This is a genomic window from Reyranella sp., from assembly GCF_965279465.1.
GTDB lineage: Bacteria > Pseudomonadota > Alphaproteobacteria > Reyranellales > Reyranellaceae > Reyranella.
This window is the reverse complement of sequence record NZ_OZ257242.1, coordinates 6,596,435-6,814,111: the sequence shown is the minus strand read 5'-3', so window position 1 is coordinate 6,814,111 and position 217,677 is coordinate 6,596,435. Positions and strand designations below refer to the sequence as shown.

Here is a 217,677-nt window from a genome sequence, read left to right as displayed (position 1 = left end):
CAGGCAGGGCACGTCGCCGAAACCTTCCGTCTCGACATCGGCGCCGGTGAAGACCAGCAGCACGCCGGGCGCCTTCTTTGCGGCGGTCGTGTCGATGCTCCTGATGTCGGCATGGGCGTGCGGGGAGCGCAGCACATAGGCGCGGGCAGCCGGGGTGGAGAGCTTCGTGTCGTCCGTGTAACGCCCGCCGCCCGTCAGCAGACGAGGGTCCTCGAGCCTGCGCACCGAATCGCCAATGCCAAACTTTGCCATGTGATTCCTCCACTTTGGGAGGAACACTATCAAACGGCGAAACCCACGACACATTATTTTCGGATCTTGAAACTGTCTGGAAACGGCCCTTCGCTAAGCAACGCGGCCCTAGAGGAAGGAGAGTATCCCGATGAACAAGCCGGCCCTGAGCGGCGCCTCCGCCGACGCACGCGAGCACTACGAGCGCGCACTCGGCCTGTTCCGCCTCTATAGCGGCGATCCGTTGGCCGCTGCCGACGCCGCGCTGGCCGACAGCCCCGGCTTCGCCATGGCCCATCTGCTGAAGGCGTGGCTGAATTTGCTCGGCACCGAGCCGGCGGGCATCGACGCCGCGCGCGCCGCTCACGCCACTGCCGCGCCGCATTGCCGGACCGCGCAGGAGAAGGGGCACCTCGCGGCGGTCGGGCATCTGGCCGAAGGACGCTGGCACGACGCCAGCCGGGCGATCCTGCGGGTCAGCACCGACCATCCGCACGACCTGCTGGCGCTGCAGGCGGGTCACCAGATCGACTTCTTCACCGGCAATGCCCGGCTCCTGCGTGATCGCATCGCCCGGGCGCTGGCCGACTGGTCGGCGGACATGCCCGGCTATCACGCGCTCCTGGGCATGCATGCCTTTGGCCTGGAGGAAATGGGCGATTATGGTTCCGCCGAGATCGCCGGCCGCCGCGCCGTCGAGCTCGAGCCGCGCGACGGCTGGGGACAGCATGCGGTAGCCCATGTACTCGAGATGCAGGGCCGCACCGGCGACGGGATTGCCTGGATGCGCGACAATGCCGATGCTTGGAGCTGCGACAGCTTCTTCGCCGTCCATAATTGGTGGCATCTCGCTCTCTACCATCTCGACCGAGGGGAGACGGGCGAGGTGCTGCGGCTGTTCGACGGCCCGATCTTCGGGGCCCGGTCCGGCGTCGCAATGGACCTGCTCGATGCGGCGGCGCTGCTATGGCGCTTGCACCTGCGAGGCGAGGCCGTGGGCGATCGTTGGACGGCCGTGGCCGACAACTGGCAACCCTTCGCGTCGGCAGGCAACTATGCTTTCAACGATGCGCATGCAGTCATGGCCTTCGTCGGCGCGAGCCGTCCCGAGCGGATCGCTGAGGTCATGGACGCCCAGGATCGGGCGATGGCGAGCGCGGGCGACAACGCGCGCTTCACCCGGGAGGTCGGCCGGCCGGTCGTGCTCGGGCTGAAGGCGTTCGGCGAGGGCGACTATGCAGGCTGCATAGCCGCCATCCAGCCGGTTATTCCCATCGCCAATCGCTTTGGCGGCAGCCACGCACAGCGCGACCTGCTCGACCTGACTGTCCTGGAAGCGGCCCTCAGGTTGCCCGATCCGGCGCTCGCCCGCGCGATCACCGCCGAGCGTCGTGCGGTGAAGCCCGACAGCCTGCACGCCCGGTCGATGTTCGAGCGGGCGAGGGGATTGCGCGGCAGCTGATAGTCCTCTCCGCGCTTCGCATAGGGAGGAATGCCGCTTCAGGCTGCGCGGCGGCGGGCGGTCTGGGCCTTCTTGATGTTGCGCTTGGCGGCGGCGCGCTGCTTTGGGGTGCGCCGCGTCGTCGCCTTCGCGTTCTTCCTGCCCATCGCCTTCGTGCTCTCGCGCTTGCCGCGCGCGCCGACGCGGCTCTTACCCTCACGCTCCTGCTGCGCGGTCTTGCCGGTGGCTTCCTTGCGCTTGCTTTTGCTCAGATTGCGCTTGTTCTCCGTCTTGCTCTCCTTCTTCGAGGCGCCCGCTTCCTTGAGCGCGATGGCAACGGCCTGTCGCCGGCTCTTGACCTTTCCGGCCTTGCCCTTCGGGCCGCTCTTCAGCTCGCCGTGCGCATATTCGTGCATTACCCGACCCATCGTCTTGCGCTGGGACGGCGAAGTCTTTGCGGCCATGACAGTCTCCTTGTGAAATCCTCTTTCTGCGAACGTCTCCCCGTCGTGTAGGTTGCCGCCATGGAAGATCCCGCCGCCTTCATCGCCGGCCTGCCGAAGGCCGAGTTGCACATCCATATCGAAGGAAGCCTCGAGCCCGAGCTGATGATGACGCTCGCGGCCCGCAACAAGGTCGCGCTGCGCTTCGGCTCGATCGAGGAGCTGCGCGCTGCCTACAGATTCTCGAACCTGCAGGACTTCCTCGATCTCTACTACGAAGGCATGCGCGTGCTGCTGCGCGAGCAGGACTTCTACGACCTCGCGATGGCCTACCTGAAGAAGGCGGCGTCGCAGAACGTGCGCCACGCTGAGATCTTCTTCGACCCGCAGGGCCACACCGACCGTGGCGTGCCGTTCAAGACGGTGATCGACGGCCTGTGGCGGGCGTTGAAGGATGCCGAGCGCGCGTTCGGTATGACGACGGCGCTGATCCTCTGCTTCCTGCGCCACCTCGACGAGGCGAGTGCCGAACGCACGCTCGACGAGGCCTTGCCGTGGCGTGACCGCTTCATCGGCGTCGGGCTCGATTCGTCGGAGAAGGGCCAGCCGCCGTCCAAGTTCGAGCGCGTCTTCGCCCGCGCGCGGGGCCTCGGCCTGAAGGCCGTCGCCCATGCCGGCGAGGAGGGGCCCCCGGAGTATGTCTGGCAGGCGCTCGATCTGTTGAAGGTCGATCGCATCGACCACGGTGTCCGCTCGCTCGAGGACGCGGATCTGACGGCGCGGCTGGTGCGTGACCAGATGCCGCTCACAGTCTGCCCGCTGTCGAACGTCAGGCTCTGCGTGGTGTCAAACATCAGAGAGCATCCGCTGCGCCGGATGCTGCAGGACGGGCTGATGGCGACGATCAACTCCGACGATCCCGCCTATTTCGGCGGCTACATGAACGAGAACCTGTCGGCGGTCGGGTTCAGCCGCGCCGAGATCGTCACGCTGGCCGGCAACGGCTTCCGCGCCGCCTTCTGCGACGAGGCAACCAGGCAGCGTTACATCGCCGAACTCGATGCCTACTGCCTATCTCGCCGCTGACGGCCTCGAGCCGCAGCTTCGCGAGGAACTGCACCGCGCCGGCGTTGCGGTAAGCGGCGAGCATGGCCGCCTGGTCATCGCCGACGGTCCCGCGATCGAGGCCGCGTGGGCGGCGAACATCTGGCACGACTGCGTGGAGTGGCCGGTCGCCTCGATCGGGACGGCGGCCAAGGGGTTGCGCGACATCCAGCGCAATTGGGCGATGTATGCGCCGTTGCATCATCGCCGCGCCGCGCTGATCCAGGAGCGGCTGCCGCACGTCTCGGCCAAGCCGGTCGTGTTTCCGGCCGCGGCACCGACCGCGCCGCTCGGCTCCTGGACCCTGCTCGCGCCGGATCGGCTGCTGGCGGCGGCGCAGTGCAGCGCACCCTTTCCCAATGGCGAGGTCGCGTTCGTCGAAGACAAGGCTGGGCCGCCGAGCCGCGCCTATCTGAAGCTCTGGGAAGCGCTGGTGCGGCTGCGCCGCTGGCCGCAGCCGGGCGAACGCTGCCTCGACCTCGGCGCCTCGCCGGGAGGCTGGACGTGGGTGCTGGCGAAGCTCGGCGCCAGCGTCGTCGCGATCGACAAGGCGCCGCTCGATCCGCGGATCGCCGCGATGCCGGGGGTGGACTGGCGCGGCGAGAGTGCATTCGCCCTGGACCCCGCAAGCGTCGGTCCGGTCGACTGGCTGTTCTCCGACATCGTCTGCTATCCGGCCCGGCTGCTGCGACTGGTCGAGCGCTGGCAAGCGTCGGGCCTGGTGAAGAATTTCGTCTGCACCATCAAGTTCCAGGGTGAGACGGACCATGACACGGCGGCAGCATTCGCGGCGATGCCAGGCGCGCACGTCCTGCACCTGCACCACAACAAGCACGAGCTGACGTTCCTGCTGACTTAGCGCGGCAGGCCTCGGGCGCGCAGGTCGCGGGCGAGGTGGTCGACGAAGGCGCGGACCGTGGGCGTGAGCAGGCGGTTGCCGGGATAGACCGCGTAGATCCCCCCGGCCGGCGGCTCGTGTCCCGTCAGCACGCGGGTCAGCTGCCCCGCCACGAGGGCGTCGGCGACCAGCCACTCCGGCACCGGAGCGAGGCCAAGCCCCGCCAGCGCTGCCGCCCGCAGCGACTCGCCGCTGCTGGTGAGCAACCCGGGGTTCACGGCGATTGTCTCGTTTCCCAGACTCCATGTGTCGCGCCACGGCAGAGGCGTGAAACCGATCAGGCGATGGCCCAGCACGTCGCGTGGCGTTGTCGGCGCGCCATGCTGGGCGAGATAGCCCGGCGACGCGACGATGACGACCTGCGACGTCGCGATCCGGCGCACGACCAGGGTCGGCTCGGGCTTCGCGACGATCCGGATGGCAAGATCGATGCCCTCGTCGACGAGCCTGGCCGCGGCGGTTCCCTCGACGAGCTCGATCTCCACCCTCGGGTGCGCGCTGAGGAAAGCTGGAAGCCCTGGGACGATGTATCGTTGCGCGAAGGCGTCCGGCGTGGCGAGCCGCAGTCGGCCGGCGGGTGTCTTCTGTGCCGCCTGCATCTCGGCGCGTGCGGCGGCCGCGCCATCCAGCAGCCGTCGGCACTGGCGATAAAACGCCGTGCCTGCCTCCGTCAGCCGCACGCGGCGTGTCGTTCGGTCGAGCAGGCGCACGCCCAAGCGCTCTTCGAGGGCGCGCACGGTCTCGCTGATCGACGATTTTGCGGTCTGCAGCGAAGCCGCCGCGGCGGTGAAGCTGCCGCGTTCGACCACCGCGGCAAAGGCTTCCATTCCGGCAAAGGCGTCCATCCGGCGATTGTTCGCCAGCGCGAACGATCTGTCCAGAATGCGCGTCTGCGCAGGGGGCGGGCGGCCTCGTAGAACCGAACCGCTCAACCAAGGAGGAGCCTGTGAACGAGACGTTGGATGTCCTGGGCGCGCCCATGATCGTGAAGAGTGCAGGCGATGTCGCGATGTTCCTCGCCGACCATCCCGTGCCGCCGGGCTATTTCGTGCCGCCGCACCGGCATGATGGCGACGACGAGCTGCTCTTCGTCGTCGATGGCGAGCTGACCTTGATCGGCGAGGCCGGGGAGGCGAAAGCCGGTCCCGGCACCGCTGCCACCTTCGTGCGCGGCAGTCTCCACGGCTTCCGCAACGACACCGACCGTACCGTCCGCCTCGTCGTTGCCGCGACGCCGGGCGTCCAGGCAGCCGAGATGTTCCGCCATTTCGACCGCGCCGGACGTGAAACGGGACGTCCATTGGAGCCCGGGGAGATTGTCGCCATTGCCGGGCAATACGGCGTGTCCTTCGGCTGATCAGCGATGCTAACCTTCTCCCGGCCATAGTCGGGAGAAGGTCATGCTGAAATCGATTGGAGTTGCCGCGTCGATTGTGTTGCTGGCGGGACCGGCGTTGGCGCAGTCCAAGCTCACGGTCGCGGCCTATGGCGGCGTCTGGGATTCGCACTTGAGGGAAAGGGTGTTCCCCGAGTTCGAGAAAAAGCACAACGTCAAGATCGACTATGTCGCCGGCAACTCGACCGACACGCTCGCCAAGCTGCAGGCCCAGAAGGGCAACCAGGTGATCGACGTCGCCATCATGGACGACGGCGTGATGTACCAGGCCATCCAGCTCGGCTTCTGCAACCCCATCCAGGGCCTGGACAAGAGCGAGCTCTATCCGGCCGCGCTGTTCAAGGACGACAAGGCGGTCGCGGTCGGCCAGACCGGCACCGGCTTCATGATCAACACCAAAGTCTTCAAGGAGAGGGGCTGGGCGACCCCGTCGTCGTGGGACGATCTCAAGGATCCCAAGTTCAAGAAGCAGCTCGTCATCCCGCCGATCAACAACACCTATGGCCTCTACACGCTGATGATGTACGCGCGCATGAACGGCGGTGGCGAGAAGAACATCGATCCCGGCTTCAAGGTGATGAAGGAGCAGATCAATCCGAACGTGCTGGTCTACGAGCCGTCGCCCGGCAAGATGACCGAGCTGTTCCAGTCGGGACAGGGCACGATCGCGGTATGGGGCACCGGCCGTGTCCAGGCCTTCGCCAACACCGGCTTCCCGGTCGACTTCATCTATCCCAAGGAAGGCGCGCCGATCCTGCTCGCCTCGGCCTGCCCGGTCGCCAAGCCGTCGGTCAATCCGCTGGCGCACGAGATGATCAAGACTTTGGTCTCTGCGCCGGTCCAGACCGGCATGGCCAAGGAGATGGGCAACGGCCCGGTCAACACCAAGGTCGACGTCACAATGCCGGAGCTCAGGATGGCGCCGGTCGGCGAGCGCGCCAAGCTGGTGATCGCCCCGGACTGGGACGCCATCAATGCCAAGCGCGACGAGTGGACCAAGCGCTGGAACCGCGAGGTGGAGCGCTGAACCGGTGCATCATCCGATCTATCTCTTCCGCCATGGCGAAACCGTCTGGAACGCCGAGAAGCGGGCGCAGGGCCATCTCGACTCGCCGCTGACCGAAACGGGTCGCGCTCAAGCGCGGGCCATGGGGCGCATGCTGGTGCAGGAGCTTGCCCAGTCGGGCTACAGGGCAGGCGACGTCATCGTCCGTGCCAGCCCGCTCGGTCGGGTGCGTGAGACGCTGGCGCTGGCGGCGGAGACGTCAGGCATCGCCCATGACGAGTCGTGTTTCGACTCTCGCCTGCGCGAGTATAGCTGGGGCGACTGGGATGGGCTGAACGGGCCTGAGATCGAAGCGCGCTTCCCGAACCAGATGGCCGTGCGCCTGCTGGACAGGTGGAACTACTGCCCGCCCAACGGCGAGAATTACGGCATGGTGGTCGAGCGGGCGCAGCCCGCGCTCGACGACATCGTGGCGCTCGCTGCCGGAAAGCCGGTGGCCGTGTTCGCTCATGGCGCGATCGGCCGGGTGATGCGCGGCCTGTTCCTGCGCGCGCCGCAAACCGAAATCCTGGCGATGGACCAGCCGCAGGACGCGTTCTTTCGCCTGCACGGCGGCGCGGTCCATCGCATCGCCGGCTGAGGCATGGCCTTTCTCGCGCTGGACAAGCTCACCAAGCATTTCGGCAGCCATGTTGCGGTCGACTGCTTGTCGCTCGAGGTCGAGAAGGGCGAGTTTGTCTCCCTGTTGGGCCCCTCGGGCTGTGGCAAGACGACGACCTTGCAGATGATCGCCGGCTTCGTCGAGCCGAGCGGCGGCGAGATCCGGCTCGCCGGCCGCGACCTGCTGGCGGTGAAACCGGCCAGGCGCGGCCTCGGCATCGTGTTCCAGAGCTACGCGCTGTTTCCGCACATGACGGTGGCGGAGAACGTCTCGTTCGGGCTCGAGATGCAGGGCGTCGCGACGGCCGAGCGCACGAAGAGAGTCGCTGAGACGCTGGCGCTGGTCGGCCTCGCGACCTTCGCGGGCCGATTTCCCCGCCAGCTCTCGGGCGGCCAGCAGCAGCGGGTGGCGCTGGCTCGCGCGCTGGTGATCCGGCCGCAGATCCTGCTGCTCGACGAGCCCTTGTCCAACCTCGACGCCAAGCTGCGCGAGGAGATGCAGATCGAGCTGCGCCAGATCCAGCGCAGCGTCGGCACGACCACCATCCTGGTGACCCACGACCAGGGCGAGGCGATGGCGCTGTCCGATCGCATCGTCGTGATGAACCAAGGCCGCGCCGAGCAGATCGGCCCGCCGCACGAGGCCTACGAGCGGCCGGCGACGCCCTTCGTCGCGGGCTTCCTGGGCAAGACCAACCTTGTGAAGGGAACGACCGTGCGGCCCGAGCGCATCTCCTTCGCGACCTCAGGCCTCGCCGGTACGGTCAAGACGCGCATCTTCCAGGGCAACCACTGGCTCTATCAGGTCGACACCGCCGATGGGCTGGTCACCGTCATCCGCCAGAACACCGGCGAGAGGATGCCGGACGAGGGCGCGGCGGTGCATCTGGCGTGGGCCGCGGCCTGATGCTGACGAGGTCCGTCGACTGCGCCTCGCTCTGCTCGGCTTCGCTCGGGATGACGGGCTTTGTCCGTCACCCTGACCGGAGCGCAGCGGAGCGGAGGGGCCTGATCACGTGGTCGTCATGAGCCGCACGCCCTATCTCCTCAGCCTCCCCGCGCTGCTACTGTTCGCGGGCGTGGTCGTCATTCCGCTTGCGATGACGGTGATTCTCACCTTCCACGACTGGGGCCAATACAAGGGCATCGAGCCGGTCTTCATCCTCAAGAATTGGGCGGAAGTCTTCGGCGATCCGTATTTCGGCGAGATGTTCTGGCGGACCTTCCGCATCGCGCTGATCGTCACCGTTCTCGCCGCCCTGTTCGGCGCGCCGGAGGCCTACATCCTGAACCGCATGAAGAGCCCGTGGCGCGGCCTGTTCCTGCTGGTGATCCTGGGGCCGCTGCTGATCTCGGTCGTCGCGCGCACGCTGGGCTGGGCGCTGCTGTTCGGCGGCAGTTCCGGCCTGGTCAACAAGGCGCTGATGTCGCTCGGCGTGATCTCCGCGCCGCTGCCCTTCATGTTCACCGAGACCGGCATGGTGGTGGCGCTGGTCCACGTGCTGATGCCCTACATGGTGCTCGCGGTGTGGGCGGCGCTGCAGCGCCTCGACCCGCAGATCGAGAACGCGGCGGTCGCGCTGGGCGCGGGACCTTTCACCGTGCTGCGCCGCATCGTGCTGCCGCAGGCGATGCCCGGCATCCTGTCCGGCGCGGTGATCGTGTTCGCGCTGGCGGCGTCGGCCTTCGCCACGCCGGCGATCATCGGCGGCCGGCGGCTCAAGGTCGCCTCGACCCTGGCCTACGACGAGTTCCTGAACACGCTCAACTGGCCGCTCGGCGCCACGGTCGCGGTGCTGCTCCTGCTCGCCCTGGTGCTGATCGTGGTCGGCGCCAACCGCCTCGTCGAGCGGCGCTACGCGCAGGTGTTCGGATGAGCCGCAACGGTCCGGTCGCGCTCGCCTTCCACGCGCTGTTCGTGACCTTCATGCTAGCGCCGATCGTCGTCGTCTGCTGGGTCGCCTTCACGCCGGAAGGGTATCTGTCCTTCCCGACCGACCGCTGGTCGCTGCGCTGGTTCGAGGCGATCGCGCGCTATCCCGAGTTCATCGCCGCCTTCTGGCGCTCCCTGTGGCTCGGCGCGCTTTCCTCCGCTTTCGCCGTTGCGGTCTCGGTGCCGGCGGCGCTCGCCATCGCGCGCTACCGTTTCCGCGGCCGCGAGGCGATGACGGCGCTGTTCATGTCTCCTCTGATGATCCCGCACATCGTGCTCGGCATCGCCTTCCTGCGCTTCTTCACCCAGATCGGGCTCGGCGGCACCTTCACCGGCCTCGTGCTGTCGCACATCGTGATCGTGCTGCCCTTCGCGCTCCGCCTCACTCTCGCCTCGGCGATCGGCCTCGACCGCGCGCTCGAGCATGCCGCCGTCTCGCTCGGCGCGTCGGAATGGACGGTGCTGAAACGCGTGACCCTGCCGCTGGTCGTGCCGGGGCTGGCGAGCGGCTGGGCGCTGGCTTTCATCAATTCATTTGACGAGGTGACGATGACGGTGTTCATCGCGGCACCCGGAACCGAAACCCTGCCGGTGCGCATGTTCCTCTATATCCAGGACAATATCGATCCGCTGGTCACTTCCGTGTCGGCCTGCGTGATCGCCGTCACCGTCGTCGCGCTGATCGCGCTCGATCGCGCCTACGGTCTCGAACGCCTTCTCGTCGGACGGACCGGCCATGGCCGCTAACGACTACGACGTGGCCGTCGTCGGTGGCGGGCTGGTCGGCGCCGCGACCTCGTGGGGCCTGGCGCGCGAGGGCCTGCGGGTCGCCCTGCTCGACGAAGGCGATCGCGCGGTGCGTGCCTCGCGCGGCAATTTCGCGCTGGTCTGGGTGCAGAGCAAAGGCCTCGGCCTCGCCGCCTATGCCGGGTGGACGATCCGTTCGTCCAATGCCTGGGGCGGCTTCTCCGATCTCCTGAAGCAGGAGACCGGCCTCGACGTCTCCTTCCAGCGGCCGGGCGGCTTCCATCTCTGCTTGTCGGAGAAGGAATTCGAAGCGCGGGCGACCAACCTCAAACGCCTGCACAACCAGCCGGGCATCGTCGACTACCGGACCGAGATGCTCGATCACGGCCAGGTCGCGAAGATGCTGCCCGACATCGGCCCCGAGGTCGTCGGCGCAAGCTATTGCCCGCTCGACGGCCACGTGAATTCGCTGCGCCTGTTCCGCACCCTGCACAGCGCGATCAATGCGCGCGGCGTCACCTATCTGCCGAACCATCGGGTCGAGAACATCACGAAGGAAGGCGGCGAGTTCCGCCTCGCCACGGCGCACGGCGAGATCCGCGCCGGCAAGGTCGCGCTCGCCGCCGGCAACGCCAACATGCAGCTCGCCCCGATGGTCGGGCTCGATGCACCGATGCGGCCCGAGCGCGGCCAGATCGTCGTCACCGAGCGGCTGCGGCCGTTCCTGAACTATCCGGTCGTCACCCTGCGCCAGACCGACGAGGGCACGGTGATGATCGGCGATTCCAAGGAGGAAAGCACCGATCCGACGGGGCTCACCCTTGGCGTGAGCGCCACCGAGGCCGAGCGCGCGGTGCGCCAGTTCCCGCTGCTCGCCAACGTCAACGTGGTGCGCACCTGGAGCGCGATCCGCGTGATGACCCGGGACGGCTTTCCGATCTACGACGAGTCGGAGAGCCATCCCGGCGCGTTCGTGTTGTGCTGCCATTCTGGCGTGACGCTGTGCGCCAATCACGCGCTCACCGTGGCGCCGATGATCGCCCGCGGCGCGCTCGACACGTCGCTGGTCGCTCCCTTCAGCGCGCGGAGGTTCCATGTTCAAGAGGCTGGGTGACACCGGCACGGCCGTCTCGCTGACGGTTGACGGCAAGCCGATCCGCGCCCGCACCGGCGACACCGTCGCGATCGCGATGCTGGCCGCCGGCCTCGATCATTGCCGGACCACGCCGGTCACCGGCGCGGCGCGCGCCCCGTACTGCCTGATGGGCGTGTGCTTCGATTGCCTGGTGACGATCGACGGCGTCGGCAGCCGGCAGGGCTGTCTCGTGCCGGTGCGCGAGGGAATGACGGTGGAGACGCAACTCGGCAAGCGCGAGGCGGGGCGATGACTTCCGTCAAGTGGCTGGGAGCGCGGTTCTCCAGAGCCGCTCATGGGATGTCGCAAGCCGGAGGAAGAGCGGCTCTGGAGAGCCGCGCTCCCAGCGAAGGGGAGGGCGCAGCCGATGAACGCCGCTGACCTTTCTCCCACTTATGACCTGGTCGTCATCGGCGGCGGGCCGGCCGGGCTTGCGGCGGCGGCGCTGGCGGCACGCGCGGGCGTGCAGACGGTGCTGTTCGACGAGAATCCAGGCCTCGGAGGCCAGATCTATCGCGGCATCGCGGCGAACCCGATGAGCAACCGCGCCATCCTGGGCGACGATTACTGGGCGGGCGCTGCGCTCGTTGCCGAGGTCAAAGCGAGCGGCGCCACGATCGCCAATGGCGCCACCGTCTGGAGCCTCGATCCGACGCTGCTAGTCGGCGTATCGATCGCAGGCCAGGCGCGCCTCCTTAAGGCCAAACGCGTGATTATCGCGACGGGGTCGCTCGAGCGGCCATTCCCCGTTGCGGGCTGGACGCTGCCCGGCGTCATGACGGCGGGGGCGGCCCAGACTGCCTTGAAGGCGCAGGGGCTGGTGCCGAGTGGTCGGACCGTGATGGCGGGGGCGGGTCCGCTGCTCTGGCTGCTCGCGGCACAGCTGCTGCGCGCCGGGGGCCGGATCGAGGCGATCCTCGACACGATGCCGAGGGTGAACTGGCTGCGCGCTGCGATGCACCTGCCCGACTTCGCCCTCTCGCCGTACTGGTCGAAGGGCCTGACGCTGCTGCGCGAGGTGAAGGCCAAGGTGCCGGTCATCCGCGTCAACAGCGTCGCGGCGGAGGGCAAGGACAAGCTGGCCGAAGTCGTGTTCGGCACCGGCGCCGGAGAGCGGCGGATGAAGGCCGACCTGCTGCTGCTGCATCAGGGTGTCGTGCCCAACGTCAACCTCGCCCTCGCGGCCGGCGTCTCGCATCGCTGGAACGGCCGCCAGCTCTGCTTCGAGCCGATCGTGGACGCCGACTTCGCGACCTCCGTTCCCGGAATCGCCGTTGCAGGCGACGGGGCCGGCATCGCCGGCGGCACCGCGGCAGCAGAGCGTGGCCGCATCGCCGCCATCGCGGCGGTGCGGGAGCTGACGCCCGGCGCGGCGCTGCCGCAGGTCCAGACGATACGGCAGAAGCTGTCGCGGGAGGAGGCGGGTCGCGCCTTCCTCGACATGCTCTACCAGCCCGCACCGGAATTCCGACGCCCCGTCGGCGATACGATCGTCTGCCGCTGCGAGGAGGTGACCGCGAAGCAGGTGCGCGACACGGCCGATCTGGGCTGCGAGGGGCCCAACCAGATGAAAGCCTTCCTGCGCTGCGGCATGGGTCCCTGCCAGGGACGGCTGTGCGGGCTCACGGTCACCGAGCTGATTGCCGAGCAGCGTCGGTCGACGCCAGAGGAGGTCGGCTACTACCGCCTGCGCCCGCCGGTGAAGCCGATCACCCTGGCCGAGTTGGCCTCGCTGCCGATCAGCGACAGCGAGCGCAAGGCGGTCGAAAGGTGAGTCTTCTACTGGGACCGCGTCACTCCGTGGCGCCTCTTTCATACTCTTCCGGACCGCGAGCATCTTGCTCGCTCATGAGCTTGAGCGAGCAAGATGCTCGCGGTCCGGAAGAGCATGAGCGCGCCCAGCCATGACCCGCACCGCCGACGTCGTCGTGATCGGCGGCGGCATCCATGGCTGCTCGACTGCGCTCCATCTGGCCCTGCGCGGGCTGAAGCCGATCCTGGTCGAGAAGGACTATGCCGGCCGCCATGCCTCGGGCGTGAATGCCGGCGGCGTGCGCCAGCTCGCGCGCGACCTTGCCGAGATCCCGCTGTCGATCTCCTCGATGGCGCTATGGGAGCAGATCGAAGAGCTGGTCGGCGACGATTGCGGCTTCGAGAGCCATGGCACGGTGCTCGTCGCGGAGAACGACGCGGAGCTCGACAGCTTCCGCGCCCGGGTCGACGACCTGCGCCTGAAAGGCTTCACGCACGAGGAGCTGATCGACCGCGCCGAGCTGCGGCGCCTCGTGCCCGCGGTCTCGGACGAGTGTCCCGGCGGCGTGGTTTCACGCCGCGACGGCGCGGCCGATCCGTTCCGCACGACGCAGGCCTTCCGCAAGCGCGCGATCGAGAAGGGCGCCGAGGTGGTCGAGGGTGTCACGGTGACCGGCCTGGAACGGGTCGGCGGCGTCTGGCGGGTCGAGACCAGCGACGGCCCGATCGAGGCGCCGAAGGTGGTGAATGCGGCGGGCGCCTGGGCCGATCGGATCGCGGCCATGCTGGGCGAGCCGGTGCCGCTCACCGTCGTGGCGCCGATGCTGATGGTGACCAGCCGGCTGCCGGCCTTCATCCAGCCGGTCGTGATCCTGCGGGGCCGCAAGCTCTCCTTCAAGCAGCTCGGCAACGGCACCGTGGTGATCGGCGGCGGCCATCTGGCGACGCCCCATCGCGACCGCAACGAGACGGTGCTCGACTGGGACAAGCTGGCGATCAGCGCGCGCACGGTGTGGGAGCTGTTCCCGCTGATGCGCCAGGCGACGATCGTGCGCGCCTGGGCGGGCATCGAGGCCTACATGCCCGACAGCATTCCGGTGGTCGGCCCGAGCGGCACGTCGGAAGGCGTCTTCCACCAGTTCGGCTTCTCGACCCACGGCTTCCAGCTCGGGCCGGGCACAGGTGCGGTGATCGCCGAGCTGGTGGCCACCGGTGCGACCAACGTGCCGATCGCCGACCTCGCCATCGGGCGGTTCAGGGCGTGAAACGCAGTGGGCACTGACGGCGTTTTACCGCATTTAGCGCTAATCGCACGGGCTGTCCTTCTGCAAAGGATGCATCGCCGGCGGCTCCCCTGGCCAAGCCCGCCAGCAGTCGATTGCCGCCAATCAGAAGAGTCATATGGAGGAATCACTTTATTATGATTCTCTATCAAGACTCTCTGGGCGATGACCCTCCTTCACTCCTGAGTCGGCAAAGGAAGCCCAAAGCGTATAGCGCTAAATGCGGAAAGTCGTTCAGCGCTAGCGCTGGCGCCGCCAGTCGTAGCCGAGGCGCGGGAAATGGACGGCGACCTCGCCGAGGTCGGGATCGTGGCGTAGCAGGGCGATCTCGTCGGGGTCGATGAAGCTAACCTCGCCCTCGGTCCAGTCGCGCGCATTGTCCGACGGACGCACGCGGGCGCGCTCGCCCGGCCTGGGATCTCCTTCCTGTGGATCGGAGGGGCGCGCCGGGGCAGGCGCTGCGTGACGGGCGACGGCGAGCGCCTCGTCCTGGCTGATCTCGGTGCGCGTGCCGTGGCCGATCGTGGCCATGCGGTCACGCCAGGCGAGGAGCTTTGGATAGGGATCGAACTCGGCGCGGCAGTCGATGTGGCGGCCGCGGTAGAACCAGACGACGTGGTAGCAGGCAAAGTCAGCGATGCAGGGTTTATCGCCCAGCAGGTAGGACCGGCCGTCGTCGAGCATCTCCGCCAGCCACTTGATCTGGGGCCGCACCAGATGCCGGTTCCGGATCGCCGCCGCGCGCACCGCCTCGATCGAGGGAGCGGGCAGGCCGTGCAGCTTCGCGCGGTCCTCATGCAGGCCTTCGGGCATATGGTCGGCATTGATGCCCGACACGAACAGGGCCGAGGGCCGCATGAACTGCTGCTCGGCCCACCAGGCGATCGCCTCGCCATGGCCGCGCGTACCGTCGGGGAAGAAGGAGGGCGAGGGGACACGCCGCTCGAGCTCGTGCGCGATCAACCGCGTGTCGCACCACAGATCGGCGCCCTCCTGCAGGATCGGGATGCGGCGATAGCCGCCGGTCAGCGGGGTGAGCTTGGGCTTGGGCAGGATCGGCGGCTGCTCGACGCTCCGCCACGCCAGCCCCTTGAAGCCCAGCATCAGCCGCGCCTTCTCGGCGAAGTTCGAGAAGTCGTAGTGGTGGAGGATGAGATTCATCGTACCGCTATTTCAATGAGGTGGTGTCATCCCGAACGAAGTGAGGGATCTATGGCCAACCGCCGGCATAGGTTCCTCACTTCGTTCGGGATGACACGACTCTCGTTTCGGGTGCTCTCAGGTTGGGCTATGCCGCCTTCAGCACGCCCTCGTCGTCCTCGATCGGCAGCGGATTCCAGTTTCGCGACACCACCCAGTCGGGGCGCGGGTTGTCGCCGAGCTGCGGCTTGTTGGCGACGGTGTTGCACGACACGTAGATGTGCCAGCGGTCGTCGGCCGAGAGATTGTGGCCCGAGGCGTGCAGCACGTTGCAATGGAACAGCACGCAGGTGCCGGCACGGCCGGTGACGGCGACCGGCTCGGGCGAGCTCTTCAGGATCTCGATCATGCGCTGCCTGGGCATTGCCCAGAACTTGTACGAGGTCGACTCGTCGTAAACCGGCTCGATGCGGCCGAGCTTGTGGCTGCCCGGGATGAGATAAAGAGCGCCACCCATCTCGGTCGTGTCGGTCATCATGACGTTGAAGGTCGCCATGTCGGGCCGCCGGCAGCCGTCGCGCATCCATGAGCCGTAGTCCTGGTGCCACTGCCACACGGTGCCCTCGATCGCGGGCTTGGTGTTGATCTTGGTGTGATAGACGTAGACGCCGTCGTCCTTCAGCACCTGCTGAACCGGGCGCAGCAGACGCGGCGTGCGGACCATGGCGCGGAACGGCTGCGAGCGGGTCGGGCCGTCGGTCTCGTGCACGCGGAAGATGGTGCGCACGCCGCCGGTGTGCTCGCGCACGACCTCCTCGCTCTCGACCTGGCTCAGCCGCGCGACCTCTCGGCGCAATACCGCCACCTCGTTGCGTGCGAAGAGGTCCGGGAATACGAGAAAACCGTCGCGGTCGAACCGCTCCAATTGCTCTGCCGTCAGCTCCATGGCGTTGCTCCCGATGTTCGTTGCGGCAACGCTAACATCGGCGCTCGTGCCGGGCTACGCCGCCGTTCGGGCAAACCGCGCGTTGCGATAGGCGGCGACCGTGACCGGCGGATACTTCTGCGGCGCATCGGCGGTGCGGCAGGTCGGCAGGCATTCGATCAGAGCGTCGTAGGCCGGAGCGACGAAGTAGGCGATCGACAGCCGCCGCGCGCCGCCGCCCGAGCGCGGATTGGCGACGCGATGGAGCGTCGAGCGGAAGCGATCGTTGGTCCAGCGCATCAGCAGGTCGCCGATATTGACGATGAAGCCTTCCTCGCACGGCGGCGCCTCGTGCCAGCGTCCTGCGAGATCGCGCACCTCGAGCCCGCCATCGGCTGCTTCGTTCTTGAGGATCGTCAGCATGCCGAGGTCGGTGTGTGCGCCCGCGCGCAGCTGGCCTGGAACTGGGGGCGTCGCCTGCGCCGGGTAATTCAGGGCGCGCAGCATGCTGCAGTGGCGGGCGAGTGCGCGGTCGAACCAGGCCTCGGGCAGACCGAGCGCCATCGCGAAGATGTCGCCGATCGTCTGTTGCAGGTCCTCCATCGCGGCCCAGTAGGTACGCCACGCCGCCTCGAACCCGGCCGGCTCGGCCGGCCACAGGTTTGGCGCGTAGTTGGGATAGGCGTTCGGCAGCGTGTGATACCAGGGATCGTTCGGCGGAACGTCGGGCGGACCGATCGCGAAGACCTCCTTATAGTCGGGCGGCGAGTCGTTGCCGGCGAGCCGCGCCAACGTCTCGGTGCCTTCGGCATGATACGCACGGTTCTGCTCGGGGCGCGGTCGCGCCACCTTCAACTTGTCGGCCGCCGGCAGGTCGAAGAACGCGCGCGAGGTGGCGCGCATTGCCTCGATTGCCGCCGGCGACACGCGATGGCCGGTCACGGCGAAAAAGCCGATGGTTTCGCAGGCAGCGCGAACCGCGTCGGCAACGGCCGCCTTGCCGGAAGCGCTGCCAGCGTACCAGGGCGCGAGATCGATGATGGGAAAAGCCGGGTCGGACATGACTGCTCCGGATCGGGGCGTAGCAACTGCCGTGCCGCGGGTCGAGGGCGTTGTGCGGTGGCATGGATGTTGCTGCCGATACCGCGAAGGAGACAAGCAATGATTCTCGCCCTGACACGCCGCGCCCTGACGGCATCGCTCCTCGCGCTCGGCGCAACAGCTGCACTGTCTGCTGCAGCCGCGGCGCAGACCCAGTGGATCATGGCGAGCGGCTATCCCGAGAACAACTTCCTCACCCAAAACCTGCGCAAATGGGTCGAGGACGTCGAGAAGGGCAGCGGCGGCAAGCTCAAGATCACGCTGCATACCAACGACAGCCTGATCAAGCTCGACAGCATCAAGGCGGCGGTGCAGCGCGGCCAGGTGCAGGCGGGCGAGATCCGGCTCGGCGTCTACGGCAACGAGGATCCGATGTATATCCTCGACGGCGTGCCGTTCGTTGCCTCGACCTACGACGAAGCCTGGAAGCTGATGGAGGCGCAGAACCCTTATTTCAAGACGATTCTAGACAAGGCCGGCATGGTCATCACCGGTTACCAGGTCTGGCCAAGCCAGGGCTTCTACACCAAGGGCGCGGTCAAGAGCGTCGACGACTTCAAGGGAAAGAAGATCCGCATCTACTCAACGGCGACACAGCGCATGGCGTCGCTGCTCGGCTTCAATGCCACGATCCTGCCGTTCGCCGAGATCCCGCAGGCCTTTTCGACCGGCCTGATTGAGGCGCTGTTCACCAGCGCCCAGACAGGTGCCGACATCCAGGCCTGGGACAACACGAAGTATTTCACCAACGTCGGCGCGATCCTTTCCAAGAACGCTCTCATTTTCAACAAGCGTGCCTTTGCCTCACTACCCGCTGAGGTCCAGAAGGTGGTGACCGACGCGTCCGACGCCTACACGAAACGGGCCTGGGAGCTGAGCAAGGCGGCGCACGCGGCGCAGACTGCCATACTGACCAAGAACGGCATGACCGTGAGCGAAGCGCCGGCCAGCGTCGTCGAGGCGATGAAGAAGGTCGGCACGCAGATGGCGGGCGAGTGGAAGACGACGGCCAGCCCCGAGGCGATTGCCGTGCTCGACAAATACATGGCGGGCGCCAAGACCAACTGACGGCCAGGCGGGCGGCACGGCCTGCCGCCCCGAACCCCGGCACGGAGACGACATGCGGCAGTTTCTCGACAGGCTCTATGCCGCAAGCGGCGCGCTGAGCGCCTTCTTTCTGATGATGATCGGCGTTTCGATCCTGTGCCAGATCGTCGGCCGCCGCCTGAACATCGCGTTCGATGCGACGGAGATTTCCGGCTTCTGCATGGCGGCCTCGACCTTTCTCGGGCTCGCCTACACGCTGCGCGCCGGTGCCCATATCCGCGTCAACCTGCTGATCAGCCGCTTCGGGCCTGCCGGCCGGCGCCTGATCGAGATCTGGTGCTGCGCCCTGGGCGGCCTGTCGCTGGCGTACTTCTCGTTCAACGCGTGGTTGATGACCTATGAGTCGCTGGTCTTCAAGGACACCAGCCCGGGCTTGATGGCCGTGCCGTTCTGGATACCCCAGATTGGCATGGCGCTGGGCGCGACCATCCTCGCGGTGGCGCTGTTCGACGAGCTCTATCAGGTCCTGTTTGCCGGCAAGATCCCCGAATTCCTCGATGCCGAGGCGCAGGCGATCGGCGAGGAGCTGGCCATCGCCGACGCCGGGACGACGGGCAGAGCATGAGCGGAGAACTGCTTCTGGCGGTCGCCGTTCTCGGCACGCTGTTCTTTCTGCTGGCCAGCGGACTGTGGATCGGCATCACGCTGCTGGTCGTGGGCTTCGTCGCGCTGTTCTTCTTCACGCCTGCGCCGGCCGGCTCGCTGCTCGCCAGCACGGTGTGGGATTCGAGCTGGAGCTGGGCGCTCACCGCGCTGCCGCTGTTCATCTGGATGGGCGAGATCCTGTTCCGCTCTCGATTGTCGGAAGACATGTTTCGCGGCCTGGCGCCGTGGCTCGGCTGGCTGCCCGGCCGGCTGCTGCACGTGAACATCCTGGGCTGCGGCGTGATGGCGGCAGTGTCGGGGTCGTCCTCGGTGACCTGCGCCACGATCGGCCGCATGAGCATGCCCGAGCTGCGCAAGCGCGGCTATCACGAGGGCATGGCGATCGGGACGCTGGCGGGGTCGGGGACGCTGGGCCTTCTGATTCCGCCGTCGATCATGATGATCGTCTACGGCATCACCGCGCAGGTCTCGATCGGCCGCCTGTTCATCGCGGGCTTCCTGCCCGGCTTCATGATGATCGGCCTGTTCATGGCCTATGTGATGGTCTGGGCACTCCTCAACCCGACGAAAGTCCCCGCCGACGATCTCAGGATGAGCTTCGGACAGAAGCTCTGGAATGCGCGCCGGCTCATCCCTGTGATCCTGCTGATCCTGGTTGTCCTGGGCTCGATCTACGGCGGCGTCGCGACGCCCACCGAGGCGGCGGTGATGGGCGTTGTGGGCGCGTTGATCCTGGCCGGCGCGACTCGCACCCTGTCGCTCGAGACCTTTCGCGAGAGCCTGCTCGGCGCGGTGCGGACGAGCTGCCTGATCGGCCTCATCCTTGTCGGTGCTGCCTTCGTCACCACGGCGATGGCGTTCACCGGGCTGCCGGCAGCGATGGCCAACTGGGTCAACGGGCTGGGGCTCAGCCCGGCCGGGCTGATCCTCATCCTGACCCTGCTCTACATCGTGCTGGGTTGCTTCCTCGACGGCGTGTCGATGATCGTGCTGACGGCGCCGGTGGTGCTGCCGATGGTGGCCGCCCAGCACATCGATCCGTTGTGGTTCGGCATCTACATCGTCCTGGTGGTCGAGATGGCGCAGATCACCCCGCCGGTCGGCTTCAACCTCTATGTGCTGCAGAACCTGACAGGACGCGACATCTGGACCGTGACCAAAGCCTCGATGCCGTTCTTCGGGCTGCTCTGCCTCGGGATCGTCCTGATCACGATCTGGCCGGATATCGTGCTCGTGCTGCCGCGGCAGATGGTCGGCCGATAACCCTGACACTCAGGGAGTCTGACCTCGGCGCGGGTCAGGGATCCATCACGAAATAGACCTTCTTCTCGCGCCGCATGCCGAGCCGGTCGTAGAAGCGTTGCGAGCCCTTGTTCTCCTCGCCAGTGGTCCAGATCACCCGCGTGTCGCCGCGCTCCTTCGCCAGCGTCCGGATGCCCTCGATGAGCAGCTCGCCGACACCGGCCGAGCGGGCGGTGGCGGCGACGTAGAGCTCCTTCAGGAACAGGCCGTGCGTCAGCCGGGGACCCGGAAAGTAGGGGTTCAGGATGGCGAATCCGACCAGCTTCCCGCCGTCGTCCGCCACCAGGCAGAGCGTGCCGCCCCTGGTCAGGAACTCGGCTCCCTCGGCCCCGGCGCCGGGGCGCACCTCGGCCCCATAGTGCTGTTCATGGTCTTCCAGGAGGAGGGCGAGGTGCGCTTCGTCGCCGGGCCGTGCGTGCCTGATTTGCATGGCGGTTCGTCTAACACCGCTGGCCCACCGGAGAAAAGAGCGGCAAAATTCGGCCAACGGGAGAGAAAAATGCAAGGCGTCGTGAACATCGATGATCTGCGCAAGCTGGCCAAGAAGCGGCTGCCCAAGATCGCCTACGACTTCATCGAGGGCGGCACCGACGACGAGGTCGGGCTGGCCACCAACGAGCAGGCATTCCGCCAGGCTCGCATCGTGCCGCGCTACCTGGTCGACGTGACCGTGCGCGACCAGTCGACGACGCTGTTCGGGCGGACCTATTCGAGCCCGATCGGCATCGCGCCGACCGGCCTCGCCGGCCTGTTCCGCCGCGGCGCCGACCTGATGCTGGCCGAGGCAGCGCGCGACGCCAACGTGCCCTTCATCATGTCGGGCTCGAGCACAGGCTCGATCGAGGATCTCGGCAAGCTGGCGCCCGACCACGGCTGGTACCAGCTCTACTCGGCCAAGGACCAGTCGATCTCCGAGGATATGATCAAGCGCGCCGGCGATGCCGGGCTCAAGACCCTGGTTTTCACTGTCGACGTGCCGGAAGGCTCGAACCGCGAGCGCAACACGCGCAACGGCTGGGGCCGGCCGCTCAAGCTCAGCCTGGCGACCAAGCTCGAGGCGCTGGAGCATCCGGCCTGGATGCTGGAGTGGATGCGCCACGGCACGCCGTTCTTCGACAACTGGGCGAAGTACGCGCCCGCTAAGGACGCAAACTCGGTGGCGGATTTCGTCGCCCAGCAGAATCGCGCGCCGATGACCTGGAAGCACGTCGAGCGCTATCGCAGCCTGTTCAAGGGCAACTTCGTGCTCAAGGGCATCATGCATCCCGACGATGCCATCCGCGCCCATTCTCTCGGTGTCGACGGCATCATGGTGAGCAACCACGGCGCCCGTCAGCTCGACAACGCGCCGTCGCCGCTGCATGTCCTGCCGGCGATCCGCGACGCGGTCGGCGACAAGATGACGGTGATGTTCGACGGCGGCATCCGCCGCGGCCTCGATGCGGTTATCGCCTTGTGCATGGGCGCCAAGTTTGTCTTCCAGGGCCGGCCGACGTTGTACGGCGTGACGGCAGGCGGCGTGGAGGGTGCGAAGACGGCGCTCGGCATCTTCCGGCGCGAGGTCGATCTCAGCATGGCCCAGATGGGTGCTCCCACGATCGCCGACCTCGGTCCGCAGTTCCTGATGTGGAAAGACGAGGAGGATCTGCGCCGCAATCGGCGCTGATCGGGCCATGTCGGGAGAGCCGCCCAGCGACCCGGATCGGCAGTCTCCTGAAAAGCCGTCTCCTGAAAAGATCGTGCGGGAGGAAGCGGCGCGGCTCGATATGAGCCGCACGATGAGCTACAGCGACTACCTGCAGCTCGATGCGCTTCTCACCGCGCAGAAGCCGCTCTCGCCGGCCCACGACGAGATGTTGTTCATTGTGCAGCACCAGACCAGCGAGCTGTGGATGAAGCTCATGCTGCACGAGCTGACCGCCGCCAGGCGGTGCATCGCGGCCGACGAGCTGAACCGCGCGTTCAAGATGCTGGCGCGGGTGTCGCGCATCCTCGAGCAGCTGGTCCATGCCTGGGACGTGCTGTCGACCATGACGCCGCCGGAATACACCGCCATCCGCCCCTTTCTCGGCGCATCGAGCGGCTTCCAGAGCTACCAGTATCGCTGCATCGAGTATTCGCTGGGCAACAAGAACCCGATCATGCTCCGCCCGCACGAGCATCGCCCCGACCTGCTGGCACAGGTGCGCGCGGCGTTCGAGGCGCCGTCGCTTTACGACGAGGCCCTGCGCGTCCTGGCGCGGCGTGGGCTGCCGGTGCCGGCCAGCCATGTCGAGCGCGACTGGAAGCAGCCCTATGTCGACAGCGACGAGGTCGAGCAGGCCTGGCTGCAGGTCTATCGCGAGCCCGAGGTACACTGGGACCTGTACCAATTGGGCGAGGAGCTGATGGACCTCGAGGACTCGTTCCGCGTCTGGCGCTTCCGCCATGCCACAACAGTCGAGCGGCTGATCGGCCTCAAGCGCGGGACCGGCGGCACCGGCGGCGTGGGCTACCTGCGCAAGATGCTCGATGTGGTGCTGTTTCCCGAGCTCTGGCGGCTGCGCACGGACTTGTAGCCGTGGACCTCGACTGGCGACACCTCTCAGCCGAGGAGCGCGAGCGCGAGTATTCGCCGAGCTCGTGCATCGGCGGCAATTACCAGCCCTACATTCGCGCCTATGCGGAGCTGAGCGCGGCCGCCCGCCGGGCGCACCCTCCGGTGACCATCCGTTACGGCTCAGCGGAGAGGCAGACGCTCGACCTGTTCCTTCCCGACGGTGTGGCGCGGCCGCCGGTGCTGGTTTTCTTCCACGGCGGCTATTGGCAGGAACTCTCGAAGCAGGAGTCGGCCTTTGCGGCACCCGGGTGCCTCGCTCACGGTATAGCCTATGCCGCCGTCGACTACACGCTGGCGCCCGCCGCTACGCTCTCAGGCATCGTCGAAGAATGCCGCGCCGCCGTCGCGAGCCTCGGCCGCTTCGATCGGCTCGTGGTCGCCGGCAGCTCGGCGGGCGCTCACCTCGCAGCGATGGTGGCGCTCGCTGCGGACCAACGGGTTAGAGGTGCGGTGCTGGTCTCCGGCATCTACGACCTCGAGCCGCTGACCGGCACCTCGATCAACGACGCGCTCGGCCTCGATCCCGCATCGGCCGCGCGCAACAGCCCGCTGCGCCAGTCGCTCGAGGGATTCCCGCCCAGCTTGGTCTGCTGGGGTGAGAACGAGACCGATCAGTTCAAGCGGCAAAGCGGCGCCTTCACCCAAGCGCTGCGTGAAGGAGGGGCAAACTGCACGGCGTTCGAGTGTGCAGGCCGTAACCACTTCGACGTCATCCTGGATCTCGCCGATTCCGGCACGGAACTCGGTCGGCGGGCGCTCACTCTAGTCCAGTCGACGGCGCCTTTTTCTTCGTGAAGCCATTGCGCTGCCGTTCGATCTCGGCATCGCACGGCCAGCCGTAGGGCGCCTTCTCGCGGGAGTCGTTGAACAGGATGGCCGCCACCGGATGAGGATGTTGGCCGCGCCGAGAACCCGCAGTGCGCGTTCCAGCTGCCCTTGCCGGCTGGACGTGGAGGGGTCGCCAGCGGCGCGCGATGCGGCAGGATTGGCGACGCTGGAGGCCTTCACATCGGGCAGCCGGAGGAGGCGCCGCGTCTAGAGGTCGACGATCGGGGTAAAGCCGCCGTAGACCATTCGCTGGCCGTCGAACAGCGGCGGATGGGCCTTGTCCGGCTGCATGCGAGGGTCGGCCATTATCTTGCCCCAAGCCACGTCGCGCACCTCCTTCGACGGCCATTCGACCCAGCCGAAAATCACGGTCTCGTCGTCCTTGGCCTTCACCGCGCGCTTGAAGTCGGTGACCTTGCCGTCCGGCACATCGTCGCCCCAGCCGTCGAGCACGCGGGTGGCGCCGTGCTCGGTAAACAGCGCGGCCATCGTCGCCGCCCAGGCCCGGAACGCCTCCTTGTTGGCGGCCGGCACCGGCATCAGCGTGCCGTCGACATAGCCTGGCGTGCCCCGCGGACCTTGGTCGACCATCACCTCGAAGCCGGCATAGATCATGCGCTTGCCGTCGAACGGCATGGCGGCGCCCATGTCCTTCATGCGCGGGTCGCTCATCATCTTCTGGCCCGCCGCGTCGCGCGCTGCCTTTGAGGCATACTCCATCCAGGAGAAGACCACGACTTCATCCGGCGTGGCTTGAACCGATCCCTTGAAATCGGTGACCTTGCCGTCGGGAACGTCGGCGCCCCAAGTCTCGACCATGCGCGTCGTGCCGAACTCCTTGAAGAGCGGAAACGCATCCACGGCGTGCTTGCGATAGGCCTCCTTGTTGGCGGCGGGCACGGCGAGAACAAAACCGTCGATATAAGCCATGGCATTCCTCCACTTGGCCGAATAAGTTGATATCAACATAATGGGTCGCGATGTCAAAAGACAAATCGGTGTCCTTCGCCACGACGCGGCACGTCCACGACCACTGCCTGTGCTTCGCCACGCAGCGTGCGGCGCGGGCGCTGGCGCGGCGCTTCGACGAGGCGCTGCGCCCGGTCGGCCTGACCAGTGGTCAGTTCTCGCTCTTGATGTCGCTCAACCAGCCCAAGCCGCCGTCGGTCGGCTCGATCGCACGCTTGCTGGGGATGGACCGCACCACACTCACCGCCAATCTCAAGCCGCTCGAACGGCAGGGGCTGCTAAAGACGGCCATCGATCCGGACGACCGGCGAGGGAGGTTGCTGGTGTTGAACGCTGCCGGCCGCCGGCGCTTGGGCGTGGCGCTGCCGATCTGGCACAGCACGCACGCGGAGATCGACCGGCTCGTACGGTCCGACGCCGGGAGCCTACGTGCGGGCCTGCGGGCATTGTCGTAGCGGAAGCGGTTCTGGCGTTGTGCTTCCGAAGTTCACCTCGTGTCATCCCGCGCGCGGCGAGGGATGACACGAAGGCTAGGCTGGCGCACGGCGTGCAGCTCCCTGATCGGAACGCTAGTCCTCGTCCATGTCGGGATATTGCTCCGGCGCGTCGCCCGATGTGCCGACCAGCCGGGGATAGCGCGTGCCGGGCATCTTCTCGCCGAGCTTGATCAGCTCGACCGTAAAGCGCCACTCGTCGCCGTAGTCGAACAGGAACAGCATCTTCTTGCCGGCCTTCGAGAACGCCTTCGAGACGGCGGTTTCCTGGACGCTGTCGGCGTCGCTGTCGCCGCCCTCGATGTCGGCAAACAGCTCAAATTTCTCCGGCGAGTCGTGATAGCGGCCCGTCAGCGTGCTGTAGAATCCGTAAGCGTGGTCGAAATCGAACTCGAAGGCGCCGGTGATTGCCTCGGCCAAGGCCGCGAGCGAGGCCATGCTGTCGATTTCAACGTCACGATAGAGCTTGGGCTTCAATGATGCCCGCAGGAGATGCGTCGTACCGTCGGCCGGCGCGCGCCTTTCGGGCGCGCCGGCCATCGAAGCACGTCGGATCGCCATCTTTACTGCACGACCTCGAACAGGCCGGCCGCGCCCATGCCGCCGCCGATGCACATCGTGACGACGACGTTCTTGGCCTTACGGCGGCGGCCCTCGATCAGCGCGTGGCCGGTGCAGCGCGCGCCGGTCATGCCGAACGGATGGCCGATCGAGATCGAGCCGCCGTTGACGTTGAGCTTGTCGTTGGGGATGCCGAGCTTGTCGCGGCAGTAGAGCACCTGCACCGCGAAGGCCTCGTTCAGCTCCCACAGGTCGATGTCGTCCATCTTGAGCCCGAACCGCTTGAGCAGCTTGGGGATCGCGTAGACCGGGCCGATGCCCATTTCGTCCGGCTCGCAGCCGGCGACGACGAGGCCCTTGTAGATGCCGAGCGGCTTGAGGCCACGCTTGGCGGCTTCGGCATCGCTCATCACGACGCAGGCCGACGCGCCATCGCTCAGCTGGCTCGCATTGCCCGCGGTGATCCACTTGTCGGGACCGGCGACCGGCTGCAGCTTGGACAGGCCGGCGAGGTTGGTGTCGGGACGATTGCCCTCGTCCTTGGCGAGCTTGACGGTCTTCTTCGACACCTCGTTGGTGTTCTTGTCGGTGACCAGCATCGTGGTTTCCATCGGCACGATCTCGTCGTCGAACTTGCCGGCCTGCTGGCCCGCCGCGGTGCGCATCTGGCTCTGCAGCGAATATTCGTCCTGCGCCTCGCGGCTGATGCCGTAGCGCGCCGCGACGGTGTCGGCCGTGGTGATCATGGCGTGATAGATGCCCGGCACGTGCTCCTGCACCCACGGGTTCACGAGGCGGTTCTTGTTGCCGCCCGGCGGGCCCTGGACCAGCGAGACGGACTCGAGGCCGCCGGCCACCATCACCGGCACCTTGTCGACCAGCACACGCTGGGCGGCCATCGAGATGGTCTGCAGGCCCGACGAGCAGAAGCGGTTCACGGTCACGCCGGAGACGGAGACCGGGGCGCCGGCGCGCATCGCCGACACGCGGGCGACGTTGGAGCCGGTGGTGCCTTCGGGCGCGGCGCAGCCCAGGATCACGTCCTCGATCTCGCCCAGCTCGATCTTGGCGCGTTCGGCGGCGTGTTTGATCACGTGCGCGCCCATGTCGGCGGCATGCGTGTCGTTGAAGATTCCACGAAACGCCTTGCCGATCGGCGTGCGGGCGGTTGAAACGATGACGGCGTCAGCCATTGGACTTTCCTCCTGTTGCAACGATATCCGTGTCATCCCGAGCGCAGCGAGGGATCTATGCTCATGGCCTCATAGATCCCTCGCTCCGCTCGGGATGACACCGGGTGTAACCTCAGACGCTAGAGAACTTCTTGCCTTCCTGCACCAGCTTCTTGAGCAGCGGGGCAGGTTCCCAGAACGGATCGCCCGAGGCGTCGCGGTAGCGCAGCAGGGCGTCGTGGATGGTCTTGAGCCCGACCACATTGTCCGCCCACCACATCGGGCCGCCGCGATAGACCGGCCAGCCATAGCCGTTGACCCAGATCACATCGATGTCGAGCGAGCGCTGCGCCATGCCCTCTTCGAGGATCTTGGCGCCTTCGTTGACCATCGGATAAAGCGCGCGCTCGAGGATCTCCTGGTCGGAGATGGCGCGACGGGTGATGCCGAGCTTCTTCGAGGTCTCCTCGATGATCTTCTCGACCTCGGGATCGGGGATCGGGGTGCGGTCGGGCAGGTTGTACTTGTAGTAGCCTGCGCCGGTCTTCTGGCCGAAGCGGCCGAGCTCGCAGATCGCGTCGGCGACATAGCCGGTGTAACGCACGTTGCGCTTTTCCTTCTCCTTCTTGCCCTGGCGGATGCGCCAGCCCACGTCGTTGCCCGCGAGGTCGCTCATGGCGAACGGGCCCATCGGGAAGCCGTAGTCGAAGACCACCTTGTCGATCTGCTGCGGGAGCGCGCCTTCTTCCATCATGTAGGCCGACTGGATGCCGCGCTGGCGCAGCATGCGGTTGCCCACGAAGCCTTCGCAGACACCGACCAGGACCGGGATCTTGCCGATCTTCTTGCTCAGCGACATGACCGTGGCGATCACATCCTTCTCGGTCGCCTTGCCGCGCACGTTCTCCAGCAGCTTCATGACATTGGCCGGCGAGAAGAAATGCATGCCGATCACGTCGCCGGGACGTTGCGTGTACGTGGCGATCTGGTTGACGTCGAGGCCGGAGGTGTTGGTGGCCAGGATCGCGCCCGGCTTGGCGACGGCGTCGAGCTGCTTGAAGACGGCTTCCTTCACCTCCATCGTCTCGAACACCGCCTCGATAATCACGTCGGCGTCCTTGAGGCCGTCATAAGATAGAGTCGGCGTGATCAGCGCCATCCGCTTGTCGACATCCTCGGCCTTCATGCCGCCGCGCTTGGCGGTGTTCTCGTAGTTGGTGCGGATGGTCTTGAGGCCGCGATCGAGCGCTTCCTGCTTCACTTCGAGCAAAGTCACCGGGATGCCGGCGTTGGCGAAGTTCATCGCGATGCCGCCGCCCATCGTGCCGGCACCGATGATGCCGGCGGTTTTGATCGGCCGCTGCGGCGTGTCGGCCGGAACGTCCTTGACCTTGGCGGCTTCGCGCTCGGCGAAGAAGTAGTAGCGCTGCGCCGCCGACTCAGAGGAGGTCAGCAGCTCGACGAACAGCTCGCGCTCGCGCTTCATGCCCTCGTCGAACGGCAGCTCGACCGCGGCCTGCACGCACTTGATGATGTTCCACGGTGCCTTGAAGCCGCGCGCGCGGCGGGCGATCGACTTCTCGGTCTCGGCGAACAGGCCGGGTGACTCAAGGGTCGCCGTCATGTCGCGCACCTTCCGGCGCGGCGCTTTCTGCGCCACCAGCATCTGGGCATGCGCGACGGCGCCGGCCAGCAAGTCGTCGCCTTCGACCAGTGCATCGATGATGCCCTTGCTCTTGGCCTCGGGCGCGGGGATGTGGCGGCCGGACAGGATGGCATCGAGCGCGTACTTCGCTCCGGCAAGGCGCGGCAGACGCTGCGTGCCGCCGGCGCCGGGCAGCAGGCCGAGATGCACTTCCGGCAGGCCGACGCGAGTCGAGGGCAGGGCGACGCGGTAGTGCGCGCCCAGCGCTGTCTCCAGGCCGCCGCCGAGCGGCGTGCCGTGCAGGGCCGCGACGATGATCTTCGGGCAATTCTCCATCGTGGCGATGACGTCGTTCAGGTTCGCGCCCGCGGGCGGCTTGCCGAACTCGCGGATGTCGGCGCCGGCGATGAAGGTGCGGCCGCCGCCGATCAGGACGATGGCATCGATGCTGGAATCCGCGCCGAACGCCTCGACACCTTCCTTGATGCCGTCGCGTACGGCCGCCGCAAGGGCGTTCACCGGCGGATTATTGACGGTGAGGATGCCGATCCGCCCCTGGGTGGAGCGAAGCACTGCGTCGGACATGGCGTTCTTCCCTTGATGGTGACGGCGTTTGCGCCGCTGGTCTTAGCAATCTCCGAGGCGCCCGGACAGCGGATGATAGTTTCGCCAAGCGGAGACGCGTGTATATGCACAATCTAGCCTGTCGAGGCTGCAGCGGCTATGCAGCGCCGCCAAAAAAGAAATCGGAAGGACATGAGAATGATCAGGACGACGCGCCGGACCGTGCTGGGAGCAGGCCTCGCCCTTGCCGCGCCGTCGATCGTGCGCGCCCAGGGCACGTGGCCGAACAAGCCGATCACCATCGTCGTGAATTTCCCCGCCGGCGGCCTGACCGATGGCATCGCCCGCGCCTTCGGCCAGAGCGTCCAGCAGGCGACCGGTCAGCAGGTCATCATCGACAACAAGCCGGGCGCCTCGGGCAATATCGGCGCCTCGCTGGTCGCGCGTGCGCCGGCCGACGGCTACACCTTCTTGCACTCGGTCTCGAGCACGCTCATCCAGAACCGGGTGATGTTCAAGCAGCTCGGCTTCGATCCGGACAAGGACCTCACCATCGTGTCGGGCACCTCGTCGGGCGTCCTGCCGGTGGTGGTCCACAAGTCGCTGCCGGCCGAGGTCAAGGACCTCAAGTCGTTCATCGCCTACGCCAAGGGCCAGAAGATCAATTGGGGCTCGTGGGCGCTCGGCTCCTCGTCGCACGTCTTCGCGCAAAGCCTCAACGAGAAGTTCGGCCTCTCGATCGAGGTCGTGACCTACAAGGGCGAGGCCCCGATGTGGCAGGACATGGGCGCCGGCTCGCTGCAGGCCGCGATGGGCAGCCCGCAGGCGATGAACGCGCTGCTGGTCAAGCAGGAGGTGCGGCCGATCGTGGCGCCGTCCCGGGTGCGCTACGTCAAGCTGCCCGACGTGCCGACCTCGAACGAGCAGGGCTTCGACGACCCCGCCTTTACGGTGCGCGGCTGGCTGGCGCTCGCAGCCCCGGCGGCGACGCCGAAGGAGATCGTCAAGCGCATGTCCGACCTCTGGGTCGCGGCGGCGGATTCCGAACCCGGCAAGAAGATGATGGAGAGTTTCGGCCTCACCGAGAAGCCGCTGAACCACGAAGAGGTGATGGCGGACTATGAGTACCTGAAGAAGACCCTGATCCCGCTGATCGTGGCGCTGGGAATCAAGCCGGAATAGCCCCACCGTCGCCCCGAGCGAAGTCGAGGGACGACGGGGCTACGCAGCGACCCGCTTTACACCGTCCATCATCCAGCGCGCGATGCCGGCCATGCGCGCGTCTTCCTGCTGCTGGCCCATCACCTGGACGCCGACCGGCATGCCGCCGACGCTCATCAGCGGCATGGTCACGACCGGCGCGAACAGCATCGAGCTCGGGGCGTTGAACACGAAGTCGCCGGTCGGACGCGGCGCCAGAGGCTGGCCCGGCACGTCGCCCGACCAGATCGGCGCGGGGCCGGGGCAGCTGAGCGTGATCGCAGCATCGGCGAACGAGGCGACCGTGGCATGTGCGAGCTGCGCTGCCTGTCTCGCGAGCAGGTTCGTGCGGTACTGATCGGGTGTCATCGCTTCGGCCTTGAACAGGGCAGCCTTGGCACGCTCGCTGAGGCCGTTCGGCGAGGCGTCGAGCATGCCGCGCTGGTACCAGCGATTCTCCCAGCTCGTGATGCCGTTGCAGACCGCGCGGGCGTTCGCGATCGCCTTCTCCAGCGATTCGACGAACGGATGATCACCGCGACGGATCAGCGTGACGCCGGCTGCCGCGAGCTGTTCCAGCACCTTGGCGAAACCTGCCTTGGTTGCGGCGTCCACTTCCGGCCAGCCTTCGGTCTGCAGAACGATCAGACGATTGGGCCTGACTGCCGCCGGCATCGTGTCCGGGCCCATCAGCCCGAGCGAACCGCGATCGCCGCCGCAGCGTTTGGCGATCTCGATCGCCACCTGCCACATGTCCTCGAGGCAGTTGGCGTGCGGTCCATGGGTGCTCATGCTGGTCGCCAGCCGCTCGCCGCGATTGATGCCACCCTGCGTCGGCTTCAGCGCGAAGTTGCCGCAATAGGCGGCCGGCCGGATGATCGAGCCGCCGACCTGCGTGCCGATCGCCGCCGGCACCATGTTGGCGCCCACCGCCGCTGCCGAGCCCGAGGACGAGCCGCCGGGCGTGCGTGCCGGATCGAACGGATTGGTGGTCGCGCCGGGATGCGAGCCGCCCAGCTCCGCCGTGACCGTCTTGGCGAGGATCACCGCGCCGGCCTGGCGCAGCGCCCAGACGGCGGCGTTGTCGCGCTTGGGAAAGTTGCCCTTCATCGCGACGCAGCCCATCTCGGTAGGCATGTCCCTGGTCTCGAGCAGGTCCTTGATGGCGACCGGCATGCCGTCGATCGGCGACAGGGGCGTGCCGGCCTTCCAGCGCGCAGTGCTGGCGTCAGCCGTGGCGCGGGCGCCCGCTTCGTTCATCGCGGTGAAGGCCTTCACCACCGGCTCGCGTGCCGCGATCGTCTCCAGGCAGCGCTCGAGATAGGCACGCGGCGAGTCGTTGCCGTCGGCAAAGCGCCGTGCGGCGTCGTGGAAGGTGAGGGGTTTATAGTCGGCGTATGGGGTCATGGATGGTAGCCTAACATGAGACAGCCAAGCTTCGGCCAACAGGGAGACTGCTTCGATGGCATTTGCCGGCATGAACGTTCTGGCCATCCTGATCGCGGCCGTGGCGGCATTCGCCTGGGGTGCGGCCTACTACATGACCTTGTCGAAGCAGTGGTTGGCGGCAGTAGGCAGGACCGAGCCGAACAAATCGCCGACGCCGTTCGTCATTTCCTTCGTGGCGCTCGTCATCATGGCGTGGGTGCTGGCCGGCACGGTCGGCCATCTCGGACCGGGGCAGGTCACGCTGAAGAACGGCATCATCTCCGCGCTGTTCATCTGGGTGGGCTTCGTCGCCACCACCGTGTTCGTCAACAACGCCTATCCCGGCCGGAAGTACATGCTGTCCGTGATCGACAGCATCCATTGGTTGGGCGTGCTCGTTATCGAGGGCGCCGTCATCGGCGCGATGGGTGTTTGACGCATGAAGCGACCTCGCATCGAAGGCTACGCCGTCATCTCGACCGAAGGGATGATCGCCACCGCCGACGGCAAGTTCCCCGAAGAGATCAAGATCCCGGCCGACCACGAATTCTACCAGGGCTCCGTCGCGGCGGCGTCGGCGGTCGCCAACGGCCGACATTCGGCGGAAGGCGGCATCGGCGAGAAGCATCGCAAGCGGATCATCCTGACGCGCCGCGTCGATATCCTCACGCCCGATCCCGACAATCCGAACGCGATCCTGTGGAATCCCGGCTCGACGCCGTTCGACGAGGTATGGGCGCGTCTCGGCATCGACGGCGGCACGCTTGCGGTGGTCGGCGGCACCGACACGTTCGGTCTGTTCCTGTCGATCGGCTACGACGCCTTCTATCTCACCAGGACCGAGGCGAGCGTGCCCAAGGGTAGGCCGGTGTTTCCCGGCGTCGGCACGACGACCACGGCCGACGAGGTGATGCGCAAGCACGGCCTCGTCCACAAGGGCACGCGCATGCTCGATGCTTCGGTCAATTGCCGGGTCGAGGAGTGGGGGCCGAAAGGCTGACAATGAGCCCCTCGAGCCCATGAGTTCATCCAAACGCATCGTGATCTGCGGCGCAGGCGCGATCGGCGCCTCGATCGCCTATTTCCTGAGCCGGCGCGGCTCACGGCCCGTCGTGATCGAGCGCCATGCCGTGGCCGGTTCGGCTTCGGGCAAGTCGGGCGGCTTCCTGGCGCGCGACTGGTGTCGCGGCAGCGCGCTCGATGGGCTGGCGCGGCGCAGCTTCGATCTCCACGCAGAGCTGTCCGAGGACCTCGGCAATCCATGGTGCTATCGGCGCCTGGAGACTTATGCGGGGCAGGCCGCCGAGAACGGTGCCGTGCGCCAGCCCGCGGCGCGGGCCTGGCTGTCCGGACGGGTCGAGATCACCGGGCGGCTCGGTTCGCCTGCGACCACGGCCGTGGTCGAGCCGCGCGCCTTCACCACCGGGCTGATGGCTGCCGCGCAGGCAGAGGGCACAACGGTTCGGTTCGCCACGGTCGCAGCGTTGATGCGCCGGCCGGACGGTGCCGTGCAGGGCGTCGTGCTCGATAGTGGTGAGACGATCGAGGCCGATGCCGTGGTGATCGCCATGGGTCCGTGGTCGATCCTCGCGACGCAGTGGCTGCCGCTGCCCGCGGTCTACGGCTACAAGGGCCACAGCCTCGTGTTCGGCACGGGCGAGGCGACCGGCTCGGAGGCCCTGTTCCTCGAATACGAGGAGGCGAGCGGCGACGTCCTGAGCCCCGAACTGTTCCCTCGCGCCGACGGCACGACCTGGGTGTGCGCGATTTCCTCGACTGCCGCGCTGCCGGTCGATCCCGCCGGCGTGCTGGGCGACGAGGGCGCGCATGCCCGGCTCGAGACAATGTGCCGGAGCATCTCGCCCGCTCTCGCCGCGACGCCGATCATCGCTCGCCAGGCCTGCTTCCGTCCGGTCATGGAGGACGGCCTGCCGATGATCGCGCCCGTGACGGGCGCCCCCGGCGCCTACGTCGCCACCGGCCACAATGTCTGGGGCATCCTGAACGCGCCCGCGACCGGCGAGGCGATGGCCGAATTGATTCTCGACGGCGCTGCCCGCCACGTCGATCTCTCGCCCTTCACACCCGCCCGTCTGCCCACTTTCGATCCGGCAAGATTGCGTCGATAAGAGTCAGAACTCCACCACGAGCCCATCGTGCGCGGCTTCGAACGCGATCTCGGGTTGGCGGGCAAGCAACTCGGCGCTCATGTGGGTGACGATGGTGCGTTTGGGAGCGATCTCGGCGAGATGCTTCGTCAGGGTCATGTAGTCGATGTGGAATTTCATGACCTTGTCGAAGAAATAGGCCTCGCAGATGAACAGGTCGGCATCGCGGCCGGCGGGAATCAGCTCCGAGACCCATTCCGTGTCGCCTGAATAAGTCAGCACCTTGCCTTCGGTCTCGATGCGCAGCGCGTAGGACGGTGCCCCGCTGTAATGCTTCATCAGGTAGGGCGTGACGTGAAGGCCGTCGATCCCGGTTCGCTCATGTAGCGCGAGCTCGCGGATCGTCAGCGCATACTTGCGCTCGACCTTGGTCGAGCCGGAGAACATCGCTTCCATGACGGTCATCAGCCGCGCCTCGAAGCCCGGTGGGCCGGCGAGGGTGAGCGGACCGGTGCGGCGGCTGACGAGCTGCGCGTCGAGCAGGAAGAAGGGCAGGCCGCCGAAATGATCGCCGTGCAGGTGGCTCACCAGGACGGCCGAGATGCCGTTGGGATCGACGTCCCATTTGCGGATCGCAACCATGGAGGAGGCGCCGCAATCGATCAGCACGTTGCCGCCGTGCGCGCGCGTGAGATGAAAGCAGGTGTTGAACCGGCCGCCGCTGCCGAACGCGTCGCCGGAGCCGAGGAATTGGAGACGCACTACCTTGTCCCAAGAATAAATGTCGTCCTGAGCGCAGCGAAGGACCTCACCGAGCGATCAGCGATTCCCTTGCCGGCGTGAGATCCTTCGCTTCGCTCAGGATGACAGACCTGCTCAGGATGACACATTCGAGGTTGCCCTAAGGCGCCTGCTCCAGGCTCGACACTTCGTTGGTGAGTGTGGTGCGGCGCATGTCGCGCACCTCTGTGTGATCGTAGCGGCGCGCGCGGTGCATGGTGCAACGGTTGTCCCACATCACCAGGTCGTGCGGCTTCCAGACGTGGGCATAGACGAACTTGCGCTGGGTGGCATGCTCGGTGAGGTCGCGCAGGAAGGCGCGCGCCTCGGGCACCGGCCAGCCTTCGATGCCGCCGGCATGGCTCGCGAGATAGAGCGACAGCCGGCCGCTCGACGGATGGCGCCGCACGAGGCGCTGGCGTACCGGCGCCCACTTGACGCGTTCCTCGTCGGTGAAGTCGGTGAAGCCCAGGATGCCACGCGAGAAGATCTGGCTGTGGCTGCAGATCAGGTCGTGCGCCTCGCGCTTGGTTTCCTCGTCGAGGGCGTCGTAGGCGGCGCGCATGTCGGCGAACTCGGTGTTGCCGCCGGCCGGCGGGATCGTGCGCGCCGAGAGCAGCGAATACTTGGCCGGCACCGGCTTGAACGAGCTGTCGGAATGCCAGAGCTGGTTGCCCAGGCCAAACAGGCGGCGCCGATCGTCGCGCGCCAGCACGTTGTTGTTCTTGTCGAGATTGGAGATGTCGTTCAGGTCCATGCCCATGCGGCGGTCCTGGGGGGCGGCGATGTCGCCGGTCGCCTGTTCGAGCGGGCCAAGCGAGCGGCTGAAGACGAGCTGCTGCTCGTCGTCGATCGGCTGGTCGTGGAAGACCAGCACGGCGAACTCGTCCATGCCGGCATGGACGGCTTTCACTTCTTCGGGCGTGAGCGGCTTGCGCAGGTCGAGGCCCGAGACGACGCCCGCGAAGAACGGGCGGTTGACCGGATCGATAGGCTTGATGTTCATGTGGATATTCTACAGCGCCGGCTTCTCCTTGGGGAGGGCCGACCATTCGCGAAACAGCCTGCCGCCGTGCTGGTCGAAATGCTCATCCAGCACCTTGGAGGACTGGATACGCTCGACCCGGAAGTTCCGGTAATCGCCCCGCAACTCGCACCAGGCGCCGACCAGGGTGGCATCGACGTAATAGGCCATGGCGATCGGCCAGATGACCCGGTTGGTGCGCCGGCCCTGCTCGTCGGCATAGGAGATGTAGAGCTTGGCGGAGTCGCGGATCGCGGCGCGTACCTCGGCGAGGTCGGCCCCTTCAGCCTCGGCGGCCATGCCGGGCGAGACATACATGGGGGCGTCGGCGATGTGCTGGCGCAGGCGCTCGGGGACCACGACCGCGACCTTGGCGAGCACTGAGTCGGCCGCCTCCTGCAGCTTCGGATCCCTCAGGCGCCGGACCAGCCGGGCACCGACGGCGATCGCCTCGACCTCGTCGATGGTGAACATCAGCGGCGGCAGGTCGAAGCCCTTGCGCAGGACGTAGCCCACGCCGGCGGCGCCCTCGATCGGCACCCGGCGCGCCTGCAGGGTGGCGATGTCGCGATAGACCGTGCGCGGCGTGACTTCGAGCCCTTCCGCTAGCGCGGCCGCGGTGGTCGGCCGGGAGGCCGTCCGCAGGCGCTGGATGATGTCGAAAAGGCGGTCCGAGCGGCGCATGTGACTACTGACATAACGCTGTCAGGAGGAGGTTTCTAGGGTGGGTTTTCACCGGCTGGGAGCGCGGGTCTCCAGACCCGCTCATGAGTCCGAGCGGGTCTGGAGACCCGCGCTCCCAGCGAAGATCATCTTGAGGAGCCTTCCATGATCGAGATTTATCGCCCGAGCGTTCCCGCTCTGCACAAGTTCGCCGAGCGCAATTCGGTCCCCGCGTCCGCCGTCGTGCGAGCTGGCGACTGGGTCTATGTCTCCGGCATGCCGCCGGTGAACCCGGAGACGGGTGGCTATGACATCCTGCCGATCGACCAGCAGGCGCGGCGGTCGCTGGAGCACCTCAAGAACTGCCTCGAAGCGGCGGGATCTGGCCTGGAGCGCGTCGTGAAGTGCACCGTCTATTGCTCGAACCCGGCGTACTTCCCGATGGTGAACGCCGTCTACGCGGAGTATTTCGGCGCCCACGAGCCGGCCCGCACCTTCTTCTGCCCCGGAGGCTGGTTCGGCCCGTTTGACATCGAGATCGACTGCGTGGCGCTGGTGCGATGAGCCCCGGCCTGCTCGGCACCCTGCTGCTCATCGCCTCGGCGACGGCCTATTCGACGGCGGGCTTCTTCACGCGGCTGATCCCTGTCGATGCCTGGACCCTGCTGTTCTGGCGTGGCGTGTTCGGCGGCAGCTTCCTCGCCGTCGTCGTGCTCGTGCAGCAGCGCGGGCGGGTGCTGCGAGCGATCCGCGCCACGGGCGTCGAAGGCGCGATGGTCGCCGTCCTGTCGGCCGTGGCGACCGTGTGCTTCCTCAACGCCATGCGGATCGGCACCGTGGCCGACGTCATGGTGATCGATGCCGCGATTCCGTTCTTCGCCGCGGCAATGGCCTGGGCGATCCTGGGGGAGCGCGAGAGCGTCTGGACGCTCGGCACCACCGTCGTGGCCTTCGCCGGCATGGCGATCATGGCAGGGCCGGCGACCGTGCAGGGCCAGTTCCTCGGCAACCTGCTGGCCCTCGCCATGGCTGTTTCGATGGCGTTGGTCATCGTGCTGATCCGGCGCAAGCGCGGCGTCAGCATGGTGCCGGCGGTGTGCGCCTCGGCCTTTCTGTGTTCGTTGATCGTCTGGCCGTTCGCCTCACCGCTGGGGGTATCGGCCGACGAGCTCGGCTTGCTCGCCCTTTTCGGCGTCAGCCAGTTCGGCATGGGCCTGCTGCTGCTCGCCTTCGGCACGCCGCTGGTCTCCGCGGCGCGCGGCGCCCTGCTCGGCGTGCTGCAGACGCCGCTCGGCACGCTCTGGGTCTGGCTCGCCTTCGCCGAGCAGCCGGCGATGCTCACGCTGATCGGCGGGGCGATCGTGCTGGCGGCGGTCGTGGCCGACTTGACGGCAGCTCATACGACATCGAGTGCCCCAGCATAGGAAGCGGCTTCAGACGGCGTTGCAACATTTCCAGTGTCATCCCGAGCGAAGCGAGGGATCTATGGTGAGCGCATAGATCCCTCGCTTCGCTCGGGATGACACGGGTTTTGATCGTGCGACGCGGCGCTACGCCGTCGGCAGCTTGTAGCCCTCGTAGTGCTTGCGCAGCGCCGTCTTCAGGATCTTGCCAGTGGCACCGTGGGGGATGGCGTCGATGAATTGCACGTCATCGGGCATCCACCACTTGGCGATCTTGCCCTCGAGGAACTTCAGCAGGTCGGCCTTGGTGACGTCGGCCTCGGGCCGCTTCACGACAATGAGCAGCGGCCGCTCGTCCCACTTCGGATGCGCGACACCGATCACGGCGGCTTCGGCGACGCCGGGGCAGCCCATCGCCGCGTTCTCGAGATCGATCGAGCTGATCCACTCGCCGCCCGACTTGATCACGTCCTTGGAGCGGTCGGTGATCACTACTGAGCCGTCGCTCTCGATCTTGCAGACGTCGCCGGTCATGAACCAGTCGTCGTCGAGGAACTGGCTCCGGCCGTCGCCCTTCATGTAGCCCTTCACGATCCACGGACCGCGCACCACCATGTTGCCCGACACGCTGCCGTCGTGCGGCAGGTCGTTGCCGGCATCGTCGATGATCTTCATCTCGCAGCCGAACACCGGCCGGCCCTGCTTGGCGGTGATCGCGAAGCGCTCCTCCTCGGGCAACTCGCGCTCGCCCTTGTTGAAGCGGGTCAGCGTGCCGAGCGGGCTCATCTCGGTCATGCCCCAGCCCTGCGCCACCTCGATCCCGTGCTCCTTCCAGAAGCGCGAGATCATGGCGTAGGGCACGGCCGACCCGCCGATCAGGCTGCGCTTGACCGACGACATCCGGAGCTTGTTCTGGGCGCAGTAGTCGAGCAGGGCGAGCCACACCGTGGGCACGCCGGCGGAGAGGGTCACCTGCTCCTTGTCGAGCAGCTCGTAGATGCTGGCGCCGTCGAGCTTCGGTCCGGGGAACACCAGCTTGGCGCCGCAGATCGGCCCGGCATAGACCAGGCCCCAGGCATTGGCGTGGAACATCGGCACAACCGGCAGAATGGAGTCATCCGGCGTCATGCCGAGCACCGGTCCGGAGCACATCATCATCGAATGGATGACCGTCGAGCGGTGCGAGTAGAGCACGCCCTTCGGATTGCCCGTCGTGCCCGAGGTGTAGCAGAGCGAGGAGGCGGTCTTCTCGTCGAAGGTCGGCCACTTGAGCGTGCCCGGCTTGCCGGCGATCAGTTCCTCGTAGCAGAGCAGGTTGGGAATCTTGCTCGAGGCCGGCATGTGGGCGCGGTCGGTCATGAGCACGACGTGCTTGACGGTCTTGAGGTGCTCCCAGACGCCCTCGACGATCGGCAGCAAATTGAGATCGACGAAGATGATCTGGTCCTCGGCGTGGTTGGCGATGTAGGCCACGTGCTCGGGTGCCAGCCGCGGGTTGAGCGTATGGAGCACCGCGCCGATGCCGGAGATGCCGAAATAGAGCTCGAAATGGCGGTAGGTGTTCCAGGCGATGGTGCCGACCCGGTCGCCGAGCTTGATGCCCAGGCCCTGAAGCGCCTCGGCGAGCTGCTTGGCGCGCTTGGCGGCGTCCTTGTAGCCATAACGATGGATCGGACCCTCGACCGTACGGGTGACGATCTCGACCTCGGGATAGTAGGCGGCGGCGAAATCGATCATCTGCGAAATCAGCAGCGGACGGTCTTGCATCAGGCCGAGCATGGCGTTTTCCCCTGGTTACGCGTGCCGCTCGATGTGAAGGCTTCTGAGGGTTGCGAGCGGCTTCAGGTCTGGTTCTAGACCGAGTCCCTGTCCGCCGGGAAGGGAAACGCAGCCGTCGGTAACGGTCATGAGATTTTGCAGCAGACCGTCGCGCAGCGGGTTGGGATTGGCGTCGACCTCGAGCAGGCCGGGACCGCGGACGGCAGCCAGCAGGTGCAGCGAATGCATCAGCCCGATCGCACCGCCGAGATAGTGCGGGCAGAAGGTGCGGCCCGCGGCGAGCGACGCCTTCGCCACCGGCAGGCAGCCAGAATGGCCACCCCATTTCGCCACGTCGGGCTGTACAAATCCGACCAGACCGGAGTCGATTATTGCCTGGAACGCGCCGGCACCGCGCACATTTTCGCCGGCCGCAAGGCGCGTCGGCGCCACGGCGGCGACCTGGGTCCATTCTGACGCCGGCCGGTCGGCCATCAGCGGCTCCTCGATCCAGCCGAGACCGAACTCGGCCAGCTTCGGTGCCATTCGGCAGGCCGTTGCCAGGTCCCAACCCTGGTTGGCGTCGACCATGAGCCGCTCGCCGCTCTCGAGGGTCGACGCCACCGGACGCAGAGATCCCAGATCGGTTTCCTCGCCGAAGCCCACCTTGAGCTTGAAGGAGCGATGACCCTCGGCCCGGGCGCGCTCGACAGTGTCGAGAGCGGCGCGGCCGGGATTGATGCCCGACGCATAGACCGGCACCGGCGAGTCATCGGCGCCGCCCAGCGCGCGCCACAGCGGCAGGCCGCGCTTGCGCGCGCGGAGGTCGTGGATCGCGAGATCGAGGCCGGCGGCAGCGGCGGAGAAGGCACCAGGATCGCCGCTCTGGAGGCGCAGCACGTGGAGGGCGCGGTCGAGCTCGGCCCAAAGCGCGACCGGATCGTCGATCGACTTGCCGAGCGCGCGCGGCGCCACGATGTCGGCGAGCAGGAGTGCGCGATGCTCGGCGGCGGCGTTGGGGAAGTTGCACCAGATCTCGCCCCAGCCGCGCGCGCCGTCGGAATCCTCGACGCGCACGAACACCGCAGCGCGCTCGGTCATGATGCCGAAGGACGTGCGGACCGGAATCTCGATGGGGGTGCGGAAGACGTGCACCTCGACGCGGTCGAGGGTCGAACCGGTCATTGGCTGTTGGGCTCGGTAAAAGTCAGCCGGTTGCCGAACGGATCGCTGACGCTGACGGTGTGGGCGCCCCATGGCTGCTCTTCGAGGCCGGGCCGCCCGTAGCGATACTTCTTCTCGCTGAGCTCACGGTGAAGCTCTTCGATGCCCGTCATGTTGATAGTGATATGCGCGCCCGGCGAACCACCTCCGTGATGCTCGCTGAGATGTAGCACCAGGCCGGTGCGCGAGATCTGGGCATAGACCGGCGCGTTGTCGTCGAAGCGATGTTCCCAGTCCCAGGTGAAGCCCAGGAAGTCGACGTAGAACTCCTGCGCCTTCTCGACCGAGAAGATGCGCAGGATCGGGACGACGCTCTGGAGCTCGATGCTCAATCAGCGGCCTGCTGCGCGTCATTCAGCACGTCGTAGTTCCGCTTCTGGTACCAGGTCATGTAGTCGGTGTAGTAGGTCGTCGGGTACTTCGGCGGCTTGTCCGGTCCGACGGTGGTCGGCACGGCAGCGACCGGCCAGTCGATGTTGCTGTCGCAGAAGAACGGAATGGCGTAGCGCTCGCCACCGCTGCGGTTGATCGCGCGATGCGGCGTGGCGAGGAAGACGTCGTTGGTCCAGCGCTGCAGCATCTGGCCGCCGTTCACGACATAGGCATCCTCGATCGCCGGCGCGTCGATCCAGTTGCCGCTCTGGGTGCGGATCGACAGACCCGGCACGTCGTTCGGCGCCAGCAGGGTGAGGAAGCTGGTATCGGTGTGCGGGGCGAGGCCGAACTCGTCGACCACCGGGCCTTCCTGGTGGGGATAGTGCGTCATGCGCAACGAATATTGCGGGTCCTGGAAGGCGGCATCGAAATACTGCGCCGGAAGGTCGAGGGCGCGAGCGTAGACCCGCACCATCATCTGCACCAGCCGCTCCATGGTCTGGTTGTAGTCGACAATTACCTCACGGAAGCCGGGAAGGTCCGGCCAGCGGTTCGGTCCGCGGAAGCGCCGGCCACTCAGCATGTCGGGATGGTCGGGCGGCAGCTCGCGCTTCACGAAGAAGGCTTCGTTGAGGTTGGGCTTGGTGCCGGCCTGGACTGTCGAGGTCCGCAGCGTGTTGCCGCGCATCGGCAAGTAGCCGGTGTTGTTCGGGTCGAGCTTCAGCGCCAGCTTCTTCTCGACCGGCTGGGCGTGGAAGCGGCGGATCTGCTCGAAGGCGTCGCGGATCTTCTGGCGCGGTACGCCGTGATTCACGATGAAATAGAAGCCGATCTCGGTGAGCGCGAAATGTAGTTCCTTCGCGGTGCGATCCAGCGCGCCGGGCTCGCCGGCGAGATAGGGTCCGAGATCGATGACGGGAATCGTTTCCGTGGAGGCCATGACGCTACTCCTTGTTGCCTCTTTGAGTCGTACCTGAGACGTTATGCAACGATAGGGCCAGCAGGGAAGACGGTCCAGTGTGCTGGGAGTATGAGCAGCAAAGACAGCTCACGCCGTCGGCAGCTTATAGTCCTTGAAGTCTTCGCGCAGGCGGGTCTTCAGGATCTTGCCGGTTGCGGTGTGCGGGATCGCCTCGACGAACTGCACGTCGTCGGGAAGCCACCATTTGGCGACCTTCGAGCCCAGGAATTCGATCAGCTCCTTCTTGTCGAGCTCGACGTCCGGCTTCTTGTGCACGATCAGGAGCGGCCGCTCGTCCCATTTCGGGTGCGCGACGCCGATCACGGCCGCTTCGGCGACCGCCGGATGTGCCATCGCGGCATTCTCGAGGTCGATCGAGCTGATCCATTCGCCGCCCGACTTGATGACATCCTTGGAGCGGTCGGTGATCTGCATGTAGCCGTCGGCGTCGAGAGTGGCGACGTCGCCGGTCGGGAACCAGCCGCCGTCGCGCAGCACATCGCCGCCTTCGCCCTTGAAGTAGCCCGAGGTGATCCAGGGGCCGCGCACCAGCAGGTCGCCGAACGCCTTGCCGTCGCGCGGCAGGTCGTTGCCGGCGTCGTCGACGATCTTCATCTCGACTCCGTAGGGCGGGCGGCCCTGCTTGAGGCGGATGTCGAGCTGCTCCTCGTGCGGCAGGGCGAGATGCTTGGCTTTGGGATGGTTAACCGTACCGAGGGGACTCATCTCGCTCATCCCCCAGGCGTGCAGCACCTCGACGCCGTAATCGCGGTCGAATGTCTCGATCATCGCCGGCGGTGCGGCCGATCCGCCGATCACGGCATATTTCACGGTCGAGAGCTTGAGCTTGTTGGCCTGCATGTGGTTCAGCAGCGCCAGCCACACGGTCGGCACACCGGCGGTGAAGGTGACCCTCTCGGTCTCGAACAGCTCGTGGAGGCTTGCCCCGTCGAGCGCGACGCCGGGGAACACCAGCTTGGCGCCGACCATGGGCGCCGCGTATGGCAGGCCCCAGGCGTTGACGTGGAACATCGGCACGACCGGCAGGATCACCGAGTGTGCCGAGAGGCCGAGCGTGTCGGGGAGGGCGGCGCCGTAGGAATGCAGCACGGTCGAGCGGTGCGAGTAGAGCACGCCCTTCGGATTGCCCGTCGTGCCCGAGGTGTAGCAGAGGGAGGAGGCCGTCTTCTCATCGAACACAGGCCACTCGTAGCTCCCGGGCTTGTCGGCGATCAGCTCCTCGTAGACCAGCAGGTTCGGGATCTCGATGTTCGGCGGCAGATGGGCTCGGTCGGTCATGGCCACGACGTAGCGCACCGTCTTGAACAGCGGCAGCAGCTTCGCGACCGCCGGCAGGAGGTTGAGGTCGACGAAGAGGAGCTGGTCCTCGGCGTGATTGACGATGTAGGCGATCTGCTCGGGAAAGAGGCGGGGATTGATCGTGTGGCAGACCGCGCCCATCCCAGAGACGCCGTAGTAGAGCTCGAAGTGGCGGTAGCCATTCCATGCCAGCGTGCCGATCCGGTCGCCGGGCTCGATGCCCAGCGCCAGCAGCGCCTCGGCCACCTGCTTCGACCGCCTGTGCGCGTCACGGTAGGTATAACGGTGGATCGGCCCCTCGACCGTGCGAGAGACGATTTCCGTATCGCCGTGATTCTGGGCAGCATGGTCGATGAGCTGCTGGATCAGCAAGGGGCGATCCTGCATCAGGCCGAGCATCGTGAGTTTCTCCGAAGGGATGAATCTTGGCCGGAACCTAGCAGAAAGCGGCCCACTGGCGAGGAGCGTCATTCTGGCCTACCGTTGGTCCGCGAGGCGGAGGCCTGGTTGTCGATGATGCGTAAATATGCGCCGTTGCTGGCTTGCTTGGGCGCCGTCTGTGCGACGCCCGGCGTGGCGTGGGGACAGGTCGTGAAGAGCGCCGGCGGGAGCGAGGGCATGGCAGGCACGTTCCTGAGCTCGCTCACCGAACGGGCGGAGCAGATTTTCGCCAGCCTGCCCACGCTGGGTGGCTACCTCGCGCGCCTGCCGCAGCAATTCGGCCTGGGCATGACAGCGGTCCTGCTCGGCATCGTCGTGGCCGGCCTTGCCGCGGAGTGGCTGGCGCGCATGCTCTTGCAACGGTCACGGAACGGCATCTTCGCGCGCCATGCCGGCGAGTCTCCGATGCGCGCCTTCTTTCATGCCGCACTGCTCGATGCCCTCGCGCTCCTGGCGCTGTGGCTCGCCGCACGCATCATGGTGGGCCTGGCCGGCGATCCGCGTGCCGTCCCCGGACAGATCGCCCACCAGATCCTCCTTGGCTTGCTGTACTGGCGCGGCTTCAATTTCGTGTTCCGGATCTGGCTCCGGCCGCAGGCGCCGGAGGGCCGCATGGCCCCGGTCGACGACACGGCCGCGGCGCGCCTGCTGGTCGGCCTGAACGTCGTCGTCGTCGTGCCGATGCTCGGGCGTCAGGCCCTCATGTTTATGGAGGCGACAGGGGCTGCGCCGGCAGTGATTGCAGCGGCGAGCCTGCTGGTCGTTCCGGTGTTGGCTGCAGCCCTTCTCTATGCCGTCTGGCATTGGCGCCGCGAGATGGCGGCGTGGCTCAGCGCCATGGTCCGGCCGAATGCCGCCCTGCGCCCCCTCAAGCTCGCCATGGCCCAGGATTGGTGGATCGGCGGCCTGGCATTCTATCTGGTGTCGGGGCTGGCGGCGATTCTGGCCGCCGTGACCGAGCGGACGGGCGCGGCGCGTGGCATCACGGCCGTCGAGTCGTTGCTGCTTCTGCTGCTCCTGCTGGAGACGCTGATCCATCGGCTAAGCCACCACCTTCCGGTCGAGGTGCCGACGGTCGGCGACGTGGTTGCCGCGTGCCTCCGGCTGGCCTTGCGCCTGGTCGTCATCGTGGTCGCCACCGATGCCATCCTGGTCGTCGCGCTCGGCATGATGGATCCGACCGAATGGGAGCCGCATGCGCGCGCAGTCCGGCTTGCAGCGATCTCGGCGTTCGCCTGCTATCTGCTCTGGCGGATCCTGAAATACCGCATGGACCGCTACATGGCCGACAATCCCCTGCCGTCGGCGGGCATGCCGGGTGATGGCGATGACGATGCGCCAGCAGCGGCATCGCGGCTGCGCACGGTCATGCCGGTCATAAAGGTCACCGCGGGCATCGCCATCCTGATCCTGAGCAGCCTGCTGGTGCTCTCGCAACTCGGCGTCAACACGACACCACTGATCGCCGGCTTCTCGGTACTGGGTCTCGCGGTGTCGTTCGGCAGCCAATCGCTGGTACGCGACATCGTCTCGGGCATCTTCTTTCTGGCCGAGGACTCCTTCCGCGTCGGCGAGTACATCGACGGCGCCAGGGCCAAGGGCACGGTTGAGGGCTTCTCGGTGCGTTCGATCCGTTTGCGCCATCAGAACGGCCAGCTCAACATCGTGCCGTTCGGCCAGCTCACCCACATCACCAACTTCAGCCGCGACTGGACGACGGTGAAGTTCAACCTCGCCTTCGCGGCCAACATCGACGTCGAGGTGCTGCGCAAGACGGTGAAGAAGATCGGCCTCGACATGATGAACGAACCGCAGTTCCAGAAGGAGCTTCTGCAGCCGCTCAAGATGCAGGGCCTGGTCGATATCAAGGACGGCTCGCTGGTTGTGCGCTTCAAGTTCACCGCCAAGCCGAAGAATCCGAGCATGATCCAGCGCATGGCGATCCGGCGCATGTACGAGCAGCTTCCGAAGCTCGGCATCGACTTCGCCAAGCCGCCGTATGCGGCGGCGTTCGGCAACTTCGACTCCGCGGCGCGGGTCGCCGCTCAGTAAATCCAGCAACAGGAGCAGATCATGGAAAAGCGCAAGCTCGGCAAATCCGGCCTCGAATTCGCCCCCATCGCCTTCGGCGGCAACGTCTTCGGCTGGACGGCCGACGAGGTGACCTCGCACAAGCTGCTCGACGCCTTCGTCGATGCCGGCTTCTCCTTCGTCGACACCGCCGACGTCTATTCCCGCTGGGTGCCGGGCCACACGGGCGGCGAATCCGAGACGATCATCGGCAGCTGGCTGAAGAAGGACCCGTCGAAGCGCGACAAGGTCCTGATCGCCACCAAGTGCGGGATGGTGCCGGCCGAGGGCGGGTTGACGCGCGCGCACATCAAGAAGTCGGTCGACGAATCGCTGCAGCGCATGAACACCGACCGCATCGATCTCTTCCAGTCGCACAAGGACGACAAGGCGACGCCGCTCGAGGAGACGCTGGAGACCTACGGCGAGCTGGTGAAGGCAGGCAAGCTGCGCTCGATCGGCGCTTCCAACTACGACGCGCCGCGGCTCGCCGAGGCGGCGAAGATCTCCAGGGACAAGGGCCTGCCGCGCTACGAGAGCCTGCAGCCGCATTATAACCTGATGGAGCGCGGCCTGTTCGAAGGCGCGCTGGAGGACGAGTGCCTGAAGGAGGGGATCGGCGTCATCCCGTACTACTCGCTGGCCAGCGGCTTCCTCAGCGGCAAGTACCGCTCGGAGGCCGATGTCGGCAACGTGCAGCGCGGCGCCGGCGTGAAGAAGTACATCAACCCCAAGGGCATGGCCGTGCTGAAGGCTCTCGACGATGCCGGAAAGAAACACAATGCCAACCCGACGCAGGTGGCGCTCGCCTGGCTGATGCAGCGGAAGTCGATCACCGCACCGATCGTCAGCGCCACCAGCCTGCAACAGCTCAAGGACCTGATCGCCTCGCCGAACATCAAGCTCGATGCGGCGGACGTGGCGGCCCTCGACAAGGCCAGCGCGCCCTAGTTCATAGGAGCGCGCCACTCCAGTGGCGCATTATCAGCGCCGCTGGAGTGGCGCGCTCTCTTGAAAGAGATCTGCCCGATGCTTGTCTTCCGCCAGCTCTTCGACCCGACATCGTCGACATACACCTATCTCCTGGGCGACAGCGTCTCGAAGGAGGCGGTGCTGATCGACCCGGTGTTCGAGCAGGTACGGCGCGACGCGGCCCTGATCGGCGAGCTCGGGCTCAGCCTGCTGTGGTCGCTCGAAACGCACGTACATGCCGACCACGTCACGGGCGCCTGGTTGCTGAAGCAGCGGCTGGGTAGCCAGATTGCGCTCGCAGAGGCAAGCGGCGCCGCCGGCGCCGATCGCCTGCTCAAGGACGGCGACCGTGTGGGCTTCGGCCACCGCTCGCTCGAGGTGCGCGCCACCCCCGGCCACACGAACGGTTGCGTAACCTACGTGCTCGACGACGAAAGCATGGCCTTCACCGGCGACTGCGTGCTGATCCGCGGCTCGGGACGCACCGACTTCCAGCAGGGCGATGCGCGGGCGCTCTACCGCTCGGTCCGCTCGCGCATCTTCTCGCTGCCCGAGACCTGCCTGCTCTATCCGGCGCACGACTATCGCGGCCTGACCGCGACCAGCGTCGCGGAGGAGAAAAAATTCAATCCTCGGCTCGGTGGCGAGATCGGCGAGAACGACTTCGCCGGCTACATGAAGAATCTCGACCTGCCTCACCCGAAGAAGATCGACGAGGCAGTGCCGGCCAACCTGCGCTGCGGCCAGCCGGGCAACGAAGCCGCGATGGCGCAGGACCCCGATTGGGCGCCGCTGCGGTTCACCTTCTCGGGCGTCTGGGAAGTCGAGCCGCACTGGCTGGAGGAGAACCTCGCAGCGGTGCGTGTGGTCGACGTGCGCGAGCCCAACGAGTTCTCCGGTCCGCTCGGCCATATCCGCGGCGCGACCCTTTTGCCCCTTGGAGAGCTCGCGGCCCGGGCGAAGGAGCTTCCGAAAGACAAGCCGATCGTGGCGGTCTGCCGGGCCGGCAGCCGCTCGGCGCACGCCACGGCGATTCTCCAGAAGGCGGGGTTCAGCGAGGTCGCCAACTTGCCGGGCGGCATGCTGCGCTGGCGCGGCGAGGGCCGCGGCGTCGAGGGCGGCTCGGCGTAGGAACCATGTTCCTCTCTGCGCGCAGCGCGGGGAGGTGGCGGCGTCATACGTCGCGGATTACCGAGCCACCTCTCCGGCTTCGCCAGGGAGGATCCTTCCCTTTGCGAATGCGTCCACCGGGACAGCAAAGCCTTGTGTTCCGGCCCGGGACTGGGCGATGTTGATGCCCGCGATGGCCCATCTCGAGCCGAGCCGGACCAGGAGCGGCGCCCCGCTCACGCCCCGCACGGCGCGGCAATCGTGAGTCAGCACGGCATGTCCGCCCGGATCGCGGCCAAGCCCGGTGAGGCGGCAGGCCGTATCTGCCGTGAGGACGTTAGGGTTGTCCTGCCCGTAACCGCCCACCATCACGGCGGTTCCGGGCGTGGGCACGACGTGAGCGAGTCCGAGAATTTGCTGGTCCGGAATCGATGCGGCAAGGGAGACCAGCGCCCAGTCGTTCCCGAGGGTGTCGTCCGGCGCCTGGGGATCGTAGCCGGGTGCTGCGACGAACGATGCGGCAATCGTCGCCGACGTGAAGCGCGATCCCTCGAGCCCCAGCAGGACGTGCACCGACGACGGCAGGAAGTAGCTTCGCGATCGAATGTTGAAGAGGCAATGGGCGGCGGTGACGACCGTGCGCGGGCCGATCAGGGCAGCGGTGCAGGTTTCGCGCAGGCCGCCCGCCACGGCCTGTACCTTGCCGATGGAGCGCCACGGCGCTGCACCGACGTCGACCCGGTCGCGCGGCTCGCCCTGCGCCCCGACGGCGAGACCCAGCAAGGAGGCCCCGGCCGCCGCAGTGGCGATCAGCGTCGCAAGGCGAAAGATCGGCATTTACGGCATTCTAGCCGCGACGCGGGTCGATTGCTCCTGCTTGCCACAGCGGGATAGGCTTGCGCGAAAAACGAGGAGGATCGCATGCCGCTTCTCTACAGAAAGCAGGGCCACACAGGCATCCTGACGCTCAGCCGTCCGGAGGCGCGAAATTGCTGGGGGCCGGATTATGCCGAGGGCCTGATCCGTCGCCTGGACGAAGCGGCTGACGATGACGAGGTGCGCGCCGTCGTCCTGACGGGTGACGAGGCCGGCGGCGCCTTCTCGGCCGGCGCCAATCTCGCCGATCCCAATACCCACAACACCCGCTCGGCCGAGGCCTTCATCAAGCGCGTGGGACGGGCGCGCAATTTCCCCTCGAACGTGATGAGCGACTTTCCCAAGCCGGTGATCGCGGCCGTCAATGGCTACGCGATCGGCATCGGCTGCATCATCACCTTCTGCTGCGACCTGATCGTGGCGTCGGAACGGGCCGAGTGGCGCTTGCCGCAGGTCGCCCTGGGCATCCTGCCGAACTATGGTGGCGCGACGCGGCTCGCCCGGATCGTCGGCAAAGGGTTGGCGATGCGCGTCGCCATGGGCTTTCCGCTCAAGGCCGACGAGGCGTATCGGATCGGGCTGGCCCAGTGGCTGGTGCCGCACGAATCGGTGATGGACCAGGCGCTCGCGGTCGCCGACCACATCGCCGGACTGCCGCCGCTCGCCGTGCGCATGGTCAAGGAGTCCATGAATCGCGGGCAGGATATCCCCAACATCGCCGATGCCTCGCTGGTCGATGCCTATCGCTTCATGGTGCTCGAGATGAGCGAGGACAAATCCGAGGCGCACGAAGCCTGGAGAGAGCGTCGCAAGCCGAAGTTCCGCGGGCGATAGTCGATCTCTGCCGAGGGTCAGGCCGTCCCGGGACGGCTGCGATGGAGCAGCATCGCGAGCAGCGACACCGCTGCCGCGGTCATGATCATGTAGGCCGGGCTGAGATCGTCGGCGGTGCGATTGACCAGCCACGTCGCCGCGAGCGGAGACAGCCCACCCGCGACACCGTAGGTGATGTTGTAGCCCAGCGCCGTCGCCGAGCACCGCACGTCGGGCGGGACGGCCTCGACCATGGCGCCGCCGAGCGCACCGGAGAAGAGGCCGATGATCGCGACGAACCCCATCTGGCCGAGCACGACCATCGTGAGGCTGGGATGATGCATCAGCCAAAGAAGCGGATAGGCGCCGATCAGGCCCAGCATGAGAGCGGCAATCATCAGGCGGTGACGTCCGACGTTGTCGGACAGCCAGCCGGTGCCGAGAATGACGGGCATCATCATCGCCATGCACACCGTGTTGATGCTGAGCGCATGAGCCGGTGCGATCTTGTCGGCGAACTGAAGCCAGCTCACGACATAGACGAACATCAGATAAAAGCTCACCGCGCCGAACACCGAGATGCCCGCCAGCCACAGAAGGAGTGAGCGGTGGGTGCGTACGATGTCGGCGAAGGGCGAGCGTGCGGGCCTGGCGGCGGTCTCGGGTTCGCTGAATCCGCGGCGCAGCAGGTAACCGAGCCCGCCGACCACGAGGCCGAGCACGAACGGGATGCGCCAGCCCCAGTGATCCAGCGCGTCCGGCGACAGGATTGAAGCGATCAGGCTGCCCGTCGCCGACCCCAGCAGGATGCCTGCATTTGCGCCGCAGAAGGCGATCGCGGCGCACAGGCCGCGCCGGCCGGGCGGCGCATGCTCGTACAGGAAGACGATCGACGTCGTGCACTCGCCGCCGACCGACAGCCCCTGCAGCATGCGCAAGCCGGTGAGGATGACCGGCGCGGCGAGGCCCAGCGTGTCGTAGCCGGGCAGGATGCCGACCAGGAAGGTCGGCACCGCCATCGCCGTGATCGAGAAGGTGAGTGCCGCGGGCCGGCCGAACTGGTCGCCGATATAGCCCACGAGGGCGCCGCCGAGCGGCCGCATCAGGTAGCCGACCGCGAAGATGCCGAAGGCCGCGAGGAGCTGCGAGACGTGGTCCTCGCTCGAAAAGAAGGTCCGCCCGATCTGGGCGGCGAAATAACCGTAGATCGCGAAGTCGTACCATTCGAGCATGTTGCCGATCGCGCCGGCCGCGATGCTGCGCCAGTTAGTACGGGCCTGAGAATTCATGTGCCCGCCATCCGGACCTTCCGCAGCTCTTTCTTGAAATTGTCCCTGGTGAGCAGCAGCGAGACGAAGGTGATCGCCGCTGCGCCGGCGATCAGGTAGGCGGGGCTGCGCTCGTCGCTCGTGCGATAGACCAGCCAGGTCGCAACCAGCGGCGTCGTGCCGCCCAGGATGGACCAGGCGATGTTGTTGCCGATCGCGAGCGCGGTGCAGCGGATCGCCAGGGGCGTGGCCTCGACCATCAGCGCCTGCAGCACGCCGAACTGGATGCCGATCGCCAGCACGAAACCCGCCTGGCCGAGGTAGATCATCGCCGTCGAGTTGTTTTGCATCAGCATGAAGAACGGCACCGAGCCGACCACGCCGATCGCGGCACCGGCCAGCAGCAGGTTCTTCCGGCCGACATGGTCGGCCAGCCAGCCGAAGAACAGGGACACCGGCGTGATCGCCAGCATGCTCATCGAGTTGATCTTGAAGGCATGCTGGGGTGCGATGCCGTCGACCGTCTGCAGCCAGTCGGCGATGTAGATGAAAGCGGCCTGGAAGCCGATGGCGGTGAAGCAGGCGAGGCCGGCGATCCGGAACAGCAGTCCGAGATGGTCCTTCAGCAGCACGACGATCGGCGTGCCGGCGCTGTCGGCCGTATGCTCCGGCATGTCGCGCAGAGCGCGCCGGATGAGGAAGCCCGCGACACCCACGACCAGGCCGAGCAGGAAGGGGATACGCCAGCCCCAGTCGGCCAAGTCCTCCGGCGACATCGAGCCGGCAAGGGCCAAGGCGGTGAGGGAGCCGGCCTGGATGCCGAGCCCGTTGCCGACGCCGCCGATCGCGCCCGACAGGGCGCGCCGTCCCTTGGGGGCCTGCTCGATCATGAAGACGCCGGCGATCGAGGCTTCGCCACCAACCGCCAGGCCCTGCAGCATGCGCAGGAGCGTGAGCAGGATAGGGGCCGCGACTCCGATGGTCTGGTATCCGGGCAGGAGTCCCATGCCCACGGTGGAAACGGCCATGCCGACGATCGAGATGGTGAGGGCGGTCGTGCGGCCGTGCCGGTCGCCGATATAGCCGACGATGATCGAGCCGATTGGCCGCGTCAGGAAGCCCATGGCGAAGACGCCGAACGCGGCCAGCGCTTGCGATACCCGGTCGTTGCTATTGAAAAACGTGGCGCCGATCTGGATGGCGAAGAAGCCATAGATCGAGAAGTCGTACCACTCGAGCATATTGCCGATCATTCCGGCGGCGAGAATCCGCCGACGGCTGTAAGTCTGCGTCGCGATGATGTCCCCCTGACCCTGTGGGCATCATAAAGGCCGGCGAACTCTTGTCGATATTTCCTTCCTGAAACTGTCCGGAGCCATGAGCAGGGACGCGACAGTCGCTGCTGCGGCGGCGACCACGAGATAAGCCGGGCTGAGCGTGTCGCCGGTGCGCCAGATCAGCCAGGTCGCGGCGAGCGGTGTGAGTCCGCCCAGGATGCTCCAGGCGATGTTGTTGCCGATCCCCAGCGCGGTGCAGCGGATCGCCTCGGGCGTCGACTCGACCATCAGCGCGCCCTGCACGCCGAACTGGACGCTGAGCGTCAGCACGAAGCAGGCCTGACCGAGATAGATCGCGCTCGTCGTATTGTGCTGCATCAGCATGAAGAGCGGACCGAGCCGAGCACGCCGAGGGCCGCGCTCGCCAGCAGCAGGTTGCGCCGGCCGACATGGTCTGCCAGCCAGCCGAAGAAAACCGACACCGGCGTGACCAGGAGCATGCTGACGGAGGTCACCTTGAAGGTTTCCGCGGGCGATGCGCCGCCCAACCGCTGCAGCCAGTCGGCGATGTAGATGAAGGCGGCTTGGAGGCCGATCGCGGCGAAGGCCGAGATGCCGGCGATGCGCAGCACCAGCGGCAGATGGTGGGCGAAGACCTCGGCGAGCGGCGCGTTCTCGATCATGAAAACATTCGCAATGGCGGACTCCCCGCCGACGGCCAGTCCCCTGGATCAGGCGCAGGACGGTGAGCAGGATCGGCGCGGCGACGCCGATGGCGTCGTAGTCCGGCACCAGGCCCATGCTGAGGGTGGCGACGATCGTTCCGGCGATCGAGATCGTGAGCGCCGTCGGGCGGCTCATCCGGTCGCCGATGGTGCCGATGGCGATGGCGATGGCGATGGCGCCCAGTGGCCGGGCCAGGAAGCCGGCGGCAAAAACGCTGAAGGCCGAAAGCGCCTGCGAGAGCGGGTCGCCGGTCGGGAAGAAGGCGGCGCCGATCTGGACAGCGAGGTAGCCGTAGATCGAGAAGTCGTACGATTCGAGGACGTTGCCGATCGTCCCCGCAGCAACGATCCTGGCTCGGCCGGCCGGCGCCATGCACTATTTCTTCTCGATGCCCCAGAACACCGGGATCGGGCTGGTCACCACGCCCGAAAGGCCGCGCGTCGCGGTCGGCAGCGTGTACTGGCCGAGATGGATGTGCGTGCCGTAGGCGACGGCGCGCGCCTGGAGGTCGGCGGCAAATTTCTTGCGGCTTTCCGCGTCGGGTGCGCGGGCGAAGGCGTCGCGCAGCTTCTCGACCTCGGCATCGCACGGCCAGCCGAAGTTCGCCTTCTCGCATGAGGCGGCGACCATGCTGTTGGTCAACGGGTTCATCATGTCGACCGACAGCCATGCAGTCATGAATCCGTTCCAGCCGCCCTCGTTGGCCGGGGTCTTGCGCAGGCGGCGCGAGACGATCGCCTGGAAGTCGAGCGGCACCATCTCGACCCTGAAGCCGCCCTTTTCGAGCAGGTCCTTGGCGATCGGCCCGGCATTGGTGAGGACGGCAATGTCCGTCGTGTGCAGCATGACGACCGGCGTACCGTCGTAGCCCGCCTCCTTCAGCAGCTCCTTCGACTTGGCGAAGTTGCCGCGCACCAGCCCGTCCATGCCGGCCGCATTCTCCAGCGGCGTGCCACACACGAACATGGCGTCGCAGGTCCGGTAGTAGCGCGCGTCGCCGATCACGCCCTCGAGGAAGGCCTTCTGGTCGAAGGCATACATCGCGGCGCGGCGGATCTTCTCGTTGTTGAACGGGGGCACCACCGTGTTCCACCGGAAGGCGTACTGCGCGCCGATGAGGTTGTAGACCGTCAAGGTCACGCTCTTGTCGGCCAGCAGCAGAGACTTCAGGTCGTGCGGCGGCGCCTCGATGTAGTCGATCTCGCCGGCCAGCAGCGCGTTCACCGCGGTCTGGTGATCGGGGATGGCGAGCCATTCGACGCGATCGACCTTGGCGACCTTTCCGCCCGCGAGGCCCGAGGCCGGCTCCTTGCGCGGCACATAGTCGGGATTGCGGACATAGACCGTCTTGTCGCCGGGCTTCCACTCGTCGGCCTTGAAGATGAACGGGCCGGAGCCGACGAACTCGCCGATCTGCTTGCCCGGATCGGTTTCGGCAATGCGCTTGGGCATCATCAGCGGCGTCGAACTGCCGGGCTTGGCCAGCGAATCGATGACCAGGCCGTAGGGCTCCTTGAGCACGATCCTGAAGGTCCGGTCGTTCACCGCCTCGACGCCCGCGACGAAGCTCATCAGCTTCAGCCCGGTCGAATCGCGCGCGCCCCAACGTTTCAGCGAGGCAATGCAGTCCTCCGACGTGACCGGCTTGCCGTCGTGCCACTTGAGGCCGTCGCGCAGGGCGAAGCTGTAGGTCAGCCGGTCGTCGCTTACGGTCCAGTAGTCGACCATCTGCGGCTGCGGCGTGAGGTTCTCGTCCATCGCGAACAGCGTGTCCCACACCATGTAACCGTGGTTGCGCACGATATTGGCCGTGGTCCAGATCGGATCGAGGACCTTCAGGTCCGAATGCATGACCGCCTTGATCGTCTTCGGCTGCGCCAGCGCAGGCGCGGCAAGGCAGGCGGCCGCGACAGCCAGTATCGACAACGCTCGTTTCACGATGACTCCTTGCGACGCTCGTATTCCTCTCCCCGCGAGGGGGACTATCGTATTCACACATCGTAGTTGCGCGGGAGGCAGAACGTCGATTCCCTGAAGCCGTTTTGGCGATGGGAGAAGTCGATGTCTGTTGTGGAGTACGGACTGGGGCGGTTTGGCGACCGCCGCCTGGAAAAAGGGGGGCCTGCCTGCACGCGGCTCTGGTTGGCGATCCTGGGTCTTGCATCCGTCGGCTTGGCGGCACGCGGGCCCGTGAGATTCAGTTCACCCGCTTTCTGCGCAACCGGTCGGTGACGGCCGGGGCGATGTCGCGGCACGCCGGTGCGCTGACGGCGCAGCGCGTCGCAGGGCGCGATGTTGTCGCGATCCAGGATACCAGCGAACTGGTGCTGGGCGGCCGTCGGGCCCGGCAGGCGGGCTATGGCGCGGTCGGCAAGGGCGGTGTGCTGAGCGGTTTGCTGCTTCATCCGGTGCTGGCAGTGGAAGCGGGGAGCGGCGGACTGCTCGGCCTGGTGTCGATGCAGGTGTGGAACCGCGGCCGGGCCGAGTTGGCGCCGCGGCGCCGACGGACGACGGCGGCCAAGGAGTCGCGTCGCTGGATCGAGGGAGCGCAGCAGGCCGGCGAGGTTCTGGCCGAGGCGCGCTGCATCACGGTGGTATCGGACCGCGAGAGCGACTTTTACGAGCTGTTCGCGCGCCGGCCGGCGAACGTGCATCTGATCGTGCGCGCCTGCCAGAACCGGCGGATCGAACGGCTGACCGAAGAGCCGGCGGACGGCTTGCTGTTCGGGATGATTGACGGCCAACCCGAGCAGGGCCGCTTCGCCACGACCATCCCGGCCGCCCCCGGACGAGCAAAGCGTCACGCTGAACTGGCCCTGCGCTTTGCGCCGGTGGCTCTGCGCCGGCCATTGCATGGCGCCGATCCGGCATTGCCTGCGACAGTCGGCCTGACGCTGGTCGATGTCCGCGAGATCTCGACACCGCCCGACGGCAAGCCGATACATTGGCGACTGCTGACGACCCATCCGGTCGCAGAGTGCGGCCAGGTACGGCGCGTCATTGACCTGTATCGCCAGCGCTGGACCATCGAGGAGTTCTTCCGCACCCTCAAGACCGCTGGCTTCGACATCGAAGACGCCGACATCGGCGAGCCGCAGGCCATGATCAACTTCGTCGCCGCCGCCACGATTGCCTCCGTAACAATCAAGCAACTCGTGCAGGCCCGCGACGGCAACACCGATCGACAGCTTGGCGATGCCTTCGATCCCGACGACCGGCCCATCCTCGAGGCCGTCTCGGCAAGGCTCGAAGGCAAGACTGCGCGCCAACGCAATCCCCATCCCACAGGCAGCTTGGCCTTCGCTGCTTGGGTCATCGCCCGCCTCGGCGGCTGGACCGGCTACTACGGTAAGCCCGGGCCAAAGCTCATGCGCATCGGTCTCGCAAAGTTCAACGACATCAAATACGGCACCACCCTCGGGCTTCGAAATGTGTGAATCCAACAGGCGAGGGGGAGAGGAGGAAGACGTCAGCTCTTCCAAGCCTCGGTGGCGCGGGCGCCGGGCGTGACTTCAGCGGCGGAAGGCGTCGCCACCTTGGCCATGTGCTGGTAGCGCTGGGCGGCGAACCAAAGCGCGTAATCGCCGAACTTGATCGGCGGATATTTCGGCGGGTTCGCGACCGACTGGCACGACGGCAGGCACTCGATGATCGTGTCGTGGTCGGGATCGCAGAAGAAAGGGATGGCGTAGCGCAGGGTGCCGGAGACGTTGCGCACGCGGTGCGGCGTCGACAGGAAGCGCTCGTTGGTCCAGCGGTGCAGGATGTCGCCGCCATTGACCACGAACGCGTCCTCGACATAGGGCGCATCCATCCATTCGCCGTTCGGCAGCAGGATCGACAGGCCCTGCACCTTGTTCGGCGGCAGCAAGGTCATGAATCCGGAATCGGTGTGCGGCACGAGGCTCGCCACAGTGTCGTCGCCGCCGTCGATCTGCGGATAGCGCGACTGGCGCAGGATCATGTGGGGTGGATCGAAGCAGGTGTCGAAATAGCTCTCCGGCAGGTCGAGCGCCAGCGCGTAGAGCTTCACCAGCTTGCGGCACAATGCTTCCATCGTGCTCATGTATTCGAGCGTCTGCTCGCGGAAGCCCGGAAGGTTGGCCGGCCACTGGTTCGCGGTGTGGAAGCGGCGGTTGGCGATCACGTCGGGATCGTTCGGATCGCGCTCGCGGCGCAGGAAGTAGGCCTCGTTCTGGCTCGGCTTCTTGCCCTGCGCGGCGGCGTTGGGCGGCGCCTTGTCGGGGATCGGCATGTAGCCGATGGTGTGCTCGTTGACCTTGAGCGCGAGCTTCTCCTCCATCGGCATGGCATGGAATCGGGCCGCCTGCTCGTACTGCGCCTCGATCAGCGCGCGCGGCACACCGTGGCCGGCGAGATAGTAGAAGCCGACGTTCTCGAAAGCGTAGCACAGCTCGGCAGCCGCCTTCTCCGCGGCTCCCGGCTTTCCGGCCAGGAAGTCCGAGATATCGATCAACGGAATTTCGCCGCCGATCATGACCGGCGGCGCGAAGGAAGTCATCGTGCCGCGGGGTATCGTCTGATCCATCGTACAGGCCTCCGGGGTCAGCAATCACTATAGAGGGGCGGCCCGCCGCGCTGCAATAAATGCGCCGCCGCGAGCTTGCGCGGAACGTCTTCTCATTGGACCGCGCGCATCCTGCGCGCTCATGATACTGAGCGCGCAGGATGCGCGCGGTCCAATCAGCCGTCGACGGAAAACGCGGAGCAGCCATGATCATCGACCGCATCGAACCCATCGCCCTGCGCATCCCCGCGCCGCATCGGGCGGCGAATATTCCGGCTCCCCTGGCGGGCGGCGATCTTTGCCTCACCCTCGCGCGGGTCACGACGCGCGACGGACTGCAGGGCTACGGCGAGTGCCTGTCGCTGCGACCGGCGATGCAGCAGGCGCTGTTCGCGACCATCCGCGACGCGATCGCACCGCATTATCTCGGCAAGCCGGTCGACCAGAAGGAGGCGCTGAACCTCGCCGCGCGCAAGCGCTTCGCGAGCTTTGGACGGTCGGGCACTGTACTGAATGCGCTGGCCGCCGTCGACATCGCGCTGTGGGACATCGCCGGCAAGGCATCGGGGCAATCGGTCTCCACCATGCTGGGCGGTGCCAGGCGCAGCCGCGTGCCGGTGATGGCGAGCCTCGACAAGTACGATCATGCCGGCCGTACGCGGCAGAGGGTCGAGCAGGCGCTGGCGTGCGGCGTCGCGGCGGTGAAGGTCCACGAGGCGAGCCTCGAGGTCGTCGAGGAATCGCGCCGCGCCATCCCAGCGGCGGTGCCTTTCGTTGCCGACTGCAACAACGCCCATACGCTGGCCGATGTGCGCCGCGACGAGAAGCGCTGGGCTGCGGCGAACCTGCTGTTCTTCGAGGACCCGTACTGGCCGCCTGAGGATCTGCTCGCGGCGCCGGCGATGCCGGGCATCACGATCGGGATGGGAGCGGACTTCGGCTCGGCCGAGCAGATGGCCGTCTACACCAGGGCACCATCGATCGGCGTGCTTCAGCCGGACGTCTGCATGCTTGGCGGCCTCAGCGAGGCCAAGCGCGCGCTCGCCATGCTCGCCGTGGCGAAGAAGACGCCTGCCCCCCATACGCCGTTCGTTGGCCCGGCCGCGCTCGCCTCGCTGCACATGCTGGCCGTCACCGAGGAGGAGGGCTGGTTCGCCACCGTCGAGGCCGAGGATTCGATGGATCCCTATGGCTTCGGCCTGACGCGCTGGCAGGCGTCGCTTCCGGTGCCGACCGGCCCCGGCCTGGGATTCGATCCTGCTCCCGATTTCGTGAAGCGCTACCAGGCCTGAAAAATTTGCGCTCTGTGTGGTGGTTCACAGAGCGCCTCGCTCCTCGATCCTAGGGTCGCCTCGGAACCAGAGAGGTTCTGCAGGAGGCTCATATGGATACCATGATGACGGAACGGTCGACGACGTCGGACGAGATGCTCAAGCATTTCGCCGGCAGGGTCGGCACGTACGATCGCGACAATCGCTTCTTCCAGGAGGACTTCGACGATCTCAAGCGCGCCGGCTATCTGACGATCAACGTGCCGAAGGAGCTGGGCGGACAGGGCTTCACGCTGGCCGAGGTCTGCCGCGAGCAGCGGCGGCTCGCCTATCACGCGCCGGCCACGGCGCTCGGCATCAACATGCACCTCTACTGGGTGGGCATTGCCGCCGACCTGTGGCGCGCCGGGGACCGCTCGATGGAATGGGTCCTGAAGGAGGCGATGGCGGGCGAGGTCTTCGCCGCCGGCCACGCCGAGCGCGGCAACGACATCCCGGTGCTGCTGTCGACCTCGACCGCAACGAAGGTGGAGGGCGGCTTCACCTTCACCGGCCGCAAGATGTTCGGCAGCCTGGCGCCGGTCTGGACGCGCTACGGTCTGCACGGCCTGTGGGCCGACGCACCCGGCGGGCCGCAGGTCGTGCATGGCTTCCTGCCGCGCAACGCCAAGGGCTACCGCATCGTCGAGACCTGGGACACGCTGGGCATGCGCGCGACGCGCAGCGACGACGTGTTGCTCGAAGGCGCGTTCGTGCCCGACAACTACATGGTGCGGTTCCTGCCGGCCGGCGGCGCCGACGCCTTCATCGTCGCGGTGTTCGCCTGGGCCCTGATGGGCTTTGCCAACATCTATTACGGCATGGCCCAGCGTGCGCGCGACCTGGCGATCGCATCGGTCAAGTCGAAGTCGTCGATGGGGCTGACCCGCAGCATGGCCTACCACCCGGGCATCCAGCACGGCATGGCCGACCTGATCATGGCGCTCGATCCGATCGGGCCGCACCTCGAACAGGTCGCCCTCGAATGGTCGACCGGCGTCGACCATGGCGCGGCGTGGCCGGCCCGCATCATCTCCGCCAAGGTCCATGCCGTGGAGGCGTGCTTCAAGATCGTCGACATGGCGATGGAACTGTCGGGCGGTACCGGCATGTTCAAGGCGAGCGAGCTGGAGCGGCTGTTCCGCGACGCCCGTTGTGGCCGCTTCCATCCCGCCAATGCCATCCTGGCGCACGAGATCGTCGGCAAGACCGCGCTCGGCATCGGGCTCGGCGAACAGCCGCGCTGGGGATGATCTCGGCGATCGTACACGCTAGGATGGCGATGCCGATTGGAGACGGACCACACCATGGCCGACGAACTCCGGCGCTGGCTGGTTGAACTGGGCCTCGGTATTCATGCCGAGGCCTTTGCGGCCAACGGTGTCGACTGGGATGTGCTCGACGCGCTCAGCGAGAAGGACCTCGAGACCCTGGGGCTCTCGCTGGGCGACCGGAAGCGCTTGCTGAAGGCGGTCGCCGCGCTCGGTGACGGTCACCCTTCGGCACGGTGGGCGAGCGACGATGCCGAACGGCGGCAGATAACGGTCATGTTCGTTGATCTGGTCGATTCCACGCCGCTTTCCGAGCAGCTCGATCCGGAGGAACTTCGTGAGCTGCTGAAGTCATTCCACGGCCTTGCCGTGGCTGCGGTGGCGGCGCGAGGCGGGCACGTCGCGCGCTACATGGGCGACGGCATCCTCGTCTACTTCGGCTATCCGCAGGCGCACGAGGACGATGCGGCCCGCGCGGTGCACGCCGGCCTTGGCATCCTCGAGAACCTGCGCGCCGCCAACCCACACCATCAGGAAGAGCATGGCGTGCGTCTGAGGGTGCGTATCGGTATCCATACAGGCCTCGTGGTGGTGGGCGAGGTCGGCGCCGGGGCGGCGCGGGACCGGAGCGCCGTTACCGGCGAGACGCCCAACATTGCGAGCCGGCTGCAGGCTGAAGCCGAGCCCGACACCGTCGTGATCGGCGAAGCGACGAAGCGCCTGGTCGAGGACCGGTTCACCCTGCAGGATCTCGGGCCGCGCCGGCTCAAGGGCGTCAGCAACGCCGTGCGACTGTTCCGTGTGCTGGGTGGCGACGAGTCCGTCGATCGCTTCCGGCACCGCACGCGGCGCGGCATGACCCCGCTGGTTGGACGGCAGGCAGAGCTCGACATGCTCCGGCGGCGCTGGGCGCAGGTGCGCGACGGCGAAATGCGTTCCATCCTTCTGGGGGGCGACGCCGGCATCGGCAAGTCGCGCGTCATGAGTGCGTTGCGCGATAGCCTGGCCGGCGAGCCGCATCGCCTGCTGCCACTGTTCTGCTCGCCTTACCATCGTACCAGCGCCTTCTGGCCGATGGTCGACTGGTTCCGCCGCACCCTCCGTCTCGATGCCCGCAGCCGGCCGCTTGCGAGCGGGGAGGCGCTCGTTCGTCTGATCGGTCCGCTCGGCCTCGACCTGGCCGAAGCGATGCCGGTGCTGTCGGCGTTCCTCGACTTGCCGCGCGACGAACGCTTCGCTCTGGCCGACACCACGGCTCCGAATTTTCGGGCGCGGCTGATCGACGTGCTGGTCAAGCTGATCGGTGGCATGGCAGCCCAGCGACCGCTCCTGCTGGTGCTCGAGGATGCGCATTGGATCGATCCCTCGATGCTGGAGCTCTTGCGCCAGGTCCAGGAACGGCTGGCGGCCACGCCTCTGATGCTGCTGATGACCGCGCGGCCGGAATTCAAGCCGGATTGGAGCTATTCGCAATTCGTGCAGATCAATCTCGACCGGCTGTCGAGGCGCGACCGGCTGACGATGGTCGAGCGACTCGTCGGTGGCCGCACGCTGCCCGCGGACGTCCTGCAGGCGATCGTCGCCAAGACCGACGGAATACCGCTCTTCGTCGAGGAACTGACCAAGGCCGTGCTGGACGGCGAGTCGGCAAGCTCGCCGCATGCCATGTCGATTCCCGACACGCTGCACGGCTCGCTGATGGCGCGCCTCGACCGGCTTGACGCCGAAGCCCGCGAAGTGGCTCAGCTTGGCGCGACCATCGGGCGGGAGTTCTCCATCAGCGTGCTCGCGCGTCTCGCCGGCCGTTCCGAGGAAGCGCTCGCCGCGCCGTTGGCGCGGCTCGCGGAGGCGGAGATCGTGGTGCCGTCCGCCGTTGCCTCCTTCACCGGCCCTTCGTACGTGTTCCGCCACGTGCTCATCCAGGAGGTCGCCTATCAGTCGCTTCTGGTGGCGCGTCGGCGCCTGTATCACGCCGCGATTGCCGAGGCGCTGGCGACGCATTTCCCCGAGCTGGCGATGATGCAGCCGGAAACGATCGCCCAGCACTGGACATCTGCAGCCCGCGCCGGCGAGGCGATCGACTGGTGGCGTCGCGCCGGCGATCGTGCGATCGGCCGCAGCGCCTTCCTCGAGGCGAGTGCCCATTTCCAGCGGGGCTTCGAGCTGGCCGAGAAGCAGGCCGGCGGAGCCGCCGACCGTTATCGCAGCGCCCTGCCGTTGCTCCTGGCGCGCGGTGATGCGGAGTTCATGGCATCGACTCTGCCGGGGCGTTCGACCTATCTGGAGTGCGCCAGGATCGCGCAACGCGAGGGGCTGCCAGACATGATGGTTTCGGCGGCACTCAAATTTGCCGCTGCCGAGGTCTATCTGTCGGCACCCAGCGCGGCATCCGTCGAGTTGCTCGAACAGACCCTGACGATGATCGGCGAGGAAGAGACGCTCGATCGCTGCCGCGTCCTGAGCCAGCTCGGCAAGGCGCTGCTATCGACGGGCGCCACCGCGCGCGGCCGAGAGGTGCTGCGCCTGGCTCGGCCAATCGCCGAGCGCCTCGACGATCGCCGCAGCCGGTTCGAATTGCTGGTCAGCGATCTCATGCCGAACGCCGGGCCGCCGCCGTCCGGCGACGGTGTTGAGGAGCGCCGCCGGTCGCTGGCGTCGATCTGGGACATTGCCAGGGGATTCGACTCGATCCTTCAGGTCGAGGCCTTGACGCGGTCCGCGGCAGGTTTTCTGGAGATCGGCGACGTGGACGGTTTCGAACGCACGACGCAACTGCAGAAGGAAATCGCCGACACGAGCCGCACCGACTTCGACAAGTGGATCACCGTCAGCAGCAAAGTTATGCGCGGCCTGATCCAGGGCAACTTCCGGGAGGCTGAGCGTCTGGCGCTGGAGGCGCTCAACGTGCTGGGAAGCCATGACGTCGATTTCCCGCTGGGCGTCTACGGCATGCAGATGTTCACGGTGCGCCGCGAGCAGGGGCGCCTCGCCGAGGTGGCGCCGCTGGTGAAGCGTTTCGTCCGCGAAAACCCCGAAGAAGCGGTGTGGCGTCCCGGCCTGATGTTGATTGCCAGCGATCTGGGGTTCGAGGTCCAGGCCCGTCGGACCTTCGAACTGCTCGCCGAGAGCGCCTTCGCCCTGCCGATCGACAGCAAGCGGGCGGTGACGCTGTCCTATCTTGCCGAGGTTTGTGCCAGGCTGGACGATGCCTCGCGCGCCGAGCAGCTCTATGCCCACCTGCTCCCCTATCGCGACCTTGCGATCGTCGTGCCGACCTACACGCTGTGCTGCGGCTCGGCGGCGCGCTACCTTGGCATGCTGGCAACCACCATGGCCGATTGGCCGTCGGCAGAGCGCCACTTCGAGGCGGCGCTTGCGATGGAGGAGCGGATGCGGGCCTGGCCCTGGCTTGCCCATACCCGTGCCGAGTATGCTGCCATGCTGGCGGCCCGCGGTGACGGTAGCGACGACGTCCGCGCGGCCGAGTTGCGGGAGATGGCGCTGGCCGCGGCCGATCGCCTGGAAATGGGGCGCCTGCGAAAGCTACTGCGGACCGCTGCCTGATCTGTGGAAGAGGGGAAACCATGCCGCGTTACATCATCGAGCGGAACTTTGCCGAGCAGTTGGAAGCCTCGAAAGAGGCCAACGACAAGATCCGTCTCATCAACGATGAGGAAGGTGTGAAGTGGCTGTTCTCGTTCCTCAGCGCCGACCGGATGAAGACGTACTGCCTGTATGAGGCCCCGAACGACGAGGCGATTCGGATCGCCGCCCGGCGCGCCGGCCTGCCTGCCGACGTGATCGTGGAGGTCGGCGGTGAGGTGAGACCGGACATGTTCGACTGATTCGGGGTCGGGTTGCCCGCCCTGCCGTGTGCTATAGGCTCGCGCGGTGCGACTACCGGACCGCGCATGACGCCGCACGACCTCTTCCGACAGCATCCCCTCCTTGCCGTTCTCAGGGAAGAGGAGACGCGTGAACTCCTGAAGCAGTCACACGTCCAGCGCCTCGCCGCGGGCGACGTCGTGTTCCGCAAGGACGACCCCGGCGACGGTCTGTACGGTGTTCTCGAGGGGCGGATCGTCGTCACGGTGGAATCAGCCGAGGGCAAGGAGCTGATCCTGAACATGTTCGGCCCCGGGGAGTTCTTCGGCGAGATCGCGCTGCTCGATGGCAAGGGCCGCACCGCGACGGCCGTGGCGCGCGACGCCTCCCGCCTGGTGTTCCTGAGCCGCGCTGCCTTCCTGCCATTCCTCAGCCAGCATCACGAGACCGCCGTGCGGATCATCGCCTTCCTGTGCGAGCGGCTGCGGCGCACCACCGCCCTCGTCGAAGACTCGGCCTTCCTGAGCGTCGCAACGCGGCTGGCCAAGCAACTCGCGGCGTTGGCCGCTGCCGGACCGGACGACGCCACGGTGCGGCTGTCGCAGGAGGAGCTTGCCCGTACCCTCGGCGTGACGCGCGAGATCGTGAGCCGGCAGCTCGCGATCTGGCGCGAGGCCGGCGTCGTGGAAATCGGCCGGGGATGGATCAAGGTGCGCGACGGCGAGGCGCTCGACCGCATCGTGGCCGGGGGCTGACCCCGCGTCAGAATTCGCGTGCCAATTCCGCCGGCCTCGTGCCACACAGGATTCCTTGGACACTGGAGGAAACCGCATGGCATCGCCGCTTTTCGACCTCACCGGCAAGGTCGCCGTCGTCACCGGCTCGAGCAAGGGCATCGGCAAGTCGATCGCCATGCATCTCGCGCTGGCGGGGGCCAAGGTCGTGGTGTCGTCGCGCAAGACACCGGTGTGCGAGGAGGCTGCCGCGGAAATCAGGCAGGCGGGCGGCGAGGCGGTCGTCATCCCGTGCAACATCTCGCAGAAGGCGCAGTGCGAGACCCTGATCGCCGAGACCAGGAAGCAGCTCGGTCCGGTCGACGTGCTGGTCTGCAACGCGGCCTCCAATCCGTACTACGGGCCGAACGAAAAGCTGCCCGACGACGTGTTCATGAAGGTGATGCAGAACAACATCCTGTCGAACATGTGGCTGATCAATCTCTGCCTGCCCGACATGCGCGCCAAGAAGGACGGATCGATCATGATCGTTTCCTCGATCGGCGGCGTGCGCGCGAGCACGGTGATCGGCGCCTACTGCATCTCCAAGGCGGCCGACATGCAGCTGGCGCGGAACCTGGCGGCTGAGTACGGGCCGGATAATATCCGCGTGAACACGATCGCGCCGGGACTCGTCACGACCGACTTCGCCCGCGCCCTCTACGAGGATCCGCAGCGGCGCGCTGCGCGCGAGGCGGCCACGCCGCTTCGCCGCCTCGGTGCGCCCGACGACATCGCCGGGCTTGCCGTCCTGCTCGCCGGCAAGGGCGGCGCCTTCATCACCGGCCAGACCCTGATCGCCGACGGCGGCACGACGATCGGTGGCTAATCGCTCCAGCGAAAAGTCAGCTGGTGCATGCCATGCAACAGCGCATGCAATTGGCGGCTCATTGTGAGCCATCGGTGCGGTTCTATGTGTGCTCGACGTGCCCAGACACGGCACGCGTTCTTGTTGAGGAGCACACTTATGAAGCCGATCGTTTCTTCCCTCGCCCTCGCTACCATGCTCGGCATGGCGCACGCGGCCGTGGCGCAGCAGGCCGCCGGCGGTGATGCGGGCGGGGTCGATTATTGCCGCACGCTCGCCCGGGCGTATCTCAGCCAGAATTCAGTGAATGCGTCGCCGAGCGCTGCGGACGCGATGCTGGCGGACAACTGCGCAAGCAATACGCAGGCCACGACCGCGCAGCTGAAGCAGAAGCTGGTGGACCATGGCATCGACATGCCGAAGCCGCCGACGATGGCCAGCGGTGACCGCACAGGGCGTTCGGTGCAGTAACCACACCTGCGCAGGCGATGGTTCCGGCTCGTCCCTTCGGGGGAGCCGGGGCTTCGATCACACTTTCGCCAGGACGCCGGGGAGGACCATGCCGGGGTCGGTCGAGCAGCGTGCCGTGGTGCGTCGCGCGCGAAGCATGTCGATCAGCGCGCGCAGGGGCAAAGGCACCTGCCGGCGCCCGCAATAGATCAGGTAGTAGCCGTCGAAAGAGGGTGACCACTCCGGGAGCACCGCCATGAGCTGGCCCGAGCGCAGGAAAGGCCCCGCGACGGCATCGTCGATGAATGCAAGGCCCAGCCCGTCGATCGCGGCGCGCAGCGCAAGTTCGCTGCTGTTGACGGTCACGGCGCCGCGCACGGCGATCTTCCGGCGCGTTCCCTCGCGCATGAACGGCCAGGGGAGGAGCGCACCGTCCAGACGATACTGAACGCAGTCATGCGCCGTGAGATCGTCCGGCGTGACCGGTTCGCCCCGACGGGCAAGATAGGACGGTGCAGCGACAACGACGACCTTCCAGGGGGCCGACACCTTCACCGCGACCATATCGGCGGCGGCGAAATCCCGGATCGCGATCGCCGCATCGAACCCTTCGGCCGCCACGTTCACCGGCCCGTCGCTCAGCTCGAGGTCGAGTTCGACGCGAGGGTAGGTGGCGAGGAAGCTGCGCCACACTGGCGCGACGACGGCCGCCGCCGCGCCTGAGCTGACGTGGAGCCGCAGCCGTCCGGATGGACTACCCCGTTCGCGATCGAGATCGGACAGGGCCTGCTCGATGCCGGCGAAGGCCGGTTGCAGCGATTCGAAAAGCTGTCGGCCGGTATCGGTCAGCGCGACGCCGCGCGTGGAGCGATGCAGCAGGCGAACATCGAGCCGCTTCTCGAGATGCTGCATGGCGTGGCTGAGCGCAGACCGGGTGATTCCGAGCCGGGCCGCGCCGGCACGAAAGCTCAGCGAGTCGGCGATGGCGACGAAGGCGGCAAGGTCAGGCAGCTCGGACCGTTTCATGGGTGTCCCAGATGGTGAGACCGATCGATGGCACCGGCCGGTCTCCGCGAGGATGCGCCAGACACGCGCAGGCATGCCCTGCCGAGGCAGCGTCGCGAAGTCGTGATGATCGTGGGCGTCCCGCAGCGCATAAATAGCGGGTCGAACCCGCTTTCGCAGCGACGCTGTACCTTTGCGGCGCATCGATGGCCGTCGCTGGTTCAAAATCGTGTGAGCCCGACACTGGCGAGACGTACCGGCCTTGGCTACACGGACTCTGGCCTATGCAGGCTTCTTCCTGAACGTTACCACCAGCACATCACGGTAGGCAGGCTGCGCCGGGTTCTCGGGCTCGACCGGGGTCACGCCGTGGTAGCAGCGGGCGTCGTCGACCAGCGCCGAGTCGAGCGGGTCGGTCAGGGTGAAGCTGCCGAGCGCGCGCTTGTCGAGGTCGTGCACGGTCGTGGTGCCGCTGGCGATGTTGCGGCGGTCGACCAGCAGCACCAGCACGTAGTCGACGCCGTCGCGATGCATGCCCTCGGGCGTCGGCTTGCCGTTCTCGCCCAAGCGCGCCTCGATGCGGAATTGGTGGGCCTCGATGTGCCAGTGTGCCGTCTCGGGGGCGAGGCGGCCGAACAGCGTGCGACAATATTCCAGGATCGTGCGCATCGTGGCGCCGTCGCCGATCTCGGGCTTGATCGGTTCGAACCAGCGCTCGATGCCACCGTTCAGATGATTGTAGTCGAGCGTCTGATAATGCGCCTGGTGCCGGCCGCGCTCGATTGCGCCCTGCCTGCCGGCGGCCCAGACGCCGAAGCGCCGTCGGCGGTAGCGGCCGCCGTCGGCCATGTAGGTATCGGTAAGCAGATCGTTCCAGCTGTCGGCGAAGGCCGGCCAGTCGGCGAGCGTGCCGAAACGGCCTAGCGCCGTGCGCATGTCAGAGGCTTCGACAAAGGCATAGCCCGCCCGCGCAATCGCGTTGCGAATGCCCGTCGCGTTTTGCAGTCCGGTTCCGATCTCGCTCATATGAAGACCATAGCATCCGGTGCCCTTGTCCGGCAGACAGCGAGCATGAAGGATTCTAAGGTTGGCGCGGGCTTTGCATTTTTGGCCACGCATGCCGTTCGCGCCTCGGGAGAGAAAAAGTCAATGTTGCGCCGCAATCTCATAGCCGCTGCTGCTGCGTCTTTTGCCGCACCGTCCATCGTGTCGCGCGCCGCACTCGGACAGAACCTGCGCAAGGTGAAGATGGGGTCCGCTTTCACGACGACCACCAATGCCGCCTTCCTGATGCCCGCGCTGCTCAAGCCGGAGGGCATCGACCTCGAGCTGGTCATGTTTCCCTCTCTGGTGCAGCGCATGCAGGCGGTCGCCTCGGGCGACGTCGATATCGGCAACGGCGGCCTGTCGGCGACCATGCAGCTGGCGACCAAAGGCTTTCCGATGCAGGTGCTGGCCAACGGTTGCGACGGCGGCTGGATGGTGCTGGCCCAGCCATCGATCAACAGCTTCAAGGATCTGGTGGGCAAGAAGGTCGCCGTTCAGAACGGCTCGATCGGGCTGGTATCGCTGAACTGGAAGCTCAAGCAGGAGGGCGTGTTCGGTAAGGTCGAGATGGCCTTCATGGACAACCAGGACCAGCCGATCCCGCTGATGCGCGGCGATGTGGCGGCGATCTGCTGCTTCGAGCCCTACGCCGCGCTCGCCGAGCAGAGCGGCTGGGGCAAGCGGCTGTGGGTGCCGTACGATTCGCCGATGGGCAAGACCAACCTGGGCTTTGTCGCCTCGGAGAAATTCACCAAGGCCGAACCCGACCTCACCAAAAAAATGGTGCAGGCGCATGTGAAGGCCACCAGGGAAATGGCGTCGAACCCTGCGATTGCCATCGAAACCACGATCAAGCAGTTCAAGATGACCAAGGAAGTGGCCGAGCTCTCGACGAAGAACCTGTTTTTCAGTGCCGAGTCGGGCGCCCCCTTCGTCAACGGCCTCAAGGCGCTGGCCAAGCTGATGGTCGACGACAAGATGCTGGAGAAGGAGCCCGACTGGGGAAGCTTCCTCAACCTCGGCTACGCCTGATGCAATTCCGTCGCGCGCTGGGGCTGTTGCCCCTCGCGCTGCTGTTGCTGGCTTGGTACGTCGCGGTCGAGCTCAAGGTCTATCCGACGATCCTGCTGCCGCCACCCGCAAAAGTGGCGATGGTGTTCGTCGAGGATTGGGAAACGGTGCTGAGCAACGCGGGCGCCAGCGTCGCGCGGGTGATCGCCGGCATCACCCTGTCGTTCCTTCTCGCGGTGCCGCTCGGGCTGATGATCGGGCGGTATCAGCTGCTCGACACGATGACTGACTGGTCGATCCAGATCTTCCGCTCGATCCCGCCGATCTCGCTGATTCCCCTGGCGCTCTTGTTCCTCGGCATCGGCGACAAGCCGGCCGTCGCGCTGATCTTCCTCGCCGGCACCTGGCCGCTGCTGATCAACACCATCTTCGGCGTCCGTGGCATCGAGCGCACCCTGATCAAGGTGGCGCGGGCGGCGCGGGCCAGCGAGTTCCTGGTGATCAAGGACATCATCCTTCCGGCTGCGCTGCCGGCGATCTTCACCGGCCTAAGGCTCGCCGTCGGCGGCGGCTGGCTGACCGTGGTGACGGCGGAGATGATCGCGGTGAAGTCGGGGCTGGGCTACATGATCCTCAATGCCCAGCTCACCTTCCGCTCCGACCTGATCATCGCCGGCATCATCGTGATCGGCGCCATCGGCCTGCTGGCGGACCAGCTGGTGCGGCGGGTGCGCGCCCACGTTTGCCGCTGGCAGGAGGGCCTCACGGCCTCGCCCGAATGAACCGCTTCATCGAATGCGTCGGCGTCGGCAAGATCTATCCCGGCAAGGACGAGCCGGTCGAGGCGCTGCGCGGCATCGATTTCACCTGCGACGCGGGCGACTTCGTCTGCCTGCTGGGCCGCTCCGGCTGCGGCAAGTCGACCTTGCTGCAGATGATGGCCGGGCTCGAGACGCCGACGTTCGGGCAGATCGCCGTCGCCGGCAAGGCGCTGCACGGCCCGTCGCCGGACGCCGCGATCGTGTTCCAGGACCATGGCCTGTTTCCCTGGATGACGGTGCAGAAGAACGTCGAGTTCAACATGAAGGCGCTCGGCACGCCGGCGGCCGAGCGCAAGCGCATCGCCGCGCACTTCATTGCGATGACCAGCCTGACCGGTTTCGAGGGGCGCTATCCGCACGAGCTGTCGGGCGGCATGCGCCAGCGGGTCGGCATCGCCCGCGCGCTGACGACGGATCCGAAGGCGCTGCTGATGGACGAGCCGTTCGGCGCGCTCGACGCCCAGACGCGCGGCAACCTGCAGGACGAGTTGCTGCAGATCTGGGAAAAGCGGCGCACGACGGTGCTGTTCGTCACCCACTCTATCGACGAGGCGCTGCTGCTGGCCGACCGCATCCTGGTTTTCTCACCGCGGCCGGGCCGCATCGCGGCCGACATCAAGGTGGACCTGCCGCGGCCGCGCACGCCACAATCCGACGCCTTCTCGGCGCTGGCCCGCGAGCTGCGCGGCCTGGTCGGCGCCGAGCGCGATTTCGACTGAAAAACCTGCTGGGGGAAATGATGCCTTACGCGATCACCGACGACGGCGTGAAGCTCTACTATGAGGAGGTCGGCACGGGCTCGCCGATCGTGTTCGTGCACGAGTTCGCCGCTGACCACCGCTCGTGGGAAACCCAGATGCGCCATTTCGGCCAGCGCCATCGCTGCATCACCTACAGCGCGCGCGGCTATCCACCCTCCGACATTCCCGAGACGCCCGCGGGCTATTCGCAGGATCGGGCGACCGACGACATCCTGGCGGTGATGAAGCATCTCGGGATCGACAAGGCGCATGTCGTCGGCCTCTCGATGGGCGGTTTTGCCAGCCTGCATTTCGGCCTGCGCCACCCGGCCCATGCACTGTCCCTGGTGGTGGCTGGCGTGGGCTACGGCGCGGAGAAGGACCAGCAGGCGAAGTTCAGGAGTGAGGTCGAGGTCGTTGCCAAGTCGCTGCTCAGCGAGGGCATGCCGGCTTTCGCCGAGAAGTACGCCTACGGCCCGACGCGCGTGCAGTTCGAGAACAAGGACCCGCGTGGCTTCGCCCAGTTCAAGAAGGAGCTCGGCGAGCACTCGGCGCTCGGTTCGGCCAACACCCAGATCGGCTGCCAGGGGCAGCGGCCGTCGCTCTACGACCTGGTCGAAGGCATGCGCAAGATGACCACGCCGACCCTGATCCTGACGGGTGACGAGGATTGGCCCTGCCTCGCGCCGTCCGTGATGATGAAGCGCGAAATCCCGACCTCGGCCCTGTCGGTGATGCCGAACTGCGGCCACACCATCAACCTCGAGGACCCCGATCAGTTCAACCGGATAGTCAACGAGTTCATCGTGCAGGTCGAAACCGGCCGCTGGCCCAAGCGCGATCCCCGCGCCATGGCCAACTCGATCACGGGCATGAAGAGCTGACTGGAATGCGGTCGCGCCGCCGTGGCGGCGCGTTCTTGCTTTTCTGGAACCGCGCGGGCTCTCGCGCCTCGGAAGGCGCTGCCGCCCGCCAGCGCGTATGAACGCGCCTAGGCCGTCAGCCCGCCGTCGCAGACGAATTCCGAGCCGGTCGAGAAGGTCGACTCGTCGGACAGCAGGAAGAGGATCATGTCGGCGACCTCTTCCGCGCGGCCGAGCCGGCCGAGCGGATGCAAGGCCTCGAGCCACTGGCGGCCGGTCATGTTGTCGATCGTGCCGGACAGGCGAGGGGCGATCATCGGCGTGTCGATGTAGCCGGGATGCACGGAGTTGCAGCGGATCCCGTATTTCATCTGCGCGCAGTGCATGGCGACGTTCTTGGTCAGCGATCGCACCGCGCCCTTGCTGGCGCAGTAGGCCATGGCATACGAGGCGCCGCGCAGGCCGAGCACCGAGGAGATGTTGACGATCGAGCCGCCGCCCGACCTGGCCATCGCGGGGATGGCGCTCTTGCAGCCCAGGAACGTGCCCATCGAGTTGACGTCGTTGACCCGGCGATACTCCTCGAGGCTGCAGTCCTCGATCGAGTTGCGCACGCCGATGCCGGCGGCGTTGAGCAGGCCGTGCAGGCCTCCGTAGCTGTCGACCGTCGCCGCGACGGCCTTCTGCCAGGCCGCTTCGTCGGTGACGTCGAGTGCCGCGAAAGCGGCCGATGCGCCGAGTTCCTCTGCGAGCGCGCGGCCCTTGGCCTCGTCCCGGTCGGCCAGCACCGCCTTGCCGCCTTCCCGGACGACCCGGCGCGCGGTCTCCGCGCCGATGCCCGAGGCACCGCCGCTGATCAGGACGACCTTGTTCTCAAGACGCAAAGCCTGACCTCCTCATCAAGCCCGCGGTCACGCCGCCATCGGATGTGAACTCAGCGCCGGTGACGAAGCGCGAGCGGTCCGAGGCAAGCCACAGGATCATCTCGCCGATCTCTTCGGGCTCGCCCATCCGACCGATCGGATGATGCGAGCCGATCATTTCCTTGCCTTTCTCGTGCCCCATCGCCTGCCATAGCGGATTGAAGATCGGCGTGTCGATGCCGCCGGGATGCACCGAGTTGCAGCGGATGCCGTACTTCTTCTCGGCGCAATGGAGCGCCACGCTCTTGCTCAGCAGCCGCACCGCGCCCTTGCTCGCGCTGTAGGCCGCCGGCCCCGCCGAGCCGATCAGGGCTGCAATGGATGAGACGTTGACGATCGACCCTTTGGACTCGGGCTTGCCCGCTCCCGTCACCTTCATGCCCTCGATGGCGTACTTGCAGCCGAGGAACACGCCCTCGGAGTTGATCGCCTCGACCTGGCGCCATTGCTCGACGGTCGTCGACTCGACGGTGCCCCAGCCGCCGGAGACGCCGGCATTGTTGACCAGGATGTCGAGCCGACCCTCGCGGCCCAGCACGTCGGCCAGCAGTGCCTTCCAGGCCTCCTCCGACGTGACGTCGTGATGCACGAAGCGGCCGGTGCCGCCGGTGCGCGGCTGGATGTCGGTTGCGATCACGGTCGCGCCGGCCTGTGCGAGCAGCTCGACCGATGCCGCGCCGATGCCCGACGACCCTCCGGTGACGATCGCCACCTGTCCTGAAAGTTCACTCATGGAGCGCCAGCATAGCGGCTCGATGCGTCGCGCCCAAAGAAAAACCCGGGCGGTCGCCCGCCCGGGTCTCTCCGTTCGTTTCGCAGCGGCTAGAAGCCGAGCGGCTTGGTCACGGGGACCCAGCGGCCCCCCTTTACCTCGGCCAGGAACGAGGAGCTCGCGCCCTGGCGGATGTTCGGGCCGAAGGTGACCGGCGGGCCGTTGAAGATGTCGTGATGGTCCTTGATCGCCTCGAGGCCCTTCACGAAGGAGTCGGTCGTGAGGTCCTTGCCGGCGTTCTTGAGGCCCTGCACCGTGATGTCGGCGGCCACGTAGCCGTAGACCGCGCCGATGTTGGGATCGACATTGAAGCGCTTCTTGTAGTCGGCGACGAACTTCTTGACCGACGCCACGTCGCTGTCCGCATAGGGCATCTCGGTGAGGCCCATGGTGTAGAAGCCGTCCATGCCGGGCGCGGCGCCGACGACGGCGTCATAGGCAGCGGCCGAGCCCAGGAACGTCACGTCGTTCCAGCCTGCCTTCCGAGCCGTGGTGTAGGGCACGATCGTATCGCGCACAATGGTGCCCATCGCGATCAGGTCGCAGCCCGCCTCGCGCAGCTTGGTGATCGGCGCCGTGAAGTCCTGGTCGGTCGGCTTGTGCGCCGCCATGGCCACGACCTTGATGCCGAGCTTCTGGGTCTGCAGTTCGGCGCCCGCGACGATCTCCTTGCCGAAGTCGGTGTCCTGGTACATCACGCAGACCGCCTTCTTGCCCTTCGTCTTGACGAAGTACTCGATGCCCGAGCGGATCTGGTCGGTATAGGACGCCGCGCCGTAGAACTTGAGCTTCTCGAAGGGCTCATACATCGAGCGCGCGGCCGACAGTGGGAAGAGGTTGGGCACGCCCGCCGCGAACTGGTCCTTGAAGCAGGCGTTGTTCATCGGCGTGCCGAGCGGCCCGACGAAGGCGAACACCTTGTCGCGGTTGATCAGCTTGTTGCAGGCCTGGACCGCCTTGGGCACCTGGTAGCCCTGGTCCTCGACGATGACCTTGAGCTTGCGGCCATTGATGCCGCCCGCTTCGTTGGCCTCCTCGAACCGCATCTTGACGCCGTTCGACGAGGACACGCCGTAGGTCGCCGCGACCCCGGAGAGATCGGTGGGCATGCCGAACGTCACTTCAGTCGCGGTCACGCCGCGTTGCTGCGCCCAAGCCCCCGAGGCCGCCGCAAGGGCCGCCACGGCAAACACCACACCCATTGTCGTCTTGGTCATTGCTTTTCCTCCTCTAGCTTGCCTCGGCATACATGCCGTCGATCATTGTCTTGTATTTTTCGCTGACGAACTTGCGCTTGAGCTTCATGGTCGGCGTGACCTCGTCATCCTCGGCGCTGAGTTGCTGCTCGATAAGCCGGAACTTCTTGATCGTCTCGACCCTTGCGAAGCCCGCATTCACCCGCTCGATCTCCGCCCAGATCAGGTCGGAGACCTCGCGCGCGCGGCACAGCGAGGTGAAGTCGGTGAACGGCACGTTGGCGTCCTGGGCGTACTTGGCCACGTTGTCGTAGTCGAGCATGATCAGGCAGGACAGGAACTTGCGCTTGTCGCCAATCACCACCGCGTCCGAAATATAGGGCGAGAACTTGAGCTGGTTCTCGATCTCCGACGGCGTGATGTTCTTGCCGCCCGCGGTGATGATGATGTCCTTCATGCGGTCGGTGATACGGAGGTAGCCCTCGTTGTCGACCATGCCGACGTCGCCGGTGTGCAGCCAGCCGTCGCGCAGGGTCTCGGCTGTCTTCTCCGGCTGGTTGAGGTAGCCCATGAAGATGTGCGGACCTCTGAGCAGGATCTCGCCCTCGGGCGAAATCTTCGACTCGGTGTGGGGCGCCGTGACGCCGACGGTCCCGAGCTTGATGCGATCGGGCATGCCGGTCGCCACGCCGCAATTCTCGGTCTGGCCGTAGACCTCGCGCATGTCGACTCCCAGCGCGCGATACCACTTGATCAGCTCAGGGGCGATCGGCGCGGCGCCGGTGCCGGCGAAGCGGATGCGGTGCATGCCGATGGCGCGCTTGATGTTGTCCAGCACGAGGAAGTCGGCGATCCGATGCGCGAGCTTCAGGAGGGCGGACGGCTGGCGGCCGTCGAGCTCGGCTTCTGCCACCTTCAGGCCGATTCCGAGCGCCCACTTGTACGCCGTGCGTCCGATCCAGGTCGCCTCCTTCATGCGGATGGCGATGCCGGAATAGAAGCGCTCCCAAATGCGTGGGACGGCGAAGAAGGTGGTCGGCGCCACTTCGCGGACGTTCTCCGGCACCGTCTCGACGCTCTCTGCGAAGTTGGCGATCGCGCCGGAGCGCAGGGGCAGGAAGGTGGTGAAGGTGCGCTCGGCGATGTGGCAGAGCGGTAGGAAGGCGAGCTGCTCGTCGTCGGTGCCGAACGGGATGAAGGCGTCGGCATTGCGCAGCTGGAAGATGATGTTGCGGTGCGAGATCATCGCGCCCTTGGCCGGTCCGGTCGTGCCCGAGGTGTAGACCAGCAGCGCGAGCTCCTCGGCGCTCGAGGTCGCGATGAGCTTTTCCCACTCGCCCGGGTTAGCGGCGTCGTGCGCGCGGCCGAGCGCCATCAGCGCGTCGAGCGGCATAACCATCGGATCGTTGAAGTCGGCCAGCCCCTCCATGTCGAACACGAAGACCTTGGCGATGGTCGGGCAGCGCTCGCGCACGCCGATGAACTTGTCGAGCTGCTCCTCGTTCTCCACGAACAGGAATCGCGACCGGCTGTCGTTGACGATGTAGTCGACCTGCTTGGCCGAATCGGTCGGATAGATGCCGTTGGAGACGCCGCCAGCGCCCATCGTGCCCATGTCCGCGTAGAGCCACTCCGGCACCGTCTCGGCCAGGATCGACACGACGTCGCCGCGCTGGAGCCCAAGCTTGACCAGCCCCATGCCTACGGCGCGGGCCCGCTCGCCGTACTCGCGCCAGCTGGTGGCCTGCCAGATGCCGAGCGTCTTCTCGCGGAACGCCGTGCGGCCGTCGCGCGTCTTGACCTGGTGCCAGAACAGCTTGGGGATCGTGTCGCAGCCGTCGACCTCGATCCGCCCGTCATAGCCATCCATCGTGCGCCCTCCCTGGTTCTCTCGTCACCGCCAAGTCTTGCGCTTCTTCCAGCGCCGCTTGCCGCGCGCGCTCTCTTCCTTGATGCCGAGGTAGAATTCCTTGATGTCTTCCTTCTCCATCAGCCGCTTGCAGGTGTCGGCCATGACGATGCGGCCGACTTCCAGCACGTAGCCGTAATCGGCGGTCTGCAGCGCCATGTTGGCGTTCTGCTCGACCAGCAGGATGGTGACGCCGCGCTCGCGGTTGATGCGTACGACGATCTCGAAGATGTCCTTGACCAGCTTGGGCGAGAGCCCGAGCGACGGCTCGTCGAGCAGCATCACCTGCGGCCGTGCCATCAGCGCGCGGCTGATCGCCAGCATCTGCTGCTCGCCGCCCGACAGCGAGCCGGCGCGCTGCTCGGCACGCTCCTTCAGCACCGGGAAGTAGCCGAACACGGTTTCGAGGTCCTGCGCCACGCCGTCGCCATCGCGCCGCGTGTAGGCACCCATGTTGAGGTTCTCGCGGACCGACAGGAACGGGAAGACCTCGCGGCCCTCCGGCACGTGGCTGATGCCAAGCCGCATCACCTTGTCGGGGTCCATGCGCTGGATCTCGCGGCCGCCGAAGAGGACGCTGCCCTTCTGCGGATCCATGACGCCGCACACGGTTTTGAGCACCGTGGTCTTGCCGGCGCCGTTGGCGCCCAGGATGGTGACGATGCTGCCCTTGGCCACCTCGAACGACACGCCACGGATCGCCATGATCGGGCCGTAGTAGGTCTCGATGTTGCTGACCTTGAGGATCGGCTCAGCCATGGGCGAGGCCCATGTCGATCTTCATGTTCCTCCCTGCGCGCAGCGCGGGGAGGTGGCGCCGTCTTACGGCGACGGAGGGGTCATGAGCCGCACCGATGTTGTGGCCCATGACCCCTCCGCCCCTGCGGGGCACCTCCCCGGCTTCGCCAGGGAGGAACAGAGAAGTGGCAATCTTCATCCTCAGCCCCCCAGATACGCGCGGACGACTTCGGGATGCGCCTGCACCTCGGCGGGCGTCCCGGTCGCGATCGGGCGGCCGTAGTTCAGGGCCATCACGCGGTCGGAGACGGCCGAGACCAGGCTCATGTCGTGCTCGACCATCAGCACGGTGACGCCGAGCAGGTTCTTGATGTCCTGGATCCAGAACGCCATGTCCTCGGTCTCCTCGACGTTGAGGCCGGAGGAGGGCTCGTCGAGCAGCAGCAGCTTGGGATCGGTGCAGAGCGCGCGGGCGAGCTCGGTCACCTTGCGCACGCCGTAGGGCAGATTGACGATCAGGCTGTCGCGATACTGCTGCAGGTCGAGGAACTCGATCGCCTTCTCGACCGCCTCGCGATGCTCGATCTCCATGCGCCGCACCGAGGGCAGGAACAGCAGCTCGGAGAAGAAGTTCGATCTCTTGTGGGCATGCCGCGCCAGCAGCAGGTTCTGCAGCAGGGTGGCGTGCTCGAACAGCTCGATGTTCTGGAAGGTGCGGGCGATGCCCAGCGCCGCGATCCGATGCGGCGGCACGCCGGTGATGTCGGCGCCCTCGAAGGTGAGCTTGCCGCCGCTCGGCTCGTAGATCCGGCTCATGAGGTTGAAGATCGTGGTCTTGCCGGCGCCGTTCGGGCCGATGATGGTGAAGACCTCGCCCTTCGCCACCTCGAAGGTCACCCCGTCGACGGCCTTGATGCCACCGAAGTTGATCGACAGGTTGTCGGCCGCGAACAGGCTCATCTTAGCCGCTCCGAGCGCATGTAGCTCTTCTGACGCTTGAAGGTGGAGGCCTTGTACATCGGGAAGGTCGAGAAGAAGAGCTTGATCTTGAGCCAGCGGCCGTACATGCCGAGCGGCTCGAGCAGGATCACCAGCACCAGGATCAGGCCGAAGATGCCGGCCTCGACGCCGGGCTTGGCCAGGAAGCCGCCGATTGCCGCACCGATCGTGCCGATCAGGGTCAGCCCGGTGCCGGTGGCGAAGGCGGCCATGCTGTCGGGGATCGAATCGCGCAGGATGGCGATCAGCGGCGGCAGGAGCGCCACGAAGATCGCGCCGAACACCGCGCCGTGCAGCGAGCCCAGCCCGCCCACGATCACCAGCAGCAGGAACTGGATCGACAGAAGGATGGTGAAGATGTCGGGCGCGAGGAACGCGATCTTGTGGGCGAACAGGGCGCCAGCCAGGCCCATCACGCCGGCCGAGTAGGCGAAGGCGATCGATTTGTAGATCGCGAGGTGGACGCCCATCGATTGCGCCGCGATCTCGCTGTCGCGCATGGCGATCCAGGCGCGCCCGGTCGGCGAGCGCAGGAGGTTGCGGGTGCCCCACAGCACGACCACCAGGAAGAACAGGCAGAGGTAATAGAACGATCGGTCGGTGGCGAACTCCACGCCAAAGATCACCGGCTTGTCGACCTTCATGCCGGCGAAGCCGTGCGTCACCGATTCCCAGCGGCTGAACACCTCCTGGATGATCACCGCAAAGGCGAGCGTCGCGATGGTGAGGTAGATGCCCGTCATGCGCAGCGCCGGCAGTCCCACGATCAGGCCGGAGGCCGTCGTCAGCGCCACGGCGAGGACCATCGCCATGACCCAGGGCATGCCGTGCTGGATGAAGTAGGCGTGGGCATAGGCGCCGATGCCGAGGAAGGCCGCGTGACCGAGCGACACCAGCCCGGTGTAGCCGACCAGCACCATCATGGAGACGCCGCAGATGCCATAGATGAAGACCCAGGCGGTCTCGCCGACATAGTACTCGTCCATCAGCAGCGGCAGCATGAGGACGATGACGGCGAGCAGCCCGTACCAGAAGATGTCGACCTTGTCGCGGAAGATGCGGATGTCCTGATTGTAGGACGTCTTGAACTGGAAACGCATAGCCCGCCTACACCTTCTTGCGCGTCAAGGCGCCGAACAGGCCCTGCGGGCGGACGATCAGCATGATCAGAAGCACGATGTAGGGCGCGGTGTCCTTGAAGCCGTCCGGCAACGTGGCGCCGGCATAGAGCTCGATCAGCCCGATCACGATGCCGCCCATCAGGGCGCCGGGGATCGAGCCGAAGCCGCCCAGCACCGCCGCGGCGAAGGCCTTCAGCGCCACGGCAAGGCCCATGTTGATGTCGATCAGCGTGACCGGCGCCAGGAGGATGCCGGCGGCGGCCGCGACGCCGGCCGAGATCGCCCAGATCAGCGAGAAGATCATCTTCACCGGTATGCCCATGTAATAGGCGGCGAGCTGGTTCTGCGAGGTCGCCTGCATGGCGATGCCGATGCGGGTGTGATTGAAGAAGGCGTAGAGCACGCCGCACAGCACCAGGGTGCCGAACACGATCGAGAGATATTGGTGGCTGAGGGTGACGCCGCCCACGGTCCAGACCCCGCCGAACGGCGTCGGCAAGGTATAGATCTCCGAACCCCAGGTGACGCTGGCGAAAGTGCGGAACATGGCGCCGAGGCCGATCGTCAGCATGACCACCGCGAACTGCGGCTGGCCGATCACCTGGCGCAGCACGACCCGGTCGAGCAGGGCGCCGAAGGCCCCCACCGCCACGACCGCGATCAGGAAGCCGACCCAGTAGTCGAGCCCCCACCAGACGACGGCCATGTAGCAGACGAAGGCGCCCAGCATGAGCAGGTCGCCCTGGGCGAAGTTGACCAGCTCGGTCGCCTTGTAGATCAGGACGAAGCCGAGGGCGACAAGGCCGTAGATGCAGCCCACCGCCAGCCCGTTGAGGGTCAATTGTAGAAAAGTAACCAGTTTCCGTCCCCTGCAAACGGGCGGTCTATCGCCACCTCGTCCCTATAACTATGAACGGCTGTTCAGCCCTGTCAACGCGCGATACGCTGACAGCACGGCTGCAACCGAACCTTCACGCCCGCGTCTGCCTGAGGCCGTCCCGGCGAGCCCATTCTACACCGAGGAGCACGAGGCCTTCCGCGCCACTGTGCGCCGCTTCGTCGACCGCGAGATCATGCCCAACGTCGACACGTGGGACGAGGCGGAGGAGTTCCCGCGCGAGCTCTACAGGAAGGCCTCGGCCGCCGGAATCATGCAACTGGGCTTCCCCGAGGAGTACGGCGGCGTCCCGACCGATCCGTTCTTCGGCATCATCAAGTCAGAGGAGCTGGCGCGGCACGGCAGCGGCGGCATCAACGCCAGCCTGAACAGCCACACCATCGGCTCGCCGCCGATCGCCGCGCTCGGGCCGGAATGGATGAAGCGCAGGATCCTGCCCGAGGTGCTGTCCGGCGAGAAGATCAGCGCGCTGGCAATCACCGAGCCGAGCGGCGGTTCGGACGTCGCCAATCTCAAGACCACGGCCCGGCGCGAGGGCGACCACTATGTCGTCAACGGCTCCAAGATGTTCATCACCTCGGGCGTGCGGGCCGACTATTTCACCGTCGCGGTGCGCACCGGCGGGCCGGGGGCGAGCGGCGTGTCGCTGCTGCTGATCGAGCGCGAGCGCGAGGGCTTCGCGCGCACCAAGCTCAAGAAGATGGGCTGGTGGGCGTCGGACACCGCGCAGCTCTTCTTCGACAACGTGCGGGTCCCGGTCGAGAACCTGATCGGGGTCGAGAACAAGGGCTTCATCGGCGTGATGCTGAACTTCAACCAGGAGCGGCTCGGCATGTCGGCCGCCGCCTACGGCTACGCCAAAGTCTGCCTCGACGAGGCGATCGCCTATGCCCGCGAACGCCACACCTTCGGCAAGCCGCTGATCGCCAACCAGGTGGTGCGCCACCGGCTGGTCGACATGGCGATGCGCATCAACGCCGTGAAGTCGACGCTCGAGCTGCTGGCGTACCGGGTCGGGCAGGGCGAGAAGCCGGTCGCCGAGATCTGCATGCTGAAGAACCTCGCGACCTCGACTCTGGAGTTCTGCGCCAACGAGGCGATGCAGGTGTTCGGCGGCGCGGGCTACCTGCGCGGCGCCAAGGTCGAACGCATCTATCGCGAGACCAAGGTGATGTCGATCGGCGGCGGCTCCGTCGAGATCATGAAGGATCTCGCGGCGAGGCAGATGGGGCTGTAGCTGGCGGCACATCTGGCGGGCTAAACTGGCCCATGTCCCAGACTCCGATGCTCACCACTCCCGAAGAGCGCGTTGCGATGTTCCAGCAGCTCTTCTCCGACACCATCCCGCACAACAAGGCGCTGGGCATCAAGGTGCTCGCCATCGCGCGCGGGCTGGCGTCGATGCAGATCGACTGGCGCAAGGAGTTCGTCGGCAACCCGGAGACCGGCGTGCTGGCGGGCGGGCCGCTGACGGCGATGCTCGACAGCTGCTGCGGCATGGCGGTCGCGACCATGCTCCGCGAGCCGAAGCCCTTCGCCACGCTCGACCTGCGCATCGACTACGCCAAGCCCGCGGTCCCGGGCAAGCCGGTGATCGCCGAGGCCGAATGCTACCGCATCACGCGCTCGGTCGCCTTCACGCGCGCCTTTGCGCACCAGGGCGATCCCAAGGACCCTGTCGCCGCCGCGGCCGGCACCTTCATGCTCGGCACCAAGGGCGAGGTGACGCGCGCCCAGGCGATGGGCAAGGAGCTCGCCAAGTGAGCGCCGGCAGCAGCCTGATCAAGCGCCTGGCCGAGGCGCGCAAGCATGGCGACGTGAGCCGCCTCGCCGATGCGATCCCCTACGCCAAATGGATGAAGATCGCGCCCGAGAACACGACCGGCGAGCTGCTGACCCGCATGCGCTACCACGACACGCTGATCGGCAACACCTACCTGCCGGCGATCCACGGCGGCACGCTGGGCGCCATGCTCGAGATGGCGGCGATCTTCCATCTGTTGTGGGAGACCGACACGCCGACGGTGCCGAAGATCGTCAACATCACCGTCGACTACCTGCGCTCCGCCGGCCCGCGCGACGTGATCGCCGCGGCCAAGGTGACGAAGCAGGGCCGGCGCATGGTCAACGTCTTCGCCGAGGCCTGGCAGGACGACCGCTCCAAGCCGGTGGCCTCCGCCTCGGCGCACTTTCTCATAGAGTCCGACGACGCACCGCCGTCGCTCTGAGCGTTGTCTCGCTCTCCGTTTGGGGCGGGCGTGAGGTCCTTCGCTGCGCTCAGGACGACAGAATAGAGAATACGTCGTCCTGAGCGCAGCGAAGGACCTCACACCGGCCCCGAAGGACGCCCTGTGATCCTTCAGGATGGCAGGTGGGACAGGTCGATCCCATACCGCTCGGCATTGCGCTTCATGTAGGTCTCGCGCGGCTCGACCGGTGCGCCGGTCGACGCGGCGTCGATCATGTCGAGGAAGGTGTGCCAGCCCATCGCGTTCAGCGTAACGAACGGCTCGAGGACGGGCAGGTGGGTGAGGGTGAGCGCGGTGGCGCCGTCCTTCGGCGCCAGCTCGAGCGTGAGATAGGACTCGGGAAAAGACGAATCCTGCTCGCCCGGTGCGAAGACGTTCCAGGTATAGGCGAGCTTGCGCGAGGGCTGGCGCTGGGTGACGGTTCCGCGGATGTGACCGCCCATCAGCGCGACCTTGCCGCCGACCTTGGGCTCGATGACACCTTCACCGTACCAGCCCGGCAGCAGGCGGACATTGGTCAGCACGGACCATACCTTGTCCGGCGTCGCTGCGACCGACCGTTCGAAGCGCACCATAGGCGCATGGGTGAATTGCGCGTCGTGGCTCATGGACTTTCCCGTCTCTTGCAGTAAACAACGCCGGCCATGGATTTCGATTCTCTCCGCAGCGACCGTGACGACATCGTGCGCGATGCCGCGCCGCTCGACGCCTATCGCGCGCCGGGCGACCTGATCGATTCAAATCACCCGAGAATCCTGTCCTATGCAAGGCAGGTCGCGGGCGACGGCACCAATCGCGAGAAGGCGCTGCGTCTTTACTACGCCGTGCGCGACGGGCTGCGCTACGACCCCTACAACACGCCGATGCAGCGCGAGGCCTATCGCGCCAGCACGACGCTCGAGGCGGGGCACGGTTATTGCGTCAACAAGGCGGGCGTGATGGCCGCGGTATGCCGCGCCGTCGGCATCCCGGCGCGGGTCGGATACGCCGACGTGCGCAACCACATGACGACCAAACGGCTCAGCGACCTGATGGGCGGCAGCGACATCTTCTTCTATCACGGCTACACCGACGTCTGGCTCGACGGGCGCTGGGTCAAGGCGACGCCGGCCTTCAACAGGGAGCTGACCGACAAGTTCGGGCTGAAGCCGCTCGACTGGGACGCCGTGGGCGATTCGATCTATCACCCGTTCGATTTGAGCGGCCGGCGACACATGGAATATCTCGGCTATCGCGGCGTGTTCGCCGACATCCCGTTCGACGAGATCCGCGACGCGTTCCGCCACTATTATCCGCGCATGACGCGCGAGCAGGAGCAGATGCCGCTGGGTGGTTCGATGGGGGGCGACTTCGGCGCAGAAGGCGCGGCGGAAGCGGCCCGGAAGTGAGGGCCGCGCCGCGGTCCGCCGCCTACGTCGCGATGCTGCTCGGCCTGTCGAGCTTCGGGCCGCTGACGATGAGCATCTACACGCCGATCATGCCGCTGATCGGCACCGACCTCTCGGCCGGCGCCGATGCGGTGAAGTTCACGCTCACTACCTACATGCTGGGCTTCGCGGTTGGGCAGCTGTTCTACGGCCCGTTGAGCGACCGCTTCGGGCGCCGCCCGGTCGTGCTGTTCGGTGTCGCCTTCTTCACCCTGACCTCGATCGGCTGTGCCTTCGCGCCCTCGATCGCCGGGCTGATCGGCCTGCGCGTCCTGCAGGGGCTGGGGGCGGCGTCCGGCGCCGTGCTCGGCCGCGCGCTGACGCGCGATGCCTACGACTACAAGGAAATGCCGATGGTCATGAGCTGGATCGCTCTGGCCATGAACGTGTCGCCGGCCCTCGCGCCGTCGCTCGGCGGCTTTCTCGGCGAGTATTATGGCTGGCGCGCGACCTTCTGGTTCGTCGCGGGCTTCGGCCTGATTCTGCTCGCCTGCCTCGCGCTTTTCCTCGGCGAAACCAACCGCTATCGCAGCGACAGGATCGATCTCGGCAGCCTGACGCGGGGCTCCGGCGAGATGCTGCGCGACCGGCGCTTCCTCGGCAATGTGCTGACCCTGGGATTCGCCTTCGCCATCAATTTCGGCATGCTGGCGGGCACGCCCTTCATCCTGCAGGACAAGCTCGGCTTCTCGCCGCGCGAGTTCGGCCTCATCGTCCTGGTCTCGGTGGCAGGCTTTACGGCCGGAAACTTCGCAAGCAACCGGCTGGTCGGCCGCATTCCGCCGGTGACCATCCTGCGGCTGGCCGGCTGGTTCCATGTCGCGGCCCTCACGACCATGGGCGCGCTGTCGCTCGCCGGCGTCGCGACCTGGTGGGCGATCGTTCTGCCCCACACGGTGCTGAGCTTCGGCTCGGGCGTGATCGGTCCCAATGCCAGCGCCGGCGCGGTCGGCCTGTACCCGAAACTTGCCGGCACGGCGTCATCCTGGGTCGGGCTGGCGCAGATGGGCATGGGGGCGATCGGGACGGTGGTCGTCGCCGTGCTGACGACCACGGATACCCCTTACATCGCGATGCCGCTGGTGATCGGCCTGCTGCCGTTCGCGATCGCGACGGTGCTCGCCGCGCGGCTGCTCAAGGTGTCACCGCTCGCGCGATGATCTCGGTCGGTGAGATGACGCCGCGCTCCAGCAGGGCGATCATGTTGGCGACTTTCTGGGGCGCCGTCGGGCCCATCAGGATCGGCAGGCCCGGTGGGGGCGGCCCGCCTTTGGCGGCGGTTTCGGCCATGCGCTGGCGCATCTGTCGAAAGAACTCCATCGCGAAATCGCGGCGGCTGCGTTCCTTCTCGATCGTGAAGCCCTCGCTGCCCAACAGGTCCCTGTAAGTCGTCGCCGCCGCGATGGCATTCGTCGCCGGTTCAGACGACCAGGGCACGGGATAAGCGAAAGCCCCGTCGCTCTCGCGCATGACGTCGTAGATGGCGAACACACCACCCGGCCTCAGGACGCGGCGCACCTCGGCGAATACCGCCTTCTTGTCGGCGATGTTCATGCCGACATGCAGCATGTAGGCGCCATCGAACGTCGCGTCCGCGAACGGCAGCGCCGTTGCGCTGGCCTGACGGAAGGATGCCTTGTCGCCCAGCCCGACACGCCGCGATAGGGCCTCGGCGACACGTACATATTCGTCCGTGAGGTCGATCCCTTCGATCCGCCAGCCGAATTCGCTGGCGAAGAACCGGGCGGGCCCGCCGATGCCGCAGCCGACATCGAGCACACGAGCCCCGCTTGGCAGGGCGATTTGCGTGGCAAGATCCATCGTCGCCTGCCGGCCGCCGATGTGGAACTCGTCGATCGCCGCCAGGTCGCCGTGGGCAAGGTTGTCCGGGTTCTTGCCCGCAGCCTCAAGCGCCCTGAGAATCGCAGTCTCAAGAGTGCCATGCGTGTAATGGTCGGCGACGCTTTGCTCGGTGTTCACGGTCGAATTCCTCTATTCGATCTGTGTCGACGCGAGTGTGGCCGACCCGCTGGACTGCGGCAATGCCGATGTCCATTCTCCGCCGGCAGCAAAAGCAAGAGGTAGCGAAAATGGCGAACATGCTGAAGGACAAGGTCGTGCTGGTGACCGGCGCGGGCGGCGGCATCGGCCGCGAGATGGCGCTGCTGGCGGCCCGGGAAGGCGCCAACGTCGTGGTCAACGACCTGGGCGGCGCGGTCGACGGCGAGGGCGGCGGCTCGACGACCCCGGCGCAGAAGGTGTGCGACGAGATTGCGGCGGCCGGCGGCAAGGCCGTGCCCAACGGCGACAGCGTGGCCGATCCGGCCGGCGCCGAGCGCATGGTCAAGGCCGCGGTCGAGAATTTCGGCAAGATCGACGGCGTCATCAACAATGCCGGCATCCTGCGCGACCGCATCTTCCATCGCATGAGCCACATGGACTGGAAGATGGTCATCGACGTCCATCTCAATGGCGCGTTCAACGTCAGCCGCGCCGCTGCCAACTACTTCAAGGAGCAGAAGTCGGGCGCCTTCGTGCATTTCACCTCGACCTCCGGTCTCGTCGGCAACTTCGGCCAGGCGAACTACTCGGCGGCGAAGATGGGCATCGTCGGCCTGTCGCGCTCGATCGCGCTCGACATGGCCGCCTTCAACGTCCGCTCCAACTGCATCTCGCCCTTCGCCTGGACGCGCATGATCGGCACCATCCCGGCCGACACCGAGGCGCAGAAGGCGCGCCTCGAGCGCTCCAAGAAGATGACACCGGCGAAGGTCGCACCAATGGCGGTGTTCCTGCTGTCCGACGCGGCGGAGGGCGTAACCTCGCAGATCTTCGGCGTGCGCATGAACGAAATCATGCTGTTCAACGCCAATCGCCCGGTGCGCTCGGTGCACAATTCCGAGGGCTGGACGCTGGAGGCGATCGCCGAGCAGGCGATCCCGTCGATGAAGAACTACTTCACCGACCTCAAGCGCTCGCCCGAGTACTTCACCTGGGATCCGATCTGATATCTCGTCCTTGAGTCCCCCCTCCTTAACCCTCCCCCTGCAGGGGAGGGGATAAGAGCCTCCCTCCCCCGCAGGGGGAGGGCCGGGGAGGGGGAAGGCAACACGAAGGAAAGCGTACCCATGACCGAGCCGCGCCAGAACGAACCGAAGATCGATGCCGACGAGGTGCTGAACGGCATCGTCGAATGGGTGTCGATCGAGAGTCCGAGCCACGACGCCAGGTCGGTCAACAAGGTCGTCGATCATGTCGAGGGCCAGTTCCGCGATCTCGGGCTGAAGCTCGACCGCACGGCGGGCGTCGACGGGTTCGGCGACATCCTGGAATGCAGAACGCCGGCCGAGTGGAGCACCGGCGAAGGCAAGGGCATCCTCGTGCTGGCCCATCTCGACACCGTCCATCCGATCGGCATGATCGAGAAGGACCTCAAGGTGCGGCGCGAGGGCGACAGCATCTTCGGGCCCGGCATCTATGACATGAAGGCCGGTGGCTACATCGCCTACTACGCGCTGCGCCATCTTGTGCGGCAGGGCAAGAAGACCAAACTGCCGGTCACCTTCCTGTTCATTCCCGAGGAGGAGGTCGGCAGCCCGACCTCGCGTGCCCGCATCGAGGACGCCGCCCGAGGCCACAAATACGCGCTGGTGATGGAGCCCGGCCGTGACGGCGACCGGGTGGTCACCTCGCGCAAGGGCGTCGGTCGCTTCACGCTCAAGGTCAAGGGTGCGGCGAGCCACGCCGGCGTGCGCCACCAGGACGGCCGCAGCGCGATCCACGAGATGGCCCGCCAGATCATGCGCATCGAAGCGAAGACCGACTATGCGCGCGGCATCACCTGCAATGTCGGGCTGGTGAGCGGCGGCACGGGCGTCAATGTCGTTCCCGCCGAGTGCACCGCCGAGGTCGATCTGCGCGTGCCGAGCCAGCAGCTCGCCGAGGAGATGATGCACTGGTTCCTAAACCTCGAGCCGATCGGCAAGGACGTCGAGCTGACGGTCGAGGGCGGCATGAACCGTCCGCCCTACCAGAAGGACGCCGGCATCTCGTCCCTCTTCGAGAAGGCGCAGGCGATCTATCGCGAGATCGGCAAGGAGCTGCTCGACGTGCCGCTGACCGGCGGCGGCAGCGACGGCAACTTCACCGCCGCGCTCGGCATCCCCACGCTCGACGGCCTCGGCGCCGACGGCAAGGGCGCCCACGCCGCCTATGAGCAGATCTACTACTCGTCGCTGGTGCCGCGGACTTATCTTTGCACGCGATTGCTGGAGACACTCGACTGATGATCACCGTCTATCATGCGAAGAACACGCGCTCGATGCGCGTGCTCTGGGTGCTCGAAGAGCTCGGCGTGAAGGCCGAGATCAAGAGCCTGCCGTTCCCGCCGAGCAAGCTCCAGCCCGACTACCTCGCGATCAATCCGACCGGCACGGTACCGGCGCTGGTTGACGGTTCGGTGCAGCTCACCGAGTCGATGGCAATCTGCGAGTATCTCGCCGCCAAGCACGGCCCGTCGTTGCTCGTTGGGCCGGACGATCCGGCGCGCAGCGAGTTCGTGCAATGGCTGTGGTACGGCGAGTCGACGCTGATGACGCCCCTGTCGCGCATGGCGACCGTGACGCGGCTCGGCCGCAAGGGCGCCGACATCGACGCCGTCCTTGACGACGCGCGCGGCAATGCCGTCGTCCGCCTTGCTGCCCTCGAGCAGCGGCTCGAGGGCCGCGATTTCCTGGTGGCGGGACGGCTGACCCTGGCCGACATCTCGGCCGGCTATCCGTTGCACCTCGTCGGGCTGTTCGGCATGGACCACCTGCTTGGCCCGCGCTCCACGGCCTATCGCGAGCGCCTTCGCTCGCGTCCTGCCTATCAGCGCGCCATCTCGGTCGATTGAGGGCTGCCGCGGGCGCATCATGGCAAAGGAGCGGATCAGTCTTCCAGATGAGCGACTGAACCATTTCGAGGGCAAGCTCGATCAGGTCGTGGAATTGCTGCGTGAGTTGAATGTTCAACAAGGTGAGGCGCTTGCTGCCGTGGTCGGCATGAGTAGAGATCGGGCCAACGACTCGGATTTTCCAGCTTGAATACGGCCCTTCCTGTCGTCCTGAGCGCAGCGAAGGACCTCACGCCAGCTGCGCGGCCCATGTCTGAGCGCTCGGTAAGATCCTTCGCTACGCTCAGGATGACAAGGATGAGAGCCTGTGGCGATCGTCTTGCATGCTCATCCTATGCCCCGCGAGGCGCGCCGACGAGACGCGCGGCATCCTGCATGTCGTGCGCGAGCGCCAGGGCCGTCGCGCGGTCGAGTTGGCTCGAGATGCCGACGGACGCGATGGTCTGGGCGATCGTCCCCATGCCGTCGAGCACCGGGACGGCGACGATGGTGACGCCGGCGATATAGTTGCCGCGGTCGATGCTGAAGCCCTGACGGCGGGTCGCCTCGACCTCCTTGCGCCAGGTCGCGAAGGACGGCGAGTTGTTCCAGCGCAGCGCGCGGAAGCGCCGCTCGATCTCTTCCGGCGGATGGCGGCTGAAGGCCGCGACGCAGCGTCCGGTTGCCGAGATCATCGTTGGGAATCGGCTGCCGATGTCGACATGCAGCCGCACCGGCGCCTGGGTCTGCGACAGCGCCACGACGACCATGTGACGGAGGTTCGGCACGTCGACGCCGATGGCGGTGACCGGATAGCGCCGAGACAGGTCGTCGATATGCGGCTGCACAGCGCTCGGGAAGTCGGCCAGTTCGAGAGCGTTGCGCGCCAGGGCCAGCGTGCCCAGGCCCAGGCGGTACCGCTTGCCGATATCGACCGCGACCAGCTCCTCGGCCACCAGCGCGCGCAGGATATGCAGCGCCGTGCTGGGCACCAGCCCCAGCTCCTGCGCGATCGCCTTCATGCCAACGGGTGCCTTGGCTCGGCCGAGCAGGCGCAGGATGGCGACGGCGCGGGTCACGGCAGGAACGGCACGATGGGTCATGATTGTCCATATACAATTAACGATTTTTCTGTACAACTCCGTCGCGCTGTCCGACCTTCGGGGCGATGAGCAAGCTGACGGCCTATACGAGCTATGCCGATGCGCAGGCGCACTTTGCGTCCGCCAGGCTCTGGGAGCTGTTCGACGGCGACCGCGAGCGGCTGAACATCGCGCACGAATGCATCGACCGGCATGTCGAGGGCGAGAAGACTGCCGTCATCGTGGTCAAGGCGGCCGGCGGCGAGGAGGTCCTGAGCTATCGGCAGATCAGCGAGGACTCCGCCCGCGTCGCGCACTGGCTGCTGTCAAAGGGCGTCGAACCGGGAGACCGGATCGCGATCAAGCTCGAGCCGTCGCGCGCCTTCTATGCCGCGGTGTTCGGCGCGATGAAGGCCGGCGCGATTGCCGTGCCATTGTTCACGCTGTTCGGGCCCGATGGCGTCAAGTTGCGGGTCGAGGATTGCAAGCCGAAGCTGCTGATCGAGACGGCCGAGTTCTTGATCGGGCTCGACGCCTTCCCGGCGAGCTTCACGCCGGACACGCGGGCCGACCAGCTCGCGATCTTCCAGTACACGTCGGGCACCACGCGCGAGTTGCCGGAGGCGGTGAAGCACACCCACCGCGCCCTCGTCACGCTCATGGTGGCGGCGTTGTACGGCACCGGATTGCGGCCGGGTGACCGCTTCATCTGCCCGTCGTCGCCGGCCTGGGGCCACGGCCTGTGGCACGGCACGCTGGCGCCGCTCGCGCTTGGCCTCACGATCGGCGCCTATGCTGGCAAGTTCGACGCGGCGCGTCTGCTGCAGGCGCTGGAGGACCACCGCTTCACCAACATCTCCGCCGCCGCCACGCACTACCGCATGATGCGCGTTTCGGGCGCGGCGCCGCAGCATCGCTATTCCATCGAGAAGCTGTCCTTCACCGGCGAACCGATCGACAGCGAGACGGCCGCTTTCGCCGAGGCGACCTTCGGCCATCCGGTCTGCAGCATGTACGGCACGACCGAGATCGGCGTAATTCTGGTGAGCTATCCCGGCGCCGAGGATTTCGTCGTGAAGCCCGGCTCGCTCGGCAAGCCGATCCCGGGCGGCAAGGTCGAGGTGCAGGATCCCGAGGGCAAGCCGTGCCCGCCGGGCGTGATGGGCGAGATGAAGGTGTGGCGGCGCAACGGCTGGATCGCGACCAAGGATCTCGGCCGCACCGACGAGGACGGCTACTTCTTCCATGGCGGCCGCGCCGACGACGTCATCATCTCCGCCGGCTGGACGATGAGTGCCATCGAGATCGAGGACGCCGTGCTGAAGCACCCCGACGTGCGCGAGGTCGGCGCGATCGGCGTGCCCGACGCGCTGCGCGGCCAGGTGGTGAAGGCCTTCGTCGTGGCGAATCGCAAGGGCGACGAGGCTTTCGCGAAAGAGATCCAGGATCTGGTGCGGCAGCGCCTCAGCCAGCACGAATATCCGCGCCTCGTCGAGTTCGTGGCCGAGTTGCCCAAGACGCCGGCCGGCAAGGTGAACCGCAAGATGCTACGGACAAAGGAAAAGGCACATGTCGACTGACACGATCGAGCGCAGCTTTCCCAAGATCACCGAGGAGGGGCTCGACGCGCTGCGCGAGCGCATTGGCGTCAAGATCGGCCAGACCGCCGAGCCGTGGTGCCACGAGGCAACGCGCGACAACATCCGCCATTACGCCCATGGCATCGGCGACGACAACCCGTTGTGGTGCGTGCCGGAGTACGCCAGGAAGACCAAGTTCGGCGACGTGATCGCGCTGCCGAGCTTCCTGTTCGCCACCAGCCGCATCATCTCGGGCTATGTCGGCGGCTTGCCGGGCATCCATGCGATGTGGTCGGGCTCGGACTGGAACTGGCACAAGACCGTCAACCGCAACGACGAGATCACGACCGAGGCCTGGCTCAAGGACCTGATCATCCACGACACCAAGTTCGCCGGCCGCGCGGTGCAGCAGATCTATCACGTCGATTTCTTCAACCAGCAGGGCGACCTCGTTGCGGGCGCCGACAGCTGGTGCTTTCGCACCGAGCGCGACCACGCGCGCGAGAAGGGCACCAAGTACAAGGAGCTGCGCCAGAAGCCGGTGCGCCGCTACACCGACGAGGAGCTGGCCGACGCCGGCAAGCTCTACGCCGAGGAGAAGATCCGCGGGAGCGAGAAGCGCTACTGGGAGGACGTGAAGGAAGGCGAGGCGCTGCCGACCATGGTCAAGGGCCCGATGACCGTGACCGGCTTCATCGCCTACGCCCAGGGCTGGGGCGGGCTCTACATCCGCGCCAACAAGCTCGCCTGGAAGCTGCAGGACGCGCATCCCGGGCTCGGCATCAAGAACCGCTTCGGCATCCCCGACTGCCCCGAGCGCGTCCATTGGGAAGAGGAGTTCGCCCACGAGGTCGGCGCCCCGGGTGCGTACGATTACGGCCCCGAGCGGGCGTCGTGGCTCACGCATCACATGACCAACTGGATGGGCGACGACGGCACCCTGCGCAACGCGACCTGCAAGATCCGCCGCCACAATCCGGCCGGGGACATCCTGTTCATCAAGGGCAAGGTGACGCGCAAGTATGTCGAGAACGGCCGGCACCTGGTCGCCATCGAGCAGGAGGCGCGCCAGCAGGACGACGAGCTGTCGATCCTCGGCACCGGCATCGTCGAGCTGCCCAGCCGCGGCTGATATGGCCGGCGCGCTCTCCGGCCTCAAGGTCGTCGACCTGTCGCGCGTGCTGGCCGGCCCGCTCTGCACGCAGATGCTGGCCGACCATGGCGCCGCGGTGATCAAGGTCGAGCCGCCCTCGGGTGACGAGACGCGCCATCTCGGCCCGCCGTTCGATGCGAACGGCGTGGCCGCCTACTTCGGAGCCGTCAATCGCGGCAAGCGGGCGATCACGCTCGACCTGACGCAGCCAGACGCCCGCGCGACGCTGGAAGCGCTGCTGGAAGAGGCGGACATCCTGGTCGAGAATTTCCTGCCCGGCACGCTCGAGCGATGGGACCTCGGCTACGAGACGCTTCATGAGCGTCATCCGAGCCTGATCTATTGCTCGATCTCGGGCTTCGGCGCCGACGGCCCCCTTGGCGCCCTGCCGGGCTACGACGCCGTGCTCCAGGCGATGTGCGGCGTGATGAGCATCAACGGTACGCCCGAGTCGGGCGCCACCCGGGTCGGCATTCCGATCGTCGACTACGTGACGGGATACAACGCACTCAGTGGCATCCTGCTGGCGCTGCAGGCGCGGCATCTCAGCGGGCGGGGACAACGGGTCGAAGTCACCCTGTTCGATACCGCGCTCAGCATGCTGGTGCCGCACGCCGCCAACTGGCTGTCCTCGGGCCGCACCCCCGGAAGGCTGGGAAGCGCGCACCCCAACATCGCGCCATACGACAAGTTTCAGGCGGGCGACGGCGAGCTGTTCCTCGGCGTCGTGAACGACGGTCAGTTCCGTCGTTTCTGCGCACAGGTCGGACATGCCGAATGGGCGACCGATCCACGCTTCGCAACCAATCCGGCGCGCGTCCAGCACCGCGCCGAGCTGCGGGCCGAGATCGAGCGCACGCTGGCCTCGTTCAAGGTCGAGGAGATCTGCGGTGCGCTGATGAAGAACGGCGTGCCGGCCGGCGCGGTGAACACGGTGCCGCAGGCTTTCGCCCAGCCGCACGTCGCACACCGCGAGATGCTGATCGAGCAGGACGGCCACCGGGCGCCCGGTATCCCGGTGAAGCTCAGCGAAACACCGGGCAGTCCCGGGTTTCCGCCCCCCGAGATCAATCAACATGCAGAAGAAATTCTCGCCGAGGTGGAACGGCGGAAAACAAGGGAGAGAAACGATGAAGCGTAGGATCCTGTTGTTCCTCGCCGCGGCCTTGGCCGCTCTGCCCGCTGCGGCGCAAACCTATCCGAACAAGCCGATTCGACTGATCGTGCCGTACCAGGCCGGGCAGGGGACCGACGTCGCGGCCCGGCTGATCGCCGAGCCCCTCGGAAAGGCGCTGGGCCAGCAGATCTTCGTGGACAACAAGCCCGGTGCCGGCGGCAATATCGGCACCGAGGCCGCTGCCAAATCGCCGACTGACGGTTACACCTTGCTGATGGGCACGGTGGCAACCCAGACGATGAACGAGTTCCTGTACGCCTCGACGGGCTACGACTCGGAGAAGGACTTCGCGCCCATCATCCTGGTCGGCATGCTGCCGATGGTTATCTCGGCCAATCCCGAGTTCCCTGCCAGGACCATCCCCGAGCTGATCGCTGCCGCCAAGGCACAGCCCGACAAGATCAACATCGCGCTGCCCAGCACGACGGCGCGCATCGTCTACGAGCTGTTCAAGCAGCGCGCCGGCGCGCCGCTGTTCGGCGTGCCCTACAAGGCCTCGGCGACGGCGATGACCGAGACGATGGGCGGACAGGTGCCGCTGATCATCGACACCGCGACCGCCACGCGCGGCCATGTCCAGTCCGGCAAGCTGAAGGCGCTGGCGATCACCACGCTGAAATCGAGCGAGCTGCTGCCCGGCGTCAAGTCGGTCGCCGAGCAGGGCATCGAAGGCTTCGAGGTCACGGCCTGGAACGCGATGTATGCGCCGCGCGGCACGCCGAAGGACCTCGTCGACCGCCTGAATGCCGAGCTGGTGAAGATCCTCGCCCAGCCCGAGATCCGCCAGCGGCTGCTGCAGCTCGGCTTCGAGCCGACCAGCAGCACGCCCGAGCAGCTCGCGACTTTCGAGAAGCAGGAGCGCGCCAAGTGGGGCCCGCTGATCAAGGCCGCCGGGCTGAAGGCCGATTGACGGTCATATCTTCCGGACCGCGAGCGTCCCGCTCGCTCAGAGGCATGAGCGAGCGGGACGCTCGCGGTCCGGAAGAAATTGAGATCAGGCCACGTCGTAGCGGTCGAGGTTCATGACCTTGGTCCACGCGGCGACGAAGTCCGTCACGAACTTGCCGCCGGCGTCGGCGCAGGCGTAGACCTCCGCCAGCGCACGAAGCTGCGAGTGTGAGCCGAAGATCAGGTCGGCACGGGTGGCCGTCCATTTGACCGCGTTGGTCTTGCGGTCGTGGCCCTCGAACACGGTTTCGGAGCCGGCGGAGGGCTGCCACTGCGTGCCCATGTCGAGCAGGTTGACGAAGAAGTCGTTCGTCAGCGTCTCGGGCCGCTTGGTCAGGACGCCCTGTGCGGACTGCCCGACATTGGTGCCCAGCACACGCAGGCCGCCGACGAGGACGGTCATCTCCGGTGCCGTAAGGGTCAGCAGTTGCGCGCGGTCGACAAGCGCCTCCTCAGGGGACATGCGCTGCTGGCCGCGATAGTAGTTGCGGAATCCGTCAGCCGTGGGCTCGAGCGGCTCGAAGGAGTGCGCGTCGGTCTGCTCCTGCGAGGCGTCCATGCGGCCCGGCGTAAACGGGACCGTCACGTCCTGCCCGCCGGCCTTGGCGGCCTTCTCGATCGCAGCACCACCGGCGAGGACGATCAGGTCGGCCAGCGAGACCTTCTTGCCGTCCGTCGCCGAGGCGTTGAAGTCCTTCCGGATCGCCTCCAATGCTTGCAGCACTTTCGCGAGCTGGGCCGGCTGGTTGACCTCCCAGTCCTTCTGAGGCGCCAGGCGGATACGCGCGCCGTTCGCGCCGCCGCGCTTGTCGGAGCCGCGGAACGTCGAGGCCGACGCCCAGGCGGTCGAAACGAGCTCGGAGACCGACAAGCCCGATGCCAGGATCTTCTCCTTCAGCGCCGCGATTTCCGGTTCGCGGATCAGCGGATGATCGACGGCGGGAATCGGGTCCTGCCAGATCAGCCTTTCCTTCGGCACGAGCGGGCCGAGATAGCGGTGGATCGGGCCCATGTCGCGATGGGTGAGCTTGAACCAGGCGCGAGCGAATGCGTCGGCGAACTGCTCCGGATGCTCGTGGAAACGCCGCGAGATCTTCTCGTAGGCGGGATCCATCCGCAGGGAGAGATCTGTCGTGAGCATGGTCGGCACGTGCTTCTTGGCAGGATCGAACGCGTCCGGAATGTCGGCGGGTGCGTTCTTCGCCTTCCATTGCTGGGCGCCGGCCGGGCTCTTGGTGAGCTCCCAATCGAACTTGAAGAGGTTGTCGAAGAAGTGATTGCTCCACTTCGTCGGGGTTTGCGTCCAGATGACTTCCGGGCCGCCGGTGATTGCATCCTTGCCGACGCCGGTGCCGAACTTGCTCTTCCAGCCGAGGCCCTGGTCCTCGATCGCCCCGCCTTCCGGCTCCGGGCCGATGAGCGACGGATCGCCCGCGCCGTGGGTCTTGCCGAAGGTGTGTCCGCCGGCGATCAGCGCGACGGTCTCCTCGTCGTTCATCGCCATGCGGGCAAAGGTCTCGCGGATGTCCTTGGCGGCCGCGACCGGATCGGGCTTGCCGTTTGGGCCTTCCGGATTGACGTAGATCAGGCCCATTTGCACCGCGCCGAGCGGTTGCTCGAGCTGGCGCTCGCCGCTGTAGCGCGAATCGCCGAGCCACGTACCTTCGGGGCCCCAGTAGAGCTCCTCGGGCTCCCACACATCGGCGCGGCCACCGGCGAAGCCGAAGGTCTTGAAGCCCATCGATTCGAGGGCGACGTTGCCGGTGAGGATCATCAGGTCGGCCCAGGAAATCTTGCGGCCGTATTTCTGCTTGATCGGCCACAGCAGGCGCCGCGCCTTGTCGAGATTCGCGTTGTCCGGCCAGCTGTTGAGCGGCGCGAAGCGCTGCTGGCCGGAGCCGGCGCCCCCTCGCCCGTCGGTCACGCGGTACGTGCCTGCGCTGTGCCACGCCATGCGGATGAAGAGGCCGCCGTAGTGGCCGAAATCCGCCGGCCACCAGTCCTGCGAGTCCGTCATCAGCGCGTGCAGATCCTTGATCACCGCGTCGAGGTCGAGGCTCTGGAATTCCTTCGCGTAGTCGAAGTCCCCGTCCATCGGATCAGACAGGGGGGAGTGCTGCTTGAGAACGTCGACGTTCAGCTGGTTCGGCCACCAGTCGGCGTTCTTGCGTGCTTGGGGCTTTCCGCCGCCTCCCGTAAACGGACACTTGCCGGCGTCTGACATGGGCTTCTCCAGTCTCAGTTTAGAGTAATTCTAAATTAATGAGGCACGTGGACGCGAAATTCAAGCTCTACAACGCCGAATCCTTCGAGCGTGACGGAGGGTAGGCCGGGTCGGGAAGACCATCACTGCGGAGAGGGGATTGCAATCGTGGAACAGTGACAGCGGCGGACGGCGGCTCGGCAGCAGGATTCGCCCTCGATCCGGCACATACTCTGCTATTTGAAGCGACACTGTATGATCGCCTGTGGTCGAAAGCCGATCGTCGGCGGCCGAAGCGGACGGTGGGATTGGGGCCGAGCGATATGGTGTCGATTTTCATCCGTGTCTGTTCTTTTGCCACCATTCTTCTTTGCCTGCTCGGGGTTTGGCCGCCGTTGTCTGCAAGGGCCGCAGTCGGATGTGACGCAAACGATCCGGCAAGCTCGCTGCGGACTGCTACCGGAGATTGCCTCTCCTTCCGTGCGTCATCGAATGCGCGACCTGGCCTTCCGCTGATCGTATTCATGCACGGCGATGGCGGGGCCTTCGTCAACGACAGCACTTGGGCAGCGCTCGGCGAGGGGGCCGACGCTCTCGCCGCCGCGACTGCGGCGACCTTCGTCGTCCTCGTGCGACCGGGCTATAGCGGTCCCGGAGGACGCTCCAGCGGTTCGGCCAAACCAAACGACGACGATTACACGGCCGAGAACGCGCGCCTCGTTGCCGATGCGATCACCGCCTTGAAATTGCGCCTGAAGCCGACGCGGACGATTGTCGGCGGCACCTCGGGAGGTGCCGCCATGGCCGCGCTGGTGATCGCGCGCTACCCGGGAGTCGCCGATGCCGCCTGGCTGGTCGCCTGCCCTTGCCAGATACAGCCCTGGCGCGCCTGGCGGCAGCAATCGGCCAACCGGAACCGGCCATGGTCTGCATCTCTGTCACCCGACGAATCTCTTGCCGGAGTGCCCCGTGGCGTTCGCATCGCCGCGGTAGTCGGCGACAAGGATCAGAATACCCTGCCGCGCTTCTCCGAGGCCTACGTCGCAGCCGCCAAAGCGCGGGGAATCGACGCCAGCCTGACGATCGTTCCAGGAGCGACTCATGGATCTGCGTGGCGGAGCCGCGAAGCAGCAACGGTGCTCTCTTCGCTACTGAGGTAGCGTGGCACCCCCAACTTGAGCCGGCGAAGCCGAAGGTCTTGAAGCCCATCTCGAGGCCGACGTTGCCGGTAGAAATCCTCAAGTCGGACGAGGAGATACTGCGGCCGTGCTTCTGCTTGATTGGCCACAGCAGGTTTCCAGATGTCCACGCCAACTCGGTCTACGGAAGCTCGCTCAGCGCATGTGCTCCCAGAGCTCTCGCTCATGCTCGTGACGACTGTGCTCGAACCCCTGGAAATCGCCTCGTGACACGACGCCGATGATCTTGCCTGCCTTGAGAAGCGGTACGTGTCGGAAGCCCTTGTCCCACATCAACCGGAGCGCATCGATCGCGGTCTCGCTCGGGGAGAGGGTCGCCGGATTTGCAGTCATGACATCCAGTAGCCTGGTCGCAGTGGCGTCAGCCCCCACCGCCAACACCCGACAGACGGCGTCGCGTCCTGTAAATATTCCCACCAGAGTTCCGTCGGCTTCCGCGACAAGGACCGACCCGGCGCGACGGTCGCGCATCGCCTGGCACGCCTCTTTCACGGTGGCAGTTGGCGGCAAGGTCAACGGCTTCTGGTCGAAGACGATATCACGGAGCTGTCTCATGACGGGAACTCACGGCGAGCGGGCAGAAAACCCAACTTACGTTACGGGCCACGACCTCCGTTTGATCTGCGTCAACTTCCGACGATTACGCCTCCGGTGGTGTGAGCGCCACCCTTACTTCAAAGTGCAGGTGAACGTCGTTCCATCCGCCGTTTGGCCGGTCGCCAGATTGCCGGCCTCGTTCTTCTTGACGGCGTAGCTGCCGCCTTGCGGATAGGGTGACAGGCGTATCGTGGCGCGATCGCCTCCCTTGTAGTCGTAGCTGGCGATCAGCTTCGCGTCGCAGACCCATTTCTGGCTGCCCTGCGCGGCGGATTCGGCAAGAGCTCCGCCCGCGACAAGGGGCACGAGCGCAATCGGAATCCTGCGTGCTGACCGCAACCAAGACATGCTCGAGACCTCGTGTCAGGGGTACTTGATGCCAGCCTTGGCCGTGCCCAGGCTCTTGCCGACCGAGTCGCGTGCCACGACCGACCATTCATATCGATGGCTGCTGGGTGGGCACGGGCCGACGAACGTAAAGGCACCCGCAGCGACGCCGCCGTCGCCATTGTAAGCGGCCTTGCCGCCGCCATGGGAAAACATGGGCGCATCGAGATCCGTCATCTTGAACTCGAGCTGAGTAGTACCAGCCGGCGCGTTCGCAATTGTGAACCGCGGCGACGGGCTGTTGATCGGCCGGCCGTTGCAGGCCGTGATGCCATCCCAAGTCGGCATTACCGCAAAAGCGCCCTGAGCCTGCGCTCCGAAACCTGCGGCGGCTGCAAGCGCAACCGCATCAAACATTCCTTTGAAGTATGCCATGCCCTTCTCGCACCATCAAAGAAGCGACATCATCGGTGTATAAGGGCGAGTGCTCCAGCAGACAAGGTCAGTACGCGGCGGTGAACCTCTTGCGGATGTGCTTGCCCTTCTCGAGCTCGTCTAGGATGGCCACGGCGAAGTCCTCGCGGCTGATCAGGCTCTGGCCTTCCTTGTCCTCGATCAGCTTGTCGAGGCCGAGGCGGAACTTGCCGGTGCGCCTGCCAGGTTGGATCGAGGCGGCAGGGGAGATTGCGGTCCAGTCGAGGTCCGTCACCTTCTTGATTTCCTCGTAGGCGAGGGACGCGGGCTTGGAGGTTGGCGGCTGGACGCCCTTGTCCGCCATGTGCTCCAGGTGAGTGCGGCCGTCCTTGCGCAGCAGGCTGCCGGCGCCGATCACGAACAGGCAGCGCTTCACGCCGGCCTTACGGATGACGTCGATGATGCGGGTGACGTCGTTCTCGTTCCACTTCACGGAGACGACCACCGCGTCATGGCCCTTGACCACCTGCGTGAGCCCGGGGCCGTCGCTGGTGCTGCCGGCCCGGATGGTCATGCCCGGACGGGGATCGAGCTTGCGCGGATCGCGCGTGACGGCGGACACCGTGTGGCCGCGGCGCAGGGCCTCGTCGAGGATGCGGCTGCCGATCGCGCCGGTGGCGCCGATCAGGACGATGTTCATGGTTGTGTTCCTTTCATGAGATCGCGGATCGCGGCGACCGTTTCGTTCGGCACTTCCTGCGGGACATTGTGGCCGACCCTCGGGATGAGGCGGCGCTCATACGGGCCGGTGAATTTTGGCGCGCTGTGGTCGGTACGCGAGACAGGGCCGACGCCGTCGTCTTCGCCATGAAGATTGATCGTCGGTACGGCGATGGCCGGCTGAGCCTGCAGCCTGGCTTCGATCGCGACAAATGCCGGATCGCCGGGGACATAGCCGTAGCGGTGACGGTACGACTGGATCACGACGGCCACGAAATCAGGATTGTCGAACGAGCTGGCGCTCGCCTCGAAGGTCGCCTCGTCGAACGCCCAGTTCGGCGACCACAGCTTCCACAGCAGCCGGCAGACGTCGCGGCGGTTCTCGGTGAGGCCAGCCACACCGCGCGCGGTGTTGAAGTAGTATTGGTACCAGAGACGATGCTCCTGGGCGGCCGACGCCGGCTTCACCGACCCGGCAATGTCCTGGATGTTGTAGCCGGTGCAGCTCACCAGCGCCCGCGCGCGCTCGGGCCAGAGCGCCGAGACCACGCAGGCAGCGCGGCCGCCCCAGTCGTAGCCCATCAGGATCGCGCGGCCGATCCCGAGCGCGTCCATGAACTGGAGCAGGTCGTTGCCGAGCGCCGCCTGCTCGCCCGAACGCGGCGTGGCGGCGGAGAGGAAGCGAGTCGGGCCATAGCCGCGGAGGTACGGCACGAGAACGCGGTAGCCGTCGGTGGCCAGCGGCGGCGCGACCTCGTCGAAGCAGCGCGGATCGTACGGGAAGCCGTGCAGCAGGATGACCGGCGCGCCGTCGGCGGGCCCGTGTTCCTCGTAGGCGATGTCGAGCGTCGGAGTGCGGATCGAAGGCATGGAGCAAACCTAGACCAGATTCTCGCGCCATCCGCGACTCATTATGGTCACCGGAGCGCAAATGGCTTTCAATCCGGCGCTTATCTCATGAGGCGCCACTTCCGCTCGCGTTGACAGGGGCGCCGGCCAGCCGCACGCTGGCAAAAACAGGAGGAAACCATGGCTCGGTTCGATCGTGTGATCCGCGGCGGCATGATCGTCGACGGCAGCCGCCTGCCGCGCTTTCGCGGCGATATCGGAATCAAGGACGGGCTGATCGCGGAGATCGGCAAGATCGGCGCCGGCGAGGCCGACGAGACGATCGATGCCGACGGGCTGATCGTGGCGCCGGGCTTCGTCGACCTGCACACTCATTACGACGCGCAGCTGTTCTGGGACCCGTACTGCACGCTGTCGGCCTGGCACGGCATCACCTCGGTTGTGATCGGCAACTGCGGCTTCGGCTTCGCCCCGGTGCGGCCGGCCGAGCGCGAGCGGGCTATGCTCACCATGACTCGGGTCGAGGCGATCCCCATGGCCTCCATGCAGCAAGGCATGCCGTGGAGCTGGGTGACGTTCCCGGAGTTCCTGGACGCGGTCGATCGCGCCCCCAAGGCGGTGAACATCCTGCCCTATGTGCCGGTGTCGCCGATGCTGATCTGGGTGATGGGCTTCGAGGCGGCCAAGGCCGGCAAGCTGCCGACGCCCGAGCAGCATGCCGAGCTGCGCCGGCTGCTGAACGAGGCGATGGATGCCGGCGCCTGCGGCTGGTCGGCCCAGCGCATGCTGCCGACCGGCCCGGCCGCGGTGCAGCGCGACCATGACGGCTCGCCGATGCCGACCGACGTAATGCACGACGACACCTGCCGCGAGTTCGCGAAGGTGCTGGCCGAGCGCAACGATGGTTTCATGCAGATGCTGCTGGTATCGGGCGACAATGCCCGCGACCGCGCCTTCTACGAGGAAATGGCGACGCTGAGCGGTCGGCCGATTATCATGAACGTGGTCCAGGCATTCGACGACCGACCGCACATCCATCGCAAGTTGCTGGAATGGCTGCGGAGCTGCCGCGAACGCGGCATCCGCGTGGTCGGGCAGGGGCTCACGACCGACGCCGGCTTCACCTTCACCTTCGAGGACTGGAACCTGTTCGACGACCAGCAGGTCTGGTGCGAGGCGACCACCGGCACGCACGCCGAGCGGCTGGCCAAGCTGGCCGATCCGGCGCGCCGGGCCGCGCTGCGGGAGAAGCTGCCCGCCACCGCGACCGGTCCGCTGCCGCAGGTCGCGATCGTCGGGCCGAAGCTCGACAAGAACAGGAAGTGGCTCGACTATACGCTGGCCCATGCCGGCGAGAAGATGGGCAAGCATCCGGTCGACGTGATGCTCGACATGGCGGTCGAGGAGAATCTCGAGACCGAGTTCTTCGCCGCCCCGCCCAACGGCCGGATCGACTATCTGAAGGAACTGGTCGACGATCCCTACGTGCTGTTCGGTGTGTCCGACGGCGGCGCCCATACCAAGTTCCTGACGGCCGGCCGCTATCCGACCGAGACGCTGTGCAAGGTGGTGCGCGAGCACCGGATGATCTCGCTCGAGGAGGCGCATTGGCGGCTGTCAGCGCTACCGGCCGAGGTGGCAGGTTTCCGCGGCCGGGGCGTGCTGAAGAAAGGCGCGCCCGCCGATATCGTCGTCTACGATTTCGACGGATTGCGCGTGCTGCCGGATGAGATCGCACACGACCTGCCGGGTGGCGAATGGCGCCGTATACAACGCGCCGAGGGCTACCGATACATCCTGGTGAACGGCGAGGTCACCATGCGCAACGGCCAGCCGACCAACAGGCATTCGGGCCGCCTCCTTCGCCACGGCGCTTAGGGCCGCAGGCCAATCGGCTCGAACGGCTGTTCATCGCGCTTGGGTGAACTACCACCTCGATCATCGTCTTTTCATGTTCGTGCCATGCTGGCGGCTGCCGTCCGCGCGCAATGCCTTGCTCGGGGCAGGATTGTGCGGGCGGATGGGAGAACCAGCCCGGCCATGGCGCGGTGCGGAAGCGCGACGTCACGCCAAAGTGACGAGGCCGGGATGGCGCGTCGCCCAGCACATCTGACGGTTGTCGCTCATCGCCAAAAGAAAAGGCGGTCCGTGAAGACCGCCTTTCAGCCTGCCAGGTCGCGCCCTACTGGGCGGCGCAGGGATGGATATTCATATCCGGGCCGAGATCATACGGCGGCGGGACCTGGGCCAGAGAGGTGGTCTTGGGGTCCAGCGCCCATTCCAGGGCGCGCAGGCCGCGGCTGCAGAATTCCTTGTCGACCGGCGCCTTCTGGGCCGTGCGGTTCGCGAACTCGGTGACCACGACATCGACGTTGAGGCGCTTGCGGCGGGCGAGTTCCTGCAGGGAGCGCGCGTTGGTCGCAAGATCGCCCTGGTACTTCTGGAGGAAGCTTGCATATTGGGGTTCGTAGGCACGGCCGCCGCTGGCGTTCTGGCACTGCAGCGCCACCACGCTCATCTCCTGCTGGAGCATGCGGGCTCGAACCGTGCCCAAATCGGCCTCATTGTAGCAGATTGAGCGAGTCTGAGCCGCGGGCGGCGAAGGCGTAGCGGCCGCTTGATAGTCCGCCGCCGGGGCTTTCTTGGCGGGTGCCGCCGTCTTGGCGCCACCGAACGTGCATCCGCCCAGCGCCAGGCCGCCTGCCACCAGAACTGCCGCCTGCATCAGCTTCATGATCATCCGCTCACTCCAAATCCATTAGCCAGAAGAAGGGCCGACAGCGGGTACAACAGATGGGGGGCTGTTTCAAACCTAAAGTAGAGTCGGTCGGTGCAGGGCCTTGGCCAGCGCCCTGTCGAAAATCTCGAGGCCGAGGTCGATCTCGGCAGGCTCGATGGTGAGCGGCGGGGCTATGCGGAAGATGCCGTATCGGCCTCGCACCACGGACGTCATCATGCCGAGTTTCAGGCATTCCCGTGCCACTCTCTGGGCAAGCTCCGGATCGGGCACCTGCTGCGTCGGTCCTTCACGAGGCCGAGGCCAAGCAGCAGGCCGCGGCCGCGTACGTCGCCGATGCATTCGTCGCGTTGCTGCAGCGCAACCAGACCGTCCTTCAGGCGCCGGCCGCGCTCGGCGGCGCGTTCGGTGAAGCGGCCCGCGCAGGATGACCTCGATCGCCTTCAGCCCGACGGCCGCAGGCGACGGGTCGGAAGCATGGGTGGTGTGGAAGAGGAAACCGCGCTCGGCTGCTACATCCTCGATCTCGGGCGCGGGCAGGACCAGCGCGCCGGGCTGCGGCGGGCCGCAGCCCTTGCGGCTCGAGGAGTAGGTGTTGGAGGCCGCACCGCCGGTGACGCCGTGCCACGAGCGACTCGTCGCGACGACCTCGTGCCGGCCGGTCACCAGCTTGGTCATGCGCAGCGTCGCCTCGTTTGATTCGCCGCCGGTCGAGACCAGCAGGATGCGGTCGCTTGCCGGGCGAGACCTTGGCGATCAGTGCCTCAGAATCTCCTCCGGGCTTTCGAGGTGGCCGCCGGGGAGGGTAGTCATGATACGTCATTGCCGAGAGCGGCCTTGACCAGCGGCAGGCGGTCGTTGCCGAAGAACATCGAGTCGCCGACGAAGATCGTCGGGCTGCCGAAGCCGCCGCGCGCGATCAGTTCGTCAGTGTTGGCCCGCAGGCGTGCCTTGCACGTGTCAGTCTCGATGCCGGCGAAAAATCTTTGGCGCTCGATGCCGGCCTTGGCGGCGATGTCGGCCAGCGCGTCCTCCTTCGAGATGTCTCGGTCGTCGCCCCAGTAGGACTCGAAGGCGGCGGTGGCGTAGGGCACCAGCTTGCCCTCGTCCAGGGCGACGAAGGCGCCGCGCATGCATTTGACGCTGTTCACGGGAAAGACCTTGGGCGGGAAGACGATCCTGAGATCGTAGAGGCGCGCCCAGTCGGCGAGGTCCTTCAGCATATAGGATTGCTTGCGCGGATTGGGCTTGGCCCGGCTGTCGTAGACGGTCTGGTTGACCGCGTTGAAAACGCCGCCGACCAGGATCGGCTTCCATGCAATCTCCGCGCCCAGCTCGGCGGCGAGCGGTTGTACCGCATGAAAGGCGAGATACGTCCACGGGCTGGAGCAATCGAAGTAGAAGTCGAGCCGCCGCGCCATTTCGTCCTCCCGCCATTGGTCAGCCTTGTCGTTGCCACAACCGCCCCGTATCTTGCAAATCCATGACGGTACCGGCTGGAAAGCCCAAGAAAGTTGCCTCTCGTGAGATAGCGCCCCGGAAAGTGGCGATTGTCGTGCATCAGGAGCATTCGCGGCCCGGTCGGGTCGGTGCGCTCCTCGAGGAGCGCGGTTACGAGCTCCACCGTCTTTGCCCCAATCTCGGCTGCAACTTGCCCGCGGACATGTCGGACTATTCCGGCGTGGTGATCTTCGGTGGCCCGATGTCGGCCAACGATTGCGGGACGCTGTCCGGCATCAAGTGCGAGCTCGACTGGATCCCCAAGGTGGTCGAGGCGGGCGTGCCGTACCTCGGCCTCTGCCTCGGCGCCCAGCTCCTGACCCGCGCCGCCGGCGGCCGGGTCGGCCCTCATGCTGAAGGCAAGGTCGAGATCGGCTATGTCGACGTCGAGCCGACCGAAGCCGGCCGCGCTTGGTTTCCCGCGCCGATGAAGGTCTACCAGTGGCACCGCGAGGGCATGACCTTGCCCGACTGCTGCGAATTGCTGGCGACCAACGACACCTACCCCACGCAAGGGTTCCGCTGCGGCGCCAACGCCTTCGGCTTCCAGTTTCATCCCGAGGTGACGCTCGAGATGAAGAAGATCTGGACGATCTCGGCCGCCGAGCGCCTGAAGATGCCGGGCGCGCAGCAGCGCGGCGTGCATCTCTCCATGCATCCGCTCTACGACCCTCCAATTGATCGCTGGATCAACCGCTTTCTCGACCGCTGGCTGGCGACCGACAAGCGTCAAGTGTTGAGGGAGCCCGTGAAGCTTTCGTCCGATCCGCCTGTGGAACAGCTTCTCGCCGCCGAGTAGCGGCACGTCGGGCATCGTAGTACCGCCGCGCTGCTTGGGCTACGTTCGCCCGAATCACCGGGAGACGAATGAATGGGCGCACTGATTTTCGTTGCGGCGCTGGTCATCGTGGCGCTGGTCGTGGTGTTCGCTGGCGTGAAGACCGTCCACCAGGGAACCAACTGGACGATCGAGCGATTCGGCCGTTACACGCGCACCCTGCCGCCGGGCCTCCATTTCATCGTGCCCTTCGTCGACACGGTGGGGCGCAAGATGAACATGCAGGAGAACGTCCTCGACATCCCGTCGCAGAAGGTCATCACCAAGGACAACGCGACGGCCGAGGTTGATGCCGTCGCGTTCTACCAGGTGGTCGACGCGGCGCGCGCGGCCTACGAGGTGGAGAACCTCCATCGCGCCATCACCAACCTGGCGCTCACCAACATCCGCAGCGTGATGGGCAACATGGCGCTCGACGAGGCGCTGTCGAGACGAAACGACATCAACAACACCCTGCTTGCGGTGATCGACCAGGCGACCAACCCGTGGGGCGTCAAGGTGCTGCGCATCGAGGTCAGGGACATCGCACCGCCCGACGACATCGTCGTCGCGATGGGCCGCCAGATGAAGGCCGAGCGCGAGAAGCGCGCCACCATCCTGGAGGCCGAAGGCGTGCGCGAATCCTCGATCCAGCGCGCAGAGGGCGAGAAGCAGTCGGCGATCCTGACGGCCGAGGGACGGCGCGAAGCGGCCTTTCGCGACGCCGAGGCCCGCGAACGCCTGGCCGAGGCCGAGGCCAAGGCGACGTCCGTCGTTGCCGAGGCGATTGCCGGAAACGGCGTGCAGGCAACCAACTACTTCCTCGGCACAAAATATGTCGAGGCGCTCTCCAAGATGGGCTCGAGTCCCAACTCGAAGGTCTTCTTCCTGCCGGTCGAGGCGGCAGGCGTCATGGCGTCTATCGCAGGCATCGGTGAACTCGCCAAGGAAGCGCAGGCACGCGGCCTCACGACCGAAGCCAGCCGGCCGCGCGCTTCCGTTCCCGGCTCGGGCTGACGCATGGGAATGTTCAAGATCGTCTTCTGGTACTGGTGGGCACTCGCAGCACTGCTCCTGGTCTGCGAGATGATGCTGCCCGGCGTGGTTTTTCTGTTTCTTGCCATCGGTGCGGCCGCCGCCGGCACCGTGTTGCTGATGGCAGCGGACGTCTCGCTCGAACTCCAGCTCGGTGTTTTCGCGATCGTCTCGGTCGCCTCGTCAGTCGGCCTTCGGCGTTACCTTCGCGGCTTGCTGCCGGCTGCGTCCACGCTCAACGCTCGTGGTGAATCCCTTGTCGGGCAGACCTTCGTGCTCGATCAACCGATCCTCGGTGGCCGCGGCCGTATCAAGCTCGGGGACGGAAGCTGGAGTGTCACCGGGCCCGACATGGTCGCGGGTGCAAAGGTACGCGTCGCGGCCGTCAGCGGCACCGAGCTCCGGGTGGAGCCGGCACCTTAGCGGGCGGTCAGCGAGCCGGGACGTAAACCGTCGATGGCGGCGGGTCGGTGACCACCACGGCATTCGCAGGGACCGGGGTCGGTTTCTCGACGACGGTGCGCTCGCTGCGCACGGTGCAGGCGGACGCGGCGGCGAGGATGACGACGGCAAGAATGACTTTCTTCACGGAGTGTTCTCCTTCAGGCTGGGCTGGAAGGTTCAACGGCGCGGACCCGTGCGGGTTGCGCTGGACGAGGGAGGGAGAATGAACACCCGCTATGGTTGGGTGGTGGTGGGTGCGGGGGCGCTAATCTCGTGCGTTGCGATGGGATCGGCCTTTTCTCTCGCGATATTCCTGCAACCGATCTCCGTCGACACGGGATGGTCACGGGGCGGCGTGTCGAGCGCCGCCACCCTGCTCTTCATCGTCATGGGCTTCTCGGCTTTCGGTTGGGGTTGGCTGAGCGACCGGTGGGGGGTGCGCCCGGTGATCGTCGCGGGCACGGTGTTGCTGGGGATCGGCCTGGTGGCGACCAGCCGCGCGCCCGATTTGCTTCAGTTCCAGCTTCTGTTCGGCATCCTGATCGGCACCGCGGGCGGCGCCTTCTATGCGCCGCTGATGACCGTGGCCGCGGCCTGGTTCGAGCGCCATCGCAGCCTCGCGGTGGCGCTGATCTCGGCCGGCACGGGGATGGCGCCGCTCCTCGTCGCGCCGATCGTGCGCTCGCTGATCACGAGCTATGACTGGCGCACGGCGATGCTGATGCTGGGTATCGGCTCGACCGTCGTGGTGGTGCCTGCCGCGCTGTTGATCCGCAAGCCGCCGCCGGCCCTCCCGCCGCAGGGCATGCCTGCCCATCGCGGCGGCGCGACGTCCTCGCAACCGCCAATGACGGCAGCGCAGGCCTTCCGCACCTCCGCCTTCGTGGCGATCGCACTGACCCATTTCTGCTGCTGCGCGGCGCACTCCGGCCCGATCTTCCATATGGTTACCTACGCCATTGGCTGCGGCATCGCCCCGATGGCGGCGGTCAGCGTATTCGGCGTGGCCGGCCTGTCGGGCCTGGGTGGCCGCATCGTGTTCGGTCTGTCCTCCGACCGGTTCGGGGCGAAGCCGGTGCTGGTGATCGGTCTGCTGATCCAGGCCATTGCCGCCGGCACGTACATATTCGTCAGCCAGCTCGGCGAGTTCTATGCCCTCGCCGTCGTCTTCGCGCTGGCCTACGGCGGCGTGATGCCGCTCTACGCTACCCTGGTGCGGGAGTACTTCGGGTTGCGCATCATGGGCACGGTGTTCGGTGCGGTGTCTGCCGTTGCCAATTTCGGCATGGCGCTGGGCCCGGTGGCCGGCGGTTGGGCATTCGACACCTTCGGCGGCTACGGCTGGCTCTACATCGGCTCGTTCGGCATTGGACTCGGTGCAGTGGCCGTCGCGCTGACATTCAAGCCTGCGCCGCGGCACGCACCGCTCGCGGTCCAGCCCGCCTGAACTGCTCTTCCCCGTCGCGCTGCGCGCAGGGAGGAATATGACCAGCTTCTTGACGAGGAGCGTCATCGGGTCAATAGTTAACCAGTATGTTAACTATAGCCTTGCAGGAGGATGGGACATGAAGCTCCACTACGGCTGGGTCGTGGTTGCCGCCGGTGCCCTGATGGGCTGCGTCGCCATCGGCTGCCTGTTCTCGCTGGCGGTCTTCCTGCAGCCGATGACGGAAGCGACCGGCTGGTCGCGCACCGGCATCTCGACGGCGATGACGATCGACTTCCTGGCGATGGGCGTGGCGGCCTTCGGCTGGGGCGCGCTGACCGACCGCTTCGGCCCGCGCATCGTCGTGCTTTCGGGCGCGGTGTTGCTCGGGCTCGGCCTCGTGCTGGCCAGCCGCACGACCAGCCTGCTGCAGTTCCAGCTCGTCTACGGCTTGATCGTGGGCGTCGCCGCCGGCGCGATCTTCGCGCCGACCATCGCTACGGTAACCGGCTGGTTCGACACGCATCGCAGCCTCGCGGTGTCGCTGGTCTCGGCCGGCATGGGCGTGGCGCCGATGACCATCTCGCCCTTCGCGAGCTGGCTGATCTCGTCCTACGACTGGCGGACGGCGCAGCTCGTGATCGGCATCGCCGCCTGGGTGATATTGATCCCGACGGCATTCCTTGTGCGCCGCGCACCGGTTGCCGGCGGTCCGGGCATGGCCGCCGCGGCGTCGGGCGATAACGGCATGACCGTCGGCATGGCGCTGCGCTCGCCGCAGTTCATCATCCTGTCGGCGACCTTCTTCGCCTGCTGCGCGATGCATTCGGGCCCGATCTTCCACACGGTGAGCTACGCCATCGCTTGCGGGCTGGCCCCGCTGGCCGCCGTCACGATCTACAGCGTCGAAGGTCTGGCGGGGTTGGGCGGCCGCTTGATCTTCGGCCTCGCCGGCGACCGCTTCGGGGCCAAGCCGACCCTGGTCGTCGGCCTGCTGATCCAGGCGTTTGCGGCTGGCGCGTACTTCTACACGAGCCACCTCGGCGAGTTCTATGCCGTGGCCGTGGTGTTCGGCGCAGCCTATGGCGGCGTGATGCCGCTCTACGCCGTGATTGCGCGAGAATACTTCCCGATGCGCATCATGGGCACGGTGTTCGGCGCGGCCGCCATGATATCGAGCCTCGGCATGGCACTCGGGCCAGCGCTGGGCGGCTGGATCTTCGACCACTTCGGCACGTACGGCTGGCTCTATGTCGGCTCGTTCGCTGTCGGGCTCGGCGCCACGGCAATCGCGCTTTTCTTCCCCCCTTTCCCGTCACGCCAGCGCGCGACAACAGCGCAGCCCGCGTGATCGGCTAGCCGCCGATCACCTTCTTCTCGATCATGCAGTGGATGCCCTTGTTGCCGTCCACTGTCTGGGTGACGTGGAGATCGGCCTGCAGGCTGCACAGCATGTAGGCGTCTGACGCGGAAAGGCCGGTCTTGGCGCTGATCAGGCGGATCATGTCGCGCAGCGCTTCCTTGGCGGCGTCGTCGAGATCGGGATCGAAGCCATGCGTGATCCAGTGGGTCGCCGTCTCGGCGCGCGGGTTGACGAGCTTCATGTCCTTGCGCACCGTGAACTTGAAGGTGCCGCTGAGATTGGTCTCGAGCGCGGTCAGGTTGACCTCGCCGTCGCCCTGCACGCCGTGGCCGTCGCCGGTCGAGAACAGGCCGCCGTCGGCGAACACCGGGAAATACACCGTGGTGCCGACCTGGAAGTGCTTGTTGTCGATGTTGCCGCCGAAGGCGCGCGGCTCGATCGAGCTGCAGGCGCCCCATTCGGCCGGCGGCGCCACCCCCATGATGCCGAAGAACGGTCTAAGCTGGATCTCTAGGCCCCACGGCATGGTGCAGACGCCGCGATTGGAGTCGATCGGGATGTGCGTCAGCTTGTAGAAGGGGAAGTCCTCCGGCAGCGTGCCCATCAGCGGCCGCTGCACGTTCCAGCCCCAGTTGGTGCGGAACTTGATGTCGAGCACCTCCACCGCCAGAACGTCGCCGCGCTCGGCGCCCTCTACATGCACCGGCCCGGTCAGGATGTGACGGCCGAGATGCGGCGTGAGCTTTTCCAGGATCTCGCGGTGCTCGGGCAGCACGTTCATCGGCGGCTCGGGCAGGATTTCCTTGGCGCCCGACACGCAATGGATGGTCGCGATATCCCCGGACTTGATGCGGAGCTGCGGCGGCAGCTTGCTGTCGAAATAGCCCCAGTGGCAGGTCTCGGGCGAGGAATGAAGTTCGTACGTGGCCATGCGGAATCCCCCGGTTGCCCAGAGGTTGAAGCACGAACGGTGCCTCGGATGCTATAGGGACCCATGAACTATCGGCACGCATTTCACACTGGAAACTTCACTGAAGTCCTGAAGCATATGGCTCTGTGTGAGCTCCTTCGTTTGCTGGCGGCCAAGGACAAGAAGCTGTTCGTGCTCGACACTCATGCCGGCGCTGGCGGGTACGACCTTCTGGCTGTCGAAGCAGGCCGTACGCGGGAGGCGAAAGCAGGCATCCTGCGGCTTTTGGCGGCGGGGCGGGCCGGCATGCCCGCTGCCGTCGTGCGCTATCTCGCGGCGGTCGCGGCCTACGACCGCAAGTTCGGGCCGGCGGGCGGTGCACTGCGCCGCTATCCCGGCTCGCCCCGGCTGATTCGGGCGGCTCTGCGGCCGGGCGATCGCTTCATCGCGTGCGAGCTTCATCCTGCCGACGCGCTGACCCTGAAGCGCGAATTCGCGGGCGACCAGGCGGTCGAGGTGCGGCAGGCCGATGGCTATCATGCGCTCAAGGCGCTGCTGCCGCCGGCCGAGCGGCGCGGCCTCGTGCTGATCGATCCGCCCTTCGAGGCGGCGGACGAATTCGAGAAGCTGGCCCGCGCCGTGAAGCAGGCGCTGCGGCGGTTCGCGATCGGCTGCTACGCGATCTGGTATCCGATCAAGGATGAGGAAGCCGTCGCAGGCTTCATCGCGGGACTGGCCGGCCTGAAGGCGCTGACCCTGGAGCTGCGGCTGCCGCCGTCGGCCGAGGGCAAGCTGTCGGCCTGCGGGCTGGCGGTGATCAATCCGCCCTGGAAATTCGACGAGGCGATGGCGGAGGCGCTGCCGTGGGTCGGGGCGGCACTGGGCGCAACGCCTGCCATTGCGACGGTTCCGGCATGAAGATCGTCAGGACGAACGACACGAAGCACAGCGCCGCGCCGCCCAGAATGGCGCCCGTATAGGAACCGAAGAAATCGTAGGCGTACCCCGCTACGGGCGAGCCAAGGAGGGCGCCGAAGCCAACGCCGCTGTACAGCGCGCCGATCACCGAGCCGAGCGCGCGGCCGCCGAAATAGTCGGCGGCGAGCGACGGGGCGATGGCCACGAAGCCGCCATAGAAGGCGCCGAACAGCAGCGCGAAGGCGATCAGCGCGGGTCCGCTGGTCGAGATCGACCAGACCACCAGCATGACGCCCGCGCCGGCATACATCATCGCGAACGACATCCGCCGGCCGAGCCAGCTCGTCAGGCTGGCGAACAGGAAGCGTCCGACCGTGCTGCCGGCTCCCAGCAGCACGATCAGCATCACGCCGAACCCTTCGCCGAGCCCGACGTCGCGCGCATAGGGCACGAGATGCACGAACGGGGCGAACAAGCCGAACGACAGCAGCAGGGCACCCACATAGATGGTCCAGAAGGGTCGGGACCGCATCGCCTCGCCGAGTGTGAAGCCCGGCGCGATAACGTCGACGCCGCCGGGCGCCGGCGGATCGCCGTCGGGACCTAGACCGTAGCGCTGCGGCGGCGGACGGATCAGGAGGCCCGCGACGACGGCGCCGACCGCCGTGATGCCGGCCAGGACGAGGTAGGTCTTGCGCCAGCCGATCGCGGCGATCAGCTCGTGCGCCAGCGGCGCGCCGATCAGGGTGCCGACGCCGATGCCGGCCACGGCGAGGCCACTGGCCGCACCCCGCCGCCGGACGAACCAGCGCTGCACGGCCGCGACGCTCGGCACGTAGGAGAATCCGACGCCCAGCCCAACCCCCAGGCTGTAGCCGAGATAGACCTGCCACAGCGCGCCGGCCTCGGCTGCGAGCACCAGCCCGAGGGAGATCGCCAGCAGGCCGCCGGTCACGACCGGACGTGGCCCGAGCCGGTCGGCGATCAGGCCGGCCGGCAGGCCGAGCAGGAAATAGAGGAAGGCCGAGATCGAAAAGACCAGCGAGGTCTCGCCCCGTTGGGCGCCGAATTCGGCCTCGAGTGCCCCGAAGAAGGCGGCGAAGGAATAGGCCACCGTGTAGCCCGTGAGCATGCAGATGAACGCGCCGCCGACCACCCACCAGCCGGCGAACACCCGGGAAGGGGAGCTCACTGATCGTCTTTCGGCTTCCAGCCCCACAGGTTGTGCGCTGCGCGCGCGATTTCCGGATCGAGTTCCTGCGGGGCGATCTTCGTGCCGCGGCTCAGTTCCTCGACCATGATCCCCAGGCCGGCGAGCCGCGCATGCTGCTTGTCGTCGCTCGCAATGACGTGCCACGGCGCATGATCGGTGTCGGTCTTTTCGAGCATGTCGTCATAGGCTTCGAGATATTGCTTGCGCTTGCCTATGTTGCGAAAGTCCTCGGGCCCGACCTTGAAGCGCTTGTGCGGGTCTTCCAGCCGCTTGATCATGCGCTGGCGCTGCTCCTCCTCGCTGACATGGACCAGCAGCTTGACGATATGCACGCCGTCGTCGGCCAGGGTCCGCTCGAACTCGTTGATTTCGCGGTAGGCGCGCTGCCATTCGTCCTTGCCGCAGAAACCTTCGATCCGTTCGACCAGCACCCGACCGTACCAGGTGCGGTCGAAGACTGCCCAGTTGCCGCGTTCGGGCAGGCGGGTCCAGAAGCGCCAGAGATAGTGCCGGTTCTTCTCGTAGTCGGTGGGCGCGCCAATCCGCCAGACGTGGATAGAGCGCGGCTCGAGCCCGAAGATCATGCGCTGGATCAGCCCCCCCTTGCCGGCGGCATCCCAGCCGTCGATGGCGACCATGGCTCGCCCGCCCGAGCGCATATGGTGAACCTGCAGGTCGAGCAGCTCCTGCTGCAGCTTCTTCAGCTTGCGCTCGTAAGTGTCGTCGTCGAGTGGACCGTCGATCATCTCGATCTTGTCCAACTTCGGCCATTTTCCCATCGGTTCCTCCCGAAATCGATCGTGCCACAGGCGATTGACAGCAGCGAGGGGCCCGACGACTAATCGCCGCGATGGCCGAGGCTGATCCCACACTCCGCTATGTCCAGCGCGGCAGCGCGTCCGTACTCGAGGTCGGCGGCACCTGGACCGTGTTCAGCATGAAGGGACTGCGGCCGAAGATCGGCAAGGCCCGCCGTGCCACACAGGGAGACAGCCGCGCGGCCGCCACTCTGGTCGATGCCAGGAACGTCGAACGGCTCGACACGGCGGGCGCGCTGGAGATCCTGCAGCTTGCCGGCGGCGGTCCCGACACGACGGTCGAGGCCGCGGGCGAGCACCATGCCGAGCTATTCAAGGTCGTGCAGGGCAACATGTGCGTGCCGCCCAAGCCCAGGCATGTCGACTGGTTCACACGTTGGCTGGAGGAACTCGGTCGCGACATGGTCGGTCTCGGCCAGCAGACGCGCGCGCTCTGCGCCTTCATCGGCGAGATCATCATCGTTTTCCTCCAGGCCTGCGTGCAGCCGCGGCGCTTCCGCGTGAACGCGGTCGTGCAGCAGATGCTCGAGGTCTGGGTCAAGGCGCTGATCATCGTCGGCGTGCTGACCTTCCTGATTGGCGTGGTGATCGCCTATCAGGGCGTTCAGCAACTGCGCCAGTTCGGCGCCGAGACCTTCACGGTGGAGGCCGTCGGCATCGGTATGTTCCGCGAGCTGGGCGTGCTGCTGACCGCGATCATCGTCGCCGGCCGCTCGGGCAGCGCCTTCACCGCTCAGATCGGCACCATGCAGGTCAACCAGGAGGTCGATGCCATGCGCACGATCGGGCTGAACCCGATCGAATGGCTGGTGCTGCCGCGCATCATCGCGCTGGTCCTGTCGATGCCGCTGCTCGCCTTCTGGGGCGACATGACCGGCCTGCTGGGTGGCGCGGTCGCCTGCATCTTCTACCTCGACTTCACGCTCGTGCAGTTCTTCGATCGGCTGCGCGACACGGTCGGAATCTGGCACTTCTATACCGGCATGATCAAGGCGCCGGTGTTCGGCTTCATTATCGCCGCGATCGGCTGCTTCGAGGGGCTGCAGGTCCGCGGCAGTGCCGAAAGCGTCGGCCAGCTCACTACCCGTTCGGTGGTCGAGTCGATCTTCTGCGTGATCGTTCTCGACGCGGTGTTCTCCATCATCTTCCTGCTGGCCAACGTATGACGGCGGAAGGCAGTCGGACGGTGGAAGGGGGCCAGCTCGTCGACCATCGTGACGGGCGGGAGGTCGTGCTGAAGTTGCGCGATGTGCGCACGCAGTTCGGCGACCACGTCATCCACGACCATCTCGACTTCGACGTCTTCCGCGGCGAGGTGGTCGGGCTGGTCGGTGGTTCCGGCACCGGCAAGTCGGTCCTGCTGAGGACGATCATCGGCCTCAATCCGCTGCGCCACGGACAGATCGACATCCTGGGCGTGAACACGCGCGCCGTGTCAGGCAGGGCCGAGCAGGCCCTGCAGGCGCGGACCGGCGTTCAGTTCCAGGACGGAGCATTGTTCTCGTCGCTCACCGTAGCCGACAACATCATCGTGCCGATCCGCGAGCATGCCGGGCTGGACGAGCCGCTGATGCAATCGATTGCGGCCCTCAAGATCGCGATGGCCGGCCTGCCGCCCGACACCGGGGACAAGAAGCCCTCGGAGCTGAGCGGCGGCATGCGCAAGCGCGCGAGTCTCGCGCGGGCGCTGGCACTCGACCCGGAGCTGTTGTTCCTCGACGAGCCGACCGCCGGGCTGGATCCGATCGGCGCGGCTCATTACGACGAGCTGATCGGCCAATTGCGGCAAAGTTTGGGCCTAACGGTCCTCATGGTGACGCACGATCTAGATAGTCTCCATGCCGTGTGCGATCGAATCGCCGTGCTCCTCGACAAGCGCGTCGTGGTGGGTACCATGGACGAGATGCTCGCATACGATCACCCGTGGGTCCGGGAATATTTCCATGGCCCCCGCGGCCGGGCCGCGATCCGGCAGGAGTAACGGCGTCGCATGGAAAAAAGAGCACCCTACGTCCTGATTGGTGCGGCGGTGATGTTGTTCGTCGCCGCGACCGTCGGTTTCGTGATCTGGAAGCTGCGTGCGGGCGACCAGAGATCCTACGCCTATTACGTCATCCTGTTCTCGGGCGACGTGCAGGGGCTGACGCCCGATTCGCCGGTCTACTATCGCGGCCTGCGCGTCGGCCGCGTGGCCGACATCTCGCTGACCTCGCGGACCGACGTCCAGCGCAGCACCGGCCGCGAACGGCTCACCGAGAAGATCCAGGTGACCGTCGCAGTCGATTCGCACATCGACATCCGCGAGCGCTCCTATGCGGTGTTCGAGAAGCCGTTCATCGCCGGCGCCGCCTTCGTGCAGATCGTCGGCCGGGTCGACGTCGACCAGACCAAGCCCAAGAAGAAGCTGGGCGAGAAGCCCTATCCGGAGATCCGCGAAGGAGCGTCGTTCCTGCAGGTCACCTCGACCTCGGCCCAGGAGCTGCTGACGAAGGCGGGGACCACCGTCGACCGGTTGAACGAGCTGCTCAACCCCGACAATATCCAGGCGGTCAGCGATTCGATCCGCAGCATCAACACGACGCTCGCGGGCCTCGCCAAGCAGGACAGCGCCATCCAGAGCGCGCTGGCCCAGCTGCCCGGCGCGGTCAGCGAGTTCAACAAGACCTTCGCCAAGCTCGATACGCTGGCCACCACGCTCAGCCTCGTCGCCATGGAGATCGGGCCGCAGGACGCCGCGACCAAGAAGGCCCTGGCCGGCAAGGAGCCTGGCGAGCTGCGCAAGGCGCTGGCCGAGGCGCGCGCCGCGCTCGGCAGCATCGACGGCGCCGCTGGCCAGCTCAACAAGCTGATCAGCGACAGCAAGGGTCCGCTGAAGCAGTTCTCCGACACCGGCCTGGTCGAGCTGTCGCTCGCCATACGCGAGCTGCGCCAGCTGACCTCGAACATCAACGTCATCGCTACCAAGCTCGAGCGCGATCCGGCCAACTTCGTGTTCACCGGCAAGCAGGGATATACCCCCAAATGAAGCTGCCCTGGGCTGTGTCAGGGGCCACGCTGGTGGCGGCCTTGCTGCTCGGTGGTTGCCAGCTGATCAACGCGGCCGAAGAGCCCACGGATCTCTACACGATCACGCCCAAGAGCACATTCGACGCCGACCTCCCGCCGGTGTTCTGGCAGCTCGCGGTCGAGGTTCCGGCGGCCGCGGCCAACCTCAATACCGGCCACATCGCGATCGCCCAGTCGCCGACCTCGTCGGACTATTACTCCAAGACCGCCTGGACCGATCGCGCGCCGTTGATGGTGCAGACGCGGATCGTCGATTCCTTCGAGAACAGCCGCAAGATCGTCGCCGTGGCGCGCGAATCGATCGGTCTGCGGGCCAATTACGTGCTGCAGCCGGACCTGCGAAATTTCGAGGCGATGTACTTCTATGGCGGCACGCCGATCGTCCATGTCCGCATCGTCGCCAAGCTGGTGCGCATGCCCGACAGGCAGATCATCGGCGTTGCCACCTTCGAACGCTGCGTGCGTGCCCGTGCCGACAAGGTGCCCAAGGTCGTCGACGCATTCGACCAGGCGCTGGGCAGCGTCATGAAGCGGCTGGTCGCCTGGACGCTGCGGGCCGCCCCGCCCAAGCCGCCGGGCGAGTACGACGGCTACAACATCGACAAGTTCCGCAATCCCGCCAACGCCATCATCGACAGCGAGGACTGTCCCAAGGGAAACGATGCGTCGATGGTGCCGCTGACTGACGAATAGGGTCGCGGTCCGCAAGACAACGACGTGCTCGCCGAGATCAGGCTCTTCCTTTCACCAGCGACCAGCCGAGATCGGCGAGCACGCGGGCGCGGTCACCGTATCCCTTGGCCGTCTCCGACGAGGCATTGCCGTCGAGGCCGCGCTTGTAGACGCCCTGCACAATGGCGGCGAGGCGGAACAGCGAGAAGGCGACGTAGAAGTCCCAGTCGGGAATGTCCTGCCGCCCGGTGCGGCGCGCGTAGGCGGCGACGTATTCCGCTTCGGTCGGAATGCCGAACGCCTCGAGATCCATGCCGGCATAGCCCTCCGACGCGCCGAAGCCTTCGCCGAAGTGCCAGATCATGCAGTTGTACCCGAGATCGGCCAGCGGATGGCCGAGCGTCGAGAGCTCCCAGTCGAGCACGGCGATGATCCTCGGCTCGGTCGGATGGACGATCGTGTTGCCGAGCCGATAGTCGCCGTGGTTGATCCGCGTCTCGTCGCCGGGCGGAATGTTCGCCGGCAACCACGTCTTCAGCAGTTCCATCGACTCGAGATGCGCGGTCCGCGAGAGGTCGTACTGGCTCGACCAGCGCGCGATCTGGCGCTGGATGTACTGCCCCTCGCGGCCGAAATCGCCGAGTCCCGCTGCGCGGTAGTCGACCTTGTGAATGCGCGCCAGCACGTCGTTCATCGAATCGAAGATCCTGCCGCGATCGGCCGGCGAGATGCCCGGCATCTTGGGATCGGCCAGAATACGGCCGGGCAGGAATTCCATGATGTAGAAGGCCGTGCCGATCACGGAATCGTCTCCGCACAGGGCGTATGGCTTCGGCACGGGCACGTCGGAATGATCCGACAACGCCTTGATGACGCGATACTCGCGATCCACCTGATGGGCCGAGGGGAGCAGCTTGCCGGGCGGCTTCTTGCGCAACACGTACATGCGCCCGCCGCCGTCGGTGAGGTGGAAGGTCGGGTTGCTTTGTCCGCCCTCGAACTGGAGCACGGAAAGCGGACCCCGAAAGCCGTCGACGTGGGCCTTCATGTAGTCGACGAGACGCGCCTCGTCGAAGGCATGCGCTTCTCGTACGGGCGTTAGATTTGCGGGCAGTTCGGACATCGACATGGCGGCGCTGTGACCTTTCGGGGACGTGAGGGTTTCTAGCGTTTCGATCGACTTATTTCGAGGGATGTTTGGGGATGGGTCGGCGTAGCGATTCTCAAGACGGGGGACTTCCGTCGAAACACGCCCAGAGGATTCGCATGTCCAAACTTCGCCTTATCCCTTACGCCGTGCTGACGGCAGGCGGCCTGATTGCCGCGAGCGAGGCTGCCAACGCGCAGTCGATGTACGACATCAACCAGCGTCAGGACTATCAGCAGAACCGTATCGAGCGCGGCATCAACGACGGGCAGATCACCCGCAGCGAGGCCGGCCGGCTCGAGTACGGGGAGCGCGCTATCGACCGCGCCCAGCGTCGCGCGGAAGCCGACGGCCATATGTCCTCGCAGGAGCGTGCCCGCATCGATCGCATGACCGATCGCCAGGGTCGGGAGATCTACCAGCAGAGCCACGATCGCCAGCAGGCGTGGGATCGCGGCCAGGACTGGAGCCGCACCGATGGCCGGCCGCACAACGGCTGGAACGATCGCGACGGCTGGGGACGTCAGGCCGGCTGGGACAATCGCGGCGGCGGGGGCAATCGAGGCGGCTGGGACAATAGAGGCGGTTGGGATAACCGCGGCGGCTGGGGGCATCGCGACGCGGATCGCCGCGACTGGGGCCGTGACCACAATGACGGCGGCTGGAACCACGGCCGAGATCACAACGGCTGGAACCGCGACGGCAACGGGGGCTGGGGCAACGGCGGCTGGAACCGCGGTGGCGAAAATACCGCTTCGAACGGCGGCTGGAATCGCAACGGCAACAGCGGCGGAGGCAACGGCGGTGTTGGCACCGGCGCGACCGGGACGACCGGCGGCACACACAGCTGGGGCGGCGGCGGTTGGAATCGCGGCGGCTCGACGGGCACCGGCATGACGACCGCGCCGACGACCGGCGGCGCCGCAATGGCCAGCAATACCGGCATGCGCAGTTGGGGTGGCCAAACCCGCCAGGTTAGTGCTCCTGTGATGGCTGCGCCGACCCGCAACTACGCTACGGCCAATACCGGCGCCCGCAGTGCCGGCGGCGGTCGCGGCTTCGGCGGTGGTCACCGCTAACGATCCCTTTCTGCACAAGTAAGCTTCGCGTACCCGGCGGCTTCGCACGAGGCCGCCGGCTTCTTTGTTGCAGGGTCAGTTCACCTGGCGGTCGCGGTCACCCCAGTAGGCCTTGCGCAGCTCGCGCTTCAGGATCTTGCCGGTCGGATTGCGAGGCAGCACATCGATGAAGTCGACCGACTTCGGCAGCTTGTAGCCCGCGATCCGCTCGCGCGCCCAGCCGATCAACTCGCCCGGCGCGAGCTCGGCATCGGCCTTCTTCACCACTACCGCCTTGACCGCTTCGCCCCAGCGTTCGTCCGGCACGCCGATCACGGCCACGTCAGCGACGGCCGGATGGCCGAACAGCACGCTCTCGACCTCGGCAGGATAGATGTTCTCGCCGCCGGACACGATCATGTCCTTCACGCGATCATAGATGTAGAGATAGCCGGCCTCGTCGAGATAGCCCGCGTCTCCGGTGAAGAACCAGTCGCCTTGGACCGCACGCGCTGTTGCCTCCGGCATCTTCCAGTAGCCACCCATCACCTGCGGCGAGCGCACCGCGATCTCTCCGACCTTGCCCGGCGCCATGTCCCTGCCGTCATTCCCGACAATGCGCAACTCGACGCCCTCCTGCGCGTAGCCGCACGACAGCAGCTTCCGCGCATCGTTCGGGTCATGATCCTGCGGCGGCAACAGGGTGATTGCGCCCGTCGTCTCGGTGAGGCCGTAGACCTGCTGGAAGCCGCACGGGAAGATCGCCATCGCCTGCTTGAGCAGCGCGGCGGGTATCGGCGCCGCGCCATAGACGATCAGGCGCAGGCTCGAGAGATCGGTCTCGCTCATCTGCGGCGCCTGTATGAGGAACAGGATCATCGCCGGCACCAGCAGCATCACCTGCAGGCGCTCGCGCTGCACCGTCTCGAGGATCTGCGCCGGGATGAACTCGCGCATGACGTGGTTGGTCGCCCCCGAGTAAAGGCCCGCTACGGCCCAGCCGGCGCCGCCGATATGGAACATCGGCAGGCAGACCAGGTTGGGTACGCCGGGCGCCAGCAGCCATTCCCTGGTCCAGAGCGGCATCATCGACGTGAAGTTGCGGTTGACGATCTCCGCGCCCTTGGGCAGGCCGGTCGTGCCGCTGGTATAGAACTGAACCGCCGTGTCGCCGGGCTCGATCGGCAGGTGAGGGTCGGTCGGCGGCCGGCGGTCGCGCCAGTCCGAGAACGGCTCCCATTCGGGATGACCGCGGTCGAGCGCGACGACCTTGCGAACGGTCTTGAGCTCGCCGCTGATCTTTTCGATCACCGGGAAGAATTCCGCTCCGACGAACAGCATCTCCGCTTCGGCATCGTTCACGATCTGCAAGATCTCGGGCGGCGCGAGACGCCAGTTGACCGAGACCATCACGGCGTTGGCCTTGGCCGCGCCGAACAGTAGTTCGAAGAACAGGTCGCTCGATTTGTCGAGATGGGCGATCCGCCTCTGCGGCCGCACACCCTCGGCGATCAGGGCATTGGCGGCCTGGCTGGAGGCGCCGTCCAGCGCGCCGTAGGAGCTCGTGCGTCCGTTGTAGACGATGGCCGCCGTATCGGGCTGCCGGGCGCCATGGATGCGCACGATATCGGCAAGGCAGGCAATCTCGACGGTCATCCCGAATTTCCCCCAGATTATTTCTGCGTGTAGTGTCCGGCGCGGGATACGGGATAATCAAGGGGTGACATGGGCAAGCGGATCTTGGTGACCGGCGGCGCCGGATTTCTCGGCTCGCATCTCTGCGAGCGTCTGCTGGCGGCCGGAAACGACGTGCTGTGCGTCGACAATTACTTCACCGGCAACAAGGACAATATCGTCGCCTGCCTCGGCAATCCGCATTTCGAGCTGATGCGGCACGATGTGACGTTCCCGCTCTATGTCGAGGTCGACGAGATCTACAATCTCGCCTGCCCGGCCTCGCCGATCCATTACCAGTATGACCCGGTGCAGACGACCAAGACCTCGGTCCACGGCGCGATCAACATGCTCGGGCTGGCCAAGCGGGTGCGCGCCAAGATCTTCCAGGCGTCGACCAGCGAGGTCTACGGCGACCCGACGGTGCATCCGCAAGTCGAGTCCTACCGCGGCAACGTCAATCCGCTCGGGCCGCGCGCCTGCTACGACGAGGGCAAGCGCTGCGCCGAGACGCTATTTTTCGATTATCACCGGCAGCACAAGCTCCGCATCAAGGTGGCGCGGATCTTCAATACTTATGGCCCGCGCATGCATCCCAACGACGGTCGCGTCGTGTCGAACTTCATCGTCCAGGCGCTGAAGGGCGAGGACATCACGATCTACGGCGACGGCATGCAGACCCGCGCCTTCTGCTACGTCGACGACCTGCTGGACGGCTGGTTGCGCCTGATGAATCACACGCCTGACGATTTCACCGGCCCGGTCAATCTCGGCAACCCGGTCGAGACGCCGGTCCGGCATCTCGCCGAGAAGATCCTGCAGCTGGTGAATGGCAAGTCGAAGCTGGTCTTCCAGCCGCTGCCGGTCGACGATCCGATGCAGCGCTGCCCGGACATCTCGCTCGCGCGCGAGAAGCTGCAATGGGAGCCAAAGGTCGATCTCGATACCGGCCTCGGCCGCACGATCGAGTTCTTCGACGCCCTGCTCAGGCGCCGCAAGGAAATCGGCGGCGGCGGTCGCTAGTCTTCGTCTTCCGAAGCGCAAGCAACCAGCTCGCTCATGAAGCTTGAGCGAGCTGGATGCTGTCCGCAAAATTGAAGATCATTGAGCGGCGAGGGCCTGCTTGGGGAGGGCGTTGACGACGGAGACCTTGCCGGAGGTCATCTCGTCGTAGATCCATTTGTAGGTCTTCTCCATGCCATCCTCTAGACGGACGGAGGGGGCCCAGTTCATCAGCTTCTTGATCAGCGTGTTGTCGCTGTTGCGGCCGCGCACGCCCTTGGGGGCATCGAGCTTGTAGCTGCGCTTGAGCTTCACCCCGGCGATCTTCTCGACGATGTCGACCAGGCGGTTGATGCTGACCAGCTCGTCGGAGCCGATGTTCAGAGGCTCGATGATGTCGCTCTGGGCGAGCTTGATCGTGCCCTCGGTGCAGTCGTCGATGTACATGAACGAACGGGTCTGCTCGCCGTCGCCCCAGATCTCGATCTCGTGCTTGCCGGAGAGCTTGGCGGCGATGACCTTGCGGCAGATCGCGGCCGGCGCTTTCTCGCGCCCCCCGTCATAGGTGCCTTCCGGGCCGTAGACGTTGTGGTAGCGGGCAACCCTGGTCGCGATTCCATAATCCTCGCGATAGTGGCGTGCCATGCGCTCGCTGAACAGCTTTTCCCAGCCGTAGCCGTCTTCCGGCAGGGCAGGATAGGCGTCCTCTTCCTTGAGCGCGGTGACGTTGGCGTCGGTCTGCTTGTCGCCGTTGTAGACGCAGGCCGAGGATGAATAGAAGAACCGCTCGGTGCCTGCTTCCTTGGCCGCAACCAGCATGTGGGTGCTGATCAGCACCGACAGCATGCACTCGGCCTTGTGGGTCTCGATGAAACCCATTCCGCCCATGTCGGCGGCGAGGTTGTAGATCGCTTTCGCGCCCTTGGCGGCGGCGCGGCAGGGCTCGAGCAGGGCGAGGTCGCCCACCTGGTTCTCGACGCCGGGGTGCTTCTGGTACCATTCGCCGAGCGGCTTGTAGTCGACCGCGCGTATTTTCGTGTGGCCGCGCTGTTGCAGCACCTTCACGAGGTGGCCGCCGATGAAGCCACCCGCCCCGGTAACGACGACAAGATCATCCTTGGACATGATATTTGCCTTTGACTTCTCAAGATCTCGCGCCGCTCGTTTGCGCGTCCCTCTTCGAAGCGTCAAGTCGGACGGACGATTTTGTCACGGATAATATTGCGTTTTTGATGAAGGCAACTGGTTTCGGCCAAAAAATTCTCCTATAGCAACCACATAGCCGCCTCTGTTGAACGCTGCGCCGTGCTGGCCGACATCACCCCCGTCATCCTCACCTACAACGAGTCCGCCAACATCGGCCGCTCGCTGGAACGGTTGACATGGGCGCGTGAGGTGGTGATCGTCGACAGCGGCTCGACCGACGACACGCTGGCCATCGCCACCGGCTTCGCCAATACGCGGGTGGTTCACCGCCCGTTCGACAGTCATTCCCGGCAGTGGACATTCGCTACCTCCGAAACCGGAGTGACCAGCGGCTGGATCCTGCGCCTCGACGCCGACTACATGATGGAGCCGGCGTTGCGCGACGAGATCGCGGCCCTGGTCCCCGACCAAGGGACTTCAGCCTACCGGGTCGCCTTCACCTATTGCATGGAGGGCAGGCCTCTGCGCGCCTCGCTCTATCCTGCGCTGCCCGTGTTGTTTCGCCGTGGGTGCGAGACGTTCATCCAGGACGGCCACACGGAGAAGCTGCGGATCGACGGCGCGGTCGTACCGCTGAACAACCGGTTGCTGCATGACGACCGCAAGAGCATCGAACGCTGGTTGCAAAGCCAGTCGCGCTATCAGGCCGCCGAGGCTGAGAAACTGGCGACGCGGCCGTGGTCGGAACTGAGCTGGCCCGACCGGCTGCGCTGCACGCGCGCGTTAGGGCCGGTCGCCGTCGCGATCCATTGTCTTTTCGTGAAGGGGCTGCTGTTCGACGGTACTGCGGGTCTTTTCTACACGGCGCAGCGAGTGACGGCCGAAATGATCCTTTCCATGCACCTGCTGCGAAGAGACCTCGGCAAATGACCTACGTCCTCGGCCTCAACGCCTATCACGCCGACGCAGCGGCCTGTCTCGTCAAGGACGGCGACCTCGTCGCCGCCGTCGAGGAGGAGCGCTTCCGGCGCGTCAAGCATTGGGGTGGCTTCCCCAGCGAGTCGATCCGCTACTGCCTGAAGGAAGCCGGCATCTCGCTGTCCGACGTCGACCACGTCGCGGTCAACTGCGACAACGCCGCCAACCGCTGGCGCAAGCTCGTCTATGTCCTGACCTCCGGCGTGAGCCCTGGCTATATCATCAAGCGCCTGCGCCATCGCGGCAACCGCGCCGACGTCGCCGGCAACCTCCAGCGCGGGCTGCCCGACGAGAAATTCACCGGAACCGTGCACGCCGTCGAGCATCACCTCTGCCATCTCGCCTCGGCCTTCCTGGTGTCGCCCTACGACAAGGCGGTGGCCGTGTCGGTCGACGGTTTCGGCGATTTCTCCTCGGCGGCGTGGGGGCTGGGCGAGGGCCGCAATATCCCCGTCGACGGCCGCGTCTACTTCCCGCATTCACTCGGCGTGTTCTACGAGGCGATGACGCAGTTCATCGGCTTCCCGCATTACGGCGACGAGTACAAGGTGATGGGGCTCGCGCCCTTCGGCGAGCCGACCTACGTCGACAGGATGAAGGAGATCGTACGACTCAAGGACGACGGCAGCTTCGCGCTCGACCTGCGCTATTTCCGCCATGCCTCGGGCGAGGGCGCCGATTACTCGGTGAAGGAGGGCATCCCTTCCGGCGGCCGGCTGTGGAGCGACGCGCTGATCGAGCTGTTGGGCCCGGCACGCGATCCGTCTGCGCCGCTCGAGGACAAGCACCGCGACATCGCGCGTTCGGCGCAGGTCACCTACGAGAACGCCTTCTTTCACCTGCTGGGCGCGCTGCACCGGCGTTATCGGACGGATGCGCTCGTGCTCGCGGGCGGCTGCGCCTACAACTCGGTGGCCAACGGCAAGATCCTCGAGCGTTCGCCGTTCAAGCACGTCTATGTCCAGTCGGCCGGCGGCGATGCCGGCGGCTCGATCGGCGCGGCTTTCGCGACCTGGCACAAGGTCGAGGGCGACAAGGCCAAGCGCCACTTCGTGATGGACCACGCCTATTGGGGGCCATGGGCGACGCCCGAGGAGATCGCTGTGGCGATTTCCAGGCGGCGCGCCGACTTCGAGGCAGCGGGCTGCAAGATCATGCGAATCGCCGACGAGGCGACGCTGTGCAAGCGCACGGCGGCAGCGATCGCCGAGGGCCGGGTGATCGGCTGGTTCCAGGGCCGGCTCGAATGGGGCCCACGCGCACTCGGCAACCGCTCGATCCTGGGCGATCCGCGTCGCGCCGACATGAAGGACATCCTCAATCTCAAGATCAAGCGGCGCGAATCGTTCCGGCCGTTCGCGCCCTCGATCCTGCGCGAGGCGGTGAAGGACTGGTTCGAGACCGACGAGGACGTGCCCTTCATGATGCAGGTCTTCAAGATCAAGGCGGACAAGCGCAAGCAGATCCCGGCCGTCACCCATGTCGACGGCTCGGGGCGCCTGCAGACCGTGACGTGGGCCGGCAACCCGCGCTACGCGCGGCTGATCCAGATATTCGGCGAGATCACCGGCGTTCCGATCGTGCTCAACACCAGCTTCAACGAGAACGAGCCGGTGGTGTGCAAGCCGGAGGAGGCGATCGACTGCTTCCTGCGCACCAGGATGGACGTGCTCGTGCTGGGTGACACCTTCATCGAGCGGTGATTGCGTTCAGCGTCATTGGCATAACGCGGCGGGTATCGACGGCCTGAGGTCGCATCGCAGCCGCGGGCGTATGCCGGCGCTGAGCGCGGTACAGGCGCCGGTCCTGCTTCAGATCGATGCTATCGAGAAGACGGGGGCGGAGTAGCCGGCGCGTCCTGCCTCTCTGACGTCAGGTGAGCATGTGACGGTGCCGACCTCAGTTCATCGACCCTGCGCAGGGCTCTCTGGGCAACAGCCAGCCAGACCTTTCGCCCGTCCCCATCAAGGTCAGCCCACTTCCCGGGCGTGCCCTTCGTTTCCTTTACGAAGCCCCAATAGAGGCTGCGCGCAAGCGGCGCGATCATCTCCTTATCGTCCATAACAGTCCTCTTTAGTCTAGCCTTTACGCGGACCATGCTACGATTGCGGCGGTCGCGACGCCGATCTGCAGTAGCACGACCGGCGTCTGCCCAGCCATGAACCCTTTATGGCGTGGCTCGGGGTCAGATGCAGGAAACGCGCCGAGCGCTGGTGCATGGCTACGCAGGTGCGGCCGCCGGGGCCGCCGCCCACTCCCGCAGCGTGTTCCGCTCGGCAACGCTGATGCTGGTCGCGCACCCGCGCTCGGGATGGATGACGTTCGGCTCGACGTCGCCGCCATCCTCCTCGGCAGGCAACCCAGGAAAGAGAAAAGCCGCTGCCTGCGGGCTTTTTCGAGAGAAGGACTGGTGCTGGGTGAGGGATTTGAACCCCCGACCTTCGGTTTACAAAACCTCGGCTGACCTCGCCGGTTTTGCTGTATTTGTTGGACTATTTCGTTGCCTCCTGTTTCCGTGCACCGCCAGTGCACCGCGCGGAAATCGAACGGACAGGGCGGAATGGATAGCCCAACATCGCCACCGCCCGCCGCAACCTGCCCCAGGCGACGCAATTTTGCCTCAGAAACCGCCGCGGCGACGGCGCGTTCGCTTACAGTGCAGCCGGAGAGGTCGCCATGGTAATGCCAGACCGCGAATATCGCACCGGTTGGCTGTGGGCTGCCGTCATCGTCTGGGACGTGCTGTTGATCGGCGCGTTCGGGCTGATGGTGGGCCCGCTCTAAGGGTTGGTCAAAGCCCCAGCCAACCGAGTGAGGCTGAGGCTCGGCGCGTAGTATCTCAAAGAGATTACTTGAGCGTCCGCTGGTCTTTCCGCCGCCGGCGCCTTTGGTAGCCATCGGCGATCTGCAGCGACACGATGCCTAACATGCAGAGGCCGGAGCAAACCAAGGCGACGAGGACAGCCCCTTCCAAGAGGGGTTCCATGGCCGGTTGGAGAAGGAAGCTTCCCATCTTAATCCCCACAGTTTTAATGGGAATACCGGCGGATGTTGCTGGTTTCGCTGTGCACTTCCAAGAGCCGCGAACGGGTTATCCACAAGGTGGTCGCAAGCGATGGTCATCCAGCCCGCTAAGCGTCCGCCTTCACAAAGAAAAGGCCCCGTTGAGCGGGGCCAGTGCATCGCCGGGGAGAGTCGCAGCCCGCCCGGCCGGTGTCACGTCGCCGTCAACAGGCGCGGTCGAGCACGTCGGTGCCCAGCGCGGCCGCGACCTTGGTAAGTTCCTCCTGCGCCATCAATTCCAGGTCCTCGCAGATTGCTCCAGCACTGAAGCCGTCGTCGGCCTTGGCGGCGACGCACTGCAGCGCCACGAGGATCGCCCTCACTCGGCCGATGCGGCGCTCGACGGTGAGCGTGTGGGAGGCGCTCATTGTGTGCCCCCGCCGCTCCGCTGTATGGCCTCGACCTCGCGCCGCAGCCTAGGACTCACCCTAAGGAAGGCGTCCATCCGTTCTGTCAGCGCGATTACAGCGTCGGCGCAACTGGCCGCCAGAACGTCCAGCACAATGTCACCGTACAAGACGGCGTGGTCGCGCCGCCACTGCCTGATTGCGTGCGCGGCTTCTCTCGCCTCATTCCGGAGGGTGGCCGCTTGATGCCACACGCCGGCTTGGATGCGTGGCGTATGACGATTTTCGGCCTCAATGACGGGATGCGGCACGTCAGTGCTCCATTGCACGACCCCGCTCACTGGCGCGGCTTTCGCCTTCCGGGCGGAATTGGACTTACGCTGCATGGTCGCCTCCCTCGTTGTCGACGGCCAGCGAGAGCGGAGACGAGACGGTGGGCCGCGGCTCCTCCAGGACAACGATGCCCCGGCGGATTGCCTTGGCAGCCTTTGCGACCACGGAGCCGAGCGCCGCAAAGTCCGCCTTGAGGTGCCGCTCCATGGTGACAATCACCCCGGCGTCGACTTCGCAGTCATGGTCGATCAGCTTGGAAAGAATGTTGAGCGTGCCCTCGAGGTCGCCGTAGGCGTCGTCGAGCTGATCGCTGAGGCTTTCGTGGCGCTTCATTGTGCGCCCTCCCGCTCGCCGCCGCGGCGGCGAGTTGCAGGGGCCGACGCGGCGGCATCCCGCACAACGCATGCAGCCCAAAGCACGCGATACTCGGCGGCCTGCATCATCTCCAGCCGTGCCTTCAGCCTCTCCATGCCTTCCTTGAGGAGGTCGGACATGGTCTTTGCCACGGACTCGCCGTCGTCGTTGGTTTTGGCGGCGCTCGCGATGAGTTCGTCCGGAGTGCGGGCCAAGATCAGAGCGGCGACTCGGGTTGCCACTGCCGAAATATCATCGGCCGCGAGATTCGAAGCGATGACCTGTGCGGCGCAGTCCTGTGTCCAGACAGGCACGAGCGGCGGCTTCGGTGCGCGACGTGCTGTAGCGCGGCTCATTGGTCCCTCCATGCAGCGACCGCCGCCAGCAGCGCCCGGCCGACCTTCTCGGCGTCGTCGGGCGCCAGCCACAGCGAGGAGTGCAGTTGGGCGGCGCGAGTTTGCCCATGCGCCATGTGCAGGCCGATCAGCCCGCGGCGGTGGTCAATCTCGGGTATCCAGGTGAAGTCGCCGATGCAGCCGCCGCGCGGCGGGCATGGTGGTGGTGTATGAAGGCAGGTAGCCATGATCCGGTGTCCTCCAAGGGTGTCCGGGTTGCGGTTAGAGCCTTGGGGTCGGTTGCCGCCTTCCCCTTGGCTCGCTTTTAGGGTAGAACCTAAAGCATGGCGGGGTCAATACAGGCACAACCTAAAAAGCGCGGGCGCCCTGCGACGGGGAAGGACCCGCTTCTCACTGTGCGCGCGCCAGCACAGCTAATCGAAGCAATTGATGCATGGGCGACCAAAGAAGGCTTTGGCCGCAGCGAGGCGGTACGCCGGCTGATCGAGCTGGGGCTGGCGAAGGGGAGGGCGGCGAAGTGAGCGCCATCCCACTTCAAGGGCAAGGGTCAGCTTGAATCTCGTTTGTCGCCGGCCACTCGCATTTCACCGTATTTGGTCAATTGCCAAGCACCCTCCCGCGCCTCGATCAGGTTCAAAGCGGCGAGATGCTCAAGGTAGCGCAGGGCGATGAAGTCCTGATCTGCGGCCCCCGCAGCGATCCGGCGCAGGGCGGTCTCTTCGTTGGGGCTCAATTGAGCACGTAGTCCGCGATCCATGGCGGCGCTCCTCCACTGCTGTGAGCGGGAGCGCGGGACACTTGAGGTATGCCGCTGTCTCTCAGCCGCCGACGCTCACTATAGGAGCCGGCGTGAGGTTGTGCGAGATGCCCCGTGTAGTGGCACGCCAGCCGTTGATATCGCCGCCCCCGCCACTACATGCCACTACGCATGTTCGTCCGGTTCCGCGCCACCGCCTCCCGCCTGCAACTCAGCCTCATCGAAACCCGCCGCGCCGACGGCAAGGTGAAGCACGAGCATGTCGCCAGCCTCGGCTCGATCGTCCTCGATCCCGACGTGGCGGCGCGCATCGCCTTCTGGGCCGGCCTGCACCAGCGCCTCGCCAAACTGTCCAACCGGATCGACGCCGCCACCTTCGGCAGCATTCTCGGCTCAGTGCATGCCCGCGTGCCGATGGTGACGCCGGACGAGCAGCGCGCCCTGCAGCTCGAGAACGCCAAGGCCGAAGCCGAGCAGTGGGCGGCGGTTCGCGACTTCACGGCCTCCGACGCGGCCGACAAGAGGGAATTCGCCAACCAGGCCGACATCACGGCGCAGAAGGCCGCGGATGCCGCCGCGGCCCTCGGGGCAGATGAGGCTGCCAAGAAGGCGCAAGCTCGCGTCGAGGCGATCGAACGGGGCGAGACTGTCGAAGGCGGGCTGACCAAGCGCCAGCCCCTTCGCGATCTGCTCAAGGCCATGGGCTGGACGGCGGCGGACCAGCGTCACGCCGACCTTCTCGCGAAGATCCCGGAGGAGCATTTCGACGACTTCGTCGCGGAAAGCGTCCGGCTGAATAGGAAGGGCGAGCGGAGCCGATCGACAAAGGCGGCGCAGACGATCTTGCGCAAGCACGGCGCTCGCTGAGGAACTGTCCCGCTGGCGAAAATTGGGACAGTCGGGACAGCCGCCGCTCGCCGCCAGGATCGACGCCAGGGCTGGAAATTTGCCCGCTGAGCGCCTCCAGCCGGAATGGCCCCGGAGTGCCGCTCATCTGGCGCTCGCCTACGCCTCGCCGGTCTGCTGGCCGCCCTCGCGCCTTCGCGGCCGCTTTCTCCAGCCGCTAGTTCGGGCGCCCGCCCATGATCGGCGGAAGGATGCTGGCGGGATTAGTCAGCAGCCTGCCGGCCAGCTCGGCTGCCCGTTTCCTGCTCATGTAGTAATGCAGCCAGCCGTAGCGCTCGTCATTGAGATGCAGGGCGACTTGATCTGGAGAGCGATGGGTGACAGCGATCTCGCCCCCTTCTTGCCGCACGTGCCTTCCGCCCTTCGGCAACGGGACTTTGTTTTCTTGGTGTCTCGGCTTCATGCGAGCGCGCAGGGTGCCAAGCTTGACGATCAGCGAGTCAATCCCGGCAGCATCGAATTGATAATCCACCTCGGGATTCTCCTTGATGCGGAATCGCACCTTTCGAGAGTCGTCAGTCAATTCGAGCCGGAACGTCGCCATGGTCGTGTGTCCTCTCTTAAACCGTCGTTCCAACGATGCTACCCGTGAACCCGGTCAGATCAACGTTCGCGACGCCGACGATCGCCTTGCCGGCAGCACCGCCGGCGCCGCCTGCCCCGCCTTCGCCGTTCCAGATGCCGCCGGTCGCCGAAGTGCCCGAAGAGCCCGCAGCGCCCGCCGTGGCGTAGCTGCCGGCAGAGGCGCCGCCGTTGCCGCCGTTGCCCGAGACGACGGGTCCTTCCGATGTGCCGGTCTCGCCGGTTCCGCCGTTGCCGGCGCCGCCATCACCGCCCTGCACGAGATGGCCCGTGGTGAGCGATTCCACGACGACCTCGTAGTAGGAGCCACCACCGCCACCACCGCCGCCGCCGCCGCCCTTGCCGCCGCGGATCGTGCCGGCGCCGGTGATCGTGAGCGGGCCGGTTGAACTGTCGAGCGCGGTGCCGCCGGGGCCGCCCGCAGTGCCGGGCAGGCCGTCGCCGGGGTCCTCGAATGCCGGAGCCGGGGTGCCGCCGATGCCGGCCGCGCCAGCCGCGCCGGTGATGCCGGAGAGGTTGCCTTCCATCTCGAGAAAGATCGGCGCGCCGACCGGCCAGGAGCCGCGCACGATCGCGACGTCGACGTCGCTGGCCTTGGTGAAGGTCACCTTCTGCGCCGCCAGGCCGGTGTAGTCGTTCTCGTTCGCCTTCGCCCGCAGGTTGACCGTCGGGCCGTCATCATTGGTGATGGAGATCACGAGATCCGGCGTATCGATGCCGATGGGCACATCCGGCAGGTCGGGCAGCGGGTCGTAGACTCGCGGGTCGTCGTAGAAGGCCACGATCCCAAAAGTCGATTGATCCCGCGGTGTCACCTGCTTGACCTTGAGCGGTTTCGCGTAGGCCTCGCCCGGGCCGAACTGCACCCAGGTCCGCTCCTTGTCGCCGCCGATCAGGATTTCGGGCAGGTCGCCGGGGTCCGGTACCGTGAGCTTGAGCTTGTTCGTTTGCCCGCTGACCTTGGTCGCGACGAACGGTCCGGCTTTGCGGCCGAGACTGTCGCGTACGGCGGCATAGTGCGTGCCGCTGCCGAACGACGGATTGTCGGCGCAGGTGAATATCGGCGCGTTCGGGTCGGTGTCGTCGTAGTCGATGACCTCCAGCGTCTGCCCGTAGTTCGGCACGTCGTGGCTGAAGCTGATGCCGTCGCCGAAGGTGACCGCTTGCCCCTCAGCCGGCACAGACACGGCAATCGGCGCGCGACGGTAGCGGTCGGAGCGCCACAGGTTCCACAGCACCGCCCATGCCTGCTCGCGGTTGCCGACACCGTAAAGCGTCACCTGGCTCGGCCGTTCTTGCGCCGAATCGTCGAATGCGACCGTCAGCTCGAGCGGTTGCCATATTCTTTGGTCGATATAGCTGCCCGTCAGGCAATCTGGCGCCGTGCCGTCCGGCATCGCGTAGGTCGCGCCGAAGCTGCCGGCGATGATGTTACGTGGCGACACCATCGCGACCGGCGCCGCGGACGGAAGGTCGCGCACGAGGTGGGCCTTGTTGCCCTGCGTCACATGCACCGCCACGACCGACCCGGCCACGCGGGCCAGTTGTTCCTGTGAGGCCAGCTGGCCATCGAACACGAAGTCGAAGCTCCAGCCCTTCTCCTCGAAGTCCTCCTTGTGGTCGTACAGCTCGGCCAGTGCGATCTGGTCGTCGCGCAACCGGCCGCCGTTGCTGGTGCGCGCGATGTAGGCATAGGCATCGCACGGGCTGCGCGTGGCGCTGCGCACCGTCGTCATTGCGCCGGCCTCGGGGTCCCAGGTCTCGAGCTTGCGCGTCGCGACCAGATTGAAGCGGCGGGACTGCGCCGAGTTGAGCGCGGCCCCGGCTTTCATCCGGAGCGCGATGGCTGTCATTCCGTCGAACGTGCGGCGGCCGATGACGCGGCCACGGAGACCGATCCAGTTCAGCTGATGGCCGGCCTGCAGGCTGGTGTCTTTCGCGTCGGTCCGCTTGAGGCGGACCTGCCAGCGACCGGCTGTCGGCAGCGTCACCGGGCCGATGGTGACCCGCTGGTAGTCCTGAGACGTGCGCAGGAACGTGATCGGGTCGAAGGTCTCCCACACATCGGGGTCGCCGACCGCGATGCCGAGGTCGTCGATTTCCTGCGCCTCGTATTCGAAGGTGACCTCGCGACCGTCGAGGCCCGTCGACACCGGGTTGTAGGCCCAGAGACCGCGCGGGCAGCCGACGTCGATCTCGATGGTGCCGATGGTCGTGCCGGCCGGGTTGGCGGCGTAGGGACCAGCCCACGGGCTGCCCTCATCGGAGTCCAGCAGCTCGATGTCGGCGAGGTCGGCCGATGTGATCCAGCGTTCGTCGGCGATGTCGGTGTCGGACAGTTCGCCGGGCTCGATGACGTAGTATTCGATGTCTTCGTAAGAGCTGAGCGGGGTATCACCGAGCTTTAGCGAGTCTGTGTCGATTTCAAATTCGCCGATGCCGAGGCCGACGATGTGGTGCAGATACTGATCCGTGGAGGAAGAAACCGCCGCGTCGTAATCTTCATATCTGACGTAAGGCGATGCGACAAAATCGGGAAAGAGCCGGTTCCGCCCAAGAGGCTCGGGGATCACCTGATTCAAGCGGGCGAAGTTTCCTTGCGCCGTCAGATTGTAGACGGGCGAGCTGGCGGGCGTTGCGTTCGCGTAGCCGGTCCCGCCGGCTGAGGGCGCCGACGGCTGCGCAAAGAGGGCCAGCAGGCCGTAGCTCACGGCGCCGACGATGGCGGAAGCCAGCAGGCTGCTGACCGCGCCGGCCGCGAGAGTGCTGCCGAACAACGCACCGCCCGCCCCTATCAGCCCCGCCGTACCGGCCGCGCCGAACAGCGCGCCACCGATGCCCGCCGTGAGCACTGTAACCGCCGCGATGGCCGCGATGGCCAGCACGATCCGCAGGACGCCGCCGCCGCCCTCCGGCGGCTTCGGCAGGAAAGCAACGACATCATCCGGACCAACGACCGTGCGCTTCCACTGCGCGCGGGTCAGCCAGCGATCGTTGAAGCGACACACCGTTGACCGGCTGAACTCACGCACCTGCCGGCGGCCATATGCGCCGCCCGGCCGGCAGACCCGCGTGTATGGCCGCAACCCCTTGTGCCGCTGCACCAGCCGCCGCACCGTCACCGGGCGGTCGAGCCGCCAGATGCTACGCTTCGACGTATCGAACGCATCGCGTTGGTGGACCAGAACACCCATCAGACCTCCGGAGTGAAGTAGCCGCGCACGCGCCATGTCTGCATGGCGAGATGTCGGGCGTCGTGAAGGACAGAACCGCCTTCGCAGCAATGCAGCGTCGCCTTCAGGTCGGCGACCCAGATGCCGACGTGCGTTGGGTCACGAAGCCGGCCCATGAAGACCGCATCGCCGTCACGCGGCTTCGCGACGGGATGCCAATCATATTCGGCGGACCACCGCGGGAAAGCCTGTGCGATCTCACGCCACGACGGTGGCGTTGCCAGCAGGGGAATTTCTCTTCCGAAACGCTCGCTTTGAACTCTCCTGAAAAACGACCAGCAGTCGTAGCGCTCTGGCCCCTGCGCGCCGCGTTCGTAGGGAGCGCCGATGTAGGCTGTGACCCAGTGCATCAGCGACCAGCCAGGCCGGGAAACTCTGCCAGAGTGTATTTGCGGCGCGGGAATCCGACTCGCAGGTCCACCCCGGTCCGCGCCTTTACGACGACGCTGAGCATGTCGACTGTGATTTCGCTCGCCTCGAACGACGGCGGCGGGTCCATCTGCGGCCCGTCGGCGATGGCGGTGTCGAGATAGGGCCGATAGATCAGCGTCAACGGCTTTCCAGACGACACAGCGAGGTCGAGGTAATGCAGCAGTGCCCGGTTCACGCCATCGATGGTGATCTCGATCTCGGGCGTCGTGCCGGGCTCGATTGCGGGCAGGGCGAACGTGAAGGCGATGGCGCGCCAGGTTACCCACTGGCCGCCCTTGATCGGCGCGCCGGCTTCGAGTGGCGCCTGTAAATCGTCGCTGCCCTGCACCAGCCAAATCGAATCCGGCTCGCCGCTGTCGTCGGTGAAGTCATCGTGCCGCACCTCGATCGTGCTCCAGACGATTTCCTCCGCTGGCGCCAGCGCATTGGCCTCGGCGAGGACATCGGACAGCGACGGGTCAGGCATGGTGCACGCTCCTCAAAACAGGGACCAGTTGGGTGGCGTCGGGCGCCGGCTGCGGGTCGGTCGCCGTCATCAAGCCGCCCGGAGGTCGTGCCGTTCGTGGAAATCCCGCCAGGAGCGGAGCCAAGCCGTCGGCGCCCGCTTCCGTGGCTCCCGAACGAACACCGTCGGCGTCGCAGAAACGGAGGCGATGCGGTCGACCAGGCCCGCCGCCAGAGCCTCGCGGGCCGTGAAGTGTCGCTCCTCGCTCATCCATTGCCGAACGTCGGCGGGCTGCGCATCGGGCAGATATTCGCAGATGGCTCGGAAGTGCTCGGCGGCTGTCCGCGCCCGCTCGTCTGCGGATGTTCTGTAGCGGGGCGACGGCGCGGGAAAGTGCACCATCATGGAACCGCCTTCGCAGATCCTGCGCTGATCGCCGGCGAGCGCGACCAGTGCCGCCGCACTGCAGGCCTCACCCAAAATCGTGGTGACGACGGCGTGGGCGCTTTCTTCGATCTCGAGGGCGATGGCGATGGCCGAGCCATACCGGCCGCCGGGCGAGTTGATTCGCAGGTCTACCACGCCCTTTGCCGAGCGGATGGCCGCGGCGACGCGGGCGCCTTGGGCTTCGGTAAGTGGGCCGGTCAACTCGACGACTTTGGTCATCGAATCTCCTTGGCGTCTTTTCCGCGCTTCACCATCAGTCGCCAGTCTTCAGCGCCCATGCCGGGCTTTGCCTTGGTGTTGCGCAACGCGATCCACGCCGAACCGTCCCAGCTGACTACGGTTCCGCGCTCGTGCCCGTCGACCTCGGGTTGCCACACTCCGGCATAAACATCGCCGAAGTTCGGCTTCGTAGCCTTCACTGCAGCGAGCTCGGTCTCGAGTGCGGCGATGCGATCGGCGAGCGGGCCAATGAGCTTCGCCTTGACGGTCGAGAAGTTCGTGGTGAAACCATCTTCGAGGATTTTGAGCAGCGTTCTGAATTTGACCGGCCGATCGCCAAGCCGGTCCATGACGGCCTTGGCCCGCTGCTCCGTCATCTCCTCCGCCGGGGGCTTGCTCATGCGCGGCCTCGACTGTCGTTCGGCTGCCCCATCGCGGCGCCCGACCAGCCCAGGAGCACCGCAAGCGGGTCGGCGTCGTCGAGACGGGCCATCACGGACTCCAAGAGAAGCTCCGCCGCGGAGCTGTCCAAGGCCTTCATTTCGGCCCGGAAGAAATCGCGGCGATAGTCGCCCGGCAGCTCGCTGCTGCACGTCAGTTCGACCGCCAGCGCAATCTGCAGGTGCGCGCATGCGGCCCTGGCCTGCGCCTTCGTCATCGTCGGGCCCTTACTCACTGGATCACCCCAAGGATCTTGCGCTTCGCGACCTCGGCGGGAACGGCGGGGACGCGGCGGTCCGGTGCATGGCGCTCCGCCTTTGCGTTCCACCTGTTCAACGTCGCACACGACCGCGACGCCTCACGTAGCAGGTCGCCGAGCTTGGCTGCGATCTGGTCAATCTCCACATGGGTCGCGGCGAGTTTCTCGCCCTCCCGCTGCGCTGCCTCGTGTTCGGCCTGCAGCTCGACAGCCTTCTCGCGCCGCTCGGCTGCCGCGGCCAGGTTGCCAAGCTCTTCGATCAACGTTGCGCCGCGCTCGACCTGCAGCTTGGCATCGGCGAGCGCGCGACCGTTCTCATGCAGCTGCTCATCGGTGCCAACCAGGAGGAGACGGCGCCGCGCTTGCTCGATCTCGCTCACTTTGGCGCCGAGCGCCGCCATGTCGATCTTGCCGAGGTCAGCGCGAATCTCGGCGCTGGAGCGCTCGGCGGTTGTCGGCTTCGCGAGGGCGGTCAGAAGCTTGGTCAATGCATTGCTCATGTGGACGATGATGTCCGTTTCCAAAATCGCCCGTGTCACGCGTGACCGGATCCAGCTTCGACCTCAATAAAACGCCGATGGCATCGGCAATTTCCGACCTCTCGACCTCGCGGTTTCCGGGCAGCAATCCGAGACTTATCAACAGCTCTTGCTGCGCCACGTCGATGACCAGCTCGACCCGTGCGCAACCCTCCATCGCCAACGCGCGGGACCGGGCTTTGCGCTCCCGTGCCTGCCGTCGCTGGTCGACGGTGCGCTTCATCGGTGCGCCTCGAGGCGAGCGGCGACCTCAGCGAGGGTCATCGGGACGACACCGGGGGGCGGAGGGTTGCGGTTGACCGGCGAAAGGGGCGCGTGCCGCGCGGGTAGGCAGATTTTCGGCGGTGCAAATTGAAGTTTCGGGAATTGCAAATGCGCCGCTGCGTGGTGGGAAGTTCGCAAAACGCTGGCCCGCTTGGACTTTCGGGCCGTGCACGCCGATTTCCTGAGATCCCGAATCTCCCGAAATATTCGCCAGTTTTGAAGGATCGGGAACGCCATTGGATGTCGATGGTGTAAGCATCGGATGGTTGTCGGATGCCTCCAGGCGAGAATCGCGTTTTTTGCTCATTTATGGGCAAAATCCGTGTTTTCGGTTCCCCGAAAATTCCGCACACGCGAAAAAAACCTGCAGATGAGACCCCGGGCGGTGGATTCCCCCAAAGCCCGCCGAATCCCGGTCGTAACCCCCCCCTTGATTTATTCGCGGGAGGATCTCTGAGGCCCCATGCACGGTCCGCGCTCTCCCACTACAGCTCTTCGGGCCTCCCCCCGCGTATGCGAGGGCGGTTGCCGAAGGCGCCTTCCTCGCGCGCCGCCTTCGCGCTGTTGCATTGCCGGGCCATCGGCTGCCAGTTCGCCCGATCCCAGAACAGTCGGGGGTCGCCCTTATGGGCGACACGATGGTCAACCATGTCCGCGCGCCGGCCGCAGCCGCAGGCGCAGAACTCATTGCCGGGCTGCGCCAGGAACTCCTTGCTCTCGCGTTCCCATCGCGCGTCATAGCCGCGCTTGCGAGCGGATGGCCGCTGGCGATCGTAGAGCGCTTTGCGGCGCCGCTCAGCCTCGGCGCGCGGCAGCTGGCCCGGCGGGCGATGACGGGGTGGCATGGTTGGCATGGACGCTCCTTCGGTGGTTGGGACGTTCGGCGGCTGGTCATGGTCGTGCAGGCCGACGCGGTCATCGCCGGGCCTCGCTCGACGCCTCGGGATGGCGCAGTCGGTCGAGCACTCGGCGGCCGATCTGCTGCGCCATGCGGGTGAGGTCACGCGCTGACGATCGCGGATGCTGGGCCGCCAGTTCGTCGAGCACGGCCTGCATTGCCTCGGCGAATGCCTCGATGCGCCGGTCCAGCGGTTCGGCGAGGACCTTGGCAGCAGCAGCCTCGACCATCGCGTCGGCGCCGGGCGGGATCATCGCTGCACCGTCCCGAGCATCGACACACCGGCCGAAAGCTCAAGCCCGCCAACGTTATCGGGCGACGAGGTGGCCGAGATGACCGAGCGGTGGGCGACGGCGGCCGGCTCCCCATGACGCATATGACGCCAGTTCCCCTTATCGGCGTCACGCGCGCGCGCGTAACGGTGATATACGGAAGTCCCGTCATATGCGTCATGGGCCCCGATCATCGGTCGCTCCAATGGGTGTTGAGCTGGCCGGAACGGTCGAGCGCGAGACCTTGGAAGCCGCGCCCACCCATCTTACGGACCGGTTGAAATCCTCGCGTTTCGAGGTTCTGGGCGAAGCGCTTGGCCGAGCCGACGAACTCGCCGGTCCCGTCGGCCCAAGTCTTCCAGGAGGAGAACAGCTCGGCCGACGTGGTCCATGCGTTGGTGTCGCGGACGCACCGTTCGTCGACCCAAACCGCCAGGGCGTCTTCGGATTCGAGGTAAGCGGACGTCGCATCCCGTACGGCCGCCGGAGCGGCGAGGCCATGCTGTTGCCAAGCCAGGCAACCTTCGACCATCCAGCGGAGGATGCCGGGCCATTCTGCCTTGAGCTTGTCGCGCAGGTTGGGGTCGCGCTCCTCGGCTGGGATCGTGACGCTGAACGGTATGAGGTTGAACCGCCGACGGATGGCCTCGTCGACCGACCGCAACGCCGGCTTGTGATTGCCGGCGATCACCAGCTTGAACTGCGGCGTGAACTCGAAGAAGTCCTGCCGCATGAAGCGGGCGGCGATCTTGTCGCCACCGGTCAGGGCCTTGATGCGGCTCTCAGCCCAGCGCCGGCCTTCCTCGGTCTCGACGGCGGTGACCAGCCGAGCACCTCGCAGGCGGGCCAGCTCGGTCGGATGGCGCTCGCCGGTGCTGTGGGTGAAGGTCTCGATGGGCGCCGTCTGGTGATAGTCGCCCATGATGCCGGCAACGGTGTCTATCGCGACCGACTTACCGTTGGCCCCGTGGCCGAAGAGGAAGAACAGGGCGTGTGCCGTGGTGTCGCCGGTGAGGGCGTAGCCGAGCACCCGCTGCAGGAAGGATTGCAGGTCGGCGTCGCCTCCCGTGACTCTGGCAAGGAAGGCGAGCCAGGCCGGACATTCACCTTCGGGTGAGGCCTCGGTCGATTTCGTGCAATGATCGTTTGGGTTGTGAGGACGGACTATGCCCGTTCGGAGATTTATGGTGCCTCGAGGCGTGTTGAGCAGCCAGGGATCTGCGTCCCACTGATCGGAGGTCGCGGCCAGCCTACGGTCGGCCTTGGCGAGTCGCTCGATGGCGGCCACCGTCTTGGCACTCGCGATGACTGCGGCGAGCTTGTCCTTCTTGTGCGGGACCGCCACCGCCGCCTCTCGGCAGACCTCGCGCGCGAAGTCGAAGGCCTGCAGGGTGTCGTCCAGGCACCAATGCGTGCCGCTCCAGTGTAGCCATTTGCCCCACGTCGCGACAAAGCGGAGGTCGTCGGCGTGAAGCTCGGCGAAGCGCAGCGCCAGCGCTTCGTCGGTGAAGTCGGGCGGCCGGTCCTCGGGACGGAACGGGACCGTCGATGCCGCCAAGTCAACCAGCTTGGGCGTTCTGTTCATTCAGCGGCCTCATTCCAGTCCGACTTCCCGCCGCGCGGGGCAGATGGTTGGGCAATGAACACTTCCCGGCTAGCCCCGTGCCAGCGCGCCGCCAGCTTTCGCGCCGCGGTCTGCCCGGTGCCGCTACGATCCGTGTCGGCGTAGACGACCAGGCGTTCGATGCCGGCCACGACAGGCAGTTCAGCGAGGTTGCCGGCATCGATTGCGCACCACATGGGCCGGAACGGACCAAGGGCCTTGGCGACGGCCAGGCTGGTCTCGATGCCTTCGCCGATTCCGAGCTCGGTGGTGACGTCGGCATCGTCAGTCAGCCGGATGACGCCACCGGCCTTGCGATGGCCGGCGAGAAGACGCTTCGGTTTTTCGATCGGCGCCTTGCCGCTGCCGTCAATCGCCAACGCGGTGAAGTGCAACGACATCGGCGTGCCGGTGACGAAGTCGGTCACCAGGCCGACCATCGTCGGCCAAGGGTAGCGAGGCGACGGAGCCAGGTATCGAAGGTCGCCGCCGACGGGGATCTCACATCCGCGGTTCCTCAAGTAGCGCTCCGCGACCGTACCAGGAAGCGGCGCGGCATCGCGCCAGATCAGCCGCCACGAGTCGGATGGTGGAGATGCCGTCGGGCCAGGCGGTGGGGACCTGCGCTGTGCAGGCGTCGGCGGCGTGTCCTTCGGCAGCCCGAGCCACGCCTGTATCTCCTCCAACGCCTCGGGGAGCCTTAGCCGGCGGCAACTCATCCACAGGCTGATGAGGTCGCCGCGTTCGTCGGTCGCGAAGTCCTTCCACGTGCCGACCCACTCGCCGGTTAGGCTCACCTTGAGGCTCTGACCTTCGTCGCCCGCTGTCGAGCCGGCGCGCCACTCGCGGCGATCGAGCTTCCCGGCGGGCAACAGATGTTCGACGACGGCCCGCGCGTGGTTGTTCAGCGCGCGCTTCAGCTCGGGGATGTCGCCGGCGGCGTTCATTCCACCGGCCCTTCGCCGCGTGCCGCGTCGACCAGCTTGGCGAGGGCGGTCTGAAATTCGACCAGCTTCTCGACGCGGATCGAGATCCCGCTTTTCCCTGGCCGCAATTCGTCGCCGCCGTCGACCCGATAGAACACGCGAACGTTGCCAAGGTGGTGACCGCGATATTCGGTCAACTGGAAGCGGTAAACTTCACGGGAGTTTTTCTGTATGTCGCAGATCCAGCGATCGATACCCTCCATCACCGGACCTCCATGTTGAAGCCGGCGGCAGCGGCGACCGCGGCGGCCACACCGGGCAGGAGATTGAAGCGGCGGACGAGAAGACGGACGGCGAGCGGCAATGCTGTTTCGTCGTGGATCTTGGTGCTGATCGTCTTGCGGCGCGCGCAGCTGGCGCTTAAAAGGTCGTTCATCGTTCTGATTTTCCTTCGAGGGGAATGACGGACACGAATTCGAGGGCCGCGGTTTTGGTCGAACCGCGGCCTTCATCGTTTCTGGGTTGTGTTGGTCATGGCCTGGCCTACGCGGCCGACCGATCGTCCGAAGTGCTGGTCAGCTCGCGAGTGCGCGCGGCAGCCCAGGCCAGGGCCTTCGCCGGCACATAGCGGACCGCGCGCTTAAATTTCATATACGGAGGGCCACTGCCCGCGACGCGGTATTTGTTCAGACTTGACGCGGCGAGCGGATAGCCTGCGCTGGTCAGGATCTCCGCCATTTGCTTGGTGTCGACAGGGCGGTCGACATCCACGGTGGGGGCAGGATTGGGCACTTGTTCCTCATCACTGTTAGGGCCGACATTCGCGGCGTGTGATGAGGTTGGATTGCTAAATAATTCGCGCGAAGTCCCGAACTGACAAGCGCAGAAACGGCCCGATTCTATTGCCTTTTAGGCGGCCCAGAAATGGCGCACGCCTAAATGCAGCATTCGCAGAATTCCGCCCGTGCCTATTTAGACGGAGGTCGGCCGAGAGTTGCTTTCAGTTCTTTCGGCAGATTTTGGATCATTTGAGCGCGATCTCGCTGACTGATGCCGGGAAATTCGTGACCTATCGCGACGATCATGGTCCTTTGATCGCGAGGCTGACCCGTTTGCTTGCGCCGCATCATATTGGTCCGGAGCCACTGGTCGGCCATGATGGACGGGGAAAATCTTTCGGCGCGTGCCTGGGGCTTCGCAAGCACGAGAAGGCGCGCGTAGTCCACCTGAACATTGGTAAGGACGGCGAGCGGCGCGGCGTGCGCTTTGCCAGGCTGGCGGCGCTGGATGACGCCTTCGATCCAGAGCGGAACGTGGAACGGATACTCGTCACCGGCGGACGTATTGCCGGCCCGATCAACGATGCGATGCCACCATACCAGCGGCACGGGGTCGTGCAGCTCGGGCCCGAGAACCGCATGATGTTCGATGCCGCGCGTGGGCAGGTCGTCGGCGGAGAAGGCCCGGATCAGGATCGATCGCGCATGCTGGTCGGCCCACGCGACCAAACCGCCGAAGGGCGTCGTTGTTTCGGTGCCGTGTATCGCGCGGACGGCATCTTCGCCTTCTTCTGCGGTCAAACGGCGAGAACGGGGCAGGAGGTGAGACAGGACGTGCTCGCGAGCGCCCTGCAGGGTGATCCACTTTTGGGAGATCAGGGCCTCGGCCTTTCGGTCGAGATCGAGGTAGTCGTCGACCGCCATTCGCTTGGCTTTCATCACGCCACCTCGCTCTTGCGCAGGTTCACGACATTCGCCGGCGGCGGCTCGACGATCGACCGCACCACCGCGGCCAGCCGCTCGAGCGCGTCGCGCTTCTCGGCGATGAATGGATGCTGATCGTAGACGCGGCGGACGCCCGGGATGGCGTGCCCCAAGACACGCTCGGCGATGTCGGGATCGACCTTCGCCCTCGACAGCAGCGACCGCGCCGTCCTCCGGAGATCGTGCACGCGCCAAGGCGGCATCGGCGGAAGGTCGTCTTCGGCGCGTAGCTTGGCGATCTCGGCGTCGAGGCGCTTCTTCGCCTTGGAGAATCCAGAGAATGGCGACGCACCGTGATCCGTCGAAAAGACGAAGCCGCCGGCCTCGCCCGGCCCCTCGCCGATGAGCGCCGCGACGTCGGGAGTGATCGGAATCGCAAAATCGATCTTGGTCTTTGTCCGCGTCGCCGGCACGATCGCCACGTCGCCGACGATCTCGGGCCATTGCAGTCGCGCGACCTCGTTGAGCCGTGCGGCGCTCAACAGCAGCGCTCGCACGAGCCGGACATAGGCCGGCGGGCCGCACTGGTCGAGCGCCTGCCACAGCGTGCGGATCTCGGCGTCGTCGAGGACGCGGTCGCGGCTCAACTCCTTGAGCGTGGTTTGCGCCATGCCCTTCACGATCGGCGAAACGAAGTCGTCGTCGTGGATCTGGTGCCAATTGAACGCGGAGCGCAGGACCCCGAGCACCTTGTCGGCGACACGGCGCGATTGTCCGTCGCTGGCACGCGTCGAGGGCAGGGCCGCGATGCCCTTGAGCAGGTCGGCTATCTCCGAACGCTTCACGGCGTTGACGCGGCGACCGCCGAGCTTCGGACGGACGTGGCGGCGGAGGAGCGACTCCATCTCGGCGACGGAGCGCAGGCGCTTGCTCCTGGCGTGCACCAGGAAGCCGTCGAGAACGTCGTTGACGGTGCGCGCCGTCATCGCCTCGACGCGGCGGGCCTGGCGCTCGGGCAGGGGGTTGCCATCTCCCGCGACGCTGCCGGCATGCTTGAGCGCGGCCTTCCGGGCGGCGTCCGGCGGGATGCCGACGCCGAGCTTGATCCATCGCCGCTTGCCATCCTTGGCGTATCGGAAGCCGTAGGAGAGCCGGCCGGAGGGGAGCCGACGGACGACGAAGCCCAGCACGTCGGTGTCGGTGATGTATTCGCCCGGCTTGAGGGCATCGACGGCGCGTTTCGTGATGGCTTTCTTCATGATGCACCCGCGACCGAAGGCCTTGCTGTGCACCCGTCATGCACCCGTCGGGATGCCAATTCAATCTATTTCGCGGAACGCTGGGGAAAACCGGGGAAAGAGAAAAGCCGCTGCCTGCGGGCTTTTTCGAGAGAAGGACTGGTGCTGGGTGAGGGATTTGAACCCCCGACCTTCGGTTTACAAAACCGCTGCACTACCGCTGTGCTAACCCAGCCCACGCCCGTGCTTGTACCGCACTTTCAAGCAGTCTTCGAGCGCCGCGCCCACTCGTAGGCGGCGACTGCGGCCGCGTTGGAAACATTCAGGGCGGCCAAGGCCGCCTGCGTCGGAATCGTCACCAGCCGGTCGCATTTCTCCGCCGTCAGCCGGCGCAGACCCTCGCCCTCGGCGCCGAGCACAATGCAGACCCGGCCCTTGAGGTCGAGCGTGCCGATCGGCGCGTTGCCGCTTTCGGCGAGGCCGTAGGTCCAGAAGCCGGCTTCCTTGAGCTGATCGAGCGTGCGGGCGAGGTTGACTGCGCGCATGAGCGGCACGATCTCGAGCGCCCCCGAGGCGGCCTTGGCCAGCACGCCGGTATCGGCTGGCGCGTGGCGCTCGGTGACGATCACGGCCGCCGCGCCGAACGCCGCCGCCGAGCGCAGGATCGCGCCGACATTGTGCGGGTCGGTCACCTGGTCAAGCGCCAGGACCAGCGCATCGTCGCCGCAGCGCGCCACGACGTCCTCCAGGGTAGGCTCCTCGAGCGGTGAGGTGAGGATCGCCAACCCCTGGTGCACCGCGCCGGCGGGAAGGCGATGCGCCAGCTCGTCGCGCCCGAGAATTTGTGGCGACCTGCCGGTGAATTCGGCGGCGTGGCGTTCGGCGACCTCCCGTGTCGCCAGCAGGCGCTCGACCCGCCTCTCGGGATTGGCGAGGGCGGCCAGCACCGGGTGGCGTCCATAAAGCCATACGGATTGGTGGCCGCCGCGGGACGGTTTGGAGGGACGTTGGGGGCGAACGGTCATCGGCGGAGCTTGTAACGGGATTTGGCGCTTGACGTAACTCATTGGATTTGCGAGCAACGCGCCGCCCGCTTCAACGGGTTGAACAGGCTAAAACCCGCGTTGCATACCGCAGGTTCGGAGGGGTGGCCGAGCGGTCAATGGCAGCAGACTGTAAATCTGCCGACTTCGCGTCTACGAAGGTTCGAATCCTTCCCCCTCCACCAGCGGTTTGCAACGCGAGGTTTGGCACTGTTCAGGAATTGCGGGTGTAGCTCAATGGTAGAGCAGAAGCCTTCCAAGCTTACGACGAGGGTTCGATTCCCTTCACCCGCTCCAGATTTTGAGGCATCACGAGGGTCGTGACACCATGACGAAGGCGAAGTTTGAGCGGAACAAGCCGCACTGCAACATCGGGACGATCGGGCATGTCGATCACGGCAAGACGTCGCTGACGGCGGCGATCACGAAGATCCTGGCGAAGACGGGCGGGGCGACGTTCACGGCGTACGACCAGATCGACAAGGCGCCGGAAGAGCGCGAGCGCGGCATCACGATCTCGACGGCGCACGTCGAGTACGAGACGACGAACCGGCATTACGCGCACGTCGACTGCCCGGGCCATGCGGACTACGTGAAGAACATGATCACGGGTGCGGCGCAGATGGACGGAGCGATCCTGGTGGTGTCGGCGGCGGACGGTCCGATGCCGCAGACTCGCGAGCACATCCTGCTGGCGCGGCAGGTCGGCGTTCCGGCGCTTGTGGTGTACATGAACAAGGTCGACATGGTCGACGATCCGGAGTTGCTGGATCTGGTCGAGCTCGAGGTGCGCGAGCTGTTGAAGAGCTACCAGTTCCCGGGCGACGACATTCCGGTGGTTCGGGGCTCGGCGCTGATGGCGCTGGAGGACAAGGCGCCGGAGCAGGGCGAGCAGTCGATCCTGAAGCTGATGGAAGAGGTCGACAAGTACATCCCGCAGCCGACGCGCGACAAGGACAAGCCGTTCCTGATGCCGATCGAGGACGTGTTCTCGATCTCGGGCCGCGGCACGGTGGTGACGGGTCGCGTGGAGCGCGGGATCGTGAAGGTCGGCGAGGAAGTGGAGATCGTCGGGCTGAAGGCGACGGCGAAGACGACGGTTACGGGCGTGGAGATGTTCCGCAAGCTGCTGGACTCGGGGGAGGCGGGGGACAACATCGGGGCGCTGCTGCGCGGCATCGGGCGCGAGGATGTCGAGCGCGGCCAGGTTCTGGCCAAGCCGGGGTCGATCACGCCGCACACCAACTTCGAGGCCGAAGCCTACATCCTGACCAAGGAAGAGGGCGGGCGGCACACGCCGTTCTTCACCAACTACCGTCCGCAGTTCTACTTCCGCACGACCGACGTGACGGGCGTGGTGACCCTGCCGGAAGGCACCGAGATGGTGATGCCGGGCGACAACGCCCGCCTGGTGGTCGAGCTGATCCAGCCGATCGCCATGGACGAGGGCCTGCGCTTCGCCATCCGCGAGGGCGGCAGGACCGTCGGCGCCGGCGTCGTTACCAAAGTCGTGAAATAACCAAAAAATAGGTTATAAGCACGAGACTGCAGGAGTGTAGCTCAGTTGGTAGAGCGTCGGTCTCCAAAACCGAAAGTCGGGGGTTCGAGTCCCTCCACTCCTGCCAAATCTTTCTGAAAGAGAGCATGACGAAGAACCCAGTCGAGTTCGTGCGCGAGGTTCGTGCCGAGGTGGCCAAGGTCACCTGGCCGACCCGGCGCGAGACCATGATCACCACCAGCATGGTTTTTATCTTCGTCGTGATTGCGGCGTTGTTTTTTCTTGTCGCCGACAAGATCATAGGCTTCGTCATCAAGACGTTGCTCGGGATTGCCTGAAATGCCTCATCGCTGGTACGTCGTTCACGCCTATTCGGGTTTCGAGAACAAGGTCGCCGCATCGATCCGCGAGCAGGCGGAGAAGAAGGGTCTGGCCGAGGAGATTTCCCAGGTCATGGTGCCGACCGAAGAGGTGGTCGAGGTCCGTCGGGGCTCGAAGGTTCAGACTGAGCGCAAGTTCTTTCCGGGTTACGTCCTGGTGAAGATGGATCTCAATGACGAGACCTGGCATCTGATCAAGAACACCGCGAAGGTCACCGGCTTCCTGGGCGGCGGCGGTCGCGGCAAGCCCGTCGCCATCTCCGAAGCGGAGGCCGGCCGGATCCTGAAGCAGGTGCAGGAGGGCGTCGAACGGCCCAAACCCGCCGTCAGCTTCGAAATCGGCGAGCAGGTCAAGGTGGCCGATGGGCCGTTTGCCTCGTTTAACGGCACGGTTGAGGATGTGGACGAAGAACGGGCACGTTTGAAGGTGGCCGTTTCGATCTTCGGCCGGTCGACCCCGGTCGAACTCGACTACGCGCAGGTGGAAAAGCTCTAAATCGGCCCCATATTACGCCGTCGAACAATCAAAAAATCGGGGGGTTGTGAAGCGCGGGGGAGTTTGCTACACCCCGCGCCCTTGGAGGGCTGGCCGATGGGCCGGCCTTTTCTCGTGAGGCTGTTCGGGTTTAAAGATCCTTTCGGATCAAGGACTTGAGCGGAACAGAGGTGTGGGAGGCCGGCCCTGGCCGAACCACGCCGCCCAACAGAAAGGGAAATCAGTGGCCAAGAAGATCCAAGCCTACGTCAAGCTGCAAGTGCCGGCCGGCAAGGCCAATCCGTCGCCGCCGATCGGGCCCGCGCTTGGTCAGCAGGGCGTCAACATCATGGAATTCTGCAAGCAGTTCAATGCTCGCACCCAGAAGATGGAAGTCGGCATGCCGATCCCCACGGTAATCACCGTGTTCCAGGACCGCAGCTTCACCTTCGTCACCAAGACGCCGCCGAACACCTACTTCCTGAAGAAGGCAGCGGGCATCGAGGCTGGCGCGAAGACGGTCGGCACGCAGATCGTCGGCAAGGTGACCAGGGCGCAGATCGAGGAGATCGCCAAAGAGAAGATGCCCGATCTCAACTGCGATACCATTGAGTCGGCAATGGCTCAGATCATTGGCTCGGCCCGCTCGATGGGCCTCCAGGTGGTGGAGTAAGCCATGGCCCAGGGAAAGCGTTTCAAGGCAGCCGCAGGCGCTGTCGACCGCGAGAAGACCTATCCGCTCGATGAGGCGGTGAAGCTGGTCAAGGCGAACGCCAAGGCGAAGTTCGACGAGACCATCGAGGTCGCCATGAACCTCGGCATCGACCCACGCCACGCCGACCAGGCGGTGCGCGGCATGGTCGAGCTGCCGAGCGGCACCGGCAAGACGGTGCGGGTAGCGGTGTTCGCCCGTGGCGCCAAGGCCGATGAGGCCAAGGCCGCCGGCGCCGATCTGGTCGGCGCGGAGGATCTCGCCGAGAAGATCAACGGCGGCGAGATGAATTTCGACCGCTGCGTGGCCACGCCCGACATGATGGGCGTCGTCGGCCGTCTCGGTAAGGTGCTGGGTCCGCGCGGCCTGATGCCGAACCCCAAGCTCGGCACGGTCACCCAGGACGTCACCGCTGCGGTGAAGGCGGCCAAGGCCGGCTCGATCGAGTTCCGCGCCGAGAAGGCTGGCATCGTTCATGCTGGCGTCGGCAAGGCCTCGTTCAGCGAAGAAGCGATCACCGCCAACGTCAGGGCGCTGGTGTCCGCGATCAATCGCGCCAAGCCGAGCGGCGCCAAGGGCACCTTTATCAAGAAGGTGTCGATCAGTTCGACCATGGGACCGGGCGTGAAGCTCGACCCCGCCACCGCGCTCAACAGCTAGGCGCGGCGGCACGTCATCGAGTTTCGTCGCTCATTCCGGTGAGCGGCGGGAAACCTGTCCGAGACCGCAGGTGCTTCGCTCTTTCAGGAGCAAGCCTAATGGGGAAACCCGCCAGCGCAGACGGGGGCAAGGGAATTTCCGCTCGCATGTGAATGCGGGCGTCGGTGCCCGAACTTCCGGGGCAGGCGAGCAAGGCCATCGGTCTTCGTTCGCGTGAACCGCCAACGAAGGCTGTGGTCTCAACGCAGCCGGTCCGGTCTGGATCCTCCAGAACGGGCCTTAATTGGAGAAAGCCGTGAATCGTTCGGAAAAGGCCGAAGCGATCGCCGAGCTGAACCAGATCTTCAAGGACGCGAACCTGATGGTGGTCACCCGCCAGTCAGGTCTCACTGTCCAGGAAGTGACGGACCTGCGCCGCAAGGTCAGGGCAGCCGGCGCCAGCTACAAGGTCGCCAAGAACAGACTCATGCTGCGTGCCCTCGACGGCACGGCCTTCAAGGCGCTCGGACCCATGTTCACGGGTCCGACTGCCATCGCTTACTCCAAGGATCCGGTCGCTGCGGCGAAGGTCATCTCGACCTTTGCCAAGGACAACGAGAAGCTCAGCATCGTGGGCGGTGCGTTGGGCGAGAACACTCTGGACGTCGCAGGCGTCCAGGCTCTCGCCACGCTGCCTTCCCTCGACGCTCTGCGCGGCAAGATCATCGGTCTCATCCAGGCCCCGGCGACGAAAATCGCGGGCGTTCTGGCGGCACCGGCCGGTCAGGTCGCTCGCGTGTTCAGCGCCTATGGAGCCAAGGAAGACAGCGAGAAGGCGGCGTAAGTCGCAGTTCGTATCGACATCACGTTTCAGAAGTTCGGGAATACCAGGAGATAGAAATGGCCAATCTGGAAAAGCTGGTCGAGGAGCTCTCGACCCTGACGGTGCTCGAAGCCGCTCAGCTCAGCAAGTTGCTTGAAGAGAAGTGGGGCGTCAGCGCTGCCGCTCCGGTCGCGGCCGCCGCCGCTCCGGGCGCTGCTGCCGCTCCGGTCGAGGTGAAGGACGAATTCACCGTCATGCTGACGGCCGTCGGCGACAAGAAGATCAACGTCATCAAGGCGGTGCGCGAGATCACCGGCCTCGGCCTCAAGGAGGCCAAGGACCTGGTCGAGGCGGCGCCGAAGGCGGTCAAGGAGTCCGTGCCGAAGGCCGACGCCGAGAAGCTCAAGGCGAAGCTCGAGGCCGAGGGCGCCAAGGTCGAGCTCAAGTAGGACAGTTACCGGTCGGGCCGGCCTCTTCGGAGGCTGGCCCCATCGGGCCTCTTTTCCAAGCGGACGCGGGTTCACGTGAATCTGGGGTCCGTTTCGATAAGTGGCCCACTGCAATGGATGGGACGAGCGGCTTTGGCGGGCCGTGAGTTCCGAGACAGCAGCGGGGTAGTTCGCCGCCCTTGAACCTAATCGAGGACGCACGATGGCCACGGCCTTCAATACGCGCAAACGGATCCGTCGTTTCTTCGGCCACATCGAGACTGTGGCGCCGATGCCCAACCTCATCGAGGTGCAGAAGAGCTCGTACGAGAGCTTCCTGCAGCGCGTCACGCCTGCCGCCAAGCGCACCCAGTCGGGTCTGCAGGAGGTCTTCCGCTCGGTGTTCCCGATCAAGGACTTCGCCGAGCGCGCCAGCCTCGAGTTCGTGAAGTACGAGTTCGAGGATCCCAAGTACGACGTCGAGGAGTGCCAGCAGCGCGGCATCACCTTCGCCGCGCCGCTCAAGGTCACGCTCCAGCTCGTGGTCTGGGACATCGACGAGGAAGCCGGCTCGCGCTCGATTCGCGACATCAAGGAGCAGGATGTCTACATGGGCGACATGCCGCTCATGACCGACAACGGCACCTTCATCGTGAACGGCACCGAGCGCGTGATCGTCAGCCAGATGCACCGTTCGCCGGGCGTCTTCTTCGATCACGACAAGGGCAAGACCCACAGCTCGGGCAAGTACCTGTTCGCGGCGCGCATCATCCCCTACCGCGGCTCGTGGCTCGATTTCGAGTTCGACGCCAAGGATCTGATCCATGTCCGCATCGACCGCCGCCGCAAGATTCCGGTAACGACGCTGCTGCTCGCGCTCGACAACGACGCGACTGCCAAGAAGCGTGCCGCCGCCATCGCCAAGGGCCAGGTGCTCGATCCGGCCGAGGCGCAGGGCCTGTCGCCCGAGGAGATCTTGGCCGCCTTCTACGGCCAGGTCGTCTACAAGCGCGACAAGGAAGGCTGGAACACCTCCTTCGAGGCCGACTCGATGAAGGGCGTGAAGCTCACCCACGACCTGATCAATGCCAAGACCGGCAAGACCGTAGCCGAAGCCGGTGCCAAGATGACGCCGCGCCTGCTCAATCGCCTCAAGGAGGCGGGCCTCAAGGAGATGCGCGTCTCCAGCGAGGAGCTGCTCGGCCGCTATGCCGCGCTCGACATCATCAACGAGAAGAACGGCGAGATCTACGTCGAGGCCGGCCAGGAGATCACCCAGGCGGTGCTCGACCTGTTCGAGGAGAACGGCGTCGACCTCCTGCCGACGCTCGCGATCGACCACACCAACGTCGGCCCCTACATCCGCAACACCCTGGCCGCCGACAAGAACTCGAACCGTGAAGAAGCGCTGCTCGACATCTACCGCGTGATGCGTCCCGGCGAGCCGCCGACCTTGGAGCAGGCCGAGACCCTGTTCGGCGGGCTTCTGTTCGACCTCGACCGCTACGACCTCTCGCCGGTCGGTCGCGTCAAGATGAACATGCGCCTCGACTTCTCGGGCATTCCCGACACCCAGCGCACGCTGCGCCGCGAGGACATCCTCGCTGTGGTCAAGGTCCTGCACGGGCTCAAGGACGGCCGCGGCGAGATCGACGACATCGATCACCTCGGCAACCGCCGCGTCCGCTCGGTCGGCGAGCTGATGGAGAACCAGTATCGCGTTGGTCTGCTGCGCATGGAGCGAGCCATCCGCGAACGCATGAGCTCGATCGACATCGACACCGTGATGCCGCACGACCTGATCAACGCCAAGCCGGCGGCGGCGGCGGTGCGCGAGTTCTTCGGCTCGAGCCAGCTCTCGCAGTTCATGGACCAGACCAACCCGCTGTCGGAAGTGACCCACAAGCGTCGCCTCTCGGCGCTGGGACCGGGCGGCCTGACACGCGAGCGCGCCGGCTTCGAGGTGCGCGACGTGCATCCGACGCATTACGGCCGCATCTGCCCGATCGAGACGCCGGAAGGCCCGAACATCGGCCTGATCAACTCGCTCGCCACCTACGCGCGCGTGAACCAGTACGGCTTCATCGAAAGCCCGTACCGCAAGGTCACGGCCGGCCGGGTCAGCGACGAGGTGATCTATCTCTCGGCGATGGAGGAGGGCCGCTACACGGTCGCCCAGGCCAACGCCGAGATCGACGCCAAGGGCAAGTTCACCTCCGAGCTGGTGCAGTGCCGCAAGGGCGGCGAGTACATCCTCGCCCGGCCCGAGACGATCGACTTCGTCGACGTCTCGCCAAAGCAGATCGTTTCCGTCGCCGCGGCGCTCATCCCGTTCCTCGAGAACGACGACGCCAATCGCGCGCTGATGGGTTCGAACATGCAGCGTCAGGCGGTCCCGCTGATCCAGGCCGATGCGCCGCTGGTCGGTACCGGCATGGAAGAGGTGGTGGCCCGGGACTCCGGCGTGGCGATTTCGGCGCGCCGTTCCGGCATCGTCGACCAGGTCGACGCCATGCGCATCGTGGTCCGCGCGACCGATGATGTCGGCCCGAACCGGCCGGCGGTCGACATCTACAATCTCCTGAAGTTCCAGCGCTCCAACCAGAGCACCTGCATCACCCAGAAGCCGCTCGTGAGGGTCGGCGACACGGTGAAGAAGGGTGACATCGTGGCCGACGGTCCGTCGACGCAGAACGGTGAGCTCGCGCTCGGCCGCAACGTGCTCGTCGCGTTCATGCCGTGGAACGGCTACAACTTCGAGGACTCGATCCTGCTCTCCGAGCGCATCGTGCGCGACGACGTCTTCACCTCGATCCACATCGAGGAGTTCGAGGTCATGGCCCGCGACACCAAGCTCGGCCAGGAGGAGATCAGTCGCGATATCCCGAACGTCGGCGAGGAAGCGCTCAAGAACCTCGACGAGGCCGGTATCGTCTATATCGGCGCCGAGGTGAAGGCGGGCGACATCCTGGTCGGCAAGGTGACGCCGAAGGGCGAGAGCCCGATGACGCCGGAAGAGAAGCTGCTGCGAGCCATCTTCGGCGAGAAGGCGGCCGACGTGCGCGACACCTCGCTGAAGGTGCCGCCGGGCGTCGAGGGCACGGTCGTCGAGGTCCGCGTGTTCAACCGCCGCGGCGTCGACAAGGACGAGCGTGCGCTGGCGATCGAGCGTGACGAGATCGAGCGGCTCGCCAAGGACCGCGACGACGAGAAGGCGATCCTCGAGCGAAGCTTCTACGGCCAGCTCCAGGAAATGCTGATGAACCAGGTCGTGGCCGGCGGCCTCAAGGGCCTCAAGCCCGGTACGCGCATCATCGACAAGGTGCTGGGCGAGTTCACGCCGGGCCAGTGGCGCCAGATCGCGGTCAAGGCCGACAAGAAGCAGGGCGAGATCGAGGCGGCGAACAAGCAGTTCGACGAGTCGATGAAACGCCTGCAGGACCGGTTCGACAGCAAGGTCGACAAGCTTCAGCGCGGCGACGAACTGCCGCCGGGCGTGATGAAGATGGTCAAGGTCTTCGTCGCGACCAAGCGCAAGCTGCAGCCTGGCGACAAGATGGCCGGCCGTCACGGCAACAAGGGCGTGATCTCGCGCATCATGCCGCTCGAGGACATGCCGTACCTGGAGGAGGGCGGGCCGGTCGACATCGTGCTCAATCCTCTCGGCGTGCCGTCGCGCATGAACGTCGGCCAGATCCTCGAAACCCATCTCGGCTGGGCTGCGGCGGGTCTTGGCAAGAAGGTCGGCGACATGCTGGTCGGCGCCCGCGAGGCGTCGGTGGCGCAGATCAAGAAGCAGCTGCGCGAGATCTACGGCGAGAAGTCGTTCAGGAACGACATCGCCGATCTCGACGATGACCAGACGATCGAGCTCGCCCGCAACCTCAGCAGGGGCGTGCCCTTCGCATCGCCGGTGTTCGACGGTGCCCACGAAGCCGACATTGTCGAGATGCTGGAGATGGCCGGTCTCGACAAGTCGGGTCAGGTAACCCTGGTCGACGGCCGCACCGGCGAGCCGTTCGATCGCAAGGTGACCGTCGGCTACATCTATATGCTGAAGCTGCATCACCTGGTCGACGACAAGATCCACGCGCGCTCGATCGGCCCGTACTCGCTCGTTACCCAGCAGCCGCTGGGTGGCAAGGCGCAGTTCGGCGGACAGCGTTTCGGCGAAATGGAGGTCTGGGCGCTCGAGGCGTACGGCGCCGCCTACACCTTGCAGGAGATCCTGACGGTGAAGTCGGACGACGTGGCCGGCCGCACCAAGGTCTACGAGGCGATCGTGCGTGGCGACGATACGTTCGAGGCAGGCATCCCCGAGTCCTTCAACGTGCTGGTCAAGGAGCTGCGCTCCCTCGGCCTCAACGTCGAGCTCAATCAGGCGGCCGAGTAACCGGCTGCCACGGCGGTCGAGCGATCGGCCGCCTCCTTCAGTCTTTCGAGTTCAGTCCAACGAACCCTCATCAGGGTAGAAGTAAGGACCCATAATGACCGATCTGATCAACGTACTAGGCCAGCCCCAGGGCACTCCGACCTTCGACGAGATCCGCATCTCGATCGCCAGCCCCGAGCGCATCCGCGCCTGGAGCCACGGCGAAATCAAGAAGCCGGAGACCATCAACTACCGCACCTTCAAGCCGGAGCGGGACGGGCTGTTCTGTGCCCGCATCTTCGGACCGATCAAGGACTACGAGTGCCTGTGCGGCAAGTACAAGCGCATGAAGTTCCGCGGCATCACCTGCGAGAAGTGCGGCGTCGAGGTGACCCTCACCAAAGTGCGCCGCGAGCGCATGGGCCACATCGAGCTCGCCTCGCCGGTCGCCCACATCTGGTTCCTGAAGTCGCTGCCGAGCCGTATCGGCCTCTTGCTCGACATGACGCTGCGCGACCTCGAGAAGATCCTCTACTTCGAGAATTACGTCGTCACGGAGCCGGGCCTGACGCCGCTCAAGTACCGTGAGCTGCTGAACGAGGACCAGTATCTCAATGCGCTCGACGAGTACGGCGACGACGCGTTCCGGGCCGACATCGGCGCCGAGGCGATCCGCGCCATGCTGCAGGTCATCGACCTCAACGAGGAGCGCCCGCGGCTGCGAGAGGAGCTGCGCGAGACGACCTCGGAGGCCAAGCGCAAGAAGCTGGTCAAGCGGCTCAAGCTGGTCGAGAGCTTCATCGAGTCCGGTGCCCGTCCGGAATGGATGATCCTCGAGCTGGTGCCGGTGATCCCGCCCGAGCTGCGCCCGCTGGTGCCGCTCGACGGCGGCCGCTTCGCGACCTCGGATCTCAACGACCTCTATCGCCGCGTCATCAACCGCAACAACCGGCTGAAGCGCCTGATGGAGTTGCGCGCGCCGGACATCATCGTGCGCAACGAGAAGCGCATGCTGCAGGAGTCGGTCGATGCCCTGTTCGACAACGGCCGTCGCGGCCGCGTCATCACCGGCGCCAACAAGCGTCCGCTGAAGTCGCTCAGCGACATGCTGAAGGGCAAGCAGGGCCGCTTCCGCCAGAACCTGCTCGGCAAGCGCGTCGACTATTCGGGCCGTTCGGTCATCGTCGTCGGCCCGGAGCTCAAGCTGCACCAGTGCGGCCTGCCCAAGAAGATGGCGCTCGAGCTGTTCAAGCCGTTCATCTACTCGCGGCTGCAGAACTACGGCATGGCCAACACCATCAAGGCTGCCAAGCGAATGGTCGAGAAGGAGCGGCCGGAGGTTTGGGATATCCTCGAGGAGGTGATCCGCGAGCATCCGGTGCTGCTGAACCGCGCGCCGACGCTGCATCGCCTGGGCATCCAGGCCTTCGAGCCGGTGCTGATCGAGGGCAAGGCGATCCAGCTCCATCCGCTGGTCTGCACGGCCTTCAACGCCGACTTCGACGGCGACCAGATGGCGGTCCACGTGCCGCTGTCGCTGGAAGCCCAGCTCGAGGCGCGCGTGCTGATGATGTCGACCAACAACATCCTGTCGCCGGCGTCGGGCAAGCCGATCATCGTGCCGTCGCAGGATATCGTGCTCGGCATCTACTACATCACGCTCGAGCGCGACGGCGAGCCGGGCGAGGGGTCGCTGTACTCCGAGATCGGCGAGATCGAGCATGCGCTGCATAACCGCTCGCTCTCGATGCACGCCAAGATCAAGGTGCGCCTGGAGATCTATGAAGACCGGGCCAACGCTGGCGGCGTCAATGGCGAGAAGAGCCAGGAGACGATTCTGCCGGTGACCCGGGTCGTCGAGACCACGCCGGGCCGCATCCTGCTGGCGCAGATTCTGCCCAAGCACCAGAACCTGCCGTTCTCGCTGATCAACCGTCTTCTCACGAAGAAGGACCTGCAGAACGTCATCGATACGGTCTACCGCCACTGCGGCCAGAAGGAGACGGTGATCTTCGCCGATCGCCTGATGGGCCTGGGCTTCTATCACGCCTGCCGCGCCGGCATCTCCTTCGGCAAGGACGACCTCGTCATCCCCGCAGCCAAGGTCAAGCTGGTCGCCACGACGACGAAGGAAGTGAAGGAGTACGAGCAGCAGTACCAGGACGGCCTGATCACCTCGGGCGAGAAGTACAACAAGGTGGTCGACGCCTGGTCGCGTTGCTCGGATCGTGTCGCCGAGGAGATGATGAAGGGCATTTCCACCCCGCTGCCGGGCAAGCCGGTCAATGCGGTGTGGATGATGGCCCACTCCGGCGCGCGCGGCTCCGCCACGCAGATGAAGCAGCTCGCCGGCATGCGCGGCCTGATGACCAAGCCCTCGGGCGAGATCATCGAGACGCCAATCCTGTCGAACTTCAAGGAAGGCCTGTCGGTGCTCGAGTACTTCAACTCGACCCACGGCGCCCGCAAGGGACTGGCCGATACCGCCCTGAAGACGGCGAACTCGGGCTACCTGACCCGCCGCCTGGTCGACGTGGCCCAGGATTGCATCATCATCGAGGAGGATTGCGGCACCGAACGCGGCCTCACGATGCGCGCGGTCGTGGACGGCGGCGACGTGATCGAGCCGCTCTCCGAGCGTGTCCTCGGCCGCTCGGCGTTGGACGACATCGTCGATCCGTTGAGCGGTGAGGTCATCGTCAAGGCCGGCGACCTGATCGACGAGGTCGGGGTCGAGCTGATCGACAAGGCCGGCATCGAGGAGCTGCGCATCCGGTCGGTGCTGACCTGCGACACCAAGATCGGCGTCTGCGGCAAGTGCTACGGACGCGACCTGGCGCGCGGCACGAAGGTCAACATCGGCGAGGCGGTCGGCGTCATCGCCGCCCAGTCGATCGGCGAGCCGGGCACCCAGCTGACCATGCGTACCTTCCACATCGGCGGCGCCGCCCAGCGTGGTGCGGAACAGTCGAACATCGAGGCGAGCCATGATGGCACGCTGCAGGTGCGCAACCGCAACATCGTGATGAACAGCCAGGGCGTTCCGGTCGTGATGGGCCGCAATACCGAGCTGGTGCTGATCGATGGCGCCCAGCGCGAGCGTGCCAAGCATCGCGTGCCGTACGGCGCGCGCCTGCTGGTCGATAACGAGAGCCAGGTCACGAAGGGCCAGAAGCTCGCGGAATGGGACCCCTACACCCTGCCGATCATCACCGAGAAGGCGGGCAAGGCGGTCTATGTCGACCTCGTCGAGGGCGTGTCGATGCGCGAGGTGATCGACGACTCGACGGGCATCTCCAACCGGGTCGTCGTCGACTGGAAGGGCCAGCCGCGGGGTGGCGACCTGCGTCCGCGCATCGTCATCCACGACGCGGACGGCGCCCCGATCATGCTGGCCAACGGCCAGGAGGCTCGCTACCTGTTATCGCTCGACTCGGTTCTCTCGGTCGAGAACGGCCAGGAGGTCCATGCCGGTGACATTCTCGCCCGTATCCCGCGCGAGGGCGGCAAGAACCGCGACATCACGGGCGGCCTGCCGCGCGTGGCCGAGCTGTTCGAGGCGCGCAAGCCCAAGGACTTCGCGATCATCTGCGACATCGGCGGCCGGATCGAGTTCGGCAAGGACTACAAGAACAAGCGCCGCATCCTGATCGTGCCGGAGGGCGAGGATGCGGAGCCTGTCGAATACCTGATCCCGAAGGGCAAGCGCATCGCCGTCCAGGAAGGCGACTACGTGGAGCGCGGCGATCTGCTGATCGACGGCAACCCGGTGCCGCACGACATCCTGCGCGTGCTGGGCATCGAGAAGCTGGCCGAGTACCTCGTCAACGAGATCCAGGAGGTCTATCGACTCCAGGGCGTGAAGATCAACGACAAGCACATCGAGACGATCGCGCGTCAGATGCTGCAGAAGGTCGAGATCACCGAGGCCGGCGAGTCGACCTTCCTGGTCGGCGAGCAGGTCGACAAGGGCGAGTTCGAGATCGAGAATGCCAAGCTCATCGCGGAAAAGCTGAAACCTGCGAAGGCAGACCCGGTGCTGCTCGGCATCACCAAGGCGTCCTTGCAGACCAAGTCGTTCATCTCGGCGGCCTCCTTCCAGGAGACCACTCGCGTGCTGACCGAAGCGGCCGTCTCAGGCAAGGTCGACAACCTGCAGGGCCTCAAGGAGAACGTCATCGTCGGCCGCCTGATCCCGGCGGGCACCGGCGGCGTCGTGAACCGGCTGAAGGCGATCGCCGGGCAGCGCGACCGCGCCATACTGGCCGCCGGTAACGAGGCCGAGGAGCAGCAGCAGCAGCCGGTCCCGACCCTCGAGGAAGAGCGCGCCGCCGACTGACGGGCGGAAGCCAGACCAACGGAAGCCGTCGTCGTAAGACGACGGCTTTTCTTTTTTGCTAAGGGCGCGCCGCTCAGTGACGCCAAGCGAAGATTCAAGCCGCTTGGCGGCCGACCCAGTCCTCGCGCATCAGCTGCCAAACCATCTGCGAGGTCTCGCCGCCGACGTACCGGCCGATCATGATGTCGACGAGCTGGGCGCCCTGCTTCTCCTTGATCCGGCGCGAGGCGAGGTTCTCCTGCGCATTGCTGAGCCAGAGACAGGGCCAGCCGAGCTGCCGGAAGGCGTAGTCGGTCACCCGGTCGGCGGCCTCGGTCATCAACCCCTGGCCCTGGAACGCCGGATCGAGCCAGAAGCCGCGCTGGTCGCGGCTCGCGCCGTCGTCGGGCCACAGGTCGATAATGCCAATCAGGTCGGCTGGCCCTTTCTTGGGCACGATCGCCCAGTGTGACTTCGCACCCCGAGCCATCTCTTCGAGGCAGGTGGCAACGTAGGTGGCGGCCCCGTCGGCGGGATAGGGCCAGGGAATCTTGGCGTTGAGCCAGCGCACGACCTCCCATTGCGGGAAGCGGCGCTGGATGACCGGCGCGTCCTTGCTGCGAACAGGACGCAGCACGAGACGCGGCGTATGAAGCACCGGGGTGGGAGGCATGCTGGGCGGGGACATCTCAAGTCTCGCTTCCGTTTGCCGGAGGGCGGGACCTGCTGCGTGACCCCGTCCATCTCGGCGGGGTCGGGGTCAGGATCGGCTCTGGATCAGAAGATCGCGCGCACGACTAACTCCGCCCCAAAGGTACCTTTGGCGACCGAATTAATGCGGGTGACGCGACGCAGCATGTCACTCACATACCGCGCGCCGCCTGCGATGTAAATATTTGTGTCGAAAAGAGTGAGGCCCCCAACATGTGGTTGATAGATTCTTTCGCAACATCACCAGTACGACTCAGGAACGAGTCAATTCGCACCTGCGAGAAATAGCCAAGGAAATCAAAGGCGAAAAGCACTGCACTGTGCTTGACGTGCAGGGAACGCAGCAATATAAGCGCGCCACTTCGGCGAAAGGCTGGTGGTAGGCGAAAAGCCTAAACGCAGCCGGACGTCGAGGACCGCTACAAGCAAGGCCTTCAGGCCGCACAGCAAATTCCAGCGCGGGCTGCGCTCTTGCCGCTATGCCCGCGCATCTGCTTTGCGCCGTAGCCATGCCTGGGTGGACCCGAGACGGCGACAAGGAAACCGAAATCAATGCCGACCATCAACCAGCTGATTGCCAAGGGCCGCCGCCCGCTCAAGGCGCACAACAAGGTGCCGGCGCTGCAGGCCTGCCCGCAGAAGCGCGGCGTTTGCACCCGCGTCTACACGACGACCCCGAAGAAGCCGAACTCGGCGCTCCGCAAGGTCGCCAAGGTGCGCCTGACCAATGCCTACGAGGTCGTGAGCTACATCCCGGGCGAGGGCCACAATCTGCAGGAGCATTCGGTGGTCATGATCCGCGGCGGTCGCGTCAAGGATCTGCCCGGCGTCCGCTATCACATCATTCGCGGCACCCTCGACACCCAGGGCGTCAAGGACCGCAAGCAACGCCGTTCGAAGTACGGCGCGAAGCGTCCGAAGTAAGGCGGAGGAACTCACATGTCTCGCCGTCGCGCTGCTGAAAAACGTGAAGTCCTGCCGGACGCCAAGTTCGGGGACGTCGTTCTGTCCAAGTTCATGAACACGCTCATGGAGCGTGGCAAGAAGTCGGTCGCCGAGCGGGTCGTCTATGGCGCGCTCGACGAGATCGAAGGCAAGCTCAAGCAGGATCCGATCCCGGCTTTCCACGAGGCGCTGGAGAACGTGAAGCCGGCCGTCGAGGTTCGCTCGCGCCGTGTCGGCGGCGCCACCTACCAGGTGCCGGTCGAAGTCCGTCCGGAGCGCCGCCAGGCGCTCGCCATCCGCTGGATCATCCAGGCCGCCCGCGATCGCTCGGGCCACAGCATGCGGGAGAAGCTCTCTGCCGAGCTGCTCGACGCGTTCAATCGCCGCGGCAACGCGGTGAAGAAGCGCGAGGACACCCACAAGATGGCCGACGCCAACAAGGCGTTCGCGCATTACCGCTGGTAATCGACCCGGCCCTCTCGACCTGGAAAGCCCCGACCATGGCTCGCACTACTCCTATCGCGCACTATCGCAACATCGGCATCATGGCCCACATCGATGCCGGCAAGACCACGACGACCGAGCGCATCCTCTACTACACCGGCAAGTCGCATAAGATCGGCGAAGTGCACGACGGTGCTGCGACCATGGACTGGATGGAGCAGGAGCAGGAGCGCGGCATCACCATCACGTCCGCCGCGACCACGTGCTTCTGGAAGGTCGAGACCGGCCCGTACAAGGACGTCAGCTATCGCGTGAATATCATCGACACGCCCGGCCACGTCGACTTCACGATCGAGGTCGAGCGGTCGCTGCGCGTGCTCGACGGCGCGGTTTGCGTGTTCGACTCGGTGGCCGGCGTGGAGCCGCAGTCCGAGACGGTGTGGCGCCAGGCCGACAAGTACGGCGTGCCGCGCATCTGCTTCGTCAATAAGATGGACCGCACCGGCGCGAACTTCTATCGCACCGTCGACATGATCGTCGATCGGCTCGGCGCCAAGCCGCTGGTCACCCAGCTCCCGATCGGCTCCGAGGGCGGCTACAAGGGTCTCGTCGACCTGGTCGCCAACAAGGCGATCATCTGGCTGGAAGAGACGCTCGGCGCGAAGTTCGAGGTCGTCGAGATCCCGGCCGACATGGCCGAGAAGGCTGCGGAATATCGCGCCAAGCTGATCGACATGGCCGTCGAGCAGGACGACGATGCCATGCAGAAGTTCCTCGATGGCGAGGAGCCGGACTACGAGACGCTGATCCAGTGCATCCGCAAGGGCACGATCAACTATGCGTTCGTACCGATCCTGTGCGGCTCGGCCTTCAAGAACAAGGGCGTTCAGCCCATGCTCGACGCGGTCGTGAACTATCTGCCGGCCCCGACCGACGTCGAAGACGTCAAGGGCGTGAAGATGGGTACCGACGAGCCGATCACGCTGCCGTCGAGCGACGATGCGCCGATGTCGGCGCTGGCATTCAAGATCATGACCGACCCGTTCGTGGGCTCGCTCACCTTCGCGCGCGTCTATTCGGGCGTGATGCAGTCGGCGACCGGCGTGCTGAACAGCACGAAGGACCGCAAGGAGCGTATCGGCCGGATGCTGTTGATGCATGCGAACGATCGTGAGGACGTGAAGGAAGCCCGCGCGGGCGACATTATCGCTCTTGCGGGCCTCAAGAGCGTCACCACCGGCGACACGCTGTGCGCGCCCGAGAATCCGGTCATCCTCGAAAAGATGGACTTCCCCGATCCCGTCATCGAGCTCGCCATCGAACCGAAGTCGAAGGCCGACCAGGAGAAGCTCGGCCAGGCGCTGGGCCGTCTCGTCCAGGAGGATCCGACCTTCCGCGTCTCGACCGACCAGGAGACGGGCCAGACCGTGATCAAGGGCATGGGCGAGCTTCATCTCGAGATCAAGGTCGACATCCTGCGCCGTACCTACAAGGTCGACGCCAATGTCGGCGCGCCGCAGGTCGCCTATCGCGAGACGCTCGGCCGCAAGTCCGAGATCGACTACACCCACAAGAAGCAGTCCGGTGGTTCCGGCCAGTTCGCCCGCATCAAGCTGGTGTTTGAGCCGGGCGAGCCGGGCTCGGGTTACAGCTTCGAGAGCAAGGTCGTCGGCGGTTCGGTGCCGAAGGAGTTCATCCCCGGCGTCGAGAAGGGCCTCGAGGCTTCGCGCGATACCGGTGTGCTCGCCGGCTTCCCGGTGATCGACTTCAAGGTGACCTTGATCGACGGCGCCTACCATGACGTCGACTCCAGCGTTCTGGCGTTCGAAATCGCTGCCCGCGCGGCTTTTCGCGAAGGCCTCGCCAAGGCGCAGTGCAAGCTGCTCGAACCGATTATGAAGGTCGAGGTGGTGACGCCGGAAGATTACATGGGCGACTGCATCGGCGATTTGAACAGCCGTCGTGGTCAGATCCTCGGCATGGATGCCCGCGGCAACGCTCAGGTCATCGAGGCGATGGTTCCGCTGGCCAACATGTTCGGCTACGTGAACACGCTGCGGTCGATGACCCAGGGACGTGCGGCCTACACCATGACCTTCGATCACTACGCGCCTGTCCCGCAGGCCGTGGCGGACGAGGTCGTTGCGAAGCTGGCCGGCTGATAACCGATAGAATCAGGCAAGGAAGACAACCATGACGAAGGCGAAGTTTGAGCGGAACAAGCCGCACTGCAACATCGGGACGATCGGGCATGTCGATCACGGCAAGACGTCGCTGACGGCGGCGATCACGAAGATCCTGGCGAAGACGGGCGGGGCGACGTTCACGGCGTACGACCAGATCGACAAGGCGCCGGAAGAGCGCGAGCGCGGCATCACGATCTCGACGGCGCACGTCGAGTACGAGACGACGAACCGGCATTACGCGCACGTCGACTGCCCGGGCCATGCGGACTACGTGAAGAACATGATCACGGGTGCGGCGCAGATGGACGGAGCGATCCTGGTGGTGTCGGCGGCGGACGGTCCGATGCCGCAGACTCGCGAGCACATCCTGCTGGCGCGGCAGGTCGGCGTTCCGGCGCTTGTGGTGTACATGAACAAGGTCGACATGGTCGACGATCCGGAGTTGCTGGATCTGGTCGAGCTCGAGGTGCGCGAGCTGTTGAAGAGCTACCAGTTCCCGGGCGACGACATTCCGGTGGTTCGGGGCTCGGCGCTGATGGCGCTGGAGGACAAGGCGCCGGAGCAGGGCGAGCAGTCGATCCTGAAGCTGATGGAAGAGGTCGACAAGTACATCCCGCAGCCGACGCGCGACAAGGACAAGCCGTTCCTGATGCCGATCGAGGACGTGTTCTCGATCTCGGGCCGCGGCACGGTGGTGACGGGTCGCGTGGAGCGCGGGATCGTGAAGGTCGGCGAGGAAGTGGAGATCGTCGGGCTGAAGGCGACGGCGAAGACGACGGTTACGGGCGTGGAGATGTTCCGCAAGCTGCTGGACTCGGGGGAGGCGGGGGACAACATCGGGGCGCTGCTGCGCGGCATCGGGCGCGAGGATGTCGAGCGCGGCCAGGTTCTGGCCAAGCCGGGGTCGATCACGCCGCACACCAACTTCGAGGCCGAAGCCTACATCCTGACCAAGGAAGAGGGCGGGCGGCACACGCCGTTCTTCACCAACTACCGTCCGCAGTTCTACTTCCGCACGACCGACGTGACGGGCGTGGTGACCCTGCCGGAAGGCACCGAGATGGTGATGCCGGGCGACAACGCCCGCCTGGTGGTCGAGCTGATCCAGCCGATCGCCATGGACGAGGGCCTGCGCTTCGCCATCCGCGAGGGCGGCAGGACCGTCGGCGCCGGCGTCGTTACCAAAGTCGTGAAGTAAGAACCGGCGGACAGGCGAGTACAGACAATGGCCATGGACAATACCAATATCCGCATTCGGTTGAAGGCTTTCGATCATCGCGTGCTCGACCAGTCGACCAGCGAGATCGTGAGCACGGCCAAGCGGACGGGCGCGCAGGTGCGCGGGCCCATTCCGCTGCCGACGGGTATCGAGAAGTTCACGGTCAACCGTTCGCCGCACATCGACAAGAAGTCGCGCGAGCAGTTCGAGATCCGCACTCACAAGCGCGTGCTCGATATCGTCGATCCGACGCCCCAGACGGTGGACGCGCTGATGAAGCTCGACCTCGCCTCCGGCGTCGACGTCGAGATCAAGCTCGGCGCGTAAGAGAGACAGGGAAGAGGAACAGACCATGCGTTGCGGTCTCGTCGCCCAGAAGGTCGGCATGACCCGCGTCTTCAACGACGCGGGAGAACATGTGCCGGTGACCGTTCTGAAGATTGAAACACTGCAGGTTGTTGCCGTCCGCTCGGAAGAGAAGGACAAGTACACCGCCGTGCAGCTCGGCTACGGCAAGGCCAAGGTGAAGAACGTGACCCAGCCGATGCGCGGTCACTTCGCCAAGGCCAAGGTCGAGCCGAAGAAGAAGCTGGTCGAGTTCCGGGTCGCCAAGGATGCCGTGCTCGAGGTCGGCGCCGAGTTGGTGCCGAGCCACTTCGTGCCGGGCCAGTTCGTCGATGTCGTCGGCACCACGATCGGCCGCGGCTTCACCGGCTCGATGGTGCGCTGGAACTTCCACGGCCTCGAGGCGAGCCACGGCGTCTCGGTCTCGCACCGCTCGCACGGCTCGACCGGCAACCGCCAGGATCCGGGTCGTACCTTCCCGGGCAAGAAGATGGCCGGTCACTATGGCAGCGAGCGCGTGACCACGCAGAATCTCAAGGTCGTCGCCACCGACGACGAGAAGGGCCTGCTGCTTGTGTCCGGCGCCGTTCCCGGCGCGGCCAATGGCTACATCATCGTCAAGGACGCGTCCAAGAAGGCCCGTCACAAGGATGCGCCGTACCCGGCCGGCCTGCGAAAGACCGCTGCGGAAGCTGCCGCTCCCGAGGCGCCTGCTGAATCGAGTGGGGCGGCCGACGCCGCGCCGCAGGCTTGAGGATCCGAGAATGAAGATCGCGGTCAAGACCATCGAGGGCGACAGCGCCGGCGAGATCGATCTCGCCGATGCGGTGTTCGGCGCTCCCGTCCGCAAGGACATCCTGCAGCGCTGCGTGGTGTGGCAGCTGTCGCGCCGCCAGCAGGGCACGCACAAGACCAAGGGCCGCTCCGAGGTGACGGCCACGGCCAAGAAGATGTATGCGCAGAAGGGCACCGGCCAAGCCCGCCACGGCAACAAGGCGGCCCCGCAGTTCCGCGGCGGCGGCAAGGCGTTCGGTCCGGTCGTGCGCAGCCACGCCTCGGACCTGCCGAAGAAGGTCCGCAAGCTGGCGTTGCGCTGTGCGCTCTCGTCCAAGGCGGCCGAAGGCAAGCTGATCGTCGTCGACCAGGCTGCGCTCGCCGAGCCCAAGACGGCCAAGCTCAAGGGCCATTTCGGCAAGCTCGGCGTGTCGTCGGTTCTGATTATCGCCGGTGCCGAGGTCGACACCAACTTCGCTCGTGCCGCGGCCAACATTGCTCACGTCGATGTGCTGCCGCAGCAGGGCGCGAACGTCTACGACATCCTGCGCCGCGACACGCTGGTGCTGACCAAGGACGCCGTGAAGCATCTCGAGGAGCGCCTCCAATGAGCGCGAGACCACCGATCAAGCTCACCGTGAGCCGTGCACGCATGTATGAAGTCATCCGCGCACCGTTGATCACGGAAAAGACGACCAACGGTTCGGAACACAGCCAGGTGACCTTCAAGGTCGCGGCTGACGCCACCAAGCCCGAGATCAAGCAGGCGGTCGAAGGCCTGTTCAAAGTCAAGGTGAAGGCGGTGAACACGGTCAACGTGCAGGGCAAGAAGAAGCTCTTCAAGGGCCGGCCGGGTGTGCGTGGCGACTGGAAGAAGGCGATCGTCTCGCTGGTCGAGGGTCACAAGATCGACGTGACCACGGGCCTGTAGGACGGGGGAATAAAGATGGCTCTCAAGACATTCAAGCCGACCACGCCGTCGCTGCGGCAGCTGGTCATCGTCGACCGCACGGGCCTCTGGAAGGGCAAGCCGGTCAAGGCGCTGACCAAAGGCAAGAGCGAGGCGGGCGGCCGCAACAACCACGGCCACATCACCGCGAACCATCGCGGCGGCGGCCACAAGCGGCGTCTGCGCCTGGTCGACTTCAAGCGCCGGAAGTTCGGCGTGACCGCCACGGTCGAGCGCCTGGAGTACGATCCCAACCGGTCGGCCTTCATCGCGCTGATCAAGTACACCGACGGCGAGCTCTCCTACATCCTGGCGCCGCAGCGCCTGAAGGCGGGCGACGAGGTAATGTCGGGCGAGAAGGTCGATATCAAGCCTGGCAACGCCATGCCCCTGGCCAATATGCCGGTCGGCACAATCGTACATAACGTCGAGATGAAGAAGGGCCGCGGCGGCCAGATTGCACGCTCCGCCGGGACCTACGTCCAGCTCGTCGGCAAGGACGCGGGCTACGCCCAGCTGAAGCTCAATTCGGGTGAAGTGCGCGTGGTGCCGGCCGAGTGCCTGGCCACCGTCGGCGCGGTCAGCAATCCGGACAACCAGAACACGGTGGTCGGCAAGGCCGGCCGCAGCCGCTGGCTCGGCCGGCGGCCGGTGGTCCGCGGCGTCGTCATGAACCCGGTCGACCATCCGCACGGCGGTGGCGAAGGCAAGACCTCGGGTGGCCGTCATCCGGTCACCCCGTGGGGCAAGCCGACCAAGGGCAAGAAGACCCGCAAGAACAAGGCCACGGACAAGTTCATCGTCCGTCGCCGTCACGCGACGCGGTAGGAGATAGGCAGTGGCACGTTCCGTCTGGAAGGGCCCCTTCGTGGAGGGCAGCCTGATCAAGAAGGCCGAGAAGGCGCGCGGCAGCGTGCGCAGCGATGTGATCAAGACCTGGTCGCGCCGCTCGACGATCCTGCCGCAGTTCGTCGGTCTGACGTTCGGCGTCTACAACGGCAAGAAGTTCATCCCGGTGAACGTCTCCGAGGAGATGGTCGGACACAAGCTCGGCGAGTTCTCACCGACCCGCACCTTCACGTCCCATAGCGGCGACAAGAAGGTCTCAAAGGATTAATGCGATGAGCAAGCCATCCGCACCCCGCCGCGAGGCGGACAACGAGGCCAAGGCCGTGCTGCGTACCGTTCGCGTCAGCCCGCGCAAGCTCGACCTCGTGGCCGCCACGATCCGCGGCAAGAAGGCGGCGTCGGCCGTCAACGAGCTCACTTTCTCCAAGAAGCGCATCGCGCAGGACGTGAAGAAGGTGCTGAACTCGGCGATCGCCAACGCCGAGAACAACCACAACCTCGATGTCGATCGCCTGATCGTGGCCGAGGCGTCGGTCGGCAAGAGCCTCGTCATGAAGCGTTTCCAGACCCGTGGCCGCGGCCGCGCGGCCGGCATCATCAAGCCGTTCAGCCATCTCACCATCGTGGTGCGCGAGCGCCCCGAGGCGGAGGAAAAGTAACATGGGTCAGAAGGTCAATCCGATCGGCCTGCGTCTCGGCATCAACCGGACCTGGGACTCGCGCTGGTACGCCGAGGGCGACGAATATTCGAAGATGCTCCACGAGGACATCCACATCCGCAAGGTGTTGCGTGACCGGCTCGCGCAGGCGGGCGTGGCCAAGATCGTCATCGAGCGCCCGGCCAAGCGCGCCCGCGTCACGATCCACACCGCCCGTCCGGGCGTGGTGATCGGCAAGAAGGGCGCCGACATCGAGAAGCTGCGCGGCGACCTCGCCAAGATGACCAAGGGCGAAGTTGCGCTGAACATCGTCGAGATCCGCAAGCCCGAGATCGACGCCACGCTGATCGCCGAGAACATCGCCCAGCAGCTCGAGCGCCGCGTCGCGTTCCGTCGCGCCATGAAGCGTGCCGTGCAGTCGGCCATGCGCCTCGGCGCCGGCGGCATCCGTATCAACTGCTCGGGCCGCCTGGGCGGCGCCGAGATCGCGCGCATGGAGTGGTATCGCGAAGGCCGGGTGCCGCTGCACACGCTGCGCGCCGACATCGATTACGGTACCGCCACCGCTTTCACCACCTTTGGCACCTGCGGCGTCAAGGTGTGGGTGTTCAAGGGCGAGATCATGGCGCACGACCCGATGGCGCATGACAAGCGCGCCGAGGAAGCCGCACCACAGCGGACGCCGGCCCGGGTCGAGCGCACCGAGCAGAGGGACGCGTAAGAAGTCATGCTGCAACCCAAGCGAACCAAATACCGCAAGGCCTTCAAGGGCCGCATCAGCGGTGCCGCCAAGGGCGGGTTCAACCTCGACTTCGGGTCCTTCGGCCTGAAGGCGATGGAGCCGGACCGCCTGACCGCGCGCCAGATCGAGGCCGCCCGCCGCGCCATCACGCGTCACATGAAGCGTGCCGGCCGCGTGTGGATCCGGATTTTCCCGGACGTGCCGGTCTCGAAGAAGCCTGCCGAAGTCCGCATGGGCTCCGGCAAGGGCGCGCCCGAGTTCTGGGCAGCTCGCGTGAAGCCGGGCCGCATCCTGTTCGAGCTGGAAGGCGTGCCCCCCCAGGTCGCCAAGGAAGCGCTGGCGCTGGCCGCTGCCAAGCTGCCGATCAAGACCCGTTTCGTCACCCGCGTCGGCGCATAGGGTCAGGGAGAAATCCATGAAGGCCACAGATCTTCGCCCCAAGACGCAGGACCAGCTCAAGGAAGAGCTCGGCAACCTGCGCAAGGAAGCATTCAACCTGCGTTTCCAGAAGGCCGGCGGTCAGCTCGGCAAGACCGGACGCGTGCGCCAGGTGCGCCGCGACATCGCCCGCATCAAGACGGTGCTGGGCGAGAAGGCCGCGGGTTAAGGAGTCGTCAATGCCGAAACGAATTCTCGAAGGCGTCGTCGTGAGCGACAAGATGGACAAGACCATCGTCGTGAAGGTCGAGCGCCGCGTCCAGCATCCGATCTACAAGAAGTTCATTCGCCGCTCGAAGAAGTATCACGCGCACGACGAGACCAACGCCTTCAAGGGCAAGGTCGGCGAGGCCGTGAAGATCCGCGAATGCCGCCCGATGTCGAGGACCAAGAGCTGGGAAGTTCTGGTCGACGGCGCGAGCGCCTAGAGACGGGTTGGGAGCACTCACATGATCCAGATGAGAACCAATCTCGACGTCGCCGACAATTCCGGCGCCAAGACGGTCCAGTGCATCAAGGTGCTGGGCGGCTCGCGCCGCAAGTATGCGAGCATCGGCGACATCATCGTCGTGTCCATCAAGGTCGCCCTGCCGCGTCGCGGCGTGAAGAAAGGCGAAGTGCACCGCGCCGTGGTCGTGCGCACCTCCTTCCCGCTGCGCCGCGGCGACGGCAGCGCCATCCGCTTCGACCGCAACGCAGCGGTGCTGATCAACAAGCAGAACGAGCCGATCGGCACCCGCATCTCGGGTCCCGTGACCCGCGAGCTGCGCGCCAAGAAGTTCATGAAGATCATCTCGCTCGCGCCGGAGGTCCTCTAGCCATGAAGATCAAGAAGGGCGACCGCGTGAAGGTGATCGCCGGCCGCAGCAAGGGCAAGGTCGGTGACGTGCTCCGCGTCCTGCCGACCGAGAGCCGGGTCGTGGTGTCGGGCGTGAACATGATCAAGCGCCATACCAAGCCTGGCCGCACCGAACAGGGCGGCATCATCGAGCGCGAGGCCGCGATCCACGTCTCCAACGTGGCCTTGCTCGATCCGAAGTCCGACAAGCCGACCAAGGTCGGTTTCAGGTTCCTGGAAGACGGTCGGAAAGTGCGCTTCGCGCGCGCCTCCGGCGAAACATTCGACCGCTAGGAGTAACGGGCCATGCCCGCGCGACTGCAAGAGCACTACACCAAGACCATCCGTGAGGCCCTGACCAAGGAGTTCTCCTACCAGAACCCCTTCGAGGTGCCGAAGCTGGACAAGATCGTGATCAACATGGGCGTCGGCGAGGCGGTCAACGACCGCAAGGCCGTCGACGGCGCGGTTGCCGACCTGACGGCGATCACCGGCCAGAAGCCGGTCGTCACCAAGTCGCGCATCTCGATCGCGACCTTCAAGCTGCGTGAGGGCATGTCGATCGGCGCCAAGGTTACGCTGCGGCGCGACCGCATGTACGAGTTCGTCGACCGGCTGGTGAACATCGCGCTGCCGCGCGTCCGCGATTTCCGCGGGCTGAACGGCAATTCGTTCGACGGCCGCGGCAACTTCGCCATGGGTCTCAAGGAGCAGATCGTGTTCCCGGAGATCGAGTACGACAAGGTCGACATGGTCCGCGGCATGGACATCATCATCTGCACGACGGCGAAGACGGACGCGGAAGCCAAGGCGCTTCTCCGTGCTTTCGACTTCCCCTTCGTGAACTGAGGCCGGAGAACAAGAATGGCCAAGAAGAGTTCAGTCGAGAAGAATAACCGGCGCGCCAAGATGGCGAAGCAGTATGCCGGCAAGCGCGCCAAGCTGAAGGCGATGGCGGTGGACGACAAGCTAACGCCGGAGGATCGCTTCGGCGCCCGGCTCAAGCTCGCCGAGCTGCCGCGCAACTCCTCGCCGACGCGCATTCGCAATCGGTGCGAGATTACGGGCCGCCCGCGGGCCGTGTATCGCAAGTTCAAGCTCTCGCGCCTTGCGCTGCGTGAGCTGGCGTCGTCGGGTGCCCTGCCCGGCGTCGTGAAGTCGAGCTGGTAACGGGAGCCCGCAGACCATGGCGATGACAGATCCCGTCGGCGATTTGCTGACACGTATCCGCAACGGCCAGTCGGCACGCCTCGACAGCGTGACCGTGCCGGCCTCGCGCATGCGTTCGAACGTTCTCGATGTGCTCCAGCGCGAAGGCTACATCCGCGGCTGGTTCGAGGAAGAGCTGCGCAAGGGCGTGAAGGAACTTCGCGTCGAGCTGAAGTACGACAACGGCAAGCCGGTCATCAAGGAGATCAAGCGCGTCTCCACCCCGGGCCGCCGCGTCTACTCCAAGATCCGCGAGCTGCCGCGCCACTTCAACGGTCTCGGCATCTCCATCCTGTCCACACCGCGCGGCATCATGTCGGACGCCGAAGCGCGTGCCGCCAATGTTGGCGGCGAAGTCCTCTGCAAGGTGTTCTGACCATGTCGCGAGTCGGCAAGAACCCGGTCGTCGTCCCCGCGGGCGTCACCGTCGACCTCCAGGGCCAGGCGCTCAAGGTCAAGGGCAAGCGCGGCGAGCTCGCGTTCGTCGTCCATGACGACGTCGAGATCTCGCGCGACGGTGCCAACCTCAACTTCAAGCCGCGTGGCGAGAGCCGCCGCGCGCGCATGCAGTGGGGCACCGCGCGCAACCTCGTGAGCAATATGGTCCGTGGCGTCTCGGATGGCTTCACCATCAACCTCGAGATCAACGGCGTCGGCTACCGCGCCGCGGCGGACGCCAAGAACCTGAAGCTGCAGCTCGGCTTCAGCCACGACGTCGAAGTCCCGATTCCCGCCGGCATCCAGATCCGGGCGGTCAAGCCGACCGAAATCGAGATCACCGGGGCCGATCGTCAACGAGTGGGACAGCTCGCCGCGGAGATCCGCAGCCTGCGTCCGCCCGAGCCGTACAAGGGCAAGGGCATCAAGTACTCGACGGAGACGATCCGGCGCAAGGAAGGCAAGAAGAAGTAAGGCGATCAACCATGGCCGATACCAAAGCACTTTTCGCCCGCCGCCAGCGCCGCGCACGCTACGCGCTGCGCAAGGCCGCCGGCGAACGCCCTCGCCTCAGCGTGTTCCGCTCGGGCAAGCACATCTACGCCCAGGTCATCGACGACCGTAAGGGCATGACCCTGGCGGCCGCCTCGTCGCTCGACGAAGGTCTCAGGGCCAAGCTGAAGACCGGCGCCGACAAGGACGCCGCGTCCGAGGTCGGCAAGCTGATCGCCGAGCGCGCGCTCGCCGCCGGCGTCAAGGCCGTCGTGTTCGACCGCGGCGGTTACCAGTATCACGGCCGCGTCGCTGCGCTGGCCGCCGCCGCCCGAGAGGGCGGCCTGTCGTTCTGAGGAGTTAGCACATGGCCCGTTCACCCTCCGGTTCCGGCCGCCCCCCGCGCGAACGCGATCGGGGCCGCGATCGCGGCGGCCACGACGAGGAAAACGAACTGACCGACAAGCTGGTCACCATCAATCGCGTCGCGAAGGTGGTGAAGGGCGGTCGGCGCTTCGCCTTTGCGGCGATCGTGGTGGTCGGTGACCAGCGCGGCCGCGTCGGCCACGGCGCCGGCAAGGCGCGCGAGGTGCCCGAGGCGATCCGCAAGGCCACGGAAGCTGCCAAGCGCGGGCTGGTCCGCGTGCCGCTGCGCGACGGCCGCACCCTGCATCACGACGTCAAGGGCCGCTTCGGCGCCGGCAAGGTGACGCTCCGCGCCGCCCCGGCCGGTACCGGCATCATCGCCGGCGGTCCGATGCGCGCGGTGTTCGAGACGCTCGGCATCAAGGACATCGTCGCCAAGTCGGTCGGCACGTCGAACCCGCACAACATGATCAAGGCGACCTTCGTCGCCCTCGAGAAGCTGAATTCCCCGCGCATGGTTGCGACCCGCCGCGGCAAGAAGGTCGGTGACCTGCTCGGCCGTCGCGATGGCGACCAGACCGTCGTCGAGGCGACCGCCTGAGGAGAATGACCATGTCTGACAAGAAGACCGTGAAGGTCACCCAGACCGGCAGCCCGATCGGGCGCACGGACGACCAGCTCGCCACGCTGAAGGGCCTGGGGCTGAACAAGCGCCACCGCAGCAAGGTTCTCGAGGACACGCCGTCGGTGCGCGGCATGATCAACAAGGTGCGCCATCTGGTGCGCGTCGATGAGGAATCGGCACGATGAAACTGAACGAAATCGCCGACAATGCCGGCGCCCGCAAGGGCCGCATGCGTGTGGGCCGGGGCATCGGCTCGGGCAAGGGCAAGACGGCCGGCCGCGGTGTCAAGGGCCAGAAGTCCCGCACCGGCGTGGCCATCAAAGGCTTCGAAGGCGGCCAGATGCCGCTGTACCGTCGCATTCCCAAGCGTGGCTTCCGTCCGCCGCATCAGAAGAGCTGGCAGGTCGTGAATCTCGGCTCTCTGCAGAAGGCGATCGACGAGAAGAAGATCGACGCCGGCAAGCTGATTGATGCAGCGGCCATGCAGGAGGCCGGCCTGTTCAAGCATGCGCTGGACGGCGTTCGCCTTCTTGGAAAAGGCGAGCTGACTGCCAAGATTGAAGTGAAGGTCGCGGGCGCGTCGGCGTCGGCGATCGCCGCGGTCGAGAAGGCCGGCGGCAAGGTCGAGCTGCCTCCCAAGCCAGCTGCCGAGGCCGCCTAACCGTTCACGCGTGAGGGTCGTCCATGGCATCAGCCGCCGAGCAACTCGCCTCCAACCTGAATTGGGGTTCGATCGGTAAGGCGACCGAGCTGAAGAAGCGCCTGTGGTTCACCATTGGCGCACTCCTTGTCTTCCGCATCGGCGCCTATATTCCCGTTCCCGGCGTCGACCCGAGCGCGCTGGCCGAGATATTCCAGCAGAATGCCGGCGGAATCGCCGGAATGCTCGACGTCTTCTCGGGCGGCTCGATCGGCCGCATGTCGATTCTCGCCTTGTCGATCATGCCGTACATCTCGGCCTCCATCATCATGCAGATCCTGACGACGGTCGTGCCGTCGCTCGAGGCGCTGAAGAAGGAGGGCGAGGCCGGCCGCAAGAAGATCAATCAATACACCCGCTACGGCACGGTGATCCTCGCAACGTTCCAGGCCTACGGCATCGCCGTTGGCCTCGAGAGCCAGACCGCCTCGATGGGGCCGGTCGTGCACGATCCCGGCCTGTTTTTCCGCTTCGTGACCATCGTCACCCTGGTCGGCGGCACACTGCTGCTGATGTGGATCGGCGAGCAGATCACGGCGCGCGGCGTCGGTAATGGGACGTCGCTGATCATCTTCGCCGGAATCGTGGCGGCACTGCCCAGCGCGCTGATCCAGACCCTCGAGCTCGGCCGCACCGGAGCGCTGTCGGCGCTGTTCATCATCGCCCTGGCCCTGGGCATCGTGGCAGTCGTGGCAGTGGTCGTCTTCGTCGAGACGGCACAGCGACGAATCGTGGTGCAATATCCCAAGCGCCAGGTGGGGAACCGGATGTATGGCGGCGAGGCCTCGCACCTGCCGCTGAAGATCAACACTTCCGGTGTGATTCCGCCGATCTTCGCGTCATCGCTTTTGCTCTTTCCGGCTACCATCGCCTCGTTCCAGGGCAGCGGCGGCGAGCCCGGCGTGGCCCAGTGGATCGCGACCTATCTCGCTCACGGCACGCCGCTGTACCTGCTGTCCTACATCGGCCTGATCGTCTTCTTTTGCTTCTTCTACACGACGGTGGTGTTCAACCCGGTCGACACCGCGGACAATCTCAAGAAGAATGGCGGCTTCGTGCCCGGCATCCGGCCCGGCAAGAACACGGCCGAATATCTCGAATACATCCTGAACCGGCTCACGGTCATCGGTGCGCTCTATCTCTCGGCGGTCTGCATCCTGCCCGAGTTGCTGATCGCCCGCGGCGGCGTGCCGTTCTACTTCGGCGGCACTAGCCTGCTGATCGTGGTGTCGGTCACGCTCGATACCGTGACCCAGATCCAGGCGCATTTGCTGGCGCATCAGTATGAAGGTCTCATCAAGAAGGCCCGCCTCAGGGGCAGGGGACGCTAGGAACGATGAACATTATTCTTCTGGGTCCACCGGGCGCCGGAAAGGGCACCCAGGCCCAGCGGTTGCAAAACGACCTCGGCATGGTCCAGCTCTCCACGGGCGACATGCTGCGGGCAGAGATGAAATCGGGGAGCGTCCTCGGCGAGCAAGCCAAGGGCATCGTGGCGTCGGGCAAGCTGGTTCCGGATGCGTTGATGGTCGGCCTGATCGAGGATCGAATCGCCCGGCCGGACTGCGCCAAGGGCTTCATCCTGGACGGCTTTCCGCGCACCGAGGCCCAGGCCCAGGCACTGGACACCATGCTGGACAAGACCGGCAAGAAGCTCGACCAGGTGATCGAGATGGAGGTCGACGAGGCCGCGCTGACCGAGCGTGTCGTCGGCCGATTCACCTGCGCCAAGTGCGGCACGGGCTATCACGACAAATTCAAGCGGCCGAAGGTCGAAGGGGTTTGCGATGTCTGCGGATCGACGGAATTCACCCGCCGCCCGGATGACAATGCGGAGACCATGAAGACCCGGATGGCTGCCTATCGCGCCCAGACCGAGCCCCTGCTGCCCTACTATCGGGCAAAGGGGGTCCTGAAGAAGGTCGATGGCATGGCCGCGATGGACGAAGTGTACCGTCAGATCCGCGCTGTCCTGGTGGGGGCTTGACATTCAGAAGGTCCGTTGACTCGGGGGCCGCGATCCCTATAATCGCGCGCTTTTCCGGGGCCAGCGGAACGTCGTACGGGCGCGCGTCAGCGCGCCGTAAGTCATTGAAGGAGTTCGAACTTTGGCTCGTATAGCCGGCATCAACATTCCGACCGCCAAGCGGGTGGTCGTCGGGCTGCAGTACATCCACGGGATTGGCCAGGCGAAAGCCGTCGAGATCCTGGGGAAAGTGGGGATCGACCAGTCGCGTCGCGTGAACACGCTGACCGACGATGAGGTCATCCGGATCCGCGAGACGATCGATCGGGACTACACGGTCGAAGGCGACCTGCGTCGCGAAACCGCGATGAACATCAAGCGCCTGATGGATCTCGCCTGCTATCGCGGCTTGCGGCATCGCCGCGGCCTGCCGGTCCACGGCCAGCGCACCCATACCAATGCGCGCACCCGCAAGGGGCCGGCGAAGCCGATTGCCGGCAAGAAAAAAGTGACGAAGTAAGAGGGGATCAGGGTCATGGCCAAAGCAGCAGCCGCCGCCACCGGCGCCGCGCGTCCCCGTCGCAAGGAACGCAAGAACATCATCGCGGGCGTGGCGCACGTGAATGCCTCGTTCAACAACACGATCGTGACGATCACGGACGCCCAGGGCAACGCCATCGCCTGGTCGTCGTCGGGTCAGCAGGGCTTCAAGGGCTCGCGCAAGTCGACGCCGTTCGCTGCCCAGATGGCGGCCGAAGGCGCGGGGCGCAAGGCCATGGAGCACGGCATGCGCACCATCGAGATTTTGGTGCGCGGTCCCGGTTCGGGTCGCGAGTCGGCGCTGCGTGCGCTGCAGGCCGTCGGCCTCGCCGTCACCTCGATCCGCGACGTGACGCCGATCCCGCACAACGGCTGCCGCCCGCCGAAGCGCCGTCGCGTCTGAGTTCCGAGCCTCGGCGCATTTCTTGCGCCGGCTCTTTTTAGAATGTGTCGCGCATCCTTTCGGATGCGCTTGAACCAACCGGTCTAGAGAGGTAGCCCCCGTGCTCCAAAAGAACTGGCAAGATCTTATCAAGCCGGAGAAGCTCGTCACCGAGGCTGGCGTCGATGCCAGCCGGACGGCGACGATCGTCGCCGAGCCGCTCGAGCGGGGCTTCGGCCTGACGCTCGGCAATGCGCTGCGTCGTGTGTTGTTGTCGTCTCTGCAGGGTGCCGCCGTCACGTCGATCAAGATCGACAACGTGCTGCATGAGTTCTCCTCGATTCCGGGCGTCCGTGAGGATGTCGTCGACATCGTCCTGAACATCAAGGCGATGGCCGTGAAGATGCAAGGCGATCGTCCGCAGCGTCTCTACCTGCGCGCCGTCGGCCCGGGCGAAGTGACAGCGGGCATGATCGAGCTGCCGGGCGACGTCCAGATCATGGACGCCAAGCACCTGATCTGCACGCTCGACGACGGAGCCTCGATCTCGATGGAGCTGATGGTCGCCACGGGCAAAGGCTACATCCCGGCCTCGGCGAACCGTCCGGAAGACGCGCCGATCGGCCTCATCCCGGTCGACTCGGTGTTCAGCCCCGTCAAACGGGTCAGCTACAAGATCGAGAACAGCCGCGTCGGCCAGGTCACCGACTACGACAGGCTGTCGATGACTGTCGAGACCAACGGCACGACGGCCCCGGCCGACGCCGTGGCGCTCGCCGCGCGCATCCTGCAGGATCAGCTGCAGCTCTTCATCAACTTCGAGGAGCCGCGCGAGGTCCGCAAGGAAGAGCAGCAGGACGACTTCCCGTTCAACCGCAACCTGCTGCGCAAGGTCGACGAGCTCGAGCTCTCGGTCCGCTCGGCCAACTGCCTGAAGAACGACAACATCATCTACATCGGCGATCTGGTTCAGAAGACCGAGGCGGAGATGCTGCGTACGCCGAACTTCGGCCGCAAGTCGCTGAACGAGATCAAGGAAGTGCTGGCCGGCATGGGCCTGCATCTCGGCATGGAGATCCCCGGCTGGCCGCCGGACAATATCGAGGAAATGGCCAAGCGGCTGGAAGAGCCGTACTAGGCCGGCAGAAGGACAACAGTCATGCGTCATAACAATCGCGGCCGGAAATTCCACCGCACCGCCGAGCATCGCAAGGCGATGTTCATGAATCTCGCCGGCGCCCTGATCAAGCACGAGCAGATCACGACCACGCTCCACAAGGCGAAGGACCTGCGTCCGATCGTCGAGAAGCTGGTCACGCTCGGCAAGAAGGGCGGTCTGCACGCCCGCCGCCAGGCGATCGGCTTCCTGCGCGACCCCTACGTCGCGGACAAGCTGTTCACCACGCTCGGACCGCGCTACTCCAAGCGCAATGGCGGCTACCTGCGCGTCCTGAAGTCGGGCTACCGCTTCGGCGACATGGCCGAGATGGCCGTGATCGAGTTCGTCGAGCGTGACACCGCTGCCAAGGGCCAGGACAGCGGTCCCTCGGCCGACCAGGCCGAGCAGCAGGAGGCGGCATAAGCCTGTCTCTTCCGGCACGAAATGCGAAACGCCCGGTGGCAACACCGGGCGTTTTTCTTTGTCTTCCGGACCTCGAGATTCCAGCTCGCTCATGAGCTTGAGCGAGCTGGAAGCTCGCGGTCCAATGAGGAAGAGAACGCGCGCCGCTATCCGCGCTTCGGCCGGCGGACGGCTCGCACCTTGCCGCTGTTTCCGCCGCCGCAGAAGAACCGGTCGCCGCCGCCGGACTCGAGCCCCGATAGGCCCACGTCGGGCGGCATCGCGAGGGCCTCCAGGACCTCTCCGGTTCGGGGGTCGACCCCCGCCTCAATTCGCTTTCGTCGCTTTCCCAGGTGCCATGCCAGAGGTCTCCCTCGACCCATGTGACGCCGGTGACGAAGCGGTTGGACTCGATGGTGCGAAGGATCGCGCCCGTCTCGGGATCGATCTGGTGGATCTTCCGGTCGCGATACTGCCCGACCCAGAGCGTGCCTTCGGCCCAGGTGAGCCCCGAGTCGCCGCCGTTGCCGGGCGCCGGGATCGTCGCGAGCACCCTGCCGGTCATCGGATCGATCTTCTGGATGCGTCTCTCGGCGATCTGGAACAGATGCCGGCCGTCGAAGGCCGTTCCCGCATCCGCGGCGACATTGATCGAACGCAGTATCCTGCCGCTGGCCGGATCGAAGGCGTTCAATCTTTCTCCGGACGCGAACCAGACGTGATGGCCGTCATAGGTGACGCCATGCACGGCTTCGATGCCGGGAAAGGGTCCGTATTCGTGGACGATGGTGGCTGGTGTGGTGTTCATGCGCCGATCCTAGCCAGGCGGCAGGGGAGCAGGGAGTAACAAGGTCGTCGTGATTCCCGGCGCGGGCGGGGTCATCCAGCGACACGCCCGCCCGTGCCCGACCGACTGCGCCTTGCCTGCTGCCGCGAGCGAGTCGAGTGCCCGCTGCACCGTGCGCTGGCTGGCGCCGAGCGCAAGCGCCAGAGCCGAGCTCGACCACGACTCGCCGTCGGAGAGGAGGGCGAGCACCGCAGCGTGCTCCTCCTCGACTGGCCGCGCGAGCACGACGACGTCGCGTCCGCGGCGCGGCACCAGCGCAAACCCCCGCCTCGTGGCGCTCACGTCGGCCAGCGTGCGCAGGAGCTTGCGCAGACGTCCGACTTCGACCCGCAACCGCGCACGATGCGATTCGTCGGCGTGCCTTGCCCGGAACGCCCGTGCCACGAGCGCGTCTCGCGGCACGTCTTGCGGCCACGCTTCGCCCAGCGCGCGAGCGAGCGCGAACAGTACGGGGCGTCTTGCGAGCGGAACCACGATGCCGCCCTTGCGTACGACGTGACGGCATGCATCGACGACCAGCGCGTCTGACGCCAGCAATGCCTCGACCTCATGGAGCAGGAGTGGTCGCTCCTCGCCGCGAGCCACGAGGCGCGCCGCGGGCACATCCAGGAAGAGGGATGCGTTCGCGACCTCAGCCGTCAGCGCCGGGATGCCGGCAAGATGCGCGGCCTGTCCGGCCCGGGCGAGGGCGTCGCGCGCGGCCTTCGTGCGCAGGCGCCGCATTGCGATTCCCGCGATTGCCAGCTCGTGGGCCGCCCTCGAGGCGGGTGGGAAAGGGGCGGGGTCGAGCCCGGCGAGCGAGCGCTCGGCATCGTCGAGACGCCCGATCAGCAGGAGGCGACGGACCTCGAGATGTCGTGCGTGCGCGGCGTTTGCCCGGTCGCCGTGCTCCTCGAGCGTCGTCCGCGCGGCGTCGAGCGCCTTCGCAGGCCAACCCAGGTCGCGCGAGACCAGCGCGATCTCTGCCTCGGCGACGATGCACCGGGCACGAGCAACAGGCTCTTTCGGACCGAAGGCGCGCGCCGCTCGCTTCAGGAGCGCCTTGGCGCGAACGAGATCGCCGAGCTGCGCCATCGCGATGCCACGAAGCGCAAGCGCCGGAGGATCGTCGCGCAATGCGACGCGGTCCAGCGCGCCGAGCGGGTCGCCCGCCGCGAGCGCCCGCGCCGCGGCCGTGATCAGCGAGTCCATGGGAATCCCGCCACACTTGTCACTCTCGCCATGCGATGTCCGGTCCTAATCTACCTCGGGACCAACGACCAGTATCGGCAGGCATAGTCCGGTGAACACTCACTCTCCAGATCCCAATGCGGCTGCCGGTGGCGTGGCCGACTGGCTGTCGCTTGCGGCGATGCCGACCTTCGCCTTCATGGCGCTGCTGACAGTTCTTGGCGGCGGTCCGGATGGGCTCTGCTCGGTCGGGAACGAGAGGGCGCCACTGACCGGAATGGCGGCGATGTACGTGTTGATGAGCGCCTTTCATTCGGTGCCCTGGCTGAAACTGGTCTTCAGACGGCGAAGTGCCACCCGTTGATGCATGCTGTGCAGCCACAGGAGAGACCGATGCAAGACGTCAACGTCGTTCGACGCGAGACGCACGTCGCTGCGCCGCCCGCCGCGGTGTTCGCCCTCCTGACCGATCCGGAGAAGATCCTGCGCTGGATGGGAACGGAAGCTGAGATCGAACCTCACCCCGGCGGGCTCTATCTCGTCAATATCACCGGCGCCCGCTTCGCGCGCGGTTACTTCCGCGAGGTCGTGCCGGTGCACCGCCTGGCCTACAGCTTCGGTTGGGACGGCAGCGAGGTGGTGCCGCCAGGGTCCAGCCTGCTCGAGATCGACCTGATCGAGGAGCCGGCGGGAACGCTGCTGCGGCTCACTCACAGCGGTTTGCCCAACGCCGAGCAGCGCGCCAGCCATGCGGAAGGCTGGGCTCACTACCTCGACCGGCTGGCCAAGGTTGCCGCCGGGAGCGATCCGGGACCGGATCCCATGGCCGGCCGGACCCACGAGGATTGAGCGGGCCCGATTCTCCGGCGCGACTGCCGCGGCGCGGATGACAGGAACGATCTCGTAGCGGCATGATCGCGCGGTGGATCTGCCCGTGCCTCTCGCCTGGCTGGTCGACGAGGCCGGCGCCTCGCCCGGCCCGGACCGTTTCCTGATCGAGCTCGGCGGGCGGCTGCTGGCCGACGGCCTGCCGATGGCCGGCGGCGCCCTCACACTTGCGGTGCCCCATCCGATCGTCGCGCGCCGCACGTGGCTGTGGCGGGCGGAGACGGGGGAGGTCATCGAAGCGCTGGGCTTCATAGGGAGTCCACTTGGCGAAGCAGGGCGCGACTGGCTGGCCCGCCTCGGCCCGGTGCAGGAGAACAAGATCGGTCCGGCGCCGGACAGCCCGGTACTGGCCTGGGCCGGCACCCGCCCGTTCGATCCCGGCGAGGCCAGCCGGCTGCGCCAAGCGGCCCGCTTCGCCGTCGCGCCCCTGGCTGCCTCGGCTGCGCGATTGGCGCTGGCGGCGTTGTTGGAAGCCTATCTCGGTCGCCGAAGTGCAGCCCGGGTTCAGGCCGGTGCGCTGCGCCGCGGCAGCGGGGAGATGATCCGCGCCGCGCTGCTCTACGCCGACCTCCGTGGCTTCACCGCCCTTTCCGAGGCGACGGCGCCCGCGGCGATGATCGCCGCCCTGGACGCCTGGTTCGAGCGCGTCGCCGGGGCGGTCCAGGCGTTTGGGGGCGAGGTGCTGAAGTTCATCGGCGACGGCGTGCTGGCGATCTTCCCTGTCGCCGGCACGCCGGAGGAGGCCTGCGAGGCGGCCTTGCGCGCGGTCGCCGCCGTCCGCGCCGGCATGGCCCACCTCGATGCGCAACGCCAAGCACAGGGGCTGCCGCCGCTGCCGTTCGGCGCGGCGCTGCATCTCGGCGACATACTGTGGGGCAATATCGGCGCGGCCGACCGGCTGGATTTCACCGCCATCGGCCCCGCCGTCAACCTGGTCAGCCGGCTGGAGGGACTATGCCGGCCGCTCGGCCGATCGGTGCTGATCTCAGGCGCGATCGCCGCTGGGACTGCCACTCCGCTGGTGCCTTTGGGTGACCACGTGCTACGCGGCATTGCGAGGCCCTGTGCCGTCTTCACGCTGCCAGATGCGTGAGGCCAGCAGGCGCCGTTCTAATCCCGCCACACTTGTCACTCTCGCCTTTCGATCGCCGACCCCATTCTCGGTCGTGACCGACAACCCGAGGAGAAGGACGATGACGAAACACACGATCGGAACACGTGAAGAGTGGCTGGCGGCGCGGATCGAGCTCAACGAGGCGGAGAAGGAGCTGACTCGCCGCAGCGACGCGCTGGCGCGGCGGCGCCAGGAGTTGCCCTGGGTGCGGATCGACAAGACGTATCGCTTCGAGACCGATGTCGGCAGCGCCTCGCTCGCGGAGCTTTTCCGCGGGCGCTCGCAGCTCCTCGTGTATCACTTCATGTTCGGGCCCGACTATACGGCCGGATGCATGTCATGCTCGTCGATTGCCGACGGCTTCGACGGCATCGCCGTCCACCTGGAGAACCACGACGTCGCACTATGGGCGGTGTCGCGGGCACCGCTTCCCAAGCTGCAGGCCTACAAGCAGCGGATGGGCTGGACGTTTCCCTGGGCGTCCTCTGCCGGCAGCGACTTCAACTTCGATTTCAACGTCGCATTCACCGCGGCGCAACAGCGCGAGGGCATCGTCGAGTACAACTACCGCCGCGCCGGCCATGCGATGGACATCACGCCGGCCCCGGAAGCTGTCGTCCAGTTCGCAGCGGCATCCGGCACCGACGCGCCCACCTATTCGCTCGACCGGCCGGGCCTGAGTGCGTTCGTGCGCGAGGACGGCGCCGTCTACCACACCTATTCGACCTTCGCGCGCGGGCTGGACGGCCTGTGGGGCATGTACCAGTGGCTCGACCGCGCGCCCAAGGGCCGCAACGAGACCGGACCGTGGTTCCGCCGTCACGACGAATACGGCAAGCCCTGAGCGAGGTCGTCACCATCTTCATGGCCTGTAACACGGCGCAATGACCCGTAACGCACGGCAATGATTTGTCATTTCACCGCGGCAGCCGTCTCGCCGACGCTGCTGCGGTGGGATCGGCAATCGTTCTGTTCTCCGTCTTCGCGGCGACCGTGGGAAACGCGACCGTCTTCGCGACCCTGGGTTTGTTCGGCCGCGGCATCGGATTGTCCGAGATCGAGGTCGGGGCGATCTTCGCGTCGTCGGCGCTGCTGTTCTTCCTGACGTCATCGCATTGGGGACGGTTGTCGGACAGGATCGGCCGGATGCCAGTGATGGTCGCAGGGCTCTCCGGGACGGCGGTGTCCCTGTTCCTGTTCGCTGGCCTGTATTGGGCGAGCTGGTCCGGGGCCTTGATCGGACTTCTGGTGGCGCGGGTGATCTACGGCCTGCTTGCGGGTGGCATACAGCCGGCGGCGATCGCCATCATGGCCGACACCACGACCGCCGAAGAGCGGACGGCCGCAGTCGCGCTGGTCGGCGCGGCCGTGGGCGTCGGCAGCATCGCGGGCCCGATCCTGGCCGCCGCGCTGATCGGCTTCGGGCTCGCGGTGCCCGTGGCCGCCGCCGGCGCCGTCATCGCACTGGCCGCTGTTGCGACGGTCTTCGGCCTGCGTGACGGCCGCCAGCGGCCGGCAGCAGCCTCTGCCACCGTGCCATCCGCCGATGGCCTCAGGCCCTATCTGGTGCTGGCCTTTGCGATGGTCCTGGGCTTCGGCGCGCTGCAGCCAACGACCGCCTTCTATGTCCAGGACCGCTTCCACCTCGACACCGCGGTGGCCATTCGAAACACAAGCCTCGCCTCGGCCTCATTCGCCGCCGGTTCGTTCATCGTGCAGGCGTTCCTCGTTCGAGCCTTGGCCCTTCGATCCCGCGCCTTGCTGAGGTTCGGTCTCGCGATCTGCCTGCTTGGCATCGGTGGCGGCGTGCTTGCGCCAGCCTCAGGTTGGTTGATCGCGGCCTTCGCCGTGCTCGGCACCGGTTACGGGCTGGCACAATCGGGCCTGACCGCCGCGGCATCGGTGATCGGCGGCGCGCACCGGCAGGGCCACGTCGCGGGTCGCCTGCAGGCCGCCATGTCCGCCGCCTGGATCGTGGGCGCGCTGGGCGGTGCTGCGCTTTACGCTTTCTCGATCAAAGGGCCGCTGTTGCTGGCGGCGGCCGGCATGGCGTTCGCCTTGGCCCAGATCCGCCGATGAATCTGGTCCTGGCCCTCCGCGAGGAAGACGACCTTCACGGCGCCTTCCGCCAGGATGGTGGCGGATGTGCGAAACGATTCGCCCCATACCGGATCGTCGAATTCGGGACGCGGCGTGGCTACGGTCTTCACGCCGGTCTGGACGATCGCCCGGGCGCAGTCGGTGCAGGGAAAATACGTCGACACCAGCATGGCGCCGTCGGTGGCGAGCCCGCGCCGTGCGGCCTCGAAGATCGCGGTTCGCTCGGCATGTTCGAGCCAGATGAAACGATTGTCGCCGACGACGCGCTCCGGGAGGTCTCTGACGCCGGGCGGGAAGGTGTTGCAGCCGGCGATCTCCGTGCTCCGATCGGCCGTCACCAGCACCGCCCCGACCTTGCGGATCTCGTTCGGGCTCCCGGTGGCGGCGGCGACTGCCTGCTCGAGCAGCCGGTCGACGATCTCCTGCATGTCAGGCCTCCCAGGCGATCGGATAGCGCGTGAAGCCGCGGAACCGGGCGCGGCCACCGCGCTCATAGGCGCCGTCGCGCGCGATTCCGTCGAGTCGCGCCACCAGCCGGCCGATCGCGATCGTGCCTTCGAGCCGCGCCAGCACCGAGCCGAGGCATATGTGGACGCCCGCGCCGAAAGCGAAATGGCGGTTGGGCTCGCGCGCGGCGTCGAAGCGGTCGGGTGTGGGGAACTGTGCCGGATCGCGGTTGGCCGCGCCGATGCCGATATGGATGTAGGTGCCGGCGGGCAGTGTCTCGCCGCCGATCTCCATCGCCTCGGCCAGCCGGCGGTTGCCGAGCTGATTCGAGCTCTCGAAACGCAGGCCCTCCTCGACGCAACTCCTGATCAGGCTCGGGTCGGCCTTGAGCCGCGCGAGCTGGTCGGGAAAGCGCAGCAGCGCATCGACCGTGTTGCCGATCAGGTTGGTCGTCGTCTCGTGGCCGGCGTTCAGCAGGAAGATGCAGTTCTGGACCAGCTCGTCGTGGCCGAGCCGCTCGCCGTCCACCGTGCCGTGGATCAGCGTTCCCAGAATGTCGTGATCGTCGGCGGGCCGTCTGGCGCGCTCCGTGACCAGCGTGTCGAGATAGGCGGAGAATTCCGAAACCGCCGCATTGCCCGCCGCCTGCCGCTCCGGGCCGGCGACCGGCTCCAGCGCACCCAGTATGGCGAGCGAATAGCGGCGGAATGGCGCACGGTCGCCCGGCGGCACGCCCAGCATGTCGCAGATCACCTCGACGGGCAGGCGGAAGGCGAAGTCCTCGACCAGGTCCATGCGGCGGGTGCCGGCGTGGCGCTCGATCAGGCCGTCGACGATGGCTTCGATGCGCGGCCGCATCGCGGCGAGCGCTCGCGGCGTGAAGGCGGCGGCCAGCAGCTTGCGGACCCGCGTGTGCAGTGGGGGGTCGTTGAACACCAGGCTGGTCGTGTGATGGCGATAGAGCGGCGTGCCGATCCCGAACTTCGGGCCGAACTCGGCCTTCTTGTCCGAGCGCATTCGCGCATCGTGATAGCAAACTGCGACATCGGCATAGCGCGACAGGAACACGCTGCCGTCGGGCAGGCGCTTCACGGGCGCGAAGCGGCGCAGCGCGTGATAGTGCGGGAAGGGATTCTCCAGGAAAGCGGGCTCGAGCGCCGCCAGATCGAAGCGTTCGGCGAAGGTGCGCGCCTCATCCTCCGGCAGCTCGATCAGGCCATCGCTCATCGGAGCGCTCCACTCATGGGAGACAGGCGCTCATGCTCTTCCGGACCGCGAGCGTCCCGCTCGCTCATGCCCATGAGCGAGCGGGACGCTCGCGGTCCGGAAGACGATGATCCTCGTCAAAACTGATCTTCCGTCAGAGCGAACACCGTGCGGCCAGCTGCCTTGAGCGGCCCGAGTTGGGCCAGTGCCGGCGGCAGGATGACCTCGGCGTAGAAGCGTGCCGTGATCAGCTTGGCCTCGAGGAAGGCGGGGTCGCCGTCGCGCGTGGCGAGCTTGCTCTGGGCCGCCAGCGCACTGCGGGCCAGCAGCCAGCCGCCCAGCGCCGTGCCCGCCAGCCGCAGGAACGGCACCGAGCCCGCCAGCGCGTTCGCCAGCTCGCCCTTCACCGATTGCGCGACCCATCGGGTGGCGTCTTCCAGCGCATCGGCCGCCGCAGCCACGCCCGCCCGGATCGCGGCAAGGTCATCGCCCGGCGCGGCTTTCATCTCCTCCGCCGTGGCGCGCATTTCCGTCACCAGCCCGAGCATCGTCTCGCCGCCGTCCTTGGCGACCTTGCGGCCGACGAGGTCGCGCGCCTGGATGCCGTTGGTGCCCTCGTAGATCGGCAGGATACGCGCGTCGCGCAGGTGCTGGGCGGCGCCGGTCTCCTCGATGAAACCCATGCCGCCATGGATCTGCACGCCGGTCGAGGCGATCTCGTTGCCGAGGTCGGTGAACCACGCCTTCACGATCGGGATCAGCAGATCGACCCGATCCTGTGTCTTGCGCGCCGCTGCCTTGTCGGGATGGCGCAGCGCGCCGTCGATGCCGGCAGCGGTGTAGTAGCCCAGCGCGCGCATTGCCTCGATCTGGGAACGCATGCTCATCAGCATGCGGCGGACGTCGGCATGGTGGACGATCGACACCGGCTGCGGCTGCGGGCTGCCGTCGTCCTTGGACTGCACGCGGCTCCTGGCGAACTCGGCGGCCTGCTGGTAGGCGCGCTCGGCGATTGCCAGCCCCTGGATACCGACCGACAGGCGGGCGTTGTTCATCATCGTGAACATGTAGGACAGGCCGCGGCCTTCCTCGCCCACCAGATAGCCGACGGCGCCGCCGTCGTCGCCGAAGCTCATGACGCAGGTCGGGCTGGCATGGATGCCGAGCTTGTGCTCGAGCGAGACGCAGCGCAGGTCGTTGCGCCTGCCCGGCTTGCCGTCGGCGCCGGCCAGGAATTTCGGCACGATGAACAGCGAGATGCCGCGCACACCGGCCGGTGCGTCGGGCGTGCGCGCCAGCACCAGGTGCACGATGTTCTCGGTGAGATCGTGCTCGCCGTAGGTGATGAAGATCTTCTGGCCGGTGACGAGGTAGTGGTCGCCGCTCTTCACCGCGCGGCTCTTGAGCTGGCCGAGATCGGAGCCTGCCTGCGGCTCGGTCAGGTTCATCGTCCCGGTCCATTCGCCCGAGATCATCTTGGGCAGGTAGGTCGCCTTCTGCTCGGCCGAGCCGTGGTGGTGGATCGCGTCGATCGCGCCCTGGTTCAGCAGCAGCACCAGGCCGAAGCCCATGTTGGCCGACTGCCACATCTCCTGAACGGTGGCGGCGATGAGCCACGGCATGCCCTGGCCGCCGAATTCCGGGTCGAAGGGCAGGGCGTTCCAGCCGCCGTCGACGAATTCCTTGTAGATGCCGGTGAAACCCGGCGCCGTGCGCACCACCCCGTTCTCCAGCCTGGCGCCGACCTTGTCGCCGTCGCGGTTGAGCGGGGCGAGGCCGTTGCCGGCGAGCTTGGCGGCTTCCTCGAGCACGGCGTCGACGAGATCGTCGGTCGCATGCTCGTAGCCCGGCAACGCGGCGACGGTTCCGAGCCCGGCCACTTCGCGCAGGGCGAAACGCATGTCGGCGAGCGGGGCAGTGTAAGTCATGTCAATCCTCCGGGGCCGCACTATGCCGCGCGTGGTCGCCTTCGGCCACCCGGTCGGCTAGTCTCTGCGCCATGACCGATACAGTTCTGCTCACGATCGACGGCCCTCGCGCCACCATCACCCTCAACGATCCCGCCAAGCACAATCGCCTGGATACGGCAGGATTGGGCAAGCTGCGCGAGGCGATCGAGAAAGCCGATGCCGATCCCGACGTGCGCGTCACGGTCCTCACGGGCACGGGCGAGAAGACCTTCTGCTCGGGCTACGACCTGGGCTCGATCCCGGCGGGCAAGGAGGCGCGCCCCTCGTCGGAAACTCACAAGGACAGTTTCGAGACGGTGATGGACCGGCTCGAAGCGATGCGCATGCCGACACTGTGTGCGCTGAACGGCGGCGTCTACGGCGGCGCGACCGACATGGCGCTGGCGTGCGATTTCCGTCTTGGCGTGAAGGGCATGCGCTTTTTCATGCCCGCGGCGCGCTTTGGCCTGCACTACTATCCGGGCGGCCTGCGCCGCTACACCCAGAAGGTCAGCCCGAGCTTCGCCAAGCGAGCGTTCCTCCTGTCCGAGGATTTCACCGACGAAGCGCTGTTGCGAGTCGGCTATCTCGACTGGCTCGTCGACCGTTCGGAGTTCGCCGCGAAGGTCGACGAAACCGCCGCCAAGCTCGCCGGCCTGGCGCCGCTCTCCATGGCCAACATGAAGCGCGCTATCGAGCAGTTCGCCCAGGCCGAGCCCGACATTCCCCGGATCCGCGACGGCATCCGCGAATGCCAGACCTCGGAGGACCTGCGCGAGGGCCTGACCGCCCTGCGCGAGAAGCGTGTCCCGGCCTTCAAGGGGCGTTGAGGCCGAAAAGGTAGAAGCCGATCTCCTCTCTTCCTGCCTCCCCCGCTTGCGGGGGAGGTGGCGCCGTCATACGGCGACGGAGGGGGCGTGACGCACCATCTCCGCCGCCGTCCCCCTCCGTCGGCGATTACGCCGCCACCTCCCCTGATGACGGGGGAGGGAAGTTCTTGGCGCCAGCCATTCCGAACAAGGGCGCGGGAGCGCGATCGGGCCGCTAGACTGTCGCCATGCAGCGTCGCCTCGCCGCCATCGTCCACGCCGACCTCGCGGGCTTCGCCCGGCTGATGGAGGGTGCTGAATCCCGCACTTTCCGCAATCTGAAGACGGCCCAGATCGACGTCTGGCGGCCGGCCATCGAAGCGGGCGGTGGCCGTCTCGTAGGCACCGCCGGCGATGCGCTGCTCGCCGAGTTCAACTCGGCCGTGGCGGCGGTGAGCTCTGCAATCGATATCCAGGAACGGATGGCCCTGTTCAACGAGTCCCTGGACGACGCGCAGCGCATGCTCTTTCGCATCGGCGTGCATCTCGGCGAAGTGATCGTCGACGAAGAAGACCAGAACATCTTCGGTGACGGCGTCAACCTTGCCGCCCGCATCCAGGGCATCGCCGAGCCGGGCGGCATCGCGGTATCGCGCGCCGTACGCGACATGACCGAGCTTCGGCTCGACTATGCCTTCATCGATGGCGGCGAGCATCGGCTGAAGAACGTGAGCCGGCCGATCCATGTTTTCCATGTGCGGCAGGCTGCACGCGCTGCTGCTACGACGGCGCAATCGACACCGCAGGTGAAGCTGCGCGTCGAAGGCGCCGACTCATCAGGTGTGCCATATGCGTTCGACGTTTCCCTGGACAGGCTCGCCTCATCGTCCAGCGGCATGGTGATCGGCCGTGCCGCGGGTCACTGTGAACTGATCGTGTCCCATGCCACGGTCTCGCGGCGCCATGCGCGCCTGATGCTGGCCGGCGAGGCGTTGCAGATCGAGGATCTCGGATCGACCAACGGCACGTCGGTCAACGGTAAGCCCGTACCCGCCGGAATGTGCCTACCGCTGCAGGTCGGCGGGCGCCTGCGCCTGGGCGACGTGGAATTGTCGATCCGGCAGATCTAGGAAATGCAGCTCCGACGACCGACATAGACCTGGCGAGCGGCGGGCTCGCGGCATCGATACCGGGCTGCTAGACTCACTCGTCGTGCGGGTCGGAAAAGAGGAAAACATGACGGTCAACGTAAAGGCACGCGCCCTGCGCGAGCAGCTGGCTAAGGGCGAATTCATCCTGGCGCCGGGCATCTATGACGGCATCTCGGCGCGGGTCGCCGACAAGATGGGCTTTCCCGCACTCTACATGACCGGTTACGGCGCCACGGCGTCGATGCTCGGCCTGCCCGACGCCGGCCTGGCCACCTATTCGGACATGGTCGGACGGGCCGAGATGATCTGCGCGGTGATCGACACGCCGCTGATGGCCGACGCCGACACGGGCTACGGCGGGTTGCTGAACGTGCAGCGCACCGTGCGGGGCTATGAGGCGGCGGGTGTCGCGGCGATCCAGATCGAGGACCAGGAGATGCCGAAGAAGTGCGGCCATACGCCGGGTCGCCGGGTCGTGCCGGCCGAGGACATGGTGCTGAAGCTCAAGGTCGCCTGTGAGGCGCGCCGCGACGAAGCGACCCTCATCATCGCCCGGACCGATGCGCGCACCGCGCTCGGGTTGGACGAGGCGCTGCGCCGCGCCAAGCTGTACGAGCAGGCCGGCGCCGACATCATCTTCGTCGAATCGCCGGAGAGCGAGGCGGAGCTCGAGCAGATCGGCCGCGAGATCGAGAAGCCCCTGCTCGCCAACATGGTCGAGTTCGGCAAGACGCCGCGCGCCGAGGTTGCCAAGCTGAAGAAGTGGGGCTTCGATGTCGCGATCTATCCGGGGCTCGGTTTCAGCGTTGCCGCCGAGGCGATGCGCCAGGCCTGGGAGTTCCTCAAGGACAAGGGCACGAGCAGCGGCGTTGCCGTGCCGCAATACCGTGACATGCATTCTCTGATGGGATTCTCGGAGGTCTGGGACTTCGAGAAGAAGTGGGCGCAGTGAACGGCCGGCCGAACTTCTTCGAACTGATTGCCCGCCTGCCACCCCGAGTGTGGCTGCAGGCGGCGCTCGGGCTGATCGGCTTTGCCGTGCTGGCCGTGCTGGGCTTTGCCGTGATCGCCGGCTTCGTGGCCGTCGTGCTGGTGATCCTCCTGCTGTACAGGCTGCGGGCTTGGGTCGGCCGCCTGTTCGGCGGCCCTTCTGCGTCAGGACCGCCGGCGCATACCGATCAGCGCGCCGACGATCACAAGGTGACGGATGTGACTTACGAAATCGTCGACCGTCGGGACGACAAGCGTCCGTAAGCCGCTTCAATCCGCGTGCTGCCTGGCAAAGGCGGCGACCTCGGCGTGCGTGGCGAACCACACGTTTCCTTTCGACTTCGCGTGCCGGATCAGCTCCTCGACGATCCAGATGCGTGAGCGATACCCGATGAGGCGGAAAGAGACGACTCGAGGGGAGCTAAACGCGGATCACCTTGCCGGGGTTCATGATGTTGTGCGGGTCGAGCGCGCGCTTGAGGGAGCGCATGACGTCGAGCTCGATCCGGCTGCGATAGTGGGTGAGCTCGTCGACCTTGATGCGGCCGATGCCGTGCTCGGCCGAGATCGAGCCGCCGTAGCTCGTCACGAGATCGTAGATCGCGCCGCTGATCGCCTCGCCGTGGTGCATGAACTGCGGCTTGCTCCAGCCCGGCGGCGACTGGCAGTTGAAATGGAGGTTGCCGTCGCCGACATGGCCGAACGGGACGGGCCGGCAGCCGGGCAGCACCTTGTTCATGACGGCGAGGCCTTCCGTCACGAAGTCCGGCAGCTTGCTGACCGATACCGAGATGTCGTGCTTGATCGATGGGCCTTCGCGCTTCTGCGACTCGGAGTGGTTTTCGCGCAAGCCCCAGAAGGCGCGTGCCTGCGCCTCGTTCTGGGCGACCACGGCGTCGAGCACGAGGCCCTTTTCCATCGCCTCGCCGAGATAGGCTTCCATCTTCTCGCGCAGGCCGCTTTGGTTCGCACCCACGCGCGGCGGCCGGCTCGACGACCATTCGAGCAGCACGTACCAGTCGTGCTTGTCCGCGAGCGGATCGAGGGCGCCCGGGATGTTCTTCAACACCAGCTCGATGCCCTGACGGCCCATCAGCTCGCACGAGGTGACGTTGTCTTCCGACGCGGCGTAGGCGCCGCTCAGCAGCTCGACGGCGGCCGCGGGGGAGGCGACGGCATTCCACGAGGTTGCCACGTCCTTGGGCTTGGGCCAGAGCTTCAGGATCGCCTTGGTGATGATGCCCAGCGTGCCCTCGGCACCGAGATAGAGGTCGCGCAGGTCGTAGCCGGTATTGTCCTTCTTGAGCGCCCGCATCCCGTTCCAGATGTCGCCGTTCGGCAGCACGACCTCGAGCCCCATGACAAGGTTACGCGCGTTGCCGTAATGCAGCACCTGCACGCCGCCGGCGTTGGTCGAGAGATTGCCGCCGATCGTGCAGCTTCCCTCGGCGCCGAGGCTGAGCGGAAACAACCGGTCGTGGTCCGACGCCGTTTCCTGGATCGTCTTCAGGATCACGCCGGCCTCGACGGTCATCGAGTAGCCGACCTTGTCGACCTCGAGGATGCGGTTCATGCGCGTCAGCGACAGGACGATCTCGAGTCCTTCCTCCTGCGGCGTGGCACCCCCCGACATGCCGGTGTTGCCGCCCTGCGGGCAGATCGCGACCTTCTCGGCCGCGCACAGCTTCACCACCTCGGAGACTTCCTCGGTCGTTGCCGGCCGCACGATCGCCAGCGCCGCGCCGAGATAGTTTTCGCGCCAGTCGGTCAGGTAGGGGTGCATCCCCTGCTTGTCGAGGACGAGCCCCTTGTCGCCGACGATGGCGCGCAGCTTTTCGACGAACGACATCAGTCACTCACTCCCTGTCATCTCAAGCGCTCCATGTCATCCCGAGCGCAGCGAGGGATCTTTGCTCATGGCTTTAAAGATCCCTCGCTGCGCTCGGGATGACACTGTTGCCGTTATCGGATGACACCGTTGCCGTCATGCGAGCCGCAGCACCTTGCCGGGATTCATGATGTTCTTGGGATCGAGCGCCCGCTTGATGGTGCGCATCGTGTCGAGCTCGATCCTGCTGCGGTAGTGCGCCAGCTCGTCGAGCTTCTCGATGCCGATGCCATGCTCGGCCGAGATCGAGCCCGCCATCGAGGTGATCAGGTCGTTGACCGCGCGCGTCACCGCCGGCGCGTATTGCTGAAGCGTCGCGCGATCCATGCCCTTCGGCGCGCCGAAGCCGAAATGCACGTTGCCGTCGCCGATGTGGCCCAGCGGATGCGGTCGCAGCCCGGGCAGGATGGCCAGCGCAGCCTTGATCCCCTTGTCGATGAACTCGGGGATCTTGGAGACCGACACCGAGATGTCGTAGCTGAGGCCCGGACCTTCGGCGCGGCCGGCTTCGGCCACGCCCTCGCGGATCTTCCACATGTTACGCGCCTGGCTCTCGCTCTGGCTGATCACCGCGTCGAGCACCCGGCCTGCTTCCATTTGCTCGCCGAGGAACTGCTCCATCTTCTCCGACATGCCCTCGGCGCCCTCGGCCTTGGGCCGCGACGACGACCACTGCATTAGCAGGTACCAGGGCGTGTCGGCCTTGAGCGGATCCTGAACGCCCGGGATATGGCGCAGCACCATCTCGGTCGCCTCGCGGCTCATCATCTCGCAGGATTCGACATTGTCCTCCGACGCCGAATGCGCCTCGGACAGGATCTCGATCGCCGCCTGCGGGTCGCGCACGGCGAGCCAGGCGGTGGCGACGTCCTTGGATGCCGGCCACAGCTTCAGCACTGCCTTCGTGATGATGCCGAGCGTGCCTTCGGCACCCATGAACAGGTGCTTGAGGTCGTAGCCGGTGTTGTCCTTCTTGAGCGAGCGCAGCCCGTTCCAGATGTCGCCGTTGGACAGCACGACCTCGAGGCCCATCACCAGGTTGCGCGCGTTGCCGTAGCGCAGCACCTGTACGCCGCCGGCGTTGGTCGAGAGGTTGCCGCCGATCTGGCATGAACCCTGTGCGCCGAGGCTGAGCGGGAAGAAGCGGTCATGCGCTGCCGCCGTCTCCTGCAGCGTCTGCAGGATGCAGCCGGATTCGACGGTCATCGAATAGCCGACCGGATCGACGCTCAGCACTTTGTTCATGCGACCGACCGAGAGGACGATGCCCTGGTGCGTCGGCCACGGCGTGGCGCCACCCATCAGGCCGGTGTTGCCAGCCTGCGGCACGATGGCGATGCCGTGCTCGTAGCAGAGCTTCACGACCCTGGAGGTTTCCTCGACGCTGGCCGGCCGCACGACGACCGATGCCGTACCCACCCGCGAGCGGCGCCAGTCGGTGACGAAAGGCTCCTTGCCCTGGTCGTCCGCGATCAGGCCCCTGTCGCCGACGATGGCGCGCAGGCTCTCCAGGATGGCGGGCGTCACCGGTGTCGTGGGAATGGTCGGCTGGATGATGTTATCGGGCATGTTTCCTCGCGTTTCCGGGAGTCTAGCCTTGTCGGCGTGACCCGTCATCCGTCGCTGCCCGGCGCAGCCGGTCGTTGATCGCAAGGCCCAGTCCTGTCTGCGGAATGGGCATGACGGCGATGCGGGCGATCTCCGGACGATCGAGCGCGCGGAGCTGGGCGAAGAGATTGGCGGCGGCCTCCGTGAGATCCCCGGAGGGGCTGAGATTGAGGGTCAGACGCGCGCCGGGCAGGGGACGCGGCCCGAACGCCAGCAGCCCCTCATCGGCTGCGATCTGGGCCGCCTCCAACCGTACCGGCCGGGACGGTGCATAGTGGCTGGCGAGCTGGCCGGGCGACTTGCGCGCGGCGTCGCCGGTCGGCAGCACGTGGCTGAGGGCGATCGGCCCGATCACCGCTTCGATCGCCTCGCGCGTTGCGCCGCCGGGACGCAGCAGCGTCGGCGTCTCACCCGTGAGATCGAGCACGGTGGATTCGACGCCTACGGTGCAAGGCCCGCCGTCGAGGATCAGCGATACGCGCGAGCCGAGCGATTCAGCGACATGCGCGGCGAGGGTCGGGCTAACGGCGCCGCTGCGGTTTGCCGACGGCGCTGCGATCGGGACACCGGCGGCACGCATCAGCTCCAGCGCCATCGGATGGTCCGGCGCGCGGATCGCCACGGAGTCGAGCCCGGCCGTCGTGAGCAGGGCGATGGTCGAGCCCCTCGAGCGCGGCATCACGAGCGTCAGTGGGCCTGGCCAGAATTTCGCGGCGAGCCGGTCGGCCGTCTCGTTCCACGCGACGAAGCGCTGTGCCTCTGCGGCGCCCGGCACGTGCGAGATCAGCGGATTGAAATGGGGGCGGCCCTTGGCCTCGAAGATCTTCGCGACGGCGCGCTCGTTGGTGGCGTCGGCTCCGAGCCCATAGACCGTCTCGGTCGGGAAGGCGACCAACTCGCCCGCCCGGATGAGCCGCGCGGCCTCGGCGAGGCTCATCGTGCCGCCTTGCTCCGGGCGATGAAATGCGGATTGCCGAAGCGCGGCTTGCCGTAGACGAGGGGCCGCTCGTCGGTGGTGACGACCTCGCCGCCGGCAGCCTCGAGCACGCCCTGGCCCGCCGCCGTGTCCCATTCGTTGGTCGGGCCGAAGCGCGGATAGATGTCGGCCTTGCCCTCGGCGATCAGGCAGAACTTCAGCGACGAGCCCGCCTGGACACGCTCGGCGACGGTAAGGCCGTTGTTGCGGAACCAGATATCGAGGTCGCTGTAGATCGCGGTCGAGCGGCTGGCGCAGGCGGTCAGCCCCGCCGCCGGCGGCGTGCGCACGGCGATCGCGGCGAAGGCGCCGCCGTTCTCGCTCTTGTCGGCGCCCAAGCCGTCGGCGCCGCGCCACAGCGTGTCGGGCACGGGCGCCAGCACGAGGCCGAGCGTCGGGCGGCCATCCTGGATGAGGGCTATGTTCACCGTGAACTCGCCATTCCTCTTGATGAATTCCTTGGTGCCGTCGAGCGGATCGACCAGCCAGAACGGGCGGCCCTTGAGCTCGGGCACGTGGCCTGCCGACATCTCCTCCTCGGCAACCACCGCGAGGTCCGGCGTCAGCTTGCGCAGTCCTGCGACGATGATCGCCTCGGCGGCGTGATCGGCGTCGGTGACCGGACTCTTGTCGGCCTTGGTGCGCTCGCCGAGATCGCCGGCATAGATGCGCATGATCTCGCGCGCGGCATCGCGGGCGAGGCCGGTGCAGGCGTCGCGCAGGGAGGAGAGGTCGGGAAGGGGCATGGACATTGGAGCGGCGACCTTATAGCCCAATCGACCATGGCAAACAGGCTTCTCGGCGTCATATCGGCCTTGCCCGAGGAATTCGCCCATCTCTCCGACCAGTCTGGCGCCGCGCACCGGATCGGCGGCCTGTCGTTCTGGCGCGGGCAGATTGCCGGCCGGGACGCCGTATTCGTCGAATCGGGGGCGGGCAAGGTCAATGCAGGCGTGGCCACGTCGCTGCTGCTCGACCGTTTCGATTGTCAGGCTCTGATGATGTGCGGGGTGGCGGGAGGGCTCGATCCGGCGCTCGGTGTTGGCGACGTGGTGATCGGCATCAGTCATGCCCAGCATGACTATGGCGTGCACAAGGAAGACGGATTCCTGACGATCCAGCCCGGCAGCCGGCCCTCGCTGGGTGACGATCCGACCCCCGGCTATCCCGAATCGGCGCCGCTTCTCGCTCGCCTGCGCGAGGCGGTGCAGGGGCTCGCGCTCGAGCCGTTGCCCGAGGCCGTGGGCGTCGGCCGGCGCCAGCCTGCGACCCATTTCGGCACGATCCTGACCGGCGACAGCTTCGTGAATTCCGACGCGCTGCGGGCACGCCTGCATCTCCAGTTCTCGGCGCAGGCCGTCGAAATGGAAGGCGGGGCGGTCGCCCAGGTGGCGCGGCGCTGGGGCGACATCCCGTTCGTCAACGTCCGCTGCCTGAGCGACCTCGCGAGCGCGCGAAGCCACCTCGACTTCCGCGCCTTCCTGCCGGTTGCCTCGCGCTATGCTTCGCAGGTCGCGCACCGGCTGGCGCCCGTGATCTGAGGCGACGCCTGCTGATGGTTTTCGCTGGGAGCGCGGCTCTCCAGAGCCGCTCTTGGGATGCGACAAGTTGAAGAAAGAGCGGCTCTGGAGAGCCGCGCTCCCAGCAAAGAAGTCGGCTCGCTATCTGCCGAGCACGCGGCCGGCGACGGCGCTCAGCTTCTTCACCATCTCGGGCGAGCGCGCCGTGGGTGAGGTTATCAGCGCATGCTCTAGCGCGCGGTCGCAGCCGGACGGGCAGGGCGCCGGGCGACTCTGCTTCAGGCGCGGGGCCATCATCGCGACCAGGGTCTTCGCGCGCTCGGCGTTGTCGAGCAGCACGCGCACGATGTCGGCGACCTGCACATGGTCATGGTCGGGATGCCAGCAGTCGAAATCCGTCACCATGGCGACGGTCACGTAGCAAATCTCGGCCTCGCGGGCGAGCTTGGCCTCCGGCATGTTGGTCATGCCGATCACGTCGCAGCCCCAGCTTCGGTAGAGATTAGATTCGGCGAGGCTGGAGAATTGCGGACCCTCCATCGCGATGTAGGTGCCGCCGAACCTGATCGGGAAGCCGGCTTCCTTCGCGCACTCGTGGATGGCGTGCGCCAGCCGATTGCAGGTCGGCTGCGCCATCGAGACATGCGCCACGAGTCCTTCGCCGAAGAAGCTCTTCTCCCGGGCGAAGGTGCGGTCGATGAACTGGTCGACGATCATGAAATGGCCCGGCGGCAGGTCCTCGCGCAGCGAGCCGCAGGCCGACAGCGACAGGATATCGGTGACGCCGACCCGTTTCAGCGCGTCGATATTTGCACGATAGTTGATCGAGGTCGGGGAATGGACATGGCCGCGGCCGTGGCGCGGCACGAAGACCAAGGCCTGTCCGTCGAGCTCGCCGAACAGGAATTCGTCGGAGGTCTTGCCAAAGGACGATTCGACGCGCCGCCATTCGGCGTTTTTCAGGCCGGCGATCTCATAGACACCGCTACCCCCCAGAATTCCCAATACCGTCATTCGCCTCTCCTGCTCGCGCTTGGTGTATCATCCCGGCCGGGAAGAGGGGGAGATATCCATGGCCAGGCTTGACGGCAAGATCACCATCGTCACCGGTGCGACCAGCGGCATCGGACGGCGCACCGTCGAGATCTTCGTGGCGGAGGGCGCCAAGGTGCTGGCGACCGGCCGGCGCGCCGAGCTCGGCCAGTCGCTCGAAGCGAGCCTGGGCAAGGATAACTGCCTCTTCTTCAAGGCCGATGCGACCGACGAAGCCGACGTGAAGGCGATGTTCGAGGCCTGCCTGTCGCGGTGGGGCCGGCTCGACTGCCTGTTCAACAATGCCGGCGGACCGGCCCCGGTCGGCGGCATCGAGACGATCCCGGTCGAGGGTTTCGACGCGGCGATGGCGACGCTGGTGCGGTCCGTGATGCTCGGCATGAAGCACGCCGCGCCGATCATGATGAAGCAGGGTTCGGGCAGCATCATCAACAACGGCAGCATCGCCGGCCGCCGCGCCGGCTATTCGACCTCGATGATCTACGGCGCAGCGAAGGCCGCCGTGAACCACCTGACCGTGTGCGCGGCGATGCAGCTCGGCGAGAAGAACGTGCGCTGCAACTCGATCTCTCCGGGCGGCATCGCCACCGGCATCTTCGCCAAGGCGCTCGGCGTGGAGGCCGGTAAGGCCGACAGCTATGCCGAGGCGGCGGCCAGGAACATGGCCTCGCTGCAGCCCATCCCGCGTGCCGGCCGGACCGACGACATCGCCAGGGCCGCGGTCTTCCTCGCGTCGGACGAGTCGACCTTCATCAACGGCCACGACCTGGTGGTTGATGGCGGCGTGGTTGGCGGCCGGCTGTGGACTCCGCACCAGCAGGGCGTGCAGGCGATGCGCCAGGCTTTCGGCGTCAGTGAAGGCTAGGACTGCTCAACACTTTCCTCCCTGTACGAAGCATGGGGAGGGGGCGCCGTCTTACGGTGTCGGAGGGGTCATGAACAACGAGACCGGGGATCATGACCCCTCCGTCGCGGAGTGCCGCGGCACCTCCTCATATGAATGGGGCGGAAAGATATTCATCGCGCTTTGCGTGATGTTGTCTGGCTGCGTTCAAAGCGATCCCGCGCACCTACCGGTCACGCTACAGCCGCCCTACAGCGCGCTGCCGGATGCACCGGCCGGCACGACGATCGAGCCCGGCACGTCTGTGAAGCTCAACGCGCGGCAGCAGGAAACCGTGATCGCCGGCGTGAGGAAGTGGATGAAGGATCCGCCGTCAGCGTCGTTCGGCGCCATGGCGGCTGCCAGGACCCGCCGCGGAAGCATCGTTGTGTGCGGCGAGGTCACCGGCCGAAATACCGCCGGTGTCCTGGCCCCGATGGCACCGTTCATCGGCGTGCTGACGCCATCGCCGTCAGCGCCGGAGTTCGTCGTGGTCGACATCGCCGCCGACGGCAAGCCTCGAGCCGAGCTCGAGGCGCTATGCCGGAAGAGCGGGGCGGTCTAGGTCACGAAGATGATGATCTGAGAGAGCAGCCGCGCTGCCTTCCTCCGCGCGCGCCTCGGAAGGCGCTTTGAGCGGGGGAAGGCATAGCACCGTTCATGCGATAGCACTCCCACCAGACGGGGGGAGGGCGTCTCGAGGCCTTCGGCGGCTACTCCGCTGCCTGCTTGCCCAGGCCCTTCGGAATCTGCGCTGCTGCGGCGGCGACACGCGGGTTGCTGGTGACCTTGAGCGCTTCGGCAGCGTCGGCGTTCTCCATGATCTTGGCCATGATCGCCTGGCCCGCGCGCTCGAACACGCCGCGGTTGACCTGAAGGTACTTCTCCGATTCGCGCAGCTTGGTCACGTAGCCGTTGATCTCGGGGATGACGTAGCGCGCCACCATGTCCCAGCTGCGGAAGGTGTTCTCGGGATTGGCCCAGTCGTGCACGAAGCCGACGCAGGTGCCGAAGCCGCCGCTCTTGTCGACGACGCCCTTGATCATCTTCACCAGATCGTCCGGCGTGCCGATGACCGCGGCCGAGCCGGGACCGCCCATCTCCTCGACTGCCTGGTCGGGCGAGGTGTAGGCGACCGATCCCGGACGCTGCAGCGTGCCGTGGATATATTCGTTGTGCCAGCGCATCAGGCCGTGCTTGGCCTCTTCACGCGCCTTTTCGCGGGTCTCGGCGATGTGCCAGTTGAGCAGCACGCGCCAGTTCTTGCGGTCGACGGTCGTGCCGTGCTTCTTCGCGGCGGTCTCGGCGAAGCCCCACTGGGTCGGCAGCGCGGTCAGGCCCTCGCTCGACATCGAGCCGAGCGAGATGATGCCGATGCCGTACTTGCCGGCGAGCGTCATGCCCGACGGGCTGATCTGCGAGGCGACGGCGAACGGCATCTCCTCCTGCAGCGGCAGGAGCTGCAGGCCCGCGTCGTGCAGGTCGTACCACGCGCCTTTCTGCGTGACCCGCTCGCCGCGGAACAGCCGGCGGATGATGTCGATCGCCTCGTCCTGGCGGTCGCGCTGGGTCATCGGATCGATGCCGAGCGCGTAGGCGTCGGACGGCAGGGCGCCGGGGCCGGAGCCGAAGATGGCGCGGCCGCCGCTCATCCAGTCGAGCTGGACCATGCGCTGGGCGACGTTGAACGGATTGTGGTAGGGCAGCGAGATCACGCCGGTTGCGAGCTTGATGCGCTTGGTGTGCTCGGCCGCCGCGGCCAGGAACATCTCGGGCGAGGCGATCATCTCCCAACCCGAAGAATGATGCTCGCCGCACCAGAACTCGTCGTAGCCGAGATCGTCGAGGTGCTTGGCCAGCGCGATGTCGCGCCGGAACTGCAGCATCGGGTTTTCGCCGATGGGATGATGGGGGGCGATGAACGCGCCGAAACCAAGCCGGGCCATGTCAATCTCCTTGGAACCGTTGGAAGTGGCGTAACATGGCCGGGCGGCGCGGTCGATATCGGGAGGCGTGCATGACTGATCTGGCGAAACGGGTGGCCCTGGTCACCGGGGGCTCACGCGGGATCGGGCGGGCCATTTCCGTTTCGCTGGCCGATGCAGGCGCGTCGGTTGCGGTGAATTTCCGGGAAAATGCGGCCGAAGCCGGGGTGGTTGCGGGGTTGATCCGGGCCAGCGGCGGCATGGCGGCCGCGATCCAGGCCGACGTCTCTCGGGCCGACGAGGTGGGACGGATGATGGCCACCGTCGAGCGCGAGCTGGGGCCGGTCGACGTGCTGGTCAACAATGCCGGGATCGGCCTCGTCCGCAGCGTCGACGAGCTCACCGAGGCGGACTTCGACCTCACCATCGCGGTGAACCTGAAGTCGGTATTCCTGTGCACCCAGGCGGTGATCCCCGGCATGCGGGCGCGCCAATGGGGCCGCATCGTCAACATCTCCTCCGGCGCGGCGCGCGGAGCGGGCGGCGTCGGCCCGCACTACAACGCCTCGAAGGCCGGTATGGAGGGGATGACACGGGGCTACGCCGCGCGCCTGGTCAAGGACGGCATCACCGTGAATGCCGTGGCGCCATCGTTGATCGAGACCGACATGGTGAGGCAGGGGGTCGCCTCGTCACCGGCGCGCATCCCGCTCGGCCGCTTCGGCACGCCGGAAGAATGTGCGCTGATCGTCATGATGCTGGTGCGTAATGCCTACATGACCGGCCAGACCGTGGCGCTGAGCGGCGGCATGTCGTTCCTCTAAGTCGAGCGCGAGCTCCCGCGAAAAACATGCTTCGGCGGGGTGTTGCGGTTGCCCACCAGCGCTTGCAGCTGACCATGGTCGGTCGCGACAAGCGCGATTGCTTCATTGCGTGCCATCCATCCGGAGTCTCACAGATGGCAGATTGAGACCTGTCGGTCTGCGGCGGCGCTACACTAGCGCTTCACCGTAGCCGCGATCTCCTTGATGAGCGCTCGCGCCTCCTCGAGCACGGCCTTCCCGTCCTGGCCACGCTCGCCCACGAACTTGATCCACTCGTCGTAGGCGGGCTGCGCGGCCTTCACCCAGCGGTCCATCTCGGCCTGCTGGAACTCGACGATGGTGTTGCCGCGGTCGCGGAACGCCTTGCGCACCGGTTCGGCCGATTCGTCCCAGATGCGGCCAATCTCACCCGCGACCTTCTCGCCGCCATTGTCGTCGATCACCTTGCGCAGCTCGGGCGGCAGGCTGTCGTACTTCTTGCGGTTCATCGCGAAGAACTGCGGCGTGGTGTAGAACATTGGCAGATTGCCGATCTGGGCCGGTTCGGCGACGTTCTTCACCAGCTCGTTCAGCCGCAGCGCCTTGGCGAGTTCCCAGGGAATCATCGTGCTGTCGATGACGCCCTTGGAGAGGGCATCCGGCGACTGCATGGCGTTCATGGTCACTGGCGAGGCGCCGATCTGGTTCATCATCGACACCAGGTAGCGGCCGCCGACGCGGATCTTGTTGCCCTTCATGTCGTCGATGGTGCGGATCGGCTTGCGGCTGAAGATGGCGCCGCCGTCCGGCGTGGTCATGGTGATAAGGTGGACATCAGTCCATTCCTGCTTGGCGCGGCCGGTGGCGAAGCGCCAGGCGGCGCGGGCCGCGACCTCGGCGCTGGGCGCCATGAAGGGCAGCTCGAAAACTTCCATCAGGGGAAAGCGGCCAGGCGTGTAGGTGCCGACACCCCACGCGATGTCGGCGATGCCGTCGCGCGCCTGGTCGTAAAGCTGCGGCGCGGTGCCGCCGATCTGCATCAGCGGGTAGATCTGGCACTCCAGCCCGCCCTGAGATTGCGCCTTGATGCGCTCGCACCACGGCACCATGAAGTTGACATGCGGCACCGCGCCCGTCGGCGTGAAGTGCGACACCCGGAGCTTGATCGGGTCGGCACCCTCCGCCGCGAACGGCGCCGCAGCGAGCGCGATTGCGCCGACGGCGGCCGTGAACATCTTCTTGATCATGTCGTTCCTCCCTTGGTCGGTCTTGTTCACTCGATGAGACGCATCGCCCACAGCGATACCGAGGGCGCCACCAGCAACAGCACCAGGCGGGCGATGTCGGCGGTGACGAACGGCATGACGCCGCGATAGATCTCCTGGATGCGCACGTCGCGCACGAAGGCGTGGACGACGTAGATGTTGAGCGCCACGGGTGGCAGGATCAGGCCAATCTGGATGACGCTGAGCATCAGGATGCCGAACCAGATCGACTTCTCGTCAGGCTCCAGCCCGTGCAGGTCGAGGCCGAGAATGGTGGGCAGGATGATCGGCAGCGTGAGCACGGCGATCGCCACCTCGTCGAGCACGGCCCCCAACAGGACATAGACCATGAGAATGCCGCCGACGATGACCAGCGGATGCACGGCCAGTCCCGACAGCGCCTCGCCGACCTGGGCGGGAAGCTGGGTCACCGCCAGCGCGGAATTCATCATGTCGGCGCCAAGCAGAATGAAGAAGATCAACGCGGTGGTCTGGGCCGTCGGCAGCAGCGCGCGCAGCACGCCGCGCCAGCCGAGATCGCGCCGCACCACGCCCAGCAGAAGGGTGCCGATGGCGCCCATGGTGGCGGCCTCGGTCGGCGTGAAGATGCCGCCATAGAGGCCGCCGAACATGCCGAGGAAGATCGCGGCGATCGGCCAGGCCGTGCGGATCGCCTGCCGCCGCTCCGCCGCCGGCGCCTTGGGGCTGACGGTGACGTAGTCGGGCCGCAGCCGGACCACGACGGCGATGACGGCGAGATAGGCGATCGCGGCGATGAAGCCGGGGACGAAGGCTGCGGCAAACAGCTTGGCGATGTTCTGCTCGGCGATGACGGCGTACAGAATCAGGACGACGGAGGGCGGGATGACGATGCCCAGTGTGCCGCCCGCGACCAGCGCGCCGGTGGCCAGCGGATTGGCGTAGCGGAAGCGGCGCATCTCGGGCAGCGCCACCTGGGACATGGTCGCCGCCGTCGCGACCGAGGAGCCGCAGATCGTGCCGAAGGCGGCGCAGGCGACGATCGCCGACATCGCGATGCCGCCGCGCAGATGGCCGACGAAGGCGTGCGCGGCACGGAACAGCGCGCGCGAAAAGCCGGCTTCGGCCGCGAAGTGGCCCATCAGCACGAAAAGAGGAATCACCGACAGGTCGTAGTTGGAGAACCGCGCCCAGACGGCGCCGCGCAGATGGCTCATCAGCGGGTCGTAGTCGACCAGCGCCCAGAAGCCGATCGCGCCGGCGATGAACATCGCAGCGCCGATCGGTATGCGGATCACGATCAGCGCGACCATGCCGGCAACCACCAGGCCGGCAGATGCCATCGGGCTCATAGCGCACTACCCTCGGATTTGTCCTTCTGCGGCGAGATCGCCTGCAGAAGAGCCACCAGGGCGGCGAGGGCGAGCCCCGGCACCAGTGCGGCGTAGCAGGCCCAGATCGGCACACCCAGCATGATGCTCTGCTCGCGCGCCTGCCACATGCCAACCGCGCCGGCCGCGGTGCGCCAGGCCAGCACAGCCATGATCGTCGCCATCGCCACCGCCGCCAGCCGCGCCAGCACGGCCAGCGTCCGTGGACCCGCCCACCACGTGAACGCGTCGACGATGACGTGGGCGCCGCAGCTCTGGGCGTAGGGCAGGAACAAGCTCGCCCCCACGGCTGTCGCGATCTGCACGATCTCCATGTCGCCGTAGAGGGACCGTCCAGTCAGGGCGCGCGCCAGGATGCTCGCGAACACGATCAGCGAAGCCGCCGCGATCAGCAGCCCACCCGCGAGCGCCGTGATGCTGTTGACTCGATCGATCGCTCGTTGGGGGCCGACCGAGTCTCGGACCGCAAGAGCGCCCTCCGTCATCGCGGTGCCTCGGTCCGCATCGGTGCGACGATCATGATGGCACCTCGCCCCGGCCGGCGCGCTTCTTCCACGCCTCGTAGTCGGCCTTGGCCTGGTCGCCGGCGGCCGGGAACACTCCCTTGAGCGAGCGGCCCTTGGCGACCTCGAGCTCGGCCCAGCTCTCGTACTCGTAGTTCTTCAGCGCCTCCTCCGCGACCGCCTCGACGATGTCGGGCGGAATCACCAGCACCGCGTCGCGGTCGCCGACCACGATGTCGCCGGGATAGACCGCGACGCCGCCGCAGGCGATCGGCAGCTGCAGGTCCATCGGACGATGCACGATCGGGCTGGGCGGCGAGGATGGCCGGCGGTGATAGGCCGGCAGGCCGGTCTTGAACACGCCGTTGGTGTCGCGAAAGCCGCCGTCGGTGACAATGCCCGCCGCGCCGCGCGCCTTGAGCCGGCCGATATAGAGATCGCCAGCCGACGCCGCGCGCGAGTCGCCCCGGCTGTCGATCATCAGCACATGGCCGGGCGGGCATTCCTCCATCGCCTGCGGCTGGACCGTCGAGCGGTTGGTCGAGGTCGGCCCGTCCTTGTCCTCGCGCGAGGGGATGAAGCGCATGGTGAAGGCGATGCCGACCATCGGCGGCTGCTCGGGCCGCATCGGCCAGACGTCGAACAGGGTCATGCTCTTCAGACCGCGCCGGTTGAGCACCCCGGTGAGCGTCGACGTGCCGACCTTCGCGAGCACCTCGCGCAGGTCGGACGATAGAGTGGCAGTCATTGCATCCCCCCCTTGTCTTGTCTCTTATCCTTTGTCTGCGGCCGCCTTTGCTGGTGGTGGCGCGCTTACCTGCCGCCGCATCGCAAGCGGCGCGTTGCGGATGGCGCTCAGGTCGATCTCGGGCATCGGCAGGCCGAGCTGTTGCAGGACGCCGTTGGCGAGCTCGTTGTAGCGGCCGAAGCCGCGGCGCAGGCGTCCACGCCACGACGACGCTCCGCCGTTGGCGTGAAGCTCGTAGACGGATTCGCGATGGTCCAGGGCTGAGCCGACATGGTCCCACGCCATCTGCAGCAGGGCCGCGCGCTGCGCCGCCGTGTAGCCGCCGCCGGCGAACGATTCCTCCAGGCCGCGCGCCAGCGCTGGATCGGCGAGATCCTTGTCGGTCGGCGCCACCACCAGCGACGAGCCCGGCAGGATGCGCAGGATCTCGCCCATCAGCGGCCGCGCCTTCAGCATCGCCAGGCTGCCGACGGACAAATGCACGTGATTGGGCGAACAGCCCTCCGCGGTGAACTCGGGATCGAGCTCGGCCGCGGTCTGGCAGCTGCGGACCGTCTGCACGTCGGTGATGAGATCGACCAGGTACTCGATGGTAGGGTCGTGCGAGGCCAGCCCCATGGCATGCGTGCAGGCGAGCGCCAGGCCCAGCGTGAATTCCGCCTTCGCGAGCCAGCAATAGAGCTGGTGCCAGAACAGCCAGCGCGCCACCGGCTCGGCCGAGGGCTCGGTCAGGAACACGCGGTTCCAAGGCACCAGCACGTCGTCCAGCCACATCTGGCCGTCGAGCTCGTCGAAGCGGTTGCTGAGCGGCGCCGAGAAGGGGTTGGGATCGCGGGCGGCGCGCTTGCGGCAGATCACGGTGACGCCCGGCGAGTTCACCGCCACCACGAAGCTCGCACGATGGCCGTCGATGTCGATGCCGTTGTGGGCGCCAATATAGACGTCCTCGGCGAACGCCGGGCTGGTGTGCATGCCGATCTTGCCGGAGATCACCAGGCCGGCATCGGTCCGCTTCACGAGCTTCAGGGCGGTGCGCTCGGCGGGATCCTCGCGCAGCCGATAGCCGATCGTCGCGGCACCGGCGGCGAAGGTCAGGAAGCGGCCTGTGCGCGCAATCTCGGCGCGATAGGCTTCGGCATTGGCGACCTGCTCGGCCGAAGCCTTGCGCAGGCTGACCGCATGCAGGATGCCCAGCGCGATCAGATGGCCGTAGGCCGGCGTATGGGTGATGTTGCCGGCGGTCGGGAACGTCGTTGCCTGGAAGCAGCGCCCCATCCGCGCGAGATCGTCGCCGCTCTGCGGCACCAGGTAGCCGACCGGCGTCCGCGCGCCGGCCCGGCACGGCGGCGTCATGACGATTTCCTGCCAGGCCGGATCGAAGTGCCGATCGTACCAGGCAACGTATTCCTCGACCATCGGACGGGTCGCCGGGTGCGTCGTGACGTCGTCGACCATCCCCTCGCCGAGGACCCATATCTTTCGTCCGTCGCGCAGGCTCTGACGGTAGTGGGCTCCGGTTCGCAGGGGGGGCATGGTCACGCTCCGTTGCTCGCGCGGGCGGCCTGGATGGCGCTCCAGACACGCTCGCTGGTGGCCGGCATGTCGAGCTCGCGCACCCCGCATTCCGCCAGCGCGTTCATGATGGCGATCATCACCGCGGGCAGTGCGCCGACACAACCCGCCTCGCCGGCGCCCTTCGCGCCCAGCGGGTTGGTGGCGGTGGGCACCGGATTGCTGACGATCTTCATGTTGCACATCGTGTCGGCGCGCGGCATGGCGTAGTCCATGAAGCTCGCGGTCAGCAATTGTCCGGAGCCCGGCGCGTAGACGACCTGCTCCATCAGGATCTGGCCGACGCCCTGCGCCACGCCGCCATGGATCTGGCCGGCGAGCGTCAGCGGGTTGATCACCGTGCCGACATCGTCGACCACGAGGTAAGACAGCAACTCGACCACGCCCGTCGCCGGATCGATCTCGACCTCGCAGACATGGCAGCCGTTGGGGAAGGTATCCTGCTTGGGCGCGTAGGTGGCGTCCTCGTAGAAGCCGGGCTCGACGCCGGGCGGCAGGCGGGCTGGCTGGAAGGCGGCCATCGCGACCTGCTTCAAGGTCAGGCTGCGATCGGTGCCGGCGACGGTGAACCTGGCATCGGCGAACTCGATGTCGGCCTCCGCTGCCTCGAGCAGATGCGCTGCCAGTCGCTTGCCCTTGGCGACGATCTTCGCGGCGGCCAGGCTGAGCGCCGTGCCGCCCGTCACCATCGAGCGCGAACCGTTCGAGCCCATGCCGAAGGCGACGCGGTCGGTGTCGCCGTCGATGAACTGCACGTCCGACGGCGCGATGCCGAGCTTCTCGTGCAGGATCTGCTTGAAGGCTGTCTCATGGCCCTGGCCATGCGTCTTGGTGCCCAGCAGCATGATCGCGGTTCCGCTGGGGTTGAAGCGGACCTCGGCGTACTCGGGGGCGGGACCGGCGGCCTGCTCGATGGCATTGGCGAGCCCGATGCCGCGCAGCTTGCCCGCGCTGCGCGAGGCCTCCCGGCGCGCCGCGAAGGCTGCGTAGTCGCAGGCCTTCAGGGCGATATCCATGTTCGCCTCGAACGCGCCGCAGTCGTACAAAGGGCCGAGCGGCGTCCGGTAGGGCAGCCTCTGCGTCGGGATGATGTTGCGGCGGCGCAGCTCGATCGGGTCGACGCCGAGCTCCTGTGCCGCCGCCTCGATGATGCGCTCGATCAGATAGGCCGCCTCGGGCCGGCCGGCGCCGCGGTAAGGGGCTGTGGGATTGGTGTTCGATAGCACCGCGTCGATGCTGACAAGGGCGGCGGGAATATCGTAGACGCCGGTCACCGTGCCGATCTGGCCGAACGGCGTCAGGAGCTGGCGGTCCGAGGCGATGTAGGCGCCGATGCTGGCCAGCATGTGCAGCCGCAGCCCGAGGAACCGGCCATCCGCATCCAGCGCCAGCTCGATGTCGCCGACATTGTCCCGGCCATGCTCGTCGGCAAGCACCACTTCGGAGCGCTCGCAGCGCCATTTGACGGGCCGCTCGAGCTTGCGCGCGGCCCACAGCGTCAGGCGATGATCGACATACTGCCAGCCCTTGGCGCCGAAGCCGCCGCCGACGTCGTGACAGACCACACGCACCTTGCTCTCGGGCACCCGGAACACCTTGTCGGCAAGCATGTTGCGAACGCGGTGCGGATAGTTCACGTCGGCATAGAGCGTGTAGCGGTCTTCGCCGGAATCGTAGGTCCCGATCGACCCGCGAGGCTCCATGTACTGCGCATGCACGCGCGTGATGACATAGCGGCGCCGCACGATGCGAGTAGCGCGCGCGAACGCCTCGTCCGTCGCCTTCCGGTCGCCGCGTTCGTGGGTATGGGAGATGTTGTCCGGGTTCTCGTCCCAGACGCGTGGCGCGCCCGGCTCGGCTGCTTCCCAGACCAGGGTGACCGCGGGCAGGGGGGCGTAGTCGACCTCGACCAGCTCGGCCGCGTCCTTGGCCTCTTCCAGCGTCTCGGCGACGATCATGGCGACGGGGTCGCCGACATAGCGGGCGCGATCGATCACCAGGGCGGGCCGCTGTGGCGCAAACATCGGCGAGCCATCGCGCTTCTTGCGCGGCATGGCGGCCTTGGGCATGCCGAGACCGTCCTTGGCGTAGTCCGCGCCCGTGTAGACTGCGAGCACGCCGGGCGCGCGCGAGGCCGCTTCGGTCGATATTGCACGGATCGCCGCATGGGCGTGCGGCGACCGCACGAAGACGGCATGGACCTGCCGCGCCAGCACCCGGTCGTCCTGATAACGGCCCTTGCCCGTCAGCAGCCTGACGTCCTCGAAGCGTCTTACGGGCTGGCCGATGCCGAACTTCATGGGCGCGCTCACACGAAACGGGCGGAGATCGATCCCAGGGGACCGTAATCGACGTGGAACATGTCGCCGGCCCGCGCCTCGACCATCCCGGTGAAGGACCCGCCCAGGACGAAGTCGCCGGGCTCCAGGGCAATGTCGAAGGGGGCGAGCTTGTTGGCGAGCCAGGCCACGCCGTTGGCCGGATGGTTCAGCACCGCCGCCGCCACGCCGGTCTCCTCGATGACGTTGTTGCGATGGCACAGCACCGACACCCATCGCAGGTCGACGTCCATCGGCTTGATCGGCCGACCGCCGATGATCAGGGCGGCGTTGCCCGCGTTGTCGGCAATGCTGTCGAGCACCGAGCGCGGCTTGCCGGTGTCGGGATCGACGCGATGGGTGCGCCCGTCGACGATCTCGCAGGCCGGCGTGATGTAGTCGGTCGCGCTGAGCACGTCGAAGATGGTGCAGCCCGGCCCTTTCAGGCGCCGGCCGATGACGAAACCCAGCTCGCATTCCAGCCGCGGCTGCAGGAAGCGGCTCATCGGGATCTCCGAGCCTGTGCCGTAGAACATGTCGGCCATCAGCGCGCCGTAGTCGGGCTCCTCGATGCCCGCCTGGCGCTGCATGGCCCGCGAGGTGAGGCCGATCTTGTGGCCCTTCACCGGATTGCCGCGCGCCACCTTGAGCTCGACCCAGCGGCGCTGCACTGCATAGGCGTCTTCGATGGCAAAGCCCTCGTACTGCACGGAAGGCGGCCTGATCCGGTGCCTGTCCTTCTCCGCCGCGTCGTAGGCGCGGGCGATCGTGTTTATGGTTGCTGTGTCGAGCATGCCCGTCACGCTCCCTGGGAAAGCACGGCGGTGAAGTCGGCCTGCACCAGCGCGCGGCTGTCGGCCGGCAGGGTCAGGGTGTGTCGAGCCGGCCGGGAGGCCGCGTCCGGGAACATCTTGACCCATTCGGTGTTCAGCGCCGCGCGCTGCCCGGCGGGATCCTTCACCCAGAAGGTGATCTTGATGATGTCGTCGACGGTACCGCCGGCCGCTTCGATGTCGTGCCGGATATTGCCAAACACGTTGGCCACCTGCTGCTCGAGCGCCGGCGGCAGGTCGCGTGTGCCGGGGTTGGCGCCGCCGATGACGCTCGACATGACGATGTTGCCGATGCGGCTGGCGTTGGGGATGGGGTTCTCGTGGCGGGGCTGCTTGCCGTCCACGCTTTGACGCTTGGCCAAGGGTTCGTTCCTCAGGGGGCGGCGTGGCCGAAGTGCGGAATGCCTTCCGTGCGGTCGTCGAGTGCCTCGACGCCCTCCGTCGGCAACACCTTCACCCAGTTCAACGCGCCGTTGATGTCGTCCTTCCAGATCTCCTTGGGCAGGTCGTAGACGAACTCGACGCCGTAACCGTTGGGATCGTGGATGTAGAGGCTGTGGGTCATGCCGTGCTCGACGCGGCGGTCGAACTTCACGCCCTTCTGCTGCAGGTATTCCAGATGCGCCATCCACGCTTCGCGCGTCGGCATGGTGATGGCGATGTGGTTCACCGCGCACGGCATGCCGAACATCGACCAGTCCTCGGGCGGCTTGGGCAGGTCGCGGTTCTCGACCAGCGCGATGTCGTGATGATGGCTTGTGCCGTCCTCGCGCACGCCCGAGTAGAAGCGCATCTTGGGCGGATTGGGCCGATCCGGCCGCGGCGTCAGCTCGCCGACCTGGCGGAAGCCCACGACCTCCGTCCAGAAGCGATGCGATTCCTCGATATCGCGGACATTCAGCACGAGATGGTTGATGCCACGCGGTGTTGTCGGCTTGTCCATGATGCAATCCTTCAGGTTGGTTCGCTTCACATGATTATTGGGCGGCTTCCACGAGATCGAGGTGCTGTGGAGCATCGAGCTCCTCCAGCAGGAAACGGTCGAGCAGGCGGTCGGCGCGCGCGCGGTCGGTATTGGCCTGCAACGCCGTGTAGTTGCGCCCGACCGAGCCGAGATAGAAGCGTTCGTACTGCTCGTTGCGGCTGCCCAGCGCGGTGCCGGCGAAGTCCCAGGCGAGGCGGAACAGCCGGCTCCGCTTCTCCGCGTCGATGCTGGCGCCGCGCAGGTACTTGTCGATCAGCGGGCGCAGCTTCTCGTCGGCAAGCGCTGCGCGCGCCGGCGTGGTCAGCAGGTTGTGCGAGCCGATCTGGCGGATGAGGTCGTTGACCCTGGGAAACCATGTCGGCAGAGCGGCGCGCAGCGCCGACAGCGGCCGCACGTCGCAGGCCCACATGCCGTTGCCGTACTCGCGCGCGCCCTGCTCGCCGGCGAAGACACTCGATCGCGCGAACTCGGCGAACATGGCGAGCTCGCCGAGCTGCTGCTGGGTCTGCGGCTGGCCGACCAGGTTGACCGCCTCGGCCATGCGCGTCGCCAGTCCCCACGCGAATTCGAGCTTGGTCTGCGCCCGGATCATGGTCTGCTGCATGATGTTGGGCCACCACGTCGTCTTCATCACGGTGTTGTAGACCGCAAGGTTGGCGTCGATGAAAAGCCGGTCACGCGGCACCTCGACGTCGTCGAAGATGACGAAGGCGTCCTGCTCGTCGAAGCGGCTCGACAGGGGATGTTCGAAGCGGTTGGTGCTGGTTGAAACGCTGTCGCGGCAGATGAACTTCAATCCCGGCGTGTCCATCGGGATGCAGAAGGAGAGGGCATGGACGTCGGCCGCCTGCAGCATAGGGCCGCCGGGATAGACGGCCAATTCGTCGGCGAACGGCGCCAGCGTTGCCAGCACGCGGCTGCCGCGCACGACGATGCCGTGGGCCGTGTCCTCGACCTTATGAAGCTGCACCGGATCGAAGCCGACTGGATACTTGCCCTTGGCGAGGTCCACCGTGGAATGGACGATGGTGTGGGTCAGCGACAGGTCCTCGCGCGCGAGCATCTTCTGGTAGCTGACCAGATTTTCGGCGCCGCGCGCGTTTCCGTTCGTCGCCCATTCATCGGCGCGGCCGGCAAACCCCGCGAACGTGACATTCATGTAGTCTGGTGTGCGGCCCATCAGGCCGACCGAATATTCTGCGACGCGCTCCAGCCCGCGATGGCGCCGCTCGAGATCGGCCCGGCTTCTCGGGATCATGTGGCTGACGTTGATCGGCTCGCCGGTCTCCGGATCGGGCATGAGGCAGACATCGGCCGACCGGTGCTGCAGGTCGAAGACCTCGGCCAAGGCTTGAGCCGCGCCCATCAGCGCCGGATGATCGGCGATCGATCCAACCTTGTCGCCGCCTACCCACAGCTCCCGGTTGTCGCGCAGACCCTTCAGGAACTGCTCGCCCGTGCGTGCCGTCATGCGCTCCTCCCAGGAGCTTATTGTATTGGTAAAGACCCTAGCCAAGTCCGCCCATTACCGGAACAATGAAAGCGGACATGGGCCGCATAACCAACGCTTATGAGCTCCCGGCCGCCGGCGAGATCGAACTGGCCGCGCGCCTGCGCATGGCCAACCTCGACCTGCTGCCGGTGCTGCACGAACTGTTGCGCACGCGCAGCGTCACGCGCACCGCCGAGAGCTTCAACATGACCCAACCGGCGATCAGTCGCGCCTTGCGGCATCTGCGTGCTGTCTTCGACGACCAGCTTCTGGTGCCGAACGGTCGCGAGGCGCTGTTGACAGAGCGCGCGCAGGCCCTGGTGGAACCGCTGCGGCGGACGCTTGGCGATCTCGACCGGGTGCTGACGCCGGCAGGCCCGTTCGATCCGGCGACCGAGACTGTCCATATCCAGATCAGCACGGCCGACTACGTTACGCGGCTGCTGGCCCCCATCCTGACCGAGATCTGCGCGCGCGAGGCGCCGCACGTCGTTCTCGACTTCACCCTTGTCGACATCGGCAATCTCGAGGACCTGGCGAAGGTCGATTTCATGGTCGGGCCGCGAGCGCGCGGCCAAGCGCTGGGCAAGCGACTCGGCTCCTTGCCGTTGTGGCGCGACGAGATGGTTTGCATCGCCTCCGCTGCCAACGAGGCGTTGCCGGCACGGCTCACCCCGGCGCAGTTCCAGGCATCGCGCTACGTCGCCTTCCGACGCGGGCCGCGCGTGCCGCCGGACGTCCATGCCCAGCTCCAGCCAACCTCACCGCTGGAGGTCGCACCGGTCTGCACCGTGCACAACTTCCTCGTGCTGGGCGCCGTGGTCGCGCGCTCCGAGTCCATCGCGCTGGTGCCGCGCAAGGTGGCGCGCGAACTGGCGCGCACGGAACGTCTACGCATCGTCGAGATCGACTACCCGCGCCGGCACCTCTTCATTGATGCCTATTGGAGCCTCGCTGCGGACAGCCGACGCGGCCGCGTCTGGTTCCGCGATCTGCTCACGCGGGCGGCAAGGCAGCTTGCCTGAAACTGTTCGACAGGACGCGCCCGCCCGGTACGGCCGCCGGCGACGGTTCAGCACCTGGTCGAGGTGACCCGGCCGCAGCGCGACCGCGAGGCAAAGCTCGACCTGCACCTGATCCTCGACAACGACGCCAGCTGATCGAGGCCGGATCGCCGATACAGGGATCGCTTGCCCATCATCATCCGACTCCGATAGAGTTGGAAATGCGAGTCATTCGCAATCAAAGGGCCTAACGTGAGTCTGCCGTCGAAAACCGTGCTTGGCCTGTACCTGGCTCATCGCGGAGCACTGCTGAACTATGCCAATGGCATCATCGGCGACCGCGCCCAGGCGGAGGAAGTGGTGCAGGAAGCCTACCTGCGCTTTGCCGACGCCGCGGCGCGCCGGCTGTACGACGAACCGGTCAGCTACCTCTATCGCATCGTGCACAACCTGTCGTTCGACGGCATGCGGCGGCTCAGCCTCGAGTCGCGGCACGTCAGGCGCGGCGTCGAGCAGGCGGGGGAGATCCCGGAGGAGAAGCCGTCACCGGAAGCCGAATCGATCGCCCGCCAGGAGCTGGGGCGCGTCATGGTGGCGATCGCCGACCTTCCGGAACGCACGCGCATCGCCTTCGAGATGCACCGGCTGGGCGGCTTCAAGCTGCGCCAGATCGCCGAGCATCTCGGCATCTCGGTCTCGATGGCGCAGCTCCTCGTCGTCGAGGCGGTGAAGCACTGCCAGGGCCGCCTGTCATCCTCGTCCGAGCCGTGATTGAAAAATCCTCGGCTGATTCGTCTAATGAAGATGACCATCGCGGCGGCCAGGAACGCGTGACTGCATACGACACCACCAGGGCATCCGACGCGGAGCGCGATCGGGCCGGCACAGAGGCCGCCACCTGGCTGGTGCTGCTCGCAGAGTCGCCGGACGATCGTGAGCTTGCCGCCGGTTTCGAGGCGTGGCGGACGGCAAATCCGCTGCACGCCGAAGTGTGGGCGCGTACCGAGCAGGCGCACAGGCTGGCCGGCAAGCTGGCGCCGCAAACCCACGATCAATGGCCGAAGGCGTCCACGGTACGACGCGCCGCGGCTTCCGGGGGACCGATTGCACGGCCCGCGGCGCGGCCATGGCGCGGACGTCGGCTGGCATTGGCGGGCGTGGCAATGCTGGTGGCCGCGCTGGTGCTGCTCGCGGCGCCCACTTTCCTGATTCATCTGCAAGCGGATCATCTGACGGCGACCGCGGAAACGCGCGCGGTGATGCTCGACGACGGCACGCAAGTCCGCCTCGGTCCGGAGAGTGCCCTCGCCGTGGATTTCAGCGGGACTGCCCGCACGGTGCGGCTGATCAAGGGCGAGGCCTTCTTCGAGGTCGTGCCCGACAGTGCGCGACCCTTTCGTGTCGCCGCCAACGGTGTGATGACGACCGTGCTCGGCACCGCCTTCGAGGTGCGGCTCGACACACAAGATGTCGGCGTCGCCGTGCGGCGCGGCCGGGTCCAGGTCGATGGCGGAGAGCCGGCGCGGTCCGAGCAGCTCGTCGCCGGGCAATGGGTGACCATCGGGGCAGGCGGAACCGTGCGCGGTGAACGCAACGTCGAGGAGATCGGCGACTGGCTGGAGGGCGAGCTGGTCGCGCGCGACCGGCCGATGACGGAAATCGTCGATGCCCTGCGCCGCTACTATGGCGGCCGAATCCTGGTCGGGGCGCCGACCTTCGCCGCCACGCGGGTGACCGGCATCTACGACCTGCGCCATCCCCGGGCGACGCTGACGGCCCTCGCTGCTTCGCACGACGCGACCGTCCGGCAGCTGTCGCCGTGGCTGCTGATCGTCACGCCCCACTAGCAACGCAAAATCTTCCCGAACGATTGGAAAAGCCGCGCGCCCACTCGTCCTGAGCAAGGGCGCATTTGCGACGCATTCGCAGACGCCCGAGTCGAGGCTTGCTGCGGGGAGATTGGGCAATGGCGAAGTCCGGGTATCGGTGGTTCGAAGGGCGAGGGAGGCCTCTGACAGCTGTGATGGTGGCCGCCTTCCTGGCGGCGGCGGTCGTTGGGCTGCCGGCCGCTGCGCAGGATAGCGCCCAGCCGGCCGTCTACACCTTCAATATCCCGGCGCAGCCGCTGTCGGAGGCGCTGATCCAGTTCGGCCGGCAGGCCGGCCTGCAGGTCTCTGCGGACACCAGCGTGATCCGCGACGCCCGTACCGCCGGTGTCAGCGGCCAGATGGACCGCAACCGGGCCCTGGCGGTGCTGCTGGCGGGAACCGGCCTGACCTACCGTATAAACGGTTCGATGGTGGCGATCGAGCGGTTCGCGGCACCATCGAGCGGCGGCGTGGTTGCGCTCGATCCCGTCCGGGTGGAAAGCGCCGACAGCGCCCAGCGCCCAGCGTCCCGACGGGCCCGGCGTCCGCTACGTCGCCACCCGAAGCGTGACCGGATCGAAGACCGATCAGGCGATCCTCGAAACGCCGCAATCGATCTCGGTCGTCACGCGGCAGCAGATGGACGACCAGGCGGTCCAGAGCACCCGCCAGGCCTTGCGCTACACGCCGGGCATCGTCTCGGATCCCCGCCCGCTCAACGGGCTCAGCGACACCAACATGCTGCTGCGCGGCTTCACGCCCGATCAGTACCTCGATGGCCTGAAGCTGATCATCGGCAATTTCGGCTATACGCAGATCGACCCTTATCTGCTCGACCGCATCGAGGTGCTGCGCGGCCCGTCGTCGGTGTTGTACGGGCAGGGCACGCCGGGCGGCATCGTTGCCCTCACCAGCAAGCGGCCGACCGACACGGCCGTGCACGAGGTGATGCTGCAGGCCGGCACCTACGATCTCTACTCGGCGGCCTTCGATGTCGGCGGCCGGGCGGACGGCGACGGCAAGCTCCTCTACCGCATCACCGGCCTCGCCAAGTATGCAGGCTCGCAGGTCGAGTTCTCGAACAGCCGCCGGTTCGCGATCGCGCCGGCCTTCACCTGGAAACCCGACGCCGCCACCTCGTTCACGATCCTTGGCCAGTTCCAGAGGGACAGCGGCCCCGCGTTCAACGGCTTCGTTCCCGCTCGGGGCAGCGTCCTGTTCAACCCCAACGGCCAGATCCCTTCGTACTTCTATGTCGGCGATCCCAACCTGAACGACTACACCCGCATGGTCGCGTCGGTCGGCTACAGCTTCGAGCACCGCTTCGATCGGGTCTTCGCGTTCCGGCAGAACTTCCGCTACCAGAATCTGTTCGCGGCGGACAACAGCCTCTATGCCTCCGGCCTGCAGGCCAATCAGAAATTCCTCAACCGATACGCCTTCAATGACGTCGAGAGCCTGAACACCATCACCGTCGACAACCAGCTGACGGCGAAGTTCGCGACCGGTGCGCTCGGCCACAGCTTCCTGCTGGGGCTCGACTATCAGTGGAACACCAACCGGCAGACCTCGGCCATCAACTTCGCGACGCCGGCGATCAACCTGTTCGCCCCGAACTACTATCTCCCGATCGCCAACCCCGTCTTCAATCCCACGTCGAGCTACACCAACGCGCGGCAGAGGCAGGATCAGATCGCGCTCTATGCCCAGGACATCATCAAGCTCGGCGGCTTCTCGCTGGTCCTCGGCGGGCGGCAGGACTGGGTGTCGAGCTCATCGGACAACTACATGACCTTGACCGGCACCTCGAAGTACGACCAGGCCTTCACCTGGCGCGCGGGCTTGGTCTACCTGTTCGACAACGGCATCGCGCCGTACGCCAGCTACACGACATCGTTCTCGCCGACCGCCGGCCTCGACTTCTCCGGCAACCCGTTTTCGCCGACCACCGGGCAGCAGTTCGAGATCGGCGTCAAATACCAGCCGACCGGCTTCAACGGCTTCTTCACCCTGTCGGCCTACAACCTGACGCAGCAGAACGTGCTGACCACCGATCCACAGCATCCGGGCTTCTCGGTGCAGACCGGCGAGATCCGCTCGCGCGGCATCGAGTTCGAGGCGCGGGCGAGCCTGACCGACA

233 protein-coding genes, 4 tRNA genes and 1 pseudogene (2 of these 238 only partly in view) are annotated in these 217,677 nt (G+C 66.3%); 134 read left to right on the top strand and 104 right to left on the bottom strand.

The window, feature by feature from the left end:
- Nucleotides 1-252, bottom strand: partial view of a xanthine dehydrogenase family protein molybdopterin-binding subunit gene (locus tag ACQY8M_RS33200; protein ID WP_428665425.1) — the 5' end (the start) only. Its footprint begins 2,061 nt before the window's first position; 252 of the gene's 2,313 nt are visible here — the first part of the coding sequence; it begins with the start codon at nt 250-252; the stop codon falls past the left edge of the window.
- 130 nt (nt 253-382) lie between these two features.
- Here ACQY8M_RS33200 and ACQY8M_RS33195 point away from each other — a divergent pair, with 130 nt between their 5' ends.
- Nucleotides 383-1,693: a tetratricopeptide repeat protein gene (locus ACQY8M_RS33195; protein ID WP_428665423.1), complete on the top strand. Its 1,311-nt coding sequence runs from the start codon at nt 383-385 to the stop codon at nt 1,691-1,693.
- Nucleotides 1,694-1,731: 38 nt separating this feature from the next.
- Here the strand turns inward: ACQY8M_RS33195 and ACQY8M_RS33190 are convergent, their stop codons facing one another.
- A complete protein-coding gene (locus tag ACQY8M_RS33190; protein WP_428665420.1) occupies nt 1,732-2,136 on the bottom strand; it encodes a DUF6496 domain-containing protein in 405 nt (134 codons plus the stop codon).
- Nucleotides 2,137-2,196: 60 nt separating this feature from the next.
- On the opposite strand from ACQY8M_RS33190, the gene ACQY8M_RS33185 reads away from it, so the two are divergent.
- Together ACQY8M_RS33185 and ACQY8M_RS33180 are read left to right on the top strand one after the other, a co-directional pair.
- Nucleotides 2,197-3,201 (top strand): adenosine deaminase, encoded by a 1,005-nt coding sequence (locus tag ACQY8M_RS33185; RefSeq protein ID WP_428665418.1) that lies wholly within the window; start codon nt 2,197-2,199, stop codon nt 3,199-3,201.
- Nucleotides 3,176-4,078, top strand: a complete 903-nt coding sequence (locus ACQY8M_RS33180) for an SAM-dependent methyltransferase (protein ID WP_428665415.1) — start codon at nt 3,176-3,178, stop codon at nt 4,076-4,078. Before ACQY8M_RS33185 ends, ACQY8M_RS33180 begins: the two co-directional genes overlap by 26 nt.
- Here ACQY8M_RS33180 and ACQY8M_RS33175 read toward each other — a convergent pair.
- Nucleotides 4,075-4,962: a LysR substrate-binding domain-containing protein gene (locus ACQY8M_RS33175; RefSeq protein ID WP_428665412.1), complete on the bottom strand. Its 888-nt coding sequence runs from the start codon at nt 4,960-4,962 to the stop codon at nt 4,075-4,077. The two genes, ACQY8M_RS33180 and ACQY8M_RS33175, sit on opposite strands and share 4 nt — an antisense overlap.
- A gap of 101 nt (nt 4,963-5,063) precedes the next feature.
- On the opposite strand from ACQY8M_RS33175, the gene ACQY8M_RS33170 reads away from it, so the two are divergent.
- From ACQY8M_RS33170 to ACQY8M_RS33125, 10 genes are all read left to right on the top strand, one after another.
- A complete protein-coding gene (locus ACQY8M_RS33170; RefSeq protein WP_428665409.1) occupies nt 5,064-5,474 on the top strand; it encodes a cupin domain-containing protein in 411 nt (136 codons plus the stop codon).
- Nucleotides 5,475-5,517: 43 nt separating this feature from the next.
- Nucleotides 5,518-6,540: an ABC transporter substrate-binding protein gene (locus ACQY8M_RS33165; RefSeq protein WP_428665407.1), complete on the top strand. Its 1,023-nt coding sequence runs from the start codon at nt 5,518-5,520 to the stop codon at nt 6,538-6,540.
- Between the two features lie 4 nt (nt 6,541-6,544).
- A complete protein-coding gene (locus tag ACQY8M_RS33160; RefSeq protein ID WP_428665404.1) occupies nt 6,545-7,159 on the top strand; it encodes a histidine phosphatase family protein in 615 nt (204 codons plus the stop codon).
- 3 nt (nt 7,160-7,162) lie between these two features.
- Complete coding sequence (locus ACQY8M_RS33155) at nt 7,163-8,086, top strand: ABC transporter ATP-binding protein (RefSeq protein ID WP_428665401.1); 924 nt, start codon at nt 7,163-7,165, stop codon at nt 8,084-8,086.
- Between the two features lie 118 nt (nt 8,087-8,204).
- Nucleotides 8,205-9,056 carry an ABC transporter permease gene (locus tag ACQY8M_RS33150; protein WP_428675564.1) on the top strand — a complete coding sequence of 284 codons (852 nt, stop codon included), beginning with the start codon at nt 8,205-8,207 and terminating at the stop codon, nt 9,054-9,056.
- The gene (locus ACQY8M_RS33145) at nt 9,053-9,859 is read left to right on the top strand and encodes an ABC transporter permease (RefSeq protein ID WP_428665399.1); all 807 of its coding nucleotides are present in this window, start codon (nt 9,053-9,055) and stop codon (nt 9,857-9,859) included. Before ACQY8M_RS33150 ends, ACQY8M_RS33145 begins: the two co-directional genes overlap by 4 nt.
- Nucleotides 9,849-10,973, top strand: a complete 1,125-nt coding sequence (locus tag ACQY8M_RS33140) for an NAD(P)/FAD-dependent oxidoreductase (protein WP_428665397.1) — start codon at nt 9,849-9,851, stop codon at nt 10,971-10,973. Before ACQY8M_RS33145 ends, ACQY8M_RS33140 begins: the two co-directional genes overlap by 11 nt.
- Nucleotides 10,954-11,247 carry a (2Fe-2S)-binding protein gene (locus tag ACQY8M_RS33135; RefSeq protein WP_428665395.1) on the top strand — a complete coding sequence of 98 codons (294 nt, stop codon included), beginning with the start codon at nt 10,954-10,956 and terminating at the stop codon, nt 11,245-11,247. Before ACQY8M_RS33140 ends, ACQY8M_RS33135 begins: the two co-directional genes overlap by 20 nt.
- A 114-nt stretch (nt 11,248-11,361) precedes the next feature.
- Nucleotides 11,362-12,768: an FAD-dependent oxidoreductase gene (locus tag ACQY8M_RS33130; protein ID WP_428665393.1), complete on the top strand. Its 1,407-nt coding sequence runs from the start codon at nt 11,362-11,364 to the stop codon at nt 12,766-12,768.
- Between the two features lie 130 nt (nt 12,769-12,898).
- Complete coding sequence (locus ACQY8M_RS33125; protein WP_428665390.1) at nt 12,899-14,011, top strand: NAD(P)/FAD-dependent oxidoreductase; 1,113 nt, start codon at nt 12,899-12,901, stop codon at nt 14,009-14,011.
- A 258-nt stretch (nt 14,012-14,269) separates the two neighbouring features.
- On the opposite strand, the gene ACQY8M_RS33120 is transcribed toward ACQY8M_RS33125, so the two are convergent.
- The 3 genes from ACQY8M_RS33120 to ACQY8M_RS33110 all read right to left on the bottom strand — a co-directional run bounded on the left by ACQY8M_RS33120 (nt 14,270) and on the right by ACQY8M_RS33110 (nt 17,156).
- Nucleotides 14,270-15,190, bottom strand: coding sequence for a glutathione S-transferase family protein (locus ACQY8M_RS33120; protein ID WP_428665388.1), 921 nt, complete (start codon nt 15,188-15,190; stop codon nt 14,270-14,272).
- Between the two features lie 127 nt (nt 15,191-15,317).
- Complete coding sequence (locus ACQY8M_RS33115) at nt 15,318-16,115, bottom strand: phytanoyl-CoA dioxygenase family protein (RefSeq protein WP_428665385.1); 798 nt, start codon at nt 16,113-16,115, stop codon at nt 15,318-15,320.
- A gap of 54 nt (nt 16,116-16,169) precedes the next feature.
- A complete protein-coding gene (locus tag ACQY8M_RS33110) occupies nt 16,170-17,156 on the bottom strand; it encodes an isopenicillin N synthase family dioxygenase (protein ID WP_428665382.1) in 987 nt (328 codons plus the stop codon).
- 99 nt (nt 17,157-17,255) lie between these two features.
- Here ACQY8M_RS33110 and ACQY8M_RS33105 point away from each other — a divergent pair, with 99 nt between their 5' ends.
- The 3 genes from ACQY8M_RS33105 to ACQY8M_RS33095 are packed head-to-tail and all read left to right on the top strand — an operon-like array spanning nt 17,256 to nt 20,171.
- A complete protein-coding gene (locus ACQY8M_RS33105) occupies nt 17,256-18,263 on the top strand; it encodes a TRAP transporter substrate-binding protein (RefSeq protein ID WP_428665380.1) in 1,008 nt (335 codons plus the stop codon).
- 52 nt (nt 18,264-18,315) lie between these two features.
- Nucleotides 18,316-18,867 carry a TRAP transporter small permease gene (locus tag ACQY8M_RS33100; protein WP_428665378.1) on the top strand — a complete coding sequence of 184 codons (552 nt, stop codon included), beginning with the start codon at nt 18,316-18,318 and terminating at the stop codon, nt 18,865-18,867.
- Nucleotides 18,864-20,171, top strand: a complete 1,308-nt coding sequence (locus ACQY8M_RS33095) for a TRAP transporter large permease (protein WP_428665376.1) — start codon at nt 18,864-18,866, stop codon at nt 20,169-20,171. Before ACQY8M_RS33100 ends, ACQY8M_RS33095 begins: the two co-directional genes overlap by 4 nt.
- A gap of 34 nt (nt 20,172-20,205) precedes the next feature.
- Here the strand turns inward: ACQY8M_RS33095 and ACQY8M_RS33090 are convergent, their stop codons facing one another.
- Complete coding sequence (locus tag ACQY8M_RS33090; RefSeq protein ID WP_428665373.1) at nt 20,206-20,640, bottom strand: N-acetyltransferase family protein; 435 nt, start codon at nt 20,638-20,640, stop codon at nt 20,206-20,208.
- Nucleotides 20,641-20,709: 69 nt separating this feature from the next.
- On the opposite strand from ACQY8M_RS33090, the gene ACQY8M_RS33085 reads away from it, so the two are divergent.
- From ACQY8M_RS33085 to ACQY8M_RS33075, 3 genes are all read left to right on the top strand, one after another.
- Nucleotides 20,710-21,876, top strand: a complete 1,167-nt coding sequence (locus tag ACQY8M_RS33085) for an alpha-hydroxy acid oxidase (protein WP_428665370.1) — start codon at nt 20,710-20,712, stop codon at nt 21,874-21,876.
- 100 nt (nt 21,877-21,976) lie between these two features.
- Nucleotides 21,977-22,768: a tryptophan 2,3-dioxygenase gene (gene kynA / locus ACQY8M_RS33080; RefSeq protein WP_428675562.1), complete on the top strand. Its 792-nt coding sequence runs from the start codon at nt 21,977-21,979 to the stop codon at nt 22,766-22,768.
- A 2-nt stretch (nt 22,769-22,770) separates the two neighbouring features.
- The gene (locus ACQY8M_RS33075) at nt 22,771-23,604 is read left to right on the top strand and encodes an alpha/beta hydrolase (protein ID WP_428665368.1); all 834 of its coding nucleotides are present in this window, start codon (nt 22,771-22,773) and stop codon (nt 23,602-23,604) included.
- Nucleotides 23,605-23,844: 240 nt separating this feature from the next.
- On the opposite strand, the gene ACQY8M_RS33070 is transcribed toward ACQY8M_RS33075, so the two are convergent.
- A complete protein-coding gene (locus ACQY8M_RS33070) occupies nt 23,845-24,567 on the bottom strand; it encodes a DUF1428 domain-containing protein (RefSeq protein ID WP_428665365.1) in 723 nt (240 codons plus the stop codon).
- 50 nt (nt 24,568-24,617) lie between these two features.
- Between ACQY8M_RS33070 and ACQY8M_RS33065 the strand changes: the two genes are divergently transcribed.
- Entirely contained in the window at nt 24,618-25,061 is a 444-nt protein-coding gene (locus ACQY8M_RS33065) for a MarR family winged helix-turn-helix transcriptional regulator (RefSeq protein WP_428665362.1), read from the top strand.
- A gap of 114 nt (nt 25,062-25,175) precedes the next feature.
- Here the strand turns inward: ACQY8M_RS33065 and ACQY8M_RS33060 are convergent, their stop codons facing one another.
- The 3 genes from ACQY8M_RS33060 to ACQY8M_RS33050 all read right to left on the bottom strand — a co-directional run bounded on the left by ACQY8M_RS33060 (nt 25,176) and on the right by ACQY8M_RS33050 (nt 29,063).
- Entirely contained in the window at nt 25,176-25,661 is a 486-nt protein-coding gene (locus ACQY8M_RS33060) for an IS1096 element passenger TnpR family protein (protein WP_428665359.1), read from the bottom strand.
- A 2-nt stretch (nt 25,662-25,663) separates the two neighbouring features.
- A complete protein-coding gene (locus ACQY8M_RS33055) occupies nt 25,664-26,854 on the bottom strand; it encodes an acetyl-CoA C-acyltransferase (protein WP_428665357.1) in 1,191 nt (396 codons plus the stop codon).
- A gap of 112 nt (nt 26,855-26,966) precedes the next feature.
- Nucleotides 26,967-29,063, bottom strand: a complete 2,097-nt coding sequence (locus ACQY8M_RS33050; protein WP_428665354.1) for a 3-hydroxyacyl-CoA dehydrogenase NAD-binding domain-containing protein — start codon at nt 29,061-29,063, stop codon at nt 26,967-26,969.
- A 177-nt stretch (nt 29,064-29,240) separates the two neighbouring features.
- On the opposite strand from ACQY8M_RS33050, the gene ACQY8M_RS33045 reads away from it, so the two are divergent.
- Complete coding sequence (locus ACQY8M_RS33045) at nt 29,241-30,224, top strand: Bug family tripartite tricarboxylate transporter substrate binding protein (protein ID WP_428665351.1); 984 nt, start codon at nt 29,241-29,243, stop codon at nt 30,222-30,224.
- 39 nt (nt 30,225-30,263) lie between these two features.
- On the opposite strand, the gene ACQY8M_RS33040 is transcribed toward ACQY8M_RS33045, so the two are convergent.
- Entirely contained in the window at nt 30,264-31,649 is a 1,386-nt protein-coding gene (locus tag ACQY8M_RS33040; protein WP_428665348.1) for an amidase, read from the bottom strand.
- Nucleotides 31,650-31,704: 55 nt separating this feature from the next.
- Between ACQY8M_RS33040 and ACQY8M_RS33035 the strand changes: the two genes are divergently transcribed.
- The 3 genes from ACQY8M_RS33035 to ACQY8M_RS33025 are packed head-to-tail and all read left to right on the top strand — an operon-like array spanning nt 31,705 to nt 33,799.
- Nucleotides 31,705-32,106 (top strand): DUF1761 domain-containing protein, encoded by a 402-nt coding sequence (locus ACQY8M_RS33035; protein ID WP_428665346.1) that lies wholly within the window; start codon nt 31,705-31,707, stop codon nt 32,104-32,106.
- Nucleotides 32,107-32,109: 3 nt separating this feature from the next.
- Nucleotides 32,110-32,670, top strand: coding sequence for a dihydrofolate reductase (locus ACQY8M_RS33030; protein ID WP_428665344.1), 561 nt, complete (start codon nt 32,110-32,112; stop codon nt 32,668-32,670).
- Nucleotides 32,671-32,689: 19 nt separating this feature from the next.
- Nucleotides 32,690-33,799 (top strand): NAD(P)/FAD-dependent oxidoreductase, encoded by a 1,110-nt coding sequence (locus tag ACQY8M_RS33025; RefSeq protein WP_428665342.1) that lies wholly within the window; start codon nt 32,690-32,692, stop codon nt 33,797-33,799.
- Nucleotides 33,800-33,802: 3 nt separating this feature from the next.
- Here the strand turns inward: ACQY8M_RS33025 and ACQY8M_RS33020 are convergent, their stop codons facing one another.
- The 3 genes from ACQY8M_RS33020 to ACQY8M_RS33010 all read right to left on the bottom strand — a co-directional run bounded on the left by ACQY8M_RS33020 (nt 33,803) and on the right by ACQY8M_RS33010 (nt 36,266).
- Nucleotides 33,803-34,540, bottom strand: coding sequence for an MBL fold metallo-hydrolase (locus ACQY8M_RS33020; RefSeq protein ID WP_428665339.1), 738 nt, complete (start codon nt 34,538-34,540; stop codon nt 33,803-33,805).
- Between the two features lie 139 nt (nt 34,541-34,679).
- Nucleotides 34,680-35,564: a TauD/TfdA dioxygenase family protein gene (locus tag ACQY8M_RS33015; RefSeq protein ID WP_428665336.1), complete on the bottom strand. Its 885-nt coding sequence runs from the start codon at nt 35,562-35,564 to the stop codon at nt 34,680-34,682.
- 9 nt (nt 35,565-35,573) lie between these two features.
- The gene (locus ACQY8M_RS33010; protein ID WP_428665333.1) at nt 35,574-36,266 is read right to left on the bottom strand and encodes a helix-turn-helix transcriptional regulator; all 693 of its coding nucleotides are present in this window, start codon (nt 36,264-36,266) and stop codon (nt 35,574-35,576) included.
- Nucleotides 36,267-36,410: 144 nt separating this feature from the next.
- On the opposite strand from ACQY8M_RS33010, the gene ACQY8M_RS33005 reads away from it, so the two are divergent.
- Complete coding sequence (locus ACQY8M_RS33005) at nt 36,411-36,809, top strand: RidA family protein (protein WP_428665331.1); 399 nt, start codon at nt 36,411-36,413, stop codon at nt 36,807-36,809.
- Entirely contained in the window at nt 36,806-37,669 is an 864-nt protein-coding gene (locus ACQY8M_RS33000; protein ID WP_428665329.1) for a DMT family transporter, read from the top strand. The genes ACQY8M_RS33005 and ACQY8M_RS33000 overlap by 4 nt, the downstream gene beginning before the upstream one ends.
- Before the next feature lie 126 nt (nt 37,670-37,795).
- Here the strand turns inward: ACQY8M_RS33000 and ACQY8M_RS32995 are convergent, their stop codons facing one another.
- The 5 genes from ACQY8M_RS32995 to ACQY8M_RS32975 all read right to left on the bottom strand — a co-directional run bounded on the left by ACQY8M_RS32995 (nt 37,796) and on the right by ACQY8M_RS32975 (nt 43,685).
- Nucleotides 37,796-39,427: a 3-(methylthio)propionyl-CoA ligase gene (locus ACQY8M_RS32995; protein ID WP_428665326.1), complete on the bottom strand. Its 1,632-nt coding sequence runs from the start codon at nt 39,425-39,427 to the stop codon at nt 37,796-37,798.
- A 15-nt stretch (nt 39,428-39,442) separates the two neighbouring features.
- Nucleotides 39,443-40,591: a mandelate racemase/muconate lactonizing enzyme family protein gene (locus ACQY8M_RS32990; RefSeq protein WP_428665323.1), complete on the bottom strand. Its 1,149-nt coding sequence runs from the start codon at nt 40,589-40,591 to the stop codon at nt 39,443-39,445.
- The gene (locus ACQY8M_RS32985; protein ID WP_428665320.1) at nt 40,588-40,962 is read right to left on the bottom strand and encodes a glyoxalase superfamily protein; all 375 of its coding nucleotides are present in this window, start codon (nt 40,960-40,962) and stop codon (nt 40,588-40,590) included. The genes ACQY8M_RS32990 and ACQY8M_RS32985 overlap by 4 nt, the downstream gene beginning before the upstream one ends.
- Nucleotides 40,959-41,945 (bottom strand): isopenicillin N synthase family dioxygenase, encoded by a 987-nt coding sequence (locus ACQY8M_RS32980; protein WP_428665316.1) that lies wholly within the window; start codon nt 41,943-41,945, stop codon nt 40,959-40,961. The genes ACQY8M_RS32985 and ACQY8M_RS32980 overlap by 4 nt, the downstream gene beginning before the upstream one ends.
- 108 nt (nt 41,946-42,053) lie before the next feature.
- Nucleotides 42,054-43,685: a 3-(methylthio)propionyl-CoA ligase gene (locus ACQY8M_RS32975; RefSeq protein WP_428665313.1), complete on the bottom strand. Its 1,632-nt coding sequence runs from the start codon at nt 43,683-43,685 to the stop codon at nt 42,054-42,056.
- Between the two features lie 114 nt (nt 43,686-43,799).
- Between ACQY8M_RS32975 and ACQY8M_RS32970 the strand changes: the two genes are divergently transcribed.
- The 3 genes from ACQY8M_RS32970 (at nt 43,800) to ACQY8M_RS32960 (ending at nt 47,900) form a co-directional block, all read left to right on the top strand.
- Nucleotides 43,800-45,779 (top strand): mechanosensitive ion channel family protein, encoded by a 1,980-nt coding sequence (locus tag ACQY8M_RS32970; RefSeq protein ID WP_428665310.1) that lies wholly within the window; start codon nt 43,800-43,802, stop codon nt 45,777-45,779.
- A 21-nt stretch (nt 45,780-45,800) separates the two neighbouring features.
- Nucleotides 45,801-46,748, top strand: coding sequence for an aldo/keto reductase (locus ACQY8M_RS32965; protein WP_428665307.1), 948 nt, complete (start codon nt 45,801-45,803; stop codon nt 46,746-46,748).
- A gap of 78 nt (nt 46,749-46,826) precedes the next feature.
- Nucleotides 46,827-47,900 carry a rhodanese-like domain-containing protein gene (locus tag ACQY8M_RS32960; RefSeq protein WP_428665304.1) on the top strand — a complete coding sequence of 358 codons (1,074 nt, stop codon included), beginning with the start codon at nt 46,827-46,829 and terminating at the stop codon, nt 47,898-47,900.
- 57 nt (nt 47,901-47,957) lie between these two features.
- Here the strand turns inward: ACQY8M_RS32960 and ACQY8M_RS32955 are convergent, their stop codons facing one another.
- Nucleotides 47,958-48,716: a trypsin-like serine peptidase gene (locus ACQY8M_RS32955; protein WP_428665301.1), complete on the bottom strand. Its 759-nt coding sequence runs from the start codon at nt 48,714-48,716 to the stop codon at nt 47,958-47,960.
- 84 nt (nt 48,717-48,800) lie between these two features.
- On the opposite strand from ACQY8M_RS32955, the gene ACQY8M_RS32950 reads away from it, so the two are divergent.
- Nucleotides 48,801-49,589, top strand: a complete 789-nt coding sequence (locus ACQY8M_RS32950; RefSeq protein WP_428665299.1) for an enoyl-CoA hydratase/isomerase family protein — start codon at nt 48,801-48,803, stop codon at nt 49,587-49,589.
- Between the two features lie 17 nt (nt 49,590-49,606).
- Here the strand turns inward: ACQY8M_RS32950 and ACQY8M_RS32945 are convergent, their stop codons facing one another.
- The 4 genes from ACQY8M_RS32945 to ACQY8M_RS32930 all read right to left on the bottom strand — a co-directional run bounded on the left by ACQY8M_RS32945 (nt 49,607) and on the right by ACQY8M_RS32930 (nt 52,796).
- On the bottom strand, nt 49,607-50,857 hold the full coding sequence (locus tag ACQY8M_RS32945) for an MFS transporter (protein ID WP_428665296.1): 1,251 nt from the start codon (nt 50,855-50,857) through the stop codon (nt 49,607-49,609).
- Nucleotides 50,854-52,089 carry an MFS transporter gene (locus ACQY8M_RS32940; RefSeq protein WP_428665293.1) on the bottom strand — a complete coding sequence of 412 codons (1,236 nt, stop codon included), beginning with the start codon at nt 52,087-52,089 and terminating at the stop codon, nt 50,854-50,856. The genes ACQY8M_RS32945 and ACQY8M_RS32940 overlap by 4 nt, the downstream gene beginning before the upstream one ends.
- A gap of 69 nt (nt 52,090-52,158) precedes the next feature.
- On the bottom strand, nt 52,159-52,497 hold the full coding sequence (locus tag ACQY8M_RS32935; RefSeq protein WP_428665290.1) for a hypothetical protein: 339 nt from the start codon (nt 52,495-52,497) through the stop codon (nt 52,159-52,161).
- Nucleotides 52,491-52,796 carry a hypothetical protein gene (locus tag ACQY8M_RS32930; protein ID WP_428665287.1) on the bottom strand — a complete coding sequence of 102 codons (306 nt, stop codon included), beginning with the start codon at nt 52,794-52,796 and terminating at the stop codon, nt 52,491-52,493. Before ACQY8M_RS32930 ends, ACQY8M_RS32935 begins: the two co-directional genes overlap by 7 nt.
- 116 nt (nt 52,797-52,912) lie before the next feature.
- On the opposite strand from ACQY8M_RS32930, the gene ACQY8M_RS32925 reads away from it, so the two are divergent.
- Nucleotides 52,913-53,128: a hypothetical protein gene (locus tag ACQY8M_RS32925; RefSeq protein ID WP_428665284.1), complete on the top strand. Its 216-nt coding sequence runs from the start codon at nt 52,913-52,915 to the stop codon at nt 53,126-53,128.
- A gap of 86 nt (nt 53,129-53,214) precedes the next feature.
- On the opposite strand, the gene ACQY8M_RS32920 is transcribed toward ACQY8M_RS32925, so the two are convergent.
- A complete protein-coding gene (locus ACQY8M_RS32920) occupies nt 53,215-54,777 on the bottom strand; it encodes an ABC transporter substrate-binding protein (protein WP_428665282.1) in 1,563 nt (520 codons plus the stop codon).
- 305 nt (nt 54,778-55,082) lie between these two features.
- Here ACQY8M_RS32920 and ACQY8M_RS32915 point away from each other — a divergent pair, with 305 nt between their 5' ends.
- On the top strand, nt 55,083-56,276 hold the full coding sequence (locus ACQY8M_RS32915; RefSeq protein WP_428659174.1) for an IS4 family transposase: 1,194 nt from the start codon (nt 55,083-55,085) through the stop codon (nt 56,274-56,276).
- A 32-nt stretch (nt 56,277-56,308) separates the two neighbouring features.
- Here ACQY8M_RS32915 and ACQY8M_RS32910 read toward each other — a convergent pair whose 3' ends face one another.
- Nucleotides 56,309-57,388: an isopenicillin N synthase family dioxygenase gene (locus ACQY8M_RS32910; RefSeq protein WP_428665280.1), complete on the bottom strand. Its 1,080-nt coding sequence runs from the start codon at nt 57,386-57,388 to the stop codon at nt 56,309-56,311.
- Nucleotides 57,389-57,573: 185 nt separating this feature from the next.
- Here ACQY8M_RS32910 and ACQY8M_RS32905 point away from each other — a divergent pair, with 185 nt between their 5' ends.
- The 7 genes from ACQY8M_RS32905 (at nt 57,574) to ACQY8M_RS32875 (ending at nt 65,825) form a co-directional block, all read left to right on the top strand.
- On the top strand, nt 57,574-58,659 hold the full coding sequence (locus ACQY8M_RS32905; protein WP_428665277.1) for a mandelate racemase/muconate lactonizing enzyme family protein: 1,086 nt from the start codon (nt 57,574-57,576) through the stop codon (nt 58,657-58,659).
- Between the two features lie 92 nt (nt 58,660-58,751).
- Nucleotides 58,752-59,930 carry an acyl-CoA dehydrogenase family protein gene (locus ACQY8M_RS32900; RefSeq protein WP_428665274.1) on the top strand — a complete coding sequence of 393 codons (1,179 nt, stop codon included), beginning with the start codon at nt 58,752-58,754 and terminating at the stop codon, nt 59,928-59,930.
- Nucleotides 59,931-59,984: 54 nt separating this feature from the next.
- The gene (locus ACQY8M_RS32895) at nt 59,985-63,512 is read left to right on the top strand and encodes an adenylate/guanylate cyclase domain-containing protein (protein ID WP_428665271.1); all 3,528 of its coding nucleotides are present in this window, start codon (nt 59,985-59,987) and stop codon (nt 63,510-63,512) included.
- 20 nt (nt 63,513-63,532) lie between these two features.
- Nucleotides 63,533-63,793, top strand: coding sequence for a DUF4242 domain-containing protein (locus ACQY8M_RS32890; RefSeq protein ID WP_428665268.1), 261 nt, complete (start codon nt 63,533-63,535; stop codon nt 63,791-63,793).
- Between the two features lie 66 nt (nt 63,794-63,859).
- Nucleotides 63,860-64,528, top strand: coding sequence for a Crp/Fnr family transcriptional regulator (locus ACQY8M_RS32885; protein ID WP_428665265.1), 669 nt, complete (start codon nt 63,860-63,862; stop codon nt 64,526-64,528).
- A 76-nt stretch (nt 64,529-64,604) separates the two neighbouring features.
- Nucleotides 64,605-65,375 carry an SDR family NAD(P)-dependent oxidoreductase gene (locus ACQY8M_RS32880; RefSeq protein ID WP_428665262.1) on the top strand — a complete coding sequence of 257 codons (771 nt, stop codon included), beginning with the start codon at nt 64,605-64,607 and terminating at the stop codon, nt 65,373-65,375.
- Between the two features lie 138 nt (nt 65,376-65,513).
- Complete coding sequence (locus ACQY8M_RS32875) at nt 65,514-65,825, top strand: hypothetical protein (protein ID WP_428665259.1); 312 nt, start codon at nt 65,514-65,516, stop codon at nt 65,823-65,825.
- Between the two features lie 57 nt (nt 65,826-65,882).
- Here the strand turns inward: ACQY8M_RS32875 and ACQY8M_RS32870 are convergent, their stop codons facing one another.
- Together ACQY8M_RS32870 and ACQY8M_RS32865 are read right to left on the bottom strand one after the other, a co-directional pair.
- The gene (locus ACQY8M_RS32870) at nt 65,883-66,830 is read right to left on the bottom strand and encodes a LysR family transcriptional regulator (protein WP_428665256.1); all 948 of its coding nucleotides are present in this window, start codon (nt 66,828-66,830) and stop codon (nt 65,883-65,885) included.
- A gap of 261 nt (nt 66,831-67,091) precedes the next feature.
- A complete protein-coding gene (locus ACQY8M_RS32865) occupies nt 67,092-67,835 on the bottom strand; it encodes a 2OG-Fe dioxygenase family protein (protein WP_428665253.1) in 744 nt (247 codons plus the stop codon).
- Nucleotides 67,836-67,958: 123 nt separating this feature from the next.
- Here ACQY8M_RS32865 and ACQY8M_RS32860 point away from each other — a divergent pair, with 123 nt between their 5' ends.
- Genes ACQY8M_RS32860 through ACQY8M_RS32845 form a run of 4 tightly spaced genes read left to right on the top strand, consistent with a single transcriptional unit; the run spans nt 67,959 to nt 71,312 of the window.
- On the top strand, nt 67,959-68,888 hold the full coding sequence (locus ACQY8M_RS32860) for an ABC transporter substrate-binding protein (RefSeq protein WP_428665250.1): 930 nt from the start codon (nt 67,959-67,961) through the stop codon (nt 68,886-68,888).
- The gene (locus ACQY8M_RS32855; RefSeq protein WP_428665248.1) at nt 68,888-69,649 is read left to right on the top strand and encodes an ABC transporter permease; all 762 of its coding nucleotides are present in this window, start codon (nt 68,888-68,890) and stop codon (nt 69,647-69,649) included. The genes ACQY8M_RS32860 and ACQY8M_RS32855 overlap by 1 nt, the downstream gene beginning before the upstream one ends.
- A complete protein-coding gene (locus ACQY8M_RS32850) occupies nt 69,646-70,407 on the top strand; it encodes an ABC transporter ATP-binding protein (RefSeq protein WP_428665245.1) in 762 nt (253 codons plus the stop codon). Before ACQY8M_RS32855 ends, ACQY8M_RS32850 begins: the two co-directional genes overlap by 4 nt.
- 20 nt (nt 70,408-70,427) lie before the next feature.
- A complete protein-coding gene (locus ACQY8M_RS32845; RefSeq protein WP_428665242.1) occupies nt 70,428-71,312 on the top strand; it encodes an alpha/beta fold hydrolase in 885 nt (294 codons plus the stop codon).
- A 107-nt stretch (nt 71,313-71,419) separates the two neighbouring features.
- On the opposite strand, the gene ACQY8M_RS32840 is transcribed toward ACQY8M_RS32845, so the two are convergent.
- The 8 genes from ACQY8M_RS32840 to ACQY8M_RS32805 form a co-directional block, all read right to left on the bottom strand.
- On the bottom strand, nt 71,420-72,175 hold the full coding sequence (locus ACQY8M_RS32840) for a glucose 1-dehydrogenase (protein ID WP_428665239.1): 756 nt from the start codon (nt 72,173-72,175) through the stop codon (nt 71,420-71,422).
- Entirely contained in the window at nt 72,165-72,947 is a 783-nt protein-coding gene (locus ACQY8M_RS32835; RefSeq protein WP_428665237.1) for an SDR family oxidoreductase, read from the bottom strand. The genes ACQY8M_RS32840 and ACQY8M_RS32835 overlap by 11 nt, the downstream gene beginning before the upstream one ends.
- Before the next feature lie 89 nt (nt 72,948-73,036).
- Nucleotides 73,037-74,203 (bottom strand): ABC transporter substrate-binding protein, encoded by a 1,167-nt coding sequence (locus ACQY8M_RS32830; RefSeq protein WP_428665234.1) that lies wholly within the window; start codon nt 74,201-74,203, stop codon nt 73,037-73,039.
- Between the two features lie 13 nt (nt 74,204-74,216).
- Nucleotides 74,217-76,052, bottom strand: a complete 1,836-nt coding sequence (locus tag ACQY8M_RS32825) for an AMP-dependent synthetase/ligase (protein ID WP_428665231.1) — start codon at nt 76,050-76,052, stop codon at nt 74,217-74,219.
- 24 nt (nt 76,053-76,076) lie between these two features.
- The gene (locus tag ACQY8M_RS32820; RefSeq protein WP_428665229.1) at nt 76,077-76,850 is read right to left on the bottom strand and encodes an ABC transporter ATP-binding protein; all 774 of its coding nucleotides are present in this window, start codon (nt 76,848-76,850) and stop codon (nt 76,077-76,079) included.
- A 180-nt stretch (nt 76,851-77,030) separates the two neighbouring features.
- Nucleotides 77,031-77,789, bottom strand: a complete 759-nt coding sequence (locus tag ACQY8M_RS32815) for an ABC transporter ATP-binding protein (RefSeq protein ID WP_428665226.1) — start codon at nt 77,787-77,789, stop codon at nt 77,031-77,033.
- The gene (locus tag ACQY8M_RS32810; RefSeq protein WP_428665223.1) at nt 77,786-78,928 is read right to left on the bottom strand and encodes a branched-chain amino acid ABC transporter permease; all 1,143 of its coding nucleotides are present in this window, start codon (nt 78,926-78,928) and stop codon (nt 77,786-77,788) included. Before ACQY8M_RS32810 ends, ACQY8M_RS32815 begins: the two co-directional genes overlap by 4 nt.
- Before the next feature lie 7 nt (nt 78,929-78,935).
- Nucleotides 78,936-79,790 carry a branched-chain amino acid ABC transporter permease gene (locus ACQY8M_RS32805; RefSeq protein WP_428665220.1) on the bottom strand — a complete coding sequence of 285 codons (855 nt, stop codon included), beginning with the start codon at nt 79,788-79,790 and terminating at the stop codon, nt 78,936-78,938.
- A 205-nt stretch (nt 79,791-79,995) separates the two neighbouring features.
- On the opposite strand from ACQY8M_RS32805, the gene ACQY8M_RS32800 reads away from it, so the two are divergent.
- The 3 genes from ACQY8M_RS32800 to ACQY8M_RS32790 are packed head-to-tail and all read left to right on the top strand — an operon-like array spanning nt 79,996 to nt 82,075.
- A complete protein-coding gene (locus tag ACQY8M_RS32800) occupies nt 79,996-81,084 on the top strand; it encodes an acyl-CoA dehydrogenase family protein (protein WP_428665217.1) in 1,089 nt (362 codons plus the stop codon).
- A gap of 32 nt (nt 81,085-81,116) precedes the next feature.
- Entirely contained in the window at nt 81,117-81,611 is a 495-nt protein-coding gene (locus ACQY8M_RS32795) for a PaaI family thioesterase (RefSeq protein WP_428665215.1), read from the top strand.
- Nucleotides 81,608-82,075 carry a PaaI family thioesterase gene (locus ACQY8M_RS32790; protein ID WP_428665212.1) on the top strand — a complete coding sequence of 156 codons (468 nt, stop codon included), beginning with the start codon at nt 81,608-81,610 and terminating at the stop codon, nt 82,073-82,075. The genes ACQY8M_RS32795 and ACQY8M_RS32790 overlap by 4 nt, the downstream gene beginning before the upstream one ends.
- Nucleotides 82,076-82,206: 131 nt before the next feature.
- On the opposite strand, the gene ACQY8M_RS32785 is transcribed toward ACQY8M_RS32790, so the two are convergent.
- On the bottom strand, nt 82,207-82,704 hold the full coding sequence (locus ACQY8M_RS32785; RefSeq protein ID WP_428665209.1) for an SRPBCC domain-containing protein: 498 nt from the start codon (nt 82,702-82,704) through the stop codon (nt 82,207-82,209).
- Between the two features lie 36 nt (nt 82,705-82,740).
- On the opposite strand from ACQY8M_RS32785, the gene ACQY8M_RS32780 reads away from it, so the two are divergent.
- Together ACQY8M_RS32780 and ACQY8M_RS32775 are read left to right on the top strand one after the other, a co-directional pair.
- The gene (locus ACQY8M_RS32780) at nt 82,741-83,484 is read left to right on the top strand and encodes a transglutaminase-like domain-containing protein (RefSeq protein ID WP_428665206.1); all 744 of its coding nucleotides are present in this window, start codon (nt 82,741-82,743) and stop codon (nt 83,482-83,484) included.
- Nucleotides 83,481-84,683 (top strand): multidrug effflux MFS transporter, encoded by a 1,203-nt coding sequence (locus ACQY8M_RS32775; protein WP_428665204.1) that lies wholly within the window; start codon nt 83,481-83,483, stop codon nt 84,681-84,683. The genes ACQY8M_RS32780 and ACQY8M_RS32775 overlap by 4 nt, the downstream gene beginning before the upstream one ends.
- Here ACQY8M_RS32775 and ACQY8M_RS32770 read toward each other — a convergent pair.
- Entirely contained in the window at nt 84,658-85,503 is an 846-nt protein-coding gene (locus ACQY8M_RS32770; RefSeq protein ID WP_428665201.1) for a class I SAM-dependent methyltransferase, read from the bottom strand. The genes ACQY8M_RS32775 and ACQY8M_RS32770 overlap by 26 nt on opposite strands.
- Before the next feature lie 110 nt (nt 85,504-85,613).
- Here ACQY8M_RS32770 and ACQY8M_RS32765 point away from each other — a divergent pair, with 110 nt between their 5' ends.
- The 4 genes from ACQY8M_RS32765 to ACQY8M_RS32750 all read left to right on the top strand — a co-directional run bounded on the left by ACQY8M_RS32765 (nt 85,614) and on the right by ACQY8M_RS32750 (nt 88,607).
- Nucleotides 85,614-86,531: an SDR family NAD(P)-dependent oxidoreductase gene (locus tag ACQY8M_RS32765; protein ID WP_428665198.1), complete on the top strand. Its 918-nt coding sequence runs from the start codon at nt 85,614-85,616 to the stop codon at nt 86,529-86,531.
- 120 nt (nt 86,532-86,651) lie between these two features.
- Nucleotides 86,652-87,809, top strand: coding sequence for a M20 family metallopeptidase (locus ACQY8M_RS32760; RefSeq protein WP_428665195.1), 1,158 nt, complete (start codon nt 86,652-86,654; stop codon nt 87,807-87,809).
- Complete coding sequence (locus ACQY8M_RS32755; protein WP_428665192.1) at nt 87,809-88,417, top strand: glutathione S-transferase family protein; 609 nt, start codon at nt 87,809-87,811, stop codon at nt 88,415-88,417. Before ACQY8M_RS32760 ends, ACQY8M_RS32755 begins: the two co-directional genes overlap by 1 nt.
- Before the next feature lie 19 nt (nt 88,418-88,436).
- Entirely contained in the window at nt 88,437-88,607 is a 171-nt protein-coding gene (locus ACQY8M_RS32750) for a hypothetical protein (RefSeq protein ID WP_428665189.1), read from the top strand.
- A 142-nt stretch (nt 88,608-88,749) separates the two neighbouring features.
- On the opposite strand, the gene ACQY8M_RS32745 is transcribed toward ACQY8M_RS32750, so the two are convergent.
- Complete coding sequence (locus tag ACQY8M_RS32745) at nt 88,750-89,499, bottom strand: IclR family transcriptional regulator (protein ID WP_428665186.1); 750 nt, start codon at nt 89,497-89,499, stop codon at nt 88,750-88,752.
- Between the two features lie 65 nt (nt 89,500-89,564).
- Here ACQY8M_RS32745 and ACQY8M_RS32740 point away from each other — a divergent pair, with 65 nt between their 5' ends.
- The 4 genes from ACQY8M_RS32740 to ACQY8M_RS32725 are packed head-to-tail and all read left to right on the top strand — an operon-like array spanning nt 89,565 to nt 94,298.
- A complete protein-coding gene (locus tag ACQY8M_RS32740) occupies nt 89,565-91,058 on the top strand; it encodes an acyl-CoA synthetase (protein WP_428665183.1) in 1,494 nt (497 codons plus the stop codon).
- Entirely contained in the window at nt 91,048-92,190 is a 1,143-nt protein-coding gene (locus ACQY8M_RS32735) for an FAS1-like dehydratase domain-containing protein (protein ID WP_428665180.1), read from the top strand. Before ACQY8M_RS32740 ends, ACQY8M_RS32735 begins: the two co-directional genes overlap by 11 nt.
- 1 nt (nt 92,191) lies before the next feature.
- Nucleotides 92,192-93,352: a CaiB/BaiF CoA transferase family protein gene (locus ACQY8M_RS32730; RefSeq protein WP_428665177.1), complete on the top strand. Its 1,161-nt coding sequence runs from the start codon at nt 92,192-92,194 to the stop codon at nt 93,350-93,352.
- A complete protein-coding gene (locus ACQY8M_RS32725; protein ID WP_428665174.1) occupies nt 93,342-94,298 on the top strand; it encodes a Bug family tripartite tricarboxylate transporter substrate binding protein in 957 nt (318 codons plus the stop codon). Before ACQY8M_RS32730 ends, ACQY8M_RS32725 begins: the two co-directional genes overlap by 11 nt.
- 84 nt (nt 94,299-94,382) lie before the next feature.
- Here the strand turns inward: ACQY8M_RS32725 and katG are convergent, their stop codons facing one another.
- Nucleotides 94,383-96,560: a catalase/peroxidase HPI gene (gene katG, locus ACQY8M_RS32720; protein ID WP_428665171.1), complete on the bottom strand. Its 2,178-nt coding sequence runs from the start codon at nt 96,558-96,560 to the stop codon at nt 94,383-94,385.
- Nucleotides 96,561-96,715: 155 nt separating this feature from the next.
- Here katG and ACQY8M_RS32715 point away from each other — a divergent pair, with 155 nt between their 5' ends.
- Nucleotides 96,716-97,699: an alpha/beta hydrolase family protein gene (locus ACQY8M_RS32715; RefSeq protein ID WP_428665168.1), complete on the top strand. Its 984-nt coding sequence runs from the start codon at nt 96,716-96,718 to the stop codon at nt 97,697-97,699.
- Nucleotides 97,700-97,873: 174 nt separating this feature from the next.
- Here ACQY8M_RS32715 and ACQY8M_RS32710 read toward each other — a convergent pair whose 3' ends face one another.
- The 5 genes from ACQY8M_RS32710 to ACQY8M_RS32690 all read right to left on the bottom strand — a co-directional run bounded on the left by ACQY8M_RS32710 (nt 97,874) and on the right by ACQY8M_RS32690 (nt 100,666).
- On the bottom strand, nt 97,874-98,293 hold the full coding sequence (locus ACQY8M_RS32710; protein ID WP_428665166.1) for a CBS domain-containing protein: 420 nt from the start codon (nt 98,291-98,293) through the stop codon (nt 97,874-97,876).
- Nucleotides 98,294-98,407: 114 nt separating this feature from the next.
- Nucleotides 98,408-98,641, bottom strand: coding sequence for a hypothetical protein (locus ACQY8M_RS32705; RefSeq protein WP_428665164.1), 234 nt, complete (start codon nt 98,639-98,641; stop codon nt 98,408-98,410).
- A gap of 57 nt (nt 98,642-98,698) precedes the next feature.
- Entirely contained in the window at nt 98,699-99,097 is a 399-nt protein-coding gene (locus ACQY8M_RS32700) for a YbhB/YbcL family Raf kinase inhibitor-like protein (RefSeq protein ID WP_428665162.1), read from the bottom strand.
- Nucleotides 99,098-99,164: 67 nt separating this feature from the next.
- Nucleotides 99,165-99,776, bottom strand: a complete 612-nt coding sequence (locus ACQY8M_RS32695) for an NAD(P)-dependent oxidoreductase (protein WP_428665159.1) — start codon at nt 99,774-99,776, stop codon at nt 99,165-99,167.
- On the bottom strand, nt 99,773-100,666 hold the full coding sequence (locus tag ACQY8M_RS32690) for an alpha/beta fold hydrolase (protein ID WP_428665156.1): 894 nt from the start codon (nt 100,664-100,666) through the stop codon (nt 99,773-99,775). Before ACQY8M_RS32690 ends, ACQY8M_RS32695 begins: the two co-directional genes overlap by 4 nt.
- Nucleotides 100,667-100,825: 159 nt before the next feature.
- Between ACQY8M_RS32690 and ACQY8M_RS32685 the strand changes: the two genes are divergently transcribed.
- On the top strand, nt 100,826-102,523 hold the full coding sequence (locus tag ACQY8M_RS32685; RefSeq protein WP_428665153.1) for an N-acyl-D-amino-acid deacylase family protein: 1,698 nt from the start codon (nt 100,826-100,828) through the stop codon (nt 102,521-102,523).
- A 304-nt stretch (nt 102,524-102,827) separates the two neighbouring features.
- Here the strand turns inward: ACQY8M_RS32685 and ACQY8M_RS32680 are convergent, their stop codons facing one another.
- The 3 genes from ACQY8M_RS32680 to ACQY8M_RS32670 all read right to left on the bottom strand — a co-directional run bounded on the left by ACQY8M_RS32680 (nt 102,828) and on the right by ACQY8M_RS32670 (nt 104,803).
- Complete coding sequence (locus tag ACQY8M_RS32680; protein WP_428665150.1) at nt 102,828-103,385, bottom strand: hypothetical protein; 558 nt, start codon at nt 103,383-103,385, stop codon at nt 102,828-102,830.
- Between the two features lie 72 nt (nt 103,386-103,457).
- A complete protein-coding gene (locus ACQY8M_RS32675; protein WP_428665148.1) occupies nt 103,458-104,060 on the bottom strand; it encodes a hypothetical protein in 603 nt (200 codons plus the stop codon).
- A gap of 131 nt (nt 104,061-104,191) precedes the next feature.
- Entirely contained in the window at nt 104,192-104,803 is a 612-nt protein-coding gene (locus ACQY8M_RS32670; protein WP_428665146.1) for a 2-hydroxychromene-2-carboxylate isomerase, read from the bottom strand.
- Between the two features lie 122 nt (nt 104,804-104,925).
- Between ACQY8M_RS32670 and ACQY8M_RS32665 the strand changes: the two genes are divergently transcribed.
- The 3 genes from ACQY8M_RS32665 to ACQY8M_RS32655 all read left to right on the top strand — a co-directional run bounded on the left by ACQY8M_RS32665 (nt 104,926) and on the right by ACQY8M_RS32655 (nt 107,157).
- Nucleotides 104,926-105,681, top strand: a complete 756-nt coding sequence (locus ACQY8M_RS32665; RefSeq protein ID WP_428665144.1) for a glutamine amidotransferase-related protein — start codon at nt 104,926-104,928, stop codon at nt 105,679-105,681.
- A gap of 72 nt (nt 105,682-105,753) precedes the next feature.
- Complete coding sequence (locus tag ACQY8M_RS32660; protein WP_428665141.1) at nt 105,754-106,716, top strand: SPFH domain-containing protein; 963 nt, start codon at nt 105,754-105,756, stop codon at nt 106,714-106,716.
- Nucleotides 106,717-106,725: 9 nt separating this feature from the next.
- Nucleotides 106,726-107,157, top strand: coding sequence for an NfeD family protein (locus tag ACQY8M_RS32655; protein WP_428665139.1), 432 nt, complete (start codon nt 106,726-106,728; stop codon nt 107,155-107,157).
- A 7-nt stretch (nt 107,158-107,164) separates the two neighbouring features.
- Here the strand turns inward: ACQY8M_RS32655 and ACQY8M_RS32650 are convergent, their stop codons facing one another.
- Nucleotides 107,165-107,323: a hypothetical protein gene (locus ACQY8M_RS32650; RefSeq protein WP_428665136.1), complete on the bottom strand. Its 159-nt coding sequence runs from the start codon at nt 107,321-107,323 to the stop codon at nt 107,165-107,167.
- A gap of 78 nt (nt 107,324-107,401) precedes the next feature.
- Here ACQY8M_RS32650 and ACQY8M_RS32645 point away from each other — a divergent pair, with 78 nt between their 5' ends.
- On the top strand, nt 107,402-108,625 hold the full coding sequence (locus ACQY8M_RS32645; protein WP_428665133.1) for an MFS transporter: 1,224 nt from the start codon (nt 107,402-107,404) through the stop codon (nt 108,623-108,625).
- Between the two features lie 118 nt (nt 108,626-108,743).
- A complete protein-coding gene (locus ACQY8M_RS32640; protein ID WP_428665130.1) occupies nt 108,744-109,955 on the top strand; it encodes an MFS transporter in 1,212 nt (403 codons plus the stop codon).
- A gap of 4 nt (nt 109,956-109,959) precedes the next feature.
- Here the strand turns inward: ACQY8M_RS32640 and ACQY8M_RS32635 are convergent, their stop codons facing one another.
- Nucleotides 109,960-110,898: an acetamidase/formamidase family protein gene (locus tag ACQY8M_RS32635; RefSeq protein WP_428665128.1), complete on the bottom strand. Its 939-nt coding sequence runs from the start codon at nt 110,896-110,898 to the stop codon at nt 109,960-109,962.
- Between the two features lie 63 nt (nt 110,899-110,961).
- Here ACQY8M_RS32635 and ACQY8M_RS32630 point away from each other — a divergent pair, with 63 nt between their 5' ends.
- Nucleotides 110,962-111,795 carry a 23S rRNA (adenine(2030)-N(6))-methyltransferase RlmJ gene (locus ACQY8M_RS32630; RefSeq protein WP_428665125.1) on the top strand — a complete coding sequence of 278 codons (834 nt, stop codon included), beginning with the start codon at nt 110,962-110,964 and terminating at the stop codon, nt 111,793-111,795.
- Here ACQY8M_RS32630 and ACQY8M_RS32625 read toward each other — a convergent pair.
- Nucleotides 111,695-112,987, bottom strand: a complete 1,293-nt coding sequence (locus tag ACQY8M_RS32625) for an MFS transporter (RefSeq protein ID WP_428665122.1) — start codon at nt 112,985-112,987, stop codon at nt 111,695-111,697. The genes ACQY8M_RS32630 and ACQY8M_RS32625 overlap by 101 nt on opposite strands.
- Nucleotides 112,984-113,787, bottom strand: a complete 804-nt coding sequence (locus ACQY8M_RS32620; protein WP_428665119.1) for a polyphosphate kinase 2 family protein — start codon at nt 113,785-113,787, stop codon at nt 112,984-112,986. The genes ACQY8M_RS32625 and ACQY8M_RS32620 overlap by 4 nt, the downstream gene beginning before the upstream one ends.
- 71 nt (nt 113,788-113,858) lie before the next feature.
- On the opposite strand from ACQY8M_RS32620, the gene ACQY8M_RS32615 reads away from it, so the two are divergent.
- Genes ACQY8M_RS32615 through ACQY8M_RS32600 form a run of 4 tightly spaced genes read left to right on the top strand, consistent with a single transcriptional unit; the run spans nt 113,859 to nt 117,585 of the window.
- A complete protein-coding gene (locus ACQY8M_RS32615) occupies nt 113,859-114,992 on the top strand; it encodes an MlaE family ABC transporter permease (RefSeq protein WP_428665117.1) in 1,134 nt (377 codons plus the stop codon).
- On the top strand, nt 114,989-115,807 hold the full coding sequence (locus ACQY8M_RS32610) for an ABC transporter ATP-binding protein (RefSeq protein WP_428665114.1): 819 nt from the start codon (nt 114,989-114,991) through the stop codon (nt 115,805-115,807). The genes ACQY8M_RS32615 and ACQY8M_RS32610 overlap by 4 nt, the downstream gene beginning before the upstream one ends.
- 9 nt (nt 115,808-115,816) lie before the next feature.
- Complete coding sequence (locus ACQY8M_RS32605; protein WP_428665112.1) at nt 115,817-116,851, top strand: MlaD family protein; 1,035 nt, start codon at nt 115,817-115,819, stop codon at nt 116,849-116,851.
- Nucleotides 116,848-117,585 carry an ABC-type transport auxiliary lipoprotein family protein gene (locus ACQY8M_RS32600; protein ID WP_428665109.1) on the top strand — a complete coding sequence of 246 codons (738 nt, stop codon included), beginning with the start codon at nt 116,848-116,850 and terminating at the stop codon, nt 117,583-117,585. Before ACQY8M_RS32605 ends, ACQY8M_RS32600 begins: the two co-directional genes overlap by 4 nt.
- Nucleotides 117,586-117,622: 37 nt before the next feature.
- Here ACQY8M_RS32600 and ACQY8M_RS32595 read toward each other — a convergent pair whose 3' ends face one another.
- The gene (locus ACQY8M_RS32595; RefSeq protein WP_428665106.1) at nt 117,623-118,693 is read right to left on the bottom strand and encodes a phosphotransferase; all 1,071 of its coding nucleotides are present in this window, start codon (nt 118,691-118,693) and stop codon (nt 117,623-117,625) included.
- Nucleotides 118,694-118,830: 137 nt separating this feature from the next.
- Between ACQY8M_RS32595 and ACQY8M_RS32590 the strand changes: the two genes are divergently transcribed.
- Nucleotides 118,831-119,790, top strand: a complete 960-nt coding sequence (locus ACQY8M_RS32590) for a hypothetical protein (RefSeq protein ID WP_428665103.1) — start codon at nt 118,831-118,833, stop codon at nt 119,788-119,790.
- 75 nt (nt 119,791-119,865) lie between these two features.
- Here ACQY8M_RS32590 and ACQY8M_RS32585 read toward each other — a convergent pair whose 3' ends face one another.
- Complete coding sequence (locus ACQY8M_RS32585; protein WP_428665101.1) at nt 119,866-121,425, bottom strand: long-chain-fatty-acid--CoA ligase; 1,560 nt, start codon at nt 121,423-121,425, stop codon at nt 119,866-119,868.
- Between the two features lie 69 nt (nt 121,426-121,494).
- Between ACQY8M_RS32585 and ACQY8M_RS32580 the strand changes: the two genes are divergently transcribed.
- Nucleotides 121,495-122,466: a UDP-glucuronic acid decarboxylase family protein gene (locus ACQY8M_RS32580; protein WP_428665098.1), complete on the top strand. Its 972-nt coding sequence runs from the start codon at nt 121,495-121,497 to the stop codon at nt 122,464-122,466.
- Between the two features lie 78 nt (nt 122,467-122,544).
- On the opposite strand, the gene ACQY8M_RS32575 is transcribed toward ACQY8M_RS32580, so the two are convergent.
- Nucleotides 122,545-123,570, bottom strand: a complete 1,026-nt coding sequence (locus ACQY8M_RS32575; protein WP_428665095.1) for an NAD-dependent epimerase/dehydratase family protein — start codon at nt 123,568-123,570, stop codon at nt 122,545-122,547.
- Between the two features lie 180 nt (nt 123,571-123,750).
- On the opposite strand from ACQY8M_RS32575, the gene ACQY8M_RS32570 reads away from it, so the two are divergent.
- Both ACQY8M_RS32570 and ACQY8M_RS32565 read left to right on the top strand, forming a co-directional pair.
- Nucleotides 123,751-124,521, top strand: a complete 771-nt coding sequence (locus tag ACQY8M_RS32570) for a glycosyltransferase family 2 protein (RefSeq protein ID WP_428665093.1) — start codon at nt 123,751-123,753, stop codon at nt 124,519-124,521.
- Entirely contained in the window at nt 124,518-126,272 is a 1,755-nt protein-coding gene (locus ACQY8M_RS32565) for a carbamoyltransferase family protein (RefSeq protein WP_428665091.1), read from the top strand. The genes ACQY8M_RS32570 and ACQY8M_RS32565 overlap by 4 nt, the downstream gene beginning before the upstream one ends.
- A gap of 1,524 nt (nt 126,273-127,796) precedes the next feature.
- On the opposite strand, the gene ACQY8M_RS32560 is transcribed toward ACQY8M_RS32565, so the two are convergent.
- Genes ACQY8M_RS32560 through ACQY8M_RS32540 form a run of 5 tightly spaced genes read right to left on the bottom strand, consistent with a single transcriptional unit; the run spans nt 127,797 to nt 129,249 of the window.
- A complete protein-coding gene (locus tag ACQY8M_RS32560) occupies nt 127,797-128,000 on the bottom strand; it encodes a hypothetical protein (RefSeq protein WP_428665089.1) in 204 nt (67 codons plus the stop codon).
- The gene (locus ACQY8M_RS32555; RefSeq protein WP_428665087.1) at nt 127,997-128,365 is read right to left on the bottom strand and encodes a hypothetical protein; all 369 of its coding nucleotides are present in this window, start codon (nt 128,363-128,365) and stop codon (nt 127,997-127,999) included. The genes ACQY8M_RS32560 and ACQY8M_RS32555 overlap by 4 nt, the downstream gene beginning before the upstream one ends.
- Nucleotides 128,355-128,645 (bottom strand): hypothetical protein, encoded by a 291-nt coding sequence (locus ACQY8M_RS32550; RefSeq protein ID WP_428665084.1) that lies wholly within the window; start codon nt 128,643-128,645, stop codon nt 128,355-128,357. Before ACQY8M_RS32550 ends, ACQY8M_RS32555 begins: the two co-directional genes overlap by 11 nt.
- The gene (locus tag ACQY8M_RS32545) at nt 128,642-129,022 is read right to left on the bottom strand and encodes a hypothetical protein (RefSeq protein ID WP_428665082.1); all 381 of its coding nucleotides are present in this window, start codon (nt 129,020-129,022) and stop codon (nt 128,642-128,644) included. The genes ACQY8M_RS32550 and ACQY8M_RS32545 overlap by 4 nt, the downstream gene beginning before the upstream one ends.
- On the bottom strand, nt 129,019-129,249 hold the full coding sequence (locus tag ACQY8M_RS32540) for a hypothetical protein (protein WP_428665080.1): 231 nt from the start codon (nt 129,247-129,249) through the stop codon (nt 129,019-129,021). Before ACQY8M_RS32540 ends, ACQY8M_RS32545 begins: the two co-directional genes overlap by 4 nt.
- A gap of 96 nt (nt 129,250-129,345) precedes the next feature.
- Between ACQY8M_RS32540 and ACQY8M_RS32535 the strand changes: the two genes are divergently transcribed.
- Nucleotides 129,346-129,543 carry a ribbon-helix-helix domain-containing protein gene (locus ACQY8M_RS32535; RefSeq protein ID WP_428665078.1) on the top strand — a complete coding sequence of 66 codons (198 nt, stop codon included), beginning with the start codon at nt 129,346-129,348 and terminating at the stop codon, nt 129,541-129,543.
- A gap of 26 nt (nt 129,544-129,569) precedes the next feature.
- Here ACQY8M_RS32535 and ACQY8M_RS32530 read toward each other — a convergent pair whose 3' ends face one another.
- Nucleotides 129,570-129,779, bottom strand: a complete 210-nt coding sequence (locus ACQY8M_RS32530) for a hypothetical protein (protein ID WP_428665075.1) — start codon at nt 129,777-129,779, stop codon at nt 129,570-129,572.
- 171 nt (nt 129,780-129,950) lie between these two features.
- On the opposite strand from ACQY8M_RS32530, the gene ACQY8M_RS32525 reads away from it, so the two are divergent.
- Nucleotides 129,951-130,646 carry a hypothetical protein gene (locus ACQY8M_RS32525; protein WP_428665072.1) on the top strand — a complete coding sequence of 232 codons (696 nt, stop codon included), beginning with the start codon at nt 129,951-129,953 and terminating at the stop codon, nt 130,644-130,646.
- A 196-nt stretch (nt 130,647-130,842) separates the two neighbouring features.
- Here the strand turns inward: ACQY8M_RS32525 and ACQY8M_RS32520 are convergent, their stop codons facing one another.
- From ACQY8M_RS32520 to rlmB, 20 genes are all read right to left on the bottom strand, one after another.
- Nucleotides 130,843-131,229 carry a hypothetical protein gene (locus ACQY8M_RS32520; protein WP_428665069.1) on the bottom strand — a complete coding sequence of 129 codons (387 nt, stop codon included), beginning with the start codon at nt 131,227-131,229 and terminating at the stop codon, nt 130,843-130,845.
- Between the two features lie 16 nt (nt 131,230-131,245).
- Nucleotides 131,246-134,461: a host specificity factor TipJ family phage tail protein gene (locus ACQY8M_RS32515; RefSeq protein ID WP_428665066.1), complete on the bottom strand. Its 3,216-nt coding sequence runs from the start codon at nt 134,459-134,461 to the stop codon at nt 131,246-131,248.
- Nucleotides 134,461-134,850 (bottom strand): NlpC/P60 family protein, encoded by a 390-nt coding sequence (locus ACQY8M_RS32510; protein WP_428665064.1) that lies wholly within the window; start codon nt 134,848-134,850, stop codon nt 134,461-134,463. Before ACQY8M_RS32510 ends, ACQY8M_RS32515 begins: the two co-directional genes overlap by 1 nt.
- A complete protein-coding gene (locus ACQY8M_RS32505) occupies nt 134,850-135,398 on the bottom strand; it encodes a DUF1833 family protein (protein ID WP_428665062.1) in 549 nt (182 codons plus the stop codon). Before ACQY8M_RS32505 ends, ACQY8M_RS32510 begins: the two co-directional genes overlap by 1 nt.
- Before the next feature lie 69 nt (nt 135,399-135,467).
- Nucleotides 135,468-136,043, bottom strand: a complete 576-nt coding sequence (locus ACQY8M_RS32500; RefSeq protein WP_428665060.1) for an ATP-dependent Clp protease proteolytic subunit — start codon at nt 136,041-136,043, stop codon at nt 135,468-135,470.
- On the bottom strand, nt 136,040-136,444 hold the full coding sequence (locus tag ACQY8M_RS32495) for a hypothetical protein (RefSeq protein WP_428665058.1): 405 nt from the start codon (nt 136,442-136,444) through the stop codon (nt 136,040-136,042). The genes ACQY8M_RS32500 and ACQY8M_RS32495 overlap by 4 nt, the downstream gene beginning before the upstream one ends.
- A complete protein-coding gene (locus ACQY8M_RS32490; RefSeq protein WP_428665056.1) occupies nt 136,441-136,701 on the bottom strand; it encodes a hypothetical protein in 261 nt (86 codons plus the stop codon). Before ACQY8M_RS32490 ends, ACQY8M_RS32495 begins: the two co-directional genes overlap by 4 nt.
- Before the next feature lie 14 nt (nt 136,702-136,715).
- Entirely contained in the window at nt 136,716-137,231 is a 516-nt protein-coding gene (locus tag ACQY8M_RS32485; protein WP_428665053.1) for a hypothetical protein, read from the bottom strand.
- Nucleotides 137,161-137,505 (bottom strand): hypothetical protein, encoded by a 345-nt coding sequence (locus ACQY8M_RS32480; protein WP_428665051.1) that lies wholly within the window; start codon nt 137,503-137,505, stop codon nt 137,161-137,163. Before ACQY8M_RS32480 ends, ACQY8M_RS32485 begins: the two co-directional genes overlap by 71 nt.
- A 526-nt stretch (nt 137,506-138,031) precedes the next feature.
- A complete protein-coding gene (locus tag ACQY8M_RS32475; protein WP_428665048.1) occupies nt 138,032-138,400 on the bottom strand; it encodes an HNH endonuclease in 369 nt (122 codons plus the stop codon).
- Between the two features lie 61 nt (nt 138,401-138,461).
- The gene (locus tag ACQY8M_RS32470) at nt 138,462-138,698 is read right to left on the bottom strand and encodes a hypothetical protein (protein ID WP_428665045.1); all 237 of its coding nucleotides are present in this window, start codon (nt 138,696-138,698) and stop codon (nt 138,462-138,464) included.
- A gap of 208 nt (nt 138,699-138,906) precedes the next feature.
- The gene (locus tag ACQY8M_RS32465; RefSeq protein ID WP_428665043.1) at nt 138,907-140,301 is read right to left on the bottom strand and encodes a phage/plasmid primase, P4 family; all 1,395 of its coding nucleotides are present in this window, start codon (nt 140,299-140,301) and stop codon (nt 138,907-138,909) included.
- Nucleotides 140,298-141,266, bottom strand: a complete 969-nt coding sequence (locus ACQY8M_RS32460; protein ID WP_428665040.1) for a DUF7146 domain-containing protein — start codon at nt 141,264-141,266, stop codon at nt 140,298-140,300. Before ACQY8M_RS32460 ends, ACQY8M_RS32465 begins: the two co-directional genes overlap by 4 nt.
- Entirely contained in the window at nt 141,263-141,508 is a 246-nt protein-coding gene (locus tag ACQY8M_RS32455) for a transcriptional coactivator p15/PC4 family protein (protein WP_428665037.1), read from the bottom strand. The genes ACQY8M_RS32460 and ACQY8M_RS32455 overlap by 4 nt, the downstream gene beginning before the upstream one ends.
- Nucleotides 141,508-141,681 (bottom strand): hypothetical protein, encoded by a 174-nt coding sequence (locus ACQY8M_RS32450; RefSeq protein WP_428665034.1) that lies wholly within the window; start codon nt 141,679-141,681, stop codon nt 141,508-141,510. The genes ACQY8M_RS32455 and ACQY8M_RS32450 overlap by 1 nt, the downstream gene beginning before the upstream one ends.
- A 107-nt stretch (nt 141,682-141,788) precedes the next feature.
- A complete protein-coding gene (locus ACQY8M_RS32445) occupies nt 141,789-142,037 on the bottom strand; it encodes a hypothetical protein (RefSeq protein WP_428665032.1) in 249 nt (82 codons plus the stop codon).
- Between the two features lie 176 nt (nt 142,038-142,213).
- Entirely contained in the window at nt 142,214-142,963 is a 750-nt protein-coding gene (locus tag ACQY8M_RS32440; RefSeq protein WP_428665029.1) for a hypothetical protein, read from the bottom strand.
- On the bottom strand, nt 142,963-144,207 hold the full coding sequence (locus ACQY8M_RS32435; protein WP_428665026.1) for a tyrosine-type recombinase/integrase: 1,245 nt from the start codon (nt 144,205-144,207) through the stop codon (nt 142,963-142,965). The genes ACQY8M_RS32440 and ACQY8M_RS32435 overlap by 1 nt, the downstream gene beginning before the upstream one ends.
- Nucleotides 144,208-144,346: 139 nt before the next feature.
- Nucleotides 144,347-144,421, bottom strand: a tRNA-Thr gene (locus ACQY8M_RS32430).
- 25 nt (nt 144,422-144,446) lie between these two features.
- Complete coding sequence (gene rlmB / locus ACQY8M_RS32425) at nt 144,447-145,133, bottom strand: 23S rRNA (guanosine(2251)-2'-O)-methyltransferase RlmB (protein ID WP_428665023.1); 687 nt, start codon at nt 145,131-145,133, stop codon at nt 144,447-144,449.
- A gap of 194 nt (nt 145,134-145,327) precedes the next feature.
- Between rlmB and ACQY8M_RS32420 the strand changes: the two genes are divergently transcribed.
- The 12 genes from ACQY8M_RS32420 to rpoC all read left to right on the top strand — a co-directional run bounded on the left by ACQY8M_RS32420 (nt 145,328) and on the right by rpoC (nt 158,895).
- Nucleotides 145,328-145,414 (top strand) — tRNA-Tyr (locus tag ACQY8M_RS32420).
- Between the two features lie 38 nt (nt 145,415-145,452).
- Nucleotides 145,453-145,526: transfer RNA gene (locus tag ACQY8M_RS32415), tRNA-Gly, on the top strand.
- 31 nt (nt 145,527-145,557) lie between these two features.
- Nucleotides 145,558-146,748 (top strand): elongation factor Tu, encoded by a 1,191-nt coding sequence (tuf, locus tag ACQY8M_RS32410; protein ID WP_428664991.1) that lies wholly within the window; start codon nt 145,558-145,560, stop codon nt 146,746-146,748.
- A 30-nt stretch (nt 146,749-146,778) separates the two neighbouring features.
- Nucleotides 146,779-146,854 (top strand) — tRNA-Trp (locus ACQY8M_RS32405).
- A 19-nt stretch (nt 146,855-146,873) separates the two neighbouring features.
- Nucleotides 146,874-147,065: a preprotein translocase subunit SecE gene (gene secE, locus ACQY8M_RS32400; RefSeq protein WP_428665020.1), complete on the top strand. Its 192-nt coding sequence runs from the start codon at nt 146,874-146,876 to the stop codon at nt 147,063-147,065.
- A 1-nt stretch (nt 147,066) separates the two neighbouring features.
- Complete coding sequence (gene nusG / locus ACQY8M_RS32395) at nt 147,067-147,603, top strand: transcription termination/antitermination protein NusG (protein WP_428665017.1); 537 nt, start codon at nt 147,067-147,069, stop codon at nt 147,601-147,603.
- Nucleotides 147,604-147,826: 223 nt separating this feature from the next.
- Nucleotides 147,827-148,255 (top strand): 50S ribosomal protein L11, encoded by a 429-nt coding sequence (gene rplK / locus ACQY8M_RS32390; protein WP_428665015.1) that lies wholly within the window; start codon nt 147,827-147,829, stop codon nt 148,253-148,255.
- Between the two features lie 3 nt (nt 148,256-148,258).
- Nucleotides 148,259-148,954 carry a 50S ribosomal protein L1 gene (gene rplA, locus ACQY8M_RS32385; RefSeq protein WP_428665013.1) on the top strand — a complete coding sequence of 232 codons (696 nt, stop codon included), beginning with the start codon at nt 148,259-148,261 and terminating at the stop codon, nt 148,952-148,954.
- A gap of 295 nt (nt 148,955-149,249) precedes the next feature.
- Nucleotides 149,250-149,777: a 50S ribosomal protein L10 gene (gene rplJ, locus ACQY8M_RS32380; RefSeq protein WP_428665010.1), complete on the top strand. Its 528-nt coding sequence runs from the start codon at nt 149,250-149,252 to the stop codon at nt 149,775-149,777.
- Between the two features lie 56 nt (nt 149,778-149,833).
- On the top strand, nt 149,834-150,205 hold the full coding sequence (gene rplL, locus ACQY8M_RS32375; RefSeq protein ID WP_428665007.1) for a 50S ribosomal protein L7/L12: 372 nt from the start codon (nt 149,834-149,836) through the stop codon (nt 150,203-150,205).
- A 202-nt stretch (nt 150,206-150,407) separates the two neighbouring features.
- A complete protein-coding gene (gene rpoB / locus ACQY8M_RS32370; protein ID WP_428665005.1) occupies nt 150,408-154,577 on the top strand; it encodes a DNA-directed RNA polymerase subunit beta in 4,170 nt (1,389 codons plus the stop codon).
- Between the two features lie 91 nt (nt 154,578-154,668).
- On the top strand, nt 154,669-158,895 hold the full coding sequence (gene rpoC / locus ACQY8M_RS32365) for a DNA-directed RNA polymerase subunit beta' (protein WP_428675560.1): 4,227 nt from the start codon (nt 154,669-154,671) through the stop codon (nt 158,893-158,895).
- Nucleotides 158,896-158,989: 94 nt separating this feature from the next.
- Here the strand turns inward: rpoC and ACQY8M_RS32360 are convergent, their stop codons facing one another.
- A complete protein-coding gene (locus ACQY8M_RS32360; RefSeq protein ID WP_428665002.1) occupies nt 158,990-159,547 on the bottom strand; it encodes a GNAT family N-acetyltransferase in 558 nt (185 codons plus the stop codon).
- A 590-nt stretch (nt 159,548-160,137) separates the two neighbouring features.
- On the opposite strand from ACQY8M_RS32360, the gene rpsL reads away from it, so the two are divergent.
- From rpsL to rplQ, 31 genes are all read left to right on the top strand, one after another.
- A complete protein-coding gene (gene rpsL, locus ACQY8M_RS32355) occupies nt 160,138-160,509 on the top strand; it encodes a 30S ribosomal protein S12 (protein ID WP_428664999.1) in 372 nt (123 codons plus the stop codon).
- Between the two features lie 15 nt (nt 160,510-160,524).
- Entirely contained in the window at nt 160,525-160,995 is a 471-nt protein-coding gene (gene rpsG / locus ACQY8M_RS32350; protein WP_428664997.1) for a 30S ribosomal protein S7, read from the top strand.
- 35 nt (nt 160,996-161,030) lie between these two features.
- Nucleotides 161,031-163,136 (top strand): elongation factor G, encoded by a 2,106-nt coding sequence (gene fusA / locus ACQY8M_RS32345; protein WP_428664994.1) that lies wholly within the window; start codon nt 161,031-161,033, stop codon nt 163,134-163,136.
- Between the two features lie 31 nt (nt 163,137-163,167).
- Nucleotides 163,168-164,358 carry an elongation factor Tu gene (tuf, locus tag ACQY8M_RS32340; protein ID WP_428664991.1) on the top strand — a complete coding sequence of 397 codons (1,191 nt, stop codon included), beginning with the start codon at nt 163,168-163,170 and terminating at the stop codon, nt 164,356-164,358.
- Nucleotides 164,359-164,391: 33 nt separating this feature from the next.
- On the top strand, nt 164,392-164,706 hold the full coding sequence (gene rpsJ, locus ACQY8M_RS32335) for a 30S ribosomal protein S10 (protein WP_296387062.1): 315 nt from the start codon (nt 164,392-164,394) through the stop codon (nt 164,704-164,706).
- A 25-nt stretch (nt 164,707-164,731) separates the two neighbouring features.
- A complete protein-coding gene (gene rplC, locus ACQY8M_RS32330; protein ID WP_428664988.1) occupies nt 164,732-165,478 on the top strand; it encodes a 50S ribosomal protein L3 in 747 nt (248 codons plus the stop codon).
- Nucleotides 165,479-165,488: 10 nt separating this feature from the next.
- Nucleotides 165,489-166,109: a 50S ribosomal protein L4 gene (gene rplD / locus ACQY8M_RS32325; RefSeq protein WP_428664986.1), complete on the top strand. Its 621-nt coding sequence runs from the start codon at nt 165,489-165,491 to the stop codon at nt 166,107-166,109.
- Nucleotides 166,106-166,429 carry a 50S ribosomal protein L23 gene (locus tag ACQY8M_RS32320; RefSeq protein ID WP_428664984.1) on the top strand — a complete coding sequence of 108 codons (324 nt, stop codon included), beginning with the start codon at nt 166,106-166,108 and terminating at the stop codon, nt 166,427-166,429. The genes rplD and ACQY8M_RS32320 overlap by 4 nt, the downstream gene beginning before the upstream one ends.
- Before the next feature lie 15 nt (nt 166,430-166,444).
- Complete coding sequence (gene rplB, locus ACQY8M_RS32315; RefSeq protein WP_428664981.1) at nt 166,445-167,275, top strand: 50S ribosomal protein L2; 831 nt, start codon at nt 166,445-166,447, stop codon at nt 167,273-167,275.
- A gap of 10 nt (nt 167,276-167,285) precedes the next feature.
- Nucleotides 167,286-167,564 (top strand): 30S ribosomal protein S19, encoded by a 279-nt coding sequence (rpsS, locus tag ACQY8M_RS32310; protein ID WP_428664979.1) that lies wholly within the window; start codon nt 167,286-167,288, stop codon nt 167,562-167,564.
- 4 nt (nt 167,565-167,568) lie between these two features.
- On the top strand, nt 167,569-167,955 hold the full coding sequence (gene rplV / locus ACQY8M_RS32305; RefSeq protein ID WP_428664977.1) for a 50S ribosomal protein L22: 387 nt from the start codon (nt 167,569-167,571) through the stop codon (nt 167,953-167,955).
- A 1-nt stretch (nt 167,956) separates the two neighbouring features.
- A complete protein-coding gene (rpsC, locus tag ACQY8M_RS32300) occupies nt 167,957-168,676 on the top strand; it encodes a 30S ribosomal protein S3 (protein ID WP_428664975.1) in 720 nt (239 codons plus the stop codon).
- A 6-nt stretch (nt 168,677-168,682) separates the two neighbouring features.
- Entirely contained in the window at nt 168,683-169,096 is a 414-nt protein-coding gene (rplP, locus tag ACQY8M_RS32295) for a 50S ribosomal protein L16 (protein WP_428664972.1), read from the top strand.
- 16 nt (nt 169,097-169,112) lie between these two features.
- On the top strand, nt 169,113-169,304 hold the full coding sequence (gene rpmC, locus ACQY8M_RS32290; protein ID WP_428664969.1) for a 50S ribosomal protein L29: 192 nt from the start codon (nt 169,113-169,115) through the stop codon (nt 169,302-169,304).
- A gap of 10 nt (nt 169,305-169,314) precedes the next feature.
- The gene (gene rpsQ / locus ACQY8M_RS32285; protein ID WP_428664967.1) at nt 169,315-169,563 is read left to right on the top strand and encodes a 30S ribosomal protein S17; all 249 of its coding nucleotides are present in this window, start codon (nt 169,315-169,317) and stop codon (nt 169,561-169,563) included.
- A gap of 21 nt (nt 169,564-169,584) precedes the next feature.
- Nucleotides 169,585-169,953: a 50S ribosomal protein L14 gene (gene rplN / locus ACQY8M_RS32280; RefSeq protein ID WP_428664964.1), complete on the top strand. Its 369-nt coding sequence runs from the start codon at nt 169,585-169,587 to the stop codon at nt 169,951-169,953.
- A gap of 2 nt (nt 169,954-169,955) precedes the next feature.
- Nucleotides 169,956-170,267: a 50S ribosomal protein L24 gene (gene rplX / locus ACQY8M_RS32275; protein ID WP_428664961.1), complete on the top strand. Its 312-nt coding sequence runs from the start codon at nt 169,956-169,958 to the stop codon at nt 170,265-170,267.
- A gap of 12 nt (nt 170,268-170,279) precedes the next feature.
- The gene (rplE, locus tag ACQY8M_RS32270; RefSeq protein WP_428664958.1) at nt 170,280-170,822 is read left to right on the top strand and encodes a 50S ribosomal protein L5; all 543 of its coding nucleotides are present in this window, start codon (nt 170,280-170,282) and stop codon (nt 170,820-170,822) included.
- A gap of 15 nt (nt 170,823-170,837) precedes the next feature.
- On the top strand, nt 170,838-171,143 hold the full coding sequence (gene rpsN, locus ACQY8M_RS32265; protein WP_428664956.1) for a 30S ribosomal protein S14: 306 nt from the start codon (nt 170,838-170,840) through the stop codon (nt 171,141-171,143).
- Nucleotides 171,144-171,159: 16 nt separating this feature from the next.
- Nucleotides 171,160-171,558 carry a 30S ribosomal protein S8 gene (rpsH, locus tag ACQY8M_RS32260; protein WP_428664954.1) on the top strand — a complete coding sequence of 133 codons (399 nt, stop codon included), beginning with the start codon at nt 171,160-171,162 and terminating at the stop codon, nt 171,556-171,558.
- 2 nt (nt 171,559-171,560) lie between these two features.
- Complete coding sequence (gene rplF / locus ACQY8M_RS32255) at nt 171,561-172,094, top strand: 50S ribosomal protein L6 (protein WP_428664951.1); 534 nt, start codon at nt 171,561-171,563, stop codon at nt 172,092-172,094.
- A gap of 11 nt (nt 172,095-172,105) precedes the next feature.
- Nucleotides 172,106-172,468 (top strand): 50S ribosomal protein L18, encoded by a 363-nt coding sequence (gene rplR / locus ACQY8M_RS32250; RefSeq protein WP_428664948.1) that lies wholly within the window; start codon nt 172,106-172,108, stop codon nt 172,466-172,468.
- An 11-nt stretch (nt 172,469-172,479) separates the two neighbouring features.
- Nucleotides 172,480-173,079, top strand: coding sequence for a 30S ribosomal protein S5 (gene rpsE / locus ACQY8M_RS32245; protein ID WP_428664945.1), 600 nt, complete (start codon nt 172,480-172,482; stop codon nt 173,077-173,079).
- Between the two features lie 11 nt (nt 173,080-173,090).
- Nucleotides 173,091-173,288 carry a 50S ribosomal protein L30 gene (gene rpmD, locus ACQY8M_RS32240; RefSeq protein ID WP_428664942.1) on the top strand — a complete coding sequence of 66 codons (198 nt, stop codon included), beginning with the start codon at nt 173,091-173,093 and terminating at the stop codon, nt 173,286-173,288.
- Nucleotides 173,285-173,764, top strand: coding sequence for a 50S ribosomal protein L15 (rplO, locus tag ACQY8M_RS32235; protein ID WP_428664939.1), 480 nt, complete (start codon nt 173,285-173,287; stop codon nt 173,762-173,764). The genes rpmD and rplO overlap by 4 nt, the downstream gene beginning before the upstream one ends.
- A 23-nt stretch (nt 173,765-173,787) precedes the next feature.
- The gene (secY, locus tag ACQY8M_RS32230) at nt 173,788-175,134 is read left to right on the top strand and encodes a preprotein translocase subunit SecY (RefSeq protein WP_428664936.1); all 1,347 of its coding nucleotides are present in this window, start codon (nt 173,788-173,790) and stop codon (nt 175,132-175,134) included.
- A 5-nt stretch (nt 175,135-175,139) separates the two neighbouring features.
- Nucleotides 175,140-175,790, top strand: a complete 651-nt coding sequence (locus tag ACQY8M_RS32225) for an adenylate kinase (RefSeq protein ID WP_428664933.1) — start codon at nt 175,140-175,142, stop codon at nt 175,788-175,790.
- A 121-nt stretch (nt 175,791-175,911) separates the two neighbouring features.
- On the top strand, nt 175,912-176,289 hold the full coding sequence (gene rpsM / locus ACQY8M_RS32220) for a 30S ribosomal protein S13 (RefSeq protein ID WP_428664931.1): 378 nt from the start codon (nt 175,912-175,914) through the stop codon (nt 176,287-176,289).
- Nucleotides 176,290-176,304: 15 nt separating this feature from the next.
- Nucleotides 176,305-176,712: a 30S ribosomal protein S11 gene (rpsK, locus tag ACQY8M_RS32215; RefSeq protein WP_428664929.1), complete on the top strand. Its 408-nt coding sequence runs from the start codon at nt 176,305-176,307 to the stop codon at nt 176,710-176,712.
- Between the two features lie 100 nt (nt 176,713-176,812).
- Nucleotides 176,813-177,829 carry a DNA-directed RNA polymerase subunit alpha gene (locus ACQY8M_RS32210; protein ID WP_428664926.1) on the top strand — a complete coding sequence of 339 codons (1,017 nt, stop codon included), beginning with the start codon at nt 176,813-176,815 and terminating at the stop codon, nt 177,827-177,829.
- Between the two features lie 21 nt (nt 177,830-177,850).
- The gene (gene rplQ, locus ACQY8M_RS32205; RefSeq protein WP_428664924.1) at nt 177,851-178,273 is read left to right on the top strand and encodes a 50S ribosomal protein L17; all 423 of its coding nucleotides are present in this window, start codon (nt 177,851-177,853) and stop codon (nt 178,271-178,273) included.
- Between the two features lie 146 nt (nt 178,274-178,419).
- On the opposite strand, the pseudogene ACQY8M_RS32200 reads toward rplQ, so the two are convergent.
- A pseudogene (locus ACQY8M_RS32200) lies at nt 178,420-179,060 on the bottom strand (PQQ-binding-like beta-propeller repeat protein).
- 9 nt (nt 179,061-179,069) lie between these two features.
- The gene (locus tag ACQY8M_RS32195; protein WP_428664921.1) at nt 179,070-180,290 is read right to left on the bottom strand and encodes a helix-turn-helix domain-containing protein; all 1,221 of its coding nucleotides are present in this window, start codon (nt 180,288-180,290) and stop codon (nt 179,070-179,072) included.
- A gap of 133 nt (nt 180,291-180,423) precedes the next feature.
- On the opposite strand from ACQY8M_RS32195, the gene ACQY8M_RS32190 reads away from it, so the two are divergent.
- From ACQY8M_RS32190 to ACQY8M_RS32170, 5 genes are all read left to right on the top strand, one after another.
- On the top strand, nt 180,424-180,633 hold the full coding sequence (locus tag ACQY8M_RS32190; protein ID WP_428664918.1) for a hypothetical protein: 210 nt from the start codon (nt 180,424-180,426) through the stop codon (nt 180,631-180,633).
- A gap of 29 nt (nt 180,634-180,662) precedes the next feature.
- Nucleotides 180,663-181,118 carry an SRPBCC family protein gene (locus ACQY8M_RS32185; protein WP_428664915.1) on the top strand — a complete coding sequence of 152 codons (456 nt, stop codon included), beginning with the start codon at nt 180,663-180,665 and terminating at the stop codon, nt 181,116-181,118.
- Nucleotides 181,119-181,191: 73 nt separating this feature from the next.
- The gene (locus ACQY8M_RS32180; protein ID WP_428664912.1) at nt 181,192-182,250 is read left to right on the top strand and encodes an adenylate/guanylate cyclase domain-containing protein; all 1,059 of its coding nucleotides are present in this window, start codon (nt 181,192-181,194) and stop codon (nt 182,248-182,250) included.
- Between the two features lie 100 nt (nt 182,251-182,350).
- Entirely contained in the window at nt 182,351-183,115 is a 765-nt protein-coding gene (locus ACQY8M_RS32175) for a DUF899 domain-containing protein (protein ID WP_428664909.1), read from the top strand.
- Nucleotides 183,116-183,180: 65 nt separating this feature from the next.
- Nucleotides 183,181-184,350, top strand: a complete 1,170-nt coding sequence (locus tag ACQY8M_RS32170) for an MFS transporter (protein ID WP_428664907.1) — start codon at nt 183,181-183,183, stop codon at nt 184,348-184,350.
- Here the strand turns inward: ACQY8M_RS32170 and ACQY8M_RS32165 are convergent.
- From ACQY8M_RS32165 to ACQY8M_RS32155, 3 genes are all read right to left on the bottom strand, one after another.
- Nucleotides 184,272-184,799, bottom strand: coding sequence for a deaminase (locus ACQY8M_RS32165; protein WP_428664904.1), 528 nt, complete (start codon nt 184,797-184,799; stop codon nt 184,272-184,274). The genes ACQY8M_RS32170 and ACQY8M_RS32165 overlap by 79 nt on opposite strands.
- Before the next feature lies 1 nt (nt 184,800).
- Complete coding sequence (locus ACQY8M_RS32160) at nt 184,801-186,045, bottom strand: cytochrome P450 (RefSeq protein WP_428664901.1); 1,245 nt, start codon at nt 186,043-186,045, stop codon at nt 184,801-184,803.
- 116 nt (nt 186,046-186,161) lie between these two features.
- On the bottom strand, nt 186,162-187,952 hold the full coding sequence (locus ACQY8M_RS32155; protein WP_428664898.1) for an acyl-CoA dehydrogenase: 1,791 nt from the start codon (nt 187,950-187,952) through the stop codon (nt 186,162-186,164).
- Between the two features lie 71 nt (nt 187,953-188,023).
- Between ACQY8M_RS32155 and ACQY8M_RS32150 the strand changes: the two genes are divergently transcribed.
- The 4 genes from ACQY8M_RS32150 (at nt 188,024) to ACQY8M_RS32135 (ending at nt 191,187) form a co-directional block, all read left to right on the top strand.
- The gene (locus tag ACQY8M_RS32150) at nt 188,024-188,803 is read left to right on the top strand and encodes an enoyl-CoA hydratase/isomerase family protein (RefSeq protein WP_428664895.1); all 780 of its coding nucleotides are present in this window, start codon (nt 188,024-188,026) and stop codon (nt 188,801-188,803) included.
- A gap of 227 nt (nt 188,804-189,030) precedes the next feature.
- A complete protein-coding gene (locus tag ACQY8M_RS32145) occupies nt 189,031-189,912 on the top strand; it encodes an FHA domain-containing protein (protein WP_428664893.1) in 882 nt (293 codons plus the stop codon).
- A 106-nt stretch (nt 189,913-190,018) separates the two neighbouring features.
- Nucleotides 190,019-190,885 (top strand): isocitrate lyase/PEP mutase family protein, encoded by an 867-nt coding sequence (locus ACQY8M_RS32140; RefSeq protein ID WP_428664890.1) that lies wholly within the window; start codon nt 190,019-190,021, stop codon nt 190,883-190,885.
- Nucleotides 190,873-191,187 (top strand): hypothetical protein, encoded by a 315-nt coding sequence (locus tag ACQY8M_RS32135; RefSeq protein ID WP_428664887.1) that lies wholly within the window; start codon nt 190,873-190,875, stop codon nt 191,185-191,187. Before ACQY8M_RS32140 ends, ACQY8M_RS32135 begins: the two co-directional genes overlap by 13 nt.
- 157 nt (nt 191,188-191,344) lie before the next feature.
- Here the strand turns inward: ACQY8M_RS32135 and ACQY8M_RS32130 are convergent, their stop codons facing one another.
- The 4 genes from ACQY8M_RS32130 to cysQ form a co-directional block, all read right to left on the bottom strand.
- Nucleotides 191,345-192,772 (bottom strand): FAD-binding oxidoreductase, encoded by a 1,428-nt coding sequence (locus tag ACQY8M_RS32130; protein ID WP_428664884.1) that lies wholly within the window; start codon nt 192,770-192,772, stop codon nt 191,345-191,347.
- A 135-nt stretch (nt 192,773-192,907) separates the two neighbouring features.
- A complete protein-coding gene (locus tag ACQY8M_RS32125; RefSeq protein WP_428664881.1) occupies nt 192,908-194,380 on the bottom strand; it encodes an FAD-binding oxidoreductase in 1,473 nt (490 codons plus the stop codon).
- Nucleotides 194,381-194,402: 22 nt separating this feature from the next.
- Nucleotides 194,403-195,356, bottom strand: coding sequence for an L-threonylcarbamoyladenylate synthase (locus ACQY8M_RS32120; protein WP_428664878.1), 954 nt, complete (start codon nt 195,354-195,356; stop codon nt 194,403-194,405).
- Nucleotides 195,353-196,147 (bottom strand): 3'(2'),5'-bisphosphate nucleotidase CysQ, encoded by a 795-nt coding sequence (cysQ, locus tag ACQY8M_RS32115; protein WP_428664876.1) that lies wholly within the window; start codon nt 196,145-196,147, stop codon nt 195,353-195,355. The genes ACQY8M_RS32120 and cysQ overlap by 4 nt, the downstream gene beginning before the upstream one ends.
- A gap of 30 nt (nt 196,148-196,177) precedes the next feature.
- On the opposite strand from cysQ, the gene ACQY8M_RS32110 reads away from it, so the two are divergent.
- Nucleotides 196,178-196,936: a 5'-methylthioadenosine/S-adenosylhomocysteine nucleosidase gene (locus ACQY8M_RS32110; protein ID WP_428664873.1), complete on the top strand. Its 759-nt coding sequence runs from the start codon at nt 196,178-196,180 to the stop codon at nt 196,934-196,936.
- 120 nt (nt 196,937-197,056) lie between these two features.
- Here ACQY8M_RS32110 and ACQY8M_RS32105 read toward each other — a convergent pair whose 3' ends face one another.
- Nucleotides 197,057-197,929 (bottom strand): S-methyl-5'-thioadenosine phosphorylase, encoded by an 873-nt coding sequence (locus ACQY8M_RS32105; RefSeq protein ID WP_428664870.1) that lies wholly within the window; start codon nt 197,927-197,929, stop codon nt 197,057-197,059.
- Nucleotides 197,930-197,987: 58 nt separating this feature from the next.
- On the opposite strand from ACQY8M_RS32105, the gene ACQY8M_RS32100 reads away from it, so the two are divergent.
- On the top strand, nt 197,988-198,833 hold the full coding sequence (locus tag ACQY8M_RS32100) for an SDR family NAD(P)-dependent oxidoreductase (protein WP_428664867.1): 846 nt from the start codon (nt 197,988-197,990) through the stop codon (nt 198,831-198,833).
- Nucleotides 198,834-198,903: 70 nt separating this feature from the next.
- Nucleotides 198,904-199,416 (top strand): hypothetical protein, encoded by a 513-nt coding sequence (locus ACQY8M_RS32095; protein ID WP_428664865.1) that lies wholly within the window; start codon nt 198,904-198,906, stop codon nt 199,414-199,416.
- Nucleotides 199,417-199,564: 148 nt separating this feature from the next.
- Here ACQY8M_RS32095 and ACQY8M_RS32090 read toward each other — a convergent pair whose 3' ends face one another.
- The gene (locus tag ACQY8M_RS32090) at nt 199,565-200,797 is read right to left on the bottom strand and encodes an LLM class flavin-dependent oxidoreductase (protein ID WP_428664862.1); all 1,233 of its coding nucleotides are present in this window, start codon (nt 200,795-200,797) and stop codon (nt 199,565-199,567) included.
- A 71-nt stretch (nt 200,798-200,868) separates the two neighbouring features.
- On the opposite strand from ACQY8M_RS32090, the gene ACQY8M_RS32085 reads away from it, so the two are divergent.
- Nucleotides 200,869-201,600 carry an SDR family NAD(P)-dependent oxidoreductase gene (locus tag ACQY8M_RS32085; RefSeq protein WP_428664859.1) on the top strand — a complete coding sequence of 244 codons (732 nt, stop codon included), beginning with the start codon at nt 200,869-200,871 and terminating at the stop codon, nt 201,598-201,600.
- Nucleotides 201,601-201,773: 173 nt separating this feature from the next.
- Here ACQY8M_RS32085 and ACQY8M_RS32080 read toward each other — a convergent pair whose 3' ends face one another.
- The 10 genes from ACQY8M_RS32080 to ACQY8M_RS32035 are packed head-to-tail and all read right to left on the bottom strand — an operon-like array spanning nt 201,774 to nt 212,644.
- Nucleotides 201,774-202,826 carry a TRAP transporter substrate-binding protein gene (locus ACQY8M_RS32080; protein ID WP_428664856.1) on the bottom strand — a complete coding sequence of 351 codons (1,053 nt, stop codon included), beginning with the start codon at nt 202,824-202,826 and terminating at the stop codon, nt 201,774-201,776.
- 26 nt (nt 202,827-202,852) lie between these two features.
- On the bottom strand, nt 202,853-204,166 hold the full coding sequence (locus tag ACQY8M_RS32075; RefSeq protein ID WP_428664854.1) for a TRAP transporter large permease: 1,314 nt from the start codon (nt 204,164-204,166) through the stop codon (nt 202,853-202,855).
- Between the two features lie 5 nt (nt 204,167-204,171).
- Nucleotides 204,172-204,699 carry a TRAP transporter small permease gene (locus tag ACQY8M_RS32070; protein WP_428664851.1) on the bottom strand — a complete coding sequence of 176 codons (528 nt, stop codon included), beginning with the start codon at nt 204,697-204,699 and terminating at the stop codon, nt 204,172-204,174.
- Between the two features lie 31 nt (nt 204,700-204,730).
- Complete coding sequence (locus tag ACQY8M_RS32065) at nt 204,731-205,465, bottom strand: ribonuclease activity regulator RraA (RefSeq protein ID WP_428664848.1); 735 nt, start codon at nt 205,463-205,465, stop codon at nt 204,731-204,733.
- 24 nt (nt 205,466-205,489) lie between these two features.
- Entirely contained in the window at nt 205,490-206,998 is a 1,509-nt protein-coding gene (locus ACQY8M_RS32060; protein WP_428664845.1) for a 4-hydroxyphenylacetate 3-hydroxylase N-terminal domain-containing protein, read from the bottom strand.
- 2 nt (nt 206,999-207,000) lie between these two features.
- Complete coding sequence (locus tag ACQY8M_RS32055) at nt 207,001-209,337, bottom strand: xanthine dehydrogenase family protein molybdopterin-binding subunit (protein WP_428664842.1); 2,337 nt, start codon at nt 209,335-209,337, stop codon at nt 207,001-207,003.
- Nucleotides 209,338-209,345: 8 nt separating this feature from the next.
- Nucleotides 209,346-210,149 (bottom strand): 2-oxo-hept-4-ene-1,7-dioate hydratase, encoded by an 804-nt coding sequence (gene hpaH / locus ACQY8M_RS32050; protein WP_428664839.1) that lies wholly within the window; start codon nt 210,147-210,149, stop codon nt 209,346-209,348.
- A gap of 5 nt (nt 210,150-210,154) precedes the next feature.
- Nucleotides 210,155-210,550 carry a RidA family protein gene (locus ACQY8M_RS32045; protein ID WP_428664836.1) on the bottom strand — a complete coding sequence of 132 codons (396 nt, stop codon included), beginning with the start codon at nt 210,548-210,550 and terminating at the stop codon, nt 210,155-210,157.
- A gap of 11 nt (nt 210,551-210,561) precedes the next feature.
- Entirely contained in the window at nt 210,562-211,206 is a 645-nt protein-coding gene (locus tag ACQY8M_RS32040) for a VOC family protein (protein WP_428664834.1), read from the bottom strand.
- Nucleotides 211,166-212,644: a 4-hydroxyphenylacetate 3-hydroxylase family protein gene (locus ACQY8M_RS32035; RefSeq protein WP_428664831.1), complete on the bottom strand. Its 1,479-nt coding sequence runs from the start codon at nt 212,642-212,644 to the stop codon at nt 211,166-211,168. Before ACQY8M_RS32035 ends, ACQY8M_RS32040 begins: the two co-directional genes overlap by 41 nt.
- 77 nt (nt 212,645-212,721) lie before the next feature.
- Here ACQY8M_RS32035 and ACQY8M_RS32030 point away from each other — a divergent pair, with 77 nt between their 5' ends.
- The 4 genes from ACQY8M_RS32030 to ACQY8M_RS32015 all read left to right on the top strand — a co-directional run.
- On the top strand, nt 212,722-213,690 hold the full coding sequence (locus ACQY8M_RS32030; RefSeq protein WP_428664828.1) for a LysR family transcriptional regulator: 969 nt from the start codon (nt 212,722-212,724) through the stop codon (nt 213,688-213,690).
- A gap of 231 nt (nt 213,691-213,921) precedes the next feature.
- A complete protein-coding gene (locus ACQY8M_RS32025; RefSeq protein ID WP_428664825.1) occupies nt 213,922-214,440 on the top strand; it encodes a sigma-70 family RNA polymerase sigma factor in 519 nt (172 codons plus the stop codon).
- Between the two features lie 59 nt (nt 214,441-214,499).
- On the top strand, nt 214,500-215,516 hold the full coding sequence (locus ACQY8M_RS32020; protein WP_428664822.1) for a FecR family protein: 1,017 nt from the start codon (nt 214,500-214,502) through the stop codon (nt 215,514-215,516).
- Nucleotides 215,517-216,011: 495 nt separating this feature from the next.
- A protein-coding gene (locus tag ACQY8M_RS32015) for a TonB-dependent siderophore receptor (RefSeq protein WP_428664819.1) crosses the window boundary here: on the top strand, nt 216,012-217,677 show its 5' portion. Its footprint extends 443 nt past the window's final position; only the first 1,666 of its 2,109 coding nucleotides appear in the window; its start codon is at nt 216,012-216,014; its stop codon lies beyond the right edge, outside the window.

Bases quoted from the DNA above. Each gene is read 5' to 3' on its own strand.
- ACQY8M_RS32995 (WP_428665326.1), bottom strand. From the start codon at position 39,427: ATGCTCGGCCTGATGCAAGACCGTCCGCTGCTGATTTCGCAGATGATC.
- ACQY8M_RS32905 (WP_428665277.1), top strand. From the start codon at position 57,574: ATGATCATCGACCGCATCGAACCCATCGCCCTGCGCATCCCCGCGCCG.
- ACQY8M_RS32495 (WP_428665058.1), bottom strand. From the start codon at position 136,444: ATGAGCAAGCCCCCGGCGGAGGAGATGACGGAGCAGCGGGCCAAGGCC.
- secE (WP_428665020.1), top strand. From the start codon at position 146,874: ATGACGAAGAACCCAGTCGAGTTCGTGCGCGAGGTTCGTGCCGAGGTG.
- ACQY8M_RS32700 (WP_428665162.1), bottom strand. From the start codon at position 99,097: ATGGCATACTTCAAAGGAATGTTTGATGCGGTTGCGCTTGCAGCCGCC.
- katG (WP_428665171.1), bottom strand. From the start codon at position 96,560: ATGTCAGACGCCGGCAAGTGTCCGTTTACGGGAGGCGGCGGAAAGCCC.
- ACQY8M_RS32875 (WP_428665259.1), top strand. From the start codon at position 65,514: ATGAAGCCGATCGTTTCTTCCCTCGCCCTCGCTACCATGCTCGGCATG.
- ACQY8M_RS33065 (WP_428665362.1), top strand. From the start codon at position 24,618: ATGTCAAAAGACAAATCGGTGTCCTTCGCCACGACGCGGCACGTCCAC.
- ACQY8M_RS32755 (WP_428665192.1), top strand. From the start codon at position 87,809: ATGATCACCGTCTATCATGCGAAGAACACGCGCTCGATGCGCGTGCTC.
- ACQY8M_RS32065 (WP_428664848.1), bottom strand. From the start codon at position 205,465: ATGACTGCCACTCTATCGTCCGACCTGCGCGAGGTGCTCGCGAAGGTC.
- ACQY8M_RS32725 (WP_428665174.1), top strand. From the start codon at position 93,342: ATGAAGCGTAGGATCCTGTTGTTCCTCGCCGCGGCCTTGGCCGCTCTG.
- ACQY8M_RS32955 (WP_428665301.1), bottom strand. From the start codon at position 48,716: ATGCCGATCTTTCGCCTTGCGACGCTGATCGCCACTGCGGCGGCCGGG.
- rplA (WP_428665013.1), top strand. From the start codon at position 148,259: ATGGCCCAGGGAAAGCGTTTCAAGGCAGCCGCAGGCGCTGTCGACCGC.
- ACQY8M_RS32465 (WP_428665043.1), bottom strand. From the start codon at position 140,301: ATGAACAGAACGCCCAAGCTGGTTGACTTGGCGGCATCGACGGTCCCG.
- cysQ (WP_428664876.1), bottom strand. From the start codon at position 196,147: ATGTCCATGCCCCTTCCCGACCTCTCCTCCCTGCGCGACGCCTGCACC.
- ACQY8M_RS33135 (WP_428665395.1), top strand. From the start codon at position 10,954: ATGTTCAAGAGGCTGGGTGACACCGGCACGGCCGTCTCGCTGACGGTT.
- ACQY8M_RS32735 (WP_428665180.1), top strand. From the start codon at position 91,048: ATGTCGACTGACACGATCGAGCGCAGCTTTCCCAAGATCACCGAGGAG.
- rplR (WP_428664948.1), top strand. From the start codon at position 172,106: ATGGCCGATACCAAAGCACTTTTCGCCCGCCGCCAGCGCCGCGCACGC.
- ACQY8M_RS32525 (WP_428665072.1), top strand. From the start codon at position 129,951: ATGTTCGTCCGGTTCCGCGCCACCGCCTCCCGCCTGCAACTCAGCCTC.
- ACQY8M_RS32610 (WP_428665114.1), top strand. From the start codon at position 114,989: ATGACGGCGGAAGGCAGTCGGACGGTGGAAGGGGGCCAGCTCGTCGAC.
- rpsH (WP_428664954.1), top strand. From the start codon at position 171,160: ATGGCGATGACAGATCCCGTCGGCGATTTGCTGACACGTATCCGCAAC.
- ACQY8M_RS32925 (WP_428665284.1), top strand. From the start codon at position 52,913: ATGCTGAGGGTGGCGACGATCGTTCCGGCGATCGAGATCGTGAGCGCC.
- ACQY8M_RS32505 (WP_428665062.1), bottom strand. From the start codon at position 135,398: ATGCCTGACCCGTCGCTGTCCGATGTCCTCGCCGAGGCCAATGCGCTG.
- ACQY8M_RS32815 (WP_428665226.1), bottom strand. From the start codon at position 77,789: ATGAGCCTGTTCGCGGCCGACAACCTGTCGATCAACTTCGGTGGCATC.
- ACQY8M_RS32895 (WP_428665271.1), top strand. From the start codon at position 59,985: ATGGCCGACGAACTCCGGCGCTGGCTGGTTGAACTGGGCCTCGGTATT.
- ACQY8M_RS33125 (WP_428665390.1), top strand. From the start codon at position 12,899: ATGACCCGCACCGCCGACGTCGTCGTGATCGGCGGCGGCATCCATGGC.
- ACQY8M_RS32785 (WP_428665209.1), bottom strand. From the start codon at position 82,704: ATGAGCCACGACGCGCAATTCACCCATGCGCCTATGGTGCGCTTCGAA.
- rpsQ (WP_428664967.1), top strand. From the start codon at position 169,315: ATGCCGAAACGAATTCTCGAAGGCGTCGTCGTGAGCGACAAGATGGAC.
- ACQY8M_RS32795 (WP_428665215.1), top strand. From the start codon at position 81,117: ATGTCCCAGACTCCGATGCTCACCACTCCCGAAGAGCGCGTTGCGATG.
- ACQY8M_RS32440 (WP_428665029.1), bottom strand. From the start codon at position 142,963: ATGAAAGCCAAGCGAATGGCGGTCGACGACTACCTCGATCTCGACCGA.
- ACQY8M_RS32090 (WP_428664862.1), bottom strand. From the start codon at position 200,797: ATGGCCCGGCTTGGTTTCGGCGCGTTCATCGCCCCCCATCATCCCATC.
- rpmC (WP_428664969.1), top strand. From the start codon at position 169,113: ATGAAGGCCACAGATCTTCGCCCCAAGACGCAGGACCAGCTCAAGGAA.
- rplV (WP_428664977.1), top strand. From the start codon at position 167,569: ATGAGCAAGCCATCCGCACCCCGCCGCGAGGCGGACAACGAGGCCAAG.
- ACQY8M_RS32110 (WP_428664873.1), top strand. From the start codon at position 196,178: ATGGCAAACAGGCTTCTCGGCGTCATATCGGCCTTGCCCGAGGAATTC.
- ACQY8M_RS32935 (WP_428665290.1), bottom strand. From the start codon at position 52,497: ATGCTGATGCAGCACAATACGACGAGCGCGATCTATCTCGGTCAGGCC.
- ACQY8M_RS32780 (WP_428665206.1), top strand. From the start codon at position 82,741: ATGGATTTCGATTCTCTCCGCAGCGACCGTGACGACATCGTGCGCGAT.
- ACQY8M_RS32500 (WP_428665060.1), bottom strand. From the start codon at position 136,043: ATGACCAAAGTCGTCGAGTTGACCGGCCCACTTACCGAAGCCCAAGGC.
- ACQY8M_RS32970 (WP_428665310.1), top strand. From the start codon at position 43,800: ATGATGCGTAAATATGCGCCGTTGCTGGCTTGCTTGGGCGCCGTCTGT.
- ACQY8M_RS32880 (WP_428665262.1), top strand. From the start codon at position 64,605: ATGGCATCGCCGCTTTTCGACCTCACCGGCAAGGTCGCCGTCGTCACC.
- ACQY8M_RS32040 (WP_428664834.1), bottom strand. From the start codon at position 211,206: ATGCTCCACAGCACCTCGATCTCGTGGAAGCCGCCCAATAATCATGTG.
- ACQY8M_RS32690 (WP_428665156.1), bottom strand. From the start codon at position 100,666: ATGCCTTCGATCCGCACTCCGACGCTCGACATCGCCTACGAGGAACAC.
- ACQY8M_RS33030 (WP_428665344.1), top strand. From the start codon at position 32,110: ATGAAGCGACCTCGCATCGAAGGCTACGCCGTCATCTCGACCGAAGGG.
- ACQY8M_RS33015 (WP_428665336.1), bottom strand. From the start codon at position 35,564: ATGAACATCAAGCCTATCGATCCGGTCAACCGCCCGTTCTTCGCGGGC.
- ACQY8M_RS33145 (WP_428665399.1), top strand. From the start codon at position 9,053: ATGAGCCGCAACGGTCCGGTCGCGCTCGCCTTCCACGCGCTGTTCGTG.
- ACQY8M_RS32900 (WP_428665274.1), top strand. From the start codon at position 58,752: ATGGATACCATGATGACGGAACGGTCGACGACGTCGGACGAGATGCTC.
- rpsJ (WP_296387062.1), top strand. From the start codon at position 164,392: ATGGACAATACCAATATCCGCATTCGGTTGAAGGCTTTCGATCATCGC.
- kynA (WP_428675562.1), top strand. From the start codon at position 21,977: ATGAGCCGCACGATGAGCTACAGCGACTACCTGCAGCTCGATGCGCTT.
- ACQY8M_RS33105 (WP_428665380.1), top strand. From the start codon at position 17,256: ATGATTCTCGCCCTGACACGCCGCGCCCTGACGGCATCGCTCCTCGCG.
- ACQY8M_RS32575 (WP_428665095.1), bottom strand. From the start codon at position 123,570: ATGTCCAAGGATGATCTTGTCGTCGTTACCGGGGCGGGTGGCTTCATC.
- ACQY8M_RS32960 (WP_428665304.1), top strand. From the start codon at position 46,827: ATGCTTGTCTTCCGCCAGCTCTTCGACCCGACATCGTCGACATACACC.
- ACQY8M_RS32835 (WP_428665237.1), bottom strand. From the start codon at position 72,947: ATGAGTGAACTTTCAGGACAGGTGGCGATCGTCACCGGAGGGTCGTCG.
- ACQY8M_RS32980 (WP_428665316.1), bottom strand. From the start codon at position 41,945: ATGGCCTCCACGGAAACGATTCCCGTCATCGATCTCGGACCCTATCTC.
- ACQY8M_RS32565 (WP_428665091.1), top strand. From the start codon at position 124,518: ATGACCTACGTCCTCGGCCTCAACGCCTATCACGCCGACGCAGCGGCC.
- ACQY8M_RS32140 (WP_428664890.1), top strand. From the start codon at position 190,019: ATGACGGTCAACGTAAAGGCACGCGCCCTGCGCGAGCAGCTGGCTAAG.
- ACQY8M_RS32460 (WP_428665040.1), bottom strand. From the start codon at position 141,266: ATGAACGCCGCCGGCGACATCCCCGAGCTGAAGCGCGCGCTGAACAAC.
- ACQY8M_RS32225 (WP_428664933.1), top strand. From the start codon at position 175,140: ATGAACATTATTCTTCTGGGTCCACCGGGCGCCGGAAAGGGCACCCAG.
- ACQY8M_RS32195 (WP_428664921.1), bottom strand. From the start codon at position 180,290: ATGGACTCGCTGATCACGGCCGCGGCGCGGGCGCTCGCGGCGGGCGAC.
- ACQY8M_RS32580 (WP_428665098.1), top strand. From the start codon at position 121,495: ATGGGCAAGCGGATCTTGGTGACCGGCGGCGCCGGATTTCTCGGCTCG.
- ACQY8M_RS33185 (WP_428665418.1), top strand. From the start codon at position 2,197: ATGGAAGATCCCGCCGCCTTCATCGCCGGCCTGCCGAAGGCCGAGTTG.
- ACQY8M_RS32830 (WP_428665234.1), bottom strand. From the start codon at position 74,203: ATGACCAAGACGACAATGGGTGTGGTGTTTGCCGTGGCGGCCCTTGCG.
- ACQY8M_RS32810 (WP_428665223.1), bottom strand. From the start codon at position 78,928: ATGCGTTTCCAGTTCAAGACGTCCTACAATCAGGACATCCGCATCTTC.
- ACQY8M_RS32890 (WP_428665268.1), top strand. From the start codon at position 63,533: ATGCCGCGTTACATCATCGAGCGGAACTTTGCCGAGCAGTTGGAAGCC.
- ACQY8M_RS32475 (WP_428665048.1), bottom strand. From the start codon at position 138,400: ATGCCAACCATGCCACCCCGTCATCGCCCGCCGGGCCAGCTGCCGCGC.
- rpsE (WP_428664945.1), top strand. From the start codon at position 172,480: ATGGCCCGTTCACCCTCCGGTTCCGGCCGCCCCCCGCGCGAACGCGAT.
- hpaH (WP_428664839.1), bottom strand. From the start codon at position 210,149: ATGCTCGACACAGCAACCATAAACACGATCGCCCGCGCCTACGACGCG.
- ACQY8M_RS32125 (WP_428664881.1), bottom strand. From the start codon at position 194,380: ATGCCCGATAACATCATCCAGCCGACCATTCCCACGACACCGGTGACG.
- ACQY8M_RS32695 (WP_428665159.1), bottom strand. From the start codon at position 99,776: ATGAACATCGTCCTGATCGGCGCCACCGGCGCGATCGGCAGCCGCATC.
- rpmD (WP_428664942.1), top strand. From the start codon at position 173,091: ATGTCTGACAAGAAGACCGTGAAGGTCACCCAGACCGGCAGCCCGATC.
- ACQY8M_RS32940 (WP_428665293.1), bottom strand. From the start codon at position 52,089: ATGATCGGCAATATGCTCGAGTGGTACGACTTCTCGATCTATGGCTTC.
- ACQY8M_RS32620 (WP_428665119.1), bottom strand. From the start codon at position 113,787: ATGGGAAAATGGCCGAAGTTGGACAAGATCGAGATGATCGACGGTCCA.
- ACQY8M_RS32710 (WP_428665166.1), bottom strand. From the start codon at position 98,293: ATGAGACAGCTCCGTGATATCGTCTTCGACCAGAAGCCGTTGACCTTG.
- ACQY8M_RS33040 (WP_428665348.1), bottom strand. From the start codon at position 31,649: ATGACCCCATACGCCGACTATAAACCCCTCACCTTCCACGACGCCGCA.
- rpoB (WP_428665005.1), top strand. From the start codon at position 150,408: ATGGCCACGGCCTTCAATACGCGCAAACGGATCCGTCGTTTCTTCGGC.
- ACQY8M_RS32165 (WP_428664904.1), bottom strand. From the start codon at position 184,799: ATGCAGGAGATCGTCGACCGGCTGCTCGAGCAGGCAGTCGCCGCCGCC.
- ACQY8M_RS32100 (WP_428664867.1), top strand. From the start codon at position 197,988: ATGGCCAGGCTTGACGGCAAGATCACCATCGTCACCGGTGCGACCAGC.
- ACQY8M_RS32175 (WP_428664909.1), top strand. From the start codon at position 182,351: ATGACGAAACACACGATCGGAACACGTGAAGAGTGGCTGGCGGCGCGG.
- ACQY8M_RS32680 (WP_428665150.1), bottom strand. From the start codon at position 103,385: ATGATCATGAAGCTGATGCAGGCGGCAGTTCTGGTGGCAGGCGGCCTG.
- ACQY8M_RS32535 (WP_428665078.1), top strand. From the start codon at position 129,346: ATGGCGGGGTCAATACAGGCACAACCTAAAAAGCGCGGGCGCCCTGCG.
- ACQY8M_RS32435 (WP_428665026.1), bottom strand. From the start codon at position 144,207: ATGAAGAAAGCCATCACGAAACGCGCCGTCGATGCCCTCAAGCCGGGC.
- ACQY8M_RS32480 (WP_428665051.1), bottom strand. From the start codon at position 137,505: ATGAAGCGCACCGTCGACCAGCGACGGCAGGCACGGGAGCGCAAAGCC.
- rpsG (WP_428664997.1), top strand. From the start codon at position 160,525: ATGTCTCGCCGTCGCGCTGCTGAAAAACGTGAAGTCCTGCCGGACGCC.
- ACQY8M_RS33165 (WP_428665407.1), top strand. From the start codon at position 5,518: ATGCTGAAATCGATTGGAGTTGCCGCGTCGATTGTGTTGCTGGCGGGA.
- ACQY8M_RS33155 (WP_428665401.1), top strand. From the start codon at position 7,163: ATGGCCTTTCTCGCGCTGGACAAGCTCACCAAGCATTTCGGCAGCCAT.
- ACQY8M_RS33085 (WP_428665370.1), top strand. From the start codon at position 20,710: ATGCAAGGCGTCGTGAACATCGATGATCTGCGCAAGCTGGCCAAGAAG.
- ACQY8M_RS32615 (WP_428665117.1), top strand. From the start codon at position 113,859: ATGGCCGAGGCTGATCCCACACTCCGCTATGTCCAGCGCGGCAGCGCG.
- rplE (WP_428664958.1), top strand. From the start codon at position 170,280: ATGCCCGCGCGACTGCAAGAGCACTACACCAAGACCATCCGTGAGGCC.
- rplF (WP_428664951.1), top strand. From the start codon at position 171,561: ATGTCGCGAGTCGGCAAGAACCCGGTCGTCGTCCCCGCGGGCGTCACC.
- rplD (WP_428664986.1), top strand. From the start codon at position 165,489: ATGAAGATCGCGGTCAAGACCATCGAGGGCGACAGCGCCGGCGAGATC.
- ACQY8M_RS32745 (WP_428665186.1), bottom strand. From the start codon at position 89,499: ATGACCCATCGTGCCGTTCCTGCCGTGACCCGCGCCGTCGCCATCCTG.
- ACQY8M_RS32965 (WP_428665307.1), top strand. From the start codon at position 45,801: ATGGAAAAGCGCAAGCTCGGCAAATCCGGCCTCGAATTCGCCCCCATC.
- ACQY8M_RS33010 (WP_428665333.1), bottom strand. From the start codon at position 36,266: ATGCGCCGCTCGGACCGCCTTTTCGACATCATCCAGCGCCTGCGGACG.
- rplC (WP_428664988.1), top strand. From the start codon at position 164,732: ATGCGTTGCGGTCTCGTCGCCCAGAAGGTCGGCATGACCCGCGTCTTC.
- fusA (WP_428664994.1), top strand. From the start codon at position 161,031: ATGGCTCGCACTACTCCTATCGCGCACTATCGCAACATCGGCATCATG.
- ACQY8M_RS33115 (WP_428665385.1), bottom strand. From the start codon at position 16,115: ATGGAGCTGACGGCAGAGCAATTGGAGCGGTTCGACCGCGACGGTTTT.
- ACQY8M_RS32825 (WP_428665231.1), bottom strand. From the start codon at position 76,052: ATGGATGGCTATGACGGGCGGATCGAGGTCGACGGCTGCGACACGATC.
- ACQY8M_RS33175 (WP_428665412.1), bottom strand. From the start codon at position 4,962: ATGGACGCCTTTGCCGGAATGGAAGCCTTTGCCGCGGTGGTCGAACGC.
- ACQY8M_RS32360 (WP_428665002.1), bottom strand. From the start codon at position 159,547: ATGCCTCCCACCCCGGTGCTTCATACGCCGCGTCTCGTGCTGCGTCCT.
- ACQY8M_RS32630 (WP_428665125.1), top strand. From the start codon at position 110,962: ATGAACTATCGGCACGCATTTCACACTGGAAACTTCACTGAAGTCCTG.
- rplL (WP_428665007.1), top strand. From the start codon at position 149,834: ATGGCCAATCTGGAAAAGCTGGTCGAGGAGCTCTCGACCCTGACGGTG.
- ACQY8M_RS32765 (WP_428665198.1), top strand. From the start codon at position 85,614: ATGGCGAACATGCTGAAGGACAAGGTCGTGCTGGTGACCGGCGCGGGC.
- ACQY8M_RS33005 (WP_428665331.1), top strand. From the start codon at position 36,411: ATGATCGAGATTTATCGCCCGAGCGTTCCCGCTCTGCACAAGTTCGCC.
- ACQY8M_RS32730 (WP_428665177.1), top strand. From the start codon at position 92,192: ATGGCCGGCGCGCTCTCCGGCCTCAAGGTCGTCGACCTGTCGCGCGTG.
- secY (WP_428664936.1), top strand. From the start codon at position 173,788: ATGGCATCAGCCGCCGAGCAACTCGCCTCCAACCTGAATTGGGGTTCG.
- ACQY8M_RS32540 (WP_428665080.1), bottom strand. From the start codon at position 129,249: ATGGCTACCTGCCTTCATACACCACCACCATGCCCGCCGCGCGGCGGC.
- ACQY8M_RS32760 (WP_428665195.1), top strand. From the start codon at position 86,652: ATGACCGAGCCGCGCCAGAACGAACCGAAGATCGATGCCGACGAGGTG.
- ACQY8M_RS33195 (WP_428665423.1), top strand. From the start codon at position 383: ATGAACAAGCCGGCCCTGAGCGGCGCCTCCGCCGACGCACGCGAGCAC.
- ACQY8M_RS32455 (WP_428665037.1), bottom strand. From the start codon at position 141,508: ATGGAGGGTATCGATCGCTGGATCTGCGACATACAGAAAAACTCCCGT.
- ACQY8M_RS32095 (WP_428664865.1), top strand. From the start codon at position 198,904: ATGAACAACGAGACCGGGGATCATGACCCCTCCGTCGCGGAGTGCCGC.
- ACQY8M_RS32660 (WP_428665141.1), top strand. From the start codon at position 105,754: ATGGGCGCACTGATTTTCGTTGCGGCGCTGGTCATCGTGGCGCTGGTC.
- ACQY8M_RS32070 (WP_428664851.1), bottom strand. From the start codon at position 204,699: ATGACGGAGGGCGCTCTTGCGGTCCGAGACTCGGTCGGCCCCCAACGA.
- ACQY8M_RS32470 (WP_428665045.1), bottom strand. From the start codon at position 138,698: ATGATCCCGCCCGGCGCCGACGCGATGGTCGAGGCTGCTGCTGCCAAG.
- rplN (WP_428664964.1), top strand. From the start codon at position 169,585: ATGATCCAGATGAGAACCAATCTCGACGTCGCCGACAATTCCGGCGCC.
- ACQY8M_RS32640 (WP_428665130.1), top strand. From the start codon at position 108,744: ATGAAGCTCCACTACGGCTGGGTCGTGGTTGCCGCCGGTGCCCTGATG.
- ACQY8M_RS32975 (WP_428665313.1), bottom strand. From the start codon at position 43,685: ATGCTCGGCCTGATGCAGGATCGCCCCTTGCTGATCCAGCAGCTCATC.
- ACQY8M_RS32910 (WP_428665280.1), bottom strand. From the start codon at position 57,388: ATGGATCAGACGATACCCCGCGGCACGATGACTTCCTTCGCGCCGCCG.
- ACQY8M_RS33190 (WP_428665420.1), bottom strand. From the start codon at position 2,136: ATGGCCGCAAAGACTTCGCCGTCCCAGCGCAAGACGATGGGTCGGGTA.
- ACQY8M_RS32130 (WP_428664884.1), bottom strand. From the start codon at position 192,772: ATGTCGTTCGTCGAAAAGCTGCGCGCCATCGTCGGCGACAAGGGGCTC.
- ACQY8M_RS33000 (WP_428665329.1), top strand. From the start codon at position 36,806: ATGAGCCCCGGCCTGCTCGGCACCCTGCTGCTCATCGCCTCGGCGACG.
- ACQY8M_RS33140 (WP_428665397.1), top strand. From the start codon at position 9,849: ATGGCCGCTAACGACTACGACGTGGCCGTCGTCGGTGGCGGGCTGGTC.
- ACQY8M_RS33050 (WP_428665354.1), bottom strand. From the start codon at position 29,063: ATGTCCGACGCAGTGCTTCGCTCCACCCAGGGGCGGATCGGCATCCTC.
- rpsK (WP_428664929.1), top strand. From the start codon at position 176,305: ATGGCCAAAGCAGCAGCCGCCGCCACCGGCGCCGCGCGTCCCCGTCGC.
- ACQY8M_RS32150 (WP_428664895.1), top strand. From the start codon at position 188,024: ATGACCGATACAGTTCTGCTCACGATCGACGGCCCTCGCGCCACCATC.
- ACQY8M_RS32105 (WP_428664870.1), bottom strand. From the start codon at position 197,929: ATGACGGTATTGGGAATTCTGGGGGGTAGCGGTGTCTATGAGATCGCC.
- ACQY8M_RS32605 (WP_428665112.1), top strand. From the start codon at position 115,817: ATGGAAAAAAGAGCACCCTACGTCCTGATTGGTGCGGCGGTGATGTTG.
- ACQY8M_RS33070 (WP_428665365.1), bottom strand. From the start codon at position 24,567: ATGGCTTATATCGACGGTTTTGTTCTCGCCGTGCCCGCCGCCAACAAG.
- ACQY8M_RS33090 (WP_428665373.1), bottom strand. From the start codon at position 20,640: ATGCAAATCAGGCACGCACGGCCCGGCGACGAAGCGCACCTCGCCCTC.
- ACQY8M_RS32545 (WP_428665082.1), bottom strand. From the start codon at position 129,022: ATGAGCCGCGCTACAGCACGTCGCGCACCGAAGCCGCCGCTCGTGCCT.
- rpsL (WP_428664999.1), top strand. From the start codon at position 160,138: ATGCCGACCATCAACCAGCTGATTGCCAAGGGCCGCCGCCCGCTCAAG.
- ACQY8M_RS32030 (WP_428664828.1), top strand. From the start codon at position 212,722: ATGGGCCGCATAACCAACGCTTATGAGCTCCCGGCCGCCGGCGAGATC.
- ACQY8M_RS32670 (WP_428665146.1), bottom strand. From the start codon at position 104,803: ATGGCGCGGCGGCTCGACTTCTACTTCGATTGCTCCAGCCCGTGGACG.
- rplQ (WP_428664924.1), top strand. From the start codon at position 177,851: ATGCGTCATAACAATCGCGGCCGGAAATTCCACCGCACCGCCGAGCAT.
- ACQY8M_RS32520 (WP_428665069.1), bottom strand. From the start codon at position 131,229: ATGGCGACGTTCCGGCTCGAATTGACTGACGACTCTCGAAAGGTGCGA.
- ACQY8M_RS32555 (WP_428665087.1), bottom strand. From the start codon at position 128,365: ATGCAGCGTAAGTCCAATTCCGCCCGGAAGGCGAAAGCCGCGCCAGTG.
- ACQY8M_RS32320 (WP_428664984.1), top strand. From the start codon at position 166,106: ATGAGCGCGAGACCACCGATCAAGCTCACCGTGAGCCGTGCACGCATG.
- ACQY8M_RS32450 (WP_428665034.1), bottom strand. From the start codon at position 141,681: ATGAACGACCTTTTAAGCGCCAGCTGCGCGCGCCGCAAGACGATCAGC.
- rplO (WP_428664939.1), top strand. From the start codon at position 173,285: ATGAAACTGAACGAAATCGCCGACAATGCCGGCGCCCGCAAGGGCCGC.
- ACQY8M_RS32085 (WP_428664859.1), top strand. From the start codon at position 200,869: ATGACTGATCTGGCGAAACGGGTGGCCCTGGTCACCGGGGGCTCACGC.
- ACQY8M_RS32865 (WP_428665253.1), bottom strand. From the start codon at position 67,835: ATGAGCGAGATCGGAACCGGACTGCAAAACGCGACGGGCATTCGCAAC.
- ACQY8M_RS32685 (WP_428665153.1), top strand. From the start codon at position 100,826: ATGGCTCGGTTCGATCGTGTGATCCGCGGCGGCATGATCGTCGACGGC.
- ACQY8M_RS32915 (WP_428659174.1), top strand. From the start codon at position 55,083: ATGTCGCGGCACGCCGGTGCGCTGACGGCGCAGCGCGTCGCAGGGCGC.
- rpsN (WP_428664956.1), top strand. From the start codon at position 170,838: ATGGCCAAGAAGAGTTCAGTCGAGAAGAATAACCGGCGCGCCAAGATG.
- ACQY8M_RS32740 (WP_428665183.1), top strand. From the start codon at position 89,565: ATGAGCAAGCTGACGGCCTATACGAGCTATGCCGATGCGCAGGCGCAC.
- ACQY8M_RS32510 (WP_428665064.1), bottom strand. From the start codon at position 134,850: ATGCACTGGGTCACAGCCTACATCGGCGCTCCCTACGAACGCGGCGCG.
- ACQY8M_RS32590 (WP_428665103.1), top strand. From the start codon at position 118,831: ATGTCCAAACTTCGCCTTATCCCTTACGCCGTGCTGACGGCAGGCGGC.
- ACQY8M_RS32870 (WP_428665256.1), bottom strand. From the start codon at position 66,830: ATGAAACGGTCCGAGCTGCCTGACCTTGCCGCCTTCGTCGCCATCGCC.
- tuf (WP_428664991.1), top strand. From the start codon at position 163,168: ATGACGAAGGCGAAGTTTGAGCGGAACAAGCCGCACTGCAACATCGGG.
- ACQY8M_RS33180 (WP_428665415.1), top strand. From the start codon at position 3,176: ATGCCTACTGCCTATCTCGCCGCTGACGGCCTCGAGCCGCAGCTTCGC.
- ACQY8M_RS33100 (WP_428665378.1), top strand. From the start codon at position 18,316: ATGCGGCAGTTTCTCGACAGGCTCTATGCCGCAAGCGGCGCGCTGAGC.
- ACQY8M_RS32145 (WP_428664893.1), top strand. From the start codon at position 189,031: ATGCAGCGTCGCCTCGCCGCCATCGTCCACGCCGACCTCGCGGGCTTC.
- ACQY8M_RS32055 (WP_428664842.1), bottom strand. From the start codon at position 209,337: ATGAAGTTCGGCATCGGCCAGCCCGTAAGACGCTTCGAGGACGTCAGG.
- ACQY8M_RS32860 (WP_428665250.1), top strand. From the start codon at position 67,959: ATGTTGCGCCGCAATCTCATAGCCGCTGCTGCTGCGTCTTTTGCCGCA.
- ACQY8M_RS32845 (WP_428665242.1), top strand. From the start codon at position 70,428: ATGCCTTACGCGATCACCGACGACGGCGTGAAGCTCTACTATGAGGAG.
- ACQY8M_RS32120 (WP_428664878.1), bottom strand. From the start codon at position 195,356: ATGAGCCTCGCCGAGGCCGCGCGGCTCATCCGGGCGGGCGAGTTGGTC.
- ACQY8M_RS33120 (WP_428665388.1), bottom strand. From the start codon at position 15,190: ATGAATCTCATCCTCCACCACTACGACTTCTCGAACTTCGCCGAGAAG.
- ACQY8M_RS32075 (WP_428664854.1), bottom strand. From the start codon at position 204,166: ATGGCATCTGCCGGCCTGGTGGTTGCCGGCATGGTCGCGCTGATCGTG.
- ACQY8M_RS32550 (WP_428665084.1), bottom strand. From the start codon at position 128,645: ATGAAGCGCCACGAAAGCCTCAGCGATCAGCTCGACGACGCCTACGGC.
- ACQY8M_RS32645 (WP_428665133.1), top strand. From the start codon at position 107,402: ATGAACACCCGCTATGGTTGGGTGGTGGTGGGTGCGGGGGCGCTAATC.
- ACQY8M_RS32945 (WP_428665296.1), bottom strand. From the start codon at position 50,857: ATGAATTCTCAGGCCCGTACTAACTGGCGCAGCATCGCGGCCGGCGCG.
- ACQY8M_RS33055 (WP_428665357.1), bottom strand. From the start codon at position 26,854: ATGGCTGACGCCGTCATCGTTTCAACCGCCCGCACGCCGATCGGCAAG.
- ACQY8M_RS32080 (WP_428664856.1), bottom strand. From the start codon at position 202,826: ATGATCAAGAAGATGTTCACGGCCGCCGTCGGCGCAATCGCGCTCGCT.
- ACQY8M_RS33110 (WP_428665382.1), bottom strand. From the start codon at position 17,156: ATGTCCGACCCGGCTTTTCCCATCATCGATCTCGCGCCCTGGTACGCT.
- ACQY8M_RS32185 (WP_428664915.1), top strand. From the start codon at position 180,663: ATGCAAGACGTCAACGTCGTTCGACGCGAGACGCACGTCGCTGCGCCG.
- ACQY8M_RS33025 (WP_428665342.1), top strand. From the start codon at position 32,690: ATGAGTTCATCCAAACGCATCGTGATCTGCGGCGCAGGCGCGATCGGC.
- ACQY8M_RS32855 (WP_428665248.1), top strand. From the start codon at position 68,888: ATGCAATTCCGTCGCGCGCTGGGGCTGTTGCCCCTCGCGCTGCTGTTG.
- ACQY8M_RS32990 (WP_428665323.1), bottom strand. From the start codon at position 40,591: ATGACCGGTTCGACCCTCGACCGCGTCGAGGTGCACGTCTTCCGCACC.
- ACQY8M_RS32490 (WP_428665056.1), bottom strand. From the start codon at position 136,701: ATGACGAAGGCGCAGGCCAGGGCCGCATGCGCGCACCTGCAGATTGCG.
- ACQY8M_RS33045 (WP_428665351.1), top strand. From the start codon at position 29,241: ATGATCAGGACGACGCGCCGGACCGTGCTGGGAGCAGGCCTCGCCCTT.
- ACQY8M_RS32585 (WP_428665101.1), bottom strand. From the start codon at position 121,425: ATGACCGTCGAGATTGCCTGCCTTGCCGATATCGTGCGCATCCATGGC.
- rplP (WP_428664972.1), top strand. From the start codon at position 168,683: ATGCTGCAACCCAAGCGAACCAAATACCGCAAGGCCTTCAAGGGCCGC.
- ACQY8M_RS32160 (WP_428664901.1), bottom strand. From the start codon at position 186,045: ATGAGCGATGGCCTGATCGAGCTGCCGGAGGATGAGGCGCGCACCTTC.
- ACQY8M_RS32850 (WP_428665245.1), top strand. From the start codon at position 69,646: ATGAACCGCTTCATCGAATGCGTCGGCGTCGGCAAGATCTATCCCGGC.
- nusG (WP_428665017.1), top strand. From the start codon at position 147,067: ATGCCTCATCGCTGGTACGTCGTTCACGCCTATTCGGGTTTCGAGAAC.
- ACQY8M_RS33035 (WP_428665346.1), top strand. From the start codon at position 31,705: ATGGCATTTGCCGGCATGAACGTTCTGGCCATCCTGATCGCGGCCGTG.
- ACQY8M_RS32675 (WP_428665148.1), bottom strand. From the start codon at position 104,060: ATGACCAAGCTGGTGACCGGCCGGCACGAGGTCGTCGCGACGAGTCGC.
- rplB (WP_428664981.1), top strand. From the start codon at position 166,445: ATGGCTCTCAAGACATTCAAGCCGACCACGCCGTCGCTGCGGCAGCTG.
- ACQY8M_RS33130 (WP_428665393.1), top strand. From the start codon at position 11,362: ATGAACGCCGCTGACCTTTCTCCCACTTATGACCTGGTCGTCATCGGC.
- ACQY8M_RS32560 (WP_428665089.1), bottom strand. From the start codon at position 128,000: ATGAGCGCCTCCCACACGCTCACCGTCGAGCGCCGCATCGGCCGAGTG.
- ACQY8M_RS32595 (WP_428665106.1), bottom strand. From the start codon at position 118,693: ATGTCGATGTCCGAACTGCCCGCAAATCTAACGCCCGTACGAGAAGCG.
- ACQY8M_RS32950 (WP_428665299.1), top strand. From the start codon at position 48,801: ATGCCGCTTCTCTACAGAAAGCAGGGCCACACAGGCATCCTGACGCTC.
- ACQY8M_RS33060 (WP_428665359.1), bottom strand. From the start codon at position 25,661: ATGGCGATCCGACGTGCTTCGATGGCCGGCGCGCCCGAAAGGCGCGCG.
- ACQY8M_RS32515 (WP_428665066.1), bottom strand. From the start codon at position 134,461: ATGGGTGTTCTGGTCCACCAACGCGATGCGTTCGATACGTCGAAGCGT.
- rplX (WP_428664961.1), top strand. From the start codon at position 169,956: ATGAAGATCAAGAAGGGCGACCGCGTGAAGGTGATCGCCGGCCGCAGC.
- ACQY8M_RS32750 (WP_428665189.1), top strand. From the start codon at position 88,437: ATGGCAAAGGAGCGGATCAGTCTTCCAGATGAGCGACTGAACCATTTC.
- ACQY8M_RS32635 (WP_428665128.1), bottom strand. From the start codon at position 110,898: ATGGCCACGTACGAACTTCATTCCTCGCCCGAGACCTGCCACTGGGGC.
- ACQY8M_RS32930 (WP_428665287.1), bottom strand. From the start codon at position 52,796: ATGATCGAGAACGCGCCGCTCGCCGAGGTCTTCGCCCACCATCTGCCG.
- ACQY8M_RS32155 (WP_428664898.1), bottom strand. From the start codon at position 187,952: ATGACTTACACTGCCCCGCTCGCCGACATGCGTTTCGCCCTGCGCGAA.
- ACQY8M_RS32060 (WP_428664845.1), bottom strand. From the start codon at position 206,998: ATGCCCCCCCTGCGAACCGGAGCCCACTACCGTCAGAGCCTGCGCGAC.
- tuf (WP_428664991.1), top strand. From the start codon at position 145,558: ATGACGAAGGCGAAGTTTGAGCGGAACAAGCCGCACTGCAACATCGGG.
- ACQY8M_RS32885 (WP_428665265.1), top strand. From the start codon at position 63,860: ATGACGCCGCACGACCTCTTCCGACAGCATCCCCTCCTTGCCGTTCTC.
- ACQY8M_RS32655 (WP_428665139.1), top strand. From the start codon at position 106,726: ATGTTCAAGATCGTCTTCTGGTACTGGTGGGCACTCGCAGCACTGCTC.
- rpsC (WP_428664975.1), top strand. From the start codon at position 167,957: ATGGGTCAGAAGGTCAATCCGATCGGCCTGCGTCTCGGCATCAACCGG.
- ACQY8M_RS32035 (WP_428664831.1), bottom strand. From the start codon at position 212,644: ATGACGGCACGCACGGGCGAGCAGTTCCTGAAGGGTCTGCGCGACAAC.
- ACQY8M_RS33095 (WP_428665376.1), top strand. From the start codon at position 18,864: ATGAGCGGAGAACTGCTTCTGGCGGTCGCCGTTCTCGGCACGCTGTTC.
- ACQY8M_RS32600 (WP_428665109.1), top strand. From the start codon at position 116,848: ATGAAGCTGCCCTGGGCTGTGTCAGGGGCCACGCTGGTGGCGGCCTTG.
- ACQY8M_RS32530 (WP_428665075.1), bottom strand. From the start codon at position 129,779: ATGGATCGCGGACTACGTGCTCAATTGAGCCCCAACGAAGAGACCGCC.
- ACQY8M_RS33150 (WP_428675564.1), top strand. From the start codon at position 8,205: ATGAGCCGCACGCCCTATCTCCTCAGCCTCCCCGCGCTGCTACTGTTC.
- ACQY8M_RS32820 (WP_428665229.1), bottom strand. From the start codon at position 76,850: ATGGCTGAGCCGATCCTCAAGGTCAGCAACATCGAGACCTACTACGGC.